230 protein-coding genes, 3 tRNA genes, 3 pseudogenes and 1 other annotated feature (1 of these 237 only partly in view) are annotated in these 230,686 nt (G+C 37.2%); of the genes and pseudogenes, 101 read left to right on the top strand and 135 right to left on the bottom strand.

Going from position 1 to position 230,686, the window contains the following annotated elements; translation table 11 throughout:
- Positions 1–98: 98 nt before the first annotated feature.
- The 4 genes from H1225_RS04685 to yieE form a co-directional block, all read right to left on the bottom strand.
- Positions 99–881, bottom strand: coding sequence for an ABC transporter ATP-binding protein (locus tag H1225_RS04685; RefSeq protein ID WP_219515135.1), 783 nt, complete (start codon positions 879–881; stop codon positions 99–101).
- The gene (locus H1225_RS04680; RefSeq protein WP_373273823.1) at positions 881–1,888 is read right to left on the bottom strand and encodes a FecCD family ABC transporter permease; all 1,008 of its coding nucleotides are present in this window, start codon (positions 1,886–1,888) and stop codon (positions 881–883) included. The genes H1225_RS04685 and H1225_RS04680 overlap by 1 nt, the downstream gene beginning before the upstream one ends.
- 567 nt (positions 1,889–2,455) lie before the next feature.
- On the bottom strand, positions 2,456–3,943 hold the full coding sequence (locus tag H1225_RS04675; RefSeq protein WP_161707002.1) for an amino acid permease: 1,488 nt from the start codon (positions 3,941–3,943) through the stop codon (positions 2,456–2,458).
- A 118-nt stretch (positions 3,944–4,061) separates the two neighbouring features.
- Positions 4,062–4,955: a DNA-binding transcriptional regulator YeiE gene (gene yieE, locus H1225_RS04670; protein ID WP_072063003.1), complete on the bottom strand. Its 894-nt coding sequence runs from the start codon at positions 4,953–4,955 to the stop codon at positions 4,062–4,064.
- A gap of 184 nt (positions 4,956–5,139) precedes the next feature.
- Here yieE and H1225_RS04665 point away from each other — a divergent pair, with 184 nt between their 5' ends.
- Positions 5,140–6,234 (top strand): YeiH family protein, encoded by a 1,095-nt coding sequence (locus H1225_RS04665; protein WP_174704106.1) that lies wholly within the window; start codon positions 5,140–5,142, stop codon positions 6,232–6,234.
- 166 nt (positions 6,235–6,400) lie between these two features.
- On the top strand, positions 6,401–7,243 hold the full coding sequence (gene nfo, locus H1225_RS04660) for a deoxyribonuclease IV (RefSeq protein WP_109847565.1): 843 nt from the start codon (positions 6,401–6,403) through the stop codon (positions 7,241–7,243).
- Between the two features lie 46 nt (positions 7,244–7,289).
- Here nfo and fruK read toward each other — a convergent pair whose 3' ends face one another.
- Complete coding sequence (gene fruK / locus H1225_RS04655) at positions 7,290–8,228, bottom strand: 1-phosphofructokinase (protein WP_072062738.1); 939 nt, start codon at positions 8,226–8,228, stop codon at positions 7,290–7,292.
- A 188-nt stretch (positions 8,229–8,416) separates the two neighbouring features.
- Here fruK and H1225_RS04650 point away from each other — a divergent pair, with 188 nt between their 5' ends.
- From H1225_RS04650 to yeiP, 3 genes are all read left to right on the top strand, one after another.
- The gene (locus tag H1225_RS04650) at positions 8,417–8,833 is read left to right on the top strand and encodes a nucleotide triphosphate diphosphatase NUDT15 (protein WP_109847563.1); all 417 of its coding nucleotides are present in this window, start codon (positions 8,417–8,419) and stop codon (positions 8,831–8,833) included.
- Positions 8,834–9,119: 286 nt separating this feature from the next.
- Complete coding sequence (gene mtr, locus H1225_RS04645; protein WP_219515133.1) at positions 9,120–10,361, top strand: tryptophan permease; 1,242 nt, start codon at positions 9,120–9,122, stop codon at positions 10,359–10,361.
- A gap of 140 nt (positions 10,362–10,501) precedes the next feature.
- A complete protein-coding gene (gene yeiP / locus H1225_RS04640) occupies positions 10,502–11,074 on the top strand; it encodes an elongation factor P-like protein YeiP (RefSeq protein ID WP_072062741.1) in 573 nt (190 codons plus the stop codon).
- Between the two features lie 144 nt (positions 11,075–11,218).
- Here yeiP and H1225_RS04635 read toward each other — a convergent pair whose 3' ends face one another.
- Together H1225_RS04635 and H1225_RS04630 are read right to left on the bottom strand one after the other, a co-directional pair.
- On the bottom strand, positions 11,219–11,473 hold the full coding sequence (locus tag H1225_RS04635) for a hypothetical protein (RefSeq protein WP_237612108.1): 255 nt from the start codon (positions 11,471–11,473) through the stop codon (positions 11,219–11,221).
- A gap of 340 nt (positions 11,474–11,813) precedes the next feature.
- Positions 11,814–12,125, bottom strand: a complete 312-nt coding sequence (locus H1225_RS04630; RefSeq protein WP_072062743.1) for a hypothetical protein — start codon at positions 12,123–12,125, stop codon at positions 11,814–11,816.
- A 346-nt stretch (positions 12,126–12,471) separates the two neighbouring features.
- On the opposite strand from H1225_RS04630, the gene H1225_RS04625 reads away from it, so the two are divergent.
- On the top strand, positions 12,472–13,179 hold the full coding sequence (locus H1225_RS04625) for a phosphatase PAP2 family protein (RefSeq protein WP_161724703.1): 708 nt from the start codon (positions 12,472–12,474) through the stop codon (positions 13,177–13,179).
- Between the two features lie 361 nt (positions 13,180–13,540).
- Positions 13,541–14,155 carry a bifunctional murein DD-endopeptidase/murein LD-carboxypeptidase gene (gene mepS, locus H1225_RS04620; protein WP_006537312.1) on the top strand — a complete coding sequence of 205 codons (615 nt, stop codon included), beginning with the start codon at positions 13,541–13,543 and terminating at the stop codon, positions 14,153–14,155.
- Positions 14,156–14,271: 116 nt separating this feature from the next.
- Here the strand turns inward: mepS and H1225_RS04615 are convergent, their stop codons facing one another.
- From H1225_RS04615 to rsuA, 3 genes are all read right to left on the bottom strand, one after another.
- Positions 14,272–14,619, bottom strand: a complete 348-nt coding sequence (locus H1225_RS04615) for a YejG family protein (protein ID WP_072062745.1) — start codon at positions 14,617–14,619, stop codon at positions 14,272–14,274.
- Between the two features lie 521 nt (positions 14,620–15,140).
- Positions 15,141–16,325 carry a Bcr/CflA family multidrug efflux MFS transporter gene (locus H1225_RS04610; protein ID WP_115065265.1) on the bottom strand — a complete coding sequence of 395 codons (1,185 nt, stop codon included), beginning with the start codon at positions 16,323–16,325 and terminating at the stop codon, positions 15,141–15,143.
- 37 nt (positions 16,326–16,362) lie between these two features.
- On the bottom strand, positions 16,363–17,067 hold the full coding sequence (rsuA, locus tag H1225_RS04605; RefSeq protein WP_072062747.1) for a 16S rRNA pseudouridine(516) synthase RsuA: 705 nt from the start codon (positions 17,065–17,067) through the stop codon (positions 16,363–16,365).
- Between the two features lie 180 nt (positions 17,068–17,247).
- Between rsuA and radD the strand changes: the two genes are divergently transcribed.
- Both radD and rplY read left to right on the top strand, forming a co-directional pair.
- A complete protein-coding gene (radD, locus tag H1225_RS04600; RefSeq protein ID WP_072062748.1) occupies positions 17,248–19,011 on the top strand; it encodes a DNA repair helicase RadD in 1,764 nt (587 codons plus the stop codon).
- 144 nt (positions 19,012–19,155) lie between these two features.
- Positions 19,156–19,440 carry a 50S ribosomal protein L25 gene (gene rplY, locus H1225_RS04595; RefSeq protein WP_006537318.1) on the top strand — a complete coding sequence of 95 codons (285 nt, stop codon included), beginning with the start codon at positions 19,156–19,158 and terminating at the stop codon, positions 19,438–19,440.
- Positions 19,441–19,523: 83 nt separating this feature from the next.
- Here rplY and yejK read toward each other — a convergent pair whose 3' ends face one another.
- Positions 19,524–20,528, bottom strand: a complete 1,005-nt coding sequence (gene yejK / locus H1225_RS04590; RefSeq protein ID WP_109400868.1) for a nucleoid-associated protein YejK — start codon at positions 20,526–20,528, stop codon at positions 19,524–19,526.
- A 155-nt stretch (positions 20,529–20,683) separates the two neighbouring features.
- Here yejK and H1225_RS04585 point away from each other — a divergent pair, with 155 nt between their 5' ends.
- From H1225_RS04585 to H1225_RS04570, 4 genes are all read left to right on the top strand, one after another.
- Positions 20,684–20,911: a YejL family protein gene (locus H1225_RS04585; protein WP_006537321.1), complete on the top strand. Its 228-nt coding sequence runs from the start codon at positions 20,684–20,686 to the stop codon at positions 20,909–20,911.
- 26 nt (positions 20,912–20,937) lie between these two features.
- Complete coding sequence (gene yejM / locus H1225_RS04580; RefSeq protein ID WP_115065263.1) at positions 20,938–22,674, top strand: LPS biosynthesis-modulating metalloenzyme YejM; 1,737 nt, start codon at positions 20,938–20,940, stop codon at positions 22,672–22,674.
- 85 nt (positions 22,675–22,759) lie between these two features.
- Positions 22,760–22,836 (top strand) — tRNA-Pro (locus H1225_RS04575).
- A 330-nt stretch (positions 22,837–23,166) separates the two neighbouring features.
- The gene (locus H1225_RS04570) at positions 23,167–23,355 is read left to right on the top strand and encodes an LbetaH domain-containing protein (RefSeq protein WP_161670968.1); all 189 of its coding nucleotides are present in this window, start codon (positions 23,167–23,169) and stop codon (positions 23,353–23,355) included.
- A gap of 115 nt (positions 23,356–23,470) precedes the next feature.
- On the opposite strand, the gene H1225_RS04565 is transcribed toward H1225_RS04570, so the two are convergent.
- A complete protein-coding gene (locus H1225_RS04565; protein WP_338051120.1) occupies positions 23,471–24,058 on the bottom strand; it encodes a nucleotidyltransferase domain-containing protein in 588 nt (195 codons plus the stop codon).
- Between the two features lie 3 nt (positions 24,059–24,061).
- A pseudogene (locus H1225_RS18330) lies at positions 24,062–24,244 on the bottom strand (nucleotidyltransferase domain-containing protein); the annotation flags it as partial.
- 482 nt (positions 24,245–24,726) lie between these two features.
- Between H1225_RS18330 and H1225_RS04560 the strand changes: the two are divergent.
- Positions 24,727–25,161 (top strand): hypothetical protein, encoded by a 435-nt coding sequence (locus tag H1225_RS04560; RefSeq protein ID WP_161724700.1) that lies wholly within the window; start codon positions 24,727–24,729, stop codon positions 25,159–25,161.
- Positions 25,162–25,610: 449 nt separating this feature from the next.
- On the opposite strand, the gene H1225_RS04555 is transcribed toward H1225_RS04560, so the two are convergent.
- Together H1225_RS04555 and H1225_RS18400 are read right to left on the bottom strand one after the other, a co-directional pair.
- Positions 25,611–25,790 (bottom strand): hypothetical protein, encoded by a 180-nt coding sequence (locus tag H1225_RS04555; protein ID WP_072062756.1) that lies wholly within the window; start codon positions 25,788–25,790, stop codon positions 25,611–25,613.
- A gap of 303 nt (positions 25,791–26,093) precedes the next feature.
- Positions 26,094–26,326 (bottom strand): annotated as a pseudogene (locus tag H1225_RS18400) (5'-nucleotidase).
- A gap of 137 nt (positions 26,327–26,463) precedes the next feature.
- On the opposite strand from H1225_RS18400, the gene H1225_RS04550 reads away from it, so the two are divergent.
- Positions 26,464–26,625: a hypothetical protein gene (locus tag H1225_RS04550; protein ID WP_175304874.1), complete on the top strand. Its 162-nt coding sequence runs from the start codon at positions 26,464–26,466 to the stop codon at positions 26,623–26,625.
- Between the two features lie 864 nt (positions 26,626–27,489).
- Here H1225_RS04550 and H1225_RS04545 read toward each other — a convergent pair.
- From H1225_RS04545 to H1225_RS04525, 5 genes are all read right to left on the bottom strand, one after another.
- On the bottom strand, positions 27,490–28,242 hold the full coding sequence (locus H1225_RS04545) for a class I SAM-dependent methyltransferase (RefSeq protein WP_072062757.1): 753 nt from the start codon (positions 28,240–28,242) through the stop codon (positions 27,490–27,492).
- 280 nt (positions 28,243–28,522) lie between these two features.
- A complete protein-coding gene (gene lpxL / locus H1225_RS04540) occupies positions 28,523–29,452 on the bottom strand; it encodes an LpxL/LpxP family Kdo(2)-lipid IV(A) lauroyl/palmitoleoyl acyltransferase (protein WP_161670923.1) in 930 nt (309 codons plus the stop codon).
- 467 nt (positions 29,453–29,919) lie between these two features.
- The gene (cspE, locus tag H1225_RS04535; RefSeq protein ID WP_161670922.1) at positions 29,920–30,132 is read right to left on the bottom strand and encodes a transcription antiterminator/RNA stability regulator CspE; all 213 of its coding nucleotides are present in this window, start codon (positions 30,130–30,132) and stop codon (positions 29,920–29,922) included.
- A gap of 398 nt (positions 30,133–30,530) precedes the next feature.
- Positions 30,531–31,094 (bottom strand): hypothetical protein, encoded by a 564-nt coding sequence (locus tag H1225_RS04530; protein ID WP_161670921.1) that lies wholly within the window; start codon positions 31,092–31,094, stop codon positions 30,531–30,533.
- A gap of 247 nt (positions 31,095–31,341) precedes the next feature.
- The gene (locus H1225_RS04525) at positions 31,342–31,674 is read right to left on the bottom strand and encodes an MliC family protein (RefSeq protein WP_006537335.1); all 333 of its coding nucleotides are present in this window, start codon (positions 31,672–31,674) and stop codon (positions 31,342–31,344) included.
- A gap of 376 nt (positions 31,675–32,050) precedes the next feature.
- On the opposite strand from H1225_RS04525, the gene H1225_RS04520 reads away from it, so the two are divergent.
- Positions 32,051–32,947 carry an AraC family transcriptional regulator gene (locus H1225_RS04520; RefSeq protein ID WP_109400859.1) on the top strand — a complete coding sequence of 299 codons (897 nt, stop codon included), beginning with the start codon at positions 32,051–32,053 and terminating at the stop codon, positions 32,945–32,947.
- A gap of 79 nt (positions 32,948–33,026) precedes the next feature.
- On the opposite strand, the gene H1225_RS04515 is transcribed toward H1225_RS04520, so the two are convergent.
- Complete coding sequence (locus H1225_RS04515; protein ID WP_109847554.1) at positions 33,027–34,523, bottom strand: C69 family dipeptidase; 1,497 nt, start codon at positions 34,521–34,523, stop codon at positions 33,027–33,029.
- Positions 34,524–35,221: 698 nt separating this feature from the next.
- Here H1225_RS04515 and H1225_RS04510 point away from each other — a divergent pair.
- On the top strand, positions 35,222–35,734 hold the full coding sequence (locus H1225_RS04510) for a LysR family transcriptional regulator (RefSeq protein ID WP_161724695.1): 513 nt from the start codon (positions 35,222–35,224) through the stop codon (positions 35,732–35,734).
- A 66-nt stretch (positions 35,735–35,800) separates the two neighbouring features.
- On the opposite strand, the gene cbpM is transcribed toward H1225_RS04510, so the two are convergent.
- Positions 35,801–36,100, bottom strand: a complete 300-nt coding sequence (gene cbpM, locus H1225_RS04505; RefSeq protein WP_006537342.1) for a chaperone modulator CbpM — start codon at positions 36,098–36,100, stop codon at positions 35,801–35,803.
- Positions 36,100–37,041, bottom strand: a complete 942-nt coding sequence (gene cbpA / locus H1225_RS04500) for a curved DNA-binding protein (protein ID WP_072062764.1) — start codon at positions 37,039–37,041, stop codon at positions 36,100–36,102. The genes cbpM and cbpA overlap by 1 nt, the downstream gene beginning before the upstream one ends.
- A 261-nt stretch (positions 37,042–37,302) precedes the next feature.
- Between cbpA and H1225_RS04495 the strand changes: the two genes are divergently transcribed.
- Positions 37,303–37,551 carry a hypothetical protein gene (locus tag H1225_RS04495; protein WP_006537345.1) on the top strand — a complete coding sequence of 83 codons (249 nt, stop codon included), beginning with the start codon at positions 37,303–37,305 and terminating at the stop codon, positions 37,549–37,551.
- A 60-nt stretch (positions 37,552–37,611) separates the two neighbouring features.
- Here the strand turns inward: H1225_RS04495 and H1225_RS04490 are convergent, their stop codons facing one another.
- The gene (locus tag H1225_RS04490; protein ID WP_072062766.1) at positions 37,612–38,739 is read right to left on the bottom strand and encodes an ABC transporter substrate-binding protein; all 1,128 of its coding nucleotides are present in this window, start codon (positions 38,737–38,739) and stop codon (positions 37,612–37,614) included.
- 349 nt (positions 38,740–39,088) lie between these two features.
- Positions 39,089–39,772, bottom strand: coding sequence for a hypothetical protein (locus H1225_RS04485; protein ID WP_109847575.1), 684 nt, complete (start codon positions 39,770–39,772; stop codon positions 39,089–39,091).
- A gap of 854 nt (positions 39,773–40,626) precedes the next feature.
- On the opposite strand from H1225_RS04485, the gene H1225_RS04480 reads away from it, so the two are divergent.
- From H1225_RS04480 to H1225_RS04465, 5 genes are all read left to right on the top strand, one after another.
- Positions 40,627–40,818: a hypothetical protein gene (locus H1225_RS04480; RefSeq protein ID WP_004247006.1), complete on the top strand. Its 192-nt coding sequence runs from the start codon at positions 40,627–40,629 to the stop codon at positions 40,816–40,818.
- Positions 40,819–40,980: 162 nt separating this feature from the next.
- On the top strand, positions 40,981–41,142 hold the full coding sequence (locus tag H1225_RS18395) for a YnfU family zinc-binding protein (RefSeq protein WP_215534280.1): 162 nt from the start codon (positions 40,981–40,983) through the stop codon (positions 41,140–41,142).
- Between the two features lie 12 nt (positions 41,143–41,154).
- Complete coding sequence (locus H1225_RS04475; protein ID WP_089503251.1) at positions 41,155–41,295, top strand: DNA polymerase III subunit theta; 141 nt, start codon at positions 41,155–41,157, stop codon at positions 41,293–41,295.
- 392 nt (positions 41,296–41,687) lie between these two features.
- Positions 41,688–42,950: an AAA family ATPase gene (locus H1225_RS04470; protein WP_239739518.1), complete on the top strand. Its 1,263-nt coding sequence runs from the start codon at positions 41,688–41,690 to the stop codon at positions 42,948–42,950.
- Between the two features lie 4 nt (positions 42,951–42,954).
- On the top strand, positions 42,955–43,665 hold the full coding sequence (locus tag H1225_RS04465) for an RloB family protein (RefSeq protein ID WP_239739517.1): 711 nt from the start codon (positions 42,955–42,957) through the stop codon (positions 43,663–43,665).
- A gap of 167 nt (positions 43,666–43,832) precedes the next feature.
- On the opposite strand, the gene H1225_RS04460 is transcribed toward H1225_RS04465, so the two are convergent.
- The 12 genes from H1225_RS04460 to H1225_RS04405 form a co-directional block, all read right to left on the bottom strand.
- Positions 43,833–44,474, bottom strand: a complete 642-nt coding sequence (locus tag H1225_RS04460; protein ID WP_239739516.1) for a hypothetical protein — start codon at positions 44,472–44,474, stop codon at positions 43,833–43,835.
- Positions 44,471–44,734: a hypothetical protein gene (locus H1225_RS04455; protein WP_004242500.1), complete on the bottom strand. Its 264-nt coding sequence runs from the start codon at positions 44,732–44,734 to the stop codon at positions 44,471–44,473. Before H1225_RS04455 ends, H1225_RS04460 begins: the two co-directional genes overlap by 4 nt.
- Positions 44,719–44,970 (bottom strand): hypothetical protein, encoded by a 252-nt coding sequence (locus H1225_RS04450; protein WP_004242498.1) that lies wholly within the window; start codon positions 44,968–44,970, stop codon positions 44,719–44,721. The genes H1225_RS04455 and H1225_RS04450 overlap by 16 nt, the downstream gene beginning before the upstream one ends.
- 3 nt (positions 44,971–44,973) lie before the next feature.
- Entirely contained in the window at positions 44,974–49,152 is a 4,179-nt protein-coding gene (locus H1225_RS04445; protein WP_239739514.1) for a TipJ family phage tail tip protein, read from the bottom strand.
- Positions 49,152–49,718, bottom strand: a complete 567-nt coding sequence (locus H1225_RS04440) for a tail assembly protein (RefSeq protein WP_089503237.1) — start codon at positions 49,716–49,718, stop codon at positions 49,152–49,154. The genes H1225_RS04445 and H1225_RS04440 overlap by 1 nt, the downstream gene beginning before the upstream one ends.
- On the bottom strand, positions 49,655–50,374 hold the full coding sequence (locus H1225_RS04435; protein ID WP_196564354.1) for a C40 family peptidase: 720 nt from the start codon (positions 50,372–50,374) through the stop codon (positions 49,655–49,657). Before H1225_RS04435 ends, H1225_RS04440 begins: the two co-directional genes overlap by 64 nt.
- Positions 50,375–50,377: 3 nt before the next feature.
- Positions 50,378–51,076, bottom strand: coding sequence for a phage minor tail protein L (locus H1225_RS04430; RefSeq protein ID WP_239739512.1), 699 nt, complete (start codon positions 51,074–51,076; stop codon positions 50,378–50,380).
- Positions 51,073–51,402, bottom strand: a complete 330-nt coding sequence (locus tag H1225_RS04425; protein ID WP_109850493.1) for a phage tail protein — start codon at positions 51,400–51,402, stop codon at positions 51,073–51,075. Before H1225_RS04425 ends, H1225_RS04430 begins: the two co-directional genes overlap by 4 nt.
- A gap of 39 nt (positions 51,403–51,441) precedes the next feature.
- Positions 51,442–54,798, bottom strand: a complete 3,357-nt coding sequence (locus tag H1225_RS04420) for a tape measure protein (protein WP_239739510.1) — start codon at positions 54,796–54,798, stop codon at positions 51,442–51,444.
- Positions 54,799–54,861: 63 nt separating this feature from the next.
- Positions 54,862–55,242 carry an outer membrane protein assembly factor BamE domain-containing protein gene (gene bamE / locus H1225_RS04415; protein WP_164530428.1) on the bottom strand — a complete coding sequence of 127 codons (381 nt, stop codon included), beginning with the start codon at positions 55,240–55,242 and terminating at the stop codon, positions 54,862–54,864.
- Positions 55,243–55,381: 139 nt separating this feature from the next.
- Complete coding sequence (locus H1225_RS04410; RefSeq protein WP_109850496.1) at positions 55,382–55,699, bottom strand: hypothetical protein; 318 nt, start codon at positions 55,697–55,699, stop codon at positions 55,382–55,384.
- 18 nt (positions 55,700–55,717) lie between these two features.
- Positions 55,718–56,200, bottom strand: coding sequence for a type VI secretion system-associated protein TagO (locus tag H1225_RS04405; RefSeq protein WP_164530427.1), 483 nt, complete (start codon positions 56,198–56,200; stop codon positions 55,718–55,720).
- 390 nt (positions 56,201–56,590) lie between these two features.
- On the opposite strand from H1225_RS04405, the gene H1225_RS04400 reads away from it, so the two are divergent.
- Positions 56,591–56,866, top strand: a complete 276-nt coding sequence (locus H1225_RS04400) for a Rap1a/Tai family immunity protein (protein WP_239739508.1) — start codon at positions 56,591–56,593, stop codon at positions 56,864–56,866.
- Between the two features lie 74 nt (positions 56,867–56,940).
- On the opposite strand, the gene H1225_RS04395 is transcribed toward H1225_RS04400, so the two are convergent.
- Positions 56,941–58,086, bottom strand: coding sequence for a hypothetical protein (locus H1225_RS04395; RefSeq protein ID WP_164530425.1), 1,146 nt, complete (start codon positions 58,084–58,086; stop codon positions 56,941–56,943).
- Positions 58,087–59,289, bottom strand: a complete 1,203-nt coding sequence (locus H1225_RS04390) for a nucleoid-associated protein (protein ID WP_164530424.1) — start codon at positions 59,287–59,289, stop codon at positions 58,087–58,089.
- A 351-nt stretch (positions 59,290–59,640) separates the two neighbouring features.
- Here H1225_RS04390 and H1225_RS04385 point away from each other — a divergent pair, with 351 nt between their 5' ends.
- On the top strand, positions 59,641–59,973 hold the full coding sequence (locus H1225_RS04385) for a hypothetical protein (protein ID WP_198794079.1): 333 nt from the start codon (positions 59,641–59,643) through the stop codon (positions 59,971–59,973).
- Between the two features lie 87 nt (positions 59,974–60,060).
- Here the strand turns inward: H1225_RS04385 and H1225_RS04380 are convergent, their stop codons facing one another.
- The 12 genes from H1225_RS04380 to H1225_RS04325 all read right to left on the bottom strand — a co-directional run bounded on the left by H1225_RS04380 (position 60,061) and on the right by H1225_RS04325 (position 69,371).
- The gene (locus H1225_RS04380; protein ID WP_198794078.1) at positions 60,061–60,753 is read right to left on the bottom strand and encodes a DUF6246 family protein; all 693 of its coding nucleotides are present in this window, start codon (positions 60,751–60,753) and stop codon (positions 60,061–60,063) included.
- Between the two features lie 49 nt (positions 60,754–60,802).
- Positions 60,803–61,558 (bottom strand): Ig-like domain-containing protein, encoded by a 756-nt coding sequence (locus H1225_RS04375; RefSeq protein WP_239739506.1) that lies wholly within the window; start codon positions 61,556–61,558, stop codon positions 60,803–60,805.
- Between the two features lie 64 nt (positions 61,559–61,622).
- Positions 61,623–61,994 (bottom strand): phage tail termination protein, encoded by a 372-nt coding sequence (locus H1225_RS04370; RefSeq protein WP_239739504.1) that lies wholly within the window; start codon positions 61,992–61,994, stop codon positions 61,623–61,625.
- Positions 61,991–62,359, bottom strand: a complete 369-nt coding sequence (locus H1225_RS04365; protein WP_098943653.1) for a hypothetical protein — start codon at positions 62,357–62,359, stop codon at positions 61,991–61,993. The genes H1225_RS04370 and H1225_RS04365 overlap by 4 nt, the downstream gene beginning before the upstream one ends.
- A 2-nt stretch (positions 62,360–62,361) precedes the next feature.
- Complete coding sequence (locus H1225_RS04360) at positions 62,362–62,703, bottom strand: hypothetical protein (RefSeq protein WP_052038475.1); 342 nt, start codon at positions 62,701–62,703, stop codon at positions 62,362–62,364.
- 1 nt (position 62,704) lies between these two features.
- Complete coding sequence (locus tag H1225_RS04355; RefSeq protein ID WP_239739500.1) at positions 62,705–63,082, bottom strand: DUF7370 family protein; 378 nt, start codon at positions 63,080–63,082, stop codon at positions 62,705–62,707.
- A gap of 42 nt (positions 63,083–63,124) precedes the next feature.
- Complete coding sequence (locus tag H1225_RS04350; RefSeq protein WP_239739497.1) at positions 63,125–64,075, bottom strand: major capsid protein; 951 nt, start codon at positions 64,073–64,075, stop codon at positions 63,125–63,127.
- Between the two features lie 5 nt (positions 64,076–64,080).
- On the bottom strand, positions 64,081–64,767 hold the full coding sequence (locus tag H1225_RS04345) for a hypothetical protein (RefSeq protein ID WP_089503223.1): 687 nt from the start codon (positions 64,765–64,767) through the stop codon (positions 64,081–64,083).
- 66 nt (positions 64,768–64,833) lie between these two features.
- Positions 64,834–65,895: a phage minor head protein gene (locus H1225_RS04340; RefSeq protein WP_239739496.1), complete on the bottom strand. Its 1,062-nt coding sequence runs from the start codon at positions 65,893–65,895 to the stop codon at positions 64,834–64,836.
- 2 nt (positions 65,896–65,897) lie between these two features.
- Positions 65,898–67,280, bottom strand: a complete 1,383-nt coding sequence (locus tag H1225_RS04335; RefSeq protein ID WP_239739494.1) for a DUF4055 domain-containing protein — start codon at positions 67,278–67,280, stop codon at positions 65,898–65,900.
- A 1-nt stretch (position 67,281) separates the two neighbouring features.
- The gene (locus tag H1225_RS04330) at positions 67,282–68,766 is read right to left on the bottom strand and encodes a terminase large subunit (protein ID WP_239739492.1); all 1,485 of its coding nucleotides are present in this window, start codon (positions 68,764–68,766) and stop codon (positions 67,282–67,284) included.
- A 2-nt stretch (positions 68,767–68,768) separates the two neighbouring features.
- Positions 68,769–69,371, bottom strand: a complete 603-nt coding sequence (locus H1225_RS04325) for a hypothetical protein (RefSeq protein ID WP_239739490.1) — start codon at positions 69,369–69,371, stop codon at positions 68,769–68,771.
- A 64-nt stretch (positions 69,372–69,435) separates the two neighbouring features.
- On the opposite strand from H1225_RS04325, the gene H1225_RS04320 reads away from it, so the two are divergent.
- The 3 genes from H1225_RS04320 to H1225_RS04310 all read left to right on the top strand — a co-directional run bounded on the left by H1225_RS04320 (position 69,436) and on the right by H1225_RS04310 (position 70,670).
- The gene (locus tag H1225_RS04320) at positions 69,436–69,987 is read left to right on the top strand and encodes a YfbU family protein (RefSeq protein WP_239739488.1); all 552 of its coding nucleotides are present in this window, start codon (positions 69,436–69,438) and stop codon (positions 69,985–69,987) included.
- A 15-nt stretch (positions 69,988–70,002) separates the two neighbouring features.
- Complete coding sequence (locus H1225_RS04315; RefSeq protein WP_196560609.1) at positions 70,003–70,164, top strand: hypothetical protein; 162 nt, start codon at positions 70,003–70,005, stop codon at positions 70,162–70,164.
- Between the two features lie 167 nt (positions 70,165–70,331).
- Entirely contained in the window at positions 70,332–70,670 is a 339-nt protein-coding gene (locus tag H1225_RS04310) for a hypothetical protein (RefSeq protein WP_239739486.1), read from the top strand.
- A 15-nt stretch (positions 70,671–70,685) separates the two neighbouring features.
- Here the strand turns inward: H1225_RS04310 and H1225_RS04305 are convergent, their stop codons facing one another.
- From H1225_RS04305 to H1225_RS04195, 24 genes and pseudogenes are all read right to left on the bottom strand, one after another.
- Positions 70,686–70,844, bottom strand: a complete 159-nt coding sequence (locus tag H1225_RS04305) for a hypothetical protein (protein ID WP_167392488.1) — start codon at positions 70,842–70,844, stop codon at positions 70,686–70,688.
- Positions 70,841–71,047 (bottom strand): hypothetical protein, encoded by a 207-nt coding sequence (locus tag H1225_RS04300; protein ID WP_239739484.1) that lies wholly within the window; start codon positions 71,045–71,047, stop codon positions 70,841–70,843. The genes H1225_RS04305 and H1225_RS04300 overlap by 4 nt, the downstream gene beginning before the upstream one ends.
- Positions 71,044–71,628, bottom strand: coding sequence for a BRO-N domain-containing protein (locus H1225_RS04295; RefSeq protein ID WP_239739482.1), 585 nt, complete (start codon positions 71,626–71,628; stop codon positions 71,044–71,046). Before H1225_RS04295 ends, H1225_RS04300 begins: the two co-directional genes overlap by 4 nt.
- A gap of 697 nt (positions 71,629–72,325) precedes the next feature.
- Positions 72,326–72,787: a lysis protein gene (locus tag H1225_RS04290; protein WP_239739480.1), complete on the bottom strand. Its 462-nt coding sequence runs from the start codon at positions 72,785–72,787 to the stop codon at positions 72,326–72,328.
- A 2-nt stretch (positions 72,788–72,789) separates the two neighbouring features.
- Positions 72,790–72,948 (bottom strand): hypothetical protein, encoded by a 159-nt coding sequence (locus H1225_RS04285; RefSeq protein WP_004244729.1) that lies wholly within the window; start codon positions 72,946–72,948, stop codon positions 72,790–72,792.
- Positions 72,930–73,400: a lysozyme gene (locus H1225_RS04280; protein ID WP_109850508.1), complete on the bottom strand. Its 471-nt coding sequence runs from the start codon at positions 73,398–73,400 to the stop codon at positions 72,930–72,932. The genes H1225_RS04285 and H1225_RS04280 overlap by 19 nt, the downstream gene beginning before the upstream one ends.
- Positions 73,400–73,669 (bottom strand): phage holin family protein, encoded by a 270-nt coding sequence (locus H1225_RS04275; protein WP_098943665.1) that lies wholly within the window; start codon positions 73,667–73,669, stop codon positions 73,400–73,402. Before H1225_RS04275 ends, H1225_RS04280 begins: the two co-directional genes overlap by 1 nt.
- A 486-nt stretch (positions 73,670–74,155) precedes the next feature.
- Positions 74,156–74,665 carry a lipocalin family protein gene (locus H1225_RS04270; protein WP_109850509.1) on the bottom strand — a complete coding sequence of 170 codons (510 nt, stop codon included), beginning with the start codon at positions 74,663–74,665 and terminating at the stop codon, positions 74,156–74,158.
- Between the two features lie 24 nt (positions 74,666–74,689).
- Positions 74,690–75,685, bottom strand: a complete 996-nt coding sequence (locus H1225_RS04265) for a YbgA family protein (RefSeq protein ID WP_109372766.1) — start codon at positions 75,683–75,685, stop codon at positions 74,690–74,692.
- Positions 75,686–75,785: 100 nt separating this feature from the next.
- Positions 75,786–76,193, bottom strand: a complete 408-nt coding sequence (psiE, locus tag H1225_RS04260; RefSeq protein WP_098943670.1) for a phosphate-starvation-inducible protein PsiE — start codon at positions 76,191–76,193, stop codon at positions 75,786–75,788.
- Between the two features lie 83 nt (positions 76,194–76,276).
- Positions 76,277–76,354 (bottom strand) — tRNA-OTHER (locus tag H1225_RS04255).
- Between the two features lie 339 nt (positions 76,355–76,693).
- Positions 76,694–76,834, bottom strand: coding sequence for a cold shock small protein YmcF (gene ymcF / locus H1225_RS18390; protein WP_419775829.1), 141 nt, complete (start codon positions 76,832–76,834; stop codon positions 76,694–76,696).
- Positions 76,835–76,841: 7 nt separating this feature from the next.
- Entirely contained in the window at positions 76,842–77,054 is a 213-nt protein-coding gene (cspE, locus tag H1225_RS04250) for a transcription antiterminator/RNA stability regulator CspE (RefSeq protein ID WP_041701226.1), read from the bottom strand.
- A gap of 580 nt (positions 77,055–77,634) precedes the next feature.
- Entirely contained in the window at positions 77,635–78,093 is a 459-nt protein-coding gene (locus H1225_RS04245; protein ID WP_072062620.1) for an Hsp20 family protein, read from the bottom strand.
- Positions 78,094–78,332: 239 nt separating this feature from the next.
- Positions 78,333–78,965: pseudogene (locus H1225_RS04240) on the bottom strand (bacteriophage antitermination protein Q).
- Positions 78,965–79,321 carry a RusA family crossover junction endodeoxyribonuclease gene (locus tag H1225_RS04235; protein ID WP_239739478.1) on the bottom strand — a complete coding sequence of 119 codons (357 nt, stop codon included), beginning with the start codon at positions 79,319–79,321 and terminating at the stop codon, positions 78,965–78,967. Before H1225_RS04235 ends, H1225_RS04240 begins: the two are co-directional and overlap by 1 nt.
- A complete protein-coding gene (locus tag H1225_RS04230; RefSeq protein WP_004245984.1) occupies positions 79,318–79,608 on the bottom strand; it encodes a DUF1364 domain-containing protein in 291 nt (96 codons plus the stop codon). The genes H1225_RS04235 and H1225_RS04230 overlap by 4 nt, the downstream gene beginning before the upstream one ends.
- Positions 79,609–79,686: 78 nt before the next feature.
- Positions 79,687–80,136 carry a YbcN family protein gene (locus H1225_RS04225; protein ID WP_049195179.1) on the bottom strand — a complete coding sequence of 150 codons (450 nt, stop codon included), beginning with the start codon at positions 80,134–80,136 and terminating at the stop codon, positions 79,687–79,689.
- Positions 80,137–80,203: 67 nt separating this feature from the next.
- Positions 80,204–80,539 (bottom strand): nucleoside triphosphate pyrophosphohydrolase family protein, encoded by a 336-nt coding sequence (locus H1225_RS04220; RefSeq protein WP_017628812.1) that lies wholly within the window; start codon positions 80,537–80,539, stop codon positions 80,204–80,206.
- Positions 80,540–80,560: 21 nt separating this feature from the next.
- Positions 80,561–81,946 (bottom strand): replicative DNA helicase, encoded by a 1,386-nt coding sequence (locus H1225_RS04215; protein WP_109372764.1) that lies wholly within the window; start codon positions 81,944–81,946, stop codon positions 80,561–80,563.
- Positions 81,946–82,713, bottom strand: a complete 768-nt coding sequence (locus tag H1225_RS04210; protein WP_109374413.1) for a helix-turn-helix domain-containing protein — start codon at positions 82,711–82,713, stop codon at positions 81,946–81,948. Before H1225_RS04210 ends, H1225_RS04215 begins: the two co-directional genes overlap by 1 nt.
- Positions 82,710–82,883 carry a hypothetical protein gene (locus tag H1225_RS04205; protein WP_202612010.1) on the bottom strand — a complete coding sequence of 58 codons (174 nt, stop codon included), beginning with the start codon at positions 82,881–82,883 and terminating at the stop codon, positions 82,710–82,712. The genes H1225_RS04210 and H1225_RS04205 overlap by 4 nt, the downstream gene beginning before the upstream one ends.
- Before the next feature lie 95 nt (positions 82,884–82,978).
- Complete coding sequence (locus H1225_RS04200; RefSeq protein WP_161747992.1) at positions 82,979–83,299, bottom strand: CII family transcriptional regulator; 321 nt, start codon at positions 83,297–83,299, stop codon at positions 82,979–82,981.
- Between the two features lie 104 nt (positions 83,300–83,403).
- The gene (locus H1225_RS04195) at positions 83,404–83,589 is read right to left on the bottom strand and encodes a Cro/CI family transcriptional regulator (protein WP_004247720.1); all 186 of its coding nucleotides are present in this window, start codon (positions 83,587–83,589) and stop codon (positions 83,404–83,406) included.
- 105 nt (positions 83,590–83,694) lie between these two features.
- Between H1225_RS04195 and H1225_RS04190 the strand changes: the two genes are divergently transcribed.
- From H1225_RS04190 to H1225_RS04175, 4 genes are all read left to right on the top strand, one after another.
- On the top strand, positions 83,695–84,420 hold the full coding sequence (locus H1225_RS04190; RefSeq protein WP_161747991.1) for a LexA family transcriptional regulator: 726 nt from the start codon (positions 83,695–83,697) through the stop codon (positions 84,418–84,420).
- Positions 84,421–84,489: 69 nt separating this feature from the next.
- Entirely contained in the window at positions 84,490–85,404 is a 915-nt protein-coding gene (locus H1225_RS04185) for an SDH family Clp fold serine proteinase (protein WP_161747990.1), read from the top strand.
- Entirely contained in the window at positions 85,397–85,573 is a 177-nt protein-coding gene (locus tag H1225_RS04180) for a hypothetical protein (protein WP_161747989.1), read from the top strand. Before H1225_RS04185 ends, H1225_RS04180 begins: the two co-directional genes overlap by 8 nt.
- Positions 85,574–86,068: 495 nt before the next feature.
- Positions 86,069–86,374 (top strand): transcriptional antitermination N peptide, encoded by a 306-nt coding sequence (locus H1225_RS04175; RefSeq protein ID WP_237585246.1) that lies wholly within the window; start codon positions 86,069–86,071, stop codon positions 86,372–86,374.
- A 21-nt stretch (positions 86,375–86,395) separates the two neighbouring features.
- Here H1225_RS04175 and H1225_RS04170 read toward each other — a convergent pair whose 3' ends face one another.
- Positions 86,396–86,893, bottom strand: a complete 498-nt coding sequence (locus H1225_RS04170; protein ID WP_161747988.1) for a YjcQ family protein — start codon at positions 86,891–86,893, stop codon at positions 86,396–86,398.
- Positions 86,894–87,093: 200 nt separating this feature from the next.
- On the opposite strand from H1225_RS04170, the gene H1225_RS04165 reads away from it, so the two are divergent.
- The 18 genes from H1225_RS04165 (at position 87,094) to H1225_RS04080 (ending at position 94,534) form a co-directional block, all read left to right on the top strand.
- Positions 87,094–88,035: a coiled-coil domain-containing protein gene (locus H1225_RS04165; RefSeq protein WP_161747987.1), complete on the top strand. Its 942-nt coding sequence runs from the start codon at positions 87,094–87,096 to the stop codon at positions 88,033–88,035.
- Between the two features lie 53 nt (positions 88,036–88,088).
- The gene (locus tag H1225_RS04160; RefSeq protein ID WP_164530195.1) at positions 88,089–88,244 is read left to right on the top strand and encodes a hypothetical protein; all 156 of its coding nucleotides are present in this window, start codon (positions 88,089–88,091) and stop codon (positions 88,242–88,244) included.
- Positions 88,245–88,251: 7 nt separating this feature from the next.
- Entirely contained in the window at positions 88,252–88,515 is a 264-nt protein-coding gene (locus tag H1225_RS04155) for a hypothetical protein (protein ID WP_161747986.1), read from the top strand.
- A gap of 32 nt (positions 88,516–88,547) precedes the next feature.
- The gene (locus H1225_RS04150) at positions 88,548–88,985 is read left to right on the top strand and encodes a class I SAM-dependent methyltransferase (RefSeq protein WP_237585247.1); all 438 of its coding nucleotides are present in this window, start codon (positions 88,548–88,550) and stop codon (positions 88,983–88,985) included.
- Positions 88,982–89,134, top strand: coding sequence for a hypothetical protein (locus H1225_RS04145; protein WP_196573786.1), 153 nt, complete (start codon positions 88,982–88,984; stop codon positions 89,132–89,134). Before H1225_RS04150 ends, H1225_RS04145 begins: the two co-directional genes overlap by 4 nt.
- Positions 89,131–89,451 (top strand): hypothetical protein, encoded by a 321-nt coding sequence (locus H1225_RS04140; RefSeq protein ID WP_196573785.1) that lies wholly within the window; start codon positions 89,131–89,133, stop codon positions 89,449–89,451. Before H1225_RS04145 ends, H1225_RS04140 begins: the two co-directional genes overlap by 4 nt.
- A 1-nt stretch (position 89,452) precedes the next feature.
- On the top strand, positions 89,453–90,067 hold the full coding sequence (locus tag H1225_RS04135; RefSeq protein WP_161747984.1) for an ERF family protein: 615 nt from the start codon (positions 89,453–89,455) through the stop codon (positions 90,065–90,067).
- The gene (locus tag H1225_RS04130) at positions 90,067–90,534 is read left to right on the top strand and encodes a single-stranded DNA-binding protein (protein ID WP_161747983.1); all 468 of its coding nucleotides are present in this window, start codon (positions 90,067–90,069) and stop codon (positions 90,532–90,534) included. The genes H1225_RS04135 and H1225_RS04130 overlap by 1 nt, the downstream gene beginning before the upstream one ends.
- Positions 90,512–90,787: a hypothetical protein gene (locus H1225_RS04125; protein WP_239739476.1), complete on the top strand. Its 276-nt coding sequence runs from the start codon at positions 90,512–90,514 to the stop codon at positions 90,785–90,787. Before H1225_RS04130 ends, H1225_RS04125 begins: the two co-directional genes overlap by 23 nt.
- A 32-nt stretch (positions 90,788–90,819) precedes the next feature.
- The gene (locus H1225_RS04120) at positions 90,820–91,005 is read left to right on the top strand and encodes a hypothetical protein (RefSeq protein ID WP_109847179.1); all 186 of its coding nucleotides are present in this window, start codon (positions 90,820–90,822) and stop codon (positions 91,003–91,005) included.
- The gene (locus H1225_RS04115; RefSeq protein ID WP_161747982.1) at positions 91,002–91,535 is read left to right on the top strand and encodes a phiTE_072 family protein; all 534 of its coding nucleotides are present in this window, start codon (positions 91,002–91,004) and stop codon (positions 91,533–91,535) included. The genes H1225_RS04120 and H1225_RS04115 overlap by 4 nt, the downstream gene beginning before the upstream one ends.
- A 28-nt stretch (positions 91,536–91,563) precedes the next feature.
- Entirely contained in the window at positions 91,564–92,316 is a 753-nt protein-coding gene (locus H1225_RS04110) for a hypothetical protein (RefSeq protein WP_161747981.1), read from the top strand.
- A 203-nt stretch (positions 92,317–92,519) separates the two neighbouring features.
- Complete coding sequence (locus H1225_RS04105; RefSeq protein WP_161747980.1) at positions 92,520–92,885, top strand: DUF2528 family protein; 366 nt, start codon at positions 92,520–92,522, stop codon at positions 92,883–92,885.
- Between the two features lie 3 nt (positions 92,886–92,888).
- Positions 92,889–93,206, top strand: coding sequence for a phage protein NinX family protein (locus H1225_RS04100; protein WP_161747979.1), 318 nt, complete (start codon positions 92,889–92,891; stop codon positions 93,204–93,206).
- Complete coding sequence (locus tag H1225_RS04095) at positions 93,203–93,430, top strand: hypothetical protein (RefSeq protein ID WP_161747978.1); 228 nt, start codon at positions 93,203–93,205, stop codon at positions 93,428–93,430. The genes H1225_RS04100 and H1225_RS04095 overlap by 4 nt, the downstream gene beginning before the upstream one ends.
- Complete coding sequence (locus tag H1225_RS04090) at positions 93,417–94,019, top strand: MT-A70 family methyltransferase (RefSeq protein ID WP_239739474.1); 603 nt, start codon at positions 93,417–93,419, stop codon at positions 94,017–94,019. Before H1225_RS04095 ends, H1225_RS04090 begins: the two co-directional genes overlap by 14 nt.
- An 84-nt stretch (positions 94,020–94,103) precedes the next feature.
- Positions 94,104–94,298 (top strand): TraR/DksA C4-type zinc finger protein, encoded by a 195-nt coding sequence (locus H1225_RS04085; RefSeq protein ID WP_161747976.1) that lies wholly within the window; start codon positions 94,104–94,106, stop codon positions 94,296–94,298.
- Positions 94,299–94,327: 29 nt separating this feature from the next.
- Positions 94,328–94,534 carry a helix-turn-helix transcriptional regulator gene (locus tag H1225_RS04080; protein WP_004244695.1) on the top strand — a complete coding sequence of 69 codons (207 nt, stop codon included), beginning with the start codon at positions 94,328–94,330 and terminating at the stop codon, positions 94,532–94,534.
- Positions 94,535–94,537: 3 nt separating this feature from the next.
- Here H1225_RS04080 and H1225_RS04075 read toward each other — a convergent pair whose 3' ends face one another.
- Complete coding sequence (locus H1225_RS04075) at positions 94,538–95,722, bottom strand: tyrosine-type recombinase/integrase (protein ID WP_161747994.1); 1,185 nt, start codon at positions 95,720–95,722, stop codon at positions 94,538–94,540.
- A 165-nt stretch (positions 95,723–95,887) separates the two neighbouring features.
- Positions 95,888–95,975: transfer RNA gene (locus tag H1225_RS04070), tRNA-Ser, on the bottom strand.
- Between the two features lie 182 nt (positions 95,976–96,157).
- Here H1225_RS04070 and tusE point away from each other — a divergent pair.
- Entirely contained in the window at positions 96,158–96,487 is a 330-nt protein-coding gene (gene tusE, locus H1225_RS04065) for a sulfurtransferase TusE (RefSeq protein ID WP_006537349.1), read from the top strand.
- Between the two features lie 44 nt (positions 96,488–96,531).
- Here the strand turns inward: tusE and H1225_RS04060 are convergent, their stop codons facing one another.
- Positions 96,532–96,813 (bottom strand): acylphosphatase, encoded by a 282-nt coding sequence (locus tag H1225_RS04060; RefSeq protein ID WP_006537350.1) that lies wholly within the window; start codon positions 96,811–96,813, stop codon positions 96,532–96,534.
- A 197-nt stretch (positions 96,814–97,010) separates the two neighbouring features.
- On the opposite strand from H1225_RS04060, the gene hspQ reads away from it, so the two are divergent.
- Positions 97,011–97,331, top strand: a complete 321-nt coding sequence (gene hspQ / locus H1225_RS04055) for a heat shock protein HspQ (RefSeq protein WP_006537351.1) — start codon at positions 97,011–97,013, stop codon at positions 97,329–97,331.
- 79 nt (positions 97,332–97,410) lie between these two features.
- Here hspQ and H1225_RS04050 read toward each other — a convergent pair whose 3' ends face one another.
- Positions 97,411–97,824, bottom strand: coding sequence for a CoA-binding protein (locus H1225_RS04050; protein ID WP_006537352.1), 414 nt, complete (start codon positions 97,822–97,824; stop codon positions 97,411–97,413).
- Between the two features lie 137 nt (positions 97,825–97,961).
- Here H1225_RS04050 and H1225_RS04045 point away from each other — a divergent pair, with 137 nt between their 5' ends.
- On the top strand, positions 97,962–98,420 hold the full coding sequence (locus tag H1225_RS04045; RefSeq protein WP_072062770.1) for a methylglyoxal synthase: 459 nt from the start codon (positions 97,962–97,964) through the stop codon (positions 98,418–98,420).
- Positions 98,421–98,422: 2 nt separating this feature from the next.
- Here the strand turns inward: H1225_RS04045 and helD are convergent, their stop codons facing one another.
- Complete coding sequence (gene helD, locus H1225_RS04040; protein WP_109847551.1) at positions 98,423–100,474, bottom strand: DNA helicase IV; 2,052 nt, start codon at positions 100,472–100,474, stop codon at positions 98,423–98,425.
- 114 nt (positions 100,475–100,588) lie between these two features.
- Between helD and yccS the strand changes: the two genes are divergently transcribed.
- Complete coding sequence (yccS, locus tag H1225_RS04035; protein WP_161724692.1) at positions 100,589–102,751, top strand: YccS family putative transporter; 2,163 nt, start codon at positions 100,589–100,591, stop codon at positions 102,749–102,751.
- 71 nt (positions 102,752–102,822) lie between these two features.
- Here the strand turns inward: yccS and H1225_RS04030 are convergent, their stop codons facing one another.
- Positions 102,823–103,398, bottom strand: coding sequence for a TfoX/Sxy family DNA transformation protein (locus H1225_RS04030; RefSeq protein ID WP_237584894.1), 576 nt, complete (start codon positions 103,396–103,398; stop codon positions 102,823–102,825).
- A 261-nt stretch (positions 103,399–103,659) separates the two neighbouring features.
- Between H1225_RS04030 and sulA the strand changes: the two genes are divergently transcribed.
- Complete coding sequence (sulA, locus tag H1225_RS04025) at positions 103,660–104,211, top strand: SOS-induced cell division inhibitor SulA (RefSeq protein ID WP_006537362.1); 552 nt, start codon at positions 103,660–103,662, stop codon at positions 104,209–104,211.
- A 348-nt stretch (positions 104,212–104,559) separates the two neighbouring features.
- Positions 104,560–105,651, top strand: coding sequence for a porin OmpA (gene ompA, locus H1225_RS04020; RefSeq protein WP_109400852.1), 1,092 nt, complete (start codon positions 104,560–104,562; stop codon positions 105,649–105,651).
- Positions 105,652–105,819: 168 nt separating this feature from the next.
- Here ompA and matP read toward each other — a convergent pair whose 3' ends face one another.
- On the bottom strand, positions 105,820–106,281 hold the full coding sequence (matP, locus tag H1225_RS04015) for a macrodomain Ter protein MatP (protein ID WP_006537365.1): 462 nt from the start codon (positions 106,279–106,281) through the stop codon (positions 105,820–105,822).
- Between the two features lie 362 nt (positions 106,282–106,643).
- Here matP and H1225_RS04010 point away from each other — a divergent pair, with 362 nt between their 5' ends.
- Positions 106,644–108,386: an AAA family ATPase gene (locus tag H1225_RS04010; RefSeq protein WP_109847548.1), complete on the top strand. Its 1,743-nt coding sequence runs from the start codon at positions 106,644–106,646 to the stop codon at positions 108,384–108,386.
- Between the two features lie 83 nt (positions 108,387–108,469).
- Positions 108,470–108,988: a bifunctional 3-hydroxydecanoyl-ACP dehydratase/trans-2-decenoyl-ACP isomerase gene (fabA, locus tag H1225_RS04005; protein WP_006537368.1), complete on the top strand. Its 519-nt coding sequence runs from the start codon at positions 108,470–108,472 to the stop codon at positions 108,986–108,988.
- Between the two features lie 244 nt (positions 108,989–109,232).
- On the opposite strand, the gene rmf is transcribed toward fabA, so the two are convergent.
- From rmf to rlmKL, 7 genes are all read right to left on the bottom strand, one after another.
- Positions 109,233–109,403 carry a ribosome modulation factor gene (rmf, locus tag H1225_RS04000; RefSeq protein ID WP_023581348.1) on the bottom strand — a complete coding sequence of 57 codons (171 nt, stop codon included), beginning with the start codon at positions 109,401–109,403 and terminating at the stop codon, positions 109,233–109,235.
- A gap of 470 nt (positions 109,404–109,873) precedes the next feature.
- Positions 109,874–110,287, bottom strand: coding sequence for an ASCH domain-containing protein (locus tag H1225_RS03995; protein ID WP_161724689.1), 414 nt, complete (start codon positions 110,285–110,287; stop codon positions 109,874–109,876).
- A gap of 98 nt (positions 110,288–110,385) precedes the next feature.
- The gene (gene pqiC / locus H1225_RS03990) at positions 110,386–110,958 is read right to left on the bottom strand and encodes a membrane integrity-associated transporter subunit PqiC (protein ID WP_006537371.1); all 573 of its coding nucleotides are present in this window, start codon (positions 110,956–110,958) and stop codon (positions 110,386–110,388) included.
- Entirely contained in the window at positions 110,958–112,610 is a 1,653-nt protein-coding gene (gene pqiB, locus H1225_RS03985) for an intermembrane transport protein PqiB (protein WP_161671416.1), read from the bottom strand. Before pqiB ends, pqiC begins: the two co-directional genes overlap by 1 nt.
- On the bottom strand, positions 112,603–113,892 hold the full coding sequence (pqiA, locus tag H1225_RS03980; RefSeq protein WP_072062779.1) for a membrane integrity-associated transporter subunit PqiA: 1,290 nt from the start codon (positions 113,890–113,892) through the stop codon (positions 112,603–112,605). Before pqiA ends, pqiB begins: the two co-directional genes overlap by 8 nt.
- An 85-nt stretch (positions 113,893–113,977) precedes the next feature.
- On the bottom strand, positions 113,978–115,906 hold the full coding sequence (locus tag H1225_RS03975; protein WP_006537375.1) for an ABC transporter ATP-binding protein: 1,929 nt from the start codon (positions 115,904–115,906) through the stop codon (positions 113,978–113,980).
- Positions 115,907–115,912: 6 nt separating this feature from the next.
- On the bottom strand, positions 115,913–118,027 hold the full coding sequence (gene rlmKL / locus H1225_RS03970) for a bifunctional 23S rRNA (guanine(2069)-N(7))-methyltransferase RlmK/23S rRNA (guanine(2445)-N(2))-methyltransferase RlmL (protein WP_161671415.1): 2,115 nt from the start codon (positions 118,025–118,027) through the stop codon (positions 115,913–115,915).
- A gap of 108 nt (positions 118,028–118,135) precedes the next feature.
- On the opposite strand from rlmKL, the gene H1225_RS03965 reads away from it, so the two are divergent.
- The gene (locus H1225_RS03965; RefSeq protein ID WP_161706095.1) at positions 118,136–119,260 is read left to right on the top strand and encodes a YcbX family protein; all 1,125 of its coding nucleotides are present in this window, start codon (positions 118,136–118,138) and stop codon (positions 119,258–119,260) included.
- Between the two features lie 267 nt (positions 119,261–119,527).
- Here H1225_RS03965 and H1225_RS03960 read toward each other — a convergent pair whose 3' ends face one another.
- The 3 genes from H1225_RS03960 to pepN all read right to left on the bottom strand — a co-directional run bounded on the left by H1225_RS03960 (position 119,528) and on the right by pepN (position 124,128).
- The gene (locus H1225_RS03960; protein ID WP_006537379.1) at positions 119,528–120,079 is read right to left on the bottom strand and encodes a cell division protein ZapC; all 552 of its coding nucleotides are present in this window, start codon (positions 120,077–120,079) and stop codon (positions 119,528–119,530) included.
- A gap of 218 nt (positions 120,080–120,297) precedes the next feature.
- The gene (gene pyrD, locus H1225_RS03955; protein ID WP_109400845.1) at positions 120,298–121,308 is read right to left on the bottom strand and encodes a quinone-dependent dihydroorotate dehydrogenase; all 1,011 of its coding nucleotides are present in this window, start codon (positions 121,306–121,308) and stop codon (positions 120,298–120,300) included.
- Positions 121,309–121,512: 204 nt separating this feature from the next.
- Positions 121,513–124,128 carry an aminopeptidase N gene (gene pepN, locus H1225_RS03950; protein WP_161671414.1) on the bottom strand — a complete coding sequence of 872 codons (2,616 nt, stop codon included), beginning with the start codon at positions 124,126–124,128 and terminating at the stop codon, positions 121,513–121,515.
- Positions 124,129–124,468: 340 nt separating this feature from the next.
- Here pepN and pncB point away from each other — a divergent pair, with 340 nt between their 5' ends.
- The 4 genes from pncB (at position 124,469) to H1225_RS03930 (ending at position 130,451) form a co-directional block, all read left to right on the top strand.
- Positions 124,469–125,683, top strand: coding sequence for a nicotinate phosphoribosyltransferase (pncB, locus tag H1225_RS03945; protein ID WP_072062785.1), 1,215 nt, complete (start codon positions 124,469–124,471; stop codon positions 125,681–125,683).
- A gap of 257 nt (positions 125,684–125,940) precedes the next feature.
- Positions 125,941–127,341: an asparagine--tRNA ligase gene (asnS, locus tag H1225_RS03940; protein WP_006537389.1), complete on the top strand. Its 1,401-nt coding sequence runs from the start codon at positions 125,941–125,943 to the stop codon at positions 127,339–127,341.
- A 340-nt stretch (positions 127,342–127,681) separates the two neighbouring features.
- Entirely contained in the window at positions 127,682–128,812 is a 1,131-nt protein-coding gene (locus H1225_RS03935) for a porin (protein ID WP_006537390.1), read from the top strand.
- 448 nt (positions 128,813–129,260) lie between these two features.
- Entirely contained in the window at positions 129,261–130,451 is a 1,191-nt protein-coding gene (locus H1225_RS03930; protein ID WP_072062787.1) for an amino acid aminotransferase, read from the top strand.
- Positions 130,452–130,604: 153 nt separating this feature from the next.
- Here the strand turns inward: H1225_RS03930 and H1225_RS03925 are convergent, their stop codons facing one another.
- The 8 genes from H1225_RS03925 to cmoM form a co-directional block, all read right to left on the bottom strand.
- Entirely contained in the window at positions 130,605–131,255 is a 651-nt protein-coding gene (locus H1225_RS03925) for an MBL fold metallo-hydrolase (protein ID WP_109847541.1), read from the bottom strand.
- Positions 131,256–131,292: 37 nt separating this feature from the next.
- Positions 131,293–131,841 carry a peptidoglycan L,D-endopeptidase MepK gene (gene mepK, locus H1225_RS03920; protein ID WP_072062789.1) on the bottom strand — a complete coding sequence of 183 codons (549 nt, stop codon included), beginning with the start codon at positions 131,839–131,841 and terminating at the stop codon, positions 131,293–131,295.
- A gap of 329 nt (positions 131,842–132,170) precedes the next feature.
- Entirely contained in the window at positions 132,171–133,898 is a 1,728-nt protein-coding gene (gene ldtD / locus H1225_RS03915; RefSeq protein ID WP_109847540.1) for a L,D-transpeptidase, read from the bottom strand.
- A gap of 352 nt (positions 133,899–134,250) precedes the next feature.
- Positions 134,251–134,964, bottom strand: a complete 714-nt coding sequence (gene aphA, locus H1225_RS03910) for an acid phosphatase AphA (RefSeq protein WP_072062791.1) — start codon at positions 134,962–134,964, stop codon at positions 134,251–134,253.
- Positions 134,965–135,189: 225 nt separating this feature from the next.
- On the bottom strand, positions 135,190–139,650 hold the full coding sequence (gene mukB / locus H1225_RS03905) for a chromosome partition protein MukB (RefSeq protein ID WP_161671411.1): 4,461 nt from the start codon (positions 139,648–139,650) through the stop codon (positions 135,190–135,192).
- Positions 139,647–140,375, bottom strand: a complete 729-nt coding sequence (gene mukE, locus H1225_RS03900) for a chromosome partition protein MukE (RefSeq protein ID WP_006537402.1) — start codon at positions 140,373–140,375, stop codon at positions 139,647–139,649. Before mukE ends, mukB begins: the two co-directional genes overlap by 4 nt.
- On the bottom strand, positions 140,356–141,678 hold the full coding sequence (gene mukF, locus H1225_RS03895) for a chromosome partition protein MukF (protein ID WP_006537403.1): 1,323 nt from the start codon (positions 141,676–141,678) through the stop codon (positions 140,356–140,358). The genes mukE and mukF overlap by 20 nt, the downstream gene beginning before the upstream one ends.
- Positions 141,679–141,687: 9 nt before the next feature.
- Positions 141,688–142,461 (bottom strand): tRNA uridine 5-oxyacetic acid(34) methyltransferase CmoM, encoded by a 774-nt coding sequence (gene cmoM / locus H1225_RS03890; RefSeq protein ID WP_006537404.1) that lies wholly within the window; start codon positions 142,459–142,461, stop codon positions 141,688–141,690.
- Positions 142,462–142,836: 375 nt separating this feature from the next.
- Here cmoM and elyC point away from each other — a divergent pair, with 375 nt between their 5' ends.
- Together elyC and H1225_RS03880 are read left to right on the top strand one after the other, a co-directional pair.
- Positions 142,837–143,670, top strand: a complete 834-nt coding sequence (gene elyC / locus H1225_RS03885) for an envelope biogenesis factor ElyC (RefSeq protein WP_072062794.1) — start codon at positions 142,837–142,839, stop codon at positions 143,668–143,670.
- A 411-nt stretch (positions 143,671–144,081) separates the two neighbouring features.
- On the top strand, positions 144,082–145,005 hold the full coding sequence (locus tag H1225_RS03880) for an AEC family transporter (protein ID WP_072062795.1): 924 nt from the start codon (positions 144,082–144,084) through the stop codon (positions 145,003–145,005).
- 108 nt (positions 145,006–145,113) lie between these two features.
- Here the strand turns inward: H1225_RS03880 and mqo are convergent, their stop codons facing one another.
- The 13 genes from mqo to serC form a co-directional block, all read right to left on the bottom strand.
- The gene (gene mqo, locus H1225_RS03875; RefSeq protein ID WP_109847537.1) at positions 145,114–146,610 is read right to left on the bottom strand and encodes a malate dehydrogenase (quinone); all 1,497 of its coding nucleotides are present in this window, start codon (positions 146,608–146,610) and stop codon (positions 145,114–145,116) included.
- A gap of 12 nt (positions 146,611–146,622) precedes the next feature.
- Entirely contained in the window at positions 146,623–147,018 is a 396-nt protein-coding gene (locus tag H1225_RS03870) for a cupin domain-containing protein (protein WP_161669803.1), read from the bottom strand.
- Between the two features lie 544 nt (positions 147,019–147,562).
- Positions 147,563–148,324, bottom strand: coding sequence for a 3-deoxy-manno-octulosonate cytidylyltransferase (gene kdsB / locus H1225_RS03865; protein ID WP_072062797.1), 762 nt, complete (start codon positions 148,322–148,324; stop codon positions 147,563–147,565).
- Between the two features lie 4 nt (positions 148,325–148,328).
- The gene (locus H1225_RS03860) at positions 148,329–148,508 is read right to left on the bottom strand and encodes a Trm112 family protein (RefSeq protein ID WP_004244593.1); all 180 of its coding nucleotides are present in this window, start codon (positions 148,506–148,508) and stop codon (positions 148,329–148,331) included.
- 414 nt (positions 148,509–148,922) lie between these two features.
- Entirely contained in the window at positions 148,923–149,138 is a 216-nt protein-coding gene (locus H1225_RS03855) for a cold-shock protein (protein ID WP_023581324.1), read from the bottom strand.
- Between the two features lie 515 nt (positions 149,139–149,653).
- The gene (lpxK, locus tag H1225_RS03850; protein ID WP_161724676.1) at positions 149,654–150,643 is read right to left on the bottom strand and encodes a tetraacyldisaccharide 4'-kinase; all 990 of its coding nucleotides are present in this window, start codon (positions 150,641–150,643) and stop codon (positions 149,654–149,656) included.
- On the bottom strand, positions 150,640–152,385 hold the full coding sequence (msbA, locus tag H1225_RS03845) for a lipid A ABC transporter ATP-binding protein/permease MsbA (protein WP_006537416.1): 1,746 nt from the start codon (positions 152,383–152,385) through the stop codon (positions 150,640–150,642). Before msbA ends, lpxK begins: the two co-directional genes overlap by 4 nt.
- Positions 152,386–152,421: 36 nt before the next feature.
- Entirely contained in the window at positions 152,422–154,791 is a 2,370-nt protein-coding gene (locus H1225_RS03840; RefSeq protein WP_161724673.1) for a DNA internalization-related competence protein ComEC/Rec2, read from the bottom strand.
- Between the two features lie 400 nt (positions 154,792–155,191).
- On the bottom strand, positions 155,192–155,479 hold the full coding sequence (gene ihfB, locus H1225_RS03835; RefSeq protein ID WP_006537420.1) for an integration host factor subunit beta: 288 nt from the start codon (positions 155,477–155,479) through the stop codon (positions 155,192–155,194).
- 62 nt (positions 155,480–155,541) lie between these two features.
- Complete coding sequence (rpsA, locus tag H1225_RS03830; protein WP_006537421.1) at positions 155,542–157,215, bottom strand: 30S ribosomal protein S1; 1,674 nt, start codon at positions 157,213–157,215, stop codon at positions 155,542–155,544.
- A gap of 185 nt (positions 157,216–157,400) precedes the next feature.
- Positions 157,401–158,075 carry a (d)CMP kinase gene (gene cmk / locus H1225_RS03825; protein ID WP_006537422.1) on the bottom strand — a complete coding sequence of 225 codons (675 nt, stop codon included), beginning with the start codon at positions 158,073–158,075 and terminating at the stop codon, positions 157,401–157,403.
- Between the two features lie 311 nt (positions 158,076–158,386).
- On the bottom strand, positions 158,387–159,673 hold the full coding sequence (gene aroA, locus H1225_RS03820) for a 3-phosphoshikimate 1-carboxyvinyltransferase (RefSeq protein ID WP_239739472.1): 1,287 nt from the start codon (positions 159,671–159,673) through the stop codon (positions 158,387–158,389).
- A gap of 200 nt (positions 159,674–159,873) precedes the next feature.
- Positions 159,874–160,962, bottom strand: a complete 1,089-nt coding sequence (gene serC, locus H1225_RS03815; RefSeq protein ID WP_006537426.1) for a 3-phosphoserine/phosphohydroxythreonine transaminase — start codon at positions 160,960–160,962, stop codon at positions 159,874–159,876.
- A gap of 136 nt (positions 160,963–161,098) precedes the next feature.
- Between serC and H1225_RS03810 the strand changes: the two genes are divergently transcribed.
- Both H1225_RS03810 and H1225_RS03805 read left to right on the top strand, forming a co-directional pair.
- The gene (locus tag H1225_RS03810) at positions 161,099–162,529 is read left to right on the top strand and encodes an MFS transporter (protein ID WP_239739470.1); all 1,431 of its coding nucleotides are present in this window, start codon (positions 161,099–161,101) and stop codon (positions 162,527–162,529) included.
- Positions 162,530–162,656: 127 nt separating this feature from the next.
- On the top strand, positions 162,657–163,919 hold the full coding sequence (locus tag H1225_RS03805) for a two-partner secretion domain-containing protein (protein WP_239739469.1): 1,263 nt from the start codon (positions 162,657–162,659) through the stop codon (positions 163,917–163,919).
- A gap of 82 nt (positions 163,920–164,001) precedes the next feature.
- Here H1225_RS03805 and ansB read toward each other — a convergent pair whose 3' ends face one another.
- On the bottom strand, positions 164,002–165,039 hold the full coding sequence (gene ansB, locus H1225_RS03800; protein ID WP_161671404.1) for an L-asparaginase 2: 1,038 nt from the start codon (positions 165,037–165,039) through the stop codon (positions 164,002–164,004).
- A 228-nt stretch (positions 165,040–165,267) separates the two neighbouring features.
- Here ansB and ycaO point away from each other — a divergent pair, with 228 nt between their 5' ends.
- The 5 genes from ycaO to H1225_RS03775 all read left to right on the top strand — a co-directional run bounded on the left by ycaO (position 165,268) and on the right by H1225_RS03775 (position 172,999).
- Positions 165,268–167,025: a 30S ribosomal protein S12 methylthiotransferase accessory factor YcaO gene (gene ycaO / locus H1225_RS03795; RefSeq protein ID WP_109847527.1), complete on the top strand. Its 1,758-nt coding sequence runs from the start codon at positions 165,268–165,270 to the stop codon at positions 167,023–167,025.
- A 672-nt stretch (positions 167,026–167,697) separates the two neighbouring features.
- Positions 167,698–168,552, top strand: coding sequence for a formate transporter FocA (gene focA, locus H1225_RS03790; RefSeq protein WP_072062807.1), 855 nt, complete (start codon positions 167,698–167,700; stop codon positions 168,550–168,552).
- A gap of 54 nt (positions 168,553–168,606) precedes the next feature.
- Complete coding sequence (gene pflB / locus H1225_RS03785; protein ID WP_109400828.1) at positions 168,607–170,889, top strand: formate C-acetyltransferase; 2,283 nt, start codon at positions 168,607–168,609, stop codon at positions 170,887–170,889.
- A gap of 109 nt (positions 170,890–170,998) precedes the next feature.
- The gene (gene pflA / locus H1225_RS03780; protein WP_161724667.1) at positions 170,999–171,739 is read left to right on the top strand and encodes a pyruvate formate lyase 1-activating protein; all 741 of its coding nucleotides are present in this window, start codon (positions 170,999–171,001) and stop codon (positions 171,737–171,739) included.
- Between the two features lie 372 nt (positions 171,740–172,111).
- The gene (locus tag H1225_RS03775; protein WP_161724664.1) at positions 172,112–172,999 is read left to right on the top strand and encodes a BPSS1780 family membrane protein; all 888 of its coding nucleotides are present in this window, start codon (positions 172,112–172,114) and stop codon (positions 172,997–172,999) included.
- An 83-nt stretch (positions 173,000–173,082) separates the two neighbouring features.
- Here the strand turns inward: H1225_RS03775 and allD are convergent, their stop codons facing one another.
- Positions 173,083–174,132 carry an ureidoglycolate dehydrogenase gene (gene allD / locus H1225_RS03770; protein WP_006537442.1) on the bottom strand — a complete coding sequence of 350 codons (1,050 nt, stop codon included), beginning with the start codon at positions 174,130–174,132 and terminating at the stop codon, positions 173,083–173,085.
- A gap of 385 nt (positions 174,133–174,517) precedes the next feature.
- On the opposite strand from allD, the gene H1225_RS03765 reads away from it, so the two are divergent.
- Positions 174,518–174,850, top strand: a complete 333-nt coding sequence (locus H1225_RS03765; RefSeq protein ID WP_109847525.1) for a hypothetical protein — start codon at positions 174,518–174,520, stop codon at positions 174,848–174,850.
- Between the two features lie 103 nt (positions 174,851–174,953).
- Here the strand turns inward: H1225_RS03765 and serS are convergent, their stop codons facing one another.
- The 5 genes from serS to lrp all read right to left on the bottom strand — a co-directional run bounded on the left by serS (position 174,954) and on the right by lrp (position 182,726).
- The gene (gene serS, locus H1225_RS03760; protein ID WP_072062811.1) at positions 174,954–176,243 is read right to left on the bottom strand and encodes a serine--tRNA ligase; all 1,290 of its coding nucleotides are present in this window, start codon (positions 176,241–176,243) and stop codon (positions 174,954–174,956) included.
- Between the two features lie 118 nt (positions 176,244–176,361).
- Complete coding sequence (locus H1225_RS03755) at positions 176,362–177,711, bottom strand: replication-associated recombination protein A (protein ID WP_109847573.1); 1,350 nt, start codon at positions 177,709–177,711, stop codon at positions 176,362–176,364.
- Between the two features lie 7 nt (positions 177,712–177,718).
- Complete coding sequence (lolA, locus tag H1225_RS03750; RefSeq protein WP_006537448.1) at positions 177,719–178,327, bottom strand: outer membrane lipoprotein periplasmic chaperone LolA; 609 nt, start codon at positions 178,325–178,327, stop codon at positions 177,719–177,721.
- Positions 178,328–178,439: 112 nt separating this feature from the next.
- Positions 178,440–182,099 carry a DNA translocase FtsK 4TM domain-containing protein gene (locus H1225_RS03745; protein ID WP_161724660.1) on the bottom strand — a complete coding sequence of 1,220 codons (3,660 nt, stop codon included), beginning with the start codon at positions 182,097–182,099 and terminating at the stop codon, positions 178,440–178,442.
- A gap of 132 nt (positions 182,100–182,231) precedes the next feature.
- Positions 182,232–182,726 (bottom strand): leucine-responsive transcriptional regulator Lrp, encoded by a 495-nt coding sequence (gene lrp / locus H1225_RS03740; RefSeq protein ID WP_004244566.1) that lies wholly within the window; start codon positions 182,724–182,726, stop codon positions 182,232–182,234.
- A 545-nt stretch (positions 182,727–183,271) separates the two neighbouring features.
- Between lrp and trxB the strand changes: the two genes are divergently transcribed.
- From trxB to infA, 5 genes are all read left to right on the top strand, one after another.
- Positions 183,272–184,231, top strand: coding sequence for a thioredoxin-disulfide reductase (gene trxB, locus H1225_RS03735; protein WP_072062814.1), 960 nt, complete (start codon positions 183,272–183,274; stop codon positions 184,229–184,231).
- A 140-nt stretch (positions 184,232–184,371) separates the two neighbouring features.
- Positions 184,372–186,141, top strand: coding sequence for a heme ABC transporter permease/ATP-binding protein CydD (cydD, locus tag H1225_RS03730; RefSeq protein WP_109400823.1), 1,770 nt, complete (start codon positions 184,372–184,374; stop codon positions 186,139–186,141).
- Between the two features lie 3 nt (positions 186,142–186,144).
- Positions 186,145–187,896, top strand: a complete 1,752-nt coding sequence (gene cydC, locus H1225_RS03725; protein WP_239739467.1) for a heme ABC transporter ATP-binding protein/permease CydC — start codon at positions 186,145–186,147, stop codon at positions 187,894–187,896.
- 1 nt (position 187,897) lies between these two features.
- On the top strand, positions 187,898–188,590 hold the full coding sequence (aat, locus tag H1225_RS03720) for a leucyl/phenylalanyl-tRNA--protein transferase (protein ID WP_072062817.1): 693 nt from the start codon (positions 187,898–187,900) through the stop codon (positions 188,588–188,590).
- A 340-nt stretch (positions 188,591–188,930) separates the two neighbouring features.
- Positions 188,931–189,149 (top strand): translation initiation factor IF-1, encoded by a 219-nt coding sequence (gene infA / locus H1225_RS03715; protein ID WP_004244560.1) that lies wholly within the window; start codon positions 188,931–188,933, stop codon positions 189,147–189,149.
- A gap of 122 nt (positions 189,150–189,271) precedes the next feature.
- Here infA and clpA read toward each other — a convergent pair whose 3' ends face one another.
- Positions 189,272–191,563: an ATP-dependent Clp protease ATP-binding subunit ClpA gene (gene clpA / locus H1225_RS03710; RefSeq protein ID WP_161671401.1), complete on the bottom strand. Its 2,292-nt coding sequence runs from the start codon at positions 191,561–191,563 to the stop codon at positions 189,272–189,274.
- Positions 191,564–191,593: 30 nt separating this feature from the next.
- Positions 191,594–191,908, bottom strand: a complete 315-nt coding sequence (gene clpS / locus H1225_RS03705) for an ATP-dependent Clp protease adapter ClpS (protein ID WP_072062819.1) — start codon at positions 191,906–191,908, stop codon at positions 191,594–191,596.
- Between the two features lie 288 nt (positions 191,909–192,196).
- Here clpS and cspD point away from each other — a divergent pair, with 288 nt between their 5' ends.
- Positions 192,197–192,406 (top strand): cold shock domain-containing protein CspD, encoded by a 210-nt coding sequence (gene cspD / locus H1225_RS03700; protein WP_006537462.1) that lies wholly within the window; start codon positions 192,197–192,199, stop codon positions 192,404–192,406.
- Positions 192,407–192,546: 140 nt separating this feature from the next.
- Here cspD and macB read toward each other — a convergent pair whose 3' ends face one another.
- From macB to H1225_RS03685, 3 genes are all read right to left on the bottom strand, one after another.
- Positions 192,547–194,493, bottom strand: a complete 1,947-nt coding sequence (gene macB, locus H1225_RS03695; RefSeq protein ID WP_239739465.1) for a macrolide ABC transporter ATP-binding protein/permease MacB — start codon at positions 194,491–194,493, stop codon at positions 192,547–192,549.
- Entirely contained in the window at positions 194,493–195,602 is a 1,110-nt protein-coding gene (gene macA / locus H1225_RS03690) for a macrolide transporter subunit MacA (protein ID WP_072062823.1), read from the bottom strand. Before macA ends, macB begins: the two co-directional genes overlap by 1 nt.
- 135 nt (positions 195,603–195,737) lie before the next feature.
- Positions 195,738–197,414 carry an ATP-dependent nuclease gene (locus H1225_RS03685; protein WP_239739463.1) on the bottom strand — a complete coding sequence of 559 codons (1,677 nt, stop codon included), beginning with the start codon at positions 197,412–197,414 and terminating at the stop codon, positions 195,738–195,740.
- Positions 197,415–197,752: 338 nt separating this feature from the next.
- Between H1225_RS03685 and H1225_RS03680 the strand changes: the two genes are divergently transcribed.
- The 6 genes from H1225_RS03680 (at position 197,753) to artM (ending at position 203,145) form a co-directional block, all read left to right on the top strand.
- Positions 197,753–198,655 carry a LysO family transporter gene (locus tag H1225_RS03680; protein WP_072062825.1) on the top strand — a complete coding sequence of 301 codons (903 nt, stop codon included), beginning with the start codon at positions 197,753–197,755 and terminating at the stop codon, positions 198,653–198,655.
- 52 nt (positions 198,656–198,707) lie between these two features.
- Positions 198,708–200,165: a DUF2867 domain-containing protein gene (locus H1225_RS03675; RefSeq protein ID WP_109847515.1), complete on the top strand. Its 1,458-nt coding sequence runs from the start codon at positions 198,708–198,710 to the stop codon at positions 200,163–200,165.
- Between the two features lie 112 nt (positions 200,166–200,277).
- Complete coding sequence (gene artP, locus H1225_RS03670; RefSeq protein ID WP_006537475.1) at positions 200,278–201,006, top strand: arginine ABC transporter ATP-binding protein ArtP; 729 nt, start codon at positions 200,278–200,280, stop codon at positions 201,004–201,006.
- A 14-nt stretch (positions 201,007–201,020) separates the two neighbouring features.
- Entirely contained in the window at positions 201,021–201,755 is a 735-nt protein-coding gene (gene artJ, locus H1225_RS03665) for an arginine ABC transporter substrate-binding protein (RefSeq protein ID WP_006537476.1), read from the top strand.
- 17 nt (positions 201,756–201,772) lie between these two features.
- Complete coding sequence (gene artQ, locus H1225_RS03660) at positions 201,773–202,477, top strand: arginine ABC transporter permease ArtQ (RefSeq protein ID WP_006537477.1); 705 nt, start codon at positions 201,773–201,775, stop codon at positions 202,475–202,477.
- Complete coding sequence (gene artM, locus H1225_RS03655) at positions 202,477–203,145, top strand: arginine ABC transporter permease ArtM (protein ID WP_006537478.1); 669 nt, start codon at positions 202,477–202,479, stop codon at positions 203,143–203,145. Before artQ ends, artM begins: the two co-directional genes overlap by 1 nt.
- 142 nt (positions 203,146–203,287) lie before the next feature.
- On the opposite strand, the gene rlmC is transcribed toward artM, so the two are convergent.
- From rlmC to H1225_RS03640, 3 genes are all read right to left on the bottom strand, one after another.
- A complete protein-coding gene (gene rlmC / locus H1225_RS03650) occupies positions 203,288–204,421 on the bottom strand; it encodes a 23S rRNA (uracil(747)-C(5))-methyltransferase RlmC (protein WP_109847514.1) in 1,134 nt (377 codons plus the stop codon).
- A gap of 30 nt (positions 204,422–204,451) precedes the next feature.
- The gene (locus H1225_RS03645; protein ID WP_239739461.1) at positions 204,452–204,961 is read right to left on the bottom strand and encodes a type III secretion system chaperone family protein; all 510 of its coding nucleotides are present in this window, start codon (positions 204,959–204,961) and stop codon (positions 204,452–204,454) included.
- Between the two features lie 166 nt (positions 204,962–205,127).
- Positions 205,128–205,430 (bottom strand): YbjC family protein, encoded by a 303-nt coding sequence (locus H1225_RS03640; protein ID WP_072062830.1) that lies wholly within the window; start codon positions 205,428–205,430, stop codon positions 205,128–205,130.
- 171 nt (positions 205,431–205,601) lie between these two features.
- Here H1225_RS03640 and H1225_RS03635 point away from each other — a divergent pair, with 171 nt between their 5' ends.
- Positions 205,602–205,865: a GrxA family glutaredoxin gene (locus H1225_RS03635; protein WP_036912158.1), complete on the top strand. Its 264-nt coding sequence runs from the start codon at positions 205,602–205,604 to the stop codon at positions 205,863–205,865.
- Between the two features lie 253 nt (positions 205,866–206,118).
- On the opposite strand, the gene H1225_RS03630 is transcribed toward H1225_RS03635, so the two are convergent.
- Positions 206,119–206,544: a secondary thiamine-phosphate synthase enzyme YjbQ gene (locus H1225_RS03630; RefSeq protein ID WP_109847512.1), complete on the bottom strand. Its 426-nt coding sequence runs from the start codon at positions 206,542–206,544 to the stop codon at positions 206,119–206,121.
- Positions 206,545–206,780: 236 nt separating this feature from the next.
- Here H1225_RS03630 and ybjG point away from each other — a divergent pair, with 236 nt between their 5' ends.
- The 4 genes from ybjG to H1225_RS03610 all read left to right on the top strand — a co-directional run bounded on the left by ybjG (position 206,781) and on the right by H1225_RS03610 (position 213,135).
- Positions 206,781–207,392 carry an undecaprenyl-diphosphate phosphatase gene (ybjG, locus tag H1225_RS03625; protein ID WP_161727653.1) on the top strand — a complete coding sequence of 204 codons (612 nt, stop codon included), beginning with the start codon at positions 206,781–206,783 and terminating at the stop codon, positions 207,390–207,392.
- A 904-nt stretch (positions 207,393–208,296) separates the two neighbouring features.
- Entirely contained in the window at positions 208,297–209,613 is a 1,317-nt protein-coding gene (locus H1225_RS03620; protein ID WP_006537486.1) for an HAAAP family serine/threonine permease, read from the top strand.
- A gap of 122 nt (positions 209,614–209,735) precedes the next feature.
- Positions 209,736–211,100 (top strand): L-serine ammonia-lyase, encoded by a 1,365-nt coding sequence (locus tag H1225_RS03615; protein WP_072062833.1) that lies wholly within the window; start codon positions 209,736–209,738, stop codon positions 211,098–211,100.
- A 364-nt stretch (positions 211,101–211,464) separates the two neighbouring features.
- The gene (locus H1225_RS03610) at positions 211,465–213,135 is read left to right on the top strand and encodes a formate--tetrahydrofolate ligase (RefSeq protein WP_239739458.1); all 1,671 of its coding nucleotides are present in this window, start codon (positions 211,465–211,467) and stop codon (positions 213,133–213,135) included.
- A 150-nt stretch (positions 213,136–213,285) separates the two neighbouring features.
- Here the strand turns inward: H1225_RS03610 and H1225_RS03605 are convergent, their stop codons facing one another.
- Complete coding sequence (locus H1225_RS03605; RefSeq protein ID WP_072062835.1) at positions 213,286–214,488, bottom strand: serine hydrolase; 1,203 nt, start codon at positions 214,486–214,488, stop codon at positions 213,286–213,288.
- 158 nt (positions 214,489–214,646) lie between these two features.
- Between H1225_RS03605 and H1225_RS03600 the strand changes: the two genes are divergently transcribed.
- Positions 214,647–215,267: a glutathione S-transferase family protein gene (locus tag H1225_RS03600; RefSeq protein WP_006537497.1), complete on the top strand. Its 621-nt coding sequence runs from the start codon at positions 214,647–214,649 to the stop codon at positions 215,265–215,267.
- A 1-nt stretch (position 215,268) separates the two neighbouring features.
- On the opposite strand, the gene H1225_RS03595 is transcribed toward H1225_RS03600, so the two are convergent.
- Positions 215,269–216,090, bottom strand: a complete 822-nt coding sequence (locus tag H1225_RS03595; protein WP_006537498.1) for an SDR family oxidoreductase — start codon at positions 216,088–216,090, stop codon at positions 215,269–215,271.
- Between the two features lie 357 nt (positions 216,091–216,447).
- Positions 216,448–216,577: a sequence feature (His leader region), on the top strand.
- 44 nt (positions 216,578–216,621) lie between these two features.
- On the opposite strand from H1225_RS03595, the gene hisG reads away from it, so the two are divergent.
- The 8 genes from hisG to hisIE are packed head-to-tail and all read left to right on the top strand — an operon-like array spanning position 216,622 to position 223,751.
- Positions 216,622–217,521: an ATP phosphoribosyltransferase gene (gene hisG / locus H1225_RS03590; RefSeq protein ID WP_006537499.1), complete on the top strand. Its 900-nt coding sequence runs from the start codon at positions 216,622–216,624 to the stop codon at positions 217,519–217,521.
- A gap of 6 nt (positions 217,522–217,527) precedes the next feature.
- Positions 217,528–218,856 carry a histidinol dehydrogenase gene (gene hisD / locus H1225_RS03585; protein WP_239739457.1) on the top strand — a complete coding sequence of 443 codons (1,329 nt, stop codon included), beginning with the start codon at positions 217,528–217,530 and terminating at the stop codon, positions 218,854–218,856.
- Positions 218,846–219,928, top strand: a complete 1,083-nt coding sequence (hisC, locus tag H1225_RS03580) for a histidinol-phosphate transaminase (RefSeq protein WP_006537501.1) — start codon at positions 218,846–218,848, stop codon at positions 219,926–219,928. The genes hisD and hisC overlap by 11 nt, the downstream gene beginning before the upstream one ends.
- Positions 219,929–219,977: 49 nt before the next feature.
- Positions 219,978–221,045, top strand: a complete 1,068-nt coding sequence (gene hisB / locus H1225_RS03575; RefSeq protein WP_072062838.1) for a bifunctional histidinol-phosphatase/imidazoleglycerol-phosphate dehydratase HisB — start codon at positions 219,978–219,980, stop codon at positions 221,043–221,045.
- A complete protein-coding gene (gene hisH / locus H1225_RS03570) occupies positions 221,045–221,635 on the top strand; it encodes an imidazole glycerol phosphate synthase subunit HisH (RefSeq protein ID WP_006537503.1) in 591 nt (196 codons plus the stop codon). Before hisB ends, hisH begins: the two co-directional genes overlap by 1 nt.
- Positions 221,636–221,641: 6 nt before the next feature.
- Positions 221,642–222,379, top strand: a complete 738-nt coding sequence (hisA, locus tag H1225_RS03565; RefSeq protein WP_109847505.1) for a 1-(5-phosphoribosyl)-5-[(5-phosphoribosylamino)methylideneamino]imidazole-4-carboxamide isomerase — start codon at positions 221,642–221,644, stop codon at positions 222,377–222,379.
- On the top strand, positions 222,361–223,134 hold the full coding sequence (gene hisF, locus H1225_RS03560; protein WP_006537505.1) for an imidazole glycerol phosphate synthase subunit HisF: 774 nt from the start codon (positions 222,361–222,363) through the stop codon (positions 223,132–223,134). The genes hisA and hisF overlap by 19 nt, the downstream gene beginning before the upstream one ends.
- Positions 223,134–223,751: a bifunctional phosphoribosyl-AMP cyclohydrolase/phosphoribosyl-ATP diphosphatase HisIE gene (gene hisIE / locus H1225_RS03555; protein WP_161669155.1), complete on the top strand. Its 618-nt coding sequence runs from the start codon at positions 223,134–223,136 to the stop codon at positions 223,749–223,751. Before hisF ends, hisIE begins: the two co-directional genes overlap by 1 nt.
- Positions 223,752–223,854: 103 nt before the next feature.
- On the opposite strand, the gene yiaY is transcribed toward hisIE, so the two are convergent.
- Positions 223,855–225,006 carry an L-threonine dehydrogenase gene (gene yiaY / locus H1225_RS03550; RefSeq protein WP_115065198.1) on the bottom strand — a complete coding sequence of 384 codons (1,152 nt, stop codon included), beginning with the start codon at positions 225,004–225,006 and terminating at the stop codon, positions 223,855–223,857.
- A gap of 313 nt (positions 225,007–225,319) precedes the next feature.
- Between yiaY and H1225_RS03545 the strand changes: the two genes are divergently transcribed.
- Complete coding sequence (locus H1225_RS03545; protein WP_109400803.1) at positions 225,320–225,820, top strand: YbaK/prolyl-tRNA synthetase associated domain-containing protein; 501 nt, start codon at positions 225,320–225,322, stop codon at positions 225,818–225,820.
- Positions 225,821–226,347: 527 nt separating this feature from the next.
- Positions 226,348–227,682 carry a dicarboxylate/amino acid:cation symporter gene (locus tag H1225_RS03540; RefSeq protein WP_072062845.1) on the top strand — a complete coding sequence of 445 codons (1,335 nt, stop codon included), beginning with the start codon at positions 226,348–226,350 and terminating at the stop codon, positions 227,680–227,682.
- Between the two features lie 438 nt (positions 227,683–228,120).
- Here the strand turns inward: H1225_RS03540 and H1225_RS03535 are convergent, their stop codons facing one another.
- Together H1225_RS03535 and H1225_RS03530 are read right to left on the bottom strand one after the other, a co-directional pair.
- Entirely contained in the window at positions 228,121–229,191 is a 1,071-nt protein-coding gene (locus tag H1225_RS03535) for a hypothetical protein (protein ID WP_229096557.1), read from the bottom strand.
- A gap of 321 nt (positions 229,192–229,512) precedes the next feature.
- Positions 229,513–230,686, bottom strand: partial view of a fimbria/pilus outer membrane usher protein gene (locus H1225_RS03530; protein ID WP_239739454.1) — the end only. 1,370 nt of this gene lie beyond the right edge of the window; the window shows 1,174 of its 2,544 coding nt (coding positions 1,371–2,544); its start codon lies beyond the right edge, outside the window; the stop codon is at positions 229,513–229,515.

The following is a 230,686-nucleotide window of genomic DNA, read 5'->3' as shown; positions in this document are numbered from 1 at the left end:
TAATAAATTTAATTACCCTTGGTTATTTTAATATTATTTTTTTATCCCTATTTACTGCATTCCTATATTTACTTCTTCTCTCTTTCTCTTTTACTTCTCTATATTTTATCCACTAAACCATCAATAATAATTTGAGGTATTCCTTGTGAACAATATTCCAATCTACCTTGAACACCATAAACATCAGCAAGGCTTTGTGCCGTAATAACCTTATCTGGCGTGCCTTGTGCAATTAATTGTCCCTGTTTCAACATTAATACATGTTCGCCATGTCGTAAGGCAATATTAATATCGTGAACAACCACGACAGTAATAATATTTCTACGCTGTGTTTCTTTAGCGACTAAATCCATTACATGATATTGGTAATTAAGATCCAGCGCGCTTAATGGCTCATCCAATAATAATAAGGAAGGTTGTCTAATTAATGATTGAGCAAGCCCAACTAATTGTTTTTGACCACCCGATAATTCATCTAAATAACGTAATGCTAAATGCTCAATACCTAATTGACGTAATAAGTGCATTACTTGGGCTTCACTATGTTCATTATGTAATCCACCTGAAGCACGCTGCGCCACAATAATGGATTCTAAAACATGTAAATGAACACCCGCTGGTAATGTTTGTGGCAAATAGACTACATTTTGAGCGCGTTGAGCAAAATTCATCGTCGCGAGATCATTACCATCTAAATTGACAACACCTGATGATTTATTTAATCCAGCCAATGCTCTTAGTAATGTTGATTTTCCGCTACCATTTGGCCCCAACAATACGGTGACCTTCCCTTTTGGTAAAGGCTCAACATCCAGTGCCTTAATGATGAGATGTTTAGCATAGCCAGCGCTAAAATCTTGAATTTTTAAGCCTTCAATCATTAGATATTCCCTCTATGACGCAAAATCATGCTGAGGAAAAATGGCACACCCACCAGCGATGTCACAATACCCACTGGAATAATGACACCCGGTATCAAATTTTTAGAAGCAATAGACGCCAATGATAAAACTAAAGCACCGATTAATGCGCTTGCTGGCAGATAGAATCGATGATCTTCACCGAACATCATACGGGCAATATGAGGGGCAACTAACCCAATAAAAGCAATAGGCCCGACAAAAGCAACAGCCAGTGCTGTTAAAATACTGATCCGTAGCAATGAGCCTAATCTTAAGCGTTTTACATCAATACCAAAGCTAATCGCTCTATCTTCGCCTAATCGCAATGCAGTTAATTTCCATGAACTCATCCATGAAATCACCATAATGACAGCAAAGGCACCCGCCATAACACCGAGTTTTACCCATGTTGCACGCGTTAAACTTCCCATAGTCCAGAAAACCAGACCTTGGAGCGTATCTTCTGTTGCAATAAATTGCATCATTGAAACTAATGCATTAAAGGTAAACACCATTGCAATACCAAAAAGCACCACTCCAGATGTAGGAACACGAGTCCAACGCGTTATTGCGTCTAATAATAAAGCGGATAAGAGTGCAAAGAGAAATGCATTCGCTGAAATAAACCATTGGTCAGGAATACCCGGAATACCAATACCCGAAACTATTGCTAATGCAGCACCAAATGAAGCTGCATTTGATAAACCGAGGGTAAATGGGCTTGCTAACGGGTTATTTAGAATAGTTTGCATTTCTGCCCCCGCCAGTCCTAGCGACATCCCTACCACCACCGCCATTAAGGCATAAGGTAAGCGGATATCCCATACAATCACTCGCGAACCCGCATCAACAAGCTCAGGTTGAAACAGGGTTGTTAATAATTTATCAAGTGATAAGCCTGAAGGCCCCATGGTGAAATCTAACACCACAGAACCACAAATAATTAAAGCGATAATTCCCAACCATAGCATGCGTTTATTCATCATTTTTCGATAATGGGTTTTCACATTATCTGATGTGTTTTTTTCATGCTCTTGTGTAGTAAGTCTCTCTGATATAATGCTCATATCAATTATGGTACCTAGTTTTTCTTCTACTCTTTTCTGTTCCTGCCAATACGCTCAATAGGCAAAAACATACCGTATAACTCATCAACGGTGTTTTATGTACAAAAAACAAATTATTAATTTGAGACGACTTATTCATAAAGGAGATGGGTCGCACAATAATTATACGGTGGAAGATATTCACTATATAACTTATTATATTTCGATAAGTTATTGGTTGGTGACATTGAGCACTAAAAAAACTAATTCTTATTAGAACCATTACATTAATCATATAAATTACAACCAATAGCGTCATTATTTTATTTTCAACAAATAAATTACACGCTAACAATAAAGCAAATAATAACTATTATCAATGCGATTGGTAATATAATTAGACTTTTTTGTACCTTTTCTATAATTGATGGGTTAAAAAATAAAAAAACGCCCGTTTTATAGTGATTGTCATCACAAAACGAGCGTTTTAATAACTTGATTTATTGGTTATTTTTTATTCGCAATATGTGTTGGAAATTCCATTTCGTTATAACGAATAAAGCGGGTTTTCTTCACAATCTTATAAGTAAACCAAATCAATAAAAATAATGGGATACCAATATAGGTTGCAATTACACCATACCAATCAATCGTATCTTCTAAGAAAGCTTGGTAATTCTGGCCTAATGTAATAATTAAACACAATATAAAGGCAAAAATAGGACCAATTGGGAAGAAGCCGGAACGATAAGGTAAGTCATTTAAATCACGACCTTGTGCAACATAACCTTTACGGAAACGATAATGACTAATCGCAATACCTAACCAGGCAATAAAGCCCGTCATTCCTGACGTGTTTAATAACCACAAGTAGACAGTTTGGTTTCCATACATTGAGCTTAAGAAACACAGGCCCGCAACAACAGTTGTTGCATAAAGTGCATTACGTGGCACACCATTTTTAGACAATTTACCAAAACATTTTGGTGCTTTGCCTTCTCTTGCTAATGTAAACAGCATACGCGTTGATGCATACATACCTGAGTTACCCGCAGAAAGTACCGCTGTTAAGATAACCGCATTCATGATGGCAGCCGCAGACAATAATCCCGCATTTTTAAAGACTAGTGTGAATGGACTAACGCTAATATCACCTACCTCATTACGCAGTAAACTAGGATCAGTGTAAGGGATAATTAAGCTAATAATTAAAATCGCGAAGATATAAAATAATAAGATACGCCAGAAGACTTTACGCACAGCTTTTGGAATATTCTTAGCTGGATCTTTAGATTCACCCGCTGCAATACCAATTAATTCTGTACCTTGAAATGAGAAACCAACAATCATGGCAACACCAATCATGGCGGCAAATCCCCCCACAAAAGGTGCATCACCAATTTCCCAATTATGCCAACCTGCGTTTTCGGCACCTTTCATAATGCCAGTGATCATTGCAATACCCACAATAATAAAAATAATTACTGTGGAAACTTTGATTAATGAGAACCAATACTCTGCCTCACCAAATCCTTTTACAGAGATATAGTTGAGCAAGAAAATAACGCCCAGAAATAGAGCACTCCAGATCCACCCATCAACATCAGGGAACCAATAGAGCATCACTAATTGTGCAGCAACAAGGTCAACAGCAATGGTAACTGCCCAGTTATACCAATAATTCCAGCCTAATGCGAAACCAAAACCTTCTTCTACATACTTAGAACCGTATGTTGAGAATGAGCCGGAAACAGGCATAAATGCGGCTAATTCTCCAAGGCTTGTCATTAGAAAATAGACCATTAATCCAATTAAAGCATATGAGAGTAATGCCCCACCTGGCCCTGCTTGAGCAACAGTTGCACCTGATGCGACAAAAAGCCCTGTACCAATTGAACCACCAATAGCGATCATCGCTAAATGTCGCGCTTTTAACTCTCGGCGCAAAGTGCGTACTGCGCCCGAACCAGCAGTACTATTTTGTTGTTCTGACATAACATTCCACTTTTATATTCACTTTTCTGACGAGGATTGTAGCAAATCTGTCGTTCGTGAATAGCAAGGATCTAGGATTATAAGATACCTTCATGATCGAGCGTCCATTATTAGCAATTTATGAAAAATTGCCGATTAAGTGTTCAGCGTTACAATACATCAGCAGTTTTTTCAGTGCATCAGAGACATGTTTTTGACGATGATATACAAGATATAAAGTTCGTTGTAAGGTCAGCCCTTCTACTTTTATCTCTTTTAATGAGCCATTATTAATCTGCTCTTCAATAACTCGGCGAGATAAACAGCTGATCCCCATTTCATACATCACAGCATGTTTAATCGCTTCTGAGTTACCTAATTCCATTTCAATGCGGTAACCCGGTAAAGAAGCAAATAGAAGGTGGTTAAGTACATCTCGCGTTCCCGAACCATTTTCTCGTAAAATCCAAGGTGCTGACTGTAAATCAGTTAAAGTCACTTTTGGAATTTTAGCTAACGGATGTTCGGGTGAGCAAAAAACAACCATTTCATCTAAAAGCCATTTCTGGCTAATCAATTCAGAACTTTGGCAAGCACCTTCAATTAACCCTAAATCAACACGGAATTCGCTCACTAATTTAACGACTTCCTCAGTATTTCCAATGCTCATTTCTAGTGGAATATCAGGATAATTACGATGAAAATTCCCCAGCATTTGAGGCAAAATATAATTACCTATCGTTGTACTTGCAGCAATGCGTAAAGCACCATTTCCTGCTTGGAATAACTGCTCCACTTCAGTTGCTCGTTCAAGTAAAGATAATGCTCTGGGATAAAGTAATCGCCCATGTTCATTTGTGACAAGCCGTTTTCCCACCCTATCAAAAAGCTGTACACCTAGTTGGCTTTCGAGATCAGTTAAAGATGCACTGACAGCAGATTGAGATAAAGCAAGCTGTTGTGATGCTTGCGTTGTAGAACCACTCTTGAGAACTTCAGTAAAGACTTCCAGTTGCCGCAACGTAATTCGCATATCCATTCCACCCTTGAGCCATCATTGTAATAACATACTATCCACAAACCAGTAACATACCAAGTACATTTAAGAAAATACACCTATATTAATTTTACTGGTTATTATTATAAAAATAATGAGTTTAATAAATAAGATTGATTGTTATATGCTTATGCAAAATTCATATAAGCAAGGTTTTTCTATGTCAGAGCAAAGTCAATCTATTACATTGGCGAAAAAATGTTTTACTCCAATCTATCGCTGGCTTCCTGGTTTATTACTAACAGGCGTATTAACTGCGCTTGCTATTTATATTGGTGATATTCCTTGGTTTTCTAGCATGGGGTTAGGCGCATTAACGCTAGCAATCCTATTCGGTATTATTGTAGGTAATACCTTTTATCCTGTTGCAAAACCTTATAGTGAAGAAGGTGTCAAATTTGCTAAACACTATTTATTACGTACAGGTATTATTTTGTACGGTTTTAGACTGACTTTTCAGCAAATTGCAGATGTAGGCGCAACAGGTTTAATTATAGATGCGATTATGCTGGCATCGACTTTTCTTATTGCAATGTGGATTGGTCGAAAATATTTCGGCTTAGATGAACAAACTGTGATTTTGATTGGTGCAGGTAGCAGTATTTGTGGTGCTGCGGCTGTTATGGCAACAGAGCCTGTTGTTAAAGCACAAGCAAGCCAAGTCGCTGTTGCGGTTTCTACTGTTGTGATTTTCGGCACTATTGGTATTTTTCTTTATCCTTGGTTCTATCACTTAAATGCGTTTGCAGGCTGGCTACCATTTACAGAAGAAACCTTTGGCATTTTCTCCGGTTCAACAATTCACGAAGTGGCTCAAGTTGTCGCAGTAGGGCACTCTATTAGCCCTGATGCTGAAAATGCAGCAGTTATTAGTAAAATGATCCGCGTAATGATGCTAGCACCGTTCTTAATTATTCTTTCAACTTATTTAAGTAAAAAGAAAAGTAAGGCAAACAATGGCGCACAAGCTGCTGAAAAAAGCCCTATTACAATTCCTTGGTTTGCTGTCTTCTTTATTTTAATGGCTGGCTTTAACTCTTTGAATTTAATTCCAGCATCTATTGTTAATTACATTGTGACTATCGATACCATTCTATTAGCAATGGCCATGGTGGCATTAGGTTTAACTACACATATTAGTGCTATCCGACAAGCTGGTGTTAAACCGTTATTGTTAGCGTTATTCTTATTTTTCTGGTTAACCCTTGGTGGTGCGATGATTAATATCTTTATTCAAACTGTGCTGATGTCTTAGTAGGAATATCGATTAAAAATAATCTCCCTTTAATTTTCGCCTTGAGAAGTATTTTTAGATTGCGCAACTATTTTTAGTTGCGCTTTTTTGCTTTTATCATCTCAATATGATGTTATACGCGGTATGTTTGTTATCATGGTGTAAAATAAATCTAAGGAGAGAAATAATGAAATTTGTTGGCGCACATGTCAGTGCTGCTGGTGGCGTCGATCAGGCGGTATTACGCGCACATGAAATAAAAGCGACTGCATTTGCCCTTTTTACTAAGAATCAGCGTCAGTGGAAAGCCGCACCATTATCCACAGAAGTCATTGATAAATTTAAAAAGAACTGCGAACTTTATAATTATACCCCTTCTCAAATTTTACCTCATGACAGTTATCTCATTAATTTAGGCCATCCTGAAGAAGATGCTCTCGAAAAATCGAGAGACGCATTTCTAGATGAAATGCAACGTTGTGAACAACTGGGTATCGAATTACTGAATTTCCATCCAGGAAGTCATTTAAATAAGATAGATGTTGATAAGTGCCTACAAAAAATTGCCCAATCAATTAATATCACTTTAGAAAAAACTAAAAATGTCACTGCCGTGATTGAAAATACCGCAGGGCAAGGAACAAATTTAGGTTATCGTTTTGAACATCTAGCCGCTATTATTGATGGTGTAGAAGATAAATCTCGTGTTGGCGTTTGTATTGATACTTGCCACACTTTCGCCGCTGGTTATGATCTAAGAACGATTGAAGATTGCGAAAAAACATTCGCTGAATTTGAAAAGATTGTCGGCTTTCAATACTTAAAAGCGATGCACTTAAATGATGCTAAAAGTGAACTAGCAAGTCGAGTTGACCGTCACCATAGCTTAGGCGAAGGTAATATTGGTAAAGTACCTTTTAGTTATATTATGCAAGATAAACGTTTTGATGGTATTCCGCTGATTTTAGAAACCATTAATCCTGACATTTGGCCTGAAGAAATTGCTTGGTTAAAATCACAACAAGCCTAAATTTGGTATTCTTTGCGGTTTACCTCAAAATAAACCGCAAATAGCATTACTTAATTGCGGTTAACTCAATTTTTGTCATCATCTGAGCAAGTTGACTTCTATCTTTAATTCCAACATCAGGCTGACTGACTGATAGCGCAGAAATAGCGGTGGCAAGACGCAATGTATGCTCACTCGTTTGACTCATTAATAAGCCATAGACTAATCCTGCAACCATTGAATCTCCCGCGCCAACAGTGCTTATCACATCACAATATGGTGGTTTTGCCAGCCATGCACCAGATGCATTTACCCATAATGCCCCCCTTTCACCCAGTGAAATAACGACATGTGCAATACCTTTATCTCGCAGTTGATGCGCTGCTTTAATAATATCTGTCATTTCAGTCAGTGAATGCCCAACCCAGGCTTCTAACTCCCTGTGGTTCGGTTTTATTAACCAAGGTGCGGCTTTTAATCCCGCCACTAAAGCATCACGACTACTATCAAAGATAATACAAGGGCACAACTGCCTTAATTTAATCATCCACTGTGTAAAGGCTTCAGGATCAACACCATTCGGTAGGCTGCCGCTAACAACCACCATATCAAAATGCCCCAGCCAATTAAGTGAGTCTGCTACAAAGCGTTGCCAATCTTGTGGTGATACTGTAAACCCTGAAAAATTAAAATCAGTAACCTGCCCTTTTCCTTCAGTCAATTTCACATTAATGCGAGTACGGCCAGATACCAGATAAAAGCGGTTGGCCATCCCATTTTCACTAAAAAAATGCTGAAACTCTTCTTGATTTTCACGTCCCATAAATCCGCTGACGGTAATATCTATTCCTAAATCACGTAAGACTTTCGCGACATTATTACCTTTACCAGCAGGATTAAGTCCAGCAGTTCGGACTAAATTAACACCACCTACATCAATAGCTGGACAAGCACCAACAAGATCATAAGCAGGGTTTAAGGTGATCGTAGCGACACGGCGCCTCATGCCTTCTCTCCCCAATCATTTTTTATTATGAATATTTTGAGTGATATATATAGCATCAATTAACTTTTTATTCAGTGAAAATGCATCAGTTCTTCTTGACTCTTACTCTTCTCCAAGGACAATAACGCTCATAAAAAATGACTTAGCTATCCGTGATCAATAACTATATAAAAAATAAGGAGCCTAGAATGTCAGTCGTGGTCGGTGTTGGCGTGATTATTGTAAATGAAAAAGGTGAAGTGTTATTAGGAAAACGCTGTGGAACACATGCACCGTATTGGTCAATTTTTGGTGGTCATGTCGATGATGGTGAAACTTTTGAACAATGCGCCATTCGCGAAATAAAAGAAGAAATTGGCATTACTATTACATCACCTCAAGTAATAGGTATTAGTAATAATTTAGAAACTTACCAATTAGAAGGTAAACACACTGTTTCTATTTGTATGATTGCACAATACCAAGGCGATGAGCCAAAATTAATGGAGCCAGATAAATGTTCTGAGATCCGCTGGTGTTCACCGAATAATTTGCCTGAACCTCATTTTGAAGCCAGCCGTAATTCTATTACATTGTGGAAAAACAAACAGTTTTACCAAGGCTAATTCCCCTCTATCACTTTCATTATTCTGAATATCTTTTGTTCAGAATAATGATTTCAACGTTTAATCTTGCTTAAAAAACCATTTATTTAACTCTCAATTTCTTTATCATTTCTGATAATCCTTACTCTAATCTATTGATTTATATGATCACCCTCTTCTACTGTATTATTTTTACTCACTTTTTTCTTTTATAAAGCACAATAACCTCTATTTACACTCTGAATACAAACGTGTATTCTTTACACCATCAAGCTAGTACATTGATTCAATTTAATAAGGACATCCTATGTCAGAAGTCACATCAATAACAAAGCGTCCATCCATACTTGGTGGCGCAATGATCATTGCAGGTACCGCTGTCGGTGCTGGCATGTTTTCCATTCCAATTGTGACTTCTGGTGTCTGGTTTACTGGGTCTATTTTTCTATTAATTTATACTTGGTTTTGTCTATTTATGTCTGGATTAATGATCTTAGAAGTGAATCTTCATTATCCTTTAGGCTCAAGCTTTCATACCATTACTAAAGACTTATTAGGAAAAGGCTGGAGTACGATTAATGGGCTATCTATTGCGTTTGTTCTTTATATTTTAACTTACGCTTATATTTCTGCAGGCAGCTCCATTATCGTGCAAAACTTTGCAGAAATGATCAGCCTACCCCAAGCTATCGCGGGTTTAGTCTTTGCATTAATTGTTGCTTTTTTTGTTTGGTTATCAACACGTGCAGTAGATAGATTAAGCACCATTTTAATTGGCGGTATGGTAATTGCCTTTGTATTAGCCATTGGTGGCCTATTTACGGAAGTGAAAATGCCCGTGCTATTTAACACCAATGAAAGCAATGCAAGCTACTTGCCTTATGCTTTAGCTGCATTACCTTATTTGTTAACCTCATTTGGTTATCACGGCAATATTCCAGGCTTAGTAACGTATTACCGCAAAGATGGCAAAGCTGTTATGAAAAGCTTGTTGACTGGTACACTGATTTCACTGGCAATTTATATTTTATGGCAGTTTGTTGTACAAGGTAATATTCCTCGTGAAGGATTCAAGCAAGTGATTGCTGATGGTGGGAATATTGGTAACTTATTGGCACAAATGCGCTCAACAACCGCCAATGCCACTGTATCAATGTTATTAGACTTGTTCTCTTATATGGCATTAGCAAGTTCATTCTTAGGCGTTTCATTAGGATTATTCGATTACTTAGCAGACTTCTTTAAGTTTTCAAATACAGGAAGTGGCCGATTTAAATCTGCACTAGTGACGTTTATACCACCGACAATTTTAGCCATTATTTTCCCTGATGGTTTCTTATATGCCATTGGATTTGCAGGACTGGCAGCAACTATTTGGGCTGCAATTATTCCAGCCTTAATGGCAAAGGCCAGTCGCCAGCGTCATCAAGAGCAGAGCTTTAAAGCTCCTGGTGGTATGTTTATGATTGGATTTGTTATTTTGTTTGGCATCATCAATGCTACCGCACATATTTTAGCAAACTTTAATCTTCTTCCTATCTATCGCTAATCGCTTCACTAAAGCCAGCATTGCTGGCTTTATTTTTTCATCAAATCTTATAAAAAATTGCGTGAATAACTTGCCAAGTTTCTGCACTGCGAGTAATTTTGTCGCCATTATCATCAATGCTATTTAATGGAAGGTTTTATATGGCAAAAGCCAATGAAATTAAACGTGGTATGGCTGTTAGTTATAACAACAAGTTATTACTGGTAAAAGATATCGATATCCAAGCACCAAGTGCTCGTGGTGCAAGTACACTGTACAAAATGCGTTTTACTGATATCCGTACAGGCCAGAAAGTAGAAGAGCGATTTAAAGGCGATGATATGATTGATACCATCAGCTTAACGCGTCGCCCTGTTAGCTTTTCTTACATTGATGGTGATGAATATATCTTTATGGACAATGAAGATTACACACCGTATACCTTCAAAAAAGATCAAATTGAAGATGAATTACTGTTTATTCCTGAGGAAGGCTTGGCGGGAATGCAAGTATTAACAATGGATGGTCAAGTTTTAGCATTAGAATTGCCACAAACTGTTGATATGGAAATTGTTGAAACTGTTCCTGGTATTAAAGGTGCTTCTGCAAGCGCTCGTACTAAACCTGCAACCTTGCCAACAGGGCTAGTTATTCAGGTTCCTGAATATCTTTCCACTGGCGATAAAGTTCGCATTCATATTGCTGAACGTCGCTATATGGGCCGAGCAGACTAATCAATAGTCAAAAAAACTACTTATTAGCGTATAACAGCTAATATTACTTTAAATAGGTCAGATAATCGTAAGAAAGCCAATGTGACAAACGATTATTTGACTTGTTTATCTTTTGAACTCTACCTCTGTCTACCCGCAGACGCCTTAAAAATATTGAACGTCTATCACGCCATTCTTTTGGGTATTATCCATCCAACGGATCTCAGCCTTGCCCATATCTTGAGGCAAAATAATAGTTTGTTGGGATTTTTCAAAAGACGCAGGAACAATAGATTGAGTAGATGTAAACACTTTGTTGTGTTTGTAACATTGGTATTCAGCTTTATCAAATGTGAAATTCATCTCACATGCAGGATCCACAATCGCACCCCGTAGATAAATCTGCCCTGTTGTTTGCATGGGATCAGATGCCCAAGCCAATGATATCGAACTGGAAACGAGAAGACTGCATACTACGGTCAGATATTTTCTCATAACGACCTCACTTCTTGTTTGCGCTAGCAGGTATGAGGATCACACCTACCCGACATATTTTCATCATAGCAATAAAACATGACATTTATATAGACATAAGAAGAATATTTGATGTCTATCAAATATAAGTGTTCGATATTTATAAATAAGAAATCAACGTTGATTAAACTTAAGTCAAATATTTTTAACTTTAATAACAGTCCTATAAAGGTATTAAATTTTATTTAATTAATAAAATTATTGTTATTATTAGAACTATGGAAAATTAATTATAAACAATGTTCATTATGGCTAAGTTATCATTAATCCATTTAATATCCATAGAACCTTTATTGTTAATCAATTCAGAGCTAAAATGCTTATTCCTTTCTAACTGATATTGAGATTCTTGCATTTTACTTCCATCCCAACAGCTTGTTTTAAAAATGTTTTTATCTGTATCAATTAGACAATTGCCCTCAACAATTGCACCAACAAAAGTTATTGTTACTGAACCAATGACTTTATTTTCCTTAGCAAAAGTAGGTGTACTAAATAATAAAGTCAGACATGTAGCTGCAATATAAATTTTATTCAAAATTAATCTCCTATGATTATTGGGATGTGTGGATTCCACAAGCCAATATGTTATTAAAGTCATAACTAATATCGGCTTGTTACTTTATTTATTTAACTTTCATCTTTAATTTAATAATAGAAAAACATTATGTAATACTCAAATTAAGAGTATCAAAAAAAAATATTCTAAATTTCGGTTAAGTGGGTACAAAAAAATCCAACAGAAATGAAACCAAAGTGTAACAATTGTATGAACAACTAATTGCAAAGATCTATTTTTTTATTTTGGTTATAGTCCTATAATCAAAATTAGACAATTCGTGATCTAGATCACAAAATATACGGAAATTTGTTATTTTATTACTATGAAACTTTCTAATTTTCACCAAAAAGCACTGGCTATCTTTCTACTTAATCTTGCAGGCTTAATTATTTTTTTCTCTTGGTATCTTCCGGCACAACATGGATTTTGGCTATCAACTGATACCCATATTTTTTATTTTTTTAATCAGCATATTTTGCCTGATACTTTTTTTGCTTCTTTTGTGGCTTATACCAATAATAGAAAGTTTGATTTGGTTATTTTGTTGGTGATGGGTGCACTTTATTACAATACTTTTCGTCAAAAAGATTATAAAGGTAAACGCCATCTTATAATGGTGGGATTAGTGATGGTAGTCTGCGCTGTACTGATTAATCAAATTGGACAAAATCTTCCAATAGAAAGACCCAGCCCAACACTTTATTTTCAAGATGCACATAGAGTGGGTGTTATAACTGGCATTCCAACAAAAGATGCCTCAGGTGATAGTTTTCCTGGCGATCATGGTTTAATGCTACTTATCTTTTGTAGTTTTATCTTACGTTACCTCTCGTTTCGTTCTTTCGTATGTGCGCTGCTCATTACTGTCATATTTTCATTACCAAGAGTGATGGCCGGCGCACACTGGGCATCAGATATATTAGTCGGTTCTGTTTCTTTAACTTTAATCACAACAAGTTGGTTATTAATTACACCATTATCAGACATTATTGTCAGACAATTAGAAAAACATCTCCCTTTTAAAAAATAAAAGAGAAAACACATCTCATTTATTAAAAGAGAATAAGTGTAATATCGCACTTATTCTCTTGGTCATTTTTTTGACAATTAAATGATATTATTATGACAAAATGAGATCTATTTTAAGTATTAGCACTTTATTATCTAATGTTTTGTAAATTAAGCTTCTTTTCTCTCGCCATTTAGTTCCTCTTTCTGTACACTTTTCTAGTTTCCTCATTATTTATTGTTTAATGTGGATATTTACGTGCTTTAGAGCACGTTTTTCGCGAAATAAGGTTGCCAGAGTTAAATTACACTATATTCTCTGGTTATTTGGTGAATATTCATGTGCACTTTTGCACGTAAGGATGTAAGGGAAATCTGTCACAATGAGAACAAAACCGTATATGAGAATGCTTAAGCTCATACCGGCGTTCATTGTTGTAGCTACACTATCGGCATGTAGCTCACAGAACGCAAATTCACGCTTAGCGAATTCAAGCACCGCCCCACTAAATACATCATCAAGCACATCTATTTCCCAAGCATCGCAAGATGAATTTGAATCATTGGTGAAGAATCTCGATATAAAATCCAAGATACTTGACCAATATGCAGACTGGAAAGGCGTTGCTTACCGTTTAGGTGGAAATACTAAAAGAGGCATCGATTGTTCTGCCTTTGTACAAAGAACTTTTCTTGACCAATTTGGTGTAGAACTTCCTCGCTCAACCTCAGACCAACAGTTCTCCGGTACTCAGGTTAATAAATCAAAATTACAAGCTGGCGATCTCGTTCTATTCAAAACAGGCCGTACTATGCGCCATGTTGGAATTTATATTGGTAATGATAAATTTGTACATGCATCCACCAGTAACGGCGTAACAGTGTCAGAAATGTCTAATACATACTGGAATAAACGCTTTTATGCTGCAAGACGTGTTATTGACAAAAATGATACAGCACTTGCTGAAAACACCCTTTCGCAAAATGTATTAAGATAATTAATTCCCTTATATCTTATTACAATAAAAAAGCCTCATTAATGAGGCTTTTTTTATATTCTTGACTATGCGTAAACCGCAAATTAATTCCATTAGTTTTATAACATTAATAGGTATTATAAATAAGAATATGCCGTTGGGAATGGCTCAGCAATAGCGACCCCCGCGTTTTTTAAGCAACATAATGCAGCACATTCATCGTCGCTATGAAGGAAAAGGCAAGGAGCGCCATCCCACTCAATCACAACGCTATCAATATGGAGATTACTCAGATACTGACGCAAATTCTGTATTGCTTCATCCAGTGTCATACCATCATGACTTAATAATTTTAAGCCAATTAGCGTATTTTGCTTTCCAGCATCATTTTCAGGCAGTATTTCTACTCTTGTACCTGCAAAACCTGCTAGCCACCGATAACTCAGCGGCAGCTTATGAACTACCGAAAGTTGTACATTATCCACAAATCAATCCTGTTTCATCAACACGTTAATTTAATACATCATCAATACGAGTTTGAACTGACTTGCTCACACGCATATTAGAACCTTGTTAATCATACAACATGAACGTTACAGTTATTTTACAAATAAGCAAAGGGACATATCAAACCATTCATTTAGCTTAGTGTGTTTGCAGATATTCATGTCTGCAATACTTAATCTCTTCAATTATTCTTTCATTTATTTAACATTTTATCAACCATATAAAATAATTGTATAAAATATTACGTATTAAAGTAAAACAATCCATCAATTTTTATCACGATGCTTCATATCGACAAAACAATAGTAGATGAATATTAAAATAAATTTCACTTAATTTAACAAAAAAACAACATCAAATATTGATTCAAATCAAAAAAACGCACTAATTTGAAACGATTCATGAAATATAATAGAGGAAGATGTGATGTTTTTAGAAAAAATAGAAGAAAGAAAAGATAAACACGCTATAAATTTCTGTTATTTATAGCGTGATGTGCTTATTTATAACGACGAGCAAGCAAAATAAAACCCATAGCAAACAGTACACAGAATGCCATAGAACTAACCATTGGCCATTCTGATTTAGCTGGTAGCATAGCAATAGCCGTTCCAACTAAAGCACCCACACCAAAACGCACTGTTCCTGCAAGAGAAGAAACTGTCCCGGCCATATGGGGATAATCATCAAGGATAACGGCCATCGCATTCGATGTGATCATCGCAATCCCTCCCACATACATTGCTACCCCCACAACAAGGAAATAGAAATGTAAATCAAGAGCAACCACCAACAATAAAAAAAGCCCCATACAACATTGAATCGTTAATCCTAGGCGTAACATATTCAACGCACCAAATCGACGAACATATCGCCCATTAATGCTTGTCATCAAAATTAAGAAGATGATATTAAAACCAAAATATAATCCAAATTGATCAAATGGAATGCCATGTAATTCGATATAGACAAAAGGACCAGCACTAAGGAATGAAAACATACCAGCAAAAGAAAAACCTGAAGCCAAAATATAGCAAAGGACACGACGTGTTCTAAACAGACTAATAAATTGGCTAAATGTCACTCTTAAGCTAAAGCGTTGACGACGCTCTTTGGGTAATGTTTCTGGAATATAAAAAGCAATTAATGCCGATGCAATCACAGCAGCTATCGCGATACTCCAAAAAATAGCATGCCATGAAAACCAATTCATCACCCAAGCGCCTAATAGTGGTGCTAATAATGGCGCGATGGTCATAACAAGCGCAACAAAAGACATACTTCGAGAGAAGTCATCTCTAGAAAACATATCTCTCATCAATGCATTAATCACAACACTTGCCGCAGCAGCAGCAAAACCATGTAAAAAACGCATGCCAATTAGCATATCTATTGATTCAGATAATGCACATGCACTAGAGGCAAAAGCAAAAACAATTACGCCACCCAAAATGACAGGCTTACGCCCCAAACTATCAGCCATAGGACCATAGACTAATTGTCCAATAGCAAAGCCAAAAATATAGATACTTAATGTCATTTGCACTTTGCCACTAGGCACACCAAAATCTTGCGCAATAGTTGGTAAACTTGGCAAATACATATCTATAGCCAATGGCATAAGCATGGAAATAAGTCCCAATATTAAAATGAGACCAAGGTACGACGAACGTTGCTGTTGCACGCAGATAAACTCCCAAAGACGACAGAACAGATAATAATTATTGAGGTAAGTGAATGCTGTTGATCTCTTCTTCTGTTAATGGACGATATTCTCCCTCAGCTAAAGTCTCATCTAATGTGATATCGCCAATACGCTCACGATGTAATGCACTGACATGATTCCCCACTGCTGCAAACATACGTTTCACTTGATGGTATTTGCCTTCACTAATAGTGAGTTTCACTTCTGTTGGTGTAAGAATTTCTAATTTGGCGGGTTTAGTCAGATCTTTTTCACCATTGAGTTGTACACCTTTTTGGAATTGTTCAGCAACACCCTCTCCAATCGGCTCTTCTAATGTAACCAGATAAGTTTTTTCACAATGATGTTTTGGCGCCGTAATACGATGTGACCATTGACCATTATCTGTTAATAAAACAAGCCCTGTTGTATCAATATCTAAACGACCAGCAGCATGTAATTTATGAGCTAACGGTTCATCAATAAAATAGAGAATAGTTGGATTGACAGGATCGTCTGTTGAACATACATAACCAATTGGCTTATTCAACATAAAGTAACGAGGCCCTAAAATTTGAGTTAAAACCTTACCGTCGTAAGCTACTTCTTGCTCTGGTGCAATTTTAGTTGAACCGCTTTTCACCATTTCGCCATCAATTGTTACAAGCCCAGCTCTTAATTCACGAAGGATCAAGCTACGGCTAATACCCAATTGCTGGGATAAAAATTTATCTAATCGCATGAATTTCTCTGAAAAATGGAAGAATACCATCTGATATGAGGCATCTATTAAAAATGAATATTAACAATAAAACAACTAATTAATTTATAAATAAACTATCACGCTCTATACTCCTCCTTATTCGCGCTACCCATAAAAAAATGTTACGCTGACGCTCCGTTTGATTTCTTATGTAGAGTTATGGCTTTTACACTCAGACCTTATCAACTTGATGCTGTTAACGCGACCATCTCTTATTTTCGCCAATACAATACACCTGCGGTAATTGTATTACCTACTGGCGCAGGAAAAAGTTTAGTCATTGCTGAACTTGCTAAAAGAGCGCGCGGACGCGTATTGGTGCTAGCACACGTAAAAGAATTAGTAGAACAGAACCATAGCAAATATGAGGCTTATGGTCTATCTGCGGATATTTTTGCTGCGGGCTTACAACAAAAAGAGAGTAGCGGAAAAGTTGTTTTTGGTAGTGTGCAATCTGTTGCCCGTAATTTATCGCAGTTTAATGATACTTTTTCCCTTCTTATTATTGATGAATGCCATCGCATTAGTTTGTCTGAAGATAGTCAATATCAGCAAGTCATTAAACAATTACAATCTATTAATCCACAATTACGGATCTTAGGATTAACTGCAACACCTTATCGTTTACCTACAGGGTGGATTTATCAATATCATTATCACGGTATGATCAAAGGCAATGAAGACTGCTTTTTCCGTGATTGTATTTATGAATTACCTTTGCGCTATATGATAAGCAATCATTTTCTAGTACCCCCAACTCGATTAGATATGCCTATTTTGCAATATGACTTTAGCCAAGTCCGAACAAGTCAAAATGGAATATTTAATGAAGAAGATCTTAATCGTGAAATAAAAAGACAAAAACGTATTACGCCTCATATTGTTTCACAGATTATTGAATATGCAGAAAGCTGTCGTGGCGTCATGATATTTGCAGCCACCGTTGAACATGCAAAAGAAATTCTTTCTCTTTTGCCTCAAGATGAAGCGGCATTAGTGAGCGCGGATACGCCACCTTATGAACGTGATGATCTTATTTCTCGTTTTAAGCAGCAGCAATTACGTTATATGGTCAATGTGGCCGTACTAACAACTGGCTTTGATGCACCTCATGTTGATTTAATCGCTATTTTACGCCCTACTGAGTCTGTAAGTTTATACCAGCAAATTGTAGGGCGAGGATTAAGATTATTTGCAGGAAAAACAGAATGCCTAATTTTAGATTATGCAGGTAATCCTCATGATCTTTATCTACCCGAAGTCGGTACTAAAAAACCCAATCCAAATAGTAAACCTGTACAAGTATTCTGCCCTGTTTGCCAATTTGCTAATACATTTTGGGGAATAGTGGATGCTGATGGCGATATTATTGAACATTATGGTCGACGCTGCCAAGGCTGGGAACTCAATGAACATGGGCAAAAACAGCAGTGTGAATTTCGTTTCCGCTTTAAATTATGCCCCCACTGTAATGAAGAAAATGATATTGCAGCACGTCGTTGTGTTCACTGTGATGAAATATTAGTTGATCCTGATGATATGCTTAAAGCCGCATTAAAGCTAAAAGGAGCGCTTGTTTTGCGCTGTGGAGGCATGCAATTTCAATCTGGGAATGATGCTAAAGGAGAATGGTTAGACATCAATTATTACGATGAAGAAGGCACTTCTGTCTCTGAACGTTTTCGACTAACCACTCCAGCACAACGAAAAGTATTCGAATTAAAATTCTTACGTGAACATCAACGCGCACCAGGTGTCCCTTTTGTTTGGCATAATGCCAACGACATTATTAAACAATTTGATTTGTTACGTCACCCCGACTTTATAGTCGCACATAAAGGTAAAAGAGAGCGCTTTTGGAAGATAAGAAATAAGATTTTTGACTATACAGGCCGCTATCGAAAAGCAGATACCTTGTATTAATCTGGATTTATATTTGCTGTTAGTGGACTTTTTCGTTAAAATGCGCCCCGCTTTATCTATTTTTAGATAAACCAAATCTCGAGCTTGTTGCTGGGTCGCCTGTAACAAGTATGTATTTTCTTTCTTTTTCATAAGAGAAAAAAGATGTTAACTATTAATGCAACTGTACGTAAAGAGCAGGGTAAGGGTGCGAGCCGCCGCCTGCGTGTGGCTAACCGTTTTCCTGCTATCGTTTATGGCGGAAATGAAGAGCCAATCGCTATCGATTTAGATCACAACGAAGTAATCAACCAAGAACACAAATCAGAATTCTATTCAGATTTCGTAAACCTGGTTATCGATGGCAAAGAAACTAAAGTTAAAGTTAAAGCAGTGCAACGTCACGAGTATAAGCCAAAAATTACTCATATCGACTTCCTGCGCGCTTAATAAGCCACCCTTCGAGCTTTATTTTTCGGGACGCCGAGCATGTAACGCCACTTGATGTGGCGTTATTTGTTTCTACTGTTTAATTATTTTTCTGATGCTCTACGTTGTAGCTGATCACGTAAATTAGGCGGTGTACCTTTAATTGTGAGCGTATCTGTTGCTGGATCCCAGAATATTCTCTCTCCTAATAATTTTGCATCAAAATTCACTGTTAATCCACCACCACTTCCCGAGTACTTCATCAGCTGACGTAGCGTACTGCGATCTGCTGGGAATGTTTCAGCTAATTCATAGCCTTTCTCTTCAGTAAATTGAGCAAAGTTTTGATCGCCCAAAGAGGGTAATTCTTCAGCAAGCTCTGTTAAGGCAATTTCTTCGCCCGATTGTAATTGCTCATTACAGTAGCTATATACTTGCTCACGACAAGTTTGACGTTCTTGCTTACCCATTTCTGAGGCTTCACAAAAATCGTCAACCGCTTGTAATAAGCCTTTATTTTGAACTTTAGCGTTTAAACCTTCTTGAGCACCTAAAAAATCCATAAAGAAATCAGAGACTTTACGTCCAACACGACCTTTTAAAAACGTTAAATAACGTAAAGAGTCGGGTGCCGTTTCCCACTCAGTTAAATCGATACGAGCAATAATGTCTGCATGAGGAATATCTAAATAACGTGTTGATGACACATCAAGGCTGTCATTTACCCACATACTGTTACAGCTACTAAGTACAGCAATTAAAAGATAGTCCACCGCTAAATAGCGATAGTGACAAAATAGAACCGTGCCACCTTCAGCAAAAGGGTATTTTGCTAATTCATCTTTTAGTCTCACGGTTGCTGCTCGTGAAAAACCTAAAAAGTTCTCTTCGCCTTTACGTTGTAAGCGCAGTGCTTCTGCTAATTCGCTTTCTTCATTAAACAAACCATAAGCTTTACTTTTTGCACTGTATACACGATGTAACTCTTCAATCATCTCCTGAACAACGGGTTCAATTTCTAAGAGTGAATCACGTAGCACAACTTCTAATGTCTGCTCATCTCGCTTGATAAGCTGATGTAAGACTAACTGACTAATATCTAGACTCATGGCCGTCCTCTTCTATTGCGTCTCTTTCTCGTGCGCGTATTCAAACACTCCCTACTTTCAGTATCAAGGGAAAATTAATTAATTTAATAGCGGAAAAAGGCCTAGCAATACGGTAATATATAGCGTTTTATTCATATAGTAGGAATTCAGATTTTATGCCACAAAAATCCCGTTATAGTGATGAACAAGTTGAGCAATTACTTGCAGAACTTGTCAGCGTTCTTGAAAAACATCATACTCCTACAGATCTTTCTTTGATGGTGTTGGGGAACATGGTGACAAACTTAATTAATACAAGTATTGCCCCTGCTCAACGAATGCTGATTACTGACTCTTTTGTTCACGCATTGCGTGCTTCAATTGATGAAGGCAATATTCACTAATAAACATAGAAAAATTATTTATAGACATGGTAACGAAACCTCAGTCCTATCGTGAAAAAGTCTCCCAAATGATCAGTTGGGGTCACTGGTTTGCGCTATTTAATATTATTCTAAGCTTACTGCTTGGGAGCCGTTACCTGTTTATTTCTGATTGGCCTGCAACTTTTGCTGGTCGTTTTTACGCTATTGTGAGTTGGATGGGGCATTTTAGTTTTATTGTCTTTGCTATCTATATACTCATCCTTTTTCCTCTCACCTTTGTCGCGGTCTCCCAACGGCTACTTAGAGTTATTTCCTGTGCTCTTGCCAGTGCCGGTTTAACTATCCTTATTTTTGATATCGCCGTTTACCAGCAATTTCAACTCCATTTGACTCAACTTGTTTGGGATCTTGTGATTAATCCAGATGAAGGTGAAATGGCACGTGAATGGCAACTTATTTTTATTGGCATTCCCATCATCTTTCTTATTGAAATGCTTTTTGCAACATGGAGTTGGCAAAAATTACGTAGCTTAAATCGCCAACGTTGGGGTAAACCATTAGCTGGTGTCTTTATTACTTGCTTTATATTATCTCACTCAATGTCAATTTGGGCTGATGCTAATTTCTATCGCCCAATCACCATGCAACGTGCCAATTTACCATTATCGTATCCAATGACGGCGCGTAAATTCCTTGAACGTCATGGTTTTATTAATCAATCAGAATATGAACAACGTGTTATCAGTGAAGGTAATCCAGCAGCGCAAGGTATCACCTATCCTCTTGCTCCATTAATCTATGCCAAGGACACCTATTCTTATAACGTGCTGATAGTTGTCATTGATGGTTTAGGTAACGAAGAAGTGTCCGATTTACCAAGCTTGCAACAATTCGCACAAAATAGTCTTTATTTTTCAAGACATTATTCATCAGGTATTAATAATGACACTGCATTATTTGGCCTATTTTATGGTATTTCACCTTCTTATTTAGACAGTGTATTAAGTAGCAGAAAAAACTCTGCACTTTTCGATGCATTAAGTTATCGAAACTATCAATTAGCAATGTTTTCAACTAATGGTTTCCAAACACCATTGTTTAAACAAGCTGTGTTATCAGATTTCTCTCTCCCAACTTCACGCAGTGGTGATAACAGTGCCACTATTAATAGTTGGAATAAGTGGTTAATCAAAAACAGTCAAACTAGCCCTTGGTTCTCTTTCTTACAAATTAATGGTCACACCAATAATGCGTCGCAGCGCGCTACATTAAATGATCAACTAGAAACAATATTTAAAACATTACAAGAAACCAAAACGCTGGATAATACTGTAGTTGTTGTCACTTCTAGCTATCATCAAGACAACAATAAGAAGCAGGTTAATCAGTGGCTGTTAGATAAGACCACTTTTAATTTAAGCCAATCACAAGTGCCATTGATAATACATTGGCCTAATATGACGCCACAAGTTATTGATAGAATGACAAGCCATCAAGATGTTATGACAACCTTGATGCAGCATGTTTTGCATGTCATTAGTCCAGCAGATAACTATTCACAAGGTGAAGATTTATTCGCAATTACCCGTAATCATCCATGGATTTTTACAGGTGATGACGAGGCATTTGTCGTCTTTTTACAAGATAATACCTTGTTGATAGATAAACATGGTCGGTATGCTTTATTTGATAAATCAGGAAAAGAAATTAGCTCTGCAAAACCTGACTTAAAATTATTACTCCAAGTTCTTGCCGAACAAAAACGCTTTATTGAACGCTAGCGTAATTAGTGATGTATAAAATTACGTCACTTAATTAGCAAAGGGTTGCTTTAGCAGTCAAAAGCAGTAATATACAGGGCACAAACGGCATGTAGCGCAGCCTGGTAGCGCACCGTCATGGGGTGTCGGGGGTCGTAGGTTCAAATCCTATCATGCCGACCAACAATATTTAAGAAAACCAACCACTTACGGTTGGTTTTTTTATGTCTGGAATTTGCCACTGGTAAAACTCTGGTAAAACTCTGGTAAAACGACGACAAATCACCTCTCAAAATCCCCCTTTCTTTAGCTGATAAAATTGCCCTTTTCTCCTTGCTATTCTATTCGTTACCTTATATAAATTACTGTATAAAAACACAGTTAAATAGGTGATACTATGATTAAACTTGAAATCAATAATGCTGAATATATTGCTCAGTTAGAAGAAGCTCGTTTATCTGCAGATAACCCTTATGGCTATCTGTTTATGGACATTGTCTTTTCTGATCCAAGATAGGTAATAATGTAACAGTTGGTGCTAACTCATATATCATTGGTAATGAGTTACATATTGGTGACAATGTTATGATTGGAGCAATGAGCTTTATTGATAAAGACATACCTCCTGATAGAGTCGTATTTACCCCAAAAGAAAAGAACACAATAATAGAGTCTCATATTAAAAATAATTTCATTATATAATACTAGCTCAGATTTGAGCTAATACAGGTATGATACAGAGTCGATTCTAAATTGACAGACTGTTCTGTGCTAGAAGCGGGCGTTGGTTATTTAAGAGATTAACAAGAGCATCTGGTTAGGCTTTTTGGCTATTAAATTCAGAGCTAAGCCAGCGGGCAAATGCCATAACCCGTTTTTCGAAGTCTGTTATGCCACTTCGGGGTTTAATGCTAATTTCCAATAGGTAATCCATATCTTCCGCTAGTGCAGGATATCGTGAGTTAAATTTAGCACGATACTCATGTAGAGAGTCAGGCCAGTCATTATCTTGTTCACTACGAAGGATGTTGGTTGCTCTGATAAGTTTTCGTGCAGCAGAGCGCTGAAGCTGTAACTTTTTGTTTTCGTTAGAAGATGTTTTTATTTGAATTACTAGTTTGTCCAGAACCTGCATAAAGTCACCATTCACAGCTACTGCAATAGCTTTTGAAGGTTTGAAAGCTTGAAAGTGATGACTCAAGTCCTCACCATAAACGCAGTGACAGTGATGTTTAATCCAGTATCCCCAACTGAGTACATTATTTGGATCGAGAACCTGTCCCAGCAGACCACAATCAAAATCAATTTTACTGATAACGGGATTATTTTTTTCAAGAACAGACTGAACAGTTGCAAATTGTTCTTTAGTAGCCCGATCGAGTTCATGTTTGAAAATGACTGTCATATCCAAATCAGACCTACCTTCCTCTGCTCTGCCTTCAGCTACACTTCCGTATACGTATATACTGTGTATAAGGTCAGGAAAGCAATGAGTTAGATTTGTCACAACGCATTCAATTATACGTGAGAATGCAGGTTGAATTTCCACGTATTTGGGCTGGGATATAAAATCGTTATGATCGGTGGCCATCTATTTTCCTGTTTGCTAATGTTACTTTTCTGGATAATAGGCATTTTGAGCCTGAAATTCTCGCATCCAAACTATTATATCTTAATGTCTGCTTCTCGCTCAAAGCAGGCGATCATATTTAGTTATATTTCTACCTACGAAACTTGTTAGCTCAAACCTGAGCTAACAGGTATAAATATGATAGCTGTCGTATCAATAATGATATTTTATCAACAAGGTATACCACTTGATTTTCTTAATAGCTAGAATTTGGTTACTTTATTTATGATTTTATTATTTATGGATAAATACAATTCAATATTTTATTTTCTTGTTATTTTGATGGTATTTACATGTGTAATGTTCATTATTAGCAGAAAATTTTTAAGTCACTCAATAGATAACTATATAATATAAATAAATTTATTAAATGTTTTATTTTAAAATTTAAGATATGATTATTAAATATATGGCATTAATTACTAATGCAACAAAGGATTATTATGATTAACAAATTAATTTTCGCTATTTCTTTCTTCTCCTTATTCATTCTAAATGGTTGTACCCAAAGAGATCGTGATGCTATTTCAGACTTAACTTATGCTCTTACTGGAGTACCTGGAGCTAAACATAAACAAGCTTTACAAAACCAAGAGCAAGAAGTACCAAGTAAAGCAAGGTTAGAGAGATTAAAGCAGATAGAAGAGTTCAAAGCGCGTAGATCGTATTGGGTTGGCAAATCCGTAGATGATCTTGTTATGTCTTGGGGCAGTCCTAGTAACACACATAAAAGAACAGATGGTGGCACACAATACACATGGAAATGGACACAGAATAATGGATGGGGGCAATCGACAATTTGTACAAATAATTTTGTTGCTAATAAAAAAGGGACTATTACAGATTGGAATTATTCAGGATGCTGGGAACACTTATAATAAATTATACCCAAATAATGTAGCAAACTTAATGTTGTATCTTCATACTGTATGATTTCATATATTAACAAGTGAGTTTTTACATCAATAACTCACTTGTTATAATAATATCTTTTCACTTTATACTTATATGCTTATTCCACACATTATAAATTTTTAGAAACTTACAGTATATTCGATAAATAGAACCAAAGATAAACCATTAATAATATAAAAAATGTTGATGATTACATATTACTGAGCCAGTCATTTAATATGATATTTACTCAAGATAAAATAATATTAGAAAGAATTTCTAACCTTTATGATAAGGCTATTAATCTGCTGACATTTGAAATTTAATAATAAATTTAACGTAATATTATTTTAACAAGTTAAAACTCGTTATTACGCAATCATCAACTGATACTTTTGTTAAAGTGACTTTATATTACTGCTTGTTACTTTTATCATTTAAAATTCATTAACTTTTTAAAATAAAATCCTTTTTTAGTTTTTGGGAATTTATTTCCGTTATATATTTTCCGCTCATAATCTCTGCCCGCATAGTGATTATCACCATAAAATTGACCATATAATGCGGTTTTGGGGCATATATCATCAGAAAAAAATCTATGATCATTATCCATTTCAATTTTCCTTATTTAATTTTAATTAATTAGATACCTCTAAGATAAAATATCTATAAATCGTTATTAATTTATAATATATATAAATTATCCAATACCATACTACTTCTATAAAAATAGATCCAACTTTGCTATTGGTTTTATTTAAATAAAAAAATATAAATAGAATATTTCAAATAAAAGCCACATTAGACAAAATAAAAAAAGAGGGTATGATATAAATATCACACACCTTTTTTACTATAATAATTTATTATCTATATCTTTGTTCGCTATCCCAAACGGGATATGTACAGAAGGAAGTTAATACGAGGATTTTAAATGTAATTTTTGATCATCAAAGAATATATGTGGTTTTAAAATCTTTAACACATTTACTTTATCTACTCCTCCCATAAAAAAGCTTCATTAACAGAAATTCCCCATCCCCTTATGGTATTAATAACTCGCTTATGAGATGGTGCATTTCGTGCAGTAACAATGGAGATCTTAAGTAATGGAACATAAATAGCTCTGAGGTAAGAAAATCTGCACATAAAGTATGAATATAGCAGTGTCACAATGTTTCCCAAGAGTTTATTCTCTTCTTTAATATCAAATGATATTGATTATCATTTGCATTTAAATGTTATCACTATTATGCTAGTGGTTATCACAAGTAAGGAGAATACTCATGGTTAAAAAAACAATACATTTACGATCTCAACATGCTAAGGATTTAATCAATAAAATAAAAAAAATGAAAAGCATTGAGAATGCGATAAAGACTAAATCAGAAAAAAGTGATCTCATTGTTATAATTGACAAATTACCAACTTTAGTTTCTATCAACTAAATTATTTTGTTGGTTTTTAATGTGAATAAATAGTGACCATAATCTTAGTGGGGTTGACACATTAAATGATAATGATTATCTTTTACTGCATGAATAGTTGAGTATTTTACTCAGTTTTTCACAACGACATTGCTCACATTGCTTCTAGTATTTATTGACCAACTCTCCTAGCGTTGGTCTCTTTTTTATTTATCATATATTTATTCTCCTTGTACAATAAATAAAGAAAACCATTACCTAAAAATACTATTTTCTTATTAAGATAAAAATAGTTTATCGTGTAATTTCAGTAAGAAAATCATTTTATATTTAGTTTTCTATCGACCATAACAGATGGTTAAACAAATATTTTAGACTTAAACCCTATCATCAATAGGGACTTTACTTTATGGGTTTTATCTCATCTTTCTTTGAAAAAAGAACAAATTGACATCGTTGCAACAATGAGAACAAATAAATAAGAAATATGCAGATAATCCTACTGAACGTATCCGTGAAAAATTAATTTTTGTTGCTATTGTTGGTCACTAACACAAAAAATTTGGATGTAAATTTCCACAGGACTATATCGACTTTATCACTCGAATTGGTCATGATGGTACAGGCTCTTATTATGCTCTCTATGCTTTTGATGACACGATAGATATTTAATTTACCCCCGCCTAGTGCGGGGGTTTTTTATCTTAAAAACTCACTTTAATACTGACACATAAAATCATTATTTCTTTCAAAGTAAACATTCTCTTATTTTATTTTTTCATAGCAAAGACAACATTTGACCTTTTCAAAAAGGTAGAAAAACTACTTAATGACCTTCAAAAGGCCATTATTTTATGGTCTTATTGTCAATATCCTATTTAATTTCTATTTATAAGCTTCAAAAGTAATAATTTCTGTTTCGTTATTTGGTTCGCGTAGATATTGATAATCTCCAGAAATTGTTATTTTGTCAAAGCCAATAGATTCAAGGATCCGTTTAAATTCATACACGCCAAACCATTTCAATTTAAACACTTCCCATTCACTTTCAATTATTTTCCCATTTCTCCATTTATCATAACGATGATGAGATACTGTTAATTGATTAATATAATCTATTTCAGCATTTACTATCTGTAAGGTAATTAAATCTCCTTCCGGCGTTTCAAATTGTCGACTAGAACATTGGCCTTTAGTAAAAGTATGCGCCAAACTAATGTCAATTAACAAACGTCCGCCTAGATTTAATGCGTTATAACATTGTTGAAGTGACTGTAGTGCTTTTGTTTCGCTATCTAACAATAAGAAAGTCCCTGTCGGAATAATTATTGCATCAACAAGTGTCTCAACTTGAAATGTCAGCAAATTATCTTTAGTCACTTTATCTTGAGAATATCCATTACTTCTTAGATTTTCCATACAGAAATAAAGCATCTCATCTGAAAGATCAAACCCTTCTATATTAAATCCAGCCTTTAATAAAGGGATTAAAATACGCCCAGTTCCTACCGCGGGTTCTAAGATTTTACCATTAACATCCTTAAGACGTTCTTGATAATATTCTACGTCACCAAAACTACATCCTATAGGTTTATCTATTTGGTAAACTTGGGCTGATAGCGAATGATAACTCTGCATAAATATTCTATTCTCTTTTTGTTGTTTATTTTTAATGATAATAAAGCCATAAATTAAGATATCAATATTCAACTAGATATATTAATCAGGTATAGTTAACTTATATACCTGCTAACTCTATTCTTTTTTCTTATCTTTTTATTTCCATTCTATCTCTTTTGTTTGCATTTTCATTAATCCATATAAACGTAAGGGCTGATAATTTAATTGATAATGATTATCTTTTTTCTTGTAAATAGTGAGCAACACATCATGTATTGATGTATTGCTCTTTTTTATGTTAATTATAAAAACTGGCTTCACCTGCAGGTCGAGTTTTGAACCGACGATGAGCCCATAAATATTGTTCTGGAGCTCGCATAATTTCTGTTTCAATCAGCTTATTCATTCTATCTGTATCATTTTGAATATCTTCAGAAGGATAATTAATCAGTTCTTTACCAATAATTAAACTGTATTTTTTGCCTTTCTGATCTTCATTTCTTACCAAAGTAACAGTTAAAGAAGGCGCTCCTGATAATTTTGCTAATATAGCAACACCTTTGGAGGTTGATGTTTTTTCAACAGAGAAGAATGGAGAAAATGTTGTACCTTTTAAACCAAAGTCTTGGTCAGGAGCAAACCAAATCGCTTTTCCTTTTTTTAACTCCATAACCATAAACTTTAAGTTACGTCTATCTATCATACCCTTATCGGAACGGCATCTTGCTTTAGTCTGGATAAACTCCATTGCTTTATTATTATGTGGTCTATACATCGCATTCACAGGGAAACAAAGTCCCATAATGCGTCCTCCCAGCTCTAGTGACATAGAGTGTATACCAATGAGTAAAATTCCCGTTTTTTTATCTTTAGCATCAGTAAAATTGGAGAATCCTTGTACTTCAAAGAGATTTTTTAATCGACGATCACTCCAAAACCACGCCATACCTGTTTCAAATAATGCGATACCTAGGGATGATAAATTATTCATAACAAGCTTGTCGATTTCATTTTTATCTTTGTCAGGGAAACATAGTTCTAAATTTTTCTTTATTATTGAGACTCTTCTTTTGACAAAAAAACGAGATAACACCCCAAGGTGTTTACCTAAAAAAAGTAACCAAGAATAAGGAAGTTGCACTAATAAAAAAAGAATAAAAACACCAAACCAAGTTAAGAAATATTTTGGATGTAATAGATGTAATGAAAAAATATTTTTAGCGTACACAAGTTTGTCCTTTAGTAACTAAAAAGCATTTAAGCCATATTGGATTAGACAGTAATTTTTTAAGATAAGTCATTAAATATTAATTTAAATTTTATCTTAAATTATTTTTTTATGATTTATCTGATATCTTTTTATTCTAATAAAACTTTTTTCTTTCTTTTGATTGAGAAGACAATATCTTAATGCCTTTACTTTGCCATTATAAGAATTTATTTATCCACTAATTTATTTCTTTGTAAAAATCATTAGGCATTAAAGTAAATAACTTTCTAAAAATTCAAATGATTTACATTAAACACTTACATAACTTTAACAATGCTATTTTTTATACGCTTTATTAAATACACGTCAAATTTAAATAATACTAGAAATTAATATAAAAAAACCCCACCGAAGTGAGGTTTTTTAGATCTTACTTGTATCAATATTGCATTAAACAATATATACAGTAATAACGGCTCAATAGATTATAGAGAGATTACGTTCGCTGCTGCTGGACCTTTAGCGCCATTTTCGATAGAAAATGAAACTTCTTGCCCTTCTTTCAGAGATTTGAAGCTATCGCTTTGGATCGCTGAAAAGTGTACGAATACATCTTTGCTACCGTCTTTAGGAGTGATAAAGCCAAAACCTTTATCATCGTTAAACCATTTTACTGTACCTGTCATTGTATTAGACATAAGATTTCCTTTAATTAATTATTTTGCCATAAGGCATTGTTTGCGGTTTGATTTCGGATTTTTACTTATGGTCACTATTTGAAGGAATTCGCAACGAAGAGGTATCAGGGATAACGCTAAACGGTGAACTACTTGAAACTGCACTAACATAAATAGGTCTGTACTTCCAAACCAGTGGCGCTATTAAGTCATATAATTCAGTTTATAGCAAATTATTTTTATCTTTATTTTAAAAAAACTTTTCTCACGCAAAATTAGAAAATAATTATAAGATGAAAATAATTATCTATTTTACCTATCTCATTATTTTAATTTAAGAACATGAATAAAAAAGTAGATACTGTTATTTTTTAAGATAACCAGTATCTACTCTGTCATTAATGTACTATATCACCTTATTAATTAGCTAGTTCTAATAAAATTTTTTCTGTTTTCGTCCATAGAAGTGAGCTACCTTCTTCTGGCCATAAATGCCGCTCAGCATTAAGAAAACGTTGAAATAATAAATCCCCAAAGTCTGGTGAATGAACTGTACTGGTATCTTTCATTCCATACCATAAGCTGGTTGGCGTCTTTATTTCTTCAGGTGAGAATCCCCAAGGTTGCATAGCAATCAGCAAATCTTGCGTATATCCGTCATTGCCTTGTTTAAAGGCTTCGGCCATACATTCTTGATAAACTGGGAGAAAATCATTTGATTTATAAACAGCCAAATCAACATCGGCACTGTAATTTAGAATAAAATCCATTAACCACTTGGCTGTAATATTTTGCTTAACCCAGCTGGTTAACGAATTGGGTGATCCAACAGCTTGACGTTGCATATTAACAACATCATCTGTTAGCTTATTTTGTGTATCAGGATAATCAAATTGATCTTGTCCTGCGACAATAAGTAGTTTATCAACATGACAATAAACACAAAGAGCCATAGCAAAAACAGCCCCTTGTGAAAACCCCATTACATTAATACTTTTAATACGAAGATGGTCTAATAAAAATGAAATATCTTTAGAAAAAGATTTTAACGACTTTTATAACTGATTTATTTTTTTATGATCAACTTATTTGTGTGATAAAAAATGCGTTATTACTTTGTCGATAATAATCGTTTTTATTTTCAAATTTTATTATATTTGCTTAATCTTTTTCTTATAACAAAGAAGACAATAAAATTGCCCTCTTTGTTATTTATAACTGGTTTCTACGTTATTTTACTAATTTACAAGTGCGTCCTTTATCTTCAGCAACACGTCCATTAACTGCATCATCTTCTGAAATCGTTGCTAAATTAAATTCACCTTTTCCTTTACCCCAAATTTGGAAATTCTCACCAACATAACGAGCACCACTAGCCGCAATAGCTTCTTTTAAAACTATAATTTCATCACTGTAATACATAACAGCTAGCTGTTCATTAGGAAAAGAAACTCTGATTTTTTGGCCTTCACAGTCATAAGTATCCGTTTTAGCAGCCAAAGCAGGTGCTGTTATTAGTGAAAAAACTAAAGCAATAGTAGAAATAGAAAATAATTTATTCATTTACATCTCCTAAAATAACAAAATAATGTTTTGCTAATAAAATTAGATTAGGATTTCTTTTTTAAAGATAAAATAGGATATCTCCGCATTTTATTAAAGCTTAAAATATAAAAATATTTCAATTTAAGATTAAATCTAATAAAAATTATCAATCATTGATGAAAGAGTTAAAATACAATTTTTTAATTAAAGTCAATTTTAATTCAAATAAATTGCAATACATAACTTTACATTATTACCTGCCTATTTTACTTTATTCAATGTAACTATCATTATACGATATGTAATTATCCTAACACCTATAAATTTATTGTAGTTCAATAAATTAAGTCGATTCTGTTGAGAAACATCGATAGAAAAATTAATAGGAATATTCATGCTACAAGAGAATGTTGTTAAAGATATCATTGTTTGGATTGAGCAAAATCTCGATTCACGTTTATCGTTAGATATTGTTGCTGAAAAATCAGGCTATACAAAATGGCATTTTCAGCGTTTATTTAAAGCGTATACAGGAATATCTTTAGGAAAATACATACTCGCTCGTCGTTTATCTTGTGGCGCCTACGCGTTAAGAATAACACGTTGTAGCCTGTTAGATATTTCATTGAAGTATCGTTTTGATTCCCAACAAACATTTTGCAGGGCCTTTAAAAAACAGTTTAATATCACGCCTTCGGAATATAGAAAAAGACCAGGATGGGATATTAGTGAACTGATTTTCCCTGCATTAGAAACCGTTGAACTGAGCGCTAAATATGAGGTAGTTACACTCTCATCTCAAAAATTAGTCGGTATGTCACATCATTACAATAAGCCTATTTCAACATGGGATTCAGACAAGAAAAAATTCAGAAAAGAATTTTGGCGTAAATTTTTAAAAGATGTGCATACAATACCCACAGAGCTATATGCAATGCATCGAGCATCTGCAAGTACATTAGAAGATACTATGTATATTTATAGCACTGCCGTTGATAAAGAAAAGTTAGCAAAAACATCAAATGCTTCGGCCATGTCACAACTAGAACTACCTGGTGGCAACTATCTAGCCATTACATTTCATATAAATGAAATCTTAGATTCATTAACTGGTTATGATGACATTATTTATACCGTCTATACCAAAGTACTTCCGAAAATGAATTTATTGCGCAGACCCGGTCCAGACATTGAACGATATACATTAAAAGAGTCAGTAAGTTACGATAAATTACTTGGTCAAAGTGATCATTACGTACAAAAGATTAGCTACTATATTCCTGTTCTTTAATGAGTTTTATCTATAAAAAAGATCCCAGTTTAATTGGGATCTTTCTATTAAAATAGATATCTAAAATACTTCTATCCTATCAATCCTTCTTAGACTTATTAGCAAAGAAAATATCATCTTGAATATCTTTTGTTCTTACTGTAAACAATTCGTTCATTAAGTTTTCAGTTAATTTTTCAGCATCTGCCATAACTCGTAGATTAAATTCATTAAGCATTTTATCTGCGCCAGTTTTATCTTTTTTCACCATAGTGAGATATTTAGCTTCCATTTCTTTTTGCTCTAATGCGGTTTTTGCTTCCCACTCTTGATAAGCTTTTTTCACTATTGGTGCGAGTTTTGGATAATCTGTCATCACTAATGTTTGTAACTTACGATATTTCCAGTAAATAGAATCACTATCTGCTTGATTACTTCCTATTCCATAATGTTGCGGATAAGCTTTTAATCCACTGTAATACGGAACAAATGCAGTTAAATCTGCCATGCCTAAACCAACATAGGTCACTTCACCAATTTCTTGAGGAAGCTCAGGACGAACTTGCATAACATGCGCTTCATAAGTTCTAAATACACTAATTGGACGCCAAGATTCTTGACCATTTAACCCATTGGTATATGGGTCGTGTTTCGTCCCTTCAAAGTGATTACGTAACATCGCTTTAGCTTCTTCCACTGATACTTTTTTTTCTGGCGTTAATAAAGGTGCGAAATTACGACCATCATCCACAGCTTGTTTTAGTGATGGGTTAAATTGTTGCTGGATAACCCATACTCGCGGATCATTATAAGTACGGTCTCGTTCGTCATCTCGTGTATAAGCTTTTGAGAAATTAAATGCCCCCTCTTTTTCAGGATTATAAAGCCCTTTCTCAACAGCAAATTCTACTAGATTTTTAGAGCCTAACACATCATTACTGTTAATATCATAGTGTTGTAATCGACCTTGGTTTCCTGTTGCAAAGTATTTATCTTTAGGTAATTTTTGTGCGATCCAATGATGTCCTGTTCCAGTTTCCAAATACCAAAGCTCATTTTTATCAACAACAGCGACACCAAATCCTTCACCAGCACCTTGTTCTTCAATAATGTTCCCTAATAATTCCACTGCTTCACGAGCTGTTTTTGCTCTTGAAAGTAGGACATCTGGAATATCATCTTCAGTTATCCCTGTCTCTTCAACATAGGGATCAAAAGAGAGTGCTTTAGGTGAAGCAAAAATAGATTCAGTACCACTAACACCCACTCCTAGTTCATTAAATCCTGTTGCACCATGGAGTTGCGTTTTCCAATTCGGCACAGTGGTATAGCGTAATGAATTCTTTGGTAATGGATATGTAAAATTATTAGCACCATTATGTTCTTTGGTACTGTAAATACCCGTTTGATTCGTTTTAGCCGGATGAATAACAAAATGTTGTGCTTTTAATGCATCACTATCTGCGCTACGCGCAATAATCAACGAACCATCATTTGTTGCTTCACTTCCTGCTAACAACGTTGTACAGGCTAAAGCTGAAGACGCTAATGCTATATTAATAGATAAAGCAATAATACCCTTTTTAAATAAAGACATAAAACTCCCCATTTGCTTGTTATTTATAATTTGTAGATCAATTAAGTATCTTTTTAGAATCAAAATAAAAAACCAGATAGATAATTTGATGTGAAATATTAACAATGAAAAAGCGTAGATTTCCGTGATTTATATCTCAATGATTATTATATTTCGAAATAAAAAGGTTAATTATACCTATCATATTAATATCAGTGAGTTTTATAAAAAACACATTTTAAATATAAATAAATCTAGATAAGATTTGTTATTAACGTTATTGTTATGTAATTAACAACGATGTTATTTATGTAAACGGCTATTGATATTAACGACAATAACAACAGATTAAATCCAATAATACTTTATGTTAATTTTGTTGTGTTAGCCTAAAAAATTTCCACTTTTATTTTCTATAATTCTTTCATCAGAAATATTGATTGATTTTTTCTTTTATAAATTCAAATAGCTGCTCAAATCCCTCCTTTGATTTAGCAGCTCTTATTAAGACTATTATATGATTATGTCTTTAATAACATTACGTTATAGCCTTTATAATAAAATTTATAAATTACAAATAACATTTATAATCTACGTTTTTACTCTTAGAATATTTCTTATAAAAATCATTCAAATTTTCCTTCATCACTATTATTTAATAATCAACTTATTAACTGTATAATCGAACATAAGATAAACTGACTAAAACAAAAAACACGATGGCAATTAATTTAAAAAGAACTTCTTGGTCAGGAGGATGGGCAACTTTACGTGACTTTGAAATTATACAATCCGTGATCGATCATGGAAGTGTCACTAATGCAGCAAAGCAGCTAGGCATTTCACAACCTGCAGTAAGTCAGTCATTAAATCAGATCGAGAAACGTTGTGGTAAAAAGCTATTCACTCGTGAAAATAATAAATTAATACCAAACTCTGATGCCTTATTACTTTATGAAGAAATCGCCAATATCGCTGAATCTTTCAATCGATTGAGCCATTTTCATCATCAAGAAAAAAAGAGGAGTATACGGATTCTAGTTCCACCAACATTAGCCTATGGTTTTATCAATCAGGTTACTACTCAATTTATCAAAAAATATCAGGTTAATGTCCATTTAGAAATATCTAGAAGTGAGCAACTTCTTTCTTTAATAGCAAAAGAACAAGCTGATATTGTTATTACTGATAATATGACCATTAATAAGGAATATAAAAATACAATTTTTTAATAAAATTTCAGGCACAAAAATAGCCACTAAAGCTATTTATTGTTTTAGTGGCTAATTTATTAATCTTTATTCATTTATAAAACGCATTAACTGCTGACGTAATTGCTTATTTTCTTGTTTTAACTGTTCATTTTGATCTAATAAAGTCAGTGCTATGGCTATACCATGCCAATCTAATGCAAGCTCTTTATGAAGTTTTAATGCGCGATGTGTTACCACAACAGCGTTATCATCGAAAAACCACTCTTGAGTTTCAATTTCTAGTGGTTCAATCACCCCAAGAGCGACAAACTCTTTGAGCTCATCATTTGATATTCCCGTATGATGACAAAACTCAGTAACAGTAAATATTGTTAATTGACCCATTATTTATTCTCCCAGTCTTTACGTGGATTATAATCGGTCTGGCTATCTGCAATTTGTTGCCATAATTCGCGCATCTTTTCATCGGGTTTAGGTGGCATCACAATTTTTAGAATTGCATATAAATCACCGCTGACCTTTTTGCTGACTAACCCTTTTCCCTTAATACGTAGCTTTTGTCCTGCCTGACTTCCCGCCGGAATAGTTAACAAGATTTTTTCTTTTATTGTAGGTATAGGAATTTTTGCACCTAATGCTGCTTCCCAAGGAGCGACTGGGACAACTATTTCTAAATCATGACCTTTAATATCAAATAGAGGATGAGGCGCAATACGAATTGTTAGCCATAAATCACCATTCTCCCCTCCATTTTCACCTATTGTTCCCTGACCTTTTAAACGAATACGTTGTCCATCAATGACACCAGCTGGAATTTTAACATTTAAAGTTTTAGGGATCTCTTCTTCCAAAATTCCGAAAACATTATAAACAGGTAAGTGATAGCTAATCGTACGCTTATGTTCTTCCTGTGATTCTTCCAGAAAAACAGCTAATTCTATTTCTAAATCATGCCCGCGCTGTTTAGGAGCATGTTGAGCTCGTCGCCCTTCAAATGGGGAATGTTGACCGAAAAATGAAGTGTAAAAATTATCAAAATCTTCTTGGCTAAAGCTTTCTTGATCCTTATTTGAATGTTGTTGTGTAAATTGCCTAAATTTAGGATCGTTACGATGAGCCCAAAGCTCATCATATTCAGCTCTACGTTGTTCATCTCCTAATATTTCCCATGCTTGAGCAATTTCTTTAAAACGCTCTTCTGCATTTGGCTCTTTACTTACATCAGGGTGATATTTTTTCGCTAAACGACGATAAGCCGTTTTAATCGTTTTAGTATCATCAGTGGGTTTGACACCCATTATGGCGTAGTAATCCTTTAATTCCATAGTGACATCTCAATTATGTTAAATAATGAATTAAATATTAATACTCTAGATTTGATTAATTATAGAACAAAGAAATTATGTTGATGAGTAAAACCCTATAATAACAACAATCGAATGCCTAAATTGAATGCAGAATATTGTTTTTCAATCAGTTATCTATCATCTAATATCCCACTTTTCCTAGTGGATTATTTCTGAACCATACTAAAACAATATCTATTTTTTCGGAAACGGATCGTAATTTAGACTAACTAATAGCTGATGCCCAAATTGTTCGACAAGCAAGTGGGTAATATTGCCTATCCCTTTTCTTGCCCCGCCATTCAAGCAATAACAGCACCACTCAGTGCATGGATTTTGAATCGCTATTTTTCTTTAGCCAAAGGCCCAAGACCAACAAAAATACGAGTCATGCATATCATTGGTTTTGAATTAAGTTTTGTGAAAATTGATTTACTTATTATTATAGCTATTAGCCTTATTTTAACTTTATTAAGCCAAATACTTTGATTGGCCGAAATGTAGATGAATATAAAAAGCCCTTAAACTCAAGGGCTATATTTAACATTTTTATTTATCTGCTTTCGCCGCCCAAAGAAATTTAGCGCTAGGTAATGTTGTATATTTTTCTATTATCTCTTTATAAGTATTCTCTGGTTTTAATTCTGCAAATTGTTCTGGGTAAATGAAGGTTGCTAAATATTCTAAACCAACAATGTTATATGGATGATTATAGAAATTATGATATATACCATATAATTGCCCATTTTCAACCGCAGCGATTTGATTAAATCCAATTCGACTCTTCAATCGTTTGAAGCCTTCTTGAGTCTCTTTGCTAGATACTCCATAACCAAATGGTGCAGCAATACTATTTTTATTAATCCAGCGAGATCCCGTTACAATATATACATCAGGTTTAGTACTAATAACTTGCTCTAAAGAAATAACACCTGAAGCTCCTGGTAAGAAATGACTACCAATATTGTCACCCCCAACAGCTTGAATCAAACCACCCCAACCCGCATTATTATGTGTAAAGCAACACCCATCACCATTTGCTCCAGCCTTTGCCTCTACAAATACACGTGGCTTATTTTTAATTTCTTGAGTTTTATTTTTGATACTATCTAGGTGTTGTTGATAAAAATCAGTATATTCTTTAGCTTCACTTTCTTTATTTAAAATGATACCAAGAAGCTCTACACTTTCTTTCGTGTTTTTGACTGGTTCTAAGAAAGTATCAACATAAATAATAGGAATATTGGCTTCTTTTAAAATACTGACAACACCCGATCCTTCTAGTGCGGGTTTGGCTCTGAGTTGCGCAATCACAACATCGGGTTGTTGTGCAATAACTTGCTCTGCATTCACTTCACCTTTGTCATTAAATCCCATATCAGGGATTGAATTTATATTAGATTTCCATTTCTGTTCTAGTAAAGAAACTGTCTGTGGATCCGATTTTTTTAGATTATTATTCCATGCTACAACTCTTTCAAACGGATTATTTCTATCAAGCAAAGCCAGCGTTAAAATATCTCTACCATCTTGTAATACAACACGTTTTGGTTCATGTTTTAACGTTATTTTTTGCCCATCAGTATCCGTAATTGTAACAGGATATGTTGTAGCCAATGCGCTAAAAGGAAGCAATGCAGAAAGAGATATTGCTAATAGGTGATATTTATTTTTCATTGTATACTCTCCATAACAGAGAGTTAATGATAACAATTATCATTAACATCATCAATGAAAATTATCTTTTTATGACTAAAAAATAAATTCGTTTTAATAGTGCGATATCTAGCAATAAAGAAATATTCGAGTCTGATATGTCAGCTTATTTCACTAATGCAGTTAACTATCTAATTAAAAAGCCTTTTATGTCCATTCTAATTACAATACAAAAATAACCCTAACCATAAACTATCATGTGTTCTTGTCACTAGTTTATTTCAAATTACAATAGCAGCGTTAAACAGATAAAGTAACTTCTTTGTTTAACGCTATATTTTGAGGAGACAACCATTCATTTTTGATAATTTTAATTACTAGAAAAATTACTTATCACTTCATACGTTAATGAATTATCAGAACTATTTATAACTTTCAATTTAACATTTTCATAGGAGATAATATTACTTTCTTTAAGATTAAATTGAATGTTGTTACCAAACCCTTGATTTTCTATGTTTGAGCCTATTTTTCTATAACTAACATCTACAATTTGATTATTTATTCCATTAAAAATTAAAGCCTGCTCAAATGAATTACCATCGGAATTATTCAACTTAAGATATTCAATCTTAGCCTTATCACTACAAACAGCAACATTTAAGTCAGTTACAATACAAATCTCATCAGCCTTAGCTCCTTTTTTTATTAAAATTGAACTCCATGGCTGGCCAAGAACCTCAACAACTACAGAACCAGAGTCAATAGTTTGAGTTGGCATATAAAAATCGCCTTTGTCGCTTGAACCAACTTTTTTGAATACACCAGGAATAATTTTATAGGCCAGATCTATTTGTATTGGGTTTAGTACCTTAATCGCTCTTAGTTCACTTATATTACCTTCTCTTACTAAACTTTGACCTATGGTCGCACGATTAACACTCCCTACTTTCGGCTCACTTATTTTATACAAGTCTGGAGTGTAATTATATTCAGTCACAGCACACCCAGATAAAGTAAAAGCACAACCAATTGAAACTAATAAATTTTTCATTTTGATAGAAATCTCGTTACAAACATGAATAGGCATTAAAGATTACATTTACATACAGATTCTAGCAAGTAACTATCTACGACTCTGTTAACAAACTACTCATAACAACCTGTGAAATTAATTAGTTTCCTTTCTGACAGATCATTAACTCCAGCGCATTAATATCAATACCATTAGCTTTAATGGGGACTGGCTACGATTACCACTCTCAGCCTAGATACAACCCACCACTATCAAATAGCTTGCAATCTTTCTCTTTAGATTTACTAGGATCAATTGTTTAACGGTTAGCTTCATTTGGGAGGACTCAAATCATAAGGTATAAATGTACCCTATTTGTACCAGCTAAAGTAGATAGCTTTCAATGGACGTTAGTAGACGTTGGAATGATGGGATTTAGTTGGAATGCTTGATTTACTTGGGATAAGGAAATGCTAGGAGATGATGAAATGGCGGAGGAGGAGAGAACAAAATAAATAGGTTAACACACTGATTTATATAAAAATAAACATACAAATAAATTTTCATACCCCCATAAATACCCCTTTTGGATTTTTAGAGGTTATTTTTAGATAAGACATGAATGCAAAAAAAGAAAGGTGATACTTTTATACCACCTCCTCATTTTTAATTCCACCTATCCAAAAACTAACTGGAGCTGTTATGAACCTCATGAAGCTAATCCAGAAAGAAAAAAAGATAATGGAATTATTTAAGCCTGATAATTTTGCATGAGTAGCTGGCGAAATAGGCGCCCCTCCTTTTGAGGTTTCTGGTGTAGCTTAATGCTTAAAGGATAGGATTCTTTTAACAAGAAAAGTATTCTCGAATCTACTCGCAGAACATTAGATAGCATGGTTAAAGATGGCTTGTTAGAAAAAATATCCAGCTATGAGAGACGACAAAACAAACACCAAGGCTCAAGTAGCTCTCCTGGTGTTCGTTGTGTCGTTAGTCGATATGGCTTATGTGGAAAGTGTCGTCTTGTGAAATGCGAAGATGACGGAGAGGATTTTATTGAAGGTGAGTGTGTGGTAGTTGGCTAACCAACAGGCAGTTTCTGGCACCTTAAATACTCAAACGTACTTGCTGTGCTTTATCATGTGGTGTAATAAAAATTGTCACCACAAATAAAAGAACAAAAATTGAGCAATTAAATACAAAGTAGCGTACACTGAATCACGATATCCCTATAATGGGTGAAAGATATGAAAGCTTTTAATGTGATAAGAATGTTTCAAGACGCACTAGTAGAAGTTACCTGCCCAAGCTGTTCTTACGTAGCTAAACAAAACAAACACAAACTTAAGAAAAACCTAATCTTATTATGCCCTAATTGTGGCTACATGTTTTATTTCAATAAAATATAAACACCACGCAATATGCCCGTTGTTGCCGTGGAAGTTGAACGACAACAACCAGCACATCTGCGCGAGTATTTTAACGAACGATTGGCATTTTATCGTGAGAGAGGCAAGAAGTTGCCTGATGGGAGTTCGGTGCAGTATTTGAAAACAGAGTAGAGCCGATGCTCGATGGAACCGACCGATTTATATAATCAATTAGTTATAAATTTCTGGAGTCTTATTGGTGTCCTGATTTTTTCTCTTACACTTATTGATAAAACATCATACTGACAATTAGTTGCATTACCCACCATACTCCCTCAACCTACATGGTGTAGCATTATACATCCTAGTCATATTGAACAATGGCTAACACGAAGAATATTCAATTTTTTAAACATTGTTGTTATAATATCCAACATACAATCGAGCATTAATCGCTTACGAGAAGCAAAATAAACCGAATTTATGGTAATTTTTGTCAAAAAGGGAACTTTAATTGAATTTTAACGTGACTAAAACCCCGTAGAGACCTACAATAAAGTCATATGATAAAAAAGGAATCAAAAATGCTTATTGAATTTAGTGTTGAAAACTACCTTTCGATTAAGAAAAAACAAACATTTTCACTTGTCGCTAATAAATCCAAAGAACTAGAAGAAAATATTTTTAATGTAGCTGGCAATATTAATCTAGGAATCCTAAAGTCTGCTGTAATTTATGGGGCAAATGCTGCTGGAAAATCCAATCTTCTATTGGCTTTCAGATCCATGGTTGATATCGTACTGCACTCGGCTTCACACAACCAAGCTGGGGATTCTTTACCCGTAAAAGCATTCAAACTATCGTCCGATACAATTAATTCACCTTCTGAATTTGAAATTATTTTTATTCATAATAATATTCGATACCAATATGGGTTTTCTGCAACAGAACAACAGATTATTGATGAATGGTTATTTGCATACCCTAAAGGTAGACCTCAAAAGTGGTTTGAAAGATCATGGAATGAAGATAACTCTGAATTTGACTGGGACTTCGGTTCTTCTTTATTTGGAGAAAAACAACTTTGGCAAAAATCAACTCGGAATAATGCTTTATTTTTATCTACTGCAGTACAATTGAACAGTGAACAACTAAAACCAGTATTCACATGGTTTCAGAAAAACATTAAATTAACTGGAGTTTCTGGTTGGTCAAAACATTATTCTGCTTCTTGTTGTACAAATCAATTTAAATCAGAAATCTTAAAATTTCTAAAATCTGCTGATATCGGAATTGATGATATCATTGTTACAAAAGAAAAATTTAATCCTTCAGAACTTCCTGAAGATATGCCTGAAGAACTTAAAAAAGTTATTATTTCAAGCATGGAAAATGAAGATGTATATGATATCTCCACAATCCATTTTAATGATAAAAAAGAACCTGTTAAATTTAAACTTGAAGAAGAATCGCATGGAACTCAGAAACTTTTTTCTTTGGCTGGCCCATGGTTAGATGCTCTAGAAAATGGTTATACCTTGCTAATTGACGAGTTAAATGATGCTTTACACCCTAAAATTGTTAGCTATTTAGTCACATTATTTAATGACCCAACTTTAAATAAACATGGTGCTCAATTAATTTTCTCAACACATGAAACATCAATTATGAATCAAAATGTATTTAGAAGAGATCAAATTTGGTTCTGTGAAAAAAATGATAAAAATGAAACGAATATTTACCCATTGATTGACTATAGTCCAAGAAAAGGAAGAGAAAATCTAGAGGCTTCATATCTTGATGGCCGATATGGTGCATTACCTTCAATTAAAAAATTAGGAAATTAAATTAATGGGTAGCGAAGATTTATTTAAAAAAAAACGTGCTGCAAAAAGTGCCAAAACACTAAAAAGGACAAAAGGAAATAAAGAACCTTTATCAAAAATTTTAATTGTTTGTGAGGGGTTAAAAACTGAACCAATTTATTTTAATGAAATAATTGAATATTTTAACTTATTAACTGCTAGTGTTATAGATATTACCGGAGATTGTGGCTCAAGTCCTATGAGTGTGGTCAGGTATGCAAAAAAACTACAGAAAGAAAAAATAGAAATAGGTGCTCCATATGATGAAATTTATATTGTAATAGATAAAGATGCACATAGTGATTATTTAACAGCATTAGATAATATAAGTAGAAGTAATAAGCCATCTAGTACTTGGATAGCTATTAATTCAGTACCATGTTTCGAATTTTGGCTTTTACTTCACTATACCTATACTACTAGAGCTTATAAAAACTTACCGAACAATAGTTCTGGTAACCAAATTATTAAAGAATTAAGAAAATATATTAAAGATTATCAAAAAGGAGCCAAAGGCATATTTCACAAAACACTTTCTGACTTAAAATCCAAGGATTTACAAGAAGTTATAGGAAAAGCTGAACGCTGTTGCAAAGAAGTAGAAGATACTGGCTCAGATAACCCGAGTACAAAAGTTCATATACTTATCAGTAGACTGTTAAAGCTAAATCAACAAATCAAAGATAATAAAAAATAATCTTATGGCTCATTAAGAATTATGAGCCATAATTTTTTCTCTAGCATAATAATCTATAATTAAGTTTAAAATATACTTATATTACACAATAAACACATACTATAATTTCTTTAATTTAAATTATAGGTATTTAATAATCAAAACGAAATTAACTATCTAAACTCTTTCTATTCACCATACTCCCTTACATCAATATAAAAATACTGCTTTCCTAGTGAGGTTGTTGACATTTGTCCAGCCACTATCATGGAATGTGGAATAATACGATTGCCTCGTCCACAAAGAGTTACTCTAATCGTTTTTCCTCCCATCGAATCCATCATACCAATATGCCCAATTGTTGTGATTAATACTGCACAGGGAAAACCGACATTCACGCCACTCCAATTATTTCCTGTGAGAACAAAGTTATTTCCCTCTAATAAATTAAGCGGTCTTTGACTTGAAGCGTGTGTAATAACACCTTTATGATAGATTTGGATTCCCCATTTTTGAGGATGAAGTGAAATATGATAAGAAGACTTCACAAATACATAAAGCTCATATTCTGCTGAATTACCTTGAATAGTATCGATTAAATTCACACACCACGCATTGTTCTCATAAATTACTTCAGATAATCCACCTAATGATGGATTAGAAGAATTAAGAACTCGAATAAAAATAAGTGGCACTGCATTATTATTACCTTCGATAACTTTAATTATTCCCGGCTTGGTTTTTATCTTTTTTAAAAATACGGCTGATTCATAGGGTGTTAATTCTTCGGTAATGCCCTGATTAAAAAATAATGCACCATATTTACTCATTTAATTAGTACCATAATAATTCCATTAATCGATTGGCTACCGCGTAGAGAATTCCACGAGATTTTATTATTCTCGACTCTAACAGTGAAATAAGATCCTCGATTTCTAGCTACAATATAGGCGGCCAATGACCGCCCTTTAGGAATATTATTATAAGTTTTACTGCCATTTTGAGTGACCGCTATTTGGTCAAAAATAAACGAACGCCCTGTGATTTTTATTGGCTTTCCTTTTTCATATATCTCTATTCCCCACGACATGAGAAATCCTCTACGGCATCAGGAGATACCCATCCTCCTAAGAATTTAAATCCTAATTGAGGTACAGCATGATAAAGAGGCCCTTTAATGGTTTCTCTCTTTTTATCAAACTTCACCAATACAGGTTGTTGATAGTGAAAAGTTTTTATTTGGTAAACACCTTGGCAATCGACTTTCTTATATCCAGAGGTACACCCTGACAATAATAATGCTGTAATTAAAACAATAAACTTCATACGCTACCCTAAATAACCTATTTTTGCCGCTAACTGATTGTTTTCATCGTAAACATAAATAGTATTATTCGTGATCACTAACCGCCCTTTTGTTCCTCCTGAGTTAATATCTAATCGTCCACGAAATACAGCATCATTTAATTCCACATTCCCTGTTGTGGCATCAATATTAAATCCTTTCTTGCCTGCTAAATAATTAGTGGAGGTTATCTTTTTACCCACTGATAATTTATCAATGGTTGCCTTGCTAAATAACGCATCATTGAAAAAAGCTTGTCCATTTTGGATCACAAATGGTGTCATCACTTTACCGTTTAATGACGATATCACTGCAAAGTTTTGGGCATTGACCAGAAATTGACTATTTCCTTGTGCATTAAAGCCTAAGCCAATGCCAGTAATGACTTTATTCCCTTTGCTATCCTGCTGGACTTTCATTGCCCATGATGCCGAAATTTTGCCATTTATGTCTGTGACCACTTTCGAAGTTTGTTCGATTTTAGCTGAACTTGTACCCACTTGGCTTTCTAGGCGAGTGACTTGCTGGGCGGTAGAGGTCACCTTACCTGAAACCTCGGTCACTTTAGTTTCAAGTTGGCTTACCGCATTCGCCGTTGCATTGGCTTTCTGTTCGCTGGACTTAGGTACGTCATTCGCCACAAATCCTTTCGGTGCCACCGATTGTTTGTTAGTGGTGTAAGTGCTGGTGATAATTTGATGGTTAACACTTTTATGCTTAGTGAGTTGATATTTAGCGCCTCCTCGCAAATAAATATATTCCACAGAGCTATTCGTTAACTGAGCAGGGCCCATTACAGGGGATTGATTTATCCATCGCCAATCAAAGTTATCAATGATACGGTTTTCAGACTGAGTTCCCCATCCAGAACCACTCACTTGCCACTCCACAATCATGGCAAAGCCTTTGGTGTTGTGAGTCGCATAGCTAGGTTTATTATCTCTATACTGCCCTAAGGTTCTAAAAACCTTAAAGGCATAACGATGAGAGGTCGCTAATGGCAAAATCACCGGATAATAGATGTTTTCATTAAGTTTTGATAAATCTAAATCCACCACCACAGATTCCGTTAAATCGGCTTTTACCGTCTCTAATTTGCTGGATAACGCTTGTACTTGAGAGGTTGCGGAGGTGACTTTGCCATCGAGATTAGACACATGCGTATTTAACGCATTGACCACACTACTGTCGGCTTTTCCCTTCAGTGTTGAACTGAGGGCTGAAATATCTTTCGATTGTGCTTGCTGTTTCGAGGTAAGGGTTTCTAATGATTGATTAATCGCAGAAACATTCCCATTCATCCGAGTTTCCAGCGATTGTCTGGCATTTGCTTCCGCTTGGTCACCTGTAACTCGCGCTTGCTTCTCAGCGGAAATGAGTCCTGCGGTGACTTTCGATAAATCATTGCCGGTATAATCACCACGAAGTTGAGTGGCTAAGGATTGCCGTTGTTGCGCTTCAGTTTTATCTGCCTCAATACGCGCTTGTTGCTCTTGTTTAATCGCTGCTGCCTGTGCTTCTGTTGCCGTTGAAACTTGGTTCATCCGCTCAGCCAGCAATTTTTCTGATTCCTCCCGTTTTTTTTCACTTTCTTCAATCGCCGCGCCTTGCCTCATTGACTCTTCTAAAAGCTTGTCATGATTTAGCCTCATTAGCTCATGTAATTCTGTAATGTAGATTTGATCAGCTTTACTGTTAATTTCGCTCAATAAGTCTTGTGCTAATTGATCTCGACCGATTTGCCCCGCTAATTCATCAAGAATAGCGTCTATGTTACCGTCAACTTGTCCTTTAGCTTCTACAAAATGAGATTTACCGTACTCATTGACACTTCGCACATAAAACCAGTAATCCAGACCCGCCCTTAGTTGTTCTTTAGTCCAGAATTTAGCTCTACCTAAAAAGTCAGCTTTTGACTCTATCTCATTGATATTACCTATCTTGTTTTCACCAGAAAACCAGAATTCAAACTCCGTATTTTGAGTGTGTGGCACGACGATATGTGGGATCAGCTTTATTTCAAAAAAGCCAGACTCAACCGTGATTGAACTCGGTGCGCTTGGTGCGCCAATGACCATTTGAACTTTTGTTTCGTTACCAAGCATTCCATTAGCGTCTTTACCTCGCACCCCAACAAGATAATCCCCCGCGTCAAGACCGTTGAAGTAGTATTCTAAATCAGTGGTATTTCCAGTAGATACAACCTTGCTGTTTTTATAAAGAGTGACATTAAATGAAATATTTCTATTAATGGTTGTTGTTACCCACATAGCCCTAGCCTGAACTTGAGGGCTATCATTAACATAAGCGATAGAAAGGCGCTCTATGTTAGGAATACGAACAACATTCTGTGTTGGAGGATTTCCAGTAAAATCAACACCGCTATCAACAATGCTTTCCTTTTGAGGCGCATGCTGAATACAGTTGTATAGATAGTTCCCCTCATTATCTTCCGAAATGGAAATTACCCTAAATAATCTGGTCGTTAACGTGCTCTTTGAAATGGAAAATACACCATACTGCTTCAATCCATGTGGATTTTCACGCAAAGTAACAATATCACCATCGATAGATTGAATTTCTATTTTTACGAACTTACCTGTTGCCCCTAAAAATGAGAAAGTGCCTTTATCATCATATTTCCACTCAATAGGCGCATCGATAATAATAGTACGAGCATTAACTGATAAAACTCGTCCTCCTACCTTCACCCCTGCAAAACTGTCATCTGCAACTTCAATAATATCGCCAGAGATACAGTTGATCCCCTCGCGTCCAGTTGTGAAGGTAACGCTATCTTTCTCCAGCTTTTCTGTTTGTAATATCCATTTACCCACTCTGTGAGCCTGCCCACGACTAGTACAGCCAAAAGCAGTGACTTTCTTGACATTTACACCGCCGAATCGCTGAATAAGGTCATCATCTTGGATAAATTCTCTTTCTTCACTCCATCCATTACTCGGATTTACCCATGACACTTCAATAGCATTGTGTCGTGCTGATTTCGCTGTTGATGTATATTTAAATTTGCCATCAATAACGTTTGAATTTGTATACGTCCATACTGGATCGGATGGTCTGTCTTGAAAGCACGTTAATTGTTGTCCATCCCATAAAGGCATACCGCGAAATACAGACGCCAAGTCATCAAGCACTTCTTTGGCTTTTCGTTGAGAGGTTATATAGGCATTGAAAGTAAAACGCGGCTCTTTGTTGCCAAACCCATCATCAACCAATTCATCACAGTAACGAGCAATGGCATATAGCGCGAATTTATCAACGCCAAACGAACCGATCATCTCTCCTATACCGTATCGTTCATTCGTAACCAAATCGTAAAAAACCCATGCGGGATTATTAGTCCATGCTGGCTTGAAGCGACCACTCCAAATCCCTGTGTAAGTGCGCGTTTCTGGATCATAGTTATCAGGAACTTGGATAATCATCCCTTTTATATGATAGGTGCGATTGGGTGTATCACCGTATTGGGATTTATCAATTTTCATCCCGACAACAGCAGAATTAGGATAAGAAAATTTAGCGTCAGTTATTTCTGTGTAACTCGCCCATACTGTGCCATTCTTCAGCAAATCACTCTTACTGTCTTCAGTTGTACGAGAAACCCTGATTTGAAATGGTTTTTTCTTAGGCGCATCGATGATATATGATTCTAAATATTGACCGCTAATTTTACCGATTATTCTTGCTGTTTCTGCATGTACCCAACCAGAACCCTCATTAACTTCAATAAGCATTTCCACCGTAGCATCGTACTGATTTCCCTTATCATCTTGACTAACAAGAGCAGAGACACCCAAAGTAAATCTAACGCGGTCAGTTTCCTGATCGGAAATAGTGCGCAAGATTGGCGTATTTTTTTTCACCTCAACATTAACGGGTATTTCTTTCTCTACAAAAGGAAAACCATCTAAAGGCGCTTGTGTCGGTGTTCCCGCACGCCATTGAACCTCAACCCCATGAATATTCGGATTGCCATCTTCATCTACAACAGGCGTACCATTCAATAAAAAGCCTGACATACCACCAACAGGGCCTTCTATTGGCCCTTCGGAAACCAAATCAATGACATTAAGAAATTGTTTATTTTTTAAGTTGTCATCAAGCAATCTCGGAGTGCTTCCTCCGCCACCACCTTTCCCCATTAAACAGTCTCCAAACCTTGTGATATTACATTGGAACCTACGACCATCTCGCCATAACAGATAGGAACGGGATAGCCTTGTCCGACTCTATTTGAGAGTGAACTAAAATACTGGTTACTTTCAGAGTTTCGCCCCTCTATGCTCGGTGCCGGAGGTGTTTTGGTTAACATCGTTGCCAATCCCGCCGCGGCCACTCCAACACCAGCAGCAAATAATGCCGTCGATGTCATTGTTGCTAAAAATCCACCCGGTATTAAAAAAGATGCACCAATTAACGCCGCTCCACCAATAATGCCTAGCCAACCACCTGATTTTGCACCACCAATGACAGGAACAATCGTAATAACATCACCTTCACTTAATGGTGTATTTAATCCCGCAGAAATGCTCTCCTTGGTCATATCATTACCTGCGATACGAACACGAAACTGCCCTTGATTAATCTCTTTTTTCAGCCCATCAATTTGATAGCAAAGACAGCGCAAGGCTTCACCAGCATTGCTTACTTCAAGTTCAAACCTGCGTCCAAATCTGCGTAAATAGCCTGCAAACTGTAATTTGACCATTGTTTATGTCTCCAGATGCTGTGAGTGTATTTAAACCAGTAACCACCGTAAGTATCTCGCTTACTCAATCTGTCTGGCCTGTGATGCAATATCTCTTGATTTCCTAAGTACAAAGCGGCATGGCAAGGTTTTGAAGTTCCTAAGCAAATCAATATCATGTCGCCTTCTTGAGCTTCATCAACTTGATAGAAACCCTGTTTAACTGTGTTATCTAAATAGAGATTTTGCTCTGTGTACCACCATTCATCAGGGCGAATAAAATCATCTAACTGAATGCCTGAAAGGTGATAGGCGTCGCATATAATGGAGTAACAATCCTGCTCACCATGCTTAAACTCTCTTCCTATTAGTGGTGCTATTGGTCTGAACTTGTGGATCACACCATCACATACCAACCACCACGGTAGATTTGTTTTCCTTTGCATTGCTCTATCGCCAGAACTCAAGAAAGGTTTTCCGTCAGGATGACTATGAACAATAGCTTTGACGTCTGAATAACACTCTGCCGTCATCCAGTCGTCTGGGCTGATTTCAAAATAGTTTTGTGGTTCTGGGTGTATATTTTTACAAGGGAAATACCTGTCGCCAGAAATTAAACCGCACGACTCCCTCACTCCTTCCGCTTTCGCGTGAGCGATAATGTCTTTTTCAATCATGGATTAACCTAATTTATTTGAACCCAAAAACCCGCCGAATGGCATGACAGATTTAAATCTGAGTTTGCACCCACTGTATTTATGAGAGCATTTATCTTTAAGGGGATCAGTTGTTGGCTGGTCTTTTTCATCTGCAACAGGAGAGCCGTCATACCCACAATCATTGCTTCGGTATCGCCATGAGCAAATATCAGCCTGAATCATCCGTCTAGGTATCAGCGCGTTATCGGTTTCCATTGGAAGCGCTAATATGTAAGTCACAAAATCAGAATCTGAGCTTTCCCGTTGCTCGATAATATACTTCTGAACAACTTCTCTTGTTGGATCTGCTTGTGGGTTTCCGTTGGGAAAATTAACAGCATCAAGATATTGCTCTAAAACCTGCCGGCGAGTAACGATAGCACCTAGGGCGTCATCATAGTCGTTGTTAATGGCTGTCAACATTCCGTCAAAGTTAGCGAATGTCATTTTAGGTCTATCTGACGCCCCCTGCGCAGTTACACTAAATCCTGTAACTTGAACAGGATAAGGCTCATAGCGTAAACCTTGCCAGATGATAGGTTTTAATAACCCATTCATGCCATCATGAAACCGGTAAACATCCCCCCCAAAACGGCTTAAATCGACATCATATAGATCTAACATTGCATTTTGCTGTAAGTCTGCAACGTCTATGCGCATCGCTTGAGGTATCTCTCTCATGCGATAACCTCCTCAAATGTACAGTCTATCTGCCATGATGATTTACGTGGTGTTACCTGCCAGCCTCGGCAAACAAACTTACGCTTAGAATTATCATCACTGGTTAGCCACAAGAATGACTCAACCGCACCACGAGCCTTAAGAAATTCATCAATCTGCTTACCTATGTCAGCATGTTTAATAAATGAAAGTTGATAGGTCTTTAATTGGTTGTTGATCCCGTCTTTAACTCGTTGTTCGTAACCGTTACCAAACTTGGCTACTTTCACTTTAGGCTCATTACCTACCTGATAAGCCGTTTCTGGCCGCCATTTAAACTCTTCCATTGGTTACTCCAATAAAAAAGCCACCTATTTGGGTGGCCGTTACCAACTTCTTGATTTTTCCAAAGCACCACCGCTACGCATTTCGGTGCCAAGTACATCATAAACCGTACCTCTCACCATTTGCTGTATCTGCTGCGCTTCCTTTTGAGTGATACCATTCGGTGCCTGAACTTGGAATGTAAAGTGCATATCCCCCATGCTGACACCGTTACCACCTTTACCCATTTGTCGATTGCTGATAACCCGCCCACTATCGCCTGGTATCATGTATTGATTACCATTCGATGCCTTGAATATCTCTGGCTTGCCACCTTCTCCAACCCGATACATTTTACCTGCACCGACCTGTCCTCCATTTTTACGAGCGCCAGCAAGCGCAATCATGGCCGGTATTGCTGCCGCCATTGCAGCCATTCCCCAAGTTGCAGCAGAACCCATTGTGGCAATACTGGTTGTTGCTGCGGCTGGAGCCATTGCAGTTGCGATTGCACCTCCAGTCGCCGTTGCGTCTGCAACCGCTTGAGCATTTGACGCTTTACGCATAGCATTTTCAGTAATCATATTCTTAACTTGCTGCATACCCATTTGAACCAGAGCACCAACGGCTTGGTCTACAATGGTTAATGCGACATTGCGGAAAGCATCGTTAAGGGATTGAGTGCCTGTTAATAGCCCTGTAATTACGTTAGCGGAACGTTGCCCTAATGCGTCCAACCCATCAGCTAAGAATTGATTAGCTTGACTCTGATTACGCCATATCTCCCATTGAGCATTCATGCGGTCTTGCTCATATTGAGTATTAGCGGCATTCATTAACTCCAAGCTTTGCTGCTCAGTTAAAACCTTTTGGTTTTCATACTCTTTTATGAGTGCAAGTTTACGATCGTGCTCATTCTTTAGTTGCTGAACAGGGTCTACTTGTGCTTTTAAATTATCTTGAGGAGATACAGCGTTATTAGCCCGTATTTCGGCTATTTTGTGCTGATATTCTGCTTCAATTTCAGCTTTACGCCTTGCCGCTTGCTCAGTAAGAGATACATCATCTTTTGTTATCCGCTCTAAATCTGCCAACTGTTTATCGTGAGATTCTTTAGCCTTAGCGACTAAATCAAGCTCAAGTGCGGCTTTCTTATCAGCTAGATTGCGCTCAATGTTGTATTTATCTTCTGCAAGTTTCTCAGCTAGTTTAATCTGTTCAGGAGATGCCTTGTCACCCAACGCCTTAACCGCATCATACTTAGCCATTTCAAGAGAGCCGTCTTTGTAACCTTTGTTTAAAAGCTCAATTTCTTCTCTCTGGCGTTTTAATGCTTCGTATGCTGCATCTGTGGCTTTGGTTGATTCCTTGGTTGTTTTGTTACGCTCAGCGGCTGCATCTTGAGCTTTTTGAGTTGCTATTGCTATTTGCTTTAGTTGATATATTTCCCTTTCGTCTGTTATCCCTTTATCTTCAATGTAAAAATCAACTTGCAATAATCTCTTATCAACTTCACTTTTGGCGTTAGCTAGCTTCATTTCACGCTCTAGTGATTTTCTTAAATCCATCCCCTCCTTAGACCATTCGAAAGATATTTTTTCACCATTAAACTCTTTCTTTTTTTGCAGCGCCCTATCAATAGAAAAACCATAAGAATCCCATCCCTTTGCGCCACTTGGTAGAACAGATATTTCCCTTTTTAGTAAATCAATTCCCTCTTTTAACTCACCATTAAGATCAGCTTGAATAAAAGATATGGTATTTTTTGTGCGACTGTAGTTATTTGACGCCTTTGTTGCGTTGTCAGTTGCAATTGCTAACTTATCTTGAGCATCGGCTAGCTGTTTTGTTATGGATTCATATTTACTTGTTCCAACTTTAGCTAAAGCCAAATCAGCCTCTAATTCTCTTACTTTTTCCGCAGCTTGCTTCATAGCGACAGTGGTGTTTAGAACTTCATTTTTTAACTCAGGGAGCGCTTCTTTTAACTTGGCAGATTCAGCCCTCTTTTGTTCCCTTGTCATGTTTTTCATTTCAGCAGTTAATTGATTTACTCCCTCTGCAAGTTTTACTGCTTCTTCTCTTGCTTCTTTTGCCTGCTGGTAGAAATACATGATCGCAGCACCCGCGGCCATTGCTATACCTGCTGGGCCACCAACAAAACCTAGAGCTTTATTAGCTAAACCGATAGATACAGAAGCGGCTCTTGCTGCTGCGGCTGAGTTAGCCATTGCTGCTGTCTGCGCTTGCGTTGCTTGCTTATGATTTATCGCCGCGGTTGTTGCGGCAGATCTAACGGCAATTAAATTTGCCAGCGCGGTTGCTTCTGCGTTTGTTCCTCTTGTGGCCGCAAATTCGGTTTTCGCTTTCTCAACTAACGCTCTGGCTGCTGCTAAATCTAAAGCGGTCTTTCTTGCCGTCATTATTGCATTGTGTTCAGCTACTCTAGCGGCTTGAAGGTTTGCTATCGCTTCTTGCCTTGCTGCAACTGCTGATTGCATTTTAGCTTTGATAGCCAACCCCATTGCGGCAATGTATCTACCGCCAACAACGGAGGCAACTAGACTAACCGCTAAAACCATTTCATCGAGACTCTTACTTGCAGTAATTACAGCATCGCTGAATACGTTAATAGATGCCTTTATTGTTGTATTCTCACCAAGGAACTTAGTTAAGTTATTCCCTGCTTCTTGAAATGCCTGCGACATTGTTCGAGTGGTTTTAGCGAACTCTTTACCAATAGCATCCCCCTGAGACAATAACCCTTTTACAACAACATCAGTGGTCAACTTGCCTTCTGCTGCCATTTTACGAAGCTGACCTATACTTACTCCTAGTGAATCAGCCAATGCAACCATTAAGCGACTACCCTGTTCTGCTACTGAATTAAATTCTTCACCACGGAGAACACCAGAAGCGATACCCTGTGATAACTGAATGATGGCGTTTTCTGCTTCCTGCGCAGTAGCACCAGAGACAATAAATCCCTGATTAATAATCGTTGTTAATTTTGCCAAATCCGCCGCTGATGTATTGTATTCTCTCGTTCCTCGCTCTAATCGTGCATAGAGTGTTGCTGTGGCATCAAGACTAGATCGTGTTGCTTGAGAGATATCAAATACTCGTTGAGTTACATCAATAAGCGACTCGCTAGCACGAACTGAGTTAGATAGCTTATTGTTTAATTCAGTCCATGCCTCAGAATAACTAGCAACCATTGAAGCCGATAAATAACCAGTCAGAGCCGCTGCAACTTTAGATAGAGATTGCATTGAACGTTCAGTATTATTTACTGATTGAGACGTTCGGTTAAAACTACTATCCATACGATTAAGGCGTTGCTCTAGCTGACGTTGAGATGTTAGTAATTGTTGAACATCCATTTGAACTTGATAAACAATTTCGCCTACATTTGCCATTTACCGGCTCCTTAAAATGAAAAACCCCGCCGATTGGCAGGGTTGTGTAATCTTTAAAGTATTTTATTGTGATGATTTTATTGCGTTAGTGGTAGCTTCAATTGTTTTTTGTGATATCTCCAATGCATCATCAGAAAATGTTTGTTGCCCCCATTTAGTTACTTTACCTTCCTGAAAGGTCACAACTAGTCTATCCTGAGATAGCTGTTCGTTATCTACTGGAGTAAATCCATAATAAACTTTCCCCCAATACACCCATCTTTCTCTTTCGGTATTAACTTCTGTTCTTCTAGGATCACCAAGAACCGTTCTTACTTGCTCTTTATCCATCCCCAATGAAAGCATAGATGACTTCTGGTTATAGTCGATTTGCTTTTCTTGAGCACAACCAGAAATAACCAAGGCAGATAAAACCAAAAAAGAAGATAATAATAACCTTTTCACAACACCATCCTCGTTAGTTAATTTGTTATTAGTTTAGCTGCTTATAGTGCAAATTAAAGCAAACAAAAAAGCCTCATTGAGAGGCTTCGGAATATTTTACTTACTAGAAATAAAACCCAAAATAACGAACGCCCATTCATTACCTATCAAAAGTTTTTCCGTTGGTTGATTTTAAGTATGCGTATTCGCTATACGGTAATCTAATAATGATGTCGTCTTTATCAATTGAGTTTCCTAACATTCTCATTCTGCACAACAGACTTACTCCCCCAGTTTTCTGTATGCATAAACTATCTGGACTCTCAAAAAACCTCATATCACCCTTTTTCCAAATAACAACTGTTACACCATCTGGTATCGCACCTATTGGCTGTACTGTAAATATGGTTAATTTATTATAAGCAAAAATAGACAAGGAAATAGCTAGAATGGCAAGTATTACTAGTAGCTTTTTCATTACAAATTTTCTTCCTTTTTATTGTAACTTCCAGTTACAAGCGGATGATATTTCTTTTGCTATCGTATCTATATTTTCCAGATTAAATTCAGCTATTACTTGAGTTTTACCATACGGGCTATATCCAGAAACTAAACTCTTTTTACCTACTAAACTTTTAATTAATGATACAGGTTTTGGTGCAAATAATGATGTACCACCCTCTCCAACTCCCCATGACTGAGTTAAGGGTTTTTCTTTATCTATTCGCAGAGTCACCTTGGAATTATAACCACTACCAATATAGTCTCTCATTGATAAATAAGCCTCAGTCCTATCATTTTGGCAACGTAACACAAGTGATACATCTTGATCTGTTGCAGAAAGAATTGCGTAATAATCTATCTTATCTGTTAATTTATTTTCTTCCTTACTGACCAACCAATCGCCAACCTTTTGATGGTCAGCAGCAAAAACAGAACTAGAAAGTGATATTACAGAAATAAGTAAGATTTTTTTCATTATAAATATTCCTTGCGAGTAATAAATTAATCTTATGTTATGTATTATCTTTACCTTACTAAAGGTAAATTTACTTTTTATACCTATTTCCGTGATCCGTATCCCTAGTTATCACTAGTAGCGTCAATATCATCCTAGAAAATATACAAACAAAAAACCTCAATTAAGAAGCATAGTGAAACTATGGCAATAAAAAACATTTATGAGAGCTTATTGAGATAAATTAACTCTGCCTAATTGGTGTCGAAAAATAAAATAATATATTTTGTTTTTCTGTTAAAATATTAAAATATTACTTACTTTCCGAGATATTTAATGAAAAAATTTTTATTTCTTTTACTGTTTCCTATGCCACTTACTGCTCAAGTTTATCTTTGGGATGGAAATTCTGTGCACGAATATAACCAAGCAAGAGAGCGACTAATTAATGATACTATGCTAGATGCTAACGATATTGTTAAGTCAGGCATGTACTCAGGCTATATAGCAGGAACGCTTGACTTGGGTTCGGGTATTCTTTTCTGCCCTCCACGCAATGTTACGCTAAACCAAGCTATGGACGTTGCGGCTAAACACCTAAAGAATTCACCTGAGGCTCGTGACAAGCAAGCAAGTCATCTGGTAGTAGATTCTTTTATTAACGCATGGCCCTGCCAAAAAAAATAAGTTAATCGGATGAAAATCAGCCATGCTTGAGCAATAAAAAACCCACCGGAGTGGGTTTAAAAGGAATAGGTATATTAAGGTGTAAACAACTTTATAATTAAGTAAACAGCACCTACACACAACATAATTACACCCATATCATTAATCTTTTCGATTCTTTTTTTAGCATTACCTATTTTTATTTTTATGTCTGAATCTATTCTAGATGCGGCATCTCGCACCTCAATACCTTCATCGAACTTAGAATACCTTTTAATTAGGTCATTTAAGCTATTTTTCAATGACTCATAAGAATCAAGCAGTATCTCATTTGAGATATAAGTGACCCTATATATCAAATATAGACCAATGAATATGAGAACTGAGTCGAAAAAACCACCTGATTTCGCCAACCCGCCGACTGCAATCAAAGCACCTGGAATAGCAAATGCTTTATTTTGACTAGATGAAACAAAATCATTAATTTTAGTTGTGTACTCAAGTTGTTTTTGCTCTAACTCTGACAGTATTTTGTTTACTGAAAATCTTTTTGTATATAATTCAAGTAGATTTTGATAACGAACATATATCTTATCCCCTGCTTCTATAACTGAAATTAAATTTTTGTTTTCATTATCTTTTATTAGTTCAAATATCGCAGTTCTCATTATTGACTCACGCTCAGTAGATTGAGCGTCATTTATATCTAAAACTTTAAGAATGTTATCAGCAGAAAGATTTGAGTCAATTTTATAGTTTATTTTTTTTACAAAATCTAAGCTCTCATTTATGGTTACAACCAGCTCTTTTCCGCCATCATCATTTGGCATATATAGAATACACTTATCATTAATAGTATGGTTTGAAACCTTTGTTACTATCGATTTCCATTTTAAAAACAAAGATATTGACAATGTTTCTTTTGACTCTTCTAATGATGATTGATTCCCTTTTAGAACATAAAAAAACTCCGGCACGCTACCTATTGAGCAAGATTTATAAAATAGCTTATCCATAGAAAGGAACAGGATAGATTCATCTGAAAACTCAGTACTAATGACAAATTCATTCTGGCTTTTTTCTGAAATTGAAGTGACACCATACTTATTTAACAAGAGCTCAAAATACTCAACGTTATCAAGAGGAGATTCAAAATTAATTATACAATGCCCCTTAACAACTGATGTAGATGAGCCTTTCATTATTTTTACAAAACTTTCAAACTCATCAACACTGAGCATTTATGCCCCCTTAATAATTTTCTCTATTTCTGTTATACCCGAATCTGTTAAACGAATAATCAAGCGAGAATTGGCTTTATCGTAAATTATTTTTTTATCTGATTTATTGCTGGAGCCGATAGTATTCACACTACAAGTCACTTCATACTCATCATCGTCATCTGAAATTTTTATTTCTCCAAATGGCTTTGATGATGTGTAGTGAGGTTCAAAATACTGATCAATGGTGTACTCGTTTATATCAACATACTGTTCAAATCTACCTGTTACATTCTGCATTTCAGGTATGCACTTCTCTATGATTCTCCCTACATCACTAACGGTCATTTTCTTGTCAAGGCTCTTAGCCTTAACATCAATAAAAGATTTTACTGATTCCCTTACCTTGATCCTTTGCTCTGTTGTGAGTAATAAATTGTTTGAGAATCCATCTACAGCTTTCAATAACTGATCTATACTTCGCTTGTTATCAATTTTAGGGTTACAACCAAGTGCTCTTTTAAAAAATTCACTTTTTGACATGCCCGTAATAAAGTGTAAATAAGGATCGCCATCATTATCTGGGTAACTTGACTTAAACAAAGTTAAATCAATTAATACAGCCTGTCTTAAAGCATCTAAATTTACAGATGGTATTTTTTTAGGCACAAGGTTCTCATTAAAATCAAAAACACCTTTCTTGTTTACCATTATAATCAATAATCTACCATCACTACTATCATCTAAATCAACTTGATAATGGATAAAAACTAAAGCCCCTCCTGAAAGGGTAGATCTATCTTCATAAGCCTCCCTTTTCATCAACTTCATAATCCCTGTAACGAAATCAACAAATGAAAGGTCTTTATCTAAATATCGTGAAAATGTTTTTGGAGTGTTATGAGGCATCGCATCTTCTTTCATAACCCCATGGCTCTTTCTTTTAGCCATGAATCTTTTATCTGCACTGGATATAAACTGAACTACATCATCAGAATCCAAGCCCCATTCCTTACCTACCTCTACATTAATATCCCGCCCCTTATCCCCGGCAACAAAATCAAGAGTAGCTGTAACGGCATGAATAGCTTGATAATTGGACTTATTTTTTTCTTTTAATTTGGGGTCATAACCACAAGCGCAAAGTTCATTAGCATCATGCTGGTTTCCACATAATGGACACTCGATTAAATCATTTCCTTCACCATCAGCAACAACCGTCATTTTTCATTTTCCTAAAAATAAAAATTGCACTGATTTTATGACATAAATAAAATTTATACATCTGTGAATAAAAACACTGGTTTTATAAACACAAGCTATAAAAGTAACCACACAAGAATAACTGTATACAAATACAGTATATCTTGTTTTTTTAGTGGTTCAAGATAAGTCTTGTAAAGATTTTTTAGTTATTCGGATAACTTCGGACAAGGCTGGGATTGGCGCTTTCAGAAAACGAACAAAGAGAACCACATGAGTTTGTGATAAATCTAAATATGCGCTGAATCTAAGTATGGAAAAATAAGTTTTGTTATCATAAGAAAACAATTAAATATCTATCAAGGTGGAAGCATGCTGCAATTTATAACGTTTTCAGAAATGAATGGTACATATGCGTACAGAGTTGAGTTAGAAAAGGTTAGTAATAATTTTAGATGGACGCTTTCTTATGTTCAGCATGGCCAAGCTACAATAATTGGTCAACCTGGCTTAGCTTCATCTTTAAACGTTGCATTTGATGATGCCGTTAAGTCTCTTTTTTCTTTTGTTCAAAATAATAATCAGTCTTCAGCTATTCCTGATAAAATTCAGTATATGGTATCTAAAGGAATGATGGATGAAAACGACATAACATCCGTTCTGTCCGCCAACAACTTCAATCCTAAGGTTATTAGCTGTTACTAACATCACTTTACGCTACCATACCTTACTCTGCTGGCTAATGAAATAATACTTGTCAGTTAAAAACAACAAAGGGCACGGATGCCCTTGTTATCCTCTCTTCCTACTAACCAATCGACGCTTGCCGCTGATCAGTTCATCATTGCGCTTATCATCTTGCTTCATGATGTTGTCGTATTCTTCTTTTGTGAAGCCTTTCTCATCGGGATATTTAGCTTTGAGCATCATCTGAAATTCAGTCATGGTTAATTGTTCAGCCTCCTCTCGATTCATACCAAAATGAGCACGAGCAGAGCTAATGTAATCAATTGCCATAAACTCATCTGAGAATTCGCTTTTGCCTTCGTTACGTTGAAGTTTGCGAATCTTCGCTTTACCGATAATTCCATGAGTGAATAACTCTCTGGCAATGACGATAATGTCAGCGATTGGCATCTTGCCGTTTTTATAGACGATACCGCGTTTACCTGATTTCCATTCGCCAATGATTTCAGAACAATCGTCATCACAGCACGCCTGCATAACCATCATTGCAGACTGTAGAATATTTCGGCCATATGTTGGCTTACTAATGGCTTTTATTAACCACTCAGGAATAACCCTGTAACTCATTACGGCGCGAGTAATTAAATCTTGTACCTCTGTGCCATTTAATTGACCGTATACGTTCACAATCTGTTTAGGCTCACCAATTCTTGTCATATTGATGAACGATGGTCTAAATAAGTAATCCTTTTTATCAGTAGAGATAACCATCTCACCGATGTCTAAAATAGGTGTCATAATCCCTCCTGAATATTATCAAGGGCACTCGAAAGCACCCTTTGTAATATTAAGCAGCGGTAACTGTGACCACGCATTTGGCTGTTTTACTACCATCTTCGGATTTAACAGTAACGTTTGCGGTACCTTCGGCAACACCACGCACAGTGACCACATTCACAAGCTTAGTAACTGTTGCAAAGTTCGTCTTATCACTTACGGCAGTGTAGTTTTTGTTAGTTGCATCGGTTGGTGTAAATTTGACAGTAAATGTTTTGGTTTCACCCACTTTTACAGACAGAGTAGCAGGCTCGACAGCAATGCTTTCAACAACGATTTCTTCTTGTAGCCATTCAACCGTTTCTGCATCAGCAACTTTCAATTCACCTGAGTAAGTAGAGATTTCTTTTGTTGGAAATTCCATTGACCATGATGTGAAGGTCATGTACCCCTGAATAACATCACTACCGTCGCCTTTCATGTCGAGCTGAACCCAATATGAAGGCTGACGACCAGCCTTAATTTCATCAAGAATCTCTTTAGCGATGTCGAAAGCAGAAGTTGAACCTGCAACACCTGCTTTTTTGAGCTCACCTTCGAAACTTATAGTTACGTCAGCGCCAGTGACGATAGATTCTGCTAAGCCTTTTGTATCATCGGCATTGGACGTGACAGTTTCCATACCGAAGTCTGTCGATTTACTTGTTAATGCACCTAGTCGCAAAAATTGAATCTGAGATGGTGATTGATTTGAACAGCCTTTTGCAATGCGCAGAATACCTGCGTTACCCATCACTAGGCCTTTATCATCAGGGCATTGTGCCATGTTATAACCTCTTTATTTGCAAATAAAAAAGGCCGCATAAGCGACCTGTTGAGATGTGTTTAATTTAAGATGTACAGCGGAAAGAAAGTAGGATGATAAACCTACCTTCTGTTGTTTGAATTGGATTAACAAAACCAGATGTATTGATAATGAAACCAATGTGATGGCTTCTAGAGTGACACCTTACATACTCTAGTATTTCGTTAGCTCGCTGAACAATAAACTCAATCCACGCCTTACCAGATATGAGTGAAACGGTAAAAAAATCATCACCACTTAGATCATCAATGCGTCCAGTTCCATTTGATTGCTGAAATACGATGTATGAATCTGAATCATTACCTTCTTTTTCATTCCAAATATAATCCTGCTGAATGAAACCATCTGATAACCCTGATTCAGAAAAATAGTTTTTCAGTCGCTCAAAGGTCGTCATATTTTAAACTCCTCAGCGACAGCCTTATCAATCATTTGTTTCGTTTCCTCAAATCCTTTCAGGAGGAATTCTTTCTTAGCGGTAGGTCTACGGAAACTTTGATTAACATTAGGATCATGAACGAAAACAGCATACGAAGCAGAATAACCAACGCGACCAGTAAATAGTGTGCCTTTTACTTTTACATCTCTAAATTGTGAGTTAATGAGCGTTTTAGTGTCAATGGGTGTGTATATAGCAGCTTGCCTACCACCAATATCTAGCGCTCTATGCATGGCTCGAGCTATCTTTTTTGATGCTATACTTCCAACCAGAGAGTTTAAGTTAGATATCGCATTACCTATTCCTTTTACTTTTGCCCCCATAGTTATACCGCCGTCGTTAATGTGTAATCATCTAGACCACCATTAATATCTCGGTCTCTATCGATAGACTTAATCCTACTAGCACCATGCAAAAATGGATCTCTATCTTCATGTTTGCCAATGGCGATATAGTCTTCTTGAGTTGCTTCGCTATACTCAGTCCAAATAACATTCTTAATGATTATTTCAGTGCCAATGGTTTTTCTACCATCTTTAAAACTACTTCCGTAATCACATCGGATGTGAATTGGCTCTGAAAATATGGGTTTACCGTAACCATCTTTACCTGTAATTTTCCAAATGGTTGCCCACCCCTTGCAAAATCGTCGCAGGATTTTCCCCATATCACCCCCGAACCACATCAAACTGAACAATGCCAACAGGTCGTTCAATAGGTAAGCTATCGGTACATCCAGAGGGGTCCAGAGAAGACAGCGTTTTTAACAATGTTTTTCTACCATCAGCAAAATACTGATATGAAACAGAAGCGCCAGAAGGTGCGTGTTCTGAGGATATTTTTCTAACATCAGCAGATGATAATATGAGGATAACCGAATACAGCTTAATTAAAGTAACAACTGCACCTGAATATCCTGCGTTATCAAGGCAAGTATCAATAGTATCCACAATAGATATAGCAGAGCTTATAACAAGGCTTGTTGCCTCAAACCCCATCACCTCTAATTGCTCATTAACTTGCTCAACCGTAATCACAATAGACATGATCACTCCTAATGGATAAATAAGGGGCTACTGCCCCTCGCATTACCCACCAATACTAGTATTCTTGCCAAATGAAACCATAACGCCAGCGGTATCTTTAATATCAGTAGCAATCTGCTTCCAATTAGCTACCGTTTCAATCTGTGCGTTAGTGGGTGATTTGATACTATCTTTACTCCACTGATAACCACGCAGACCAATAGTAAAGTCATACTCACCTTGCATTAGTGCCTTAATATTTTCTTGGCCTAACACATCCTGAGCCTTCATGATCAATGGCGATGTTTGAATCGCTGCGGCGCCAGTAACCAAACCTAACGAATGCTGTTTGTCTGCATCTGACAAAGCGGGAATATCAGAGATAACAAAACGACGACCAAGATTATCTTGTTTAATGGCGACGTTACCAATTTGGAACAGGTTATTCGCGTTGGTTAGTGTCTCATCCATAAAGTCGTTGAACATTGCTCCATCCATTAACCAAGCGACAATGCGTGAATAAGCATCGCCGAATGGACGAGTGGCTTTATTCAAACCTCTTAATGATGGCGTTTCTCCGCCAACAGTAACTGCCGTTGTATTACCAGAAATAGCTGCTTTCAATGCTGCACCAGCAGTATTAAGGTAATCTTGCAACATGGCTTCTGCTGATTGAGCAGCAACTACCGCGGCCGCTTCTGACACATCTTTACCTAGTCGCTTCATCATCGTTGGGGTAACAGATACAGGACCAATACGACCATCAACCTTAATCATACGGTCAAGGATTTGACCCAATTCTTGCGGCGTTAGATTGCCTGAGCCATAAGCGTTACGTCGCTGAGCCAGCCCGCCAAGTAACTGCCATGATGTTTGCTCAATGTAGTCACCGATATGATCACCATCACCGATAACTAAAGCGCCGCCAGATGCTTCGTTAAACTGACGGACAGCTTGAGCAACTAATTCTGTTGCTGCTAGCGATACTTGTTTTTGAAAAATATGTAAAGACATATAAATTAATCCTCTGGGATATTAGCAATGATTTCACGTGCGCTATCAACTAATGGATTTGCGCTTTTGGGTTTATCACTGCCTCCGGCTGGTGATTTCCCTTTGCCGCCTTCCCCTCCGGTTCCGGTGGCTTTGCTACCGATAATTACCGGAGCAAATAACTGGTTATTACGAAATTCTTTTTCTAAATCATCAATAGTGAATGCTGAAGGATGCCCATTAGCGTCAACTACTCGCGTTTTACCGTCCTCTACTGATAATCGAGATTTAATGTGCGGGATAATTAACGGCGCAGCATCACCAGCAAGCTTTGTAGCCAACGTTTGTGCGACGTTATCAACCAATAGTGTGTGTAGGCTCGCGTCTTTTTCCTGTAGCTGTGCTAATAGCTCACTTTCACGCGCCTTTAACTTTTCAGCCCAACTTTTTTCTAGTGATTCAATATCACCATTTTTACGAGCTTGCTCTTCAGCCGCTTTCTTCGCTGCATCTTCGGCTTGTCGGCGCTTTTCTTGTTCTGCTTTTTTCTCAGAAAGTAATTCATCAACCTTCTTTTGAAGCCCTGACACATCTGGAATTTCTGGCATACCTTCGATTTGAAGTTGGTAATTTCCACCGACTTCTTTATACAAAACCTTTTTATCATCAGTTAATGCATCAAATTCTTCTTTTGTTAATAGGTATTTAAACATCGTAAAACCTCTGGTTTAGATGGTGCAGTCTCTAACTGCGAATAATAAAAAACCCACCGAAGTGGGTCATTTGAGGTCGATACCTGCTTTATTAAAAGCTTCAGGTATGATCCGTTGAAGTTCCTTAAGCGTTATTGGCTTAAAGTATTTATCGAGCTGTAACTTTGCGAATTTATCAGGCGGTAATCCACCATCACGAAACAACTGTGCCCTAGTCTTACCTAATACAATGTCCTGCCTGTTCGCTGGCTGGCGATAAAGCCACTCGTAATAAGACTCTTCACCCCATTCAGAATTACCAACATAATCTGTTGTAATTAAGTTTATGTATTTCTCATCTAAAACTGGAAGTAATCGACTACGGCAATTAGGATGAAGAGGAGGTTTGGGGCCTTCTCCTAGTGGATAGCGATTACCGGATAATGATCTACATACTGATGATGTTTTATTGTCCAGTATTGCGCTGAACTCTTCATACTTAATCAGATCAGGATTCTCTTTGTAGAAATCCATTGCCCCTATACTGTGCGCATGCTGTAAAGAGGTTCTGGATATCATCTGAAAGCCCCTAGCAATCCTACCGACTACCGACGATGCGATGATTAGAGGTTCAACTGACGTCCCGTTAATCGTTGATTGCAGATCAGACACATCACCACCAGATGATAGTGATATCAGTGCCTGATTTTCTACTTGTTGAATGGATGTATCAGCCCAAGATTCAATAAACTTTTCTAGGAATAAAGAACCACTCCACCCCGTCAGGTTCATGGGGATGTTTTGTACATCTTTACGCACTTTCTCATAGTTGGCAGATTTAATACCTTCGAGAAGTGAGTTAAAACCTCGATATTCGGCATCCGCCATAACAATGGCAACACTGATGGCTTCATCAAGCAATTTTTCAGAATGACTAGAGAGAACTGGCTTTAGTGATTTTTTTAATGCAAGCGCGATTGATTTTGCTTTACTTATAGAGGAAATATCACCTGAGAAGGTAGACAGCGCAGATGCCACAGTGGCACGAATATCCAACACTAAATCACGAGTATCTGCTGTTGATGACTTCAACCTTTCCAGCATGACCTGTATCATTAATGCGTTGTCAAGGATGATGCTCGGTTGCATAGTCACACTCCCAACATATTTGCCCCTCTCGTTAATTCCAATTCATCAACAACATCCTCAGCCCTCTCGTCTTGAGAAATGATATTGATACTTTGCAAGTACTTAACAAAATCAATCAATCGCATAGTTCCTGATTGCAACGCAGCCAATAACGCTGTAATCGTTGGTGAATCTAGCTTAGCTATATCATAAACTTTATTCAGTTGTATTGACGCTTCGCCACCACCCGCAAACTGGATACAAAAATCAAGTGCTCGGTTAAATGCTTGCTCAACATTACCCGCACACAATGACAGCACTGAATTATCTGTTTGTGCCTCATCCTGTGCCTGTGTAGCAGTTCTTGCTGACGTTCCTCGTTCAACTAACTTAGCGCCTAGCATTGCCATTTGCTTCTCTCTACGTTCAGCTAGAGTGATTTGAATATTTCTATCTTCGGGCTGTGCAAACTTCATGTCACCACCTTGTGGTAGCAATACCCCTTTACGGGAGCCAACAGTAAATCCATCAGACATATGTTTCTCAACCCAGTCATCTGTAAGACCTGTTAATGCAACCATTGGTTGACCGACAGTATGTGCCGATTCTGCTATATCAGCCTCAGCCTGATAATGTTTGATATTCACGTATGCTATATCAGCAAGAGGTGGAGAATCAGGAGTGTGATCATTATTCATTGAGCCAATCCATGACCATGGCAACTCATTTAATGGACTGCCAATCGCATCACTCAATACAACCCAATCTGTAACCTTTATGTCTCCATCTTCATACCAACGACGAGAATGAGCGACATCATTAATAAGCCTTAATTCAATCCAGTTATTCTGCATTTGCAGTTCAAAATCATCTGTATCTACTGGCTCTTGATATTTGAGGACAACGAGGGATGTTTTCCCATTCGTTACACGCCAGTTGATGATTTCTTTTGCTGTGAACAATCGAACATAAGGGCGTCCCTTATTAGCTTCTGACTGAATCCCTGCTCCGCTAAAATCACTTAATAGACCAGCTCGACCACGCTGTAAGTTTTGCGATAACGCATCCCTTATCATTTGGGTTAGTGGCTGGCCTTGACCGTCTATGTCAGTTTCTAAATACTCGACACTACCGCTAACACTAATCTTTACTGGCTTACTGAAAGCAATACCAAGTAAACCACTAAGTGTCCTACCCGTGGCATTCAGAAAGGATGCTCTAGCTAAATAGCGCTTATAACGCTCATTACCCTTATCATATTCATCTTTGTTATCTGCCGGATGAGGGAGGTATTTCTCTTTCTTGCTTTTAACAACTCGTTCGCCATCAACACAATCGCCAATCATGTCCCATTCAGGCAAAAACTCATTGTAAGCTGGATGCTTATAATCAACGTTTGTATTCATGTTAGTTCCAGTTAAATTCTATTTTCTTAGTCAACCGTTTAGTATTTCTTCGACTCACTGCAAAATATCTAAATCCATCAGCATCATGAGATGTGTAATCATGAAGCGGTTTATCTTTCCAACATCCACGTTTGTCATCCCACTCTTTGCGATACCCCTCAAGATGAGCGATGCCTACACTGCATTTATGTTCATCAAAAACACAGTGGGGGAGAATTTCACGCACAGCCTCAATGCCTTCATCAATGGAAAGTTTCGGCACTACGTCAAATCGAATTGAGTAAATTTGTCCGTCGATTTCGTACCCTTCACGCGCTAATTCACGCCGAGATTTCGCATCAGAACCAAACTCACGGTTATCGATATCATGAGGGCCATTGTGACTTGCATATCTGTAGCCTTTGTCTTTCAGCACTTTCATGTAGTGTCGCAGGCCTTCACCACTATTTGAGTAATGGTCTATGATGTGGAACTCTTCGCCCACTTCACGGATAAACCAGATTGATGTTGAGTCACCCACACCGATATCCCAGTACGTATGAACCGGTAGATGCGAGTTATCAGGAAGTGTGCCAATGCGTTTATTTTCGTACAGGAAGCGGAATTGCTTGGCATAGTAAGCGCCTTCAACAGATTGCTGAAATGCTTCAGACGGTATTGACGGATATTCCCGCTTCATATCGTCGCCGAGTGTTTTCTCTTTGGCGTAATACCATGCTTTCTGACGCTCGTTTAATTGAACGCCATGTTTACTTGATATTTCATCGAAGTAGTCAACTAATCGTTGCGGTAATTGTTCCACAGGATCAATGGAGTATTCAGGATTCTTCCACCATGAGAAGAAAAAGAATTTCCAGTCTAGGTTAGAGAGAGCCTTGCTCTGAATTTGCGCTTTCTCAGCAGACTGACAATAATCGAAGAAATAACCTGCTCGACCTTCTGCTGTACTTTCAATTGTCGTGAAACAATCGCTTGATACCGCCTCAAATGCACCAGTGACAATCTCACGAGCTTTCTCTGGATACTTAGCGCATATCTTGCCGAACTCAGAAACGTGCAAATATCGGAGTGTGCCGCCACGAAATGATGTGCTGATATAAAGTGATCCGCCTTTGCTAAACACCAATTCACCAGACGCATCATTACTCGCTGGATTTGCAGCTTTAATTTCATCAGGTAGCTTTTCGTAGGCATACTTTATCTTTTCTCTGAATAGTCGCTTAGCATCGTTAAGCGTGTGAGCTATCAACGCACATTTCGCCGCCTCAAATAGCGCTGCGTCTAATTGGATGATGCAGACCTCAGTAGTGAAGCCAAGCTGACGTGCTTTAAGGATAATGTTTCGCGTGTGCATTCCTTCGAAGTATTCAAGTTGCTCAGGCGTCATTTTAAATCGAACTGGTTTACCTTCTTTATTGGTTATCCAGTAGAGATGGTTCAATCGCCAGAGCTTATCTCTTAATAATGCAAGATGTTCTGGCTTCATGATTATTCCTTAGATAAGTCGTCCATTAAGTCTGATAATTGGCTAGCTGCCTTATTCGGCTGAACGTCATCAAGCCCGTACGCCTGACGCTCAAGTCCAATTAAGTTTTTAAGTGTTTCACTAAGTGCTTTTGCTGATTTAACGCGCTCGGGTAGGGAGATGATTGAGTGATAAATTTCATTGAGTTTGTCGCGACCATTATCATCAGGACTAAACATCAGGTCGCCCAACTTATTCAGGGCAGGCACATCTGCGCACTCTGCACTCAGTTCGTCAAACAAGATGTTAGCCAGTTCACGCGCCCGGCGTATATCACCCCTGTGTTCCATACGAACATTAGCAATAACCTCAGCCGTAGCCTCAATAAGTACGCGCTCAGATAATGTTGTTTCTGTGCGTACCTGCTTGCGTACTTCTTCTTTGCGTACCAAATCATCAGCACGAGATTTTATCTTTGCGTTAAGATCTCTCGACCAATCATCTTTCTTAGCTCTCTTGCGTATAGCCCCTTCAGATATGCCATGCTGTGAAGCTATTTCTCGGAGTGACATCACGCCAGCTCGGTAAACCGACTCGATGGCCTCCCAGTCTGGTCTTTTAGCCATACATCACCTTTCATAAATTAAATTAATGCTATAGTGGATTTTCGTTCATGAATAGGAGCAATAAATGAAATATTCTCAAGCTGAAAAGCTTCAATTAATGATGCTTTGTGAAATTTACAGGGCCATGAGAATAGAAAATAGTTTTAACCCCGACCTTGTTGAAGAGGCTATTTCCACTGATAACTACTGGGCGTTGTCGTGGGAATACCCGTCTCTAGAAACTGAAGATGAAACCCCATCTAAAGTTAAATTGTTCGTTGATACTGTTGATATGTATGACATGCTCTCATATACATATGAAAGACTTAGTGATGAGGATAAGAAAGATGTCAGCGAGGCAGTGCCTCATTTCTCTCCTGAATACTCTCTAACTTTCCCTGGGTTTGATGGGAATAATGAGTCTGAATACATGCAAATAGGTAGATTGTTAAAAACTATGGGTCGCTTTTCAGGTACAGAACTAACCAAAAATTCCCACTCCCCCTCAGTAGAAACATATAGAAGAATGTTAGATATATTTTTACCTATACGTCATAAGTTTGTATTTAATGAAGGAATCCGCAAGCAAGAGTTAATCGATATACTTTTAGAACGAATTCACCCAAGCAACAGATAGCTATCTGCCCACTCTATGTTGCATGCATCCCCATTAAAAAGCCAGCTCACTCGAACTGGCTTTGTGATTGGTTATTCTGCTACTTCAGCCACTTGCACCTATTTAATATCACTAATCTCATCAGGTGATATGTATACCCATGAACCATCAAGTGATGCGATACCGATTAGCCGTTAGTCATTCAAGGCTCTTTAGTGGTCATCATGCCTTCGTAGGTAGTCCCATCTTTCTTAGTTGCTATTACATGATATTTTTCTGACATATCCCACCCAATAAAAAACCCGCGCTAAGCGGAATGCTGGTATATAGTTATCTAAAATGAAAACAGATAGAGGAGCTCAATAGTGAGAGATAAACATGATAACCAAAATTATATGACGAAATTTCTCAAGATGCAGAGAGATGTATTTGTGCCTTATTTGAGGAAAGTAATTCATCCTACCGAACTAAAGTCGGTATTTTGTATTTACGAAATGATTGAACAAGGTGAAAATATTTACACCTATTTAGTTAACGCTGACACAGTGGTCATATTTGAAATGTCTCGCATAGACCAATCTATAATTCATGACCGAACCATTCCTATCCATGAATATGCGCAAGAATCAAAAGGAAGACAATGGCATAGGTATGTTAGGGAGTTACAGGCATTTGCAGAAAGAGAAGATTCTCAAGTGAAATAAAAAGACCACTAGAGCCTATTTGGTTTTCTGCTTGTTGACTAACTTACCTAACTCGCGTTCAACGATTTCAGCAACTATCCTACCATCATCAACTCTGCCACAATGCAGGTATTCAAGTAATTGCTGTAACTGACAATGAAGAGTGGATAGACAGTCTTTTTCTTTTTTGGTCATATCTTATCCTTAGCGAACTTACTCGCCCATACTTTGGCGATATGCAAGCAATCGTCAAACATTCGCCCTTTCTTACTCGCTTGAGCGATTCGGCGATAATGCTCTACTGCCATGTAGCTTGCTCTCTGGATGACAGATAAAGAAAAGCCTAGCTTCTTTAACTCGGCCTGTATGTTCTTTTCTATGAATTGTTCGTGGTTCATGCAGGTTCTCCTCCATCTGGAAAATCACCCATATCAGGTAAAGTAAGTTGTGATAAATCAATAATGGCTTTCTTTGCTTTGCGTATTTTCTTCAAATGACGCTTGCGCAAATTCATCAGGTCACTGCCTTTCTTGCCAAAATTTTCGAAAGACCAATTATCCACTGCTACTAATCTATTTTGCATTTCGTTAATGGTAAGGCTTTTGAGCTCATCCATATCAAGATTTGCTAGTTCTGCTTGAGGTTTTGACTCCTTCTCTGCTAAGTCTAGTAGCCAGCGTCGAAGTGCTTTAGCAATCTCAGTTTTAGAGAGAATACCGACTAAATGAGCACCTCTAACCGAAAATATCCGCACTCTTTTATTTTGCATCTCATTGTTTTTATTACTAACGGTCAAATTGACCGTCTGAGACATGCCATCGGTAAACTCATCTTTATTTCGATTAAAGATACGAGTTACTGATGACTCATCTTTGTATCCAAGTAATTCTGAAAGTTGCTTGTTGGTAAACCAGATTTTTCCATCCCCCTTATCAAATGGGGTGATTTTATGACCTTTAAAAACTAAGGATTTATTCATAGCGTATTACCTTCATTTGAAATGAACCCTCGTTCACATAGAAAATCAGCCCATCGAAGCTCGCCAGCTATAACTGACTTCCTCAAAGGCTCATCTCAAAGTGATTGGATCCGACGTTTGTGAATTGCTCTGTGAATGAGCGATGAAATGCGTATAAAAAAGCCACCAGCGATTAACTGATGGCTATCCATATGCGCCAATTCATGAATGATGTTTGTAAAATTAAATATATTGATGTCTCTCCATCGTCACGCCCCTTCTTCTACCTACAGCTGACGTTGCTGATAATGACCGAAAAATAACAAAACAGTGGTATTCGTTGTTTTTGACTTCTCTTACACACTCAATGTGAGGAGAACATGTCATCGTTAATGTATGAGAACAGCGACAACGCAACGCATTAAAACATCATAACAAGAGGATTATTTTCTAAAAAATAGCGTTGATTATTAACAGATTGGTTTAGTCGATATTGGTAATCTATTGTTTTCACACATACTAGTGAAAGCCCTGTGGGAGCCCAAACTCACAGGGTTATTTTTATCTTGCGTTTTTTATTTAGGTAAGAAATAGGTTAATCAGAATTATCAATCTGGTATATATACTTACTTAAGCTATACTAACTAAAATCAACCTCGCTATACTCTTACTGATTGGTGTTTAGTTAGTTTGCCCATGCACCCATGCTGGGCTTTTTTTAGTTCACACACTCCACTCTAATGTAATCCTGCAACCCTTTAATCATCTGTTCTGACTCTGCAATTCGCTCTCTGAGTAACCAATAATTTCTGATAGCGGTGTCAGTAGGTCGGGCGGTGGTTGCATAAGCCAAGCGGGTGGAGGGAGTGGTTTTGACTTTGGGACACTCGGCTTTGATGTACACCCGCTCAGGATGACGCTCGCTAATATCACGCAAGCGACTAATTTCATTCTTAGCATTCGCTAGCTCCTGCGTATATTGAATATCCAACTGATTTAATCGCATTATGCGTGCTTGATAGTCAGTATTAATAGACTTCTGTTCTTCGAGAGCAATCGTTAGTTCTTTGTTTGTTTCTACTAATAGATTAATTCTGTTAGCTTGCCAGTTAATCACCCAATAACTACCCACAATGATGCCTACCATCGCAATGACGGCATAGAGTTTCCCGTATTTCATGATTAGTACCGATGATGTGAGAGAGCTATCTGACAGCGCTTTTCTAAACTAACTTGGTCTTTAGTACATGAGTTATCAATCAAGAGATAAATGCCACCAGCGACTGTAATGAGTAATGCAAGGATAAAGCTGATAATGATGATTAAAGGTTTCCATGACATAGTGCTGACTCCGCTTCTCGACGACTGACAAGCCCTCGCCAAACCTTTCCACCCGCATATACCCAACGTTTTATTTCTTCACAGGCACCCGCTCTATCATCCGCATTTAATTTCTTGAGTAATGTTGAGCGAGCAAATGCTGTCATTCCTACATTAAAAGCAAAGGAATATAAAGCGGCTTTGGTGTAGTCATCGAGTGGTACTTTGATTAATGCATCGACTTTCTGTTGTGTCTTAATAAAATCGTTTTGTAATAACGCATCACATTCTTGTTGTGTATATGTCTTACCTTGAATAATGTCTTTGCCTGTATGCCCATAACAAACCGTCAAAACGCCTGCCACATCACGATAAGGTTCATAACGCACACCTTCAAAATGGGCTATCACTACTAATGCGATTGCTGTGGCTCCTGCTGTTGTTAGCGCCGCTATTTTCTGTTTGAGAGACATTAAATATCCTTTGGTGCTTTCACCATTAATTCAGCAAGTCTTTTTAACGTTTCGGTCGGGTTTTGTGGGTCAACATGACGAACAAGCTCTTCAAATAATTGAGTACGTTTTCGCTGTTCTCTTCGAGTCATAAAATAAGTGGCTAAACCTAGAACCATGCTGAACGCCATCCCGATAACAAATCCCCATTCATATAAAGAGAGACTGGCAAAAAAGGCCGTTAGGCCTGCTGTTCCATAGGTTACATTGGTTAATTTATCCATACACATATACACCCCTACGGAGTGCCCATTAATGATTAATATAAAGAGAAATTATTAAGAGATTTTCGAGATGATTTATAAAAATATAGTAATTCTTATTTATTACTGTACATATTTATAAATTTATTCATAAAATAATAAATAATATTTATGAAACGGAGTAATCAAGTGCGATATATTATTTTATTTCTTATTTCTTTATTTTTTATAATTACTTTCATTTTAATAACTAATAATGATAAAAATCAGTCAGTTAAACAAACAACTCAAATCGAGAACGATATAAATAAAAAATCAGAAAAGTGCACATTTTATTCACCAATAAAAACAAAACGACTAGCCTGGATAACACTAACTCATAAATCCCCATGCTCTTAGGTGTAAATAATCATTACCAGTGTTATTATAATGGATAATATGAATAGGCATTTTCAAATTATAATTAAATACCATCAAATTAGATAGTATTTAAATTCAGCTATATACCTTTTGTTAAAATATTATGATCCTGTTACTATCAAATCCATATGATGTTGCAAAATGAATATATTCATTCAACAAATTTGATGGCATGGTCGGTGTACGTGATAATATCCATAAATAATCTTTATCTGGTCCTACAACCAAAGAATATTGATAATTCTTATCCAATTTGATGATATTATATCCACCATAGAATGGACCAAAAAATGATACTTTTAATGCACCTTTATTAGATAAATCAACAAAATAAGCCTTACCGATACTTTCTTTCCAGCGATGTTTATTTTGACTCCAACCTCGATTAATAACCTTAACACCACCATCATCTCGTAATGAATAATTTGCGGTAACTTTCGTTAAGCCTTTTTCAAAACGATTATCTATTCTAGCGACCTCATACCACTGCCCAAGATAACGTGATAGATCAAAATTATTAACAGGCTTAATGTCACTCGGAGGAATAACATTGCATCCAGTAAGAATAAATGAACTTAAAAAAGTGACAAAAGAACGTATCATATTTTCCTCCTATCAATAAGTTTATTATAATCCATAACGTAATCTTAAGGATTGAGGATAAGGATGAAAATATCTCTGTTTACTCAAATAATTATCAGGATGCTCTGATAGATAATGATTAATTAATGTTAAAGGTGCTAATAAAGGCTGTATTCCTTGACGGTATTCTAAAATCAATTGACTTAATGCTTGTCGCTGATTTGATGTTAAATAGCGCTTAAAATACCCCTGCACATGCATAAGAACATTGGTATGATTACGTCGTGTTGCTTGGTGCTGTAATAATGTCATAAATCTATTTCGATATTCATCAAAAAAAGCTTCCAATGAATGCCATTCTTTATTATTAGCAACAAAGCGACCTAACTCTCTATAAAGAGGTTGTGAATGAGCCAATAAGAGCAGTTTATATCTTGTATGGAAATCGATTAAAGACTGACGAGTAAATGCGTTCATTCTCAATTCATTCAACTCATCCAGTGCAAATACACGTATAACAAAATTTTCTCTTATATGAGGATCATTCAATCGTCCATCTTCCTCTATTGGTAACCAAGGCATCATTTTTTTCAGATTTTCTGTAAAAATACCCGTCCCAGCCTTCCTATTACCATTACCAATAGGATCATATACACGAACACGCTCTAATCCACAACTTGGTGATTTTGCACAAACAATATACCCACTAAACTGATTAAATTTCTCTAAATACTCAACAGAATACCGATTCATCTTTTCAGTTAAATCACCTTCACTCCCGTTACTAAATTTTAATGCAATTTCTCCTGAATTTGATTTAACTAATCTTAGTGCGGGCCTTGGTGTAGGTAAACCAATAGCCATCTCAGGACAAGCCGATTGATATTCAAAATAATCAGATAGTTCATCTACGGCAAGATGAAAGCGCTTATGACCACCATCAAACCTAACATTATTCCCTAATAAACAAGTGCTAATCCCTACAATAATTTTTTTACCAACAAAATTATTTTTGTGAATATCTGTAACAGAGTTAAACATTCTTACTACCTCATATGAAACATTCATATAATCTGATTATAGTAGATCATAACTGTATTCATATTAGTAAGATTATGCTTTTTTTACTACTTTTATAATTTTAATTAGGTTTCAATCTTTCAGCACTAGAAATATATAATGCAATAACAAGTAGCAGTATCGTTCCTGAGTAAACAATAAGTAACTGAGGATTTTTATGTTCAACAACAATTAACCTAATTACCGCAGTTATTGCAATATAAATAAAATATTGCAATGGAAAGTGATAATTCGACTGAAAATATTTAATAATTAATGCAATAAATTCAAAATAAAGAAAGTAAATGATAAGTCCATCAACTAATAAATAAATTGAAACTGGATCACTAACTGTAAATAATAAATTAGCAAGGATAATAGTTTCTTTAACTAAAAAAATTATTAAAATAATTGCAAGCAATATCAGGCCAACACTACTAATCCATTGTAAAACTCGACTAATTACTTTTGTTTGATTTAGTCCTGTCATAATAACTCCTAAGAGTTTATGCTCCTAATATCAAGTTTTCTATAGATTAAAATAAAAAATAGATGAGAAGCTTTATATTTAATTGGACCGCCATCAAGGTATCGAACCTCGACTTTTAGTTTAAATAAAACTAAATACTCTCCCAGTTAAGCTAATGGCGGAATGAATTTACCTGAACCAACGAACTATCACAAATGCAACTAAGAGCAATAAAGCAATGATAATTACATTCCGTAAAAAAGCGGGGATTCGGTGTAATAGCGCAGACCAATTCATAGGCATCTCCTTAGGAAATCATTCCTTTAGATACCGCATCTATTTTCGATAAAAACTTGCAAATGCAAGGTTTGCTGTTGATAGCAATGAGGTATGTTTACTTTCCTAAGTTTACCACACACTAATGAATATGTACGTTTTAAAATATAAAGGGATCATATTTAAATTTAAGCAACAAAAAAACCCCGCCAAAGCGAGGTTCTATATATTCAACTATTTAACGCTTAACTCATTTGAGCAGCCATCACAGTCTTACAAAAAATACATTTTGCGCCGTGTGGATTGTTCACTGTAACATCAAATTGTGATGTTCTATATTGTGAACCGCTACAACAAGGGCATTTAAAATAGAGGCGAATAGTAATAGCGCCTTTAGAGAGCCACCACGTTGCCTGCTGCTGGACCTTTCATACCATTTTCAATGGTAAATGAAACTTCTTGGCCTTCCATCAGAGATTTGAAGTCATCACTCTGAATTGCAGAGTAATGTACAAATACATCTTTACTTCCATCTTTAGGAGTGATGAAACCAAAACCTTTATCATCGTTAAACCATTTTACTGAACCAGTCATTGTATTAGACATAGAATTTCCTTTAATTTATTTAATTTGCCATAAGGCATATGAGGGTTTGTTTTTTATTTTTACTTATGGGAATTAATTAGAAGGAATTCGCAATGAAGTGGTATCGAGGATAACGCTAAACGGTGAACAACTTTAAACTGACTAACATAAATAGGCCTGTACTTCCAAACCAGTGATGTCATTAAGCCATAGAAAAATTCAGATAGCAAACTTTATTTTTGCAATAAAAGCACTTGTGTGTGCTATCAAGAATGAAACCCTATTAAAAGGTGCCGACTCACAGCTCTTGTGTGAACGGTATAAGTGGGTATTGATTCTGTGGTCGGCATAGACGGAAAGGCTACAAAGTAACCTTATTTAATTTAGGGTTGAATATCTTAGTGAGAATAATTATCATTACATTTGTATCAAATTGACAGGTTTGATACGAATTAGTACGACATGACTTACATTGCTTCTTGCGTTTATTTTATATGCCGATATGACTCCTAGCGTATCGGCATTTTTTTATTGTGTATTGAAAACAATTAAGGCTACACATCATGCGTAGCCTTAATCTTATTCACGTTATCTAACTCAATTAACTTTTATCTTTATTTTCTATCGCTATTGTTTGTCGTTTTTCTTCTTCAGGTAATTCATACTCAATAGCAATGGTCAGAAGTCCACTTGATAAATCGGCTTTTTCTATTTTAACATTTTTACCGAGGTCAAATTGCAACGTAAATTGCCCTTGAGATATGCCTCGGTGGATCCATTTATCATTGTCTTCTTCTGATTTTTCTTCTTTTTTCCCCTCAATCAATAAACGACTTCCTTTCAATGAAACCGATAAGTCATTTTCTTGATATCCAGGCACACTCACTGTCAGTTCATAGTGGTTATCATCAATCTGTTTCAGGTTATAGGTCTGAATTGGTGATGCAATGGGCTTACTGCCTGTTAACTGACTAAACAGGCGATCTATCTGATCAAAACGATTTGAAAGTAGGTTGTCAGATAATGTTGGGAATAATGAAAAAGGTTTAATGTTAGGCATATAACTCCTCCTTCAGTATTTAGTGAATTATGGGCGGTATCTTATTTGCCCAAAATATAAATATGAACGAGCAAGCATTTTTCAAGCCCTAAATCCTAAATTTTTTATCTTTGACCTACATGGGATTGTAGATAACAAAAAACCCCGCCGAAGCGAGGTTTGAAATACTTACATTTATACTATTATATAAATATTGCATTTAATTTATAGAAAAAAACGGAGTTTTGCAACTTTTTTAATCAGCTTAAAGCGCTAATTTTGAATAGCGAATCTCTATCTAATTGATAGCAACAATCTAATAAACAAATCCAATACAGTTTATAGCTCTTTCGCCAAGCATCAGCACTGACGCCCAACAATTCAGCGAGCTTAACATCCGTATATTTTTTTGCTGTTTGATTAATTTCTGCTTTTACCGCCTGAATGGCTAGTAAGGTAAGAGATTGAAGTCGTTGCTTAACTTTTTTCGTTATCCTTTTTTTACTATTTAATCGCTGAAACTCATGCCAAATATAGGGAACAATGAGTATTTGCTCACGATAATATTGATAATCACCATAGCAATAGAGTAATCATAAGCGCATTTCGTTAGGCAATTGATGAATACCTCTGCGCCATGATGAAGTGCGATAAGTAACTTCATTAATTAATGGTTTTGATTTTCCTTTGGCATGTTTTTGCTTAATTTTGAGTGGATGTGAGGGGAGTCTGTATCGAGACTTTCTTTCACCCGCATAGCGTATTGGGTTTCTTTTAAACCTATCGGTTACAAGTATTGCTTGTTCCTCCATGGCACTTAACGGCCCATTTTCTATAATACAAACATTCATCAACGCTGTACTTACTCGCTCGCGTATCCACTCAATATTCACTATCGCACCTCTTGGATAATTATCTGCCCCCTTTTTCCCCACACTTTTGTTACCCGCCCATCCCATACACGTGAATCATCGTCAAAAATAGCATCAAGTAATGCTTTTTCGAGATTATCTTTATTCGGTTTTTGTTGATGGGGTTTACCGTTCATTTCGGAGCGTTTAGTTTTACTCCAACTCTTCGGCATGGGTAGAATGAATGTAATGTGGTAATGTGATTCAGGTAGGGTGATTTTGTTTAACTTTACTTCGTCCTTAAACGCAAAATACTTTAAAACTGGGGGACGTTTTTTCCATTTATCAGCCTGAGTCATCCTTGGTTTAGGTACTGGTTCGATATTAAAGACCTTCACACGTTCAACTTCCCTTCTTGGATCAATATGGCTTGCGTTCTCAAAACACCTTCTAGGTGACATTGTTTTGCATACTCCATATCCGTAAATCGTGTTCGTCTATCAACTTCATCGTGACATGCACTACAAGCCCAAGCGCCAAATAAGTCATGCGATTTTATTCCGACGCCACAAAGACCTGACATTCTGTAATGGGCTAAAACAACCGTTTCAGAGTTACCATTACAAACTGAAGGTATTCTAATCTGACATTCACGCCCTTTTGCCTCATTGCGTAAATTCATCATGAGCCTCCTGATTACTATTTTTTATCACTCTAAAATAAAAACGATCATGTTATTAACTGAAATAATCATCACTATTTCCTATTCTTCTTGCTTTCTTTTCAAACTCATATATTCAGAGTTACGAGGAATGATGATCGGAATTCCCTTCTCAATGCACCATTGTTCATGTTTCTCCATCATGTAAAGCATCCTTGCTTTATCCATCTTGCTGGTTTTTTCACGCTCACCGTTTTCATTGCGTCCTAGCCAATGTCCAACGAAATATTCATGAGTTTCCTCATTAGTGATGGGCTTTGATAAAACGATTTCACCGACACCATTTTTAATATCGATAACAACGCCACGTGCACGTAACCACTCGCCTGTGGTTTCCATCCACATACGCCATGTTTTATTCATGGGTATGGTTCTTAAATCACGCCACTCGGTGATTTTGATGCGATAGCGTTTACCTGTTGTCACGATTTCGGAGAGCACTTTGAAAATACTGTTGAGATTGGATTTATGGAGACAGATATCATCTGTCACTAAACAACCTCTCCATCATTATTTTTTAAATATACAAACACCTAGTTTCATCTCGGAAATTGCTAAATTAAAATCGTTTACCTCCTTTTTTAACTCTATTTTCTCGCTGATGATCTACTCGATGTTTGTTGTATTCGAGTTTCTCTGTAATAGCGCTTTCGATGTCGTAACCGAACTCTTCCGCATAATCCAAAATACGAATAACAGCATCAGCAAGTTCAACTTCTGCCATTTTTCTATGTGGTAAATGGTAATCCATTAGATCTTTACGCTCCCCCTCCATTGCTTCACTAATTTCAGAATGGATCAAGCAAAGTAAGGTTCCTTTTTCCCTTGGGATATCCCACCATCCAGCCTCAATGTTTTGTTGATGAATTTTTTTCTGTAGTTGTTTTATTGTCATATCTAAAATCCCTCTATCGAATTAAAACGATTTTTCACAATACCTTTTAGGCTCTCGTTTCGGTTGAGCGCGATAAGCAGCCATATATTGATCAACCGATGTAATACTCAATCCTTGTTGGTCAACATACACAGTACCTGTTTTACCGTGTCGATTGAGTCTTAAAATCATCTCGGTCAGTGTTTCATCCGCATTATCGTGGTACACCGCATCACGATAAATGCCTAACCAATAATCACAATCTTGCTCGATTTGTCCTGTATCTCTTGAATCACTTGGTACGGGGCGTTTATCTGCCCTGTTTTCCAATCCCCGATTCAGTTGTACAAGCAACACAACCACCGTATTGAGCTCTTTTGCCAATATCTTTAGCCCCTTAGTGATTTCACCATAGGCAATATCATTACGGTCAGCTTTTCCCGCTTGCATCAGAGTGAGGTAATCGACACCAATAAACCCAATATCACCGACTTTGCGCTTAATTCTCCGACTTTCAGAACGAATGTGTTGTAAGGACATGCCGGGTGTATCATCCACCCAAATATTGGGCTCATCTTTAAGGCGACCGATGGCACTGCAAAGCCTATCCCATTCATACTCCTCTAACTTTTGGTAAAATTTATCTGAATTAATCTGAGTTTGTTGGGCTAGTGTCCGTTCAACAAGCTGTTTATCCGTCATTTCCATGCTGAACAACAATACAGGCTTACCTTGTTGTGAGACATTTTTTGCCATTTCAGTGAGAACGGTTGTTTTCCCCATCTTTGGACGAGCACCAATCACGAACAGAGAACCGATGACAATCTGTTTTGGGCTTAATAGGCGGTCAAAATCTTTAAATCCCGTTTTTAATCCTCGATGTTTCTCTGGGTTATCTTGGCGGTCACAAATATCGGTAAAAACATCATCCAACACATCATCAATTCGGCGTAGCCCTGTTTTTCTCCCCATTTTTCCAAACGACGTGGCTTCATCAAGCAAGCGTTGTGCTTGTTCAATTTTATCCGTAAAACTTAACTCACTTGGCACCATCATGAGTTTTTGAATTTCAACCGTCTTTTCGATAACAAAACGCTGTGCGGAACACTCTCGGATTTTTTTCGCATAAGCCATAATGTTAGCAATACTCGGTGTTTCTCTTGCCATCTCAGCAAGATAGGCAAAACCACCTGATTGATTAATTCGGCCTTTTGACTCCAGACAATCCGTCACCGTCATGATGTCTATTGGCATACGTTGGGTATACATTTCTCGCAGGGTGAGATAAATAATTTGATGGTGTCGGGCATAAAAATCTTCAGGTTTTAGCAGTGAAAAAATTGATTGCGCATTATCACTTTGCGGGTCAAGCAGGAGTCCTCCAATAACATTTTGTTCCGCCATTAAATTATTCGGAACTTGGTTCATCACAGTGCTCCTTCCCTTGTTTTGAGTACCGTTTCAGGTCTGAGTAAATAATCAAAATTCGCTCGCCAACCCCGATTATTTTCGCCGAAATACCAAGCACTCGCCGTTTCCATAAAATAATCAAAATAATTTTTAGCTGATTCGACTGTGGGCTCTTTAAGCTCTTTCAGGAATTTGGATATTGCTCGTTTGCGTTTGTCATTCAGTGATTCGGCATTGGGTAATCTATCCCCTGCTGATTCGTTGAAGGCTTGCATGATTTCCTGATAAGGAATTTTAGCTTGCCGATTAATTGAAATCTGCTTTGCAGGTTTCGAGTCGTCAGACGATAATTTTTTAGAGTTAATTGACTGGTTAAAAGACTGACTGGTTCTGGGTAAAAATTTTTGACTACCCCCTAGTCCAACCGTTTGACTACCGTGGTCAAATTCTTTGACTACCTCTGGTACAGAATTTTGACTAGGTGGTACTGTATTTTGACTACCCTCATCAAGAGATTTAGCCTCCAAATCCAAAATATATAAATTGGAAGTATGCCCCTTATCAGTTTTTCGCGTAACTTTACGAACAAACCCTTTTTTACATAAACTTTTAATGTGGTTTATCGCACTTTGACGGCTAATTTCGCAATGACGTGCAATAGTTTCATAAGAAGGAAAGCACTCGCCTTTATCATTGGCATTATCGGCAAGTTTCAGTAGCACCATTTTTTGTGCTGTACTCCCCACCTGTAATTGCATGGCTTTTGCCATTAGAAGCATACTCATTTTCGCTCTCCTAATAACTTATCCCGATGTGCTTTCCTTAATTTTGCGTCTTTCAATGCTTCCTTTAAACGCTGACAACCCAGTGGGGTTATTTCTTGTAACAACCTATTTTTCATGATGTTTTTATGCTCATCACAGCCATAAATTTCATGATTTATTCTTTGTCTCATGGTATAATTTCTCCATTCTAAAGCTGTATCAAAAAAGGGAAGCTCAAAATCAGCTTCCCTTTAATACTGGTTATTGATACAGTGTATTTGTTAGTTTAAATGGTTAAGTCCATTTGTTGAGAAGCCTCAGTGACCGCTGGGGCTTTTCTTTTTGGTGCTTTGATATGTTCAAGCATCTGAATTAACGCTCTAGCCTCATCACCTTGAATAATTACATCCTGTACTGGTGCATCGAACCCTATCGCATCCAGCAGTCTTGCTGCCTTCTCAATAAAGCCATTCTCTGCTTGCCATCTAGTGATTTGGGATTCATGAACGCCAACAGCCTTAGCAACTTGCTTAGGTGTGGTTAGAATGATCCCTTTTCGGATACGAGCCTCAATTGCACGTACGTTGCGTGAAATTGCATTTTCCATAGTCTATAGTCCTTTTAGATACAGTTAGTCCGTGACTCACGATCCTGTGAGTGTTTTTTGAAGTGCGCTTTTTCAGCGCTATCTGTTAAAGAACGTGATGATGCTTATTTTTTAGTGCTTGGAAATGGCTTTATTTCTATTGCCTTAATACCATTTTCCGTTTGTGATAAGAGAATATTTCTCCCTTCTCTTAGCGCTTTACTGATAGCGCCTTGAGTAACACCTATTGCTTTAGCCGTCTTATCTTGACCGTGCTCCTTGACGTATTCACGTAAAGCTAATTGGTTCATCTTCTTCTCCTTTAAAATGAATCTGTTTAATTATTATATTCGGTAATAAAAAAGTCAATACTAACGGTATTTTTAAAATATAACTTATAGTAATAAAATGCATAAATGAACAAAAAGAAACCGCTATCAGAAGAGCAATTGGCAGATGCCAGAAGGCTCAAATCAATTTATAGCTCTAAACGCAAGGAGCTAGGGATAAATCAAGAAGACATAGCTGAAAAGCTAGGTGTCAATCAAAGTGCTGTCAGTCATTATTTAAATGGAATTAATCCATTAAACCCGAACGCAGTTGCTACATTTGCAAAGATACTGAAGGTTGCTGTTAGTGACATAAGTCCGTCAATATCTAAACAAATAATGTCTCTAGCTCAATCGGTAGACGATGAAATCGAATATATAGGCACAGTACCCTCCGGAATGGTTCAAGTTCGCGGTGAAGCGTTCTTAGGTGTTGATGGTGCTGTGGATATGATTGAAGAACACAACGGATGGTTAAAGATATACAGTGATGACAAGGATGCATACGGCTTGAAAGTTAAAGGTGATAGCATGTGGCCTCGCATTCAATCTGGAGAGTTCGTCGTTGTTGAACCAAATACTAGAGTTAGATCTGGTGATGAAGTATTTGTACGCACTATTGATGGTCACAACATGATTAAAATCTGTAACAAGACAAGAGATGGTGATTATCAATTCACTAGTATTAATAACTCACATAAACCAATAACTCTATCACCAGATCAAGTAGATACAATTCATTATGTCGCAGCAATAGTTAAACCTATCAAGTTTATAGATGTTTGCGAAAAAACAGGTAAAGCACTGTTTTAATGGCCTGACGACACGTTTTAGAGTGTGGGAAATAAAAACGTAATATGATTTAAACACATGGATAACTTTATGCAAAATTTAGATAATGCATTGCAAGGATTTATAACATATAACATTGATGAATTTAAGAAAAAACACTTTCCTGATGCTGACGTGGTGTCTTATTATGGCGGAATAAATTTTTGGTCTAAACATTCATTCCAGCCAACAGTATCTTTTCTTGGTAAAGCAGCCCAAAAAAGGAGAGTAAAAAAACTGGTAATTCTACTTCAGACGACAGGCGGGAGTGTAGAATCAGTTGAAAAACTGGTAGAAATAACAAGATATTTCTACGACGAGGTATATTTTATAGTTCCTGACTTCGCTATGTCCGCTGGAACAATATGGTGTATGTCAGGTGATAAAATCTATATGGACTATGCATCATCACTCGGCCCTATAGACCCACAAGTAGCCAACCCAGAGAACCAATGGGTTCCAGCCCTAGGCTATTTGGACAAAGTCGAAGAGATTATAAAAAAATCTGAGCAAGGAATTGTGACTCAAGCAGAGCTAATGATGCTTAACCGTCTAGATCTCGCAGAACTTCGAAGATATGAGGAAGCAAGAGAATTATCAAAAGAACTCTTGAAAAAATGGCTTGTTGATTATAAATTTAAAGAATGGAATTATAAAGAGAGTTCAGGGGAAGTTGTTAGCTTCCAAGACAAAGTAGATAGAGCGGAAGAAATAGCTATACTACTATCTGATAATAAACGATGGCACTCACATGGTCGATCAATTGGCATTAAAACTATAATTGATACTTTAAAGTTAAAAGTTGAAGATTACTCAGACGATGAGGATTTTTCATCTGGAATTATCAACATTCATAATTTATTGCTTCAATTTGCAATGAAATCAAATCAAGAAATAGTTGTCATAGGGTCAACGCCGTTTTTAGATGAAGAAGAAGCCCAGCAACTGGAGACAGAAAATGAATAATGTTACCAACTCAAAAATCATTACAAATGTCACATCTATAAGAAATAAAGAAATAAATGAAAGACAAGTAAAAATGATTCATGATCTTGACGCCATGGGGTTGTTAGTTACACCTTCTTTCAATCTCAAATGCTCTCCATCTGCATATTTTCAACCTAGAAACAATTAACACTATTAAGAATGACAGAGAGCCCTCCCAGCGAGGGCTTTTTTGTACCCTCTCCCCACCAAAGAAGTGATCTGCATTCCAATCTGAGATTTTTTTGAAAATAAATTCCTTTCAAATTCAATAATATTACCGAAAATACAATTTTACATTACCGATGGTATTGACTTAAATAAATACCGCCTGTAATATTTATCACATCGAAGGCAAGGAGCCATAGATAAACAGGAAGTTTGCTCTTTAACAGATAGCGCTGAAAAAGCGCAAACCAAAGACAGTAAGTTTTGGGATTGGTGAATGCTAAGGCTGATTAGCAGGTTTAAAAGCTAACAGTTTCCGCAAGCGAGCGATACCAGCTAAGTAGTGTTATATGCCTTCGGGTACTGGGTCGTAATAACTGATATTGAGGGAGGTGAAAGCCGTTTACCTCGGCATGGCTTGCAAGTAGGAGATCAGCGCCTACCACCAATCACCAAAGCAAGCTGTAAGGAGATAATTATGTGTAACTTTCACGGCTACAACAACGCTAGATTACGCAGAATGGAACGTAGAAAAGCATTGCAGGAAGCACACGCATTAACTGAAAGATTAAAAGCTGCAATACACGGAGAACCAGAAGAAGAAACAAAGCGCCCTACTTTATCGTTAAAACGTAAACCAATTAGCCGAGTTGAAAAAGCAATTTTAATTCGTAGCACTAAAGTTTATGACTCAGTAGATAACTGTTGCTTACCTAATGTAGCAGTATTTTCAGGAGTTAAAACAAAACAGCCGAGCAGTGAGTTCGGGGTTACGGCGAGATAAAGCCCACGGATGGGCTTGCCATTACATAATGCTTTTAGCTAGATCAGAAAGCAATTTAGTAACAGAACCGGTATTAGAAATCAAAATGTCAATACATTTTCCGATAACACTCTCAACGCCTTTTTCTTTTATATAGTGCATGAGCGTTGTCTTTTCGGCATCAGAAATACTAGCATCACGAATCATAGATTCTAGTTTATTAATAGTGTCTTGATGGATTTTAATAGTCACTGAATTTAGTTCATTGCCAATGGAATCCTCATTTATATAATTAAATCCTTTTGAAGTGAGAGCCATCTTAGGCAGGATATATCCGAATTTACCAGTCCCGCTTAACTGAATTGCACCATCTTTAATTAAACCTTGATCTTGTAAATAATTGATATTATATGCCAGTGTATCCTTACCAATACGTGTCTCTAACTCAGTAAGTTGACTATTGCTTATTGGTTTCATTGGATAATTGCGATTATTTAGTGCTATCAAGATATCACGTTGTATTTCAGATAAAGAAGTCATTCTTATTGCCTCACATTGTAATGGAATAATGATAATACAATAGAGCGTTGCAACATGAGTATTATTGCGATCAATCCAAAATAACTAGCTGTCATTGTTATTGAATGAAGACGCAAAAGCCTTCGATCAGCAGTAACCCACCACTTAATCATTCATATCGCTATTAATAGTGAGGAATACGCACATAAGGAACATAGGAAATGGCAAATGAATTAGTCGTAATTGAACAAGCGACAGCGCTAGATTTATTTACAGCGCCAGAAAAAGTAAATCAGATGCTAGAGCACATTAAATCTCTTGCAGAAGAAGAGCGTAAAGAACTCGATAGTGATTTATCTTTGGCTAAAAACCGAAAGGCTTTTGCATCTCTGGCGTACAAAGTTACTCAAACAAAAACGTATATCGACAAGGAAGGTAAAGCAGTTGTCGATAAGTTAAAAGAGCTACCCAAAAAAGTTGATGCTAGTCGTAAGTTATTTCGTGACGAGCTAGATGCATTAAGCACAGATATTCGCAAGCCACTAACAGAGTGGGAAGCACAAGAAAAAGCTCGCGAAGAAGCCGAAGCGCTTAAGAAGCAAATCGAAGTTGATCATGAAGAGGCTCTGCAAATGAACGAGCTGTTTGATTTACGCAAAGCCGAAGAAGAACGCCAGCGCATTGCTCGTGAAGAAGAAATGAAGCGACAAGCTGCAGAACAGGCAAGGCTTGAAGCTGAGCGCAAAGCACAGCAAGAAATTGAAGCAGCAGCACGGCGAGAACGTGAAGCAAAAGAAGCTGCGGAACGCGCTGAGCGTGAAAAGCAGGAAGCTATTCAACGTGCAGAGCAAGCAGCAAAAGAAGCCAAGGAAAAGGCAGAGCGTGATGCTAGAGAGGCACTGGAGCGAGCAGAGCGCGAGAAGCAATTAGCTATCGAAGCTGAGCGCAAGAAAGCACAGGAAGCAGAACAAGCGCGATTAGCAGAAGAAGAACGTAAGCGTCAGGAAGAAGCTAAACGTCAGGCTGATAAGGAACATCAGAAAACCGTTAACAATAAAGCCATGCAAGATTTAATTGATGCTGGCATTCCAGAAGAGTGCGCCAAGAATTGCATTATCGCTATCGCTAAAAACCTAGTATCAAACGTAAAAATTCACTACTAACCCACCGCACCAACACCAGGTAACCACCTTATCGCTCACCTAGCGAGGTAACAATGAAATCAAAATATTACATCACTATGCGTGATTGCATGGCGGTGCGTATCACTACGCCTCAAGCACGTAAAAATAAACGTACAAGTCCATGGTTATTCAGTTTAGCAGTGGTCATTGTGACAACCGTTGGCGTAATACCAACATTTGTAAGTTGAGGTGATTATGCAAATTTCATACAGCTACTCGAACGGAACTCGGGTAGTAGACGGCAAAACAGTCATGGAATTTGACGACAGTAGCAAGCTCAGTATTGAGACAAGAAGTTTCAGAGAACTGGCTAAGTTAACGGAAATTGACTCAGTTGAGGCAATGGAATATGCACTCGATTGTGACGACGAATCGCTTGAACGGATTATCAATGCGATAGGCAAGGAAGCCTTTATTAACAGGATATTGCGTGTTTCTAAGCTAAGGAGGGTTGCGTGACTAAAGTTCTAGATATGTGTTGTGGTAGTCGTATGTTCTGGTTTGACAAGGAAGATAATCGAGCAATCTACAGTGATATCCGCACAGAGAAACATATTTTATGTGATGGCAGGAAGCTAAATATCACTCCAAACATTATCGCTGATTTTAAAAACCTCCCCTTCTCTGACAGTCAATTTTATCAAGTTATATTCGACCCACCTCACTTAATCAGAGTTGGCCACAACGGATGGATGTTTAAAAAGTACGGGCGATTAAATAAAGAGTCATGGAAAGACGATTTATCAAAAGGATTTGGTGAAGCATTTAGAGTGCTCAAGCCAAACGGAACATTGGCTTTTAAGTGGAATGAAACGCAAATACCTACCAAGCAAGTTTTAGCGCTAACCGACCAAAAACCAACAATAGTACAGCGTGTCGGTAAGAGCGATAAAACGCATTGGGTGCTGTTTATTAAGGAGGAGTTATGAGCAACTCAAAGCAATGGTTAGAAGAATTACGCAGGAAGCGTAAAGAATCGCAGGAACGCGAACGCAATGAATTTATGTATCAAACGGAAGTGTTAGGACGACAAGGATTGTCGATACCGTTAAAGGATTTTGCTGGAGATTTTCAATGAATATTTCTAATTCCTACCCTACCGATAAATACCCTCAATTAACATCTCCATCATTAGCAAAAAACAGAGAGGAAGCTCTGGCTCAAGCTATCGCAATGATTGAGGGTTATTTGCCGAATACGAGCGTAAAGGAGAGAGAAAAGCGACTAGCAATGGAGCTGCTGCACATGAACTTGGACGCATCGAAAAATCACCCACCTCTACCACCTCACATTCAGGCATTACGCGATGCAGGAAGGAATTCTGTATCTAGTCGCAATATTGAAATCGATTACTACGGAAGTGATCGCCGACCTGGTCAGTATTTGGGAGATTAATATGACTGCTGTATACAAAGCGATTAGCAATGTAGCCAAGGAAATGGCTGAAACAGGAATAAAGAAAGGAAGTAAAAACCAACAGCAAGGGTTTATGTTTAGAGGGATTGACGCAGTATATAACGCTCTTGCTCCAGCTTTAGTTAAGCATGGATTGCTTATTCTTCCACGGATCATTGAACGCTCAGTCACGGAAAGACAAACGCAAAGAGGTGGTCACTTATTCTACGTTGTGGTTAAGGCTGAATTCGATTTTGTCGCCACGGAAGATGGCAGTAAACATACGGTAGTGACTTATGGTGAAGCTATGGATAGCGGAGATAAAGCCACAAATAAAGCCATGTCGATTGCATATAAATACGCGGCATTTCAAGCGTTCTGTATTCCAACAGAAGAAACAGCAATTGATGCAGATGCGGAAATTCATAACGTAGCGCCACGGACGGCAGAGCAGGTGTTAGCTGATTACACTAACTTTCTTGGCACGGCAACGAACCAATCACAAATCATGGATGAGTACAAAAAAGCATGGAATGCATTAGCTGGTACTGAATCACAAAAGGAATGTGAACGTGTAACAGGCATTCGGATTAAAGAACTTAAGGAAGCTGCGTAATGGCAAGTAAAGGCGTGAATAAATGTATTCTCATTGGTCACTTGGGGCAGGATCCAGAAATCCGCTATATGCCATCAGGTGGCGCAGTAGCAAATCTCACACTAGCCACATCGGAATCGTGGCGTGATAAACAAACTGGTGAGATGAAGGAGAAAACTGAGTGGCATCGAGTATGTATCTTCGGCAAATTAGCCGAAATTGCAGGTGAACATCTGAGAAAAGGAAGTCAGGTATATATCGAAGGTTCTCTACAAACCAGAAAGTGGCAAGACCAAAGCGGGAAAGACCGATACACAACGGAAGTTGTTGTGAATATCGGCGGTTCTATGCAGGTGTTAGGCGGTAACAGTGGCAATCAGGCAGGAAGACAGAAGCCACAAAACCAAGGATGGGGTCAACCACAGCAACCGCAAGCGACACAAAATGAGCCACCAATGAACTTCGATGATCAAGAAATACCCTTCTGACCCTTCCCTATGTGATTTAACCAAAGGATATAACCATTACTCAGTGCAAGGATGCAAACAGGAGATAGATATGACTATTGAACAATTACAAGAAGAAAATAAGAAGTTGAAAGAAGTGCTTTTTGCTGGCGCTTTCTTAATGGCTAAAGCGGTTCATAAATATGATTTCGGCGTTGGAATGGAAGAGCAAGCCACTGACTTTATGAAGGATGCAGAGGAACTGGTTGGCAGGAAGCTACCAACGTTCGCATGATAATTTAACTTGCAGGGATGCAATGAAGAGGAATGAATGTGAAATTAACAGAGCGTCAAATTAGCACATTAAAAAATGTAGATAATGGATATAGGCAGTTAAGTAATGGGCTGTTAATTTTCTCACTGGAGAATAAAGGACTTATTAAACTTCACCCTAAAGATGGATGGAAATTAACAGAATCAGGCATTGAAGAATTAAATAAGGTGGAGCAATGAAAGTTGAGCAATCACAAATTACTAAGTTAGTAATAACAGGCATAGAGCGTCACGACCCTATTCATTTGTATCTTGAAGACTACGGCGATAATCAAAACAGCCGTGTCACAATTAGCGAAAGCGGTTGTTCATGGTCTTGCTTTTGGGGCTCGATGGGTAGCTCGCTAGTTGAGTTTATTCAGCGTATTAACAATCACTACTGGATAGGTAAGTTAGATTCTAATTTAATCTATGAAATAGATGACGATAACGATGCAAATGATAAATATGCCAAAAAGCAAGTTATCAAACTACGCAAAGATGATGAAATAGATAAACACGAAGCAAGGGAATATTGGGGTTTAATCGAATCATCAGATAATGTTAAAGATGATTGTTGCAATAGTTTTTTAGGCGGTAAGTTGCTTAGCTTGTTTGGTGATGATGCTTGGTATAACGATTGGCCCACTATTCCTAACTCTAAATATCTAAGAATGGAATCACGATTAAACGCTGTTCGTGAGGCATTAAAGCAAATAAAGGTGAGTTAAGGAGGAATTTTGACAGTGGATTAGTCACATGGATGTGAGTATGATTCCAATATTTATAATGGTATCCACGATGATAGAACTATCTTCAAAGCTTAAAAATATTATTTTTTGGGTGTCAACAGCTTCAATATCTTTAATTGTTTTTGGTGTTTTTGTTATTGATATATTTGTCACCGATGCTCATGGAAAAGATAAACTCAGCATTATTTTTTCTTATCTATCAACTATCTTTGCATTCTTATCTTCGCTAGCCTTATTTGCCACCATAGGTGTTTATTTTTGGCAAAAAAAAGACTCAGAAAACTCAGAAAAGAAAAGGCAAAAAGAAATATCCATTAGCTATCTAAATATATTTACTAAATATTCTGATGAGCTAAAAACAATAGTAATTCAATTGGTTAAACTACGTAACTTATTAGCAAAAAACAACGATTCATTTGTAGAATATCTTGGTGGTCATAACATACATGCGTTTATTTTAAAAAATACAAAGGGAAGAGAGTTAGGCAATGCTCGAATGTTTAAATTTGATAACTCATCCTTGTCTTATATATATTCAAACTCAGCATCAGTTAATGTAAATATTTCAGAGAGGTATCAATTTCTATACAAGCACAGCATTCAAATAAATACATATATTGAAAATTTAATTTTAAAAATTCATTATGATAATAGTAAAGAAAATATACTTGATTACTTTAGTGATCTAAGCTTAGATGAATCTATACACACAATAGATTTATGTGTGAAAGGTTTCAAAGATTATTCTCAAAGTTTATAACTTCCCTGCACTAGCAGGGTTTTTTATACCTAAAATTCAGAGTAGCAATTAATGCAAATAATCGGATGTGTATTACTCATGCTAATACAGGGTTCTGCTGTGCCTATTACAGAAGATATATACACGCAATCGGAATGCAATAAACGTGCTGAATATTTAATGTCAGTTAGGAATGTTAATGTTATTTGTGGAGAAATATACAGATGAGACAAATTAAAATAAGTTCTGGCTCGTGGCAAAAAGATTTGGAAATGGTTGTCACTGTTATCGATGAAGATAAATTTAAAAAATCATGTGAACAAATTAATAAATTCTATTCTGGTGATGAATATAGAGCTGATATACACGGTAGCCATGAGAAAGCAGGTTTTGCAATGTTCTGTGCTGAGTGCTTCCAGCAAATAGCATTCAATAACTTCAAGGATGAAGAATGGCTTACCGAGCAATTCGATTGGTCTAAAGATAAAGGAATTGATGGCTATCCTTCTCTAGATGATATGGGTATTCGGATTGATGAAATTGAACCTTGGTTTATTGACTCTGACGATATAGAAATTACAGGATGGTAATCAATGAATAGCTATAATAAGTACACCGACCTTCAAATTAATGAATTAGTTGCGACAAGGTTAAAGAAGAAATGCTTATTAACAGAAGAATCTGTATTAGCTTATATGGATAGCGGCTATCGGACTTTCGATCCATGCAATAACCCTACTGACGCAATGCCGATTATTATTGAGAATAAAATAGGGTTATCACCAATGTACCATTCTAATAAATGGACAGCTGATTGCCTTGATTATGACTTCATCTCAGTAAATAAAAACCCATATCGTGGCGCTATGGAAGTATTCTTAATGATGAAAGAGGCGGAGGACAACAAATGAAACAAGTTCAGGCAATGACGACGTTAGTATTAATTGATGGCGTTACATATCAAATAGCTCTACCTAAGCAATATGTCTCTCTTCAGGCAAAACAGGCGTTAATGTTTGCTCAGGAGTTCGGTGGAATAATTCTTCCTTGCGCGTTTGCTGATATAAAGCCAATGGAAGCAGATGGACTGCCGTTTAATATAGGTGATAGTGGAGCGGAGAATGAAAAAATATGACTTGATATTGTGCGATCCACCTTGGTCTTACAATAACAAAGTTTCAAATGGCGCAGCAGATAATCATTACAACACCACAGATTTATATTCCCTCTCCCGATTACCAATAGAAAAACACTCCTCTAAAAATGCCGTACTATTTATATGGTACACAGGCAACTTTGCACTCGAAGCTATTAAACTAGCCGAAGCATGGGATTTTAAAGTTAAAAACATGTTCGGGTTCGCATGGGTGAAATTAAATAAAAATGCAGAAAATAGAATAAATAAAAAACCACCAGAAGATTCCTTTGACTTTATGGAAATATTAAACAATGAGACGAAGATTAATTGCGGTAATTACACCCGTCAAAATATTGAAATGTGTTTAATAGCCACAAGAGGTAATGGATTACCTCGTAAGTCTGCAAGTGTTAGGCAAGTTATTTATTCATGTCTTGGTGAGCATAGCGAAAAGCCAAAAGAAATACATTATAGGTTAGAAGAATTATACGGAGATGTTCCTCGACTCGAATTATTTGCACGAGAGAAATATGGTGATTGGGATGTATATGGCAACCAAGTAGAAGGAAGCATTAAATTAATATAGATGAATTATGACATTTACTGAACTTGCAGAGCTAATAGCATTATGTGTACTTATTTATTTAATTGAAACAGGACAAGCGTAATTATGGATATTATTGACTCAGCAAATGAAATAAACGAATTACATATTCAAACATCATTATCAAATCGTAAACCAGCAATTAAATCTCATAACGGAATGTGTATTTGGTGTCACGAAGAAACGGTTGCACCTAATAGTGCATATTGCAGTAAAGATTGTGGTGATGATCATGAGCAATATAAACGGAAGAATGGATAGTATTACGAAATTACAAAAGGAATAGAAAGATGGAATATAAACTATTACGCTTGGATGAAGTTTTAGATAGAACAGGATATAGCAAGTCATGGACTTACAAATTAATAGATAAAGGAGAGTTTCCAAAGCAGGTAAAAATAGGATCTCGCTCAGTTCGTTTTATTGAAAGTGAAGTAGATGAATGGATAGAGCAACGAATCAATAATGCTCGTTGCCCTGATAATACCATCAATTGAGTTTTATTTCTTTTTACTTCTCAGCTCGTCTATATAATCAGCATACCACTGCATCATTTCCCTTCTCCCCTCAAAATACAGTGCATGGTTATAAGTACCACGGATAGAGTTTTTATCAACATGAGCAAGTTGTAACTCTATCCACGCTGTATTAAATCCTTTCTCATGCAATATTGTACTCATGGTGTGTCTAAAGCCGTGACCAGTAGCCCTTCCTCTATAACCCATTCTGCCAATCATTGTATTTATCGCCATTTCAGACAGATGTTTCTTATGATTCGTTCGGCTAGGGAAAATATACTGATAATCGCCACTTATTGGCTGTATTTGACGCAGTAAAGAAATCACCTGATCTGACATTGGCACCACATGCACTCTACCCATCTTCATGATTCTTTCTGGCAGTTTCCATGTTCTGCTTTCAAAGTCGATAAATGACCATTCTGATTTTCTTAGCTCCCCTGGTCTTAAACCGGTGAGCATTAAGATGTTTAATGCAGTTCTTACGATCTGACTTCCTTGATACTTGTCTACCGAAGATAAAAACTCAGGCAATTCATCAGCTAATAAGTACGGATAGTTTTCTCGTTGATGTGGAATAAACGCACTAGCTAAATCTGGGGCGGGATTATATTCAGCTCGTCCAGTTATGATGGCATATTTCCAAACCTCACCACAGCGCTGACGAACTTTTTTTAATTTCTCTGTAACGCCACGCTTTTCCATTATCGAAAGCACCTCAAGCAATTCGAGAGGTTTAATCTCTGCTATTGGGCGATCTCCAATATATGGGAAAACATCATTTTCAAATGCTTCCATCATGTCATTGCGGTAACCTTCAGACCATCGGTCTTTTCTTCCCTCATACCACTCTAGAGCAATGCTTTTAAACGTATTGCTTCCATCAAACTTTGAATCCCTTTTCTTATCCTTCTTTATCTTGTTAGGATCAACACCATCAGATAACTGCCGTTTTGCGTCATCCCTTTTCTTTCTGGCTTCCGCGAGAGTTATCGTTGGGTAGACACCGATAGCTAAAACTTTTTCTTTGCCATCTATACGGTATTTTAATCTCCAATATTTACTTCCTGATTTTGTAACTAATAGATATAAACCTCCTCCATCGAATAGTTTGTAGTCCTTTTCTTTTGGCTTACTGCTATCAACTTGCTTAACTGTTAGTTTCATATTGGGGGTATTAAATATTAAGGGGGTATAATGTCCCCCCATTTGTACCCCAAAAAAATGGAGCTTTCAAGAGACATAAAGAGACTTCAAGAGACAATAATTTGATTGGATTGCTTGATTTTACTGGGATTAGGAGACTTCAGGAGACACTAGGAGATGTTGAGATGGCGGAGGAGGAGAGATTCGAACTCTCGGATGGTTTCCCATCGGCGGTTTTCAAGACCGCTGCCTTCAGCCGCTCGGCCACCCCTCCGCAATGGGGAGCAATATAAACACCTAAGCTTATGTTGTAAAGCCCTTATTGTACTGTTTGCCGTAAAATTAAACGCATTACAAGTCAATGGCTTAATTTATCAACGATTTATGGGTTCTACTTGGGTATTTCCCTTATTTTTGATAAATTAGCAATATTATTTTTGATTGGTTGCTACGCACATGTTTGTATTTAACGGAAAAGAAATCGAGACAGATAGTCATGGTTATTTAAAAAATAGCAATGAATGGAATGAAGATATGGTTCCAATATTAGCTGAATTAGAAGAAATTGAGCTAACAGAACAGCACTGGGAAATTATCCGTTTTGTTCGACAGTTTTATTTGGAATTTAATACCTCCCCCGCTATTCGTATGTTAGTAAAAGCGCTTGCACAAAAATATGGCGATGAAAAAGGAAATAGCCGTTATCTTTATCGTTTGTTTCCTAAAGGCCCTGCAAAACAAGCTACAAAACTCGCTGGTTTACCAAAACCCGTTAAATGTATTTAATATTATCTTTAGATAAAAGATAATTAAAAATCATTAAAACAATATTACTCATAATGGTGGATTGAAAAATCTGCCATCTGTTCATATTCACAAGGTGTCGCTGACCAAAATGTAATATTAGCACTTCTTGGTCCACCAGCTTCTAACCAATCTTCAAATTCTTTTAATGCATTCTCTTTCGCGAAAGCCTTTACTCCCACGCTACCGTCATCACGATTCCAAACATACCCTGTTATTGGTTGTTTTTTCATCCATTGATAAGTAAAAAAACGGAATCCAACGCCCTGCACACGCCCTTGAATAATATATTCTCTACCCATTTTCATATGCTCTCCTGATAGTGTTGTTAAAATAAAAATTCTACTCAGGTTATTGTCTTTTCTTTATACAATAGATAATCTGATTTTGTGAGGTTCTTTATTCATAATGAAAGCAAAGGATTATATTTTTTTCAAATCCTTGAAATTTCACTTTGTACCCTCATATATATAACCAATAAGCAAGGCTATATGGAGGTGATACTATGATGACCGCCAGCAAATTTGGGATAGGACAGCAAGTTAGACATAAATTACTCGGCTACTTAGGCGTTGTTGTCGATGTGGATGCTGAATATTCCCTTGATCAGCCTAATGAGGATGATATTGCATCTAATGTGACCTTGCGAGCAGCACCTTGGTACCATGTTGTGATGGAAGATGATGAAGGACAGCCCGTTCATACTTATCTTGCTGAAGCACAGATAACTTATGAAGTTTCAGATGAACACTTAGATAATGACTCATTGGATGAGCTATCGCAGTCAATTCGTAGCCAATTACAGGCTCCACGATTACGAAATTAACCGAATAATCTAAATAAGCTGTGAGCTGAATAAATATGATAATCGCCGAATTTGTTTTCGGCGATTTTATTTTAGTTCATTACCAAGGAAGTCCATGTGCTTCAATTTCTTTTTTAGGACAGCGATCCATAACAACTCGTAATCCTGCTTTTTCTGCTAACTCTTTGGCATCTTCATTGATAACACCAATCTGCAACCATAATACTTTGGCATTAATTGCAATTGCTTCTTGTGCAATTTCTAATGCAACGTCAGATTGACGAAAAACATCCACCATATCAACAGCAATAGGAATATCTTTTAATGAGGCATAGCATTTCTGCCCTAATAAGGTTTGCCCTGACATGCTTGGATTGACAGGAATAACATCATAGCCTTGTTCTAATAGGAATTTCATGACTTTATAGCTTGGGCGATCTTCTTTGCTACTCGCTCCAACAAGTGCAATTGTTTTGACACTTCTTAAAATGTCATAAATGTCTGAGTCCACCATTTATATACTCCGTTCATCATGAAGATTGAAAATATTATGATACATCATAGTATCTTGATCCGTTCATAGCTTGTAAGATAAAAAAAAGGTATTTTGACAGCTGAAACAATAACTATATTTATTTTTAAAGGTATCAAATGGAACAAATTGACCGCACGCTCTTAAAAGAAAAAAATATCGCGCTTGTTGCCCATGATCACTGCAAAAGCTCATTACTTGAATGGGTTCAAAATAATCGTGAACAACTGTCTCTACATAAGTTATTTGCAACAGGAACCACAGGAAATTTAATTAACCAGCACACAGGCCTAAGTGTTACTCAAATGCTAAGTGGCCCAATGGGCGGTGACCAACAAATAGGTGCAATGATCGCTGAAAAAAAAATCGACATTATGATTTTCTTTTGGGACCCATTGAACGCCGTTCCCCACGACCCAGATGTTAAAGCCCTTCTACGCTTAGCAACAGTATGGAATATTCCGGTTGCCACCAATCGTGCAACCGCGAACTTTTTAATTTCATCGCCTCTGTTTTCACAAGAATCAACAATTAAAATTCCTGATTACGAAGGTTATTTAAAAGAAAGACTAAAATAATTTTAAGGTTTTCGCTGTATAGGAACACCTTGAGATTTTAGCTCTAAAACAAAACAAGATGGCTGTTGTTTATTAAATAATAGCCATACTTGTGTTTTTGCTCTTGTTAATGCGACATACATTAAACGTCGTTCTTCCGCATTAGGATAATCTTCAACTTTTGGTAATAACGCTAATTCAATAATTGATTCCCTTGCAGGTGCAGGGAAACCATCTTTACCCTCTTGTAAACCTAAAATAATAACGTAATCAGCTTGTTGCCCCTTCGATGCATGAAAAGTCATAAATTCTAAATTTAATTTAGGCCAACGTGTCTTAGCTTTTTTTAATAATTCTGGTTTTAAATAGTGATAACGAGCGAGTAAAAGAATAGTTTCATTTTCTTCTACATAACCACTCATTTTATTTAGTAAATTTTCAAGTTGATCGTCAGATAACAGTACAACAGACTTTTTATTACCTTTCACTAGACTATTTAACGGTTTAGATAATTGAACTGGATTCTGTTGAATAAACGTATTGGCAACATTTCCTATCGTGTCATTAAAACGATAAGTCGTATCTAATGCGCATTCAGCACCTTCACCAAAAGCGTGATGGAAAGAAGTCGTTAATAATAATTCCGCACCACTAAAACGATAAATGGCTTGCCAATCATCTCCTACTGCAAATAGAGATGTTTGTTTATTTTGCTGTTTTAATGCGGTTAATAATGAAGCTCTTAATGGTGAAATATCTTGGAACTCATCAACAAGAATATGTTTCCATGGGCTAATGAAACGCCCTTTTTCAATAAGGTTAATAGCTTGATGCAATAAGCCTGAAAAATCGATCGCATCTTCTTCTTTTAATGCGGTTTTCCAAGCTTTTAATAATGGCGATAATAATTTTAAATACTTTTTAAAAGATTCGGTATATTCGGGATCCACACTTTCAATCAGAGATTTTTGGCTACCACCTTGCATCCTTAATAGACCAACCCAACGCTCTAATCTTACAGCAACTTGGTTTTCTAATTTTTTATCATGCCAAAACTCACCATCAGGGATATCCCATTCAAACTCTTGAGATAACCACTCTCGCCATCCTTTTGCTTGTGCTTTTTTCTGCTGACACTGAGCTCTCCATTCACCTAATAATAGAGTTCTTCTTTTTTCACTATTTATTTCAAGCTCACTAATTTTGGGGTGCTTTTTTGTCGCTTGTTGAATAATGGATAATGCCAGTGCATGAAACGTTTTTGCCATAATATCGCTATTTAAACGACTAGAAAGCCTTTCATTCATTTCTTGTGCGGCTTTACGCCCAAAAGCAAGTAATAAAATTTGATCAGGTTGTGCCAATTGGCGACGTAATAGCCACCCCGCTCTGGCAACTAATACCGATGTTTTACCACTTCCTGCACCAGCGAGAACAAGAATATTTTCTTCTCCATTAATTACGGCACGACACTGTGATTCATTTAATGGCGATGATTCAATCGTATTAAAAAATTCCGCATGCTCATTTAATATTTGGGTTACCCAAACAGAATTTTCTTTATTAATAAGTGCTTCACCTTGCTTTAGCCACTCTAAACATTGCTGATAAAGAGTATGACAATTGTCAAATTGAATAAGGCGTTCAAGAGGGAGGGGAATAGCAGAAAAGCTATCTTTTATAGATTGTTGAATTTCGCTAAGTTTAGACTGTTTTATCCATCTATTTGATTGGGTTATTTCATTAATATTATGGAGTTGCTTCTCAAGTACTTGAGCGCTTATTTCGCTCATTTCTTTACTCCAATTTTGCCATGATTGATAAAGATAACGATAAAACTGTTGAGTTTCTTCCCAATCCGTTCCATGTAATCGAACAACTTTATCTTCAGACAATAAAAATTCTAACTCCCCCCACACAATCCCTTTTTTACAGAAAATATTAATCAGTTCGTTAAAAGGAATTAAATACTGATGTTTTTCACCACTGACTTCAATGCCTGCATTTAACAATTTGACTCTATTATATGGATGTTGTGCTAAACGTTGTCCCATCGGGGTGGATTTCAGTTCCATACGTAATTCCTGCAATAAATAACAAATAGTCTGTCGTTAAGCTCTTTTTAATCGGTGATAAACCCTATATTCTAAGAGGTAATTATCTTCATCTTGTTTATTTAAGGGCTTTTTGTGTTCACTTTGCTAAATGGCGCCCGCCGATTTATCTATAATAGCCACTTTTTATATTATATTCGCATAATAATCGCGCTTACAGGAACGACTTTGTTTCCTTGGATTTTAGGGCAAGAGCCTAAATATACAATTCCTCTAACTTTAGGCGTGGTTGCGGCTGCATTAACTGACTTAGATGATAGGCTTGTTGGTCGTTTAAAAAACCTAGTTATCACTTTATGCTGTTTTCTTCTTGCTTCAGCATCTATAGGATTACTTTATCCATATCCTATTTTATTCTTTTGTGGTTTAGCTATTTCTACTTGGGGATTTATTTTATTGGGTGCTTTAGGGCAACGGTACGCAACTATTGCTTTTGGTGCTTTATTAATCGCGATTTATACTATGCTCGGTATGCCTATTTTCCCAGAATGGTATGAACAACCCGTTTTATTATTATTAGGCGCTATTTGGTATAACTCTTTAACATTAATTGGTCACTTATTATTCCCAATTCGCCCAGTTCAGGACAATCTAACTCGCTGTTACCAACAACTCGCAACTTACCTCGAAGCTAAAGCGACATTATTTGATCCAGATATCGAAGATGACTATCAACACTCGCTTTATAATTTAGCAATGGCAAATAGCCAATTAATTGACACGATGAACCAAACTAAAGTTACATTATTAAGTCGATTAAAAGGTGATAGAGGCCAACGTAGTAGTCGTTTCACACTTCATTACTATTTCGTTGCTCAAGATATTCATGAGCGAGCAAGTTCGTCACATGCTCAATACCAGCTATTAAGTAATGAATTACGGCATAGCGATGTGTTATTTCGGTTTCAACGTTTACTTTCTATGCAGGCTCGAGCTTGTGAACAAGTTGCACAATCTATTCTTTGGCATAAAAAATATCAGCATAATCCTTCATTAGAACGTGCTATAAATTATCTAGAGAATGCATTAAATCATTTAAAAAAAACGACCTCAGAACCACAATTAATAACACCTTTAAATAATTTACTGCAAAACCTTCAAGGCATTGATGCGCTTTTACGAAGTATTAGTACAGAGCAATACCAAATATCCCATGACCAAAAAGAAGAAACACAACTTTCTGATGATGGTTTAACAGGATGGCGCGATATTGCACTAAGAATAAAAGAGCACCTCACGCCAAAATCGGCGCTTTTTAGACATGCAGTTAGGATGTCACTGGTGTTATGTATTGGCTATGCCATTATTCAATTTTTCCAATTGGATAGAGGTTATTGGATATTATTAACTAGCCTCTTTGTTTGCCAACCCAACTATAATGCCACTCGCCGACGTCTTACTTTACGTGTGAGTGGTACTATTATTGGTATTTTAATTGGCTTCCCTATTTTATATTTTGTGCCTTCGATTGAAGGACAACTCGTTTTAATTGTAATAACTGGTACGCTCTTTTTTGCATTTAGAACCATACAATACGCACATGCCACACTATTTATTACTTTATTGGTTTTATTAAGTTTCAATTTGCTTGGTGAAGGTTATGATGTTGCTCTTCCTCGTATTATCGATACCTTAATTGGCTGCGCCATAGCTTGGTTTGCTGTCAGCTTTATTTGGCCTGACTGGAAATTCCGTCAGCTACCAGTTGTCATTCAAAAAACAATGACAAATAACTGTTATTATCTTGATGCCATACTTATTCAGTATTACCAAGGGAAAGATAATAGCTTAAGTTATCGAATTGCTCGTCGAAATGCTCATAGTAGTGATGGTGAATTAGCCTCCCTGATCTCAAATATGTCATCAGAGCCCAAAAGTTATCAAGCATCCCAAGAAGTGGCTTTTCAGTTACTTTGTTTAAATCATACTTTACTCAGTTATATTTCTGCTCTTGGCGTTCATCGTTCAAAAATAGAAGACGAGAATGTGCTCACGTTACTTAATGATACAGTGTGTTATATCGATTCTGCTTTACGTCGCAAAACGCCACCAGTCAAAGAATTTAAGCAATCTCATGTAGAATTAATTGAAAGGATCAATCTATTACCTAATGCCGATAATCCTCGCATTCAATTAGTACTTACTCAAATCCGATTACTATTGGACTTACTGCCACAAATTATTAACTGCATCCAAATTATTGAGCAAAGCGAATCAAAAAACATGCCTCAATCTTAGTCTCTTATTGACGTTATTTTCTCTAATTTCTATAAGTATATTAGAGAAAATAACGGTCATTGCTTTTTATTTTATTGGAAAGATAATTCGTTGTACCAATCTAATAACTCCATTTTAAGTTGACTAGGTAATACAGAACGATGGCATCCAACGATAGCTCCTGCCAATGAAAGTAAAAGTTCACTATTTTTCAAATTGTGGCCATGCATTAATTTTAGATAACACGCTTTAGCTCCGATTAAACGCAGTTCTTCAACTTGATTAATACCAATTTGATTCAATCTTTTTTCTAATATCACACCTAGATTAGGTAAGTCTTTTATTCTACAAGGCTTCTTTCGTTGTCCTAAATATTCTTGGATGCTGTAGTGATATGTCATATCAATATATTGATCTAATTTTTGCTGATTATTCCATAGCGAATCCGTTATATGGTAATAACGCAATATGATAGGAATTCCTTTTTTCAAATAGGTATAGGAACTCATTTTCGTTGCCTTAAAGAGAGTTTCTAAAAACCCACTTCCTTTTAAATAAAACTCATTGTTAGATGTGATAGCAAACATAACATCATCAATCATTAAGCTAACACCACCAAATTGAGACTTTGTTGTTAACTCTCCATATTGTGCAATACGCGATAACAAATGAGCCTTCCTTTGCTCAGGTAAAAATAACATTGAAACTCCAAAACAAACTTTAAGATTAAATTTTATCTTTGAATTCAAAAACATGCATAATACATCACAAGAAAGACAATAAAGAAATTCCCTTTTATTGCCAATAGTTAACAACTTAAAAATAGAAATTTACATGAAATTTGAGAGGAACTTTCAAAAAATGAGCTTGATTTAAGCGAAATATAGATATACTGTATATTCATACAGTGCATATGGAACGAGGTAAATATGAAACTCTCAACATCATCTCCGACAAGACAGAACGCCATTCTCCAAGAGATCTCAAATGAGGTATTACCTCTATCTATCCCTTCAACAGTGGCGACTTACGATAGTAATAATAAACAAGGTATGGTGAGTGAACTTCTCTACCAAAATCCGCTCGTCATTAATCACATCCTTTTGCCATTACTGAAACAGTATAGCTATGAATCACGTTGGTTATTGTGGCTAAACCCACAACAAAAGCTAAATCGTACTTGGTTAAAAAATGCCGGATTACCACTTAACAAAATAATTCAATTAAATCATATAAATATGATAACTACGGTTGATTTAATGGAAAAAGCGTTGGCAAGTGGTAATTACAGTGTCGTACTCGGTTGGTTACCAGAAATATCGTCAGAAGAGATGAAACGATTAGAATCTGCTGCAAGTAAAGGAAAAACCCTCGGGTTTATTATGCGACAACAAATTAATACAAATATCCATTTAGAAAATAGCAATACCTCTAAACGACATTTGAATTCAGTAAAAATTCATTCAATTCACTACCATTAGTGAAATTTAAGAGTTTTCCTAATACTCAAAACGCCCTTGTATCATTTAAGATAAGTCAAATGTAATTATAACCTAAATCATATAGTTACAATAAATTTAACAAAAATACAGAATCTTTCTCATTGTGAGATAAAGCAGATCTTTTTAAAATTTTAAGTCGAATTTTAAAGGATTACTTGTAACTTTTTAAGTTCATTGTAGACTTTATGTCGTTAAGGTTATGCTTTAAATCCCATTTTTTGGGATCATCATTTGATGAAAGTATTGGATTCCTAACAATAATTTAACCAAGGGCAAATAATAAGGCTTAAAGCCAAATGCCTAACTTGGATGATAACGAGGCGTAAAATGAAAAAGACAGCTATCGCATTAGCAGTGGCAGTGGCAGCTTTCGCAACTGCAGCGCAAGCAGCTCCAAAAGACAATACCTGGTATACTGGTGGTAAATTAGGTTGGTCTCAATACCAAGGTACTAGCAACCAATGGGGTGATGTATCTATCGGTAACGGTAATACTCATAAAGACCAATTAGGTGCTGGTGCATTTGCTGGTTATCAATACAACCAATACTTAGGTTTTGAGCTGGGTTATGACTGGTTAGGTCGTATGACTTACAAAGGTTCATACAACAACGGTGCTTTCAAAGCTCAAGGTATCCAGTTAACTACTAAATTAAGCTATCCAGTAATGGAAGACCTAGACGTTTATACTCGTTTAGGTGGTATGGTATGGCGTGCAGATTCTTCTGCAACCGTTAATGCAACTTCAGCAGCTCCAACTCAAAGACGTTTTTCTGAAAATGACACTGGCGTTTCTCCAGTATTCGCATTAGGTACTGAATACGCGATCACTCCAAACATCGCTACCCGTGTTGAATATCAGTGGATCAACAACATCGGTGATAAAGGTACTCTGAATGCACGTCCAGACAACGGCATGCTGAGTGTTGGTGTTGCTTACCGTTTCAACCAAGAAACTCCAGCACCAGTTGTAGCTCCAGCACCAGTTGTAGCTCCAGCTCCAGTTGTTGAGAACAAAACCTTTACTCTGCGTTCAGACGTTCTGTTCAACTTCAACAAATCTACTCTGAAAGCTGAAGGTCAAGAAGCTCTGAATGGTCTGTACAATGAACTGGCTAACATCGACCCAACTCAAGGTCGTGTAGTAGTTATCGGTTACACTGACCGTATCGGTTCACAAAACTACAACCTGCCTCTGTCAGAAAAACGTGCTCAATCTGTAGTTGATTACCTGGTATCTAAAGGTATCCCTGCAAACAGCATCTCTGCAGAAGGTCGTGGTAAAGAAAATCCAGTTACTGGCAACACATGTGACAACGTTAAAGCTCGTTCAGCTCTGATCGATTGCTTAGCGCCAGACCGTCGTGTTGAAATTGAAATCCAAGGTACAACTGAAGTTGTTGTTCAACCTGGTCAATAATTCAGATAGTAGAATAATCTACTATTGATGAATTCAAAACCCTGCCACTGGCAGGGTTTTTCTTTTATGATGATAAAATTAGGTAAAAATATAAAGGTAAGAACATTTTCGAAAAGCTAATAACAATAAACTGCCAAAACCTGTAAAGTAAGACAAAATTGATGTAACTTATTTTTCTTTATCACGTACTAATAACTCAATAAGCTCATCTTTTAAATTATGCACTTTTAATGCATATTGCTCTTTTCTCTCAGCATCTTCAATTAATTGCACTATTGTTTCTGATAATGTTATTCCTCTTCGTTGTGACAATGCAGATAAGCGTTGCCAAACTTTAAACGTTAAATCGATTGATTTTTTGCGCGTGTGTTGATGCTCAGCATTAAAATAACGTTTTCTACGAGCTCGAATAGTTTGCTTCATCCGATTAGATAAGTCAGGATTCATATGCAAATCTATCCACTCTAAAACTTTTAATGGTTGCGATTCAAGAAGCAACAATTGCTCGACAACTTCATCCGCAGCACTTTTTTCTATATAACGGGTAATTAATTCACCTTCACGGTGTTTTTTTACTAGATAGGCCCATTTCCAACCACATTCTAGGTTCTCTAATTGTTGATATTTCATATAGCCCCCGTGACAGCGTAACTATATAGTAGCATATCAACAATTTTACAAAAATACTTCCACTGAACCGAAATTTTTTGCCTATTTTATAGGCAAAGTTATTTTAGATAATCTTTCTTATCAATTAATAACAGGCCTTGATAAGGGATAGTTTTCTGAGCACGTTATGATAGAATCGAGCGTCGCTATCATAAAACCGTAATGACCAATTTTATAAACTCGTCATTATAAGGTCGTAGCGATACATATTCCCTGCCTATGCAGTTGATGACAGTTAAAGAACCGTCTTATTGCAGGATAGATATCAAATTATACGATATCTAATTATCTCTTTTCACTAATCAATAATAAAAACGGTAACCTTGAAAAACAACGAATTAGAATGGCAGGCGTTACGTCCTGATTACGCCTCCTACCAAACTTTCTTTCAGACAGCATCTCAATTACCTGCATCTCTACTTCGTGAGGTTCAACCTCGCCTGTATGAAAGCTTGCAATGGTTAAACAATGCGGATTCAGGGCAATTTATGCTGTTAAAAGCGGATGATTCAACTGCTTACTTTGATATGCTGACAGACACATTAACGCAATCAGGGATCAAAACTGATCCTGTTGTTGGCAGTTATCAAGCAGAAACCAATAAAATCTATTGGCAAGAAAATGTACAAGGTGCATTTTCATCATCAGAATCTATTACTTGTTGCCAATGGATAGAGCCAGAACAACTTTTTGGTTCATTCTATTGCCACAAAGATGAAGTCACCCTCAGCCCCGGCTTATTGCATAAAATAAATGGTGGCATCTTAGTCCTCTCTATAAAATCTTTACTTGCACAACCACTCATGTGGTTCCGCCTTAAAAAAATGGTTGAAGAACAGCGTTTTGAATGGCTTGTCTGGAATGACAATCAATCCCTGCCTTTACCTATTGAGAGTATGCCACTCAATCTTCGTGTTATTTTAGTAGGTGATAGACTTAGTCTTGAAGAGCTTGAATTTATGGAGCCGGAACTAAGCAGCACTGCTTTATATGGTGAATATGAATACGACATGTATTTAGATAACGAAACCACGCTTTCTCAATGGTGTGGTTTTGTAAACTCATTGTGCCAAAAATATCGCCTCCCTTCTTTATCTGCGGATGCTTGGGAAGTCTTATTAACACAAGCAGCAAGACAACATGAAGATCAGCTAATTCTAAGCCTAGATTTAGAATGGATCTTACGCCAGCTTCGTTATGCAATACGTTTTAATCATGATGCTTCTCTAAATGCTGATGCATTGAAAAAAGCAGAAGAAAATCGCCTATGGCGACACAGTTATTTGTTAGAACGTAGTCGTGATGAGATTTTACAAGACCAAGTTATGATACAAACAGAAGGTGAAGCTATTGGTCAAATAAATGGACTTTCTGTCTTAGATTACCCTGGATACCCTGATTTAATCGGAGAACCGACTCGCATCACCTGCGTTGCACATATAGGTGATGGTGAGTTTACGGATGTTGAGCGAAAAGCTGAGCTTGGCGGAAATATTCATGCAAAAGGCATGATGATTATGCAAGCTTACTTAAACTCAGAACTACGTTTAGACCAACCACAGCCATTTAGCACTTCGATTGTTTTTGAACAATCATATGGAGAGGTTGATGGTGATAGCGCCTCTTTGGCTGAATTATGTGCTTTTATTAGTACTCTGGCACAACAACCTATTGATCAGCAAATTGCTGTTACAGGTGCTGTTGATCAATTTGGTCAAGTCCAACCGATTGGTGGCGTAAACCAAAAAATCGAAGGCTTCTTTGATATCTGCCAACAAAGAGGGTTAACCGGTGCACAAGGTGTAATTATTCCTCTCGCCAATATTCGCCATCTTGTACTCAACGAAAATGTGCAACAAGCGGTAAAAGAAGAAAAATTTCATATTTGGCCTGTTACTCATGTAGCAGAAGCAATAACGTTACTGACTCGTCAGCCATATTATGAAGAGCAATGTGAAGCAGAACAATCAGACTCACACTTGTTAGCTGTTATTCATGATCGTATAACACTTGCAAATAATCAAGATAGACCTAAATTACCTTGGTTCTTACGTCTATTCAGATAATTCTGTTTCAAGTGATCGGAGTTGTTCAGCGTACAAGTGTAAGCTATTCTGTTCTCTTACACTTGATAAAGGCTATATAGACAATGGTTGATAAACGCGAATCTTATTCTAAAGAAGACCTCATTGCTTCCGGCCGTGGTGAATTGTTTGGCCAAGATGGCCCACCACTGCCATCTGGTAATATGCTAATGATGGATCGCATCATTAAAATGACAGAAGATGGCGGCTCCCATAATAAAGGCTTTATCGAAGCAGAATTCGATATCAAGCCAGATTTATGGTTCTTTGATTGTCACTTCGTCAATGATCCTGTTATGCCAGGTTGCTTAGGCCTAGATGCCATGTGGCAACTTGTCGGCTTCTATCTTGGCTGGCTTGGTGGCGAAGGTAAAGGCCGTGCGCTTGGTGTTGGTGAAGTAAAATTCACTGGACAAATATTACCAACAGCAAAAAAAGTTACCTATAAAATTGATTTCAAACGTGTTATCAATCGTAAACTGATTATGGGTATTGCCGATGGTGAAGTGTATGTTGATGGTAAGCTGATTTATGAAGCAAAAGACTTAAAAGTTGGCTTATTTAAAGATACAACTGCATTCTAAGATAGATAACCATCCGAATCTATTATAGAAATAATGACAATATAACGTAAAAAGGCTTACAAAAATGTAAGCCTTTTTTATATCCAAATTAATTGTTTGTTATTTATATTCAAATTGTCCTATGTTCAATATGTACATAGGAATATATATAAATAACCCTCGTTTTGATTGTCGGCAAAATCTTAGTGATAATATTTAATACAGCTAAAAATAAGCTATTATCTATTTCACTACGACGGGTTATTTATTTTACCAGACTTGGGCGATCTTCCATGGCCTGTCGCCAACCTCCAAGCCAATGTGAACGCGCATCAATGGCGAAATAAGGGCAAAGTTCTTTTGAACGACCTTGCATACCAGCTTGATAACCTTTCGATAATGCTCTTGCTAAACGATCTCGTTTCTGTCTTTTCATATCTAGACAACCCTCACGTTCTAAGTTTAAGCGGAAAGATAATGATTGTTTTTCAACAACCACTATAAGTTGATACGCTTTATTGAGCATTTAAGCAAGTAAAGAAGTTAATACAAATGTCATATTTGTGATATTGAGCTGACTACAAACTTAATAATCAATGTTATTATTTATTTTATTTAATGCTTTATTGAAGAGTTTATCAATTATTTTAAAAATCACACCAAGACAAAAATTAACATATTGATATTTAATAAAAATAATAATTAAAAGTGACTTTGGTTATTTTTACCTTATATAACCAATAAATTAAATAAGATAAATTGATATTTACGTTTAAATTTATGTCAATATAAGACTTGGTTGATAAGTATTAATTTTTGCTCTGTTGCTATTTTTTTCGTAGAAAATTCTTTTTAATTACCTTGTTTTATTAAGGAATTAGCTCTCATTGAAAGCAAAATAAGCTATTAATACCTCTTACATACTTCTATTAATTCAAACTCTTCAAATACCAACTCCATATCTTCTGAAAAAAAACCTTCTCGATTAAAGAACGCTTTATGTCCTTCTTGCCAATATGCCAAGCTTAAATCTCCTTCACCTTCTCTCTTAGCTAGCTCTTCTGTAACTTCATTAAATCGTATTAACTGCAAAGAACGTGTACGAATAACACAAACAGGCTCATTTTGGCTATTTAAAATAATACTAAAACCGCCAATAACAGGAATAGCACTGTCACTAAAAAAACCACTTAATGAACTACATGTTGCCGTTTTTTTTCCTTCTACCACCAGCATAGCAAGTTCATCTGCCAACTTTGGGTTATCACCAAATGACCAACTGATTGCAGTAGGATATTTCTTTTTCAGAGTTTCTAACATATTGTTTCCTTTGTTATTTTTAAATAAACAAAACCCAACATCCTGCTTAAATACAATTTAAGTGAATATTGGGTGTGAAAAAATGTAGTACTAATTCGTTAATATTGAGCTTGAATTGCTTTCGCTATATCAGAAATAACTTGCTCCCATCCCTGCCCTAATGTACGCACTAAAGCAGGGTAACCATCTTCAGTTTGTGGTAGAACTAAAGAGAATGGCTGATTAATCACTTTATTATTTTCAGTATAAATCCAATCACCTGAAATAATTACCTGTCCATCATAACGGCCTTGAAAATAATTAACTGTGACCGTTAATTTCGCCAAGTTATCTTCAACAGGTTGATTTGCAACAACAGTACCTGGCAATGCTTTAGTTAAACCTGAAATAAGGTTCTGCTGTAATTGCTGATCAAGTGGATTAATCCATAGATGCTGATTTGCCACGGTATAGTTAATATCCGTCGTTTGATAAACAATACCTGCATTTACTAACATACTAGACAAACGGATCGGCTGAACCCAGATTTGAGGCTTTTTCGCTGACTGTGTTGTCGTGACTTGTGCTGATACCCCTGTTTGGTAAATATCAGGTAACTGATAATAGGTTTTCTCAGGTTGGCTTGAACATGCCGTTAGCATCAAAACAAATATCCCAATAATGTATCTCATTATTTTTCAGCCCTCTTTGGTTCTGGATCTTTACCTTCCTTCGCCTCAAAAATTAATGCATTACTTTTATTGTTCAATGTTTTCAATAAAGGCTGCATCTCTCTTAGCACTTGATCAAGCTGTTGCATATTATCAATCATTTTTCCATACGCAGGAGAGCCCGGTTGGAAGCCTTGCATACTACGATTGATCTCTTTCAATGATTGCTGAATATCACTAGGAAGATTTCTAAATTCATCACTGCCAATCATCGCATTCAATGACTTCAGTGTTTCTTTCGCTTCACTGACCGCTTTTTGGCTTTCAGATAATGTTGCAGTCATTTCTTTAAGCATTGGCTCAACAGGAAGATTGTTGATCTTATCCAGTGATGTCATCACTTTTTGCTGAATTTGCGCTAAACCTGAGCTAACTGTTGGAATTTGTTGGATACCAGCAACTTCTTGAGGCCCTTTCCATTTAGCTTCATCAGGGTAGAAATCAAGATCAATATAAAGTGCCCCAGTTAAAAGGTTACCTGATTTCAATGATGCTCTTAATCCATTATTAGAAGCAAAAGTAATTTCTTTAACGAAGTCGAAACTCTCACCGACATCATTAGCAAAACGTTCTGGTTCAACATGAATAAGAACAGGAATGCGAAAATCTTTATCCAATGATTGTTGCATACCTTTAGTGTAATAAGGCACTTGTACAACCGTTCCCATGCGAATTCCGCGGAATTCCACAGGGGCACCTGCTTGCAATCCTCTTACAGAATCAGAGAAGAACATAATGTAGCTACGATAGTCGGTATATAACGAGTTTTGAATACTCTTTTCATTATCGTAGAGCTTGAATTCTGTTTTAGGTTCAATAGGATCACCTGGAACCCATCCCGCAGGAACATCAAAACTAACTCCACCACTAAAGAGTGTAGAAAGTGATGCCATTTCAACACGTACACCCGATGAAGACATATCAAAAGCGATACCTGAATCTTTCCAGAATCGAACATTTGATGTCACCATTTTGTCATAAGGCGCTTTGATAAAGAGTTGGTAATGCATGTCTCGGCTCTCAATGTTGAATTCGCTGGTTTCAACAGAGCCGACTTGGTAACCTCTAAATAAAACAGGATCACCCGCATTTAATTGGCCTGCCCCTTCACTTACTAAATTGATACGAATACCTTTTGCATCTGGTGAAGCTAACGGTGGCGAGTCGAGAAGATTAAACTCATTTTCTTCTTTACCTTTTAACCCCGGTTGCAGTTCTATGTAAGCCCCAGAAAGCAAGGTGCCTAGCCCCGTTACCCCCTCTTTACCGACTTGAGGTCTTACAACCCAAAATGCAGTATCTGCGCGTAACAACTCTTTCATTTCTTTATCAAGGCGAGCCGTAATAATAACGCGACTAAAATTACTATCGAGTGAGACACTTTCAACTAAACCGATATCCACACTGCGACTTTTAATTTTGGTTTTACCCGCTTCAATGCCATCTGCATTATAGGTAATTAATGTAACTTCTGGACCCTGATGGCTGAAATGATAATAAAGTATCCACGCACCAATCAGTAAGGTGACAAGTGGTATGATCCAAACCGGAGACCAGCTTTTTAGTTTGTTAATTTTTGCTTCAGTTAAAGCAGTTTCATTCTTTTCAGTCACCCTTAGGCTCCTTAATCGTGGGTTTATCATCATCGGTTGTACACTTATCCCACGTCAACCGAGGATCAAACATCATTGCAGAGAACATAGTTAATACTACAACCAATGCAAATAGCACCACACCAAAATCAGGATAGATGCTCATCAGACGTCCCATTCTGACTAATGAAGCTAAAACAGCAATTACGAAGACGTCAATCATCGACCAACGCCCTACATATTCAACAACTTCGTAGAGAAAATGCATTCTAGCGGGATCTCTTTTTCCATTAGATTTATGTGCATCCCAACACAACCAAGCAATTGCTACCATTTTTAAACTTGGTACCATAATACTGGCAATAAATATCACCATCGCAACAGGATAAGAGCCATCTTCCCAAAGCAAAATTACCCCAGCCATAATTGTGGAATAGATATCATTACCTAATGATTCAGTCACCATGATTGGTAATAAATTAGCGGGGATATAAAGAATAAGTGACGTAATCAACAAAGAAACCGTCCATTGTAAACTTTTAGGTCTCCTTGCATGTCCTTTCACTTCACAACGACTACATTCGTATTGATCTACGGGTAAGATTGCCGTACATGAGCGACATAATCTAACCCCTTGCTTTAATCCCGATTGACCTGATTCAATATCAGGGTAATTTGGGCGAGGTTCTAATTTTTCCCATAAAGTGTGTCTATCAAGGCACTGGAATGCTCGAATTTGAAATAAGCAATAAAGCACATAAGGAAGGAAACTAAGCCCTAGTCCAATATCACCATAAGCCATTAATTTTACGAAACTGACTAAAATTCCCGCCAGAAAAATTTCTGCCATACACCACGATTTTAATTGGAATAAAATACGTGATAGCCAAATTTGTAGCTTTCTGGGCAATTGAATTGGCGTACAAAGCAGTAAAATTGCCACCATACAAAAAGCTGGCACAATTTGGACAAACAGTAAGAAAAATGCGCCTAATTCGACGTAATTTTCACTAAACATAACCGTTGGAATTTGCATCAATGTGATGTTGTTGGTGATACCAGCCACTTCCATACTCACGAAAGTGAACTGACTTGCCATTAGCAACATAAATAATGCGCTGATTGCTAGAGCAACAGGTTGATAAAAAGGCTGACGCCAACGTGCAATTAATACAGTATGACAACGAGGGCATGTTGCTTTTGTTCCTTGTACTAATTGAGGAACACTGACCACCAGATCGCACTGAGGACATAATATTTGCTCATGTTTATGTTCATGACGATGTTGTTGACCTGAGCACACAGCGACACCTCTTATTTAGAATAATCAATAAAAGAATATTTAATCCAGAAAGTAAAACGGGGCGCGATGCCCCGTTTTCGGTTGGCTATTCGCCATTTTGCATCAATTCTAGCTCTTGCCATCGGTCAAAAGCAGTTTCAAGCTCTTGTTCTTTATCTGCAAGTGCTTTTAAGACTTTTTCTGTCTCTTCATGAGGACGAGCAAAGAAATCCGCCCCACTCACTTCTTCTTGTAATGCACTTAATTGCGTTTCTAAGCTTTCTAATTTAGCAGGTAGTTGCTCAAGCTCGCGCGCCAAATGATAACTTAACTTGTTAGTACGCGTGTTCTTTTTAGAGCTATCTTTCACTTTTGCTTCTTTTTCAGCTTTTTCTGGTACGTTGCGTGATTTTCTTGTTTCACTTTTTAATGAAACCGACTGTGCTCGTTGTTGCTGAGCATCGTAATATCCACCAACGTAGCTGTTAATGACACCATCACCTTCAAAAATCCAACACTCAGTAACACTATTATCAACAAACTCACGGTCATGGCTAACCAATAAAACGGTGCCTTGGTAAGCATCAACCAATTCTTCTAATAACTCCAATGTTTCAACATCGAGGTCATTGGTTGGTTCATCAAGAATAAGCAAGTTACTTGGTTTTAAAAATAAGCGTGCCAATAGTAGACGGTTTCTCTCCCCTCCTGAGAGGGCACGAACAGGCGTCATCGCACGTTTAGGAGGAAATAAAAAGTCTTGCAAATAACCAAGTACATGGCGAGGACGACCATTTACCATTACCTCTTGCTTACCTTCAGCAAGGTTATCCATTACTGTTTTATCAGGATCAAGTGTTGCACGGTGCTGATCAAAGTAAGCGACTTCAAGTTTAGTACCACAGTGCACTCGGCCGCTGTCAGCTTTTAAATCACCTAACATCAGTTTTAATAATGTCGTTTTACCGCAACCATTTGGTCCCACCAGCGCAATTTTATCACCACGTTGTACTTTGGCAGAAAAATCACGAACTAACTTACGAGTTCCAATGCTATAATTAACATCTTCTAACTCGAATACGATTTTACCAGAACGAGTTGCTTCTTCGACTTGCATACGTGCACTGCCTAACACTTCACGGCGTTCACTACGTTCAACACGCAATGCTTTTAGAGCACGTACACGACCTTCGTTACGAGTACGTCGTGCTTTAATACCTTGGCGTATCCACGCTTCTTCTTGCGCTAATTTGCGATCAAACTCTGCATTTTGTTGCTCTTCAACGCGTAATGCTTCTTCTTTGCTTTCAAGATACTTATCGTAATTTCCCGGCCATGAAGAAAGTTTGCCTCGATCAAGATCGATAATACGCGTTGCCATATTTCGAATAAATGAACGGTCATGGGAAATAAACACGATACTTCCTTGGAAATCTTTTAAGAATTTCTCAAGCCAAAGGATCGTTTCAATATCAAGGTGGTTTGTTGGTTCATCTAAAAACAGCACTCTTGGTGCGCTAACTAATGCACGCCCTAATGCTGCTTTTCTTAACCAACCCCCCGATAAAGAAGAAAGCTCAGCTTCACCATCTAAACCGAGTTTTTCTAACACTTCTGCAATTCGGCTATCAAGTAACCACAAGTTACGGCTATCGAGTACTTCTTGCAGCTCTGCCATTTTATTGAGATTTTTATCAGAAGGATCTGTTTCAATCAATTTAGAAATATGATGATAATCCGTTAGATATTTAGCATCTTCTTCAACACCTTCAGCAACAAAATCAAAGATAGTACCTTCAATATCTCTTGGCGGATCTTGCTGTAAGCGAGCAGTCACAAGATCTTGTTCATAAACAACTTGACCATCATCTAAAGGTTGCTCTTTAGATAACACTCTTAATAGCGTTGATTTTCCTGCACCATTGCGCCCAACTAAACAAACACGTTCATTTTCTTCAATAAATAAATCGGTGCTATCTAATAGAGGAGCATCACTGAAAGATAAATAAGCCCCAGTCAAACTAATTAACGGCATTGTAAATTATTCCTCACCAGCATGAGTTAACAGCCAGCAGTTGTGGATTTGGCGGTTACGCGCAAAGTCTTGTGATAATGTTTTCTGTGTTATCTCTTTTGCACGCAAGCCAATTTTTGCTAACTCTTCATGTTCCATTTTGAATCCACGTTTATTATTTGAGAACATAATTGTTCCACCTTTTCTCAACAACCGTTTTAGATGTTTCATTAGTTCAATGTGATCACGCTGCACATCAAAGGTATTTTCCATACGCTTTGAGTTAGAAAACGTAGGTGGATCGATAAAAATCACATCAAATTGTTCATTGCTTTGCATTAACCATTGTAAACAATCAGCCTGCATTAAACGATGTTGTCTACCTGATAGGCCATTCGCTTGGAAGTTTTTCTCAGCCCATTCAAGGTAGGTACGTGACATATCAACTGTTGTTGTGCTTTTTGCACCACCAATTCCTGCATGAACAGAAGCCGTCCCCGTATAAGCAAAAAGATTTAAGAAATCTTTTCCTTTGCTCATTTCACCCAACATTTTTCGTGCAATACGGTGATCTAAGAACAATCCTGTATCGAGGTAATCCGTAAGATTTACCCAGAATTTTGCACCAAACTCGTCAACTAAGAAAAAATCACCTTTTTCGGCCATTTTTTCATACTGTTGTTTACCTTTTTGGCGTTGGCGAGTTTTTAAAATCAGTTGATCAGAACGTAATGCCAATACTTCCATTGTTGCGCTAATTACATCGAATAAACGCTGACGGGCTTTGTGTTCATTAACAGTTTTAGGTGGTGCATACTCTTGAATAACCACTTTATCGCCATAACGGTCTACAGCAACATTATATTCAGGTAAATCAGCATCGTATAAGCGATAACATTCAATTTGCTGTTGTTTTGCCCATTTCGCGAGTTTTTTCTCATTTTTACGCAAACGGTTTGCAAAATCTTCTGCAAGCCCAGTGTTAATCGTTGATGGTGTATCAGAAAGTAAATAGTTTTTCTGTACACAATCAAGAGGACCATTTTTTGCTTTGAACTCACGCTCTGCACGTAATTGAATACAACTCAACAATTCAGGTGATGCACTAAATAGTGACAATCTCCAACCTGGGAAATGTGCTTTTATCGCTCTTCCTAATTGGCTATGTAATGCAATTAATGCTGGCTCACTTTCTAAACGCTCACCATAAGGTGGGTTACTGATAATTGTCCCTTTTATTTCTGTTGAGACTGGGTTTGTCAGTTTAGCTGCATCACCATGAGCAAACGTGATCAGTTCGGCAACATCTGCTCTACGGGCATTAGCTCTTGCCATATCCAACACACGTTTATCAACATCAAAACCATAGAAACGCGCAGTGGTATTCTTTTTACCTTCACGGAAACGGGCGAAAGCTTCATGAGTCACTTCTTTCCATAACGCTTCATCATGGCCTAACCAATGACGGAATCCCCAATGCACACGATTTAATGCTGGAGCACAGTCTGTCGCCATCATGGCTGCTTCAATTAATAATGTACCCGAGCCACACATTGGATCGATTAATGGTGTGTCAATTTTCCAGCCTGAACGCATAATAATCGCAGCAGCTAAATTTTCTTTTAAAGGCGCTTGACCCGTTAAGTCACGGTAGCCGCGTTGATGTAAACCATCACCACTTAAATCTAAAGATAGAGAGGCTTTTTCTTTATGAAGATGGATAGTTAAGCGGATATCAGGAGATTGTTTAGCGACATCTGGACGTTGCCCTATTTTACGTTGAAATGAGTCAACAATGGCATCTTTTGCTTTTAATGCACCATATTGGCTATTACGAATAATGTCATTCGTGCCGTTAAAATGGATAGCAAAGGTCTGATCAACAGTAAAAATCTCACTCCAATCAATTGCCTGCACGCCAAGATATAAGTCTAGATCACTGTAAACATTGAATTCATTTAACGGCAACATAATACGTGACGCTAAACGGCTCCAAAGTAAAGACTGATACATGGTTTTATCATCAGCACGAAAATAAACACCGCCTTGAGTTATCTGGCAAGCCTGAGCACCAAGGTGTTCAAGTTCAGATTTTAATAGTTCTTCCAGACCTCGGCCTGTGCTGGCAAACAGAGAGCGCATAATATTGTTACCACCTAAAATAAAATTGTTGGGCATTATAGCTAATTGTATTACGTTGTCATAAAGTTACTGGCTATAAAAAATAATAATGTCTTTTTGGGAGCACCGATGATCAACGTTTCACGCCTTTATATACACCCAGTTAAATCGATGAAGGGAATTCGACTTTCTCATGCATTTGCTCGTGAGAGCGGATTCACGTTTGATCGTGATTTTATGATAACGACCCCTGAAGGGACTTTTATCACGGCACGAAAATTTCCCGTTTTGCTGTGTTTTATTCCCACGGTCATGGCAAATGGAATTTATATTCAAGCGCCTGATGGTGAAGGTATTGCTATCACTTATCAAGATTTTGAGACCACATTGCAACCGACAGAAGTTTGGGGTAACCATTTTACCGCGTATGTCGCACCAGATGAAATAAATCAGTGGTTCAGTCGTTATTTAAAAATAGATGTACAACTTCGTTGGACTGGCGAAAAATCGACACGTCGAGTGAAAAAAAACCCAGAAACCGCTGTTTCTTTCGCTGATGGTTACCCTTACTTATTAATTAATGAAGCCTCATTTCAATACTTACAACAACGTTGCCCCGCTTCAATTAATATTGAGCAATTTCGAGGTAATATCCTCATAACAGGTGCAAAGCCTTTTGAAGAAGATACTTGGCAGACTATTCGTGTTGGCTCTGTTGTGATGGATCTGATGAAACCTTGTAGCCGTTGCATCATGACCACAATTAGTATTGATAAAGGCGTTAAACATCCTAACACAGAACCACTTGCAACACTGCAAACATTCCGTAGCGATGAAACAGGTGATGTCGACTTTGGTCAAAATATCATCATTCGCCAAACAGGCATTATTCGTGTGGGAGATACTGTTGAGGTATTAGCTTATAAAAAAGCAAAACAGTATCTTGTAACGACTCCTGTTGAAACACAATCAACACCTATTGTTGAAAACGCACAAGAACAGACTGTCAGTATTGAATTTAACGGTGAGGTTTTCGAAGGTAATAACCAAGAAGTTCTGTTAGAACAGCTTGAAAATAATGGTTATACCATTCCTTATAGTTGCCGAGCAGGTCTTTGTGGCTCTTGTGTTATCCAATTAGATGAAGGGGATGTTAATGCATTAAAAGCCGGAGCAATTAAACGCTCAGGTAAAATTTTAGCTTGTAGCTGTGTGCCTAACGGTAATGTAAAACTTTCACTTAATAAAAAATAACACTTATCTTTATCACAAATTAAAAGAAGGTAATTTGCCCTTATCTTCTTTTTTATTTTAAATAAGACGGTTTATTTAATAAGAATTATCTTATTAGGAATTCAATGATAAATTATCAATCAGCTCATTTTATTTTTAGAAAAAGATTACAGAAAGAGAGTGATGAAGATTTGATTTGCAGGAGTATTATTTAGGGGAGATTTGTTTTTAGGATATTAAAAAATAATGAGTGACGATAAAAAGAGTAAATCCTTTTAACTCTTTTTGTTAAATAACTTTCTCGTACAAAAATGATCCTGACTCTGGCTTTTTATGGTAATTGCTTAACCTATCATTCATAATTTTTATTGGGTCACAAAAATTAAGTGTTCTATCAAATAATGTTAACTGAGGTTGAGCTAATAAACATAAACAAGCTTGAGCCCCCACTTCAGTCACTAAAAAAAGAGCGGTTTCGTCTTCTTCTCTTAATGAAACTTCCACCACTTGAGACAAATAAGGGTTGATTTGATTATTGTTAACTTCAAAATACCAACTCTTAGGCATCAATGGTTTTAAAAAGCGATGGGCTATTAATGCATTTAACGCTAATTCAGCTCTTGACTCTGATGGCATGTCAATTTGTCGAATTTGCTCATCGTATCCATAATAAAGAGCTGCATCATCGACGGTAAAAGATGCTGATTGTCGAGCACTTTCACTCAACATTTTGCTTGGAAAGCGAGAACGAAAAACCATACCATTTGCTAAATCAAGCATTAATTTTTGTTGCTCAACATCAAAATACCAACGCCAGCGATCATCGGGTTTTATTATCACTAATTAATCCCCCTTCGATTCATTTCCTGTTTTATACTCTGATAAACAATCAAAATTAAATGACATAAATAAAATATTTAATATCACCTAACAAAAACAGGATTCATTTTACTATTAATTAAGCACAATCAGTGCAATTTAATAAAAAATAACCAACTAGGGGCAATATAAACGAGTTAGGGACAGAAGAAAAGCCCCTAACTCATTATTAAATGTATTTAGATATGATTAATTATAGATTTGATAAGTGCAGGACCTTGATAAATGAATCCTGAATAGATTTGAATAAGAGAAGCACCTGCATCCATTTTTTCTCTGGCTGCTGTTAATGAATCAATTCCACCAACACCAATAATAGGTAATGCACCTTTTAATTCTTCATTTAATTGGCGAATTATTTGTGTACTTTTTGATTGTACTGGGCGACCACTTAATCCCCCTGCTTCATTACAGTGATCTAATCCACTGACTAATGATTTATCTAATGTGGTATTTGTCGCAATAACACCATCAATATGATGACGAACTAAGCTATCTGCAACTTGAATTAATTCTTCATGCGTTAAATCAGGTGCAATTTTAACAGCAACAGGAACATATTTTTGATATTTACCCTGTAACTCTAATTGTTTATTTTTAATTGCAGATAATAAATCGTCTAATGCTTCACCATATTGCAGTGTACGCAAACCTGGGGTATTTGGTGATGAGATATTGATTGCGATATAACCCGCATAAGCATAGACTTTTTCCATGCAAATCAAATAATCATCTTTACCTTGCTCTACTGGAGTATCTTTATTTTTACCGATATTAATACCCAGTACGCCACCATAACGAGATTGCTTTACATTTTCAATTAAATTATCAACGCCAAGGTTATTAAATCCCATTCGATTAATTAAACCTTCGGCTTCCACTAAGCGGAATAAACGAGGTTTATCATTTCCCACTTGAGGACGTGGTGTCACTGTACCAACTTCAATAAAACCAAATCCCATTGCACCCAATGCATCTATACAATCACCGTTTTTATCAAGACCGGCAGCAAGACCAAGTGGATTTTTAAACGAGAGTCCCATACAAGAAACGGGTTTAGAAGGAAGTGACTGCTGAATAAGAAATTGAAATGGGGAATGAGATAAACGTTTTAACTGGCGGAAGGTAAAATCATGGGCACGTTCAGGATCTAGCCGAAACAATGCCTTCCTTACTAAGGAATAATACATACGATCTCCATTGAGAATATCGGGTATTAGGAATGATATGTCTACGACAATTTAAGCGTCGTGCATCATATAGATAAAAGCACGAAAAGTAAACGTTTCAATTTCATAATTCATCATAAAAAATCCCCAGACTATGCTGGGGATCTAGTTATCTTGCTAATTTCATATTTATTACTCACTCATAAAGTGATATGAAACGTAATATTAATCAGCTAATGCTTTAGTGATTTTCTCATAGAGATCACCTGATAAATTCTCAAGCTCTTTCAGTTTTAATAACTCTACACGCATTTTTTCTTGGCGTGTTGCATCATAACGTTTTAAACGAATAAACGGTTCAATAAGGCGCGAAGCAACTTGTGGATTACGGCTATTTAAATCTGTCAGAATTTCTGTCAATAACAGGTAACCAGAACCATCTTCAGCATGGAAAGCCACTGGGTTATTATTCACAAATGCACCGATTAATGCACGAGTACGGTTAGGGTTTGCTAGTGTAAATGAGCGATGAGATAACAAACTACGAACTTTTTGTAACACATCTTTTGCTGGGCTCATGGCTTGTAAACTAAACCATTTGTCCATCACTAAACCATCTTGATGCCATTTATCATCGAACTCTTGTAATAATGTATCTTTACAAGGCAACTGCGCCATTACAGCAGCATTAAGTGCAGCAAGCGCGTCGGTCATGTTATCACTATTGTGATATTGTATATCAACAAGCTGATTACCTGTTTGCTCATTTTCAACCGCTAAATAAGCTAAACAAACATTTCGTAAATCGCGCTTTGCAATATCATCATGATTAACACGATAAGCACCGATATGCATTGAATGATAAACAGCAGAGAATTCATCTGCCATTTCAGTTGCTAAGGTTTTACGTATAAAATCAAGTGCCTGATGAATGGCAACAGGATCGATAATACTAAATAATTCACCCGCTTCGACATCTGTTGGTAACGTCAGAATAAGGGCAGCTAGTGCTGGATCGATATCTTTATCCAGTAATACTGCGCGGAAAGCATCAACGACCATTTCAGGCAGAATGCATGTTTCACCCTTTTGAACTCGAGCAACATTTTCTTTTATATAGCGGCCTAATAATGCTTGAGCTGCATCCCAACGTGAAAATGCATTACGAGCATATTTCATTAAGAATGAGAGTTGCTCATCCGTAAATGGGTAGTCAAGTTTTACAGGCGCAGAGAACTCTCGTAATAAAGATGGGATTGGCTGTTCTGGAACGTCATCAAATACAAATTGTTGTTCTTCACGAACGACATTCAATACATTAGAAATTGCCTGACCTTGTGAACGCAAAGGGATCACATTGCCTTTATGATCATACAATTCAATATCTAATGGAATATGTAGCGCTTGTTTTTCAGCTTGATCAGCTGTTGGTGGTGTCATTTGACTAACAGTTAAAGTGTATTGCTTTTTATTCACATCATAACTATCACGAACGGTCAGTTGTGGTGTACCTGATTGGCTATACCAACGACGGAATAAAGTGAGATCAACATTAGAAGCATCTTCCATCGCTTGAATAAAATCGTCACAGGTTGCAGCACTACCGTCGTGACGATGGATATACATTTGAATACCAGCTTGAAATTGCTCTTCACCTAACAAGGTGTGGATCATCCGGATCACTTCTGAACCTTTTTCATATACTGTTAAAGTATAGAAGTTGTTCATTTCGATCACACTATCAGGACGAATTGGATGTGCCATTGGGCTTGCATCTTCTGCAAACTGAGCGGTACGCATCACGCGTACATTATTGATACGGTTAACAGAGCGAGAGCCTAGGTCAGAGCTAAATTCTTGATCACGGAAAACGGTTAAACCTTCTTTTAAACTTAACTGGAACCAATCACGACAAGTAATGCGGTTACCTGTCCAGTTATGGAAATATTCATGACCAATAACTGACTCAATGCCTAAGTAATCTTTGTCAGTCGCCGTTTCACTTTTCGCTAACACATATTTAGAGTTAAAGACATTCAGCCCTTTATTCTCCATTGCTCCCATATTAAAGAAATCAACAGCAACTATCATATAGATATCGAGATCGTATTCTAAATTAAAGCGAGATTGATCCCATGCCATCGCATTTTTCAATGATGTCATTGCCCAATCTGCACGATCTAAATTACCTTTATCAACAAAAAGCTCTAAAGCAACTTCACGACCGCTTTTGGTGATAAAAGTATCTCGTAATACATCAAAATCCCCCGCTACTAGCGCAAATAAATAGCTTGGTTTTGGATGTGGATCTTCCCATGTTACCCAATGACGACCATCATCCAGTTCACCTTGAGCAATACGGTTACCATTAGACAATAAATAAGGATATTGTTTTTTGTCTGCAGTGATTGTAGTGGTGTAACGAGCTAACACATCAGGTCTATCTAAATAATAAGTAATATGACGGAAGCCTTCAGCTTCACATTGTGTACACAATGCATCGCCAGAAACATACAACCCTTCTAATGCGGTGTTAGCCGATGGATTAATATTGTTAACAATTTTTAATGTAAATTGTGCTGGTAGTTGTTCAATGATGAGTTTGCCGTTTTCTTCTTTATAGTGTGTCCAAGCAACATCATTTACTGCAATTGATTTTAATGTTAATTCTTCACCATCTAACACTAATGCTGTTGCATCTGAGTTTAGACGTTTACATTGGCTTATCGCTGTAATCTGGGTATTTTCTTTATCTAAGATAAAATCAAGATGTAAATCGGTGATTGTGTAGTCAGGGGCACGATAATCTTTGCGAAATTTCGCGATTCTTTGTTGTGTCATAGAAAAAACCTTTTAGTTAACACGACTATTTAACGGTTATATTACCAAAGCTTACTCGTCAAAAATCTGTTTAGCCAGTCGAATATTCAATTGAAAACATTAAAAGTCAACAGAATGTTAATTGTTTATTAATACATGTAATCAATTTATTTGGTAAATGATGCTAATATACTCCCAAATTATGTTTAACGTGGTAAACTCATCTAAGTTTTACAGCTTGTTTTTATGTCGCAGAGAAATATTGTTGAATAGTGACGCTTTGTCATCATATTCGGGTATACTCTCCAACCTTAACGATTTAGCTGACATAAAAACGCTCCGTGAGGATGCTTGACGCGCTATGATTTTAGACGCTACACCGATTATTACATCACTGTTGGATACCGATGCATACAAGCTCCACATGCAACAAGCGGTTTACCATCATTATAGTGATATTCCTGTCGTTGCTGAGTTCCGTTGTCGGAGTGATGAACGTCTAGGTGAATATGCAACAACCTTACGCCATCAAGTTAACATGATGGCAGACTTGTCATTGACGAATGAAGAATTTGACTATCTTCAGAGTCTCCCTTTTTTCAAAAATGACTATCTGCAATGGTTTAAGCATTTCCGCTTTAAGCCAGAACAAGTCCAGATTTCAACCACACCTGACAACCAACTTACCATAAAAATCACAGGCCCTTGGCGTGAAGTTATTTTATGGGAAGTCCCTTTGTTGGCTTTAGTGAGTGAAATTGTACATCGAGCTCGCTCTCCACAAATCACGCCTAATGATGCGGTTAATCAACTACGTAAATTAATTGATATCTTCTACCGTGATGCGGCTGAGCAACAGATTGACTTAGCTGATTTTAAACTGATGGATTTTGGTACTCGTCGCCGTTTTTCTTATGATGTGCAGTGCGCCATTGTGGATGAGCTGAAAAATCATTTCCCTTATCTTATTGGTACAAGTAACTATCATTTAGCAGAACGTATGCAATTAGCCCCTGTGGGTACACAAGCTCATGAGTGGTTTCAGGCGCATCAGCAGATTAGCCCAGAGCTGGCCAATAGTCAGCGTGCAGCTTTACAATCTTGGTTAGATGAATACCCCGACCAATTAGGTATTGCATTAACAGACTGTATTACGATGGATGCTTTTTTGCGCGATTTTGATAAGGCCTTTGCAGAGAGTTATCAAGGTTTACGTCACGATTCTGGTGATCCTATTGAATGGGGTGAAAAAGCGATTGCGCATTATGAGAAACTGGGCATCGACCCAATGAGTAAAGTATTAGTCTTTTCTGATAGCCTCGATTTTCAAAAGGCATTAGTACTTTATAAACATTTCCATAAACGCATTCGTTTAATCTTTGGTATTGGTACTCGGCTAACTTGTAACATTCCTGAAATAACGCCTCTTAATATTGTGATTAAGCTGGTGGAGTGTAATGGTAAGCCTGTGGCTAAATTATCAGATAGTCCAGGCAAAACGATTTGCGAAGACGATGATTTTGTTGACAAGCTACGCAAAGCCTTTGATGTTCCACTTGTCAAACAAGCCTGTTAATTAGCTAAAAATCTTCATTAATAAAAGAAAGGGTAATAATTGCCCTTTCTTTTGCCATACCCCCTGCTTTTATCAATATTTCACCTGTTTTTATCAATTTATTTTATACAAAAGCTTTTTTCTTCTTTATTGACTCTTTAAACTAAAATTTCCTACTTGTTTCCTGCGCTATTGCAAGTAACATAGAAAAACTGTCCGACAGGGGCAGAATGAATTAACCAAACAATTATTTTAATTAAACGAAGAGAGATTTATTTATGATCGTTGCGCCTGTAGTCGACGTACTGCAAGGCCGTATCGCGGTTGGCGAAGACGTCACCGTTCGCGGTTGGGTACGTACAAGAAGAGATTCAAAAGCTGGTATCTCATTTCTTACCGTCTATGACGGTTCCTGCTTTAATCCAGTACAGGCCATCATTAATAATAATTTACCGAATTATCAAGATGAAGTGCTGCACTTAACCACAGGCTGTTCTGTGGAAGTCACCGGTAAAATTGTTGAATCTCCGGGCCAGGGACAGAACTTTGAAATTCATGCCACTCAGGTTGTTGTGGTAGGAATGGTCGATGATCCGGAAACTTATCCGATGGCCGCCAAACGTCATAGTATTGAGTACCTGCGTGAAGTTGCTCACCTTCGTCCTCGTACTAACTTAATTGGTGCAGTTGCTCGTGTTCGTCACACATTAGCACAAGCACTACATCGTTTCTTCGATGAACAAGGCTTCTTCTGGGTTTCTACGCCACTAATTACCGCGGCTGATACAGAAGGTGCTGGCGAGATGTTCCGTGTCTCTACACTTGATATGAACAATCTGCCTCGTACAGATAAAGGCGACGTTGATTTCAGTGAAGACTTTTTTGGTCGTGAAGCGTTTTTAACGGTATCTGGCCAGCTAAATGGTGAGACTTACGCCTCTGCATTAAGCAAAGTGTATACTTTCGGCCCAACATTCCGTGCTGAAAACTCAAATACCAGTCGTCACCTTGCTGAATTTTGGATGGTTGAGCCTGAAGTGGCATTTGCTGATCTTAACGATATCGCAGCACTTGCTGAAAAAATGCTGAAATACACCTTTGCAGCCGTATTAGCAGAGCGTAAAGATGATATGGAGTTCTTTGCACAACGTGTTGATAAAGACGCTATCACACGCTTAGAGAACTTTATCACCTCTGACTTTGCTCAAATCGATTATACCGATGCAGTTACTGTGCTTGAAAACTGTGGTGAGAAATTTGAAAACCCAGTTTATTGGGGTGTTGATCTCTCTTCTGAGCATGAGCGTTATCTTGCAGAGAAACACTTTAAAGCACCTGTTGTGGTGAAAAACTACCCGAAAGATATCAAAGCATTCTATATGCGTATGAATGAAGACGGTAAAACAGTTGCAGCAATGGATGTATTGGCACCAGGTATTGGTGAAATCATCGGTGGTTCTCAGCGTGAAGAGCGTTTGGATATGTTTGATAAACGTTTAGACGAAATGGGAATGAGCAAAGAAGACTACTGGTGGTATCGTGATCTGCGTCGCTATGGCACCGTCCCTCATTCAGGTTTCGGTTTAGGCTTTGAACGTTTAGTTGCTTATGTGACCGGTGTCGCAAACGTTCGTGAAGTTATTCCGTTCCCACGTACACCAAGAAATGCAGATTTTTAATTTAGTGATTAATTAGTATTCAACTAGAAATTTGCATTGCTGTTTTATTGTACTCATTTTACTTAAGTGAAGAAGCCAACCACAAGGTTGGCTTTTTTTATGCATGGCTGTTATTTGATTAAAAAGTTCCCCCAAATACACACTTTGAAATACATAGTTACAATTTGTTACACTTTTTTCGTTTTTGTAGCAAATTGGGGGTAGATAAAATTTTTTACCAATGGAACACTGTCACCCGACACAGACGACACTTAACTCTCATAAATAGTTCCATAAAAATTAAGAAACTATTTCTGGCAGTGGCAAAGGTGTCTGAATAACACCAATGAGGGTAATAATAATGATGAAGCGCAATCTTCTTGCAGTGGTAATCCCAGCTTTAATGTTTGCTGGTGCAGCAAACGCAGCTGAAATGTACAACAAAGACGGCAACAAAGTAGACATCTACGGTAAAGTTGACGTTCGTCATTACTTCGCTGATAAAGATTCAGGTGAAGACGGTGATGCATCTCGTGCACGTATCGGCTTCAAAGGCGAAACTCAAATCAATAAAGATTTAGTTGGTTTTGGTCGTTTCGAATATGAAATCCGTACAAGCAATACTGAAGGCGATACTGATTCACGTGCTCGTTTTGCTTACGCTGGTTTTAAATTCGCTGACTACGGTTCACTAGACTACGGTCGTAACTACGGTGTGATTTACGACACCAACGCATGGACAGACGTTCTGCCTTTATGGGGCGGCGACTCAATGTCACAAACTGACGTTTATATGACTGGTCGTTCTACTGGTGTTTTAACTTACCGTAACACTGATATGTTCGGTTACGTTGATGGCCTAAGTTTTGCTCTACAATACCAAGGTAAAAACAACGAAAATACCAGCAATGCTCGTGGCGACAAATGGGTACAAAATGGTAGTACTCACTATAGCGTAGATAAAAAAGCTAATGGCGACGGTTTCGGTTTCTCTACAGCTTATAACTTAGGCTGGGGCGTAACTCTGGGTGGTGGTTACTCTAACTCTGCTCGTACTTCTGGCCAACAAGACTTCAGCTCTGCTAAAGGCTCACGTGCGGAAGCATGGAACTTTGGTGGTAAATTTGCAGCTAACAACGTTTACTTAGCGGCTATGTACGGTGAAACCCGTAACATGACTCATTTCAAAGGTGAAGGTAACATCGCTAACAAAACTCAAAACATCGAGTTAACAGCACAGTATGACTTTGCTGATTTAGGTATCAAACCATCTTTAGGTTATGTTCAATCTAAAGGTAAAGACCTGTATAATCAAGGTACTGCTGTTGGTGATGAAGATTTAGTTAAATATATCTCTGTAGGTTCTTTCTACAAATTTAACAAAAACATGACTGCAGTTGTTGACTACAAAATCAACCTGCTGAAATCTGATAACAAACTGGGCATCAACGACGACAACGTAGTTGGTTTAGGTCTGACTTATCAGTTCTAATTACCGCTTAGGTAATTAAACAGTCAAGTTAATTGATTTGAAAAGCAACACTTCGGTGTTGCTTTTTTATTTATACTGCTACTACCAATCTTAATCTCTTATTATTTATCTCGCTTTTTTCTTCTTATTCACAATGCTTTCTTTTTCTTTATTTTTGTATTTGCAGTGGATTTGTTTATTTATTCACTGAAAAATATCGCATTTTCTTTATTTTTAGTAACGTCAAAAAGTTTATCATACTAAACAATTATGTCTTTTTAGTGATTATTTTTATATGTTAATGTAATCACAGGATATTCACTTATTTACATCTTGTTTTGCTATTTATTCTCACTTAGTTCACAACTTCTTGTTAATTTCTCTACAAACAGTTGGCAAAAAGGCCTCATAGCGTTACTCTTGATACTCATATTTCGGCTTCGTTTTGAGCTTAGGGAACAATTACACTATGTTTGAGAAAATCATTGCTGCACCAGCCGATCCTATTCTAGGTTTAGCTGATAGTTTCCGTTCTGATCCTCGTGAAAACAAAATTAACTTAGGGATTGGTGTTTACAAGGATGAAACAGGTAAAACCCCTGTTTTAACCACTGTTAAGAAAGCAGAAAAATACCTGTTAGAAAACGAAACCACTAAAAATTACCTTCCAATTAGCGGTATCCCTGAATTTGGCAATGTGACCCAAGCACTTTTGTTTGGTGAACAACACCCTATTATCACTGAAAAACGCGCACGCACAGCACAAGCCCCTGGTGGTACAGGCGCTTTGCGTATTGCTGCTGATTTTATTGCTCAGCAAACCACTGCAAAACGCGTCTGGATAAGCAATCCAACTTGGCCTAACCATAATAATATTTTCCAAACTGCAGGTCTTGAGATCTGTAATTACGATTATTATGATGCTAAAAATCATGGGTTAGACTTTGATGGTATGTTAGCAAGCCTTGCTAAAGCGCAAGCAGGTGACGTTGTTTTATTCCATGGTTGCTGCCATAACCCAAGTGGTATTGATCCAACGGAAGAACAATGGCGCCAATTAGCTGAACTGTCAGCAGAAAAAGGCTGGTTGCCTGTTTTTGACTTTGCATATCAAGGTTTTGCTCGTGGTCTTGAAGAAGATGCACAAGGCTTACGCCTCTTTGCAGAAAAAAATCCTGAGCTTATTGTTGCCAGTTCATATTCTAAAAACTTTGGTCTTTACAATGAACGTGTAGGTGCATGTACCATTGTGACCAAAGATAGCGACACTGCTGAAAAAGCCTTTAGCCAAGCAAAAGCAATTATTCGTGCCAACTACTCAAACCCACCAGCACACGGTGCTTCAGTAGTAACAACTATTCTTTCTAATCCAGAGTTAAAAGAAGAATGGATTGAAGAGCTAACAACCATGCGCGAACGTATTCAGCGTATGCGTCAACTGTTAGTGACTACTCTGCAAGAAAAAGGTGCTAAGCAAGACTTTAGCTTTATTATTGACCAAAATGGTATGTTCTCATTTAGTGGTTTAAATAAAGAGCAAGTTGAGCGTTTACGTGCTGAATACGGTATTTATATCGTAGGTTCAGGCCGTATTAACGTAGCGGGTTTAACTCTTGAGAATATGGTTCCACTATGTGAAGCCATTGTTGCTGTGCTCTAATTGACATCTAAAGCGTAATTAAGATAAATGCCACATTATTAAATATGTGGCATTTTTATTTACAACCAAAGAAATACAAATCTCATTTTTTACTGATAAAAAAGCGCTTTATAATAAAGAGCTTCATATTTATTCGCTTATATCCGCACATTATTACCAGATTGGCATTTCATCTTGTAAAAACGGATTGTATTGACGCTCATGACCTAAATTAGACATAGGGCCATGTCCCGGAATAAACAGATAATCATCACCTAAAGGCAAAACTTTATTTTTGATTGATGCAATAAGATCAGCGTGGTTTCCCCGTGGAAAATCGGTACGACCAATACTTTCTTTGAATAACACATCTCCCATAGAGATAATTTTATTCTGATGATTCACAAAAATAATATGTCCAGGTGTATGACCTGGGCAATGTAAAACAGATAACGAAATTGTTTTACCGATTGTTACGGTATCACCCTCATTTAACCAACTATCTGGTGTAAATGATTTTCCACAAGGAAAATTAAACATACGACACTGTTGTTCTAATTCTTCAAGTAGAAAATTATCATCTTTATGTGGCCCATAAACAGGAACATTAAAATGCTCAACAATTTGAGAAGTGCCTGCAATATGGTCAAAGTGTCCGTGTGTTAATAATACTTTGGTCAATGTTAATTGGCGTTCTTCTATTTCTGCAATTAACGTTTCAACATCTCCACCAGGATCAACAATTGCCGCTTCCTTCGTTTCATCACACCAAATAAGGGTGCAATTTTGCATATAATTTGTCACAGGTACAATGTGATACATCATGAATCACTCCACTCTCTATTAACTAATTCTCAATAGGTTACCATGAGCGAACCGGTCCTGTATCAATATGCACAAAATTACTTCTTGGATAATATCCAACACCACCCGCTTTCATTCTTAATGCAACTTGACGAACTTTTGAAAGTTCTGTGCCTACTAAGCGAAAATCCATTGCTTGCCCGCGAGTATGGTAGCTTTTCTTAGCAACACCACTGCTGCTTTGGCGCAAATTATTATTAGTCACTAAAGAGCGATAACCTGAAATAAGTTCAACGGGTTTATTGTTATTCAGCATTACTTGCAGTAAATAGATTTGGTCAAACAGGGCGGGATCAATCGTTTTAATTTTATTTTGTCGGTAATCTCTAAACAGATGGTTTAGCTTAGCAAGTTCATGTTTATTATAACGTTTTCCATCAAAAAACTCGGCTTTAATAGTTTCACCAGTATTTAAATTATTAAAGCGAAGAATTTTTGGGCGAGGTGTTGCTAATGAAGCAAATGCATGAGAAGGCAATAAACCTAACCCCACAGCGGCCATACCGAGCCCCAGCCACTTACGGCGGTGTGAATCAATAATATCCATAGTTATATGCACTCAACAAATTATTTCGGGAGGAAGAACCTTTATTATGACAATATTTTTCCTGAATTGTTTCTTATGGTTTGTATAGTATTGTAAATAACACTTCGTTTCAATTTATCAACATTTCAAATCTTATTAATTTAGTTATTTATACTAAAAACCCTTTTTATCATTCTAATTTTATTGGAAATTTAAAAAGTATTTTATAAATTATAATTTTTTCATACTTTTATTATAGAACATGGTTTTTTAAATTTATCTTATTGATTAATATAAAAAATAAAGGATGGTAATATATCCATCCTTTATTTGGCTTCTATTTATCTATATTACAAATATTTCTTAATATTCTCTAAATACGACTCTGCATTTGAAATGCTTTTATCATAACCATAAATATCTGCACGATATTGAGGTGCATTTTCCTGTGCTACCCATGCGGTTTGATAATATAAATAAACTGGGATACGTTCAGGAATTGGGGCATATTGTGTTGAACCACGTTTTAATGCTGCATCAATTCTATCTTGTTTCCATCCTGCATCACCCAATAAAATTGAAGCAAGTTCAGAGGCTTTATTAACACGAATACAACCTGAACTGATTGCTCTCATGTTTTTTGAGAATAGCGAATGATTTGGAGTGTCATGCAGATATATCGCATCTGAATTTGGCATATTAAATTTATAACGACCTAATGAGTTTGTTGGCCCCGGAGCCTGCCAAATTCGGTAAGGGAAGTTATTCGCACTCACATTTTGCCAATCAATATCATAAGGATTAATTGGATAAGCATCATTCCCCCACCCTGAATAAATGGTATATCCCTTACGACTAAAGTAACTAGGGTCTGCTTTACCTCTAGGCACAATATCTTTACGCGTCATGCTTGTTGGCACATTCCAAGGTGGATTAACCACGACATTATTGAGTGCACTACTCATAATCGGTGTTTTTCTATCGGGGCGACCGACAATGACTTTTGAGTCAAGGATAAGTTCGTTATTGGCATAAAAATAGAGCGAGAAATCAGGAATATTAACCCAAATTCCAGTATCACCAATAGCTGGCGTCAAGCGAAGGCGCTGAATATTCAATGCCATAATGCTAGCGCGTTGTGCGGGTGTTATATTTAACCACGTTCGTGTTTGTCGCCCAATAATACCATCGGGCTCTAACCCATGAGCAGTTTGAAATAATTTAACAGCCGCAACTAAAGACGCATCATAAACGGTTGTCGCAATTTCCTGCTCATTCACTGCCAACTCAGGAATTAATTTTAAATTACGTAAAATCTGTCTAAGCGGTACAACTTCTTGTGATGATTGATTTGGCTTTAATGATGTCGTTCCTTTCATTTCTGGCCAAACAACGGAACTATGTAATTGCTTTCGCAATTCCTCTTTCATTAAAGCGTAATAAGGGTGAGATGGTGCATAAGAAATAACAAAGCTACCTAAAGTGTTATTTTGAATATTTTGTTGTAACTCAATCACTGAACTATCGGAAGGAGCAGATAATACTTGTGTTGCACTGCGATACAGTAAAGATGTGCCAGATTTATTTACTTGCTCAACAAAACTGATATAACCTAAAAAGGCATCTGATAAAATAATATCACGCCCTTCTTGAGTTAATTCAGGTGTTTCTAATTGTGTTAACCATTGCCCAAACTGGGGCTGAATGCCTGAAATAGCGACTTCTGCTATTTGTTGCTGTAATTGTTGTACTATTTTTTCATCTTGCCAAATTAATGCCAGATTATTCGCTTGGTACATTTTCACAAGCTGAGTTAAATATGAAGGTTTATAACCTACAGGAAGCCATGATTGCAGTTTTGTTCTTACTGCTAACTCAGTCAATTGTGGGGCATCCATAACCACAATTGCAGGTGCTGGCATAGCTTCGTTATTCACAGGAACTAATACCGTGTTTTCTGTTTCGGGCGCAGATAAAGCCACCGACTCTGTTTCTGTAGCTATTGCATAATGCCCAGAAAGGAGTGTACCTATAACAGCTGAATATGCGATTGCTCTTTTAATTGGTTGATGCGCCATAAATCCTCTACCCTCATCCCTTATTATTATTTTGGTATCCTAGAATATTAGATGAGCTAGGCAAAGAGTTTTATAGGAATAAACTAATATTTTTAACGTTTTGTAAGTCCCTGATAGAAATTTAGTTTTATTTAATCAAAAAAAGACTATTTAGCTGTTTTTATATTCAAATATATTATTTAAATAAAGGTGCAATAAAAGAACAAAAAACAGACAAATCAGAAATAAGCTTTCAAGAAATAATAAAGAGTTGTGAAGAGATAAATAAAATAATTTTAATAAAAGATATTTTAAAATAGAAAAAGGCGCAGTTTCCTACGCCTTACAAATAGAGGTAAACAAAGGGGAAAAATTAATACTCTGAATTGATAACAACTTCTTCACCAAACTGACCTGCTTTTGGCAGTGGTTGGTAAGAAGAGTTAGCTGCACGCAGAATACGAATACCACGGATATTCAGTTCATCTGCTGCTGCGATATCTGCATCAGCATCACCGTAGTAAATTTTCAGTTTGTGATCACGCATCCAGCTTACTTTGTTATTTGCACCAGGTTGGTCACCCGCAAAAATAACTGGCTGCATTTTATCAGCAGGAATGTTTAAGCCTTCTTGTACATATTTGGTCACAGTCTCAGTTTTAGTTTGAGTACGACCCGTAATGAAATAAACAGTATCTCCACGTTTTAAGTGCATCTGAACAAGATCGATACCGACTTGTTTAGGCATACTGAATTTATCCCACTCGTTATTCATTTTTTCCCAGAATTCTTGGTTTTTCAGGTAGCTGAAATCGTTTGGAGAATATTCTAGTTTACCACGATAGAAACCTGGGCTTGAGAACAGAACGGTGTCATCGATATCAAAACCAACTGCCATGGGTGCTTGACCTGCAAGGCTTTTTTCAATATCTGCAACAGAAACCCAATGAATTGGTTGTTGTTGTGCAAGTTGTGCAACAGTAACACCTGGGCTAACAACTTCTGGCATATGAACTTTTGCCATTGCCGCGCCATTTAAACTTAACGCTAAAGCAATTGCACTAAAAGCTAACGTGACTTTACGCATTTTCTTTCCTTTAATTTTTATAGTAATCACATACAAATGCGATAATAAACATCATGATTACATTTAAATGAGATATGGCGCACGTTATACCATTTAAGATTTCATTTTTTTGTGAATTTACTTTCATTTTTTGATCTATGTAACACTTTAAAAGAATAAGGCGCTATGAGCGTAAGCCCGTAGCGCCTTCTATTTGCTGATTTGTAGCTGATAACCCAAATAAAATTATTCTGTTATTTCAGCAACATTTGATGATGCAGTTTTATCATTTTCAGCCTGTTGACCAAAACCTTTTAACCCCACAACGTGAACATGTTCTGTACCATTAAACACTTTACGCACTAATTTATAAGTTGTTCCTTTTTCTGGACTGATATTTTCTGGTGCTGCAATGATTAACTGCATATCTAAACGATCACAAAGTTCGAATAGCGTTGCTATCGATTTGGCATCCAAACGTGCAGCTTCATCGAGGAAGAGTAAACGACAAGGAGAAATATCTTTTCCTCTTAAACGTCGTGATTCTTCTTCCCAGCTTTGTACAACCATCACCAGAATTGACATCCCCGTACCAATCGCTTCACCGGTTGATAAAGCACCACTTTCCGCTTTTAACCAACCTTCTGGCCCACGATTAACCTCAACATCCATTTCTAGATAATTACGATAATCTAACAGCTCTTCACCCACAGTTTGTGGCATACGTTGCCCAAAATCTACTTGTGGATTTAAACGTTGATAGAGCTTCGCCATCGCTTCTGAGAAGGTAAGGTTTTGGTTTTTAAATAAGTCTTGGTATTGATTATCTTCTTCTGATAATACATCCAATAACACTTGATGGCTTTCACGAATATTGACGTTAAGTCGAACACCTCGCACTTGGCCAAATGAAACCGCTTGTAAACCTTGGTTTAGCATACGGATACGGTTTTGCTCTCGCTGGATAGTTTTGCGAATAATATTCGCAACACTTCGTGAGCTAATCGCTAATTTCTGTTCACGGCTTGTCAGTTCTTCCGTTAAGCGAGCAAGCTCAATTTCCATCTGTTCAATTGCATCAACTGGATCGTCAGTTTTAATGATATCTTGGCGAATACGCTCTCTTAAATGCTGATATACTGCAATAAAGAACTGAACTTTACGATCAGGATATTTCGCATCTTCTGAGCGACGTAACGCATCACGTAAATATTCATTATCTGCAACTGCTTGGCGTAAAGCACCTAACGCTTTATCCGACATTGAACGTAGTTCATCAGCTGAAAGGTAAGCAAAATCTCGTCGATGTAAACGGCGTTCCATACCATTTTCTTTCACCAATCGCATAACTGCGCACCAACCCGCTTTTGCACTCACAACATGATCACGAATTTGAATGTAGTCACGTTCAAGTTTACGAATTTTCTTGGTTAGGTTATCTCGCTCAGCTTCACTCAGTGCGATATCGCGCTCAAGTTGACTAATACGCGCGCGGTTTTCACTTACCGCTGAATAACGTTGATCGCGAAGCTCTTTAGCTCTTGCTTCTGCACCAATATCGATATGTATCCCCGTATCACGCATCTCTTGCTCAAGTTCTCTGAGCAATTCAGATTTAGTGTCGAAGGAGCTTTTTAATGAGGTGAGCACTTGATTAAATTGAGCACATTGTGCTTGTTGCTGACGATAAAGTTCTCTTGCCGTAGCGCGTTCTGTTTCTGCCATCTCTAAACGGTGACGTAACTTCTCGTTTAGATCACTATTTTCACTAACAATTTCAACGGCATCACTATAGCTAAAGTGTGGGCGACGCTGTACTACTTCCACCAGCAAGAAAGCCTGTTGCTGATAACGTTGCTGCTCTGCTTTTGCCTGCTCGTAATCTTGCGATAGTTGTTCATGTGCTTGGGGATCACTTTGCAAGATAGAAGCAATCGGCTCTAATGCTGCTAATGCTTTTTCGTGACGCTGTAAGTAACGCATTGATTCTTCAGCGGCATACAGCTCTTCGCGTAACTCTTCAACGCGATCAATCAGTGTTTCATCCATCAAGATATTCACTTGAGGAATCAGTTTATTTAGAAGATTTAGCGATTCTTTAGCACGTGTATAATGTTGACGCTGTTGCTGAGTATTCTCTTCATATTGTGCTAATGCTCTTTCTAGCTCGTTACGTCGTTGGTTAAGCTGGCGAATATCTTCTTCAGGATCAGCCTCAAATGCGACAGAAATGTGTTGTCCGACAAACTGACTAAAGGCATGGTGAGCACGTTGGATCTTCTGTACATCAAAAGCTTGTGTTGCATAAAGTTCCGAAAGCTCATCACGCTGACGCGACAAAATTTCTAATTGATTTTCACGCGCTGCTCGACCAAATAGTGGGATTTCAGGGTAGCGAGAATAACGCCATTGTCTATCTGAACTCTTAATAAGAACCGCTTTATCCATCTCTTGTGCATTAAATACACTATCATCGAAAGATTGTGGATCGCCTTCGATAAAATAGAGATCTTCAGGGCAATCTTCTAATGTTTCTAATTGCTCCTGAACTTGAGATAAGTCTTGTACAACAATCGCATGGCGTGCTGGGCCATATAATGCAGAGAAATAAGGCGCATCGTCTAACGTAATATCATCATAAATTTCTGATAATAAAACACCATTAAAACGTTCGGCTAACGTAATTAATCGCCCATCTTCAGCACCACTTGGCTGACTTAAACGTTCAATTTGCGCTTCAATCTGTTGTTTGCGAGTTGCAGTTTCATCACGTAAAACCGTTGCTTCACGCTCTTTTTCAAGTAACTGTTGCATATATTCTGTTACTTGATGACCCGTATCAAAAGATTGACGAGTCTGCTCACATAATTGTGTTAACGCATCTTGTGCTGCAAGCCATGCTGGCGCTTGTTTTTTCAGCTTTTCAATTTGTTGTTTAAGTTGATCTAACTCTTGGCGCATCTGCATACGCTGTTCGCCAGATTCGTTAACGTAATCGCTAAGCTCTTCAATTTTTGCTTCTAATTCATCTTGAAGAATTAATAAATCATCAGGCTCTATCGGCTTACCATAATGCTTATTAAACTCTTCAAGTTGACGTTCTGCAGTATTTCGTTGATGTAAACGCTGTTCTAACTCAGCTAACTGCATACGAATAGGATGAACCCTATCCGCTTGGTGTCGATGCGAAGACCATTCACGTAATGCTGTTTTTGCCGCATCCCATGCATTTTGGCGTTCAATCTCACCGACAACCGAACTGATCAGTTTATAAGCTTGATCAAATTGTGTTTTAGCGGCTTCAGAAACATTGAGTTTCTGTTCCATAGAAAGCAAAGAGTGAGTAATGGTTTGAATTTTTGCTTGAATACGTTCAGCCCATTGTTCTGCATTAGTTTCATCTAAATCAGCAATACCACATTGTGCTTTTGCTCGCTCTAAAGCCTGCACTGCTTGACGATATTGAATTGCACGTGTTTGTTGTACATCTAAAGCTTGCTGATAATCTGCTAGCTGATTCTTCAGCTCATCAACTTCTTCTTCGGCTGACTCTACGCGAGCTTCAAGTTCTTCTTTCTTAGATGCTGCTTCTTCAACGACTTCGCTTTGTTCTTCTAAACGGAAAGTGATCTCTTCTACATCAGCAACATATCGGTCTATTTTTTCTTGTTGACGAACCGCATTTTGTACTAGGTTTAATCGATCACTTGCTGCTTGATAGTCTGCTTCAAGATCTGAAGAAAGCGCTTGTTGTTCTTCCAACTCTTTACCCATTTCAATAAAACGATATGCTTCGTTATTAATGGATTTACGCTGACTCCATAATTCACGGCGAACTTCTAAAGCTTCATCAAGATGAACGCGTCGCTCATTGGCATGACGCATATAGTCTGCTGCAACGTAAGACGTAGCTTCTGTGATTAGGTGTTTAAATAAATCACGATCGGATTGTGTAACGCGAATCGCTTCAAGTGTCATGCGATTTTCACGTAATGCGCCTTCCATATCTTGGAACGCTTTTCTAACTCCGCTATTTTCAGGCAATAAGTAATCACGTAAAGAACGAGTGATCGCACTTGAAATACCACCATATAACGAGGCTTCAATTAAACGATAGAATTTTGCGCGATCACTGGCTGAACGTAAACGTTTAGGAATAACACCCAAGTCAAACATTACGGCATGGAAATCAGTGATAGAATTAAATTGTCTAAAAACAACGCCTTCAATCGCTTCAACTTTCTCTTTTAACTCATTAAGGGGGAGTACTCGCGCTTGGCGATCTGCAACAGCTTGCGTCAGAATTTCTGTCGGGTTTTCCGCCATTGGCAACCCTTGGATCATAAAGGGTTTGATATCAACTTTTTTATCACGCCCTGCAATCTGCTGTAAACGGACACCGACCACAGCACGTAAGTGACGCGAGTTGATCACATCTAATACGGCATAACACACACCCGGACGCAGTTTCCCATATAACCCTTTATCACGAGATCCGCTTGTTGACCCAGCTTCTGTGGTATTACGAAAATGAAGTAAAGTTAGATCAGGGATCATAGCTGTGATAAATGCAGCCATAGTGGTTGATTTACCCGCACCATTACCACCTGATAACGTAGTCACTAATTCATCTAAATCAAAAGTACGAGCAAAGAACCCATTCCAGTTGATAAGTGTTAATGAGCGAAATTTTCCCCGTTCAATCATTTATTTTCTTCCTCCGCATCATCTTCACTGGATTGTAACTGCTCATCTTCATTTTCTTCATCGTTTAGTGCTTCTGAACCGCTTTCAAGCGCCATAGCTTCACCATCACGGATCATTCTCATTTGCGCTTCGATAGGATCATCACCACTGCGTACATCTGCCCCAAAACGGAAAACAGATTCAGTAATTGAAAAACGTTGCATATCATTTAATAGAAATGAAATCATGCCTAAACGACGTAAACGATTTAAAGAAGTCCTCATTTTTTCTTGTAATTTTTGCAAATCAAGATCAGAACCCGTTGAGCGTTGATTCACTAAACGTAAAAGTTTGCTTTCATCTGCTAATGTTCTTAATTCATCGAACAGCTCTTGAACGGTGAATATCCCCTGATTCGCTAATCGTTCAGGGCTAAGATAGAGATAACAAAGTATTTTTCCCACCAGCATATCCATTTCAGAGAGGACTGAGCGTGGAATAAGCGTGGTTGAACGAGGTCGTAAATAGAAGAAGCCTTCTGGCGCTCGAATTAATTCAACGTTATAACGCGCATAAAAGTCTGATAACTCATCCTGAAAATCCATCAGAAAAGCATGATTATCCAAAGAATCTATACCAATATGTCGACCTGCACGTAACTGGCTATCCAGTTCAGGAAAAAGTGAGTTCGCTAATGCCTGCGCCAGTTTTGCTGGCATAAATTGTTCAGTATGTATCGATGACATGCGCTTGTACCTTAGCTCCATATTCGTTAATTTCTGACCATTTTGCAGGCAATCCTGCGAGCTCAGCTTTTGCTACACCTAATCGTACCGCCTGATCAATCACAATACGGGCAACATCAAAATGTTTCTGCTGCGGATAACGATTAAGGTATTCAACTAATACTGAACTGAGATCTAATGCTCTTTGCTCTAATTTGTAAGAAGCAAGTTCTTGCTCTACCCATTGCGCTATTTGTTCATTCACTTCGCTGAACATTTGATATTCAAGCTCTTCGGGTAACTCACCCGTGACTTCTTCATCACGTAGAACCAGTTCTTCATCACGCATATCAAACAGCCGATCAGCATTAGCGTAAGTTAATGCCCATGGGCTATCGAAATAGTTTTGTACGGATTGACGTAAGCGGCGAGAGAAAATACGGTTTTTATCCATATCAATCGCTGTACGAATAAATTTATGGACATGTCTATCGTATCCAATCCATAAATCAATAGATTGCTGACCCCAACTAATAATGCGGTCTAACTTACTTTGAAGTTCAAACACTAATGTATCTATTTGCTCAACATGGCCTGTATTCATGTTTGCTTCTTGAATGCGTAGAAGATTAGCTTGAAGCTTGTCGCCAGCTGCTTCAAGCGTATCTTGTAGTTCTCTTAATGTACCCGATGTTTCAGATAGCAACTGTTCACAACTTGAAATAGCCGCTTGCCAATCTTGGTTTAATAACGCAGCAATATCTTCTTTTACTGTATTTTGCTGCTCATCCATAATTCGCTGAGACAAATCAATACTATCGAAAATTTCCGCCACTGAATATTTTAGAGGTGCGAAAACATTACGATGCCAATGATATTCATCACCGCCGTCCTCAGCAGAGCTAGCAGCTGAATCAAGCTCACCTGCCACAATAGAAAGTTGCATAGATAAGCGCAATGATGAAAATTCACGTTGGCGAATATAGTAATCACTAATTCCAATACCCAACGGAGTTAAACGGTATATTGCATTACCTTCTACCAACTCACTGGTAAAACGGTTAAAAAGTCGCTGCTTTACCATGTCATTAATGGCATTATTCGCGCGAACTTGTATTGATTCTGCGGGTTGTTCAAAGCCTTTGCACACTTCTCTAAAGGCATCAATTAACTCCCCTTCACTAATTTCGCCATCAAGGCGCTCGCTGTTTAATACAGCGACAGCCATCAAAAAAGCTAATCTTTCTGGTGGCAGTGAGATTGAAAAATCATTTTTTCTCGCCCAAGACACTAACTCAGGAACGGTCTGGGTAAAATCACTCATAGTACATCCTTAATTTACACGCTTTTGTGCCATGACATGAATGTAACGCCCCAGACTGATATAGGGCTCTTGCCGACAATATCGTTGCTCTAATGCAAGCAACGATGGAAAATCTTTATTTTGTAACTGACGACTTTGCAAATAATCATGGAAAACACGGACACCGGTTTTTCCTAATATTATCATTGAAAATTCAGTCAGCCATTGATAAACATCTTCAGGTTGCAATGGATTTTGAGGCGATAATGATTTTTTTCTTCTTCGAGGAATTTCAGGATTTGCCAGATGAAAATTCCCCAATATCGCATTTCTCATAACAATACCATTCGCATTGTAAAACATCAGCGATAAGATACCATTAGGTAACAACATATCGGTAAGAACATTTACGGCGTCTTTCTGATCCGTGATCCATTCCAATACTGCATGAAATAGAACTAAGTCAACCTTTTCATCTATATGCTCTTTAATCTCTTGAGCCGCACAACAAATAAACATCATGTTTTCGGCAACACCCTCTTCAATCGCTGCCTCTTGAGCACGATTAAGCATCTCTTGCGATAAATCACATAAGATAATTTGGTGTCCTAACTTAGCAAGCTGGCGAGAAAAATATCCTTCACCTCCACCTGCATCTAAAATACGTAAACTTCGATTAGGTAAGAGAGTCAATAATTGTTGTAAATCTTCCCAAATCACCGCTTGACGTATTTTACCCTTTGTTGTGCCATAGATATTGCGGGAGAATTTATCTGCAATATCGTCAAAATTACGATCTGACATTAAAACGCCTCATGATAACAACTTACTACTTGCGCTCTTTGCGTTCTGATAAATTCAAAAATATGAGACACTGTACATAAATAAAGACGACAATTTTACCAGTGTTCTATGATACTGACTGTTTTCTCTAAAGAAATAAGTCATGAATCAGACTATTCGCAAAGCGAAGTATAAATATAACGCTTATTAATGAAAAAATTAACGTTCAAACGTTTATCGTTTTATAAATAATTAAATGATTCTTTATTTCTATTGATGAAAACTTAGTAAAACGTTGTTGTGTTAGCTATTTTGACACAACGTCTTGGAATTCCCCTAGTTTTCACTAAGCTTTCGCTATCAATTGCATATATTTCACTCAATCTAGGATGATTTATGCTGTTCTTGCTCAAAAAATATGTTGCAGGCTTTCTGATGCCCTTGCCTTTGCTCTTATTAATCGCCTTTTTTGCATTAGCACTACTTTGGTTTACTCGTTGGCAAAAAACAGGAAAAAGCCTACTCACTGTTGTGCTTGTTCTGTTAACTCTTTTAGGCATACAACCTGTTGCCGATACACTATTGATGCCAAGTGAAAAAGAGTATCAAGCTCGCTATGAATTACGAGAAAATTCGCAACAAGATGTGAACTACATTGTTGTTTTAGGTGGTGGATTTACTTATAACCCGGAATGGGCACCTAGCGCTAACCTTCTCAATAATAGCTTATTTCGTGTTGCAGAAGGTGTTCGGCTTTATTATCGCAATCCTAATGCAACACTGATTTTTACAGGTGGCGCAGGTGTTAATCAGATAAGTAGTGCAGAAGTTGCCGCACAAGTGGCACAATCTTTAGGTGTGCCTGCGAATAAAACTATTGCACTATCAACACCGAAAGATACTGAAGAAGAAGCCTATGAAGTTGATAAGCTAATTGGTAAACAACCTTTTCTCCTTGTCACTTCTGCCAACCATTTAGCGCGTGCTGAACGTTTCTTTTTAGCACGAAGAATGAATCCCATCGTTGCACCAGCTAACCAATTGGCTATTACTTCACCATTACATCCTTGGGAGAAATATTTTCCCTCTGCCACTTATTTTCAACACAGTGAACGTGCATGGTATGAATTTTTGGGATCAATTTGGCAATCAGTAAAACCCACAGGGCAACCTATAGAAATACCAGAAAATGCCCATTCTTCATCAGATAAAATGAATTCAGATAACTGATCTAGTCTCTATACTGAACCTCAATAATAGAGGTTCAGTTTCCCTTCAATAACCAATTCATTGAATACTCAATGTATCGCTATTATTAATATACGTTATATTCTATCACAAAGTTATAGTTATGTTACGATTAGGTATATAGGTAACTCATTAGAAACAATGTTATATATCATTAAATATGTTCTCCTAAGTACTACTTGCTAAATAAACTGTTTTATTTAGTACAGTGAAATAACATTGCTATTTATTTCTTGAATAATTTCAAATATCTTCGATAATTAAAAATACTTGATTTTAATTACTAGGTAATTATACAGATTTTCTTTATTCATATAAAACATAACTACTTATTAGTTAGTTATAAATATTTGAATAAAGTAAAAATACCTATATTAAGCAATCAGAGGTAACATGTTACTACAAACTATTTTATCAGCACTGGGGCCAATTATATTAGGACTTTTAGTTGGATGGCTCTCAGGTAAATATGGATTTATAAAAAGAGAATATTCACAAGCCTTTGCTGATTTTGTCGTTAAAATAGCACTACCATTCGCACTATTTCTAGCGGCAACACAAGCCTCTCCATCTATTTTCTATAACATAGATTATCTATTAGCCCTCGCATTAGGACTACTTATTTCTTATCTTATTGGTTTTTTAGGCGGCAAATTCTTTTTTAAACATGATAAAAAGAATTCAGCCATGCAAGCTTTGTCAGCCTCATTCCCAGATATGGCATATTGTGGACCACCTGTATTACTGGCTACGGTCGGTTCATCAGGTTTAATTGCAATGGTGATTGGTAATTTGATTTACACTATCATTATCCTACCTTTTACCATGATGATTATCAGTGGCACCAAGCAAGGAAAAGGGATCTTTCAATCATTGCTTAATGCCATCTCCCAGCCATTAGTTTTTCTGCCTATTTTTGGCGCTATTCTAGCTATTCTCGGTATTAAACTCCCAGAGATTCTGCAAAACTCAGTCAATGAAATAGGGAAAACTTCCGGTGGAGTTGCTTTATTTTTCTTAGGTTTGTTAATTTCAGGTATTAAGCTTAAAGTTAATACTGAAATTATCTTTAATGTGATAATAAAAAATATTGTGCAGGGTGCGTTAATTTTAGGTGTTGGGTTTGCTCTTGGGTTAGAAACTGAATTATTAAAAGCGGTATTTTTAATTGGCGTATTACCTACTGCAACAGCAGTGCCAGCTTTAGCCATTTCATATAAAACTTATACAGATATGGCAACAGGAACTGTATTATTAAGTACATTATGTTCATTATTTTCTATTATTGGCGGTATTGCTATTGTAGAAATGATGTAAATTTCCTAGGTACACTTACTTGAAAACATATTATTTATACTAACAATACGGATAAAAAATAAAACAGCCCTATACTACTGGGCTGTTTTATTTTTATAAATACTATAACTAAGGTGTATCTAATTTTAATATTTTAGCTGTTGATTCACGTATATTACGACAAGCATCCGCATCTATTTTGAGATCAATACCGTAAGTTGGAATAATCGTTTTAAGACGTTCTTCCCAACCATCATTTTCAAGCTGCTCTTTAAAACAAGACTTAATAATATTGATAGCAATAAATGCCGCTGTAGAAGCACCTGGTGATGCGCCTAATAATACTGAAAATGATTTATCTGCGCTGCTAATTAACTCAGTACCAAACTCTAATACACCATGATGCTTAGCTTCAGGTTTAATAATCTGAACACGCTGTCCAGCTACAGCCTCTTGCCAATCTTCATGCTGTGCCTGAGGATAGAACTGTTTGAGCATTTCAAATTGATGTGCCGAAGTTTGTAATACTTGACCAATTAAATATTCAGTCAATGACCAATTATCTTTTGCTACATCAAGCATCGGTTCTATATTACTTGGTCGGATTGATTCAAATAAATCTAAATAAGAACCCTGTTTTAAAAACTTACTCGAAAATCCAGCATAAGGGCCAAAGAGTAGAGAGCGTTTACCCGCAATAATACGAGTATCAAGATGTGGCACAGACATTGGTGGTGAGCCTACATCTGCTTTCCCATAAACTTTAGCATGATGACGACTACAGATTTTATCTTCATCACAGCGCAACCAAATACCACTAACAGGGAATCCACCATAGCCTTTACCTTCTGGAATACCTGATTTTTGCAACAAATCGATAGCGCGTCCCCCCGCACCAACAAATACATATTTTGCTGAAATAATATATTTATCATGAGTGGTAAGATCTTTGACTTCAATATTCCAACCACCCGAATTATTCCTTTTTATATCGATAACATCATGCTTATAGTGCAACTCAAAATTGTTTTGTAGGGAAAGTTGCTTAACTAAGAGATGTGTTAAGGCGCCATAGTCGACATCTGTACCTGTCGTCACGCGGGTGACGGCAAGTTGTTGATTCGGATCACGCCCTTCCATTATTAATGGCGCCCAATCTTCAATTTGTTTTTTATCTTCACTGTATTCCATATTTTCATAACAGTGATTAGCAGACATTTGGCGATAACGTTGATGAAGAAATTTAACGTTATCAGCACCCCAAACAAAACTCATATGTGGGCAAGCATGAATAAAATCTCGAGGATCAGTAATTTTGCCTTTTGTGACTAAATAAGACCATAATTGACGAGATAGATCGAATTCTGTGTTAACTTCTAATGCTTTACTAATATTAACAGTTCCATCTGAATTTGGTGGCGTGTAATTTAATTCACAGTTAGCAGCATGCCCTGTCCCCGCATTGTTCCAAGAATTAGAGCTCTCTTGACCACAATCATTTAATCTTTCAAACATAGCGATTTTTAAATTCGGTTCAAGCTCTTTAAGTAATGTACCGAGCGTCGCACTCATGATACCAGCGCCAATTAATGCGATATCAACCTGCTCACTAATAGGTTTATTCATAACAACTCCCAATTAGTTGGTTGTTTTATTAGGTTTAAAACATAATCCTGCGTCTTCTTTATAGACAACATAAGCACGACGCCAAGGCTCATTATCTAAAAGGCGCCATTTATGGCCAGTGCCACTATTATCTTGTGCTAATAACACATCACCTGGCTTAATAATGAAGGTTGAACCATCTTTTACTTCAAATTCTAATGTACCAGATAGTGTAATAACATAGCGAGGAACGGGGTCCTGATGCCAATCATAAGAACCTCCGGAAGTTGTTTCCCTAAACGATAATTCTGAAACATTGATAGGTAAACTTTCTCTATCGCCTTGTGAGCTATCTTTAAATTCAATGACACCTTCTTCAAATAACGAATTGCCATCTTCTCCAGTCCATAAACGAACACAACGGATCATATTTTCAAACTCCTTTAATAATTTTATACTTAAAACTTGATAATTATTTAGTATAGATAATATTCTTACTACTTCCCCAAATTAGCATCATAATTAAGTATTTTTATTATTAAAAAAGTATAGCAGTAATTAAATTATATAATTGATTATTAGATCGAATATTCAATAGGTTGATTAAAAAAAACATAGTATTATTTACAAAGAATATTCCGATAATTTATTATATTTCTCCGTCGTTCTTAAATATCTTAGTTTTTTATTCAACCATTTTAACCCGTTACATAAATTGAGATTTTGCTACTCTGATGAAAAATTCTTTTTACTGAGACTCAAATCATCAATATTTTGAAACTGCGAATTCAGGAGTAAAAGAGGAAGATATCTGTTACCAAATGGTGAAATAACATCAATTATTACAATTATAAATCTAATTAAACGATAATTAATTCAATAATATTAAGTAGTTAAATTAATTTTAAAAAAATATAAAAACGACACTTAATAAAATAAGTGCCGCTAGATATTTGAGATTTTAATATAATAATTAGAACTCTTGGTTCAGTGCACGATAAGCAGCTCTTGCTGCAATCAGATCATCTTGTGTATCAACACCTACACCTGGAACTTCTAATGCTTTTGCAACATGGATTTTTTCGCCATACCACAACACACGCAGTTGCTCTAACATTTCAATAGATTCTAATGGGCTTGGTTCCCAAGTAATATATCGACGTATAAAGCCTGCACGATAAGCATAAATACCAATATGGCGTAGATAATGCTCACCAATTTCATCATGTGATAAATTAAAACGGTCTCTTTCCCAAGGAATGGTTGCACGAGAAAAATAAAGTGCGAAACCTTTTGCATCCATCACGACTTTCACCGCATTAGGGTTAAAAGCTTCTTTTGAGTCAACAATAGGCACCGCTAATGTTGCCATTCCTGCACCACAACTTGCTAGATTTTCAGCAACTTGAGTAATAATAGCGGGTGGAATAAGAGGCTCATCACCTTGTACGTTAACGATTATCTCATCATCTGCAAATTGATATTTTTCAATGACTTCAGCTAAACGTTCTGTACCTGAATGGTGATCTTCGCGAGTCATACACGCTTCCCCGCCCGCTTTTTCAACTGCTGCAACAACATCTAAATTATCAGTTGCAACAATGACACGGTTTGCACCAGAGCGTATAGCTTGTTCCATTACACGAACAATCATAGGTTTGCCATGAATATCCGCAAGGGGTTTACCCGGTAAACGAGTCGATGCATATCGACCAGGGATAATGACCGTGAACATGAAATTACTTTTCCTCTTCTAGTGACAATTCTCTTGCTTCATTCTCCAGAAGAACGGGGATATTGTCACGAACAGGATAAGCTAAATGATCAATTTTGCAGATAAGCTCTGAATTTTCTTTATCAAAGATAAGTTTGCCGTGGCAAACTGGACAAGCAATAATTTCGAGTAAGCGGTGATCCATTTTGTCCCTCTCAAGGGTTAATCATTTTATAGGGCAAAAGGATATCATAAGGAATGATCAGCGTTAATACTCAAAACCACTCGTTTAGTGATAATTCGAAAATAATTTTGGTTATTAATAAATTTATTATTTTCTCTTTTACTATAAGCAACAAAAAAGCCACATTACTGTGGCTTTTTATCGTTGAGTCTGCAACATCATTAATAAAGAATTACATTCAGCTTTTATTGATAATAATTTAACCTTTTTATTATCTTTATTGCATTCTAATTAACGAAATAACTCTTTTATATTACTTATTCAGCTCGCTGGTAAACTATTTCCGCTTACCTACCTAAAATAGGTATAAACGATAATTTAATCTCAATGCTAAACTACCGTTTTATCTACATCTTTAACAAGGCTAAGCCTTATTTAAAACCCGATAACATCAGCGGCTTCTAAACCTGCTGCGGTTCTGATAACAGAAAATTCAACGTCTTGACCTTCTGTTAATGCTTTGTTTTTTGTATTGGCAATCGCTTTTTTATTGACATAAACTTCTTGTTCAATATCTCTTGCAACAATAAGACCATAACCTTTGTTATTGTCGAACCATTTTACGCGACCCATTCTTAATTGTAATGTCATGATAGATAAACTCCTTTTGTTCTTCGTATAGTTTTTATTTTTCTATACTAATGCATCCTACTTTTTATTATGTCTTCTTATATAAAACCCCAATTAAATTCTGAACACATTAATTTAAGTAGTGCATTTTATTATTCAATATAAATGTTCAAAACCGTGATAGCTAAGCTTAATAAATATCATAAAACTCAATAAATATTTACAGTATCAATATGACAAGAAAATGACATGCTGATATTTATTGTACACTGATAAAAAAGATAATCGAATATAGCGATAATTAGTCACCATCAAAAATGGTTTTCATCATTCGTTGTGTATAAAATTCGATGCTATTCGCTACACAAAATATTAACCCTACATCCAAGATCCACAAACTCTCCACACAAAGCTTTTGAGTAGATAAAGTAATGACGAGTTAAATTGAACTACGACAAAAGCGATATGCAACTATAGGTAGGTAATCTTTTATGTAACACTATCCTGATTTCCACTATAAATATCATTGTTTCAGATCAGATACAAGTTTTTTTCGAGCCGTAAATTAAATTGCTGACTTGTTTTAGCACAGATTGACTATTTAATTCAGCGCTAACCGGTAAATACCACCAATTATCTTGCGCAAAATGCTGACATTTAACAGCGTCCTTTTCTGTCATAATAAGGGGTTCTAAATTAGGTGTTAAATCTTGTAATTCTTGGGCACTATAGTCACTATGATCACTAAATGCTTTTGTTGTGATTAACTCGACTCCTTTTTCATTTAAAGAGTTAAAAAATCGAGGTGGGTGACCAATTCCAGCAATAGCAACAGCCTTTTTAATTTGCTGAACTGGTTTCTTTTCTCCCGTTTTAAGATTCACAGCAATATCACCTTCCAGGGTCATGCTTATCTCGTTACCTTGACTTACCCCTCCATTAACGATAATTGCATCTACTGACTTTAAGCGTCTTGCACGCTCTCGCATAGGGCCTGCTGGTAACCACCAACCATTGCCAAACCGACGCAGACCATCAATAACAACGATTTCATAATCACGCTGTAGTGCATAATGCTGTAAACCATCATCAGTGATAATTACATCAAGTTCATGCTGTGCTAATAACGCTTTTACTGCATCTCGTCGATTAGGAGCAACTGCAACGGGAACACCTGTTCGATGATGAATCAATACAGGTTCATCACCTGCCATGGCAGGTGATGTCTTGGATGTCAAAAGTAATGGATAATGGTCTGATTTCCCGCCATAACCACGAGATACAACACCTGGCTTAAATCCCTGCTGTATTAATTGCTCAACAAGCCATATCACAATGGGTGTTTTGCCATTTCCACCCGCGGTTAAATTACCAACAATAACAACAGGAACAGGAGCTTTCCATGATGCTAACCACCCTTTCTGATATGCAAAACGCCTTAACAGCGTGATCACACCATACAACCATGAGAATGGAAGCAATAGGATATAAAGCCAAGATTTACCAGACCAAATCCGTTCAATCATTTGCCAAATTGCATCCTATGAAGTTGTGCATAGATACCTTTTTTCTCAATCAGATCAAGGTGTGCGCCACGTTCAATAATTTCACCATCTTCAATAACTAATATTTCATCCGCTTTTTCAATTGTTGATAAACGGTGAGCAATGACTAAAGAGGTTCTATTTCTCTGCAATTCATCAAGTGCTGACTGAATAGCTCGTTCTGATTCTGTATCTAGCGCCGATGTCGCTTCATCAAGAATAAGAATTGGTGAATCTCGTAATAACGCTCTTGCAATTGCAATACGCTGACGTTGTCCACCTGAAAGTAACACACCGTTTTCACCAATTTCAGTATCTAAGCCTTTATCCATTTTTTGGATAAAATCCATCGCATGTGCCATTTTCGCCGCTTTTTCAATATCTTCACGGGTATACTGATCTTCACAAGCATAGACGATATTGTTTGCCACAGTTTCATTAAAAAGATGCACATTTTGAGAAACCAGTGCAACTTGGTTACGTAAAGATTTCAATGTGTATTCACGAATATCATGACCATTAATCAATATCTCACCTTCATTAATGTCATAAAAACGAGTGAGCAGATTTGCAATCGTAGACTTACCTGACCCTGAACGCCCAACTAATGCAACAGTTTTCCCTGCTGGAATAGTAAATGATATGTTTTTCAGTGCTGGCGTATCTTTTGTGACATATTGGAAAGTTACATTACGAAACTCAATATCACCAGTTGGTTTTTTCAGTTCAAGCTTACCAGTGTCTTTTTCTTGCTCCATATCGAGAATAGCAAATAGTGTTTGACAAGCAGCCATACCACGCTGGAATTGAGCATTCACATTAGTCAGTGATTTCAACGGGCGCATTAATGCAACCATTGAGGAAAAGACAACAGTAATTGTACCCGCTGTTAATGTTTCCATAATGTCAGGGAAACTTGCTGCATACAGGACAAAAGCTAATGCAAAAGAAGCAATTAATTGAATAATAGGATCTGAAATTGACGATGCAACAACCATACGCATGCCTTGGCGACGAATATGATTACTCACATGATTAAAGCGCTTATTTTCAACTTCTTGACCATTAAAAATCAGTACTTCTTTATGTCCTTTTAGCATTTGTTCTGCGCTAGTTGTCACTTGCCCCATGCTATTTTGGATTCGTTTACTTATAGTTCTAAAACGAGTCGATACCAAACGGATAACAACTGCTACGATAGGCGCGATAACAATAAGGATCAGAGATAATTGCCAGCTATAGTAAAACATCAAGCCAAAGAGCCCGATAATGTAAGCACCTTCACGAACAACTGTAATTAATGCACCTGATGATGAAGAAGCAACTTGCTCTGAATCATATGTAATACGAGAAAGCAAAGTTCCTGTTGATTGCTGATCAAAAAAACTCACCGGCATTCCCATAATATGAGAAAACAGTCGGCGACGCATATTCATTACCACTTTCCCAGATACCCAAGAAAGGCAGTAACTTGAAATAAAGTTAGATATACCACGCAGAACTATCAGTCCAATAACAGCAATCGGCATCCATTTTAATACGTCATTACTTGCTTTACCAAAACCTTCATCAAGCAGTGGTTTTAATAAAGAAATCATAAATGCATCCACACCCGCATTGACGATTAATGCAATTGCTGCAGCGATCAAACCCGCTTTGAAAAGCCGAATCATCGGCCATAAGCGGCGGAATGTTTGCCACGTTGATAGGTCTATATCATTCATATATATTACCAAACTTTTAATAATTAGCCGGCCATTCTACTCGGGAAACGTCAAAACACCAAACCACTGATGATACCAGCGAGGTAAAATATCTCGTCTATAGGTAAATACATCAATATTATCTTGATTAAACTCGATCGAAATCTGCCCACTAATAGAGGTTGTTAGCCAATTAATCGCTTCTTTTTTATAACGAAGATGTACTTTATCAGAAGGTAAACGCCAAAGGCTATAACGAGCAGCAGAAACGAGTGCAAATTTGGGCGACACTGTTTGAATAAACGCCAATGTGGACGATGTTTGGCTACCATGATGAGGAACCTGTAAAACATCGGCTTTCAGTTGATCTTTTTTTACTCTTACCAATTGGGCTTCAGCTTCTTTCTCTATATCTCCTGTCAAAAGAATAGTGTGTTTACCATCACTTACATTGATCACACATGATTGATTATTTTTAGGTGAAAGAACTTTATTGGGTGGCCATAATGCATCAAATTGAAGTCCTTTCCACTGCCATGATTCATTGCTTAAGCAAGCTAAATGAGAAGGGTCGTCAAAACTACTACGAATACTTAAGTGAGGATAAGCTTTTATTAAATCTTTTATTCCCCCTGTATGATCGAGATGATCATGACTAATTATCAATGCCACTGGATTAAGCCGATGATATTTTAAATAAGGAATAATGACACTTTTTGCAATTGAACCACCACTTTTCCAACGTATTCCTGTGTCATAAATAATTGCTTCTCTGTCTTTTTCAAGAATAATAGCTAAACCATGGCCAACATCTAACATAGACATACGCCATTGATAACGTGAGAAAGTTGTGAATTCGCAATATAAAAGAATACCAACAGCGATAAGTAAAATAAAATGATGACGCCACCATGACATTTTTATAATTACAATAATACCAACACCTGAAAACCCCAATAAAAAAGGAACAGTGCCACTATATTGCCAATAAGGTAAAAATAAAGGAGCACACCAAAAAGCAAGATTAATAGAAAGATCAACCCAGTGCCAAATTATTGGTTGTAAAAATGAGAGAAAGGATGTCAATAATCCAAACATTATTAACGGTACAGTAATAAATGAAATAATAGGAACTGCCCATAAATTAACAATAAAACTAAAAAAATTAGCTCCACCAAATAAATAGAATTGAAAAGGTAATAAAATAATTAACAATCCAAATTGTAAGTGAATTAACCTTAAAATAAACCACCGTTTTTGATGATTATATTTGGCTTTTAATGGGTACATCCAATACCAAAAAATAATGGCAAATACAGCAGAAAATGAAAGCCAAAAACTGGCGGAAAGAATAGAAAGAGGCTCAAAAATCAAAATGAGTGCAGCACTCCAAAGTGCCCATTGCCAAGGTAAAAATAATCGGCTCCCCCAATGTAACATCACCCAAACGGTTAATCCTATAACAGCTCTTGTTGCCGGTATTCCCCAACCTGATAATGCAGCATAGAAAACACCACATAGCCAAGCCATAACTAATGGAAACTGTGGATTAATCCATCTGATAGGGAAAAGAAATTGAATACCTCTTGCAATACCCCAACCAGCAAAGGCAGCTAAACCTATATGCAAACCCGATATCACAATTAAATGAGCGACCCCTGTTTTCATATAGAGATCTTTTTTCTCTGGTTCAATATATCGTTTATCACCTAAGACTAAAGCAATAATTTCACCTTTATTTTTTGTTGTTTGCCAATAAGCTGAGATTGTCTCAATAAGTTGAGTACGCAGTGATATATCATCTCGAATAAACTTCGCTGACATCACTTTACCAGTTAATGTTTCTTTCATAGAAACAGCATATTTTTGGTTATCAAATCCACCTTCATTTAAATAGCTATGCACAGCTCTGAATTGAATTTTAAACTTCCAATGTTGCCCTACCGCTATATTTTTAGGCGGATTTCGCCAATACACGTTAGCATAAATAGATGATGAAAAGAGTGTTTTTTTCGTCATAGGTATTTTGATAACAATATTACCATCTGTTAATTGGCGATACTCTATCACTTTGGTTTCGATTGTTGCCACATTATCAGCAAATTGTTCCGTTCTCGCCATTAAGGATGACGCAGCCATATTTGAATAAACCCAAAAAAATAGAAATATTGCTAAAAATCGGAATAAAGCAAAAGGGACAAGTAATAGAAATAGTGCAACAAGAATAATAATGTAATAAATAGTCTGGCTAAAAAGTGAATGTTGAATTAATAACGGTAAGCAGCCTAATATCATCGCCAAAGCAATATTATCTAAAGTTAACGTTGTGAAATAGAGTTTTTGCAAATAGATTGAATGAAAGCACCTCCGTTTTATTGAAGCCACCTCTAAACCCAAAAAACTTATCATTCGATTCAATAAAATCATTTCCAGCATCCTTACTTTCAATCATTCTTTAAATATCATGATATTACCATTTGATTAAAGAAAGGATTTTAGGCTATTTTTTAGTAATGCTTTATAAAAAGAAAAAGCTCCCTTGTTACATACAATAAATTTTGAGAAGAAACTCATAAAAAGTAAAACAACTAAGTGATATCGATAATTAAGTAGAGAAATTAAAACTGAAATAAAATACAGTAATAGAAAAGAAAGATGCGAGTAAGATAAAGTAAATAGAACGAATCGATTAATTCAGGATTAGAAATAGAAGAAGATTAGGGAGTAAAAAAACACACTAAAAGCTATAATAATTACTAATAAAAAACGGCACCTAAGCGCCGTTTTGAGAAAGTTAACTAACATCGTGCCATTTCGACAGGAGTTATTATTCCGTATAAATATTTACACGGTCACGTAACTCTTTACCTGGCTTAAAGTGTGGAACGTATTTGCCTTCCAGATCTACTTTATCACCAGTCTTCGGGTTACGACCCGTACGCGGCGCACGGTAGTGTAGAGAAAAACTGCCGAATCCGCGGACTTCGATACGCTCACCATCAGCTAAAGTATCAGCCATATGATCAAGCATTTCTTTTACAGCTTCTTCAACCGTCTTAGCCGAAAGATGAGATTGTAGGCCTGCAAGTCTTTCGATTAACTCAGACTTGGTCATATTACCTCCCTAAACTACCGATAAATAGGCAACGATTAACGTTGCCTCGTTAATAACTTAAATTATTCGCCTTTAGCTGCTTTGAAAGCTTCAGCCATAGCGTTGTTTGAAAAACCAACTTCTTCTTTATTGTTTACAGAAGCGATAGCATCTTTCTCGTCTGCTTCGTCTTTAGCACGAACAGATAAGTTGATAACGCGGTTTTTACGGTCAACGCCAGTGTATTTAGCTTCTACAGCTTCGCCAACATTCAGAACCAGAGTTGCATCTTCAACGCGGTCACGTGAAGCTTCTGAAGCACGCAGGTAACCTTCAACACCGTCAGCTAATTCTACAGTTGCGCCTTTAGCGTCAACAGCAGTTACTTTACCAGAAACAATAGCACCTTTTTTGTGAGCAGACAGGTAATTATTGAATGGATCTTCTGATAATTGTTTAACGCCCAGTGAGATACGCTCACGCTCAGCATCAACTTGCAGAACTACAGCAGCGATTTCGTCGCCTTTTTTGTATTCACGAACAGCTTCTTCACCTGCAACATTCCAAGAAATGTCAGATAAATGAACCAGACCGTCAATACCGCCGTCTAAACCGATGAAGATACCGAAGTCAGTGATAGACTTGATTTTACCTTCAACACGGTCATTCTTGTTATGAGTTTCTGCGAACTGCTGCCATGGGTTAGATTTACACTGTTTTAGACCCAGTGAAATACGACGACGTTCTTCATCGATGTCAAGAACCATAACTTCAACAACATCACCAACATTAACAACTTTAGATGGGTGAATGTTTTTGTTAGTCCAATCCATTTCAGAAACGTGTACCAGACCTTCAACGCCTTCTTCGATTTCTACGAAGCAACCGTAATCAGTCAGGTTAGTTACACGACCAGTCAGTTTAGTACCTTCTGGATAACGTTTAGCGATAGCTACCCATGGATCTTCGCCCAGTTGTTTCAGACCTAATGATACGCGAGTACGTTCACGGTCGAATTTCAGGACTTTAACAGTGATTTCGTCGCCAACATTGACAATTTCGCTTGGGTGTTTAACACGTTTCCAAGCCATATCAGTGATGTGCAGTAAACCGTCAACACCGCCCAGATCAACGAATGCACCGTAGTCAGTAAGGTTCTTAACGATACCTTTAACTTCCATGCCTTCTTGCAGGTTTTCTAATAACTGATCGCGTTCTGCGCTGTTTTCAGATTCGATAACCGCACGACGAGACACAACAACGTTGTTACGTTTTTGGTCTAATTTGATGACTTTGAACTCAAGCTCTTTGTTTTCCAGATGAGTTGTATCGCGAACTGGGCGAACGTCTACCAGTGAACCTGGTAAGAACGCACGAATGCCGTTCAGTTCAACAGTGAAACCACCTTTAACTTTACCGTTGATGATACCAACAACAGTTTCGTTTTCTTCGTAAGCTTTTTCCAGCATCAGCCACGCTTCGTGACGTTTAGCTTTTTCACGAGACAGAACGGTTTCACCGAAGCCATCTTCAACCGCGTCCAGAGCAACATCAATTTCGTCGCCCACTTGGATTTCTAATTCGCCTTGAGCGTTTTTAAATTGTTCTACAGGAATAGCAGATTCTGATTTCAGACCTGCATCAACCAGAACAACGTCTTTATCGATAGCAACTACAACGCCACGAACGATAGCGCCAGGACGAGTTTCGATTGTTTTTAGGGATTCTTCAAAGAGTTGAGCAAAAGATTCTGTCATGTTAATGATCTTCAAGTAAATTTAATTAACGTCCATTTAGCATCCGGCCGAATGGGGTTGTTTCACATACCTCGTTACATCCTTTGTGACAAGGTCATCGGGCATTGTTGTGTTTTCATTAACACGTCAACCCGATTTTGATAATTACCTAGTATAAACGAAATAAAAATTAATTACGCTGATAATTACAGATTTTTTTTAGCATAAGTTAACGATTTTTCAATAACTTCGTCGATAGACAAACTTGTAGAATCGAGAATTAATGCATCTTTCGCTGCAACAAGTGGCGCAACTGCGCGATTCCGATCACGGTGATCGCGTTCTTTTATCTCGGATAAAAGGCGTTCAAAGTTAACATTAAAGCCTTTTTCCTGCAACTGTAACATGCGACGACGTGCTCGTTCCTCTGCGCTAGCTTCAAGAAAAATTTTCACTTGAGCATCAGGGAAAACTATCGTTCCCATATCTCGCCCATCGGCAATAAGACCAGGTTCTGTACGAAATGCTCGCTGACGACGCAATAATGCTTCTCTTACACGAGGAAACGTTGCTGCTTGTGAGGCCGTGTTCCCAACTGTTTCAGTACGAATTTCATTCGACACGTCTTCACCTTCGAGAATAACACTTAAACCCTTCTCACTAGGAACAAAACGTACATCTAAATTTGCTGCTAGAGGTACTAATGCATCTTCAGAAGTAATATCAACATGGTGGTGTAAAGCAGCTAATGCCAACACTCGATAAATAGCACCAGAGTCAAGTAAGTGCCAGCCAAATGCTTTTGCTAATGCTTGGCATAATGTTCCTTTACCTGCTCCGCTAGGCCCATCAACAGTTATAACAGGGACGATAACCGCCATGAGTTTCTCCTTTTCATGGGCACTGTGTTTCTGTGTTTAATGCTTTTATTGCATTGATATAATAGACATTGTATTCAAACAGAGAAAAACAGTATTAATGTATACGCGACATTATACGCATACAATGTATAGGAAGAAACAAGCAGATAAGCGCTAAAGTGTCTTATTTAATATTATTTTTTCGAGATAGTGAGTTTTTTAGAAAAATTAGTTTAATTACAATAAAAATCGGCCATATTATTCTTTAAAAAATCCAATACGGCCGATTTAACTGATTTAATTTTAACTCATTTTAATTAATGATTTTCACATTAATTATTACAATGAGAAAGTGTTTCTAACTTCTCAAAATAATCAGGAAAGGTTTTTGCGGTACATCCCGGATCAAGAATGGTGATTGGCGTATCTGAAAGTGCCACCAGCGAAAAACACATCGCAATGCGGTGATCATTATAAGTTTCGATATCCGCAGTTGTTAACTGTTTTGGTGGTATTACTTTTAAGTAGTCGTGCCCTTCTTCGACAATCGCACCCACTTTTTGTAACTCTGCTGCCATTGCTGCTAATCGATCAGTTTCTTTTACGCGCCAATTATAAATATTGCGGATAACGGTTTCACCTTCAGCAAAAAGTGCCGTGGTAGCAATGGTCATTGCTGCATCAGGGATAGTGTTCATATCCATATCAATGCCTTTTAATATTCCACGTTCACACTCAATATAGTCATCCCCCCAACGCACTTTCGCCCCCATTTTTTCAAGTACAGAAGCAAAATGAATGTCCCCTTGTAAGCTATTTTTACCGATACCTGTAACGCGTACAGTACCACCTTTAATGGCAGCAGCAGCTAAAAAATAAGAAGCAGATGAAGCATCACCTTCTACAAGGTATTTTTCTGGAGATTGATATTGCTGACCACCTTTTATAACAAAGCGTTGGTAGTCTTGGTTTTCAATTTTCCCACCAAAAGTATTGATTAACGCTAAGGTAATATCGATATACGGTTTAGATACTAACTCACCTTTAATTGTAATCGTTGTATCTTGCTCAGCTAATGGAGCGGTCATTAATAAGGCGGTCAAAAATTGGCTTGAAACACTGCCATCGACTTCTACATTTCCACCTTTAAAACCGCCACGTAAACGAATAGGTGGATAGCCCGTTTGTTCAAGATAATCGATACTCGCGCCACCTTGGCGTAAAGCGTCAACTAAATGCCCAATTGGACGTTCTTTCATTCGTGGTTCACCCGTCAATATAATATCATGCAAGCCTAAACTTAATGCGGCTGCCAATGGACGCATTGCTGTACCTGCATTACCTAAAAAAAGCTCTAATGGTGAATGTGTGTTAAATTCCCCTCCTAGCCCTTCAATATCACATACCGTATTGTTATTTGATAATTGATACTGCACACCTAATGTTTTTAATGCATTTAGCATATGACGAATATCATCACTATCTAATAGGTTAGTTAAACGTGTATTACCTTTAGCTAAAGCGGCTAATAATAACGCACGATTAGAGACACTTTTTGAACCTGGTAAATTAATAGTGCCTTCAATATGAGCAATAGGCTGTAATGTTAACGATTCCATAAACAGGTAAGAACTCCGATAAACAAATAAAATATGATGGGATGGGATGCTGTTTAATCAAAAAAAATAAGAAAACGACTTAGGTACTTATTATTTATTTTTATTTTTTAGTACAGGGATAATTTGATTGTCATTATCAACATCTTTGGATAAAAGGAAACCCACTTTCACATAGGTTTCCTAAACATATAATGTATGAATTATGCGTGGCGACGTTCAAAATCAGCCATAAAATCAACTAATGCTTGAACACCAGCTAATGGCATTGCGTTATAAATTGATGCACGCATACCTCCCGATACACGGTGGCCTTTTAATGCGACTAACCCTTGAGCTTCAGCCTCTTTTAAGAAGACTGAATCTAATTCAGGGGAAGACATTTGGAAAGGTACATTCATTAGTGAACGATTTTCTGTAGCAATACGATTGATATAGAAATCACTATTATCAATTGCGCTATAAAGAAGCGTCGCTTTTTCATAGTTACGTTTTGCCATTTCTTGCAAACCACCTTGCTCTTTTAGCCATTTAAAGACCATGCCTGATAAATACCAAGCAAAGGTAGGTGGTGTATTAAACATGGAATCATTTTCAGCAAGCACTGTGTAATCAAACACAGAAGGTGTTTCTTTACGCGCTTTACCTAATAGATCTTCACGAATAATAACGATGGTTAGACCCGCAGGGCCAATATTTTTTTGTGCACCTGCATAGATAACACCAAAACGGCTAACATCTATTGGTTGAGATAAAATAGAAGATGAATAGTCAGCAATAACAATTTTGCTGTCATCAAAATCTGGCTCTTCATGAATGGCAATACCATCAATAGTTTCATTTGGGCAATAATGTACATAAGCAGCATCGGTACTTAATTGCCACTCTTTCATTGGTTTAACACCAATTTTGCCATCAACTTCTGTTTTAATTTTAATGATATTTGGCGAACAATATTTTTCAGCTTCTTCGGCTGCACTTTTAGCCCAGTAACCACCATCAATATAATCAGCGCTTGCTTTATCACCCAATAAATTGAGAGGTAAAGCAGCAAAATGGCCTCGAGCGCCACCGTGACAAAAAAGAATTTTGTAGTTTTCTGGCACATTGAGAAGATCGCGAAGATCTTGTTCTGCCTGATGAGCAACTTCAAGAAACTCTTTACTGCGGTGACTAATCTCCATAACCGAACGCCCAAGTTCATGCCAGTTGCATAATTCCAATTCTGCACGACGAAGAACTTCTGCCGGTAACATAGCCGGGCCTGCACTAAAGTTATATACCTGACTCATTCAAATTCACCCTATCTGAATATGTTTTTACAAAATGACCTTTATCGGTTGTATCATTCCCGTTAAATTGGCGCAATGATTATTGTGAACTAACGCATAATATGCAGAACATAAAAATGATGGTTAGGAGTGTTTTATGTCGGGGAGTGTAAATAAAAAAGAAGAAGCGAGCTGGGGAATGCTTCTTCATGGAAAAAATAGTCTAAAATCGCTTGCTTTAGCAGGAGGCGTCGCATTACACGCAATTAATGTCTATATTACGATCACAACGCTACCTTCAATTGTGCGTGATATTGGTGGGCTTAATTTATACGCATGGAACACCACCGTTTTTATTCTGGCTTCAATTCTCTCTTCTGCATTAACTTCACGATTATTGAGTGTATTTGCACCTCGCAATAGTTATCTTTTTGCCACAATTTGCTTTTTAACAGGTTCTGTTATTTGTGCGACAGCACCTTCAATGCAAATATTGCTTTTAGGGCGATTTATTCAAGGGGCTGGTGGAGGAATGTTGCTAGCACTTGCTTACTCTTTAGTTCGAGTCATGTTTCCTCAACCACTTTGGTCTAGAGCTATGGCATTAATGTCTAGCATGTGGGGGATATCGACACTATTAGGCCCTGCACTAGGTGGAATATTTGCTGAATATGATGTTTGGCGTGGCGCATTTTGGTCTATTTTATTTGTTGGTATTCCTTACGCTATTTTATTATTTACTATTCTTCCTACCGAAAATAATGCCGATAATATCGTTGCAAAAAACCCATTACCTTACCAACAGCTTATTTTATTAATGCTTGCTGTATTATCTATTTCTATTGGTAGTCTTTATAACGTTATTTTATATAACACCTTATCTTTTGTATTTGCTTTTATCTTTATTCTACTGTTAGTCAATATTGATAAAAAATCAAATGATGGCTTATTTCCTAAAGGAACCTTTTCTTTTTCTGCACCGTTAGCACCAATATATCTCACCATGGCTTTATTAGGAATTAGTGTACAAACAGAAGTCTTTGTACCCTATTTTTTACAAATTATCCATAATATTACCCCGCTACTTTCAGGTTATTTAGCAGCATTGGTTGGTGCTGGTTGGTCTTTCTCTGCCATTATATCTTCATCAAGTAAACAATCTACTGCTCAGAGATTAATGCGTTTTGGCCCAATAATTAATTTTGTGGCTATTGTGATCCTTGGTTTATTTATTTCTAATATTCTAACAATACCTTATGGGCAAATTATTATTATTTGTATCGCTCTCTTTTTTACAGGTGCCGGAATTGGTATGGCATGGCCTCACTATTTAACCCGCGTTTTACACGTTTCTCAGGGACAAGAAGCTCAAAAAGCGGCAACTTCAATTACCACTATACAACTTTTTTCAACCGCCGTAGGTGCTGCCATTTCAGGCACTATTGTAAATATGGCAGGGTTAACAGATCCTGGAGGTATAATCGGTGCTCAAAATGCGGCCCATTGGTTATTTATTGTCTTTTCTGTTACTCCACTTATTGCATTTATTACTGCAAAAATAATTATTTTAAATATAAGAAAAAGTTAATACCTAAGATGTTTATTAAAAATAGTCTTTTCATTAGTTATAAATAAACGCCTTTTAAGGCTTACTATCTTTATTTATTTTATCAACATCGATAAATTAGCCCTGAACAATAGATAAGGGTAAAAATATGAAATTAAGAAATGCAATAATAATAGGAATAATATACGCACCATCAATATGCCAGGCAGCAATACAACCAAACTATGAGTATGATAAGCATTATGCTGCTCAGATTTTTATTAATAAAGATTCTTCAACAACAATTAAACCAAATGAAGCTAATCTCAATCAAGCAGAAATATTAATTGCACCGAAAAACGCCAAAGGTGTTTCTTATAATAAATATGATGAATTCCATGTAACGAAAGACGGAGTTATCTTAAATAATAACGGGGTTGCCGCTGACTTTATTATTAACGAAGTGATTAATGGGACAACATCATTATTAGATGGAAACATTGGTATAACTGGGAAGGCTGCTCATGTTGTTATTGCTAATCCCAATGGGATTGAGTGTAATAATTGTAGTTTTTCTAATACATTATCTGAAACACTGGCAACCGGAAAACCCATTATCCATGATGATGAATTAGTCGGTTACCGCATAGAAAGATCCATCTCTGCCTTAGACTATAGAGCTTTTGGTGGTAAATCAATTAAGCATATAGGTAAAATAGTATTCAGAAATGAAAATAACCGTCATCCTGATAATTCCTTTAATAATATTAATATCATCTCTAATAACATTAATTTAGAAAAAGGATTTATATCTTCTAAAGGAGATATAAATATTTATTCAGGGGAAAGAAAAGTAATGATAAAAAAAGATGTTAATATTTTAGAAAATGGTATGCGTACAAGAGAGCTTAGATATTATTTGCCCAATAAGATCATATTAGGTGATAAGAATGGTGATCCTAGAAAACAAGGCTTGACTTCTTATAAAAATATCATTATCAATGCCTCTGATACGACTATTGATAATTATGGTTCTTTAGAAAGTACTAATAGTAGTAGAAAAGCAATTCAACTGAATTTAAACAAAACAACATTTAATAATCATGGATATATTCTAGCCAAGGGTGGATATTTAACTATCCAAAATCATTCTTTCTTTAATAATTTGGCTAATGGGACTATTGGAATGCAATATTGGCTTGGCCTTAACAATGCTGACAGTAAATATAGTAGTATATATATAGGGAATGTACCTAAAAATACTGTTTTCCCAATGAATAACTTAACATTAAATATTAGTGAGGATAGTCAGCTAGTAAATGATGGTACCATCAAGGCTTACCGATTATATACTCAAAATAAAAAAATGAATAATATTCAAAATAATAGACAAGATATCAATCTTTATACTAAATTACTCAAAATAAAATAATACTTAATAAAGAAAATCATCCGTTATTAATTGACGGATGATTTTCTGGTTTAACGTTAAAAACTAAAAAATCTAACTAACATTAATATCTTTCAAAGTTTTCTTGGATCTTCGCTGGATCTTGTGTTTCTGTCAAAGATAACTGCAATAACACTCTCGCTTTTTGTGGATTTAAGCGCTCTGATGCAACAAAACCATATTTTGCATCATCCACTTCACCATTTTGTGTAGTAAAACCAACTGGTACACGACTTGCACGAACAACAACGACACCTTTTTTAGCGCCATCGGCTAAAGTGTCAAAAATATCAGTATATAAATTACCATTACCCACACCAGCACTGACAATACCTTTGTAGCCGTTATCAATAAAGGCTTTTGCTGGTAAATTAGAGGCATTTGAGTAGTTATAAACAATACCCACTTTTGGTAATTCAGTCAGTTTACTGACATCAAATGCAGGCTTATCAGCACGAGGTAATGCTGCTGTATAATAATGAACCTTACCATTATGCACATAGCCTTGAGCACCTGCGTTAATAGGCTGGAACGCTTGTACTTCAGTTGTGTTCATTTTTACAACATCTTTACCACTGATAACCGCATTATTCATGGTCACTAACACACCGCGATTTTCAGAAGCTTTATCACTTGCAATCACAACCGCATTAAAAAGATTTAAAGGGCCTTCAGCACCTAATGCCGTTGCAGGGCGCATTGCCCCTACCATAACAACTGGTTTTTTGCATGCTGTGGTTAAATCAAGGAAATAGGCTGTTTCTTCCATGGTGTCTGTACCATGAGTGATCACAAAGCCGTCCGTTTTATCACAATCTGCATTAATTTTATCAGCCAGCTTGAGCCACACTTGGTCATTCATATCTTGAGAGCCAATATTCACGACTTGCTCGCCTTTTAAATTAGCAATTTTTTTAGCCTCAGGTACTGCATTAATCAATGTATCAATACCTAATTTGCCTGCTGTATAGCTTGATGTCGTTGCTGAATCGCCACCACCAGCAATTGTGCCACCCGTCGCTAAAATGGTGACATTAGGTAAGGCAAAAGCAGAACCACTGATTACAGCTAACAGGCTAGCGAGCAATGTTTTTTTCATCATCGAACTGATCCCTTATGAATTTATAAATAAATCCAATTATGATGATTTAAAATTATTAATTCCGTGATAAATCGAACGAATTTATTAAAAAAATTCATATATCAAATAATTTATAAGTGAAGAATATAGTTAGCAATTGGTAAATGAGAGAAATAATTAGTGCATTACAGGGGATTTCAGTATTATGTGCCCCTAACTATCACCAGCAAAATATTGATGAAACCTGCCATGTCACAAACATTTATTCCTGGCAAAGATGCCGCTCTGGAAGATTCTATCGCTCGCTTCCAACAAAAATTAACCGACTTAGGATTTAACATTGAAGAAGCTTCATGGTTAAACCCTGTTCCTAACGTTTGGTCCGTTCATATTCGCGATAAAGATTGCCCTTTATGTTTTACTAACGGTAAAGGTGCCAGCAAAAAAGCAGCCTTAGCCTCCGCACTAGGTGAATATTTCGAACGTCTCTCCACAAATTATTTTTTCTCTGATTTTTGGCTAGGTACTGATATTGCAGAAGGTGAATTTGTTCACTACCCAAGTGAAAAATGGTTCCCACTGGCAGAAGATGATTCTGTTCCTGCTGGCTTATTAGATGAGCGTTTACGCAAATTTTATGATCCTGAAGGTGAGTTATGTGGTAGTGAGTTAGTTGATTTACAATCAAGTAATCATGATCGCGGGATTTGCGCCCTTCCATTCATACGCCAATCTGATGAAAAGCCTGTTTATATTCCTGTAAACATTATTGCTAACTTATATGCCTCTAATGGTATGTCCGCAGGAAATACAAAAAATGAAGCTCGAGTTCAAGGGCTTTCTGAAGTTTTTGAACGTTATGTAAAAAATCGCATTATCACTGAAAGAATTAGCTTACCTGAAATTCCGAAAGAAGTTTTAACTCGCTATCCTGCTGTTATTGAGGCGATTGAAACATTAGAGCAAGAAGGTTTTCCAATCTTTAGCTTTGATGCATCTTTAGGAGGTCAATTCCCTGTTATTTGTGTCGTGTTATTCAACCCACAAAATGGCACTTGTTTTGCATCTTTTGGTGCTCACCCTGATTTTGGTGTGGCTTTAGAACGTACAGTCACTGAATTATTGCAAGGGCGTAGCCTTAAAGATCTCGATGTCTTTAATCCACCAAGCTTTGATGATGAAGAAGTCGGTGATCATACTAACCTTGAAACACACTTTATTGATTCAAGTGGTTTAATTAGTTGGGATCTATTTAAGAAAGATGCCGATTATGCATTTGTTGATTGGAACTTCAGTGGAACAACAGAAGAAGAGTTTCACATCTTAATGTCACTTTGCCAGCAGTGCGATGCAGAAGTCTATATTATGGACTACTCACACCTAGGTGTTTACGCTTGCCGTATTTTAGTACCCGGTTTATCAGATATTTATCCCGCTGAAGATTTACAATTAGCCAATAACATTATGGGCGTACATTGGCGAGACACTATTCTTTCTCTACCAACGAGCCAGGGCACTCAAGAAGAGTATCTTTCTCTTATTGGTCAATTTGATGAAGATGGTTTAGACGACTTTACACGCATCAGAGAGATGATTGGTATTGCTCCAGGCAAAGATAATGGTTGGAGCCATTTACGTGTAGGCGAATTAAAATCAATGTTAGCACTTGCGGGTGGTGATCTTGATCAAGCGCTCGTTTGGGTTGAATGGACTCAAGATTTCAACGCTTCTTTATTTACGCCAGAACGCCAAAATTATTATCGTTGCTTACACAATCTCTTATTATTACAACAAGAGACTGAACGTGAACCAGAACAATATATGCATGCGTTTTCTCGTATGTATGGCGAAAAAACATTACAGGCAGCCTTAAACGCAATACAAGGTAAACAAGCATTTTACGGATTACAAACGATTGATCCTGATTTAGCTAATTTACCTATTCATCAGTCATTACTTGTGGCCTATGAGAAATTACAGAAAGCAAAACGTCAATCGATTAAATAAACCTATTTTGCTTAAGGTTATTTATCAAATAATAACTAATTTTAACTGAATAATAAGCGCGTATTTAAATTGAAACACTCTATTGAAAAGTAGAGTGTTTTATTTCGCTAAAAATAAAATATTGACAGATTTGTCAATATGACAAATTTGCCACCTGACAAAATTGTCAAAATATGGCAAAAGTGACGATTTTAGGCATTTAATATGACACCAAAAACATATATTGAACTTTTACGCTAATAATATTACATAAATCCAGTTTAAATTGCTATTTGTTTAACCAGATCTCAAAAATTAAAAAACCTTATTTTTATAATGGGTATATGTCTGGAGTAATCTTTAAAGATTAACCACAAATAAAGTAATGTTTATATTTATTATAAAAGTAAATAAGGCGTTAAATTTGATTTTTAACTCTTAACATACGGGGTTTAAATAATACTTTATATTTACTTTTTACTTTATTTATCCAGCTAGTCTAAAATTTTTTGATAATTTTTAAAAAATTTTTTCATTTTATTAATCAAATAGTTATAGCAAAAATAACGGGTTTTTACGCACTGAAAACGGGGTTCTAATGAGCGACCATGATCCATATCAATTTTAGAAGTAAGCCCCTTTGCTACTATTATTGTGTGCTATAATTATTCCAACATATAAGAGAGTGTTAGTATGAAAGCTGACAGCCCTTTTAATTTATTATCACCTGCTGATATGGCAAAAGTTGCCGATGATGCATGTTGTTATAAAGCAAATAAACATATTCCAACGACTTACTTATCTGCATTTACTGCGGGAATGTTTATATCAATTGCTTTTGTTTTTTATATTACTGCTACTACAGGTACCGCATCTGTTCCTTTTGGGCTGGCTAAATTAGTCGGTGGGATCTGCTTCTCTCTGGGGTTAATGCTCGTTGTCGTTTGTGGCGCGGACTTATTCACCTCAACTGTTCTTACTATTATTCCTAAAGCAACTGGACGTATATCTTGGGGCAAAATGTTTGCTAACTGGATAAATGTCTATCTTGGTAACTTTATTGGCGCACTCTTTTTTGTCGCCTTAATGTGGTTTGCTGGTCAGCATATGGCAGCAAATGGGCTTTGGGGGTTGAATGTTTTACAAACTGCACAGCATAAACTTGAGCACACGTTTATTGAAGCTGTTTGTTTAGGCATTCTAGCTAACTTAATGGTTTGTCTTGCAGTATGGATGAGCTATGCAGGTCGTTCGCTGATTGACAAGCTTTTTGCACTTATTTTACCTATCGGTATGTTCGTTGCTAGTGGTTTTGAGCACAGTATCGCTAACATGTTCCTTATTCCTTTAGGTATTGTTATTAAAGATTTTGCACCTGCAGAATTCTGGACTAAAGTAGGTGCATCACCCGAACAATTTTCAAATTTAACTGTATCAAATTTTCTCTCTGATAATTTATTGCCTGTCACTATCGGTAACATTATTGGCGGGGCAGTCCTAGTCGGTCTGGTATACTGGTTAATGCATCTGCGCGGTGACAAACATTAATCCGTGCAGGTATGACTGATTTCTTAAGTTCCATTGTAAAAAGGTAGAAGTATCATGTCTGATTTAAATGAAAAATTTGCTGAAGCATGGAAAGGTTTTTCTGAAGGTGAATGGCAGAACGCCGTTAACGTTCGTGACTTTATTCAAAAAAACTATACTCCATATGAAGGCGACGAATCTTTCCTAGCAGGTTCCACTAAAGCAACTGATACACTTTGGGAACAAGTTATGGAAGGCATCAAAATCGAAAACCGCACACATGCGCCAGTTGATTTTGATACTTCTGTTGCTTCAACTATCACATCTCACGATGCAGGTTACATCGCTAAAGATTTAGAACAAATCGTAGGTTTACAAACTGATGCACCTCTGAAACGTGCAATCATCCCATTCGGTGGTATCCGTATGGTTGAAAGTTCTTGCCACGCGTATAACCGTGAGCTAGATCCAGAACTGAAAAAAATCTTTACTGATTACCGTAAAACTCACAACCAAGGCGTTTTCGATGTTTATACTCCAGACATCCTGAAATGCCGTAAATCTGGTATCTTAACAGGTTTACCAGATGCATATGGCCGTGGTCGTATCATCGGTGACTACCGTCGTGTTGCACTGTACGGTATTGAGTTCCTGCGTAAAGATAAATTTGCCCAATTCACCTCTTTACAAGAAAGAATGGAAAAAGGCGAAGATCTGGAAATGACTATCCAACTGCGTGAAGAAATCGCAGAGCAGCACGCTGCTTTAGGTCAAATCCAAGAAATGGCTGCGAAATACGGTTACGATATTTCTCGCCCTGCTCAAAACGCGAAAGAAGCCGTACAATGGACTTACTTCGGTTACTTAGCCGCTGTTAAATCTCAAAACGGTGCTGCAATGTCATTTGGTCGTGTATCTACATTCTTAGATATCTACATCCAACGTGATATTGAAGCGGGTTTACTGACAGAAGAACAAGCTCAGGAATTAATTGACCACTTAGTCATGAAATTACGTATGGTTCGTTTCTTACGTACTCCTGAATATGATGAGCTGTTCTCTGGTGACCCAATCTGGGCAACAGAATCTTTAGCTGGTATGGGTTTAGATGGCCGTACTCTGGTAACTAAGAATACTTTCCGTTTCTTAAATACCCTGTACACAATGGGTCCATCTCCAGAACCAAACATGACCATCCTGTGGTCTGAACAACTGCCTATCAACTTCAAAAAATACGCTGCGAAAGTCTCTATCGATACTTCATCAATCCAGTATGAAAATGATGACTTAATGCGTCCTGACTTCAACAGTGATGACTATGCTATCGCTTGTTGTGTTAGCCCAATGGTTGTGGGTAAACAAATGCAGTTCTTCGGTGCTCGTGCAAACTTAGCGAAAACCTTACTGTATACCATCAACGGTGGTGTTGATGAAAAACTGAAAATCCAAGTAGGTCCAAAACATGCACCAATCATGGATGAAGTCTTAGACTTCGATACTGTGATGAATCAAATGGATCACTTTATGGATTGGTTAGCAACTCAGTATGTAACTGCACTGAACGTTATCCACTACATGCACGATAAATACAGCTATGAAGCAGCTCTGATGGCACTTCATGATCGTGATGTTTATCGTACAATGGCATGTGGTATCGCAGGCCTATCTGTTGCTGCTGACTCACTGTCTGCAATCAAATATGCGAAAGTTTCTCCAGTCCGTGATGAAAACGGCTTAGCGGTTGACTTCAAAATTGATGGCGAATATCCACAATTCGGTAACAACGATTCTCGTGTAGATGACATCGCTTGTGACTTAGTTGAACGTTTCATGAAAAAAATTCAGAAACTGCGTACATACCGTAATGCGGTACCTACACAGTCTATTCTGACAATTACTTCAAACGTTGTTTATGGTAAGAAAACAGGTAATACCCCAGACGGTCGTCGTGCAGGCGCACCATTCGGACCAGGTGCTAACCCAATGCACGGTCGTGACCAAAAAGGTGCGGTAGCTTCTCTGACTTCTGTTGCGAAACTACCATTTGCTTATGCGAAAGATGGTATTTCTTACACCTTCTCAATCGTACCTAATGCATTAGGTAAAGATGATGATGTTCGTAAAGCGAACCTTGCAGGTCTGATGGATGGTTATTTCCACCACGAAGCCGGCATTGAAGGTGGTCAGCATCTGAACGTTAACGTCATGAACCGTGAAATGCTGTTAGAAGCAATGGAAGATCCTGAGAAATATCCTCAGTTAACTATCCGTGTTTCTGGTTATGCAGTTCGCTTTAACTCACTGACTAAAGAGCAACAGCAAGACGTTATCACCCGTACATTCACACAAACAATGTAATAAAGATAACTATATGCATTTATTTACTGAGAAAGTAAATAAAATCGCTTAGAATAAAGGCCCCTACTTTGGGGCCTTTTTATCTAGACAGTTTTGGAGTAACCCTGTTATGTCCGTACTTGGTCGTATCCACTCATTTGAATCCTGCGGTACTGTTGACGGTCCCGGAATACGTTTCATTGTTTTCTTTCAAGGATGCTTAATGAGATGCCTCTATTGTCACAACCGTGACACATGGGATACTCATGGTGGGCAAATCGTCACAGTTGATGAACTAATGAAAGAGGCAGTTACCTACCGTCATTTTATGAATGCTTCTGGCGGCGGTGTTACTGCTTCTGGTGGCGAAGCGATTTTGCAAGCAGAGTTTGTGCGCGATTGGTTCCGCGCATGTCAAAAAGAAAATATCCATACTTGCTTAGATACTAACGGCTTTGTTCGTCGTTATGATCCCGTTATTGATGAATTAATGGATGCCACTGACTTGGTGATGCTCGACCTAAAACAAGTCAATGATGAAATTCACCAAAAATTAGTGGGCGTATCAAATCAACGCACACTTGAATTTGCTCGTTATTTAGCAAAACGAGGCCAAAAAACATGGGTTCGTTATGTAGTTGTTCCGGGTTGGTCTGACGATGATGATTCTGCTCATCGGTTAGGCGAATTTATTAAAGATATGAAAAATATCGAAAAAGTAGAACTTCTTCCTTACCACGAGCTCGGCAAACATAAATGGGTAGCTTTAGGCGAAGAATACAAACTAGATGGTATTCATCCACCGTCAAAAGAGATGATGGAAAATGTAAAATCAATTCTTGAATCTTACGGTCATAAAGTTATCTATTAAGCTATTCAATTTAATATTAATTTAAGAGGCAGCGTTTTTAAGCGCTGCTTTTTTTGTTTATAACGTAAAGTCATATTGATACTAAAAAGCCTGTTTTTCATTTTTCTTCATGCCTTTCATTTTACATCGCCTAATCTTAAAAGTGATTATTAAGAAATAGTATACTTTTCATAGAATTAAGAATTCTGACCTCGTTTTTATTTGGTTTTTATTATTAAGAATGAAATATACTTATCGATATATCTAAATATATCCTTATAAGATTATCCTTAACCTATATTAGCTTTAATACAGTTGATTAATAACAAAACAAAAAGATATTATAGATGGCTTATATTTATAAACAAAAACATTGGGATTAAGGTACAGGAAATGGAACAAGACAATAATTCATCGCTAACAGAGTCACAAGAGATATTTACATCTATTCCTCAAGCGAGGGGTGCCTCAGGCGGTGTTCGCTGGTTAGGACTCGGATGGGATTTAATAAAAGAACATTTTTGGATGTGGATAGGCGTTATTATTATCTACTTTATTGTTAGCCTTATTATATCAACCATTCTTGGATTTATTCCGCTAATTGGTCCAATCGTTTCGCCTTTTGTTACTACTGTATTAGCCGCAGGTGTCGTGGCAATTGCTCATCAACAATATGAGACTCAACGTATTGATGTTGATACTTTATTTTTTGGTTTTTATAACAAGCGTTACCTTAGCTTGATGGGTGCATATGGTATTAGTTTCCTAATTTTACTTGTGGGCTTTATTCTTGCATTTATCGTTAGCAGTGCCGCAATGATGGATATTTTATATGCTATCAATAGCGATTATCCTGAAGAAATCATTGCTGAAATGATGGTGGATAACTCATCTGGATTTATATTGTTTTTTGTTATTATCGCTATTTTTGGCGCGTTAAGTACTGCAGCCTATTGGTTTGTTCCTGCGCTTGTATTAGTCAATGGATATAAAGCATTCCCTGCGGTTAAAGCGAGCCTTGCAGCAGTAAAAACAAACTTATCTGGTGGTTTCTTCTTCTTTATTTTACTGTTCTTTATTATTGCTATTAGTGTTATTCCATTTGGTTTAGGATTATTAATTACTATTCCCCTCTCTTACACTGCAATGTATGGCTCCTATCGTGATATTTTTTATCACCATAATGTAGGAAATCAAGGAAATAACGGTGGTATCAATGGAAATGGTACAATTTCTCTAAATAAAACCGCTGAATCCAATATTGGAAAATTAGTGAGCTAATCTTAGCGTTAACAGCCTAAATAAAACAGCAGTAGACTGAAGCAATCTCATCTACTGCTTTTTATTATTTAAAATAAATCTTATTATCCTGCAAACGGATCTTTATTATTATACGATTTGTTATAAAGTACATCAGATATTAAATAGTCATAAATTTCATCGACAATTTCAATACCTTCATTTTCACTCCTCTGTTCTTCTATTTGACTATTTTCACCAGGATAAAGGACTTTATCTACATTCGGTGCGGGCTTAATAGCATTTAACTCCCCCATAACCTGTGAAATATGTTCTCTAAATAATGTGATATCAGTGAAGAAAGCCGGATTAATAACAATATGTAATTGCCCTAATTCTCGCCCTTGTGTTAAATCGTGATACATCGAACTGACATGTTTACCAAAAGGAAGCCCAAGCAAGATACCAGACAACACGTCTACCATCATCATTAAGCCATAGCCTTTAGGCCCCGCAATAGGCAATAACCCTTTTACAGCAAAAGGATCAGTCGTAGGTTTACCATTTTCATCGACAGCCCAAGTATCAGGGATCTCGGCATGACGAGAACGTGCATCAAGCACTTTTCCCCACGCCTGTACGGTTGTTGCCATATCAAATGTAATATGTTTATCGCCTACTCCGGGAGCTGAAAAAGCGATAGGGTTAGTGCCGTAATACACTTCAGCACCACCAAAAGGAACAACCATTGGGTCTGATTGACATAGCGAAATACCAATCAGACCTGCTTGTGATGCTTGTTCAACAAAGTAAGACAGCGCTCCACTATGACCAATTCGTCTTACACCAACAACGGCAACCCCCTTCTCCTGTGCCATTTTAATTGCGCGTTCCATGGCTTCTTTCGCTGCAACATGCCCAGCACCATTATCACCATCAAATATAGCGCTACATGGCCCTGTCTCGGTATAAGTAAAATCTGGGGCTGTATTTGTGCCGCCTTTATTGATCCGCTCTGCATAATACTCTACACGTACAGCACCATGAGAATGAATACCTTTGGCATCAGCATGGACTAAAACATCAGCCACTGTATTAGCATGAGGCTCGCTCAATCCTGCTTGGTGTAATTTATTTTTTATTAGTTGATGTAACTGCTGTTTAGAAACTATCATAGAATATACTCTTTTGTAGGGTTCTAATTAAATAGGAATATCATAAAATAACAGAGGTAAATTCAAGCGATAGGTCTAATTTAACAGCATAAATAGGATCTGCCGTGATCGGTTTAACCAATAGCTGATTGCATTATATTTTTATTTAATCTCATTTTATTTAGTAAAATAATTTTTATAATCATCTATTAATTCTATGCTCTATAACTATATTTAAATTATATTAAGTTTTTTTAATAGTAAATTATGAGTAATAATCTTTTTTATTTTTGCAAAATATTATGCTTCATTTTTATATTAAAGCCTTTAGGCTTTATACATTTATTTTGAACATTTATATTTCTTTCTGTAATCTATGGCAATAATTATAAAATTGGGAGTAAACATGTTAAATAAAGAAATATTAAAAAATTTAAAATATTTTGAGAAAACACCATTAATTCATCATATTAATTATTCTCTAACTGAAGATGCGGAAAGAAACATATTAAACGGTTGGCAACCTACATGTATGGAAGATAAATGGCTTTCTTATAGTATAGGAAACTGTATCTACGTTCACCGCAGTTGGAGTGGACATTTAATGTATAAATTTACTATTCACAATAAAACAATTGATTATATAGAAATAGCAATGGATGACTTTGTAAATATGACAAATGAAAGAAAAATAGAAATATTTTTTGACCTATTACCGTTTTTATCTAAATCTCATTAATAATTAAACAATTTTATCTCTATCACCTTTAAGTTATTTAGACAAAAAACCCCCTGCCGAAACAGAGGGTTAAATTATTACTACTTGATTAATTAGATAATAATTAACCGATATACTCTAAACCGTTCATGTATGGGCGCAACACTTCTGGAATTTCAATACGGCCATCAGCCATTTGATAATTTTCCATAATTGCCACTAAAGTACGACCGACTGCTAAGCCAGAGCCATTTAAGGTATGAACAAGTTGTGTTTTCTTATCGCCTTTAGAGCGGAAACGAGCTTGCATACGACGTGCTTGGAAATCCCACATATTTGAGCATGAAGAGATTTCACGGTATGTATTTTGAGCAGGAACCCAAACTTCTAAGTCGTAAGTTTTACGTGAACCAAAACCGATATCACCAGTGCAAAGCACAACTTTACGATATGGTAGATTCAGTAATTGCAACACTTTTTCAGCATGGCCTGTTAGCTCTTCTAATGCTTCCATTGATTTTTCAGGATGAGCAATTTGAACCAGCTCAACTTTATCAAATTGGTGCATACGAATAAGACCACGAGTATCACGACCATAAGAGCCTGCTTCTGAACGGAAGCATGGTGTATGAGCCGTCATTTTCAATGGTAAATCGTCTTCTTCGAGAATAACATCTCTTACCATGTTGGTAACAGGTACTTCTGCTGTTGGAATAAGCGCGTATTGGCTTTCTGCTTCTTCTTCTAACGGTTTAGTGTGGAATAAGTCTTCACTAAATTTAGGTAACTGACCTGTACCGTACAGAGTTGCGTGGTTAACCAAGTAAGGAACATACATTTCTTGGTAGCCGTGCTCTTCGGTATGCAGATTCAGCATAAATTGTGTGATAGCACGATGTAAACGTGCAATTTGACCTTTCATCACAACAAAACGTGAACCCGTAATTTTCACCGCAGACGCGAAATCTAAACCATCAGTCAACTCACCTAAAGTCACATGATCTTTTAATTCAAAATCATAAGTCTTTGGTGTGCCCCAACGAGAAACTTCTACGTTTTCGCTGTCATCTTTACCATTTGGCACAGAGTCATCAGGCATATTCGGGATAGTTAAAGCATAATCACGAATTTCAGCTTGCAGCACTTCAAGTTCAGCTTTTGCAACTTCAAGTTTTTCACCTAACAGGTTAACTTCCTGACGAAGTGGCTCAATATCTTCACCACGCGCTTTTGCCGCACCAATGGACTTCGATCGAGAATTACGTTCTGCTTGCAGGGATTCAGTTTCAACCTGTAACACCTTACGGCGTTCTTCTTGTTGACGAATTTTTTCCACATCGAGGGTGAACCCCCTGCGAGCCAGTTTTTCGGCGACCGCGTCTAGCTCATTACGCAGTAGATTTGGATCGAGCATGCTTATCCTGTGCTTATTGATAGATTAATAAAAACCTTCTCTCCTATCTTATAAAAAAGATATCTGAGACAAGGCATAGTTAAGAAATTAATGATAATTTAATAACCTTACCGCATCTTTACATTTTGCGATAGCGTTTTGTAACACTATTTTGATCTTGCTGAGAAAGCCAGTCTAATTTCTCTCCAACCTTGATCTCTAACCCTCTTTTTACGGGGTAATAGTATTGTGTATTTGCCATTTCTTTAGGGAAATAAACCTCTCCGGCTGCATAAGCATTAGGCTCATCATGCGCATAACGATATTCAGCACCAAGCCCCATTTCTTTCATTAATTTTGTTGGTGCATTACGCAAATGCTCAGGCACATCATAATCAGGTTTACTTTTGGCATCGGCAATAGCGGCTTTAAATGCGGTATAAACCGCATTACTTTTTGGTGCACAAGCCAGATATACAATTGCTTGAGCAATAGCACGCTCACCTTCTGCAGGACCAACACGAGTAAAACAATCCCATGCAGCAATTGCCACTTGCATAGCACGAGGATCGGCGTTTCCTACATCTTCTGATGCAATCGCCAATAAGCGACGAGCAACATAAAGCGGATCGCCACCTGCTGTTATGATCCTTGCATACCAGTAAAGAGCCGCATCAGGTGCGGACCCCCTGACTGATTTATGTAATGCCGAAATAAGATCGTAAAAACGATCACCTTTATTATCAAAACGAGCACTTCGTTCACCACTGATTTCTGTCAGTAATGCGGGTGTTAATACTCGTTTTCCTTGATTATCAACTTCAGCAATATCCGCCATCATTTCAAGCAAATTTAATGAACGACGTGCATCACCATTAACCAATTGTGCAATCATTTTACGAGTGTCATTAGGTAAAATGATATTGCGCCCACCTAAACCACGTTCAGTATCATCTAATGCTTGTTGAAGTACTAACTCAATATCAGCTTCAGTCAATGAGCGTAATAGATAAACTCTCGCCCTAGAGAGCAAGGCTGAGTTGAGTTCAAAAGAGGGATTTTCTGTTGTTGCGCCAATAAAAGTGATTGTGCCATCTTCAATATGAGGTAAAAAAGCATCTTGTTGACTCTTATTAAAACGATGGACTTCATCAACAAACAGGATAGTTCTACGCCCTGCATTGCGGTTTTGGCGCGCAATTTCAATAGACTCTCTAATTTCTTTAATACCCGATGTTACCGCAGATAATCGTTCTATATCAGCTTGCGCATAGCGGCCAATGATCTCAGCAAGTGTGGTTTTACCCGTACCAGGAGGCCCCCATAAGATCATGGAATGCAATTGACCCGCTTTAATCGCTCGAGGTAATGGTTTACCTTCAGCAAGTAAATGAGTTTGTCCGATATATTGCTCCAGCGTTTCAGGTCGCATTCTTGCGGCTAAAGGTTGGAACTCATTGCGTGAAAAATCGAGTGATAAATTACTCAAAATGTCCTCACTGACGTTGGTCATCCACAGTCACACCAGCAGGAGGTGTAAAGCGAAATGCTGATGCATCGATTGGCGCAGCCGTTTGAGCTGTTAATTGATAATTACTCACCTGACCATCTTGTTCTGTGGCAGCAAATTGCTGGATTTGCCCATTAGGTAACACGGTGATCGTAAAATGTTTTAAGTTATTTTCTACTTTTGGCGTTAGCTCAAAACGGTCACCCGTTTGTTTAACTTCATAATTTTGCCATTCTTTACTGTCGTTACGCGCGATCAACATAAACGGAGTATTGGTTGTGGCACTTTCAAGCCAAGTTGCAGTAACTTGCTCCACAAAGGGATTATAAAACCATAATGTTTTGCCATCAGAAATCAGTGTGCTTTCATCCGGCGCAGTCATTTGCCAATTAAACAAATCAGGGCGTTGTACTTTTAAATTTCCTTCCCCTTTTTGAATAAGGGTACCTTCATTGCTAGTGACAGTTTGGCTAAAGTTAGCTTGAAAACTATTTACTTTATTTAATCGTTGTTGCAGGTCTTGACGTGCATCAGCCCAAGCGGCTTGACTACTGATTAATGTTATCGCACACACTGCAAATAATACTTTTTTCATTTTACAAGCCTCGGCATGAGATTACGCCGACATAATGTCGGCGTATAAATTTTAATGATATTGTGCAGATTATCATGCTATCTCATTAGCTGATAACTGAGTTTTCAAGATATTACATATCAGAAGGCGGTGGTGAAAGTACATCACGTGTATTATTGTGATTTGGCGTACTGACAATACCTTGCATCTCCATTTGCTCCACAATTCTTGCTGCACGGTTGTAGCCAATTCTAAATTGACGTTGTACACCAGAAATAGAAACCCGTTGTTTTTCAACAACAAATTCTACCGCTTGGTCAAATAACGGATCAAGCTCTTCACCATCATCATATCCACCGCCACTATTACCTTCACCATCTTCACTACATTTGGTGATGGCTTCAATATATTGAGGTCGACCCCGTGCTTTCCAGTCAGTTGCCACAGCATGTACTTCATCATCACTAACAAAAGCACCGTGAACACGTTCAGGAACAAAACCATTGGGTGCGTAAAGCATATCACCCATTCCTAGTAATGATTCTGCGCCACCTTGGTCTAAGATAGTTCGAGAGTCGATTTTACTCGATACAGTAAAGGCGATACGGCTCGGAATATTGGCTTTAATTAAACCTGTAATAATATCAACAGAAGGTCTTTGTGTAGCAAGTACAAGGTGAATACCCGCAGCACGCGCTTTCTGTGCTAAGCGAGCAATCAGCTCTTCCACTTTCTTACCCGCAGTCATCATTAAATCAGCGAATTCATCGACCACAACCACGATATAAGGTTCTTTTTCCAACGTTGGCATTTCTGTTGCCATACTGTCTGTTGGTTTCCAGAATGGATCAGGAATAGGACGCGCCATTGCTTCGGCTTCTTTAATTTTTTCGTTATAACCTGCGAGATTACGCACACCTAATGCTGACATGAGTTTATAACGACGTTCCATTTCAGCCACACTCCAACGCAGAGCGCTTGCGGCATCTTTCATATCGGTAACGACTTCTGTCAGAAGATGCGGGATCCCTTCATAAACCGAAAGCTCAAGCATTTTAGGGTCAATCATAATAAAGCGAACATCTTCTGGTTTCGCTTTATAGAGAATGCTGATGATCATCGCATTCACACCGACAGATTTACCTGAACCTGTTGTACCAGCAACAAGTAAGTGAGGCATTTTAGCCAGATTGGCAACAACTGGTTGACCGCCAATATCTTTACCTAAAACAACAGTCAATGGAGAACGGCTATCACGGAATGCATTACTATCTAATAATTCACGCATATATACGGTTTGACGTTTTTTGTTAGGTAATTCCAATCCTACATACGGTTTTCCTGGAATAACTTCAACAATACGTACCGCAATGGCGGACAATGAACGTGCTAAGTCACGTGATAAATTTGATATACGCGCAGCTTTTACACCCGGCGCCAGTTCAAGTTCAAATCGTGTGATAACAGGCCCAGGTGAAATACCAACCACTTTGGCTTTAACACGATAATCATTAAGTCGCGCTTCAATAAGTTTACCAATACGCTCAAGCTCAAACATATCAACAGGTTCTTCTTCTACCGGCGGTGTTGTTAACAGATCCAAAGAAGGCATTGGCGTGGTTGGTTTTTGTAACGGTATGTCATTACGCATCAAGAATGGATGAATTAATGATTCTTGTTGCTGTTGCTGTTGCTGTTGCTGAGCCATATTAGACTGTGGCTCAATACGTGATTGCGATGCAGTTTGAGGTGCAGCTTGTGGCGTAACCGGTTCTGAAACAATCGGTGTAAATACTGGCTCTATCGGCTCTTCATCCAATAAGTCATCAATTGGCGAGAATGCCTCTAATGCTGTGAGCTCTTTTTCTAGCTCAATTTTAGGACTGTACTCTTCCTCTTCTTCATCACGAGGCGAAATTTGTAGAAATGCATTGCTGGTTGGGTATTCAACTTTTTTCTCAATAGTTTGCGTCGGTTGCGCTGATTGTGAAGCAAATGAATGTTGAATATGAGGTTGATAACCCGTTGTTGCTTGCAATGAAGGTGCTGGTGTTGATATTTGAGGTAAACCATCATCTTCTTCATCATCTAACGAAACATCATCACCATAACGATCCTGCAATTGTTGCTTAAATTGTGCTGCTAGTTGTTGCTGTTCATAAAGCTCATTCTCGTCGAGATCATTGCTATTATCTTCTGCTGAAGAGAATGTATTTGCAGTAACAGTAGGTTCGTCTCGATTATTATCTTGTTGATGATTAAAGGAAGAAAGCGGCGTCTCAATATTCGGCTCATAATGAGAGGCAGATTGCTCAATAACCTCATCAGCTTCGTCGCCATAGCGTTCACGTTGCTGTTCAAGAAATTGTTGGCGTAATTGCTGTTCAAAATTCGCTTGCTCTTGGATATCAGCTAATTCATCTTCAGGCTCTGATTGAACAGCTTCTTCACGGCGGCGTAGCTCTGCTTCACGTTGAGAAGGAATATGAATACCATAAAGCTCTCGACGTGTTGGTAATCGTACTGGATTTGGGCGTGGTAATTCAGGACCTAATCCTTGTTTAACTTGAGAACCATGACTCACAAAAGCACTTGTCGCCACCGTAGCAGCTTGCGTTAAAGCGTCTGTATCAGGTGCTAGCGAAAATGTTGGTTCAACGCTGCCCGCCGGCATAAAATTCTCTGTTGATGCAGACGATGGCTGTGCCATAGATTCATTTTCAAACGGCTCCACAGAAGATGTGTTTTCTCCAGGGATTGGCTCAGCAGCATATTGAGGAGCATTGACTTTTGATTGAGCTTCTTTTTTCAAGAAGGCTTCTGGAATATCAAAACGGTAATGTTCTGGTTCTTCCTCTGTATAAGTGGGTTGTGAAACCGTTACAGACACAACCGGCTCAGTTTGCGTCAATGTTTGCACATGTTCATCTGCGTCGTTTGTTGCAGAGAAAGATGGCAAATCATCGTCTTGTTTTGTTGCTTCAGATTGTAATGTATCTATCTCTTGCTGACGAGCTAGTTCAAGTGCTGAAGGTGCAGAAAATAAAATATCATCACTCTCTTCTGTTGCTAATTCAGATTGCTGATTTTCTTTTTGATTTGAATTTTCAGTTATTTCTGTAACAACATCCTGAGTATCATTTTCCTCTTCTTCATCCTCGTAATCAGCTTCATTTTGGCCTCTATTGGTAATAAAACCAATACATCCCAAAATAACAGCACCTATTTTTTCTGTGATTGTTAACCAAGACCAGCCAGTAAATAGTGTGAAACCAATAGCCCAAACTGATAACAGTGCAAGAGTCGCACCTAAAACATTAAACCATGGTAATAGGGCTTTGCTAAACAAACTTCCAATAACACCACCAGAGCTGAAATTATAGATATCATCAAAATTAAGATCAGCCAATGCACAAGAGGTAGAGATCAGAGCCAAAGCACCAATCGTGCGAAGTGCAAGAGAAAAGAAGTCGGTGTATTCACGGTTTTTTTGGTAGCGCAGAGAATTCCAGCACCCAAAAACCACAACGACAGGAATTGCATAGGCCAGTAAACCAAATGCGGAAAACAGAATATCAGCTAACCATGCTCCAATACTACCGCCTAAATTTTGAATAGGCTCATTCCAAGTGGTTTGTGACCAACTAGGATCAGAGGGATGGAAGCTAAGTAATGAAACCATTAAAAAGACAGCGCCAATGCCGATAAGAATGAGAATTGCCTCCCAAATACGGCGACGGTTGCTTATCTTTGTTAAACGAATATTTTTATCTTCTGTATATTCCTGGCTCAAAGAGAACTCTCCAGGTTTAACTTAGGGTGAATTAAAACGGAACAACGCTGAGATACCCCAGCGTTGAAACTGTATGCATAAACAGGAGTGTACCTAACTTTTTCCTGCTTTGCACCAACCTATTAAGTTGGCTTAACGAGTTTTAATTACAAGGCGGTTACTTTGTTTCACTTCTTCCATAACCACGTATGTACGTGTGTCATTAACACCAGGAAGACGTAACAGAGTTTCACCGAGTAATTTACGATAAGCGGACATATCAGGTACACGAGTTTTCAACAGATAGTCAAAATCACCAGAAACTAAATGGCATTCTTGGATTTCTTCAAGTTTTTGAACGGCCATATTGAATTGTTCGAAAACATCTGGTGCACCACGGTTTAATGTGATTTCCACGAATACCAGTAATGATGCATCTAAGTAATGTGGGTTTAACAGTGCTGTATAACCAGAAATAAATCCTTGGCGCTCTAAACGGCGTACACGCTCTAAACAAGGTGTTGGTGATAAACCTACACGTTTAGATAACTCAACGTTTGAAATACGTCCATCTTTTTGAAGCTCATTTAGAATATTCCGGTCTATTCTATCAAGATCTTTACCCGGACGTTTTTTATTATCAATCATCTCTATACTCTCTTTCTCTTTTTCTCTTACTTTATTTTCCTATACCCATACCTGTACACCTTCAGCATCAATGTCGAAACTTCGGTATCAAACGGTCAGAGCAAACTACCAATCTATTTTCTTTTAATGCCAGATAAAAATTCTATTTTATCCAAATACTCATTAGCAAATATCACAAAGTAACTATCCCATACCCTGTCTGTCTAAAAAATAATACGTATAACATCCGAGGATAATTGTCTTTAACAATCATGTTTTCGCAAATGTACAGCGGATTGTCAAAGTAAATGAGTAAAAATCAGAACAAGGCGCTATGTTTATTCTCTATATACGCAAGATAAACATCAATTGTAAAGCAAAATGTTTCATGTTAATTCGATGATGTTAGCGTAATATAACTCTATAATTATTAAACTATATTAGTATTAACTATTGCTAAAATAGCTAAAATATTATGTCTATTTCTCGTCATTAGCTTTTTTTAACGTCTTATTTCTCCTACAATCCCTCAATTCGCATCACGCCTAATCAGAGATGAGGTATACATGAGCACCATCAAACATAGCAAACTTATTATTTTAGGTTCTGGCCCTGCGGGTTATACCGCCGCCGTTTATGCTGCAAGAGCAAACTTAGAACCAGTACTGATTACGGGTGTTGAAAAAGGTGGCCAACTGACAACGACAACAGAAGTCGAAAACTGGCCCGGTGACCCAGAAGGGCTAACAGGTCCTGGATTAATGGACCGCATGTTTCAGCACGCCGAAAAATTTAATACAGAGATTATCTCTGACCATATTAATAAAGTCGATCTGAAAAACCGTCCATTTCGCCTATTTGGTGATGAACAAGAATACACTTGTGATGCATTAATTATCGCAACAGGTGCTTCTGCACGTTATATCGGTTTACCTTCAGAAGAATCATTTAAAGGCCGAGGCGTTTCTGCTTGTGCAACCTGTGACGGATTTTTCTATCGTAACCAGAAAGTCGCTGTTGTTGGTGGCGGTAACACCGCAGTAGAAGAAGCTCTGTATTTAGCTAATATTGCATCTGAAGTTCATCTGATCCATCGCCGTGACTCTTTCCGTTCTGAAAAAATCTTAATTAACCGTCTAATGGACAAAGTAAACAATGGCAATATTATTTTGCATACTGATCGTACCTTAGACGAAGTTCTTGGCGATGAAATGGGTGTAACGAAAGTTCGCTTAAAAGATACTAAGAGCGATAAAACCGAAGAATTAGATGTTATGGGTGTCTTTATCGCTATTGGACATAGCCCTAATACTGCTATTTTTGATGGTCAATTAGAATTAGACAATGGTTACATCAAAGTACAATCAGGTACTCAAGGTAATGCAACACAAACCTCTATTGAAGGGGTGTTCGCAGCAGGTGACGTAATGGATCACATTTATCGTCAAGCAATTACCTCTGCAGGCACAGGCTGTATGGCTGCTTTAGATGCAGAACGTTACTTAGACGCACAAAAATCCAACTAAAATCATCACTTCCTTTCAAGGCGCTATTTCAGTAGCGCCTTTTACCATGTAACATACTAGCCTGGTTGCCAAAGCGTATAACTACTTACTTTGGCCTTTCTGATACTTTGTATCTCACCTGCAGATTTGAATCTTTTCTTATGGATAAAACTAAACAAAATGAATTGGTTCGATGGCTGAAACAGCAAAGTGCTCCAGCCCGTCGATGGCTACGGCTATCAATGATCCTAGGTGTTGTAAGCGGTTTATTAATTATTGCCCAAGCATGGTTATTAGCTGTTTTACTTCAAGCGTTTATCATGGACAGTCTGAGCCGTGATACGCATATACCTACCTTTCTCACTCTTATTGGCATTTTTATCTTACGTGCCATCATTATGGCGATACGAGAGCGTGTAGGTTATCGCTGTGGTATGGCGGTCAGGCAACAAATTCGTAAAATCGTTCTTGATCGACTTGAAGAACTTGGTCCCGTTTGGGTTAAAGGTAAACCCGCGGGGAGCTGGGCTACAATTATTCTAGAGCAAATAGAAGATATGCAAGATTACTATGCACGTTATCTTCCACAGATGTATCTCGCAACGATTGTACCTATTCTTATCCTTATCACCCTCTTCCCAGTTAACTGGGTTGCCGGATTAATTCTCTTTTTTACCGCACCACTGATCCCACTATTTATGGCATTAGTTGGATTAGGTGCGGCAGATGCTAACCGTAGAAACTTTCTCGCATTAGGCCGCTTAAGTGGTAACTTCCTCGATAGATTAAGAGGGTTAGATACCTTGCGGTTATTTAACCGTGGTAATGCCGAAGTAAAACAAATTACAGAAGCAACAGAAGACTTCCGTAAACGCACGATGGAAGTGCTAAGAATGGCGTTCCTTTCTTCTGGCGTATTGGAATTTTTTACTGCTGTTTCTATTGCTGTGGTTGCTGTTTATTTCGGGTTTTCTTACTTGGGTGAACTTAATTTTGGTAGTTATGGTTTGGGTGTTACCCTCTTTTCAGGTTTCTTAGCGCTGATCCTTGCTCCTGAATTTTTTCAACCTTTACGAGATTTAGGCACTTATTATCATGCAAAAGCACAAGCAGTAGGTGCAGCAGAGTCTCTGGTTGAGTTTTTAGAGACCGACGGTGAAAAACCACAATTCACAGGCAATGAGCGAATCAATACAACAGAAAGTATTGAGATAATCGCTCATGATCTAGAAATTCTATCTCATCAAGGAGTCAAACTTGCGGGACCATTAAACTTTACCATTAACCCTAATCAACGAATTGCGATTGTGGGTCTAAGTGGTGCGGGCAAAAGTTCGTTATTAAATGCGCTACTCGGTTTTTTACCTTATCGTGGCTCATTAAAAGTAAATGGTGTTGAATTGACGCAACTCTCGCCTGAAGCATGGCGTCAATGTTTAAGTTGGGTGGGACAAAATCCAAATTTACCAGAACAAACCTTGCTAGATAATATTCGCTTAAGCAATCCTAATGCCAGCGATGAACAAATCAATATTGCTATTGAAAAAGCGTATGTCAGCGATTTTATTGATGAGTTACCCGACGGCTTAAATACGATTATTGGTGATAGTGCTGCTCGCCTTTCCGTTGGCCAAGCTCAGCGTATTGCTGTTGCTCGTGCTTTGTTGTCACCTTGTCAATTTTTGTTATTAGATGAACCAGCAGCAAGCCTTGATTCTCATAGTGAACAACGCGTGATGTATGCGCTTAATAACGCCTCATTAAATCAAACAACCTTGCTTATTACTCATCTACTCGAAGAGACTTTGGATTACGACCAAATTTGGGTGATGGAAAAAGGTCAAATTATTGAAACGGGCACTTATGCATCATTAAGCCAACAGAATGGCACTTTTGCTCGTCTTCTTGCTCATCGTAAAGAGGAACTTTAATTTATGAAAGTATTGCTTCCTTTTCTCGCACTCTATCGTCGCCACTGGTTTATGTTATTGCTAGGTATTGTTCTTGCTATCTTAACTTTACTGGCGAGCATTGGTCTTTTAACACTGTCAGGTTGGTTTTTAGCAGGAACATCTCTTGCGGGCTTTGCAGGGATTTATAGTTTTAACTATATGCTACCCGCCGCAGGTGTGCGAGGTGCTGCAATTTTTCGTACAGCGGGCCGTTATTTTGAAAGACTTGTTAGCCATGATGCAACGTTTCGCGTATTGTCACACCTGCGTGTATTCACCTTTAAAAAGATCCTCCCTCTTTCACCAGGTGGAATTGCACGTTTTCGTCAAGGTGAGTTACTTAACCGCTTAGTTGCTGATGTTGAAACGCTAGATCACCTTTATATTCGCGTTATTTCCCCTATTATTGCCGCTTTTGTCGTCATTATGACAATTATGTTTGGTCTTGGGTTTATCGATGCACGCCTAGCCAATACGCTAGGTGGTATTATGCTTACCTTGCTGATTGTTTTGCCTTTCATATTCTATTATGCAGGTAAACCAATTGGACGTGATCTCACCGATTTACGAGGCCAATATCGCACAGTATTAACTAGCATGTTGCAAGGACAAGCTGAATTAACTGTTTTTGGCGCATTACCTCGTTTTAGACAAAATTTGGCACAACTTGAAGCCAAATGGCTACGTAGACAAGCACAACAGGCAAACTTAACTGGCTTATCACAAGCACTAATGATCCTTGCATCAGGCCTAACAGCAACATTAATTCTATGGTTGGCGGCAGGGGGTATCGACAATAATTTTATGCCAGAAGCGTTAATTGCCTTATTTACATTCTGCGCATTAGCAGCATTTGAATCTTTAGCCCCTGTTACTGTCGCTTTCCAGCATTTAGGACAAGTAATGACGTCAGCAACACGTATTTCTCATTTAATTGAGCAAAAACCTGATGTCACTTTTCCTGAAAAAGGGGGAGAAACAGACGATCGCGCTACACTGACAATGTACAATATTTGCTTTACTTATCCCACCCAACCAATGCAAGTTATCAATCACGTTGATTTAACGATTGAAGCAGGACAACACATTGCACTGTTAGGAAAAACAGGTTGTGGTAAATCAACACTATTGCAATTAATCAACCGCGCTTTTGATCCGACTCACGGTACTATCAGCTTAAATAACTTACCTATTGCTGAGTATGATGAAGCGACATTACGTTCAATGATGTCAGTTGTCCCTCAACGCGTTCATGTCTTTAGTCACACATTAAGAGAAAATCTATTGATGGCAAAAGAACAGGCAACAGATGAAGAGCTTAAAGATGTTCTTCAGCAAGTTGGTCTTGGGCAACTACTTGAAAATGATGAAGGCTTAAACGCATGGATGGGTGATGGCGGTAGACAGCTTTCTGGCGGCGAACAGCGGCGTTTAGGACTTGCAAGAGCGCTACTCCACAATGCACCTCTTGTATTGCTTGATGAGCCAACAGAAGGCCTTGATGCCGATACAGAACAGCAGATCCTCGCACTCTTGCATCAGCATTGCCAAGGTAAAGCCGTATTAATGATCACTCACAGACTTCACGGTTTAGATAAAATGGATAAAATCTGCGTTATGGATGGCGGAAAAATCGTTGAAACAGGCACCCATGCTTCGTTGTTACAGCAACAGGGGCATTATGCTAAATTTCATCAAAGACAAGCACTATTAACTCCGACTCACGAGGCATAATATGCCGTTGTTTCAATTAGATGATAGTGATTTGGATTTTCCAGAGCCTCATTTAGCATTAAAAGAGCCTAATGGATTATTAGCGATAGGGGGAGAAATCTCCCCTTCTCGATTACGTGTTGCATATCAATCAGGGATCTTCCCTTGGTATTTTCCCTACGAAGAGCCATTATGGTGGTCACCTGATCCCAGGGCTGTTTTACCAGCAGGTGATTTGCATATTGGGCGCAGTTTACGTAAATTTATTCGTCATCATCCGTATAGAATAACGCTAAATCATGCCTTTGCTTCAGTGATAGAGGCCTGTTCTATTCGTGATGAAGGTACATGGATAGGTCCTGATATTAAAGAAGGTTATGAAGCGTTGTATCATCAAGGTGAAGCACATTCTGTTGAAGTATGGGAAGGTGATAAACTCGTAGGTGGATTATACGGAGTCAATATCGGTGCGGTTTTTTGTGGTGAATCGATGTTTAGTCGCAGAGATAATGCTTCTAAATGTGCCTTTATTGCTTTTTATAACCATTTTCTTCGTTATGGGGGTCAACTATTTGATTGTCAGGTGCTAAACTCTCATACTGCCTCGTTAGGCGCCAGTGAGATCTCGCGTGACCATTATTTAGATGCATTATCGCGCTGGAAAAAAGTGATTATTGATAAAAAGTGTTGGTATCAGCAATCGTTGGAATTATAATCACTGCTTGTTTTTGTAAAGCCCTTCTTAATTTAAGACAGAATCGAGAAGATCATTCTGTTATTTATGCAAAAAGGTTTATACAAAAATTTTATCTTGCACACCCATTATGTGGTTAGGGTGTTGCTATTTTATTGCTACAAATACCACAAAACAAAGAATTACGACTTCTGTTATTACTTTTTATTTCACAAAGTAAAACGCAAGTTGCGGTAAGGATGTTAAGTGCAATAGCAAGGTGAACACCATTGCTATCCAATAACATTCCTTTACATAGGACAATATTTTCGGCATTATCTTGCCGTTTAAAAAATATGGTTATTAAAACTTAGAGGATTAGATGGCCAAAGAAGACAACATTGAAATGCAAGGCACTGTACTGGATACTCTGCCAAACACGATGTTCCGCGTAGAATTAGAAAACGGACACGTCGTTACCGCTCATATCTCAGGAAAAATGCGTAAAAACTATATTCGTATCCTGACAGGCGACAAGGTTACCGTTGAGCTGACCCCATATGACCTGAGCAAAGGCCGTATCATCTTCCGTAGCCGTTGATCCCAATCTGTTCTCTCCCGCTATTGTCATATAACGGGTGAAAAAAACACCACAGGCAAGGCATTTATTGATGCTCACCTGTGGTGTATGTTTTTATAGCTTAGTAAGATTAACCGCTATCGTTAGATAACGGTGTCTTCATTCTTGGCCAGTTTCTCTTGGCTAACAAACTCATAATTCAATTTGCCTGCCAACTTATCTAATGTCACAGAAACTGAACCACCATTGACAAGAGAACCAAATAAAATCTCATTAGCTAATGGTTTTTTCAAGTTGTCTTGAATAACTCGCGCCATTGGCCTTGCGCCCATCGCTTTATCATAGCCTTTATCGCACAACCATTGACGAGCTTCTTGACTAACTTCTAGCGATACCCCCTTATCATCTAGCTGCACTTGTAGCTCGACAATAAATTTATCCACTACCATAGAGATAATTTCTGGTGATAATGCATTAAACCAAATAATACTATCTAAACGGTTACGAAACTCTGGTGAGAACGCTTTTTTGATTTCGACCATCGCATCAGTGCTGTTATCTTGCTCTGTAAACCCAATCGATTTACGTTGCGTTTCACGCACACCGGCATTGGTTGTCATCACTAAAATGACATTACGAAAATCGGCTTTACGACCATTGTTATCCGTTAATGTACCGTTATCCATGACTTGTAACAGGATATTGAATACATCAGGATGTGCTTTTTCAATTTCATCAAGTAACACAACGGAATATGGATTTTTAATAACGGCGTCTGTTAATAATCCACCTTGATCAAAACCAACATAACCAGGAGGCGCACCAATTAAACGACTTACCGTATGTCTTTCCATATATTCTGACATATCAAAGCGTAGTAGTTTTACATTCAACGCTTTCGCTAATTGTACAGTAACTTCTGTTTTACCTACCCCAGTTGGGCCAGCAAATAAGAATGAACCTACTGGTTTGTTATCTTGACCTAAGCCTGCTCGACTCATTTTAATGGCTTCAGTTAATGCATGAATTGCAGGATCTTGACCGAATACCAACATTTTTAATTGGTTATCAAGATTTTTCAGTATTGATTTATCACTACTAGAAACTGTTTTTTCAGGAATACGTGCAATTTTAGCAACGACTGATTCAATATCAGAAACATTGATCGTTTTTTTGCGTTTACTTGGCGCAATTAAACGTGTTTTCGCACCCGCTTCATCAATAACGTCAATGGCTTTATCTGGTAGATGCCTATCAGTGATATATTTAACCGATAAGTCCACTGCTGCCTGAATCGCTTTATTAGTATAACGGACTTCATGGTGCGCTTCGTATTTCTGGCGCAATCCTTTAATGATCAAAACCGTCTCATCTGGAGATGGCTCAGTGACATCAATTTTTTGGAAACGACGCGCAAGCGCTCTGTCTTTTTCAAAAATATTACTAAATTCTTGATAAGTCGTAGAACCTATAACGCGAATCCGACCACCAGATAACAATGGCTTAATTAAGTTTGCCGCATCAACTTGTCCCCCCGATGCTGCTCCTGCACCAATAATGGTGTGGATCTCATCAATAAATAAGATGCTTTTTTCATCTTTTTCGAGGGTTTTCAGTAACGCTTTAAAGCGTTTTTCGAAATCACCACGATATTTGGTTCCCGCTAATAGCGAACCAATATCTAGTGAGTAAATAGTGTAGCCCTTCATAACGTCAGGAACATCATCTTGCTCAATACGCCATGCAAGCCCTTCTGCAATTGCCGTTTTACCGACGCCTGATTCGCCCACTAATAGCGGGTTATTTTTTCGACGACGACATAATACTTGAATAGTTCGTTCTAATTCAGCTTGACGCCCAATCAGAGGATCTATTTTACCTTGGCGCGCTAACTGATTAAGGTTAGTAGTAAAATTATCCATATGATCGTCACCTTGAGGCATCTCTTGCTGAGATTGTGCGTTCATATCATTCATGTCAGAAAGATCTTCGTTTTGTTGATCTTCTTTTGCAATACCATGAGAAATAAAATTCACGACATCAAGGCGACTAACGTCATGTTTACGTAATAAGTAAGCTGCGTGAGATTCTTGTTCACTAAAAATAGCCACCAGCACATTAGCACCAGAGACTTCATTTTTACCTGATGATTGAACATGAAAAACAGCACGCTGTAATACACGCTGAAAACTCAGCGTTGGCTGTGTTTCTCTGTCTACATTTTCAGGCAAAATAGGGGTTGTTTTACGAATAAAAACTTCAAGTTCTTCGCGTAAGACTGACAGATCGACTTTACAAGCTTCCAATGCTTCGCGTGCCGATTTATTACTTAATAGCGCCAACAACAGGTGCTCTACAGTCATAAATTCGTGTCTGTTATCACGGGCTTTCGCGAATGCAACATTAAGACTCAGCTCTAATTCGTGATTAAGCATAAGCACCTCCTCCTTAAAAAACTAACCGGATCATGCCTGTTCAAGAGTGCACAAAAGTGGGTATTCATTTTCTCTCGCATACAGATTAACTTGAGCCACTTTTGTTTCGGCAATATCCGCACTATAAACCCCACAAACTCCTTTCCCTTTATGATGAACGTCCAACATAATTTGCGTTGCTTTTTCCTCGCTAAGGAAAAAATACATCGTAAGCACTTCTACAACAAAATCCATGGGGGTGTAATCATCATTATTCAAGATCACCTTATACATGGATGGTGGCTCATTTTTCTGATGAACATCTTCCCCTAACGTGGTTTCTGTTAAAAAATCAAACTGACCCATTGTTTTGCATTACTCATAGTTTTGTTAAACGTCATTTTCAATTATGACATTTAGTTTACCATCTCACAGGAAAGTCTGCCTATCAACGCTTTTTTATTCCTTCTTTTTGCATTCAAAAAATTACAAAGCGTTAGCTACATCAAAATTTCGCCTTATCGAAACACTTTCTATCCCTTCCACCTCTTGACGACTGAAACAATAAAATAGAGTATGTTTTATGAACAGCTCAGTAAATATACTGAAAGTGATGTTAAACAAATAAATACAAGTATATGAGAGAAGCTAAGTATGGAGACAGGTACAGTAAAGTGGTTCAATAACGCTAAGGGCTTTGGTTTCATTACCCCTGAAAAAGGTGGCGAGGATATTTTTGCCCACTATTCAACAATTAGAATGGAAGGCTACCGCACACTTAAAGCGGGGCAGAAAGTTAATTATAGCACGATAAAAGGGCCTAAAGGTGACCATGCTGACCTTATCATTCCTATTGTCGAATAGAAGATAATTTACAGTATAGATAAACCCAATAAAAAATACCTTTTACTCATAATAGTTGGGTATTTTTAGTTAAACAGAATACCTAATTCATTCAAATAAAAGCCCTTTATATTTTAAGGGCTTTTATCTTATGGTTTGAGTTATTCTCTCGCAAGGGCATCTATTGGATTCATTTTTGCTGCATTTCTTGCAGGTAAAAATCCAAAAATAATTCCAATAGCAGTCGAACAAATAAAAGCACTCACTAATGCAATGGGCTGAAAGACGAAATGCCAATCAGGCAACATAGCACTTGCAATCATGACAATACCAAATGACAGGCCTATTCCCAGTAATCCGCCTACTAGACAAACCAATACAGATTCTATAAGGAATTGTTGCATCACATCACTAGCTCTGGCACCAACCGCCATTCTAATACCAATTTCTCGCGTTCTTTCAGTCACTGAAACCAGCATAATATTCATTACACCAATCCCCCCCACGACCAATGAAATAACAGCCACTAAAGTGAGAAACAGTTGCATTGTTTGAGTGGTACTTTCAGCAGCCTTAATAAAACTATCAAGGTTATAAGTGAAAATATCTTTTTTACCATGCCTAATCGTTAATAAACGGAGAATTTGTTGTTCTGCAACGCTGGCATCATAACCTTCAATTGCCCTTACTGTAATACTATCAAGATAACTTCGATTCAAAATGCGGCTATTTAGAGTACTGTAAGGCACCCAAACACGTAATGACTGTCCATTGCCAAAAGCCGATTTTTTCTCAGCAATGACACCAACAATCGTAGAGGGAATATTACGAATAATGATTTGCTCACCAATAACCTCTTTTTTATGAGGAAAGAATCGCTGACGGGTATTTTCATCAATAACAACAACTTGGGCTTGTCGCTGGATCATATCAGGTGTAAATGAGCGACCTTGTGAAAACGTCATCGCATACACAGTGAAATAATCATCACTAACTCCCGCAACAGATGCTGGCGAATCTTGGTTTCCACGACGTAATCGCGTACTAAATTGCACTTGTGGTGTAACCGCTTGCACATAAGATTGCTGTTTTAAAGCAAAAACATCTTGTAGCGTTAATGATTGCCTATCTTCTGGTGAGTCGCTCCCGAAATCTTTCCCGGGATAGATATCAATCGTATTAGAACCAATCGCTTTTATATCAGCCAGCACCATGCTTTTAGCTGCATCACCAATGACAATAATCGTGACGACAGAGGCTATGCCAATAATAATGCCGAGCATCGTTAGCAAAGTGCGTACTTTATTCACAACCATGGCACGCCAGGCCATATCTAATGCTTGTGTAAAACGCCCGAATATTTGCCCGAAATAAGGAGATGGTAAAACAGCTGTTGTCTCTTTTTTAACTTTATTTACTGTTATTTGATGGCAGTTATCATTAATGATTTCACCATCTTTTATTTCTATAATTCTTTCAGCTTGTGCCGCAATTAAAGGATCATGCGTTACGATAATAACTGTATGCCCTTGTTCATTTAATTGCTTCAAAATAGCCATTACTTCTTTACCAGAATGACTGTCTAATGCACCAGTAGGCTCATCAGCAAGAATGACCTCGCCACCATTCATCAACGCTCTCGCAATACTTACACGTTGTTGCTGGCCACCAGAAAGTTGATTAGGTCGATAATCAATACGCTCACCTAATCCTAAACGAGTTAATAATTCACGTGCTCTTTCTTTACGTTGAGTGGCATTTTTATCTGCATAGATGGCTGGAATTTCAACATTCTGTTCTGCACTTAAATGAGACATTAAATGATAGCGCTGGAAGATAAAACCAAAATGTTCACGACGTAATGCAGCAAGTTGATCGCCATCCATTTTCGCAACACTTTGGCCAGCAACTTTATATTCACCGCTATTGGGTTTATCTAAACAGCCTAAAATATTCATTAAAGTTGATTTACCGGAACCAGAAGCGCCAATAATCGCCACCATTTCGCCAGCATTAATCGTTAATGAGATTTTATTGAGAACAACGGTTTCTTCTTCACCATTGTTATATATGCGACTAACCTCATTGAGTTCTAATAATGCCGGCATTATGCTTCTCCTGAAGTTTCACCCAGAATAACCTCATCGTTTTCTTTTAATCCGCTGAGAACTTCGGCATAAACATCAGTACGCATACCTATTTTTACTGTGCGTTTTTCTGGCTGACCATTAACCAATACATCAACATAATATTCATTAATGCCTACATTATCACCTAACACAGAAAGCGGAACGAGAAGCACATTTTTCTTATTTTCGATAAGAATTTTAACTTGAGCAGTCATTTGCAGCCGTAATAAATGCTGTTCATTAGGTACTTCAAAACGAGCATAGTAGAAAATAGCATCATTAATTTTTTCAGGGGTCGGCAAAATATCTTTCAACTTACCACTGAAGGCTTTATCTGGTGCACCTAACACTGTAAAAGAGGCACTAAGATCGGGTTTTAAATAGATAACATCCGCTTCAGAAACTTCCGCTTTTACCAGCATCGTATCTAAATCGGCTAAGGTTAAAATCGTTGGGGCCTCTTGTGCGGCAATGACGGTTTGGCCTTCAAGCGTTTTAATAAACGTCACTATGCCATCCATAGGCGCAGTGATACGTGTATATTGCAGATTCGTTTTTGCTGTATCTAACGTAGCTTGGTTCTTTTTAATTTGTGCTTGATAAGTGATGATACGTGCTTTTTTTACTTCAACATCGGTTTTAGTGCGATCAAGTTCATCTTGCGCAATAGCATGAGTACCAATCAGCTTTAATTGACGTTGATATGTAAGTTGCGCTAAACGTAATTCGGCCTGTGCCTGCTGAAGGTTTGCTCTAAGCTCATTGTTGGTTTCCTGCGATTCAGTGACGTCATTTTGCGCTTTCTTAGGATCAATAATCGCTAACAAGTCCCCCTTTTTAACCGCATCGCCTTCTTTCACAAACAAAGTTTGTAATTGACCACTGACTTGCGCACCCACATCAACTTTACGCACAGCATCAAGCTTCCCTGTTGCGGTCACTTCTTTTGACAAATCACCTCGTGTGATCTGTTGCGTTTGATATATCGGTGCCTTCTCTTTAGGCCAAAAAAAGTATGTCGCAATTGCTGCAAAAATTAAAATAAGGGTGAGTATTCTCCCTCGCTTTTTTAAAGATAAAAAAGCCATGTTTTTTCCTTTTTAAACATAAAGATCTAATAAATAACACAACGCTTTAGCTATGAGCTTTTATTCTCATAGCTAAATAAAATAAGTGTAGATCTCGTGAATTTATCTTACTGACACAAGTGTAATGAATCCGAACTAATTCGCCTTACCTCTTGCAAGCCATGCAACACGAGAAAACATACTTTTTAGTATGGAAGGGATGGAATCTATTCCGCGTTGAGCTGCATTGTTAGCCACCGTTAGTGCAAGATCTGGCTTTGATGAACGTTGAATAGCTTTAATAATCACTCGACGAGTCGGCCATTTTTCATTATCTGGCACACCGGCTACATCATGATATACATTACGAAAGCCTTCTTTGTATAAAAAGTGTTCCATATCTAATGCCGGGAGCTTCGTTAATCTATCACGCTCTGCGTCATTGCTTTTTAACGCAAAATCCTTAACTGTAGCGGCATATTTCTTACCCGCTTCATCACCATCCACTAAGGTATGCCATTCTATACCCATATAGGTTGCGTACTTTAATAATGGCTTAAGTCCACATTGAGCAAATTCAATGACTTTTATTCCTTCTGCTTCAAAGAAATAATTACATTGCCTTGCTAATTCGTTCATTAACCAAATCTCTGTTTCGCCTTCAACCAATAACCAACAACGCGCAAATAACGCAGAGGGTCGGTTATAACGAATATGAAAGGAGATACGTCGCTCTTCATCAGAATGTAGTTGCTGCTCCCCAACACGATAAGCAGCAACTTTATCGGTATCACGCACTAAACGACACACGCTCTCTAATGGTGCAAGTGACAATAATTCACCTGAATTTGTGGTTGTGATCCGTTGTAATGAGAAAAGATTGAGTAATCCCCAAGCCACCGAAAGCATAATAGGATGTAAACGCGTTTCTGGATTTTCAACAATTACAATAGGCCTTGCATAAGGATCTAACGCAGCACTACCACGAGATTGTAAGATAGAAGAGAACATCCCCAAGATAATTAATCGAATACTTCTTTGATTGGGTTTGGCCAGCACTTTATTAATATTTTCTAAAGCGTGCCAACCACGTACATGAGGCTCGTTAACCTTGCGATGGCGAGGGCGAGATTTAAACAACAACGAACCGTGATCTGCAAAATAGTGCCCTAACAGTTGTTGCATTGCATCGAGGCCTTCACGTAAATCATCATCTGACAACTCGTCAGGATTTTTGACTAACGCTTTGGTTAACTCACTCATTTTATTATTAAACGCTTCTCGGTGAGGATTATTATGAGGATCGAGAACGTCAGAGGCAAGATCACGAACAAAACGCGCATCTTGTAAGCGAAGAACAGGATAAAGCCTAACTATCTCTGCAATGATTTCTTGAGTTTGTCCATTAGGTAAGCGAATTTGCTTTCCTTCTTTATCCAGAAAATAGCGAAATGTTTTTACATTCTTTTGTTCATCTAATTCAGCGCTGATACGGTAATAGATATGTTTTAGTTCATCACCATTTGCAACCCATACAGGCGCTATTTTATGGAAACGATAAGAACGATGTCGTCCAGGGCGTGATTCAGTAAATGTCAGAATAATTTGTAGACTTTTTTTACTGTTTTCTTCCGACTCATTCGGCAAACGATGGAAATCCTCGGGTGTAAATGCATATTGATAGGTTTCAATACCCAAGCTGAGTGTTAACGCATCAAGTAATGAGCTTTTACCCCACGCATTTTCACCCACTAAGACTGTATTCATATCAAGAGGTAATGAAAGACGATTAAGTCCACGGAATCCAACAATTTCCACTCTTTCTAAATACATAAATGCCCTCGTTAGTTACGACTAAGCTATGTTTTTTTATTCTTTCTATCTTAATTTTATGCTTAATCTGCCAATAATTTCACTTAATGAATATTTTCATTAAATCACAGTTAAAGAGTGTCGTAATAAAATTTACTCAACTATTCGATATATACCCAAATCGTTCGCTTTTCAAACAATTAAAGCCACTTATCGGTAAACATGTTAGGCTCATGGCTTCAATAAAAATTTTAGATTTATCTCAGCTTCTGTATCCACAACAACATAAGTAAATGTTATAATACAGACAGCGTTATTAATTTATTTTATAATTTGAGTGCACTCAGTAAGGAATAGAAATGTTATCAGGGTTATTGATTATCCTACTGCCACTTTTTGTAGGGTATTTGATTAAGTTAAACAATCGCCCATTACTTCATCTGGCAAATCGCCTACTTAGTGCGATGGTTTACGTTATCCTATTTCTAATGGGCGTCAGTTTAGCCATGTTAGATAATATTGGTGAAAATTTAGTCTCTATTCTTGCTTATGCCAGCGTTTTCTTTTTATGTACCTTTGGTGCAAATTTACTATTTTTATGGCTATTGGATAAAAAAGATCCTTGGCATGTCCCTGCACATAAGCAATCTAAGCCCCCATCACGCATAAAAATGGTACTTGAATCACTACAATTATGCGGTGTCGTTGTTGTCGGTTTTTTTGTTGGCTTAACGGGCTGGTCAATCTTTCATTATGCATCTCATGCTAGCCAAGGTGCGCTTATCTTCTTGCTGTGGTTAGTCGGATTACAATTACGTAATAGCGGAATGAGCCCAAAACAAATTTTAATTAATCGCCGAGGAACAACCGTTGCTGTTGTCATGGGGGTGAGTGCGCTTGCAGGTGGTGCTTTAGCTGCTTATTTACTAGGGTTGCCGATGAAAATGGGATTAGCCATTGCATCTGGATATGGTTGGTACTCTTTATCTGGGATTGTACTTACCGATGCATTTGGTCCTGTTATTGGTAGTACTGCATTTTTCAATGATTTAATGCGTGAATTAGCGGCAATTATGCTTATTCCTATCATTGTTAATCGATATAGAAACACGGCATTAGGGATTTGTGGTTCAACTTCCATGGACTTTACTTTACCTGTTTTACAAAGAAGCGGCGGTGTTGCCATCGTTCCTGCGGCTATTGTGCATGGATTTGTTTTAAGTTTAATCACACCAATCTTAATGGCGTTCTTTACTTCATAGAAAAATCAGTAACAATAGAACGATAACGTTCTCTTTTTACAATGGATTAACCATGAATCAACAGCGTGTATTAGTACTTGGTGCAAGTGGGCATATTGGTCAAAATCTTATTCCAGCTTTGATAGAGCAAGGTCATCAGGTCACTGCAGGTGCCCGTCGAGTAGACTGGATGATGTCTCAAGGTTGGGAAAATACACGCTGTATCTTTGTCGATTTATATGATCCTGAAACCTTAACCAAAGTCATGCATGATACTGATATTGTTTATTACCTTGTTCATAGCATGAGCGATGCACATAATTTAATTGAGCAAGAGCGTAAAGCGGCAATCAATGTTGTGGAAGCATTAGAAGGCAGTAATGTTAAACAAATTATCTTCTTAAGTGCGTTACAACATAAAGACCAACAATATTCACCTCATCTTATTGCCCGAAAACTAACAGGAGAAGTGTTAAGAACCAGCACTATTCCCGTGACCGAAATTCGCACCTCAATGATTGTCGGACCAGGCTCTGCTGCCTTTGAGATTATGCGTGATATGGTTTACAACCTCCCTATTCTTACACCACCACGTTGGGTTCGTTCTAAATCTTCCCCTATTGCGCTCAAAAATTTAATTCACTATTTAACTGAAATTATTCATCATCCCACTCATCAACACCGTATTTTTGATGCCGGTGGTCCTGAATATATTAGCTATCAAACCCTTTTTGAGCGTTTTATTAAAATCTCAGGTAAAAAACGCGTATTAATCCCGCTACCGATGCCCGGCAGTCTTATTTCTGCCGGCTTTATCAGTATGATCACTTCTGTGCCAACCTCTATTGCCAAAGAGCTGATCCAAGGGCTTAAATACGATCTCCCAGCCAATGATGAACCATTACGTAAACTTATTCCTCAAACCCTAATTAAATTTGATGATGCAGTAAAAGAAACACTCGCTGATGAAGCAGCAGCTTTAGATAACAAAGATTGGGGTTACTCTCCTGCTGTTCGTAGTCGTTGGAAACCTGGCTATGGCTATTACCCTAAAAATGCAGGTTATACAGTATCCACACCAGCAAGCGCAGCATCGCTTTGGCATACAGTGCAACAAATCGGCGGAAAACAAGGCTATTTTTATGGTAATGCGTTATGGAAAATACGCGCCATTATGGATGATATCGCTGGAAATAAAGTTACTTACGGACGCCCTTCTAGAGAAACATTAGTGCTTGGCGATATGATTGATGGTTGGCGAGTGATCAAACTTGAGCCTGAAAAACAGCTCACACTATTATTTGGAATGAAAGCGCCCGGTTTAGGTAGACTTTCTTTCACAATCCACGACAGTGGTAATCTTCGTTCAATAGATGTTCGTGCTTGGTGGCACCCAGCAGGATTTAGTGGATTACTTTATTGGTTCGCGATGATGCCCGCGCACTTATTTATTTTCAAAGGTATGGCTAAAACAATAAGTATTAACGCTTATAAACTGGATAAAAATTCATCTAACGGTGAGAAAAAATAGCTAAACTACCCATTTTTATATAAAGAAACCACTTTATTATGCAGTTTTAGTTGCATAATTATTCTTACCGTTTTATTATTTGAAACAGTTGATGACTATTCAAAAAAAACGCATGAGTATTCAATTAAAAAACATAAATTGTTTCTACGGTTCGCACCAAGCGCTCTATGACATTAATCTAGAATGCTCTGCCGGTGAAACAATGGTTCTATTAGGACCAAGTGGTGCGGGTAAGAGCTCACTAATGAGAGTTCTCAATTTATTAGAAATGCCACGTTCAGGCGAATTAGAGATTGCTGGTCTGCATTTTGACTTTAGCCAACAGCCTAATGCAAAGGCAATTCGCTTATTACGCCAAAATGTGGGTATGGTATTTCAACAATACAATTTATGGCCACATTTAACGGTTCTTGATAATTTAATTGAAGCACCTTGTCGTGTATTAGGTTTATCAAAACCACAAGCCAAAGAAAAAGCAATGAAATTACTTGAGCGTTTACGTTTAAGTGATTATGCAGGGCGTTTTCCTCTACATTTATCTGGAGGACAACAACAACGTGTTGCTATTGCAAGAGCATTAATGATGGAGCCTCAAGTTCTCTTATTTGATGAACCAACGGCAGCATTAGATCCTGAAATTACAGCTCAAGTTGTTGATATCATTAAAGAGCTTTCTGAAACGGGTATTACACAAGTTATTGTGACCCACGAAGTTGAAATTGCACGCAAAGCCGCGAGCAAAGTTGTATATATGGAAAACGGCCGTATTATAGAGCAAGGTGATAACTATCGTTTCACTGCTCCACAAACGGAAGCTTTTGCTAATTACTTGTCACACTAAATCAGGATCAGACAATGAAAAAAATATTATTTGCAGCACTTCTGACCAGTATTACACTTTCTGCAACTGCGGCTGAGAAAGAGACAATTCGTTTTGCAACTGAAGCAACGTATCCGCCATTTGAAATGATTGATGCGAATAATCAAATTGTGGGATTTGATGTTGATTTAGCCAATGCGATGTGTGCAAAAATTAATGCTGACTGTACCTTTACCAATCAGTCATTTGATAGTTTAATTCCGAGCCTGAAATTCCGTCGTTTTGAAGCGTTAATGGCGGGTATTGATATTACGCCAGAGCGTCAAAAACAAGTTGATTTCACTGATTCTTACTATGATAACTCTGCCGTATTTATTACAGTAAAAGGTAAAATTTCTGATGTTGCGAACTTAAAAGGCAAACAAATTGGTGTCCAGAATGGGACAACCCATCAGAAATTCATCAATGAACAACACAAAGAGATGAAAACTGTTCCTTATGACAGTTATCAAAATGCAGTATTAGATCTTAAAAATGGTCGTATCGAGGCTATCTTTGGTGACACAGCTGTTGTTAATGAATGGCTGAAAAAGAATCCTGAATTAGGTATTGTAGGCGACAAAGTTGCAGATCCTAACTACTTTGGTACAGGCCTTGCGATCGCAGTAAGAAAAGGTAATGCTGATTTACAAGATAAATTAAACAAAGCATTAGCTGAAGTAAAAGCTGATGGCACCTATGATGTCATTTATAAAAAATGGTTTGAATAACAATAATAGCTTAATAAATGAATGAAATAACAACTCTAGCAGGTGCGGCCGTCACAACGGTCACACTTGCTATTTCTGCTCTTATCATCGGGTTAGTTCTAGCCATGCTGTTTACAGCTTGGGAATCCGCGAGATGGAAAGCCTTTGCTTTCTTAGGAACATGTTGGGTAACACTAATTAGAGGACTACCAGAAATGCTGGTGGTTCTTTTTGTCTATTATGGCACCTTGCAAGGTGTCATGATGTTAATGGATGGAATTGATCTTGGTGCTTTCACCTTACAAATTGATTTTGGTGATACTGAATCATTGCCTTTCTATTGCGGTGTTATCGCCCTTTCACTTCTTTATGCGTCTTATGCCTCCCAAACTTTACGTGGTGCATTAAAAGCAGTACCTACAGGACAATGGGAAGCTGGCCAAGCCTTAGGCATGGGCCGTATTACTATTTTCTTCCGCTTTATCATGCCTCAAATGTGGCGTCACGCTTTACCGGGTTTAGGTAATCAGTGGTTAGTTCTATTAAAAGATACGGCTTTAGTCTCATTAATCAGCGTTAATGATTTAATGTTACAAACACAAAGTATCGCTAACCGAACTCAAGAGCCTTTTACTTGGTATAGCATTGTTGCATTAATTTATTTGGCAATTACGTTGGTCAGTCAATATATCCTGAAATGGTTAGAAATGAGAACGACCCGATTTGAACGGAGTGCCTCATAATGTGGGATTATATTGTTGATATTTTACCGGGATTACCAACTAGCCTTTCTTTAACATTTGTGGCTCTATTGGTTGCATTTACTCTCTCGGTTTTAATGACTTTTGTTTTGGCATTAAAAACACCGGTTATTAGCCAAATAGTAAAAGCCTATATTACCTTATTTACTGGTACGCCTTTATTAGTACAGTTCTTCTTAATCTATTATGGCCCTGGGCAATTTCCTGTGTTGAAAAACTTCCCAACAATGTGGGAGTTATTATCAACACCTTGGTTTTGTGCCATGGTCACATTAGCATTAAACAGTGCGGCTTATTCAACTTTACTTTTCTATGGTGCGGTAAGAGCAATTCCATCAGGACAGTGGCAATCCTGTCAAGCGTTAGGAATGTCACCCGTACAAACAGCAAGAGTGATATTACCTTACGCATTTAAGCGTGCGCTTTCATCCTATTCAAACGAAGTGGTCTTAATATTCAAAAGTACCTCACTTGCCAGTACTATCACTTTACTTGAATTAACTGGTTATAGCCGACAAGTTTTTGGTCAAAGTTATGATGTGATGGTTTTTGTTGCAGCAGGCATTATTTATCTATGTATCAACGGAATACTGACACTCTTAATGAGATTGATTGAGAAGAAAGCCTTAGAGTTTGAGCATCGTAATTAAAAGCGCGTAAGCCGACTTGTCAATATAAAAACACCCCAGCAGTTTGAACTCCCCCCAAAAGTTGGACACCAACTTTGGGGTGTTTTTTTATGTCTGAATAAATAATGTATTAACGCTGATCTGTTATTTTTTAATAACTATCTTAGCTATCTTTTAATACCAATAATGTAAGGACTTCATAGTGAGAAGTATGAGGAAACATATCAAACAATTGCACTCTATCTATCTGATAGTGTGTAAGTTGCTGAATATCTTTAGCCATGGTTTGAGCATTGCAGCTAGAGTACAAAATAAAGCGAGGTTTCATTGTATTTAAATAGCCACACAGTGCCTCTCCGATCCCTCGTCTTGGCGGATTAACAAGCACTAATTCAGGTACTGACTCTTTAGTTAATGCATATCCTGTTGAATCTAATGCTTGAAACTCAACATGCTCTAATCCTAATTCTTGAGCCGATAAACGTGCACATTCAATCGCTTCTGGACTAATTTCAATCCCTGTTAATTGAGTTGATTTATCTGCACAATGCAACCCAAACCCCCCTGTTCCACAAAACATATCCCACAAATGTGTGATATTTAATTCTCTCACCCAACGACCTGCCGTAGCATAAAGTGATGAAGCAACCTCTGGATTAGTTTGAAAAAAACCTCTAGGGCGAATATGTAATGGAATTTGATTAAAAGATTCATCCAAAAACGTTTTTTCAGTCAGAATAGTTTCTTTTTCACCTTCAAGAATAGCCATATGAATAGGTTGAATATTCACAGAGATAACAGCTAATTGAGGCAATTGTGCTTGTAACCAAGGAAGTGCTTTGCGAAGCTGTTCTAGTTTTTTTTCTGAGCGCAAAACAAAGCGTAACATCATCGTGCCATTGCTTCTGCTTTCGGTTAATAAGATAAACTTAAGTTCGCCACGACGACGCTCAATATCGTAAGGTACTAATCCTGCTCTCGCTATAAATGTTTTTAAAATCGAAAAGATCGGTGCAAAAGAGTCAGGATAAAGAGGACATTCGCATAAATCGACAGCCACTCCCTCTCGTGTTTTTAGACCTAATACTGGTTTTTCAACACTGCCACTGACTACCATTTTTGCTTTATTACGAAACTGTGCTTGCTGGCTTTCAACAGGCGTTAATTTATCAAAAGCATAATCTTCAGGTAGCAATGATAATAAACTGTGCTGTTTTTTCTTGATTTGTTCAGAATAAGCAAGAGAAAGCCATTCACAAGAATGACAATCACCCGCACTAAATCGTGCGCATTGCATAAGATTTTGTGACCGTTATGGAGATTAATATTAATGTACAGTATAGGAGGAGTCAGTTGATGCGCTAGTTATCACAACATCTTCTTCATCTTCATTTTCACTTTCTTGCTTTTCGCCATACAAGAAACCGTTATTAAAAATTTCGCTGATAACTTCAGCAGATTGCTCTTCTGCTTTTTGTAAGAACAGGTCAAATTGATTAAGTGAGATACCTGCAGCAACCGGAAATGATTGGCAAAAAACTAATTTTGGTAAGTTCTCGTCACTAATTTCTAGAAATGTTTTAATAAATAAAGAACTTGCATTAATTTGGCTTAAATTTGCCATTAATGGCACTATTGCTGACGGTTTTAGCTCAGCGATAGCGGTAAATACAAGCACATCTTCAAGAATATCAATTTTGGCATCAAAAATACCACTGATATATTGAAGATGCGGTAAATGTAACGCCTGACAAGAGTCACATTCATAATAAGCGATCTGTAATTCATCAAGCCAAGACTTTAGCTGATCCAGATCGGTAGTCACAACAGCGTTCATTCAAATAACCTTTACGCGCAAAAAAAAGAGTGCCTTTTGGCATTGGTGCTATTTTGCCACTTTTTCTATCTTGAAGGCACTAATAAATAAAAAAACTAAGAAAATTAAGCCAATTTACACATTGTATTTTCTTAGTTTCAAATACATTTTGAGGAAAAACAGATAGCTACTTATTGTTATTCTCTTTTTTCTGTTTACTCTTTGTGGATTGATGGTCAATCCCTAAAAAAGTTAATCGATAAATAGCACGCCATACTATATGAATAGCTGGCGGGATCATGCAGATAACCCCTAAAACAACTAGCGTTAATTGTCCTGTATATGTTCCTAGCCACTGCGGAGAGGTCATATATTGATTGATATAAAGATAAGCAACCACCAATAAAATGATCCCTATTATTTCAATGATAATAATGGGTTTTGGCATATCTGACAGTGATTTCATATCTCGATTTGAAGGCTTTTCCATCATTTCTCCGCTAAATGCAGTGTTGCAGTCCTATCTCATTATTCAGCAAATTGGTATAATTTATCACACTAAAAGGCAATAACTGTTTTTGTTTAGCCTAATAAAAAGGCATAGTAACAACCAAGAGAAACTATTATGCCTGAATTTTATTTCCTCAATAAGGAGTGTCGTATGTTTGTTGTCATTTTTGGTCGCCCTGGTTGCCCATATTGTGTTCGTGCAAAACAACTGGCTGAAACTTTATCTGAAAAACGTGACGATTTCGATTTCCGTTATGTTGATATTCAAGCAGAAGGAATTACAAAAGCTGATTTATCTAAAACTGTCGGTAAACCAGTTGAAACTGTGCCACAAATTTTTATTGATGAGAAACACATTGGTGGTTGCACAGATTTTGAAGCTTATGCTAAAGAAAATTTAGGCATCTATAATTAATTCAAAAGCGCTAAAACAGATTATTTATCAATATGTTTTAGCGCTTTCTTTTTTTGTATCACCCATTTTTTCATTATCTTCCCACTCTTTCTAAAAAAAAATTCTATTTTTTTTCATTAGCCAGCGAACTTTCTTTCTAACTCGTAGTCTGAATTAGTGCCACTGCTTTTCTTTGATGTCCCCAAATATTGAGGAGCCCGATAGTTTCAACCCTTTTGGTGAAATAACTGTCGGGTTTTTTATTGCTTGATATTTAGTGACGCTCACCTTGCAATGTCACAATAATGCGACGATCCCCTCCGTGATTACGATGTTCACCAAGATAAACCCCCTGCCAAGTTCCTAAATTCAACTCACCTTGACTAATAGGGATCGTGACACTTTGCCCAAGTAAGCTACTTTTTATATGAGCTGGCATATCATCACTACCTTCATAAGTGTGAAGATAGTAATCTTCATTCTCTTTCACACTTTGATTAAAGAAGCTTTCAAAGTCACTTCGTACTGTCGGGTCGGCATTTTCATTAATCGTTAATGAAGCCGATGTATGTTGAATAAAAAAATGAGCTATTCCAATTTTATATTGTCTTAGTTCGGGTAATTCTTGAATCAATGCCTGTGTAATTAAGTGGAACCCTCTCGGCCTTGCCTTGAGTATGATGTTTTTTTGGAGCCACATTTTATACCTCGTTGATAATAAGAAAAAAGAACAATGTGAGAGCAATACCATAAGTGAAATACTCTTTTTAAGAGTGCTTTAGTTCAGTTAAATCTAAAACTGACAATTCTTTTAAAAAAGCACAATTAAATAAGAAAAAAACACTTTACCCTTATTACTCCCTCATTTACCCTTAAAAACTTGCGTATTATGTATCATAAACATCGCTTATCAGCACGACATGTATGGAGCCTACTTTGCTGGAACAATTTAATTTAGCCGTATTTTCAATAATGAATGCAACACCTGCGGCATCTCCTTTAGAAATCGGTACGGCGATAGTTATTGCTAAGTACCTTGTCTATCTTTTTCCATTATCCTTAGTGTTCTATTGGTTATGGGGTAATGAAAAACATCTTAACCAGCAAAGAGCATTAGTATGTAAAGCTGCTGTCTCTTTGGGTATCGCACTTTCTATCTCTTGGATGATTGGTGCTATTGCTCCTCATGACCGTCCTTTTGCCTCCAACATTGGCTACAACTTTCTTGATCACGATGCAACACCATCATTCCCAAGTAACCATGGTACGTTTGTTTTCACCATTGCTTTAGCTTACCTGTTTTGGCATAACAGTAAACGTATTGGTTATATCATGCTAGGTTTAGGACTAGCGATTGCTTGGGCACGTATCTACCTTGGTGTGCATTGGCCAATCGATATGATTGGTGCATTTATTGTTGCTCTACTTTCTTGTGGCCTTTGTCAGATCTTCTGGTCTAAAGGCGGTAAAATACTCCAAAAATGGGTACAACAGCTCTATCAACTCTGTTTTGCTTATCCTATTCGTAAAGGTTGGACAAAGGCCTAACCTTTCTAATTTCGAAAAGGCCACATTTATGTGGTCTTTTTTATATTTAACTTAAGCCCCCTTCAATATATTAATATATAAATAAAAATATTCTCTACTATTATATTAATCGTCCAAAATTAAATGTGTTGTTATTTTAATCAAATTTAAACTTTTATATTCGTTATATAACAACCTACCCAACTCATTTATTAACGAATTTATTGTTTTTTTTATAAACAATATTCTACTTATAAATGAAATATCGCTATCTTCATTTCATAAAATAAAAGGAATTCATTAATAAATAATCATATTTCATCGTTTCTATATTCTTTCGTCTACTTTTAAACATTATTTAAATAAAATAATTTATTCTTAATTTTCAACAAGATAAATAGTTAATATAATGTTTAAATTGTAAATAAAAATAACCTAATTGATTTTAATCATTTAATCTTTAGTTAATAAAAACACGTCAAAATAATCATTAATATGTGAATATTTAAGTATTTAGCTTTATTTTATACTTGCTTTAAAATTGGAAAATCATTTCAAAATGTTTTAAAACTCTCCTCAAAAAACATAAAATATAAAAAATGTTACATTTTTAGGTTTTTCAGTTATATTTAGCATTTGAGATGGTGATCACGGTAGTTTATCCTGAAAAACACTATATTCTGCACCTCTTAAGTCTGGATATAAACTTATTGAATATTTTTTCAAATTTTAAAAGAGCTTAATTCTTTTGAAGGTTAAAGATTTTTATATTTATATGTAGTAATTGAAGATATTGAGATAACACCAGGTACTCAATACACTCATTTATTCATAATTAAATTTATACCGTAGTTGTTTCTAGAAAATACAATTGCGCTCTTATTTTTATTCATTATTTTTTTACCGCGTTATTTCGGAGAGTATTATGGATACAACCAAAGCTGGTTCTATCGCGTCGGGTAACACCCAAGGTGATTACAAAACATGGCGTAAGTCAGATACTGTATGGATGTTAGGTTTATACGGTACGGCTATCGGTGCTGGCGTTCTATTTTTACCTATCAACGCAGGGATTGGTGGTTTAATTCCTCTGTTGATCATGTTAGTACTTGCATTCCCAATGACCTTCTTTGCACACCGTGGTATGTGCCGCTTTGTGTTATCAGGTAAAAATCCTGGTGAAGATATTACTGAAGTTGTTGAAGAACACTTTGGTAAAACTGCAGGTAAACTGATCACACTGCTTTATTTCTTTGCAATTTATCCTATTTTATTAGTTTATAGTGTTGCTATCACTAATACTGTAGAAAGCTTTATTGTAAACCAAATGCATATGGCAGCTCCGCCTCGTGCAATTTTATCACTGATCCTGATTGTCGGTATCATGTGTATTATTCGCTTTGGTGAACAAGCTATTGTTAAAGCAATGAGCGTGCTGGTATTCCCATTTGTTGCAATATTGATGGTACTTGCACTGTATCTGATCCCAGAATGGAATGGTGCAATCCTTGAGACTCTCTCTTTTGATCACGCAACCACGTCTGGCATGGGGCAAGGCCTATTAGTAACTCTATGGTTAGCTATCCCTGTAATGGTGTTCTCTTTCAATCACTCTCCAATCATCTCTGCATTTGCTGTTGCAAAACGTGAAGAATACGGCGAAAACGCAGAGAAAAAATGTTCACGCATTTTAGCTTATGCACACATCATGATGGTTATCACTGTTATGTTCTTCGTGTTTAGTTGTGTATTTAGCTTAACACCAGAAAACTTAGCAGAAGCAAAAGCACAAAACATCAGTATCCTGTCTTACCTTGCTAACCATTTTGAAGCACCTGTTATCGCTTATATTGCACCTTTCATTGCATTCGTTGCGATTACTAAATCTTTCTTAGGCCACTATTTAGGTGCCCGTGAAGGTTTCAATGGTTTAATCATCAAATCACTGCGTGAAAAAGGTAAAACAATCGAAAAAGATCGTTTAAATAAAATCACTGCACTGTTTATGCTGGTTACAACTTGGATCGTTGCAACGTTAAACCCAAGCATTTTAGGTATGATTGAAACATTAGGTGGTCCAATTATCGCAATGTTACTGTTCCTGATGCCTATGTATGCAATCCGTAAAGTACCAGCGATGAAGAAATATGCCGGCCACATTAGCAACGTATTTGTTGTAGTTATGGGTCTTATCGCAATCTCAGCAGTTTTCTATAGCTTAATTAACTCTTTCATGAGCTAATAAAGCATCAAATGGCTACTTTCTTAAAAGGGAGTAGCCATTGCTTTAGACTTCAAAACTGACACTTAACATTCTAATAATCACACAGTTGCGCCTTTAAATGAATTAGGGAGGCGAATATTATGGTTAGCGTCTTTGATATTTTTAAAATTGGTATTGGCCCTTCAAGCTCACACACTGTAGGCCCAATGAAAGCAGGTAAAGAATTTGTTGATTTGCTTGCTGAAAAAAAACTTCTCTCTTCTGTTTCCCGTGTTATCGTTGATGTTTATGGCTCTTTATCTTTAACAGGTAAAGGTCACGCAACGGATATTGCTATTATTATGGGATTAGCAGGAAATTTACCAGATACCGTCGACATAGATTCTATTACCCCATTTATTAAACAAGTAGAAACAACAGGCCGCTTAATGCTTGCAAATGGCATTAAAGAAGTGGATTTTCCGGTTGAAGGCGGTATGAATTTCCATAAAAGCAATTTACCCCTCCATGAGAACGGCATGACCATCACCGCTTATAATGGTGAACAGGTTCTATTGAAAAAAACTTATTATTCTATTGGTGGCGGTTTTATTGTTGATGAAGAGCATTTTGGCCAACCTGAAGAAAATACAGTTCAAGTCCCTTATCCTTATCAATATGCGGCTGATTTACGTCGCCATTGTAAAGAAACAGGGCTCTCTTTATCTGCATTAGTGATGCAAAACGAATTAGCATTACGTAGCAAAGAAGAAATTTCGGCTCATTTAGCTGCTGTTTGGGAAGTGATGAAATCAGGTATTGAGCGCGGTGTAAATACCGAAGGCTTATTACCAGGGCCATTACGCGTACCGCGCCGTGCTTCTGCATTACGCCGTATGTTAGTCACAGAAGATAAAACGACAACAGACCCAATGACGGTTGTTGACTGGATTAATATGTTTGCCCTTGCTGTGAATGAAGAAAATGCGGCTGGTGGGCGTGTTGTTACTGCACCAACAAACGGTGCCTGTGGTATTATCCCAGCGGTATTGTCTTACTATGATAAATTTATTCGTCCTGTAAATGAAAACTCTTACACTCGCTTTTTCTTAGTTGCTGGCGTTATTGGTTCACTTTACAAAATGAATGCATCTATCTCAGGTGCTGAAGTGGGTTGCCAAGGCGAAGTGGGTGTTGCTTGTTCAATGGCAGCAGGTGCATTAACTGAACTTTTAGGCGGTAGCCCAGAACAAGTTTGCATTGCAGCTGAAATTGCGATGGAGCATAACTTAGGGCTTACTTGCGACCCAGTTGCAGGACAAGTACAAGTTCCTTGTATTGAACGTAATGCTATCGCCGCTGTACAAGCAGTAAACTCATCGCGTATGGCGTTACGTCGTGTCAGCGACCCTCGTATTTGTTTAGATAAAGTCATTGAAACAATGTACGAAACCGGTAAAGACATTAATGCTAAATATCGTGAAACCTCTCAAGGTGGATTAGCTATTAAAATATCCTGTGACTAAACCCATGGATCTTAAATGCAGATAGCTACAATAGATAAGGCGCTGATATCAGCGCCTTTTTTGTTTGTGTAGTATCTATCTCGTTACTCTTCTTTTTTAATATCATCTTTTTGTATGAGATTAAATTATTATCCTTAGTTAAAATATGTTTTTTCAAACGAGCAAAGCATCACTCAATACAGATAATTTAAAGAAAAAATAGGAGATAACTACATAAATTATTTAAATGGCGTGACGATAAACGCGTTATCTAAAGTAAATAACTACAAATTAATCAATCTATTGGTGATATTTAGATTATTGTCTAAAGTTGATAAGTAAAGATCACTAGAGACATCATCAGCGGGATAAAAAGAGAACTAAAATGAAATCAGATATTCAAATCTCCCAAGAAGCACACCTCTTACCTATTCAAGAAATTGCGAAAAATTTAAATATTGATCAAGATGATATCGAGTTTTATGGCAAATACAAAGCTAAATTTAGCCACAGTATTTGGTCAAAAATTGCGGCCAAAAAGCCCGGAAAATTAGTTTTAGTTACAGCAATTAATCCAACACCTGCTGGTGAAGGTAAAACAACCGTCACCGTTGGATTAGGGCAAGCCCTTAACCGTATTGGAAAAAGTGCCATTATCGCATTACGCGAACCCTCATTAGGCCCTTGCTTTGGCATTAAAGGGGGAGCTGCTGGGGGGGGTTATTCTCAAGTTGTACCAATGGAAGATCTTAATCTTCATTTTACTGGCGATTTTCATGCTATTACATCAGCAAACAACTTACTGGCCGCCATGCTTGATAACTCCATTTATCAAGGTAATCCTTTAAATATCGATCCTAAAAAAATCGTGTTTAAACGTTGTATGGATATGAACGATCGCGCTTTACGAAATATTGTTGTGGGATTGGGTGGCGAAAAAGACGGTATTACAAGAGAAGATAACTTTGTTATTACTGTTGCTTCTGAAATTATGTCAATCCTATGTTTAGCTGAGGATATTCAAGATTTAAAACAAAGACTTTCTCAGATCATTGTTGCTTATTCTTACAATGGCGATCCTATCACGGCGAATGATTTACAAGCCGTTGGCGCAATGGCCAGTTTGTTAAAAGATGCTATTAATCCTAATCTAGTACAAACACTCGAAAATACGCCAGCCATTATTCATGGTGGCCCATTCGCTAATATTGCTCATGGTTGTAATAGCGTAAGAGCGACAAAATTGGCTCTTCAACTTGCTGATATCACTATTACGGAAGCGGGTTTTGGTGCTGATTTAGGTGCTGAAAAATTCTTTGATATAAAATGCAGAATGAGTGGATTACGCCCTGATTGTGCCGTTATTGTTGTCACCACTAAAGCACTAAAATATAACGGTGGCTTAGGTAAAGTCGAGTGGAATAATGAAGATTTAAGTGCACTTAAAAAAGGTATTGTCAATCTAGAAAAACATATTGAAAACCTTAAAAAATACGGCTTACCTGTGATTGTTTCACTCAATGCCTATGTTACCGATAGTGTTGCAGAGCATCAGTTTATCAAACAATTCTGCCAAGATAGAAATTGTCGATTTGCAATTACAAAAGTGTGGGAAAAAGGAGGGGAAGGTGGTATTGAATTAGCGAATCAAGTCATTGATACACTTGAAAATGAGCATAGCCAATTCCAATTAATTTATCCTGATAATGCCTCGCTTAGTGAAAAAATTAATACTGTCGCAAAAGAGATCTATGGCGCAAATGAGGTGACTTATAGTCAATCTGCTCGTAACATGTTGGAAAAAATAGAAAAAATGGGGTTTTCTCATTTCCCTGTTTGCATGGCTAAAACTCAATATTCACTCTCAGATGACCCCAAGTTATTAGGTCGCCCGACTGATTTTACAATAAATGTTCGTGAAGTGTATGTTTCTGCTGGCGCTGGCTTTGTTGTCGCCTTAACAGGCTCTATCACAACCATGCCCGGACTACCGAAAACACCTGCTGCTATCACTGTTAATGTTGATAATCAAGGTAAGATCGATGGTCTTATTTAAGCTCTAAAGTAGATATTTCCCCAGTTTTATTGAATATAAAAAAATCCGTAATCATTAAACAATTACGGATTTTTCATATCAAAATAACAACTAGTCTTTCTTTTTGGGTGAAAAACTCAGTAACGCTTTGATAGATCCATTCTTGATAAATTAACCAAAAATAGCATTAAACCAACCGGATACTGTTTTAACAACAAAATCCCAAATACGGCTGAAGAAACCGCCTTCCTCAACCGCTTCTTTTACGACGAGTGGGCGTTGTTCAATCACTTCATCATTTAATAAAAAGTTAACTGTACCTACAACCTGGTTTTGAGTTAACGGCGCTTCTAGTACAGGATTAGTTAACGTAAAAGAGGCTTTCAGATTTTTCAATTCACCTTTAGGAATAGTAATTGAAGCATCATTAGCAACCCCTAATGCCACTTCACCTTTATCGCCGTACCACACTTTTTGACTTGTCAATGGTGTAGCTGCTTTTACTGGCGTTACCGTTTCAAAAAAGCGAAAACCCCAGCCTAATAACTTTTCACTTTCAGCAAAACGTACTTTATCTGATGGTGCTCCTAAAACAACAGCAATCAAACGCATATCACCTTCGGTTGCCGAAGAAACAAGATTGTACCCTGCTCCATTAGTGTGACCTGTTTTCACACCATCGACATTCATATTTTTATTCCACAATAAACGGTTACGGTTTGGCTGACGAATATTGTTGAATGTAAATTCTTTTTCTTTATGTATTTCATACTCTGAAGGAACATCGCGGATCATGGCTGCTGTGAGTAATGCCATATCTTGTGCTGTTGTATATTGCCCTTCAGAATCTAACCCATGAACAGTTTTAAAGTATGTATTTTTTAAACCCAGATTCTTAGCATAGGAATTCATTAAATCAACAAAGGTTTCCTGACTACCCGCAATATGTTCTGCTAATGCGATACTGGCATCATTACCAGATTGAATAACCATACCGCGATTTAAATCAATCACTTTGACCTGATCACCCGGTTTCAAGAACATCAATGATGATCCCTTCAATACCGGATTTCCTGTTGCCCATGCATTACGCCCAACAATAACCATATCGTCAGGTGACATACGACCTTCTTTAATAGCTTGCCCAACAACATAGCTACTCATGATTTTTGTAAGACTAGCAGGATCTAAACGCTCATCAGGTTTTTCTGATGCCAGAATTTTTCCGCTGTTATAATCCATTAATACATAAGATTTTGCCTCAATTTGAGGAGCCACTGGATTATTTACTGCAAATGAAGGACTAGAAATAATTAGCAGTAAACCCATTCCCGCGGTAACCTTACTCAGAACAGATGGAATATTTTTTGTCATTACCGATCACCCTTTTATATCAATTTGTTAAAGCTTTCCTACTATATGGCTTTCTGGAATAAGACGCCAACATTGATATGTAGAGATTTATCTTATATTCATATTTAGGCGCCCTATAGAGGGAAATTTTATTACTTATCGTGGTTTAGGAGACCTTTATGTTAAAAGTCTGGGGTAGAAAAAACTCATCTAACGTTAAAAAAGTTCTTTGGTGTTTAAAGGAATTAAATGTTCCTTATGAGCAAATCGATGTTGGCGGCCCTTTTGGTGGACTCAATGAAGTAAATTATTTAGCGATCAACCCCAACGCATCTATTCCAACCTTACAAGATGATGACTTTGCTTTATGGGAGTCTAATACCATTATTCGTTATTTATGTACAAAATATGAAAATAACACACTCTATCCCATTGTTCTAAAACAACGAGCAAATATAGAAAAATGGATGGACTGGTCAAATGGCAGCCTATTTGCTCCCATCCAACAAATGATGATCATGATTGTTCGTACGCCTAAAGAGCAACAAAATCCTGAGATTATTAACGAGTTGAAAGAGAAGCTTAATAAACTCCTTAAAATTGCTGACGACCAACTGGCAAAAACAACTTATTTTGCAGGAGATACTCTTTCTCTTGCTGACATAGCAATAGCACCATTGGTCTATCCATGGCTAGAAGTTTGCAAAGATAGACCACATTTCCCTCACATTGAGCGTTGGTTTGCACGATTAAGTGAAAGACCTATTTTCCGTGATATCGTGTTACTGCCTGTAAATTAAGTTAATTCATTGGCATTTTGTCGGGATCTGGGTAATGGTAATGGAATCCAAGATCTCGACAGATCTGCTGACCATCAATCTCTCGTATTAAAGGCTTCTCTTCCTCAACAAATTCTGGTGGAATAAGATCAAGTTGATTAGACACTCTTGAGTAAAAATCTTTCTTTTTAGGGTGAATAGGAGCACATAGGTTATATAAATGGCCACCTTCATTCTGCGCAAGAAGTTGTTCGACTGCAAAAATTACATCGTCTAAGTGAACTAAGTTAACGCATTGATGAGCGCCTTTTACCTGTTTTTTACCTGATAAAAAACGTCCTGCATGACGACCCGGTCCGACTAATCCAGCTAACCGAAGAATATCAACCGTAGTCAACGGTAAACGATGTAGCCAGTTTTCAACTTCTGCTAACATTTTTGCTGATTGTGTTTCTGGCCGAATATCCATTTCTTCCGTGATATTACCCGTTTGATTGCCATATACAGAAGTAGAGCTAATGTAAATGACTCTCGTAACATGACGAGACATTGCGCTATCCACCAGCGTCTGAATAGCTTCAACATAATCATAACCACCACCAGCAGCACTAGGTGGTAACGTGATAATGAGAACGTCTGTTTCCATTAAGTAATCAAAATCATCTCTATCACATTCAATTGCGGGTGTTAAATTCACTAAACAGCAGTCAACGCCACTCATTCTTGCTGCTTCTACGCCATCTTCGGTGGTTTTAGTCCCTTTAACTTGATAGCCTGCATCACGCAACGCAGCGGCAAGTGGTAAACCTAACCAACCTAATCCTACGATGGTTATTCGTTTCATTTTGCTCCCCTACTTAAATGGCTTAGTCAAAGTATGCTATAAAATTTCAGTTTCGCCATTACCTATAAACAATACTTATATTTCGTAAACATTTTACATCTCCCTATATACTCGCCTACTTATCCCATTAAGTAAATAAGAGAAATATTAAAATTACATTAAAAACAAAAGGTTATAAAATAATTAAATTATTATTAAAAAATAGGTTGCTTTCTGCTTTGTAAATCATGTAGGTTGAAAGGCAGACAAATTCTAAATGCAGGTTACTAAATAGAGATTAACAGTAACAGGCATGATTAAATAACAAATAGTGTTATTAGCTAGGAAAATAATTATGTATAGCATTCAACTAAACCACCATCATCACCATCACCCTGACTAGTCTTTCAGGCGATGAGTGCTGGAAGACGTTTAAGAAACGCTTCCGGTGGTCTGAATGCAGATAACAACTAAAACCCCGGAAGGCAACTTCCGGGGTTTTTTTATAGCTAATTTTCAAACAAAAAATTAAGACAAGGACAGGGTAATATTATGTTAGACAAAACAAGATTAAGAATTGCAATGCAAAAATCGGGTCGCTTAAGTGATGAATCTCGCGCCCTTTTAGCACGTTGTGGCATCAAAATTAATTTAAACCAACAACGTCTGATTGCTTATGCAGAAAATATGCCTATCGATATTTTACGTGTTAGAGATGACGATATTCCTGGATTAGTCATGGATGGTGTTGTTGATTTAGGGATCATCGGTGAAAACGTTTTAGAAGAAGAGTTATTAAAGCGTCGTTCACAAGGTGAAAACCCCAGTTATCTAACATTGCGTCGTCTTGATTTTGGTGGCTGTCGTTTATCTCTTGCGACCCCTGTCGATTTTGATTACCAAGGTGCGGAATGCTTAAATAATACTCGTATCGCAACCTCTTATCCAAACCTGCTCAAACGTTATTTAGACCAAAAAGGTATCAAATTTAAATCGTGTTTATTAAACGGCTCTGTTGAAGTCGCGCCTCGTGCGGGCCTTGCTGACTCTATCTGTGACTTAGTTTCTACTGGCGCAACATTAGAAGCCAACGGTTTAAAAGAAGTTGAAGTGATTTATCGCTCAAAAGCGTGTTTGATCCAACGCGACGGTGAGATGGAAGCCGATAAACAAGCTCTTATCGACCGCTTACTAACGCGTATTCAAGGTGTTATTCAAGCTCGAGAATCAAAATATATTATGTTACACGCACCAAGTGATTGTCTTGAAGATGTCATCGCATTACTTCCGGGAGCTGAAAGACCCACTATTTTACCTCTGGCTGGAGACCAAAATCGCGTTGCGATGCATATGGTAAGTAGCGAAACCCTATTCTGGGAAACAATGGAAAAGCTTAAAGCACTAGGTGCAAGTTCAATTCTTGTTTTACCAATTGAAAAAATGATGGAATAAGGTGAAATGATGAAAACAGGTTTTAGTACATTAATTTACTGGAATAAATGCACGAGAGAACAGCAACAACAGCTATTAACTCGCCCTGCTATTTCTGCATCAGGTTCAATTACAGAACAAGTTGCTAGCATCATTTCACAGGTACGCAATGAGGGAGATAAAGCGCTTAAAACGCTTAGCCAAAAATTCGATAAGGCCGCGCCGGAAAGTGTTTTGGTGTCAAAATCGCAAATCGATGAAGCCTCATCACGACTTGATAACAAAATAAAACAGGCAATAGCACAGGCGATGAATAATATTCGTCGCTTTCATGAGGCGCAAATTCCTAACACTATCAACGTAGAAACTCAGCCCGGTGTATTTTGTCAGCAAGTAAGCAGAGCAATTGATGCAGTAGGACTTTATATTCCCGGAGGTTCAGCGCCATTGCTTTCAACCGTCATGATGTTAGGTATCCCAGCGCGTATTGCAGGTTGTCGCAAAGTTATTCTTTGCTCTCCCCCTCCTATTGCTGATGAAATTTTATATATTGCTCAACAAATTGGTATTGATGAAATTTTCCAAGTAGGAGGCGCGCAGGCGATTGCAGCCATGGCGTTTGGTACAGAATCTATCCCTAAAGTAGATAAAATTTTTGGCCCCGGTAATGCGTATGTAACGGAGGCCAAACGTCAAGTCAGCCAATCGCTACAAGGTGCAGCAATCGATATGCCAGCAGGCCCTTCTGAAGTTTTAGTGATTGCTGACGCGGATGCAAATCCTGCATTTATTGCTGCTGATTTACTGTCGCAAGCAGAGCATGGCCCTGATTCACAAGTCGTGTTATTAACACCCGATGAAACCTTAGCAAAAGCGGTTATCGCTGAAACGGAAACACAACTTACTCAATTAAGCCGAGCTAAAATTGCCAAACAAGCGTTAGCTGAAAGTCGAGTCATTATTACTCGCGATCTCGATCAGTGTATTGAAATCAGTAATAGCTATGGTCCTGAGCACTTAATTATTCAAACCAATGATGCTGATACTCGTGTTGATAGCATTACCAGCGCCGGATCTGTTTTTCTTGGTGCTTGGTCGCCTGAATCTGCAGGAGACTATGCTTCTGGCACGAATCACGTTCTACCAACTTATGGTTATACATCAACCTACTCCAGTTTAGGTTTAGCTGACTTTATGAAGCGAATGACGGTACAAAAACTGACAGCAAAAGGTTTATCCGATTTAGCAGAAACGATTGAAATATTAGCACAAGCTGAACAATTAACCGCTCACAAAAATGCGGTCACACTTCGTGTTAATGCTTTGGCTCAGGGGAAAAATAACGATGAAAACTGAATTTGATATCACCACACTTGCCAGAAAAAATGTACGCGAACTGACGCCTTATCAATCTGCTCGACGTTTAGGCGGAAATGGTTCTGTTTGGTTAAATGCAAATGAATACCCTATCGCTCCTGATTTTACTTTTAATGAAAAAAACTTAAACCGTTACCCTGAATGTCAACCTGTTAACGTTATTAGCCGTTATGCAAAATATGCCGGTGTAAATACTAATCAAGTTTTAGTTAGCCGTGGCGCAGATGAAGCTATTGAGCTCCTTATTCGTGCTTTTTGTGAGCCGAGTAAAGACGCAATGCTCTATTGTCCACCGACATATGGCATGTATAGCGTTAGTGCTGAAACTTTCGGTGTAGAACAGCGTGTTGTCCCTGCTCTTGCTGATTGGAGCCCTGATGTCAAAGCCATCGCATCACAACTTGATAATGTCAAACTTATCTATCTATGTAGCCCAAATAATCCAACAGGAAACATTATTGATCCTTCGCTTATTCGTGATGTATTGGCATTGGCTAAAGACAAAGCCATTGTTGCGATAGATGAAGCTTATATTGAATTTTGCCCACAAGCCTCGGTTGTTTCATGGCTTGAAGATTATCCGAATTTAGTTATTTTGCGAACCTTATCGAAAGCTTTTGCTTTAGCAGGGCTGCGTTGTGGCTTTACGCTTGCTAATCCACCTGTCATTGAATTATTACTAAAGGTGATCGCGCCATACCCGCTTTCAACACCTGTTGCAGATATCGCTGCGCAGGCATTAACAGAAGCAAGTATTGAGATAATGAAAAAACGAGTGGCAGAAATTTCGCGTAACAGAGCCATTTTATCTGAAACGTTAAAAAAATTGCCTAATGTTGAACAGGTTTATAACAGTGAAACCAACTACATTTTAGTGAAATTCACTGATGCTACCCTAGTTTTCCGAACTTTATGGGAACAAGGGATTATTTTACGCGATCAACAACGTCAATATGGGCTTAATGGCTGTTTGCGTATTTCTATCGGTACAGCAGAAGAATGTGATAGCGTGATTAATGCCATAAAAAATATTCAAACTGCAAACGTATAAAACATTAAAAACGATAACAACAAAAAATCGCAACTGAAGGATCTCAACCATGAGCCAAAAAATTCTTTTTATCGACCGTGATGGTACTTTAATCACAGAACCCCCAACTGATTACCAAGTAGATAGACTTGATAAGCTTGCCTTTGAAAATGGCGTGATCCCCGCACTGACTGCGCTACAAAAAGCGGGTTATAAACTCATTATGATCACAAATCAAGATGGATTAGGCACAGAAAGCTTTCCTCAAGCAGATTTTGATCCTCCTCATAATTTAATGATGCAAGTTTTTTCTTCTCAAGGGATCTCATTTGATGACGTTTTAATTTGCCCTCATAAACCTGAAGATAACTGCCCTTGTCGCAAACCAGAAACAGGACTTGTCACCCAGTATTTAGTTGATGGCGCACTCGATAAAGATAACAGCTATGTCATTGGTGATAGACAAACTGATATTCAACTAGCTGAAAATATGGGCATCAAAGGCCTGCTTTATAATACAGATAAACTCAATTGGGCTGTTATTACAGAGCAACTAACTAAAAAAGATCGCTATGCCCACGTTGAACGAAAAACAAAAGAAACACAAATCGTGATCGATATTTGGCTTGATCGTGAAGGCAATAGTCAGATCAGCACAGGTGTTGGTTTCTTTGATCACATGCTTGATCAAATTGCCACACACGGTGGCTTTCGTATGAATATTAATGTGAAAGGTGATTTAGTGATCGATGATCACCATACTGTGGAAGATACCGGTCTTGCTTTAGGTGAAGCCTTACGCGAAGCATTAGGTGATAAACGAGGTATTGCTCGCTTTGGCTTTACATTACCAATGGATGAGTGCCTTGCAAGCTGTGCATTAGATATTTCAGGTCGTCCACACCTTGAATACAAAGCCGAATTTAAATATCAACGTGTCGGTGATTTAAGTACAGAGATGATCGAACACTTTTTCCGTTCACTCTCTTACACCATGGGTTGTACATTACACCTGAAATCAAAAGGCAAAAACGATCACCACAAAGCTGAAAGCTTATTTAAAGTCTTTGGTCGTACATTGCGCCAAGCCATTCGTGTTGAAGGCAATACTTTACCAAGCTCAAAAGGTGTTCTGTGATGAAAGTGGTTATTCTTGATACAGGTTGTGCCAATTTAGCCTCTGTCACTTACGCCGTTAAGCGACTTGGTTATGATCCCATTGTTTCCTATGAAAAAAACGTTGTGTTATCTGCGGATAAGCTCTTTTTACCCGGAGTCGGAACGGCTAAAGCAGCAATGGAACAACTCAAAGCACGTGAGCTAATTCCTTTAATTAAAGCATTAACACAACCTGTTTTAGGTATTTGTTTAGGCATGCAAATATTGGCTTCACTAAGCGAAGAAGGCAAAGATATTCCTTTATTAGGTTTAGTTGATGGCACCATAGATAAGCTTGATACGGCAGGATTACCACTACCTCACATGGGTTGGAACCAAGTATTAGCAAAACCTGGACATCCTCTGTTTCGTGAGCTTGGTGACGATGCTTGGTTCTATTTTGTTCATAGCTACGCTTTAGCACTCAATGAATCGACGATTGCAGAAACTGAATACGGCACTCGTTTTAGTAGCGCAATTCAAAAAGATAATTTTTATGGCGTGCAATTTCACCCAGAGCGTTCAGGGAAAGCAGGTGCTCAACTTATCAAGAATTTTTTGGAGATGTAACCCGTTATGATTATTCCAGCATTAGATTTAATTGAAGGGAAAGTCGTTCGTCTTCATCAGGGTGATTATGCCAAACAGCGCGATTATGATGATAATCCGCTGATACGCTACCAACAATATGAAAAAGAGGGTGCAAAATTACTTCACTTAGTGGATTTAACGGGAGCAAAAAATCCCTCTGCCCGCCAAATTCCACTGTTAAAAGAACTTGTTACTTGTGTCAATGTGCCTGTACAAGTGGGTGGTGGTATTCGCACTGAAGATGATGTGAAATCACTACTTGATGCAGGGGCAAGCCGTGTTGTTATTGGCTCTACCGCAATCAGTCAGCCCGAAATGGTAAAAACATGGTTCGAGCGCTATGGTGCGGAAGCCATTGTATTAGCCCTCGATGTTCGCATTGATAAACAAGGCAAAAAGTGGGTGGCAGTCAGTGGTTGGCAAGAAAACTCACCCTATACGCTTGAAGAGATCATCGAGCTTTATCAAAGTGTGGGTTTAAAGCATGTGTTATGTACCGACATTTCTCGAGATGGCACATTGGCGGGCTCTAACGTCGAACTGTATAAAGAAATTAGCCAACGTTTTCCTGATATTTTATTCCAAGCTTCAGGCGGTATTGGTGATTTACAAGATATCGCAGATCTTCCAGCATCCGGTGTTGCCGGTATTATTGTTGGTAGAGCATTATTAGAAGGCAAGTTTACATTAAAAGAGGCAATATCATGTTGGCAAAACGCATAATTCCTTGTCTTGATGTCCGAGATGGGCAAGTTGTTAAAGGTGTTCAATTTCGTAATCATGAAATTATTGGTGATATTGTCCCTCTTGCTGAACGCTATGCTAAAGAAGGCGCTGATGAACTGGTATTTTATGATATTACCGCCTCTTCTGATGGTCGAGTTGTTGATAAAAGCTGGGTGTCACGCGTAGCTGAAGTCATTGATATACCATTTTGTGTTGCTGGTGGCATTCGTTCCGTTGAAGATGCAGGAAAAATTCTCTCTTTTGGGGCTGATAAAATTTCGATTAACTCGCCTGCGCTTTCTGATCCAACATTGATTTCACGTTTGGCAGAACGCTACGGTGTGCAATGTGTTGTCGTAGGTATTGATACTTGGTTTGATGAAAAAACAGGTGAATACCTAGTTTATCAATTCACAGGTGATGAAAAACGTACTCAACAAACACACTGGAAAACACTTGATTGGATACGTGAAGTTCAAAAGCTAGGCGCAGGTGAAATTGTTTTAAATATGATGAATCAAGATGGCGTAAGACAAGGCTATGACTTGAAACAATTAGCTCAAGTGCGCCAAGTTGCAGATGTACCTCTTATTGCCTCTGGTGGTGCTGGCGAAATGTCACACTTTCTTGATGCCTTTAAATTAGCCAATGTTGATGGCGCACTTGCAGCGTCTGTTTTTCACAAACAAATTATTAACATTAACGAACTAAAACAATATCTTGCAGAAAATGACGTTAAGGTAAGAATATAATGAATAGTGAAACATTAGCGCAATTAGATTGGGAAAAAGTGGATAATCTCATGCCAGTTATTATCCAAAATGCCATTTCAGGTGATGTATTAATGCTAGGCTACATGAATAAAGAAGCGCTAGATGTGTCACTAAAAAGTGGAAATGTCACTTTCTATTCTCGCACTAAGCAACGTTTATGGACAAAAGGAGAAACATCAGGCAACTTTCTCAAGTTAGTCAATATTTATCCTGATTGTGATAATGATACTTTACTTATTTTAGCTAACCCGATTGGACCAACTTGCCATAATGGCACTGAGAGTTGCTTTGCTCCTGCACAAAGCCAGTGGGGATTTCTCTATGAGCTGGAAAATATATTACGTGAGCGTAAAAAAGCCTCACCAGATAGCTCGTACACTGCCCGCCTTTACGCCAGCGGTACAAAACGAATAGCTCAAAAAGTTGGAGAAGAAGGTGTAGAAACTGCATTAGCCGCTACAGTTAATGACAAAGAAGAGTTAAGAAACGAAGCCTCTGATTTGCTCTATCACTTAATGGTACTATTACAAGATCAATCATTATCACTCTCTGATGTAATAAGTTGTCTACAAGAGCGCCATAAAAAATCAGAGTAAATGAATTAACATTAATATGAAAAAGCCGATACTCCTAAAGTATCGGCTTCATTTTTGAAAAAAAGCAAAAAAATGACTTAATTACCTTTTTATTTCCTGCGTATTACATTGCTTGGCGGAATAACTCGATAACATCACTTTCAGTACCCTGAACAGGGTTAGTAATTGCACAAGCATCTTTCAGCGCATTTTCAGCTAATGTTTTAAAGTCTTCTTCTTTTACACCTAACTCTTTCAGACCTGATGGAATACCAACATCTTTAGCCATTTTACGAATTTCTTCAATACATGCCTTCGCACCTTGCTCATCGCTCATTGCTGAAACATCAACACCCATCGCTTGTGCGATATCTTTTAAACGACCTGCTGCTGCTTGAATGTTATAAGCTTGAACATGTGGTAATAGAACCGCATTACACACACCATGAGGTAAGTTATAGAAACCACCTAATTGGTGAGCCATAGCATGTACATAACCTAAAGAAGCATTATTAAATGCCATACCAGCTAAGAACTGAGCGTAAGCCATGCTTTCACGCGCTGCCGCATCACCACCATTATCAACCACTTTACGTAAAGATTCGCTGATCATAGTGACAGCTTTTAATGCACACGCATCAGTGATTGGATTAGCAGCAATTGAAACATATGCTTCTACAGCATGAGTTAACGCATCCATACCTGTTGCAGCGGTTAAACCTTTTGGCATACCTATCATTAATTCTGAATCATTTACAGATAAAAGTGGTGTAACGTTTTTATCAACAATAGCCATTTTAATATGACGTACCGTATCTGTGATGATACAAAAACGTGTCATTTCTGACGCAGTACCTGCTGTAGTATTAATTGAAATTAGTGGTAATTGCGGCTTTTCAGAACGGTCAACACCTTCATAATCTGCAATTTTTCCACCATTAGAAGCCACTAACGCGATACCTTTAGCGCAGTCATGTGGAGAACCACCACCTAAAGAAATCACACAGTCACATTGATGTTCTTTCAGCAGCGCTAAACCTGCTTCTACGTTTTCAACAGTAGGATTTGGTGCTGTGCCATCATAAGTCACACTTGAAATGCCTGATTCAGTCAATAATTTACTGACCTTATCGACAACACCCAATTGATTTAAAATACTATCAGTAACGATTAAGGCTTTATGAAAACCAAAATCTTTCATTGAACTTACAGCTTCAGCAAGACAACCAGCACCAATTTTATTTACAGAAGGGATATAGAATGTTGAAACTGCCATTATTGACTTCCTTTTTAGTAATTAAATCTATGTTTTAATATGTTCTATTCTTTTTATTCTTAAATTGATCATCATCAAAATAATGAATAAATATCAATTTATTTATAATAATAGTATACAAATATAATATTGGTATTCTAATTACCCTATTAATTCAATAGGATAATACTATTAACATATTATTATTTGTAATAAAATAATTTGAAAAGCTTATCAAAATAATCAAAACCAACTATAAACATCACAGCAGAATATTTTTTTTAAAGTCGTATAATGACTCTAATAAATAATCAATTAGATTCAGGAGTCATTGATGTCTTTGACTATTTTTGAGCAACTTACTGCTTTATTAGATAAAAACCACGCTACTTACCGTATTATGGAACACCTTACCGCAGGTCGTTCTGAAGAAGTTGCAAAAATCAGAGGAACACAATTAGGACAGGGAGCAAAAGGACTTGTTTGCCATATAAAAGGTAATGGCATTAAACAGCATGTTCTTGCAATATTACCCGCCGACAAACAAGCTGATCTAACAAAACTCGCTCACCAAATTGGTGGAACAAGAGCATCACTGGCAAGCCCTAAAGAAGTGGATGATCTTACTCAATGCGTATTTGGCGCAATACCGCCTTTTAGTTTTCATCCTGCATTAAAGCTTGTGGCCGACCCTCTACTTTTTGAACGTTTTGATGAACTCGCTTTTAATGCAGGTACATTAGAGCGTTCTATTATTCTTAATACACAAGATTATAAGCGTATTGCACAGCCTGAATTAATCTCTTTTATTCGAGATGAAGAAAACCAACAATAAAAACATTTAACCTATTTTTAACAATTACCCTAATCGAAGGGTAATTGTTATTATAATAACTATTCTTTCTGAAGGCTTATTTGTTTGTTAGTTAACGTTTTATTTAAATTAATGAATTTATCGTTAGTTAATTCCCATTTAAAATAAATTTAATAAAAACAAATAATTGACGACACATTCTTTCCTTAAATCCTCTTTTTCATAATTATTTACATTTAAATCATTTTATTCACCAAAAAATAAAATCAAATACACAACCCATTAAATAAATATGATAAATCAAAACAAAACATAGATTCATTAACCTATTGATATAAGAAAAATAAATTTCAAAAATAGCGATAAATTGAAATTAAATCTAATTTTTTAGATGAAGAGCACAATATTTGATAAAATCAACTTTATTTTATTGACCTGATTTACTCATACCTTTAAGTTACCTGTTACAACAAAATAAATGTAAATAATAATTTACATCATAATTTCTTTTTTATTTAGTCAATATCTTTCAGTTACAGGGAATTTTTATGCAGACTTCATCCCGCAAGCTCCCCCTTTATCGTGTGTTATATATTCAAGTTATTATTGCTATCATTTTCGGTATTCTATTAGGGCATTTTTACCCTGATGTTGGTGAATCCTTTAAACCACTAGGTGATGGATTTATCAAAATTGTAAAAATGATCATTGCACCGGTTATCTTCTTAACTGTAGTAACGGGTATTGCAGGTATGAATAACATGAAAGCAGTCGGAAAAGTGGCTGGTAAATCAATGATTTACTTCCTAACATTTTCTACGATTGCACTTGTGATTGGATTAATCACTGCCAACATTATTCGTCCTGGTGATGGCTTAAACATCTCTCCTGAATCATTAGATAGTAGCCGAGTAGAAATGTATGTCGCTCAAGCACATAGTTCTTCTCTTGTTGATTTTTTAATGAATATCATCCCTGACACTATCGTTAGCCCTTTAGTTAACGGCAATATCTTACAAGTATTGTTTGTTTCTGTGATTTTTGGTCTAGCATTAGCATCAATCGGCTCACAAGGTGAACCTGTATTAAAATTCTTACAGCATCTTTGTGCTCCTATCTTTAAGATGGTTAGTATGCTAATGAAGTTAGCACCTATTGGTGCCTTTGGTGCCATGGCTTTTACAATAGGCAAATATGGTATTTCTTCTATTGGCAATTTAATGTTGTTAGTCATTACTTTTTATCTTACTGCATTACTTTTTGTTCTCGTTGTATTAGGCGCTGTAGCTAAATATAACGGCTTCTCCATTCTCTCTTTAATCAAATACATTAAAGATGAGTTATGGTTAGTATTAGGTACCTCTTCATCTGAAGCCGCGCTACCCACGTTAATGAATAAAATGGAGAGTTTAGGCTGTAAAAAATCGGTTGTCGGCTTAGTTATTCCAACGGGTTACTCCTTTAATTTAGATGGCACTAATATCTATATGACCATGGCGGCCTTATTTATTGCACAAGCAACGGGCGTAGATTTGTCATTAACAGAACAGATTACATTACTCTTTGTTGCCATGATCAGTTCAAAAGGTGCTGCAGGTGTCACGGGGGCTGGTTTTATTACTTTAGCAGCAACATTATCGGTTGTTCCTAGTGTTCCCGTTGCTGGTATGGCGCTTATCTTAGGCATCGACCGCTTTATGTCAGAGTGTCGCGCTTTAACCAATATTGTGGGTAATGCCTGTGCTTGCATTGTTGTCGCACGATGGGAAAATGCCTTAGATAAAGAAAGAATGAATGATGTTTTTAGTGGAAGAATATCCAGAGAAGACTTTGCTGATGATAATTTAGTTTCTGAGAATAAAAGTATAAAAAACTATTATTAAAAATAATAATCAGTTATTTCTATCTAATTAATTATTTAAAATATAGGGGAAGTTACTCAAACTGCTGAGTATAAATTCTTCCCCTAAAATAGATAATTATTTAAACCTAGTAATCTTGAATGGGTAATAAGTGAAATTGGCGCCTCTCTTTTTGATGTTTCAGGCGTATTTTATATGCTTAAAGGAATGGATTCTTGTGATAAGAAAAGTATTATCGAATCCACTCGCAGAATACTAAATAGTATGGTTAAAGATAATTTACTTGAAAGAGCGTCTAGTTACGAAAGATGACAAACCTTTCACAGACATCTTAAAAAATCAACATTACATAAAAAGCCATCAATCAATATTAACTCATTGAAGTAACATCTAATAACTGAATTATAAACCGTACTCCAATATATTAATTGATGGCTACAAATAAATTAAAATTGTGCTTTATTCAACCAGAATAGAAACATCTATACTCCCTTTATAATTATTGGCAGGGACATTACCTTGAGCACAAAGATTAAATGATAATGATTTCATTAAAGAACTATCTTTATAAGAACCCAACTGTTTTCCATTATAAAATTCAAAAGCATTCGAATCATTTTTATTACAAATGGCATCAGTTACCGATTTTTCACCGTCAGAAACGGAAATGTAAGGCGCTACTTCGTTAGCATTTAATGGATTATCTGGCTTCATCTTCATGCCTGTCTTGCTTGAATCAACTAATTCGCCAAAAGGTTTTAATGAAACATAGAGACTTCCATTGTTAGGGCAAGACACCATAATACCAGCTAGATATTTATCAAGTAATTTAGGTGAGCTATATTGCTTAGCTAATTGAGGTGCAAACTGTATATTAGTTGAACTCATCGGTGTCACATTACACTTTTTTAAAACATGAATAGGGCCATCATCAAATGAAAAAGGAACCGTATCTACGATATACCCATCACCACCTGTCTTAGGTTGTGCTGCCGACCAATATAAAGGGGCAACAAAATCATAAATACCTGGTTTTACATTGCCAACAGCATAAATAGAATAAGATTTTATACGTAATTGTGAACTCTGGAACCGCGTATAAAACCCATACCAACATAATGGACCATTGGTAAGAATAGTATCGCTCTTTTCACCTGTAATTGAGCTCGCATTTCCTCGATTTAAATTAATATAAGCGTAATGAGGTGTACCACGGTCATTAGGTACATGTTCAATTACTATTGTGCCATTAATCGCAGCAACTAGATAATTTGTTTTATTTTCCTCAGGACTTGCATTTTTATTATACAGTCTCAGACCATATTCACCGTCCTGTCCTCCAGGTAACGGAAATAGAAAATTCCCTACCGCATTATTACCTTTATTACAATAACTTCTGGTATTGTTAACGCCTGTCGTCCCTTGATCTCGGTTAGCGTTACTAACTTTCACTCTTAGGTAAGACTGCGTAGGATAAAATTCTCCAATATATCCCGTACTACCATCAGGAACAGTAAGTGCATAAGTCATCTGAGAAAATGATATTAATAGTAAAAAAAAGCTTATCTTAGTAAATTTCATTTTACAGTTTCCGCTTTACATTTTAAAATTTATTACCACGTTAATGATAATTTAATTGAATATTTAAGGGTTGAGTCATCCTTAATAGAGTTATATTTATAATATAATTAGCAATATTACTCTTATTTTTATATTATCTGCTCTTCTTTCATTTCATACATTATTCACCCTTAATTATTTTAGTCTCTATACCTAAAATTAAACCGAAAACTCACCGCATTAGAATAGTCAATTTCATTAAGTATATTAAAACGTTATTGTGTTATAAATTTATTCACAAATGACATTAACATTTCTAATTGGATTATCATTTATAGTCATTTTATCTAATCCGGAGTAAACAAATTTACAAGTATTTTTATTCTTACCCCACTCAATATCTATCTGACCTGAATTAGGTAGACCACTCATATAAAGATTTTGAGAATTATCAACTAGCCCATTATTAGGTAATTCATTTAATTCATCTTTAGTATTAAGCGTCGCCACAGCCCCAAATGGAATTTTTTTAGTGGAATTACTCAAATTAAAAATAACTTGGTAGCCTACCTTTGTATTAAATGATTTGGCAAGCACAGCACCTGCTGTTGGATATACATTCATTGATGTATTAGTAAAAGTAACATCATCAGGTAATGTATTTACATCTATGGCTATAACATTTCGGTTGTATTCAGAAAGTTGAGTAACAACGGCGTTATCGAAATAATCAAAGCTTTGTCCAGTAGTTAACTCGCCTCCTCTTGCGTTTTCAGCACTCACTACAGCAATATTTGAACCTAATAATGGTGATAATGTTACTCCTTTAGAGTGTGCAACCACCCCACCACTTAAATTAGCATTAATATTTTGATTATTTCGGGAGTAACTATAACCTAGTCCAGCATTAATAATATTACCAGAATAATTAGTGTTGAGACTGCCACCATAATCTGAGTTAACATTATTATATTGTTGATAAACACCATAAGCTAATTTATTGTCTAGCGCCCCACCTGTGATACCCACTTGTTGATAAGTATTATGGTTATTATCAGTGGTTAACATATAATTTGCTGACATAGAGCTAAACCTTTCAGCATTGGATAATACACTGAACGGCATACTCATGGTAAAGTTTAGTCGATGATTCTCTGGCCAATTATTACTGGCTGTTTTTAGCCGATCGATACTGTAATCCACGTTAAAATTGATATTTTTTATATTGGTATTATAACCAACACTTAATGTTGTATTTTTATTATCATTTCCCCAATAATTCGTTCTTGCTCCCCTCAAATAAATAGAGCCATAGTAGCCTAAAGACTGAGAAATAGTTGTTTGAAAACTTGAACGCTGTCTATAACCTAACCAAGGGGCTATATTATCTTTTAAATTATAACCATAACCGTTAAAGTCTGAAAAAGAGTAATAATCTGATGTTGAATATCGTAATGTTGTTAAA

The organism is Proteus penneri (assembly GCF_022369495.1).
GTDB lineage: Bacteria > Pseudomonadota > Gammaproteobacteria > Enterobacterales > Enterobacteriaceae > Proteus > Proteus penneri.
The sequence above is the reverse complement of the archived record's forward strand: the minus strand, read 5'-3'. Positions and strand labels throughout refer to the sequence as shown.

Bases quoted from the DNA above. Each gene is read 5' to 3' on its own strand.
- H1225_RS03805 (WP_239739469.1), top strand. From the start codon at position 162,657: ATGAAATTAAGAAATGCAATAATAATAGGAATAATATACGCACCATCA.
- hisH (WP_006537503.1), top strand. From the start codon at position 221,045: ATGAAAGTGGTTATTCTTGATACAGGTTGTGCCAATTTAGCCTCTGTC.
- cbpM (WP_006537342.1), bottom strand. From the start codon at position 36,100: ATGGGTCAATTAACAATATTTACTGTTACTGAGTTTTGTCATCATACG.
- H1225_RS04395 (WP_164530425.1), bottom strand. From the start codon at position 58,086: ATGCTCAGTGTTGATGAGTTTGAAAGTTTTGTAAAAATAATGAAAGGC.
- H1225_RS03840 (WP_161724673.1), bottom strand. From the start codon at position 154,791: ATGATTTTATTGAATCGAATGATAAGTTTTTTGGGTTTAGAGGTGGCT.
- H1225_RS04315 (WP_196560609.1), top strand. From the start codon at position 70,003: ATGTTGCATGCATCCCCATTAAAAAGCCAGCTCACTCGAACTGGCTTT.
- aroA (WP_239739472.1), bottom strand. From the start codon at position 159,673: ATGGAATCGTTAACATTACAGCCTATTGCTCATATTGAAGGCACTATT.
- hisC (WP_006537501.1), top strand. From the start codon at position 218,846: ATGAAAACTGAATTTGATATCACCACACTTGCCAGAAAAAATGTACGC.
- H1225_RS04650 (WP_109847563.1), top strand. From the start codon at position 8,417: ATGTCAGTCGTGGTCGGTGTTGGCGTGATTATTGTAAATGAAAAAGGT.
- hisB (WP_072062838.1), top strand. From the start codon at position 219,978: ATGAGCCAAAAAATTCTTTTTATCGACCGTGATGGTACTTTAATCACA.
- H1225_RS04050 (WP_006537352.1), bottom strand. From the start codon at position 97,824: ATGGTGGACTCAGACATTTATGACATTTTAAGAAGTGTCAAAACAATT.
- aphA (WP_072062791.1), bottom strand. From the start codon at position 134,964: ATGCGTAAAGTCACGTTAGCTTTTAGTGCAATTGCTTTAGCGTTAAGT.
- H1225_RS03535 (WP_229096557.1), bottom strand. From the start codon at position 229,191: ATGACTTATGCACTTACTGTTCCTGATGGTAGTACGGGATATATTGGA.
- H1225_RS04450 (WP_004242498.1), bottom strand. From the start codon at position 44,970: ATGAAGTTTATTGTTTTAATTACAGCATTATTATTGTCAGGGTGTACC.
- H1225_RS03645 (WP_239739461.1), bottom strand. From the start codon at position 204,961: ATGAACGCTGTTGTGACTACCGATCTGGATCAGCTAAAGTCTTGGCTT.
- H1225_RS04295 (WP_239739482.1), bottom strand. From the start codon at position 71,628: ATGAATAAATCCTTAGTTTTTAAAGGTCATAAAATCACCCCATTTGAT.
- trxB (WP_072062814.1), top strand. From the start codon at position 183,272: ATGAGCACCATCAAACATAGCAAACTTATTATTTTAGGTTCTGGCCCT.
- H1225_RS04555 (WP_072062756.1), bottom strand. From the start codon at position 25,790: ATGGATAATGATCATAGATTTTTTTCTGATGATATATGCCCCAAAACC.
- H1225_RS04360 (WP_052038475.1), bottom strand. From the start codon at position 62,703: ATGGGGAAAATCCTGCGACGATTTTGCAAGGGGTGGGCAACCATTTGG.
- ldtD (WP_109847540.1), bottom strand. From the start codon at position 133,898: ATGGCGCATCAACCAATTAAAAGAGCAATCGCATATTCAGCTGTTATA.
- H1225_RS03595 (WP_006537498.1), bottom strand. From the start codon at position 216,090: ATGAAACGAATAACCATCGTAGGATTAGGTTGGTTAGGTTTACCACTT.
- lolA (WP_006537448.1), bottom strand. From the start codon at position 178,327: ATGAAAAAAGTATTATTTGCAGTGTGTGCGATAACATTAATCAGTAGT.
- H1225_RS04150 (WP_237585247.1), top strand. From the start codon at position 88,548: ATGTTCTGGTTTGACAAGGAAGATAATCGAGCAATCTACAGTGATATC.
- H1225_RS04465 (WP_239739517.1), top strand. From the start codon at position 42,955: ATGGGTAGCGAAGATTTATTTAAAAAAAAACGTGCTGCAAAAAGTGCC.
- H1225_RS03680 (WP_072062825.1), top strand. From the start codon at position 197,753: ATGTTATCAGGGTTATTGATTATCCTACTGCCACTTTTTGTAGGGTAT.
- cmk (WP_006537422.1), bottom strand. From the start codon at position 158,075: ATGGCGGTTATCGTCCCTGTTATAACTGTTGATGGGCCTAGCGGAGCA.
- yejM (WP_115065263.1), top strand. From the start codon at position 20,938: ATGGTAACGAAACCTCAGTCCTATCGTGAAAAAGTCTCCCAAATGATC.
- focA (WP_072062807.1), top strand. From the start codon at position 167,698: ATGAAAGCTGACAGCCCTTTTAATTTATTATCACCTGCTGATATGGCA.
- H1225_RS04365 (WP_098943653.1), bottom strand. From the start codon at position 62,359: ATGGGGGCAAAAGTAAAAGGAATAGGTAATGCGATATCTAACTTAAAC.
- H1225_RS04460 (WP_239739516.1), bottom strand. From the start codon at position 44,474: ATGAGTAAATATGGTGCATTATTTTTTAATCAGGGCATTACCGAAGAA.
- H1225_RS04635 (WP_237612108.1), bottom strand. From the start codon at position 11,473: ATGCAAACAACAGGGCAGATTTATCTACGGGGTGCGATTGTGGATCCT.
- H1225_RS03540 (WP_072062845.1), top strand. From the start codon at position 226,348: ATGCAGACTTCATCCCGCAAGCTCCCCCTTTATCGTGTGTTATATATT.
- hisD (WP_239739457.1), top strand. From the start codon at position 217,528: ATGATGAAAACAGGTTTTAGTACATTAATTTACTGGAATAAATGCACG.
- tusE (WP_006537349.1), top strand. From the start codon at position 96,158: ATGTTTGTATTTAACGGAAAAGAAATCGAGACAGATAGTCATGGTTAT.
- H1225_RS04355 (WP_239739500.1), bottom strand. From the start codon at position 63,082: ATGTCTATTGTGATTACGGTTGAGCAAGTTAATGAGCAATTAGAGGTG.
- H1225_RS04155 (WP_161747986.1), top strand. From the start codon at position 88,252: ATGCAAATTTCATACAGCTACTCGAACGGAACTCGGGTAGTAGACGGC.
- pyrD (WP_109400845.1), bottom strand. From the start codon at position 121,308: ATGTATTATTCCTTAGTAAGGAAGGCATTGTTTCGGCTAGATCCTGAA.
- clpS (WP_072062819.1), bottom strand. From the start codon at position 191,908: ATGGGTCAGTTTGATTTTTTAACAGAAACCACGTTAGGGGAAGATGTT.
- clpA (WP_161671401.1), bottom strand. From the start codon at position 191,563: ATGCTTAATCACGAATTAGAGCTGAGTCTTAATGTTGCATTCGCGAAA.
- mepS (WP_006537312.1), top strand. From the start codon at position 13,541: ATGAGAACAAAACCGTATATGAGAATGCTTAAGCTCATACCGGCGTTC.
- H1225_RS03620 (WP_006537486.1), top strand. From the start codon at position 208,297: ATGGATACAACCAAAGCTGGTTCTATCGCGTCGGGTAACACCCAAGGT.
- H1225_RS03810 (WP_239739470.1), top strand. From the start codon at position 161,099: ATGTCGGGGAGTGTAAATAAAAAAGAAGAAGCGAGCTGGGGAATGCTT.
- cspE (WP_041701226.1), bottom strand. From the start codon at position 77,054: ATGTCTAATACAATGACTGGTTCAGTAAAATGGTTTAACGATGATAAA.
- H1225_RS18395 (WP_215534280.1), top strand. From the start codon at position 40,981: ATGAAAGCTTTTAATGTGATAAGAATGTTTCAAGACGCACTAGTAGAA.
- helD (WP_109847551.1), bottom strand. From the start codon at position 100,474: ATGGAACTGAAATCCACCCCGATGGGACAACGTTTAGCACAACATCCA.
- H1225_RS04195 (WP_004247720.1), bottom strand. From the start codon at position 83,589: ATGAACCAATTAGCTTTACGTGAATACGTCAAGGAGCACGGTCAAGAT.
- pepN (WP_161671414.1), bottom strand. From the start codon at position 124,128: ATGACACAACAAAGAATCGCGAAATTTCGCAAAGATTATCGTGCCCCT.
- H1225_RS04675 (WP_161707002.1), bottom strand. From the start codon at position 3,943: ATGTCAGAACAACAAAATAGTACTGCTGGTTCGGGCGCAGTACGCACT.
- artQ (WP_006537477.1), top strand. From the start codon at position 201,773: ATGAATGAAATAACAACTCTAGCAGGTGCGGCCGTCACAACGGTCACA.
- mukF (WP_006537403.1), bottom strand. From the start codon at position 141,678: ATGAGTGATTTTACCCAGACCGTTCCTGAGTTAGTGTCTTGGGCGAGA.
- H1225_RS04300 (WP_239739484.1), bottom strand. From the start codon at position 71,047: ATGAACCACGAACAATTCATAGAAAAGAACATACAGGCCGAGTTAAAG.
- H1225_RS04425 (WP_109850493.1), bottom strand. From the start codon at position 51,402: ATGGAAGAGTTTAAATGGCGGCCAGAAACGGCTTATCAGGTAGGTAAT.
- H1225_RS03855 (WP_023581324.1), bottom strand. From the start codon at position 149,138: ATGACATTACAATTAAGAATGGGTCGCGTAAAATGGTTCGACAATAAC.
- mepK (WP_072062789.1), bottom strand. From the start codon at position 131,841: ATGGATATTATTGATTCACACCGCCGTAAGTGGCTGGGGCTCGGTATG.
- H1225_RS03605 (WP_072062835.1), bottom strand. From the start codon at position 214,488: ATGACAAAAAATATTCCATCTGTTCTGAGTAAGGTTACCGCGGGAATG.
- H1225_RS04125 (WP_239739476.1), top strand. From the start codon at position 90,512: ATGATCAAGAAATACCCTTCTGACCCTTCCCTATGTGATTTAACCAAA.
- H1225_RS04485 (WP_109847575.1), bottom strand. From the start codon at position 39,772: ATGAAAAATTTATTAGTTTCAATTGGTTGTGCTTTTACTTTATCTGGG.
- H1225_RS04140 (WP_196573785.1), top strand. From the start codon at position 89,131: ATGAATATTTCTAATTCCTACCCTACCGATAAATACCCTCAATTAACA.
- macB (WP_239739465.1), bottom strand. From the start codon at position 194,493: ATGCCGGCATTATTAGAACTCAATGAGGTTAGTCGCATATATAACAAT.
- cbpA (WP_072062764.1), bottom strand. From the start codon at position 37,041: ATGGAATTAAAGGATTACTACGCCATAATGGGTGTCAAACCCACTGAT.
- H1225_RS04560 (WP_161724700.1), top strand. From the start codon at position 24,727: ATGATTAACAAATTAATTTTCGCTATTTCTTTCTTCTCCTTATTCATT.
- H1225_RS04105 (WP_161747980.1), top strand. From the start codon at position 92,520: ATGAGACAAATTAAAATAAGTTCTGGCTCGTGGCAAAAAGATTTGGAA.
- H1225_RS03880 (WP_072062795.1), top strand. From the start codon at position 144,082: ATGTTACTACAAACTATTTTATCAGCACTGGGGCCAATTATATTAGGA.
- H1225_RS04335 (WP_239739494.1), bottom strand. From the start codon at position 67,280: ATGAATACAAACGTTGATTATAAGCATCCAGCTTACAATGAGTTTTTG.
- H1225_RS03975 (WP_006537375.1), bottom strand. From the start codon at position 115,906: ATGCCGTTAATTAGTTTGACTGGGGCTTATTTATCTTTCAGTGATGCT.
- H1225_RS04515 (WP_109847554.1), bottom strand. From the start codon at position 34,523: ATGTCTTTATTTAAAAAGGGTATTATTGCTTTATCTATTAATATAGCA.
- H1225_RS04080 (WP_004244695.1), top strand. From the start codon at position 94,328: ATGGAATATAAACTATTACGCTTGGATGAAGTTTTAGATAGAACAGGA.
- H1225_RS04110 (WP_161747981.1), top strand. From the start codon at position 91,564: ATGGATGTGAGTATGATTCCAATATTTATAATGGTATCCACGATGATA.
- H1225_RS04145 (WP_196573786.1), top strand. From the start codon at position 88,982: ATGAGCAACTCAAAGCAATGGTTAGAAGAATTACGCAGGAAGCGTAAA.
- cspE (WP_161670922.1), bottom strand. From the start codon at position 30,132: ATGTCTAATACAATGACAGGTACAGTAAAATGGTTTAACGATGATAAA.
- H1225_RS04115 (WP_161747982.1), top strand. From the start codon at position 91,002: ATGAAAGTTGAGCAATCACAAATTACTAAGTTAGTAATAACAGGCATA.
- H1225_RS04265 (WP_109372766.1), bottom strand. From the start codon at position 75,685: ATGTTTAACTCTGTTACAGATATTCACAAAAATAATTTTGTTGGTAAA.
- H1225_RS04200 (WP_161747992.1), bottom strand. From the start codon at position 83,299: ATGGAAAATGCAATTTCACGCAACGTACGTGCAATTGAGGCTCGTATC.
- cydD (WP_109400823.1), top strand. From the start codon at position 184,372: ATGGATAAAACTAAACAAAATGAATTGGTTCGATGGCTGAAACAGCAA.
- mqo (WP_109847537.1), bottom strand. From the start codon at position 146,610: ATGAATAAACCTATTAGTGAGCAGGTTGATATCGCATTAATTGGCGCT.
- H1225_RS04375 (WP_239739506.1), bottom strand. From the start codon at position 61,558: ATGGCACAATGCCCTGATGATAAAGGCCTAGTGATGGGTAACGCAGGT.
- H1225_RS03860 (WP_004244593.1), bottom strand. From the start codon at position 148,508: ATGGATCACCGCTTACTCGAAATTATTGCTTGTCCAGTTTGCCACGGC.
- hisA (WP_109847505.1), top strand. From the start codon at position 221,642: ATGATTATTCCAGCATTAGATTTAATTGAAGGGAAAGTCGTTCGTCTT.
- H1225_RS04305 (WP_167392488.1), bottom strand. From the start codon at position 70,844: ATGACCAAAAAAGAAAAAGACTGTCTATCCACTCTTCATTGTCAGTTA.
- msbA (WP_006537416.1), bottom strand. From the start codon at position 152,385: ATGAATGATATAGACCTATCAACGTGGCAAACATTCCGCCGCTTATGG.
- H1225_RS04215 (WP_109372764.1), bottom strand. From the start codon at position 81,946: ATGAACCAAGTTCCGAATAATTTAATGGCGGAACAAAATGTTATTGGA.
- H1225_RS04085 (WP_161747976.1), top strand. From the start codon at position 94,104: ATGGATATTATTGACTCAGCAAATGAAATAAACGAATTACATATTCAA.
- H1225_RS03995 (WP_161724689.1), bottom strand. From the start codon at position 110,287: ATGTTAGAAACTCTGAAAAAGAAATATCCTACTGCAATCAGTTGGTCA.
- H1225_RS04585 (WP_006537321.1), top strand. From the start codon at position 20,684: ATGCCACAAAAATCCCGTTATAGTGATGAACAAGTTGAGCAATTACTT.
- yiaY (WP_115065198.1), bottom strand. From the start codon at position 225,006: ATGGCAGTTTCAACATTCTATATCCCTTCTGTAAATAAAATTGGTGCT.
- matP (WP_006537365.1), bottom strand. From the start codon at position 106,281: ATGAAATATCAACAATTAGAGAACCTAGAATGTGGTTGGAAATGGGCC.
- ihfB (WP_006537420.1), bottom strand. From the start codon at position 155,479: ATGACCAAGTCTGAGTTAATCGAAAGACTTGCAGGCCTACAATCTCAT.
- radD (WP_072062748.1), top strand. From the start codon at position 17,248: ATGGCTTTTACACTCAGACCTTATCAACTTGATGCTGTTAACGCGACC.
- lpxK (WP_161724676.1), bottom strand. From the start codon at position 150,643: ATGATTGAACGGATTTGGTCTGGTAAATCTTGGCTTTATATCCTATTG.
- H1225_RS03640 (WP_072062830.1), bottom strand. From the start codon at position 205,430: ATGGAAAAGCCTTCAAATCGAGATATGAAATCACTGTCAGATATGCCA.
- H1225_RS04180 (WP_161747989.1), top strand. From the start codon at position 85,397: ATGAATAATGTTACCAACTCAAAAATCATTACAAATGTCACATCTATA.
- H1225_RS04210 (WP_109374413.1), bottom strand. From the start codon at position 82,713: ATGAGTATGCTTCTAATGGCAAAAGCCATGCAATTACAGGTGGGGAGT.
- H1225_RS04160 (WP_164530195.1), top strand. From the start codon at position 88,089: ATGAAATCAAAATATTACATCACTATGCGTGATTGCATGGCGGTGCGT.
- H1225_RS04405 (WP_164530427.1), bottom strand. From the start codon at position 56,200: ATGAAAAAAATCTTACTTATTTCTGTAATATCACTTTCTAGTTCTGTT.
- hspQ (WP_006537351.1), top strand. From the start codon at position 97,011: ATGATGACCGCCAGCAAATTTGGGATAGGACAGCAAGTTAGACATAAA.
- H1225_RS04270 (WP_109850509.1), bottom strand. From the start codon at position 74,665: ATGATACGTTCTTTTGTCACTTTTTTAAGTTCATTTATTCTTACTGGA.
- yieE (WP_072063003.1), bottom strand. From the start codon at position 4,955: ATGCGAATTACGTTGCGGCAACTGGAAGTCTTTACTGAAGTTCTCAAG.
- hisG (WP_006537499.1), top strand. From the start codon at position 216,622: ATGTTAGACAAAACAAGATTAAGAATTGCAATGCAAAAATCGGGTCGC.
- rplY (WP_006537318.1), top strand. From the start codon at position 19,156: ATGTTAACTATTAATGCAACTGTACGTAAAGAGCAGGGTAAGGGTGCG.
- H1225_RS04045 (WP_072062770.1), top strand. From the start codon at position 97,962: ATGGAACAAATTGACCGCACGCTCTTAAAAGAAAAAAATATCGCGCTT.
- H1225_RS03600 (WP_006537497.1), top strand. From the start codon at position 214,647: ATGTTAAAAGTCTGGGGTAGAAAAAACTCATCTAACGTTAAAAAAGTT.
- hisIE (WP_161669155.1), top strand. From the start codon at position 223,134: ATGAATAGTGAAACATTAGCGCAATTAGATTGGGAAAAAGTGGATAAT.
- H1225_RS04440 (WP_089503237.1), bottom strand. From the start codon at position 49,718: ATGGTCAAATTACAGTTTGCAGGCTATTTACGCAGATTTGGACGCAGG.
- H1225_RS03965 (WP_161706095.1), top strand. From the start codon at position 118,136: ATGATCAACGTTTCACGCCTTTATATACACCCAGTTAAATCGATGAAG.
- H1225_RS04135 (WP_161747984.1), top strand. From the start codon at position 89,453: ATGACTGCTGTATACAAAGCGATTAGCAATGTAGCCAAGGAAATGGCT.
- H1225_RS03925 (WP_109847541.1), bottom strand. From the start codon at position 131,255: ATGATGTATCACATTGTACCTGTGACAAATTATATGCAAAATTGCACC.
- H1225_RS04520 (WP_109400859.1), top strand. From the start codon at position 32,051: ATGCTACAAGAGAATGTTGTTAAAGATATCATTGTTTGGATTGAGCAA.
- H1225_RS03610 (WP_239739458.1), top strand. From the start codon at position 211,465: ATGAAATCAGATATTCAAATCTCCCAAGAAGCACACCTCTTACCTATT.
- H1225_RS04420 (WP_239739510.1), bottom strand. From the start codon at position 54,798: ATGGCAAATGTAGGCGAAATTGTTTATCAAGTTCAAATGGATGTTCAA.
- H1225_RS03765 (WP_109847525.1), top strand. From the start codon at position 174,518: ATGTTAAATAAAGAAATATTAAAAAATTTAAAATATTTTGAGAAAACA.
- H1225_RS04480 (WP_004247006.1), top strand. From the start codon at position 40,627: ATGGTTAAAGATGGCTTGTTAGAAAAAATATCCAGCTATGAGAGACGA.
- H1225_RS04345 (WP_089503223.1), bottom strand. From the start codon at position 64,767: ATGTTTAAATACCTATTAACAAAAGAAGAATTTGATGCATTAACTGAT.
- sulA (WP_006537362.1), top strand. From the start codon at position 103,660: ATGAAACTCTCAACATCATCTCCGACAAGACAGAACGCCATTCTCCAA.
- H1225_RS03685 (WP_239739463.1), bottom strand. From the start codon at position 197,414: ATGTATTTAGAAAGAGTGGAAATTGTTGGATTCCGTGGACTTAATCGT.
- H1225_RS03675 (WP_109847515.1), top strand. From the start codon at position 198,708: ATGAATCAACAGCGTGTATTAGTACTTGGTGCAAGTGGGCATATTGGT.
- pncB (WP_072062785.1), top strand. From the start codon at position 124,469: ATGATTTTAGACGCTACACCGATTATTACATCACTGTTGGATACCGAT.
- H1225_RS04185 (WP_161747990.1), top strand. From the start codon at position 84,490: ATGCAAAATTTAGATAATGCATTGCAAGGATTTATAACATATAACATT.
- H1225_RS04285 (WP_004244729.1), bottom strand. From the start codon at position 72,948: ATGTCATGGAAACCTTTAATCATCATTATCAGCTTTATCCTTGCATTA.
- H1225_RS03935 (WP_006537390.1), top strand. From the start codon at position 127,682: ATGATGAAGCGCAATCTTCTTGCAGTGGTAATCCCAGCTTTAATGTTT.
- rpsA (WP_006537421.1), bottom strand. From the start codon at position 157,215: ATGACAGAATCTTTTGCTCAACTCTTTGAAGAATCCCTAAAAACAATC.
- H1225_RS04475 (WP_089503251.1), top strand. From the start codon at position 41,155: ATGCCCGTTGTTGCCGTGGAAGTTGAACGACAACAACCAGCACATCTG.
- H1225_RS04280 (WP_109850508.1), bottom strand. From the start codon at position 73,400: ATGTCTCTCAAACAGAAAATAGCGGCGCTAACAACAGCAGGAGCCACA.
- H1225_RS04430 (WP_239739512.1), bottom strand. From the start codon at position 51,076: ATGAGAGAGATACCTCAAGCGATGCGCATAGACGTTGCAGACTTACAG.
- H1225_RS04445 (WP_239739514.1), bottom strand. From the start codon at position 49,152: ATGGGGAAAGGTGGTGGCGGAGGAAGCACTCCGAGATTGCTTGATGAC.
- psiE (WP_098943670.1), bottom strand. From the start codon at position 76,193: ATGACAGGACTAAATCAAACAAAAGTAATTAGTCGAGTTTTACAATGG.
- serS (WP_072062811.1), bottom strand. From the start codon at position 176,243: ATGCTCGATCCAAATCTACTGCGTAATGAGCTAGACGCGGTCGCCGAA.
- H1225_RS04060 (WP_006537350.1), bottom strand. From the start codon at position 96,813: ATGAAAATGGGTAGAGAATATATTATTCAAGGGCGTGTGCAGGGCGTT.
- rsuA (WP_072062747.1), bottom strand. From the start codon at position 17,067: ATGCGATTAGATAAATTTTTATCCCAGCAATTGGGTATTAGCCGTAGC.
- aat (WP_072062817.1), top strand. From the start codon at position 187,898: ATGCCGTTGTTTCAATTAGATGATAGTGATTTGGATTTTCCAGAGCCT.
- allD (WP_006537442.1), bottom strand. From the start codon at position 174,132: ATGATAGTTTCTAAACAGCAGTTACATCAACTAATAAAAAATAAATTA.
- rlmKL (WP_161671415.1), bottom strand. From the start codon at position 118,027: ATGCGCTCTCTGTTTGCCAGCACAGGCCGAGGTCTGGAAGAACTATTA.
- pqiC (WP_006537371.1), bottom strand. From the start codon at position 110,958: ATGAGATACATTATTGGGATATTTGTTTTGATGCTAACGGCATGTTCA.
- H1225_RS04170 (WP_161747988.1), bottom strand. From the start codon at position 86,893: ATGACTTCTTTATCTGAAATACAACGTGATATCTTGATAGCACTAAAT.
- H1225_RS04665 (WP_174704106.1), top strand. From the start codon at position 5,140: ATGTCAGAGCAAAGTCAATCTATTACATTGGCGAAAAAATGTTTTACT.
- H1225_RS04320 (WP_239739488.1), top strand. From the start codon at position 69,436: ATGAAATATTCTCAAGCTGAAAAGCTTCAATTAATGATGCTTTGTGAA.
- H1225_RS04325 (WP_239739490.1), bottom strand. From the start codon at position 69,371: ATGGCTAAAAGACCAGACTGGGAGGCCATCGAGTCGGTTTACCGAGCT.
- H1225_RS04385 (WP_198794079.1), top strand. From the start codon at position 59,641: ATGCTGCAATTTATAACGTTTTCAGAAATGAATGGTACATATGCGTAC.
- H1225_RS04230 (WP_004245984.1), bottom strand. From the start codon at position 79,608: ATGATGAATTTACGCAATGAGGCAAAAGGGCGTGAATGTCAGATTAGA.
- kdsB (WP_072062797.1), bottom strand. From the start codon at position 148,324: ATGTTCACGGTCATTATCCCTGGTCGATATGCATCGACTCGTTTACCG.
- infA (WP_004244560.1), top strand. From the start codon at position 188,931: ATGGCCAAAGAAGACAACATTGAAATGCAAGGCACTGTACTGGATACT.
- artM (WP_006537478.1), top strand. From the start codon at position 202,477: ATGTGGGATTATATTGTTGATATTTTACCGGGATTACCAACTAGCCTT.
- H1225_RS04410 (WP_109850496.1), bottom strand. From the start codon at position 55,699: ATGAAAAAGCTACTAGTAATACTTGCCATTCTAGCTATTTCCTTGTCT.
- H1225_RS04120 (WP_109847179.1), top strand. From the start codon at position 90,820: ATGAATGTGAAATTAACAGAGCGTCAAATTAGCACATTAAAAAATGTA.
- H1225_RS04370 (WP_239739504.1), bottom strand. From the start codon at position 61,994: ATGACGACCTTTGAGCGACTGAAAAACTATTTTTCTGAATCAGGGTTA.
- cydC (WP_239739467.1), top strand. From the start codon at position 186,145: ATGAAAGTATTGCTTCCTTTTCTCGCACTCTATCGTCGCCACTGGTTT.
- H1225_RS04510 (WP_161724695.1), top strand. From the start codon at position 35,222: ATGGCAATTAATTTAAAAAGAACTTCTTGGTCAGGAGGATGGGCAACT.
- H1225_RS04390 (WP_164530424.1), bottom strand. From the start codon at position 59,289: ATGACGGTTGTTGCTGATGGTGAAGGAAATGATTTAATCGAGTGTCCA.
- nfo (WP_109847565.1), top strand. From the start codon at position 6,401: ATGAAATTTGTTGGCGCACATGTCAGTGCTGCTGGTGGCGTCGATCAG.
- H1225_RS04090 (WP_239739474.1), top strand. From the start codon at position 93,417: ATGAAAAAATATGACTTGATATTGTGCGATCCACCTTGGTCTTACAAT.
- fabA (WP_006537368.1), top strand. From the start codon at position 108,470: ATGGTTGATAAACGCGAATCTTATTCTAAAGAAGACCTCATTGCTTCC.
- pflA (WP_161724667.1), top strand. From the start codon at position 170,999: ATGTCCGTACTTGGTCGTATCCACTCATTTGAATCCTGCGGTACTGTT.
- yejK (WP_109400868.1), bottom strand. From the start codon at position 20,528: ATGAGTCTAGATATTAGTCAGTTAGTCTTACATCAGCTTATCAAGCGA.
- rlmC (WP_109847514.1), bottom strand. From the start codon at position 204,421: ATGCAATGCGCACGATTTAGTGCGGGTGATTGTCATTCTTGTGAATGG.
- H1225_RS04190 (WP_161747991.1), top strand. From the start codon at position 83,695: ATGAACAAAAAGAAACCGCTATCAGAAGAGCAATTGGCAGATGCCAGA.
- H1225_RS04275 (WP_098943665.1), bottom strand. From the start codon at position 73,669: ATGTGTATGGATAAATTAACCAATGTAACCTATGGAACAGCAGGCCTA.
- artJ (WP_006537476.1), top strand. From the start codon at position 201,021: ATGAAAAAAATATTATTTGCAGCACTTCTGACCAGTATTACACTTTCT.
- mtr (WP_219515133.1), top strand. From the start codon at position 9,120: ATGTCAGAAGTCACATCAATAACAAAGCGTCCATCCATACTTGGTGGC.
- H1225_RS04685 (WP_219515135.1), bottom strand. From the start codon at position 881: ATGATTGAAGGCTTAAAAATTCAAGATTTTAGCGCTGGCTATGCTAAA.
- H1225_RS04490 (WP_072062766.1), bottom strand. From the start codon at position 38,739: ATGAAAAATAAATATCACCTATTAGCAATATCTCTTTCTGCATTGCTT.
- H1225_RS04455 (WP_004242500.1), bottom strand. From the start codon at position 44,734: ATGTCGTGGGGAATAGAGATATATGAAAAAGGAAAGCCAATAAAAATC.
- mukB (WP_161671411.1), bottom strand. From the start codon at position 139,650: ATGATTGAACGGGGAAAATTTCGCTCATTAACACTTATCAACTGGAAT.
- H1225_RS04435 (WP_196564354.1), bottom strand. From the start codon at position 50,374: ATGATTGAAAAAGACATTATCGCTCACGCGAAAGCGGAAGGAGTGAGG.
- H1225_RS03635 (WP_036912158.1), top strand. From the start codon at position 205,602: ATGTTTGTTGTCATTTTTGGTCGCCCTGGTTGCCCATATTGTGTTCGT.
- H1225_RS04340 (WP_239739496.1), bottom strand. From the start codon at position 65,895: ATGCAACCGAGCATCATCCTTGACAACGCATTAATGATACAGGTCATG.
- H1225_RS04175 (WP_237585246.1), top strand. From the start codon at position 86,069: ATGTGTAACTTTCACGGCTACAACAACGCTAGATTACGCAGAATGGAA.
- H1225_RS03930 (WP_072062787.1), top strand. From the start codon at position 129,261: ATGTTTGAGAAAATCATTGCTGCACCAGCCGATCCTATTCTAGGTTTA.
- H1225_RS04100 (WP_161747979.1), top strand. From the start codon at position 92,889: ATGAATAGCTATAATAAGTACACCGACCTTCAAATTAATGAATTAGTT.
- H1225_RS03775 (WP_161724664.1), top strand. From the start codon at position 172,112: ATGGAACAAGACAATAATTCATCGCTAACAGAGTCACAAGAGATATTT.
- macA (WP_072062823.1), bottom strand. From the start codon at position 195,602: ATGGCTTTTTTATCTTTAAAAAAGCGAGGGAGAATACTCACCCTTATT.
- H1225_RS04075 (WP_161747994.1), bottom strand. From the start codon at position 95,722: ATGAAACTAACAGTTAAGCAAGTTGATAGCAGTAAGCCAAAAGAAAAG.
- ompA (WP_109400852.1), top strand. From the start codon at position 104,560: ATGAAAAAGACAGCTATCGCATTAGCAGTGGCAGTGGCAGCTTTCGCA.
- ansB (WP_161671404.1), bottom strand. From the start codon at position 165,039: ATGATGAAAAAAACATTGCTCGCTAGCCTGTTAGCTGTAATCAGTGGT.
- artP (WP_006537475.1), top strand. From the start codon at position 200,278: ATGAGTATTCAATTAAAAAACATAAATTGTTTCTACGGTTCGCACCAA.
- asnS (WP_006537389.1), top strand. From the start codon at position 125,941: ATGATCGTTGCGCCTGTAGTCGACGTACTGCAAGGCCGTATCGCGGTT.
- H1225_RS04205 (WP_202612010.1), bottom strand. From the start codon at position 82,883: ATGAGACAAAGAATAAATCATGAAATTTATGGCTGTGATGAGCATAAA.
- H1225_RS04130 (WP_161747983.1), top strand. From the start codon at position 90,067: ATGGCAAGTAAAGGCGTGAATAAATGTATTCTCATTGGTCACTTGGGG.
- H1225_RS04550 (WP_175304874.1), top strand. From the start codon at position 26,464: ATGGTTAAAAAAACAATACATTTACGATCTCAACATGCTAAGGATTTA.
- serC (WP_006537426.1), bottom strand. From the start codon at position 160,962: ATGAGTCAGGTATATAACTTTAGTGCAGGCCCGGCTATGTTACCGGCA.
- H1225_RS04220 (WP_017628812.1), bottom strand. From the start codon at position 80,539: ATGACAATAAAACAACTACAGAAAAAAATTCATCAACAAAACATTGAG.
- H1225_RS04095 (WP_161747978.1), top strand. From the start codon at position 93,203: ATGAAACAAGTTCAGGCAATGACGACGTTAGTATTAATTGATGGCGTT.
- H1225_RS04290 (WP_239739480.1), bottom strand. From the start codon at position 72,787: ATGAAATACGGGAAACTCTATGCCGTCATTGCGATGGTAGGCATCATT.
- H1225_RS04350 (WP_239739497.1), bottom strand. From the start codon at position 64,075: ATGTCTTTACATATTTTTCAAAAACAAGTATCGCTAGCAGCAACAGAA.
- H1225_RS04380 (WP_198794078.1), bottom strand. From the start codon at position 60,753: ATGACACCTATTTTAGACATCGGTGAGATGGTTATCTCTACTGATAAA.
- H1225_RS04165 (WP_161747987.1), top strand. From the start codon at position 87,094: ATGGCAAATGAATTAGTCGTAATTGAACAAGCGACAGCGCTAGATTTA.
- H1225_RS04330 (WP_239739492.1), bottom strand. From the start codon at position 68,766: ATGAAGCCAGAACATCTTGCATTATTAAGAGATAAGCTCTGGCGATTG.
- H1225_RS04545 (WP_072062757.1), bottom strand. From the start codon at position 28,242: ATGCAGAGTTATCATTCGCTATCAGCCCAAGTTTACCAAATAGATAAA.
- H1225_RS03545 (WP_109400803.1), top strand. From the start codon at position 225,320: ATGTCTTTGACTATTTTTGAGCAACTTACTGCTTTATTAGATAAAAAC.
- H1225_RS04470 (WP_239739518.1), top strand. From the start codon at position 41,688: ATGCTTATTGAATTTAGTGTTGAAAACTACCTTTCGATTAAGAAAAAA.
- H1225_RS04530 (WP_161670921.1), bottom strand. From the start codon at position 31,094: ATGGGGTTTTCACAAGGGGCTGTTTTTGCTATGGCTCTTTGTGTTTAT.
- H1225_RS04625 (WP_161724703.1), top strand. From the start codon at position 12,472: ATGAAACTTTCTAATTTTCACCAAAAAGCACTGGCTATCTTTCTACTT.
- H1225_RS04680 (WP_373273823.1), bottom strand. From the start codon at position 1,888: ATGATGAATAAACGCATGCTATGGTTGGGAATTATCGCTTTAATTATT.
- ycaO (WP_109847527.1), top strand. From the start codon at position 165,268: ATGTCACAAACATTTATTCCTGGCAAAGATGCCGCTCTGGAAGATTCT.
- elyC (WP_072062794.1), top strand. From the start codon at position 142,837: ATGCTGTTCTTGCTCAAAAAATATGTTGCAGGCTTTCTGATGCCCTTG.
- H1225_RS04495 (WP_006537345.1), top strand. From the start codon at position 37,303: ATGCCCAAATTGTTCGACAAGCAAGTGGGTAATATTGCCTATCCCTTT.
- H1225_RS04245 (WP_072062620.1), bottom strand. From the start codon at position 78,093: ATGCCTAACATTAAACCTTTTTCATTATTCCCAACATTATCTGACAAC.
- fruK (WP_072062738.1), bottom strand. From the start codon at position 8,228: ATGAGGCGCCGTGTCGCTACGATCACCTTAAACCCTGCTTATGATCTT.
- cspD (WP_006537462.1), top strand. From the start codon at position 192,197: ATGGAGACAGGTACAGTAAAGTGGTTCAATAACGCTAAGGGCTTTGGT.
- H1225_RS04565 (WP_338051120.1), bottom strand. From the start codon at position 24,058: ATGACAGTCATTTTCAAACATGAACTCGATCGGGCTACTAAAGAACAA.
- hisF (WP_006537505.1), top strand. From the start codon at position 222,361: ATGTTGGCAAAACGCATAATTCCTTGTCTTGATGTCCGAGATGGGCAA.
- pflB (WP_109400828.1), top strand. From the start codon at position 168,607: ATGTCTGATTTAAATGAAAAATTTGCTGAAGCATGGAAAGGTTTTTCT.
- H1225_RS03870 (WP_161669803.1), bottom strand. From the start codon at position 147,018: ATGATCCGTTGTGTTCGTTTATGGACTGGAGAAGATGGCAATTCGTTA.
- mukE (WP_006537402.1), bottom strand. From the start codon at position 140,375: ATGTCATCGATACATACTGAACAATTTATGCCAGCAAAACTGGCGCAG.
- H1225_RS04525 (WP_006537335.1), bottom strand. From the start codon at position 31,674: ATGAATAAATTATTTTCTATTTCTACTATTGCTTTAGTTTTTTCACTA.
- yeiP (WP_072062741.1), top strand. From the start codon at position 10,502: ATGGCAAAAGCCAATGAAATTAAACGTGGTATGGCTGTTAGTTATAAC.
- H1225_RS03615 (WP_072062833.1), top strand. From the start codon at position 209,736: ATGGTTAGCGTCTTTGATATTTTTAAAATTGGTATTGGCCCTTCAAGC.
- cmoM (WP_006537404.1), bottom strand. From the start codon at position 142,461: ATGTCAGATCGTAATTTTGACGATATTGCAGATAAATTCTCCCGCAAT.
- lrp (WP_004244566.1), bottom strand. From the start codon at position 182,726: ATGATTGATAATAAAAAACGTCCGGGTAAAGATCTTGATAGAATAGAC.
- H1225_RS03630 (WP_109847512.1), bottom strand. From the start codon at position 206,544: ATGTGGCTCCAAAAAAACATCATACTCAAGGCAAGGCCGAGAGGGTTC.
- rmf (WP_023581348.1), bottom strand. From the start codon at position 109,403: ATGAAAAGACAGAAACGAGATCGTTTAGCAAGAGCATTATCGAAAGGT.